212 protein-coding genes, 10 tRNA genes and 1 other RNA gene (1 of these 223 running past the window's edge) are annotated in these 227,404 nt (G+C 61.3%); 91 read left to right on the top strand and 132 right to left on the bottom strand.

Features of this window, described 5'->3' with window-relative positions; genetic code table 11:
• On the bottom strand, positions 1 to 1,064 hold the 5' portion of the coding sequence (gene feoB, locus VLL26_RS10220; protein ID WP_425292270.1) for a ferrous iron transport protein B. 874 nt of this gene lie to the left of the window's left edge; 1,064 of the gene's 1,938 nt are visible here — the first part of the coding sequence; the start codon lies at positions 1,062 to 1,064; the stop codon falls past the left edge of the window.
• A 5-nt stretch (positions 1,065 to 1,069) separates the two neighbouring features.
• Positions 1,070 to 1,330, bottom strand: a complete 261-nt coding sequence (locus VLL26_RS10215; RefSeq protein WP_342318966.1) for a FeoA family protein — start codon at positions 1,328 to 1,330, stop codon at positions 1,070 to 1,072.
• Positions 1,331 to 1,428: 98 nt separating this feature from the next.
• On the opposite strand from VLL26_RS10215, the gene VLL26_RS10210 reads away from it, so the two are divergent.
• Together VLL26_RS10210 and menE are read left to right on the top strand one after the other, a co-directional pair.
• On the top strand, positions 1,429 to 2,355 hold the full coding sequence (locus VLL26_RS10210) for a 1,4-dihydroxy-2-naphthoyl-CoA synthase (protein ID WP_342318965.1): 927 nt from the start codon (positions 1,429 to 1,431) through the stop codon (positions 2,353 to 2,355).
• 172 nt (positions 2,356 to 2,527) lie between these two features.
• Positions 2,528 to 3,658 (top strand): o-succinylbenzoate--CoA ligase, encoded by a 1,131-nt coding sequence (gene menE, locus VLL26_RS10205; RefSeq protein ID WP_342318964.1) that lies wholly within the window; start codon positions 2,528 to 2,530, stop codon positions 3,656 to 3,658.
• Positions 3,659 to 3,714: 56 nt separating this feature from the next.
• Here the strand turns inward: menE and VLL26_RS10200 are convergent, their stop codons facing one another.
• Positions 3,715 to 4,560: a glycosyltransferase gene (locus VLL26_RS10200; RefSeq protein WP_342318963.1), complete on the bottom strand. Its 846-nt coding sequence runs from the start codon at positions 4,558 to 4,560 to the stop codon at positions 3,715 to 3,717.
• Positions 4,561 to 4,619: 59 nt separating this feature from the next.
• Between VLL26_RS10200 and VLL26_RS10195 the strand changes: the two genes are divergently transcribed.
• Complete coding sequence (locus VLL26_RS10195) at positions 4,620 to 5,546, top strand: 1,4-dihydroxy-2-naphthoate polyprenyltransferase (protein WP_342318962.1); 927 nt, start codon at positions 4,620 to 4,622, stop codon at positions 5,544 to 5,546.
• Here VLL26_RS10195 and VLL26_RS10190 read toward each other — a convergent pair.
• Positions 5,543 to 5,869 carry a DUF4229 domain-containing protein gene (locus VLL26_RS10190; protein ID WP_342318961.1) on the bottom strand — a complete coding sequence of 109 codons (327 nt, stop codon included), beginning with the start codon at positions 5,867 to 5,869 and terminating at the stop codon, positions 5,543 to 5,545. The genes VLL26_RS10195 and VLL26_RS10190 overlap by 4 nt on opposite strands.
• Positions 5,870 to 5,914: 45 nt before the next feature.
• Between VLL26_RS10190 and VLL26_RS10185 the strand changes: the two genes are divergently transcribed.
• Positions 5,915 to 6,178: a hypothetical protein gene (locus VLL26_RS10185; protein ID WP_342318960.1), complete on the top strand. Its 264-nt coding sequence runs from the start codon at positions 5,915 to 5,917 to the stop codon at positions 6,176 to 6,178.
• Here VLL26_RS10185 and VLL26_RS10180 read toward each other — a convergent pair.
• The 19 genes from VLL26_RS10180 to VLL26_RS10090 all read right to left on the bottom strand — a co-directional run bounded on the left by VLL26_RS10180 (position 6,175) and on the right by VLL26_RS10090 (position 25,878).
• Positions 6,175 to 6,435, bottom strand: a complete 261-nt coding sequence (locus VLL26_RS10180) for a helix-turn-helix domain-containing protein (RefSeq protein WP_342318959.1) — start codon at positions 6,433 to 6,435, stop codon at positions 6,175 to 6,177. The two genes, VLL26_RS10185 and VLL26_RS10180, sit on opposite strands and share 4 nt — an antisense overlap.
• Positions 6,432 to 7,424: a UDP-glucose 4-epimerase GalE gene (gene galE, locus VLL26_RS10175; protein ID WP_342318958.1), complete on the bottom strand. Its 993-nt coding sequence runs from the start codon at positions 7,422 to 7,424 to the stop codon at positions 6,432 to 6,434. The genes VLL26_RS10180 and galE overlap by 4 nt, the downstream gene beginning before the upstream one ends.
• A 12-nt stretch (positions 7,425 to 7,436) precedes the next feature.
• Positions 7,437 to 8,456, bottom strand: a complete 1,020-nt coding sequence (ccsB, locus tag VLL26_RS10170; RefSeq protein WP_342318957.1) for a c-type cytochrome biogenesis protein CcsB — start codon at positions 8,454 to 8,456, stop codon at positions 7,437 to 7,439.
• A gap of 42 nt (positions 8,457 to 8,498) precedes the next feature.
• Complete coding sequence (locus VLL26_RS10165) at positions 8,499 to 10,085, bottom strand: cytochrome c biogenesis protein ResB (RefSeq protein WP_342320201.1); 1,587 nt, start codon at positions 10,083 to 10,085, stop codon at positions 8,499 to 8,501.
• Positions 10,086 to 10,170: 85 nt separating this feature from the next.
• Positions 10,171 to 10,953, bottom strand: a complete 783-nt coding sequence (locus VLL26_RS10160; protein ID WP_342318956.1) for a cytochrome c biogenesis CcdA family protein — start codon at positions 10,951 to 10,953, stop codon at positions 10,171 to 10,173.
• A complete protein-coding gene (locus VLL26_RS10155; RefSeq protein ID WP_342318955.1) occupies positions 10,954 to 11,538 on the bottom strand; it encodes a TlpA disulfide reductase family protein in 585 nt (194 codons plus the stop codon).
• Positions 11,539 to 12,141 (bottom strand): histidine phosphatase family protein, encoded by a 603-nt coding sequence (locus VLL26_RS10150; protein ID WP_342318954.1) that lies wholly within the window; start codon positions 12,139 to 12,141, stop codon positions 11,539 to 11,541.
• Positions 12,138 to 13,454, bottom strand: a complete 1,317-nt coding sequence (gene hemL, locus VLL26_RS10145) for a glutamate-1-semialdehyde 2,1-aminomutase (RefSeq protein ID WP_342318953.1) — start codon at positions 13,452 to 13,454, stop codon at positions 12,138 to 12,140. Before hemL ends, VLL26_RS10150 begins: the two co-directional genes overlap by 4 nt.
• Positions 13,455 to 13,483: 29 nt before the next feature.
• Positions 13,484 to 14,248: a DedA family protein gene (locus VLL26_RS10140; RefSeq protein ID WP_342318952.1), complete on the bottom strand. Its 765-nt coding sequence runs from the start codon at positions 14,246 to 14,248 to the stop codon at positions 13,484 to 13,486.
• Between the two features lie 119 nt (positions 14,249 to 14,367).
• Positions 14,368 to 15,741 (bottom strand): protoporphyrinogen oxidase, encoded by a 1,374-nt coding sequence (locus tag VLL26_RS10135; RefSeq protein ID WP_342318951.1) that lies wholly within the window; start codon positions 15,739 to 15,741, stop codon positions 14,368 to 14,370.
• Positions 15,742 to 16,794 (bottom strand): uroporphyrinogen decarboxylase, encoded by a 1,053-nt coding sequence (gene hemE, locus VLL26_RS10130; protein WP_342318950.1) that lies wholly within the window; start codon positions 16,792 to 16,794, stop codon positions 15,742 to 15,744. It abuts the gene before it with no gap.
• 38 nt (positions 16,795 to 16,832) lie between these two features.
• Positions 16,833 to 19,391, bottom strand: coding sequence for a heavy metal translocating P-type ATPase (locus tag VLL26_RS10125; RefSeq protein WP_342318949.1), 2,559 nt, complete (start codon positions 19,389 to 19,391; stop codon positions 16,833 to 16,835).
• A gap of 3 nt (positions 19,392 to 19,394) precedes the next feature.
• The gene (locus VLL26_RS10120; RefSeq protein WP_342318948.1) at positions 19,395 to 19,877 is read right to left on the bottom strand and encodes a hypothetical protein; all 483 of its coding nucleotides are present in this window, start codon (positions 19,875 to 19,877) and stop codon (positions 19,395 to 19,397) included.
• Positions 19,878 to 19,897: 20 nt separating this feature from the next.
• Positions 19,898 to 20,476, bottom strand: coding sequence for a hypothetical protein (locus tag VLL26_RS10115; RefSeq protein ID WP_342318947.1), 579 nt, complete (start codon positions 20,474 to 20,476; stop codon positions 19,898 to 19,900).
• Positions 20,469 to 21,470, bottom strand: a complete 1,002-nt coding sequence (gene hemB, locus VLL26_RS10110) for a porphobilinogen synthase (RefSeq protein ID WP_342318946.1) — start codon at positions 21,468 to 21,470, stop codon at positions 20,469 to 20,471. The genes VLL26_RS10115 and hemB overlap by 8 nt, the downstream gene beginning before the upstream one ends.
• 16 nt (positions 21,471 to 21,486) lie before the next feature.
• The gene (locus VLL26_RS10105) at positions 21,487 to 23,187 is read right to left on the bottom strand and encodes a uroporphyrinogen-III synthase (protein WP_342318945.1); all 1,701 of its coding nucleotides are present in this window, start codon (positions 23,185 to 23,187) and stop codon (positions 21,487 to 21,489) included.
• A gap of 193 nt (positions 23,188 to 23,380) precedes the next feature.
• The gene (hemC, locus tag VLL26_RS10100) at positions 23,381 to 24,262 is read right to left on the bottom strand and encodes a hydroxymethylbilane synthase (RefSeq protein WP_342318944.1); all 882 of its coding nucleotides are present in this window, start codon (positions 24,260 to 24,262) and stop codon (positions 23,381 to 23,383) included.
• Position 24,263: 1 nt separating this feature from the next.
• Positions 24,264 to 25,589, bottom strand: coding sequence for a glutamyl-tRNA reductase (locus tag VLL26_RS10095; protein WP_342318943.1), 1,326 nt, complete (start codon positions 25,587 to 25,589; stop codon positions 24,264 to 24,266).
• A gap of 49 nt (positions 25,590 to 25,638) precedes the next feature.
• Positions 25,639 to 25,878, bottom strand: a complete 240-nt coding sequence (locus tag VLL26_RS10090; protein WP_342318942.1) for a glutaredoxin family protein — start codon at positions 25,876 to 25,878, stop codon at positions 25,639 to 25,641.
• Positions 25,879 to 25,998: 120 nt separating this feature from the next.
• Between VLL26_RS10090 and VLL26_RS10085 the strand changes: the two genes are divergently transcribed.
• Complete coding sequence (locus VLL26_RS10085; RefSeq protein WP_342318941.1) at positions 25,999 to 27,048, top strand: HAD family hydrolase; 1,050 nt, start codon at positions 25,999 to 26,001, stop codon at positions 27,046 to 27,048.
• A 174-nt stretch (positions 27,049 to 27,222) separates the two neighbouring features.
• On the opposite strand, the gene VLL26_RS10080 is transcribed toward VLL26_RS10085, so the two are convergent.
• From VLL26_RS10080 to VLL26_RS10060, 5 genes are all read right to left on the bottom strand, one after another.
• Complete coding sequence (locus tag VLL26_RS10080) at positions 27,223 to 27,324, bottom strand: 30S ribosomal protein bS22 (protein ID WP_003855542.1); 102 nt, start codon at positions 27,322 to 27,324, stop codon at positions 27,223 to 27,225.
• A gap of 220 nt (positions 27,325 to 27,544) precedes the next feature.
• The gene (locus VLL26_RS10075) at positions 27,545 to 27,736 is read right to left on the bottom strand and encodes a helix-turn-helix domain-containing protein (RefSeq protein ID WP_342318940.1); all 192 of its coding nucleotides are present in this window, start codon (positions 27,734 to 27,736) and stop codon (positions 27,545 to 27,547) included.
• Between the two features lie 192 nt (positions 27,737 to 27,928).
• Positions 27,929 to 28,762, bottom strand: a complete 834-nt coding sequence (gene proC, locus VLL26_RS10070) for a pyrroline-5-carboxylate reductase (protein ID WP_342318939.1) — start codon at positions 28,760 to 28,762, stop codon at positions 27,929 to 27,931.
• A 22-nt stretch (positions 28,763 to 28,784) separates the two neighbouring features.
• A complete protein-coding gene (locus tag VLL26_RS10065; RefSeq protein ID WP_342318938.1) occupies positions 28,785 to 29,654 on the bottom strand; it encodes a hypothetical protein in 870 nt (289 codons plus the stop codon).
• A complete protein-coding gene (locus tag VLL26_RS10060) occupies positions 29,654 to 30,631 on the bottom strand; it encodes a Ppx/GppA phosphatase family protein (RefSeq protein ID WP_342318937.1) in 978 nt (325 codons plus the stop codon). The genes VLL26_RS10065 and VLL26_RS10060 overlap by 1 nt, the downstream gene beginning before the upstream one ends.
• A 33-nt stretch (positions 30,632 to 30,664) precedes the next feature.
• Between VLL26_RS10060 and VLL26_RS10055 the strand changes: the two genes are divergently transcribed.
• Complete coding sequence (locus tag VLL26_RS10055; protein ID WP_342318936.1) at positions 30,665 to 31,570, top strand: hypothetical protein; 906 nt, start codon at positions 30,665 to 30,667, stop codon at positions 31,568 to 31,570.
• Here the strand turns inward: VLL26_RS10055 and VLL26_RS10050 are convergent.
• Genes VLL26_RS10050 through VLL26_RS10030 form a run of 5 tightly spaced genes read right to left on the bottom strand, consistent with a single transcriptional unit; the run spans position 31,552 to position 36,526 of the window.
• Positions 31,552 to 32,244, bottom strand: coding sequence for a response regulator transcription factor (locus VLL26_RS10050; protein WP_342318935.1), 693 nt, complete (start codon positions 32,242 to 32,244; stop codon positions 31,552 to 31,554). The two genes, VLL26_RS10055 and VLL26_RS10050, sit on opposite strands and share 19 nt — an antisense overlap.
• A complete protein-coding gene (locus VLL26_RS10045) occupies positions 32,241 to 33,476 on the bottom strand; it encodes a sensor histidine kinase (protein ID WP_342318934.1) in 1,236 nt (411 codons plus the stop codon). Before VLL26_RS10045 ends, VLL26_RS10050 begins: the two co-directional genes overlap by 4 nt.
• A 15-nt stretch (positions 33,477 to 33,491) precedes the next feature.
• Positions 33,492 to 34,241 (bottom strand): phosphoglyceromutase, encoded by a 750-nt coding sequence (locus VLL26_RS10040; protein ID WP_342318933.1) that lies wholly within the window; start codon positions 34,239 to 34,241, stop codon positions 33,492 to 33,494.
• Positions 34,242 to 34,278: 37 nt separating this feature from the next.
• On the bottom strand, positions 34,279 to 35,532 hold the full coding sequence (gene mshA, locus VLL26_RS10035; protein ID WP_342318932.1) for a D-inositol-3-phosphate glycosyltransferase: 1,254 nt from the start codon (positions 35,530 to 35,532) through the stop codon (positions 34,279 to 34,281).
• A 22-nt stretch (positions 35,533 to 35,554) separates the two neighbouring features.
• Positions 35,555 to 36,526, bottom strand: a complete 972-nt coding sequence (locus VLL26_RS10030; protein ID WP_342318931.1) for a MinD/ParA family ATP-binding protein — start codon at positions 36,524 to 36,526, stop codon at positions 35,555 to 35,557.
• A gap of 198 nt (positions 36,527 to 36,724) precedes the next feature.
• On the opposite strand from VLL26_RS10030, the gene VLL26_RS10025 reads away from it, so the two are divergent.
• Positions 36,725 to 38,443: a long-chain-fatty-acid--CoA ligase gene (locus tag VLL26_RS10025; protein ID WP_342318930.1), complete on the top strand. Its 1,719-nt coding sequence runs from the start codon at positions 36,725 to 36,727 to the stop codon at positions 38,441 to 38,443.
• Positions 38,444 to 38,452: 9 nt separating this feature from the next.
• On the opposite strand, the gene VLL26_RS10020 is transcribed toward VLL26_RS10025, so the two are convergent.
• A complete protein-coding gene (locus VLL26_RS10020) occupies positions 38,453 to 38,977 on the bottom strand; it encodes an O-acetyl-ADP-ribose deacetylase (RefSeq protein WP_342318929.1) in 525 nt (174 codons plus the stop codon).
• 99 nt (positions 38,978 to 39,076) lie between these two features.
• Between VLL26_RS10020 and VLL26_RS10015 the strand changes: the two genes are divergently transcribed.
• Positions 39,077 to 40,780: a long-chain-fatty-acid--CoA ligase gene (locus tag VLL26_RS10015; protein WP_342318928.1), complete on the top strand. Its 1,704-nt coding sequence runs from the start codon at positions 39,077 to 39,079 to the stop codon at positions 40,778 to 40,780.
• 36 nt (positions 40,781 to 40,816) lie between these two features.
• The gene (locus VLL26_RS10010; protein WP_342318927.1) at positions 40,817 to 42,535 is read left to right on the top strand and encodes a long-chain-fatty-acid--CoA ligase; all 1,719 of its coding nucleotides are present in this window, start codon (positions 40,817 to 40,819) and stop codon (positions 42,533 to 42,535) included.
• On the opposite strand, the gene VLL26_RS10005 is transcribed toward VLL26_RS10010, so the two are convergent.
• On the bottom strand, positions 42,532 to 43,578 hold the full coding sequence (locus tag VLL26_RS10005) for a UDP-N-acetylmuramate dehydrogenase (RefSeq protein WP_342318926.1): 1,047 nt from the start codon (positions 43,576 to 43,578) through the stop codon (positions 42,532 to 42,534). The two genes, VLL26_RS10010 and VLL26_RS10005, sit on opposite strands and share 4 nt — an antisense overlap.
• On the opposite strand from VLL26_RS10005, the gene VLL26_RS10000 reads away from it, so the two are divergent.
• Positions 43,567 to 44,058 carry a DUF2505 domain-containing protein gene (locus tag VLL26_RS10000; RefSeq protein ID WP_342318925.1) on the top strand — a complete coding sequence of 164 codons (492 nt, stop codon included), beginning with the start codon at positions 43,567 to 43,569 and terminating at the stop codon, positions 44,056 to 44,058. The two genes, VLL26_RS10005 and VLL26_RS10000, sit on opposite strands and share 12 nt — an antisense overlap.
• A gap of 15 nt (positions 44,059 to 44,073) precedes the next feature.
• Complete coding sequence (locus VLL26_RS09995; RefSeq protein WP_342318924.1) at positions 44,074 to 44,811, top strand: LmeA family phospholipid-binding protein; 738 nt, start codon at positions 44,074 to 44,076, stop codon at positions 44,809 to 44,811.
• On the opposite strand, the gene VLL26_RS09990 is transcribed toward VLL26_RS09995, so the two are convergent.
• From VLL26_RS09990 to VLL26_RS09955, 8 genes are all read right to left on the bottom strand, one after another.
• Positions 44,808 to 45,317: a deoxyribose-phosphate aldolase gene (locus tag VLL26_RS09990; RefSeq protein WP_342318923.1), complete on the bottom strand. Its 510-nt coding sequence runs from the start codon at positions 45,315 to 45,317 to the stop codon at positions 44,808 to 44,810. The two genes, VLL26_RS09995 and VLL26_RS09990, sit on opposite strands and share 4 nt — an antisense overlap.
• A gap of 3 nt (positions 45,318 to 45,320) precedes the next feature.
• A complete protein-coding gene (locus tag VLL26_RS09985; protein WP_342318922.1) occupies positions 45,321 to 45,629 on the bottom strand; it encodes a DUF2516 family protein in 309 nt (102 codons plus the stop codon).
• Between the two features lie 15 nt (positions 45,630 to 45,644).
• Complete coding sequence (locus VLL26_RS09980; protein ID WP_342318921.1) at positions 45,645 to 46,286, bottom strand: CGLAU_01105 family protein; 642 nt, start codon at positions 46,284 to 46,286, stop codon at positions 45,645 to 45,647.
• A gap of 16 nt (positions 46,287 to 46,302) precedes the next feature.
• Entirely contained in the window at positions 46,303 to 47,571 is a 1,269-nt protein-coding gene (locus VLL26_RS09975) for a DUF445 domain-containing protein (RefSeq protein WP_342318920.1), read from the bottom strand.
• A gap of 82 nt (positions 47,572 to 47,653) precedes the next feature.
• Positions 47,654 to 48,025, bottom strand: coding sequence for a hypothetical protein (locus VLL26_RS09970; RefSeq protein WP_342318919.1), 372 nt, complete (start codon positions 48,023 to 48,025; stop codon positions 47,654 to 47,656).
• Positions 48,026 to 48,118: 93 nt separating this feature from the next.
• Positions 48,119 to 48,868, bottom strand: a complete 750-nt coding sequence (locus VLL26_RS09965; protein ID WP_342318918.1) for a succinate dehydrogenase/fumarate reductase iron-sulfur subunit — start codon at positions 48,866 to 48,868, stop codon at positions 48,119 to 48,121.
• A complete protein-coding gene (locus tag VLL26_RS09960) occupies positions 48,868 to 50,958 on the bottom strand; it encodes a fumarate reductase/succinate dehydrogenase flavoprotein subunit (protein WP_342318917.1) in 2,091 nt (696 codons plus the stop codon). Before VLL26_RS09960 ends, VLL26_RS09965 begins: the two co-directional genes overlap by 1 nt.
• A gap of 23 nt (positions 50,959 to 50,981) precedes the next feature.
• A complete protein-coding gene (locus tag VLL26_RS09955; protein ID WP_342318916.1) occupies positions 50,982 to 51,755 on the bottom strand; it encodes a succinate dehydrogenase cytochrome b subunit in 774 nt (257 codons plus the stop codon).
• Positions 51,756 to 52,101: 346 nt separating this feature from the next.
• On the opposite strand from VLL26_RS09955, the gene VLL26_RS09950 reads away from it, so the two are divergent.
• Positions 52,102 to 52,560 (top strand): hypothetical protein, encoded by a 459-nt coding sequence (locus VLL26_RS09950; protein ID WP_342318915.1) that lies wholly within the window; start codon positions 52,102 to 52,104, stop codon positions 52,558 to 52,560.
• A gap of 78 nt (positions 52,561 to 52,638) precedes the next feature.
• On the opposite strand, the gene lpdA is transcribed toward VLL26_RS09950, so the two are convergent.
• Entirely contained in the window at positions 52,639 to 54,051 is a 1,413-nt protein-coding gene (lpdA, locus tag VLL26_RS09945) for a dihydrolipoyl dehydrogenase (protein ID WP_342318914.1), read from the bottom strand.
• 147 nt (positions 54,052 to 54,198) lie between these two features.
• On the opposite strand from lpdA, the gene VLL26_RS09940 reads away from it, so the two are divergent.
• From VLL26_RS09940 to VLL26_RS09895, 10 genes are all read left to right on the top strand, one after another.
• A complete protein-coding gene (locus VLL26_RS09940; RefSeq protein ID WP_342318913.1) occupies positions 54,199 to 55,554 on the top strand; it encodes an alpha/beta hydrolase-fold protein in 1,356 nt (451 codons plus the stop codon).
• A gap of 373 nt (positions 55,555 to 55,927) precedes the next feature.
• Positions 55,928 to 57,037 (top strand): alpha/beta hydrolase, encoded by a 1,110-nt coding sequence (locus VLL26_RS09935; RefSeq protein WP_342318912.1) that lies wholly within the window; start codon positions 55,928 to 55,930, stop codon positions 57,035 to 57,037.
• Between the two features lie 33 nt (positions 57,038 to 57,070).
• Positions 57,071 to 58,315: a M1 family metallopeptidase gene (locus tag VLL26_RS09930; protein ID WP_342318911.1), complete on the top strand. Its 1,245-nt coding sequence runs from the start codon at positions 57,071 to 57,073 to the stop codon at positions 58,313 to 58,315.
• A complete protein-coding gene (locus VLL26_RS09925; protein ID WP_342318910.1) occupies positions 58,312 to 59,490 on the top strand; it encodes a hypothetical protein in 1,179 nt (392 codons plus the stop codon). The genes VLL26_RS09930 and VLL26_RS09925 overlap by 4 nt, the downstream gene beginning before the upstream one ends.
• Before the next feature lie 9 nt (positions 59,491 to 59,499).
• Positions 59,500 to 60,486, top strand: a complete 987-nt coding sequence (rfbB, locus tag VLL26_RS09920; protein ID WP_342318909.1) for a dTDP-glucose 4,6-dehydratase — start codon at positions 59,500 to 59,502, stop codon at positions 60,484 to 60,486.
• 2 nt (positions 60,487 to 60,488) lie between these two features.
• Positions 60,489 to 61,808 carry a sugar nucleotide-binding protein gene (locus VLL26_RS09915; RefSeq protein ID WP_342318908.1) on the top strand — a complete coding sequence of 440 codons (1,320 nt, stop codon included), beginning with the start codon at positions 60,489 to 60,491 and terminating at the stop codon, positions 61,806 to 61,808.
• On the top strand, positions 61,805 to 62,668 hold the full coding sequence (gene rfbA, locus VLL26_RS09910) for a glucose-1-phosphate thymidylyltransferase RfbA (RefSeq protein WP_342318907.1): 864 nt from the start codon (positions 61,805 to 61,807) through the stop codon (positions 62,666 to 62,668). The genes VLL26_RS09915 and rfbA overlap by 4 nt, the downstream gene beginning before the upstream one ends.
• Before the next feature lie 11 nt (positions 62,669 to 62,679).
• Positions 62,680 to 63,498, top strand: a complete 819-nt coding sequence (locus VLL26_RS09905; RefSeq protein WP_342318906.1) for a glycosyltransferase — start codon at positions 62,680 to 62,682, stop codon at positions 63,496 to 63,498.
• Positions 63,499 to 63,511: 13 nt separating this feature from the next.
• Positions 63,512 to 64,210, top strand: coding sequence for a glycosyltransferase family 2 protein (locus tag VLL26_RS09900; protein WP_342318905.1), 699 nt, complete (start codon positions 63,512 to 63,514; stop codon positions 64,208 to 64,210).
• Entirely contained in the window at positions 64,207 to 64,545 is a 339-nt protein-coding gene (locus VLL26_RS09895; protein ID WP_342318904.1) for a DUF2304 domain-containing protein, read from the top strand. The genes VLL26_RS09900 and VLL26_RS09895 overlap by 4 nt, the downstream gene beginning before the upstream one ends.
• 44 nt (positions 64,546 to 64,589) lie before the next feature.
• On the opposite strand, the gene VLL26_RS09890 is transcribed toward VLL26_RS09895, so the two are convergent.
• Genes VLL26_RS09890 through VLL26_RS09880 form a run of 3 tightly spaced genes read right to left on the bottom strand, consistent with a single transcriptional unit; the run spans position 64,590 to position 67,218 of the window.
• Positions 64,590 to 65,216, bottom strand: a complete 627-nt coding sequence (locus tag VLL26_RS09890) for an MBL fold metallo-hydrolase (protein WP_342318903.1) — start codon at positions 65,214 to 65,216, stop codon at positions 64,590 to 64,592.
• Between the two features lie 13 nt (positions 65,217 to 65,229).
• Entirely contained in the window at positions 65,230 to 66,336 is a 1,107-nt protein-coding gene (locus VLL26_RS09885; RefSeq protein WP_342318902.1) for an S-(hydroxymethyl)mycothiol dehydrogenase, read from the bottom strand.
• 45 nt (positions 66,337 to 66,381) lie between these two features.
• Complete coding sequence (locus VLL26_RS09880) at positions 66,382 to 67,218, bottom strand: GDSL-type esterase/lipase family protein (RefSeq protein WP_342318901.1); 837 nt, start codon at positions 67,216 to 67,218, stop codon at positions 66,382 to 66,384.
• A 210-nt stretch (positions 67,219 to 67,428) separates the two neighbouring features.
• Here VLL26_RS09880 and VLL26_RS09875 point away from each other — a divergent pair, with 210 nt between their 5' ends.
• Positions 67,429 to 69,096 carry an AMP-binding protein gene (locus tag VLL26_RS09875; protein ID WP_342318900.1) on the top strand — a complete coding sequence of 556 codons (1,668 nt, stop codon included), beginning with the start codon at positions 67,429 to 67,431 and terminating at the stop codon, positions 69,094 to 69,096.
• A 34-nt stretch (positions 69,097 to 69,130) separates the two neighbouring features.
• Positions 69,131 to 69,556 (top strand): DUF4442 domain-containing protein, encoded by a 426-nt coding sequence (locus VLL26_RS09870; RefSeq protein WP_342318899.1) that lies wholly within the window; start codon positions 69,131 to 69,133, stop codon positions 69,554 to 69,556.
• Positions 69,557 to 69,990: 434 nt separating this feature from the next.
• Here the strand turns inward: VLL26_RS09870 and VLL26_RS09865 are convergent.
• Both VLL26_RS09865 and VLL26_RS09860 read right to left on the bottom strand, forming a co-directional pair.
• Positions 69,991 to 70,066 (bottom strand) — tRNA-Thr (locus VLL26_RS09865).
• A gap of 72 nt (positions 70,067 to 70,138) precedes the next feature.
• Positions 70,139 to 71,338, bottom strand: a complete 1,200-nt coding sequence (locus VLL26_RS09860) for a DNA polymerase III subunit delta' (protein ID WP_342318898.1) — start codon at positions 71,336 to 71,338, stop codon at positions 70,139 to 70,141.
• 57 nt (positions 71,339 to 71,395) lie between these two features.
• Here VLL26_RS09860 and VLL26_RS09855 point away from each other — a divergent pair, with 57 nt between their 5' ends.
• Positions 71,396 to 72,922: an adenylate/guanylate cyclase domain-containing protein gene (locus tag VLL26_RS09855; RefSeq protein WP_342318897.1), complete on the top strand. Its 1,527-nt coding sequence runs from the start codon at positions 71,396 to 71,398 to the stop codon at positions 72,920 to 72,922.
• 458 nt (positions 72,923 to 73,380) lie between these two features.
• On the opposite strand, the gene VLL26_RS09850 is transcribed toward VLL26_RS09855, so the two are convergent.
• Both VLL26_RS09850 and topA read right to left on the bottom strand, forming a co-directional pair.
• On the bottom strand, positions 73,381 to 73,977 hold the full coding sequence (locus tag VLL26_RS09850) for a hypothetical protein (RefSeq protein WP_342318896.1): 597 nt from the start codon (positions 73,975 to 73,977) through the stop codon (positions 73,381 to 73,383).
• On the bottom strand, positions 73,974 to 76,859 hold the full coding sequence (gene topA / locus VLL26_RS09845; protein WP_342318895.1) for a type I DNA topoisomerase: 2,886 nt from the start codon (positions 76,857 to 76,859) through the stop codon (positions 73,974 to 73,976). Before topA ends, VLL26_RS09850 begins: the two co-directional genes overlap by 4 nt.
• A 224-nt stretch (positions 76,860 to 77,083) precedes the next feature.
• On the opposite strand from topA, the gene VLL26_RS09840 reads away from it, so the two are divergent.
• Positions 77,084 to 77,710: a DedA family protein gene (locus VLL26_RS09840; RefSeq protein WP_342318894.1), complete on the top strand. Its 627-nt coding sequence runs from the start codon at positions 77,084 to 77,086 to the stop codon at positions 77,708 to 77,710.
• A 42-nt stretch (positions 77,711 to 77,752) separates the two neighbouring features.
• Here the strand turns inward: VLL26_RS09840 and VLL26_RS09835 are convergent, their stop codons facing one another.
• On the bottom strand, positions 77,753 to 77,956 hold the full coding sequence (locus VLL26_RS09835; protein ID WP_342318893.1) for a cold-shock protein: 204 nt from the start codon (positions 77,954 to 77,956) through the stop codon (positions 77,753 to 77,755).
• 212 nt (positions 77,957 to 78,168) lie between these two features.
• Here VLL26_RS09835 and VLL26_RS09830 point away from each other — a divergent pair, with 212 nt between their 5' ends.
• Positions 78,169 to 80,502, top strand: a complete 2,334-nt coding sequence (locus VLL26_RS09830; RefSeq protein WP_342318892.1) for a DEAD/DEAH box helicase — start codon at positions 78,169 to 78,171, stop codon at positions 80,500 to 80,502.
• Here VLL26_RS09830 and VLL26_RS09825 read toward each other — a convergent pair.
• The 7 genes from VLL26_RS09825 to ssd are packed head-to-tail and all read right to left on the bottom strand — an operon-like array spanning position 80,479 to position 84,766.
• Entirely contained in the window at positions 80,479 to 80,799 is a 321-nt protein-coding gene (locus tag VLL26_RS09825) for an Rv3654c family TadE-like protein (RefSeq protein WP_342318891.1), read from the bottom strand. The genes VLL26_RS09830 and VLL26_RS09825 overlap by 24 nt on opposite strands.
• Entirely contained in the window at positions 80,799 to 81,071 is a 273-nt protein-coding gene (locus VLL26_RS09820; protein WP_342318890.1) for a hypothetical protein, read from the bottom strand. Before VLL26_RS09820 ends, VLL26_RS09825 begins: the two co-directional genes overlap by 1 nt.
• Complete coding sequence (locus VLL26_RS09815) at positions 81,072 to 81,284, bottom strand: DUF4244 domain-containing protein (protein WP_342318889.1); 213 nt, start codon at positions 81,282 to 81,284, stop codon at positions 81,072 to 81,074. It lies immediately after the preceding gene.
• A 26-nt stretch (positions 81,285 to 81,310) separates the two neighbouring features.
• Positions 81,311 to 81,874, bottom strand: coding sequence for a type II secretion system F family protein (locus VLL26_RS09810; RefSeq protein ID WP_342320200.1), 564 nt, complete (start codon positions 81,872 to 81,874; stop codon positions 81,311 to 81,313).
• Positions 81,875 to 81,876: 2 nt separating this feature from the next.
• The gene (locus tag VLL26_RS09805; protein WP_342318888.1) at positions 81,877 to 82,653 is read right to left on the bottom strand and encodes a type II secretion system F family protein; all 777 of its coding nucleotides are present in this window, start codon (positions 82,651 to 82,653) and stop codon (positions 81,877 to 81,879) included.
• Positions 82,650 to 83,753, bottom strand: coding sequence for a TadA family conjugal transfer-associated ATPase (locus tag VLL26_RS09800; RefSeq protein ID WP_342318887.1), 1,104 nt, complete (start codon positions 83,751 to 83,753; stop codon positions 82,650 to 82,652). Before VLL26_RS09800 ends, VLL26_RS09805 begins: the two co-directional genes overlap by 4 nt.
• Positions 83,750 to 84,766, bottom strand: a complete 1,017-nt coding sequence (ssd, locus tag VLL26_RS09795) for a septum site-determining protein Ssd (RefSeq protein WP_342318886.1) — start codon at positions 84,764 to 84,766, stop codon at positions 83,750 to 83,752. The genes VLL26_RS09800 and ssd overlap by 4 nt, the downstream gene beginning before the upstream one ends.
• 362 nt (positions 84,767 to 85,128) lie before the next feature.
• On the opposite strand from ssd, the gene VLL26_RS09790 reads away from it, so the two are divergent.
• From VLL26_RS09790 to VLL26_RS09780, 3 genes are all read left to right on the top strand, one after another.
• Positions 85,129 to 85,956, top strand: a complete 828-nt coding sequence (locus VLL26_RS09790) for an HAD family hydrolase (RefSeq protein WP_342318885.1) — start codon at positions 85,129 to 85,131, stop codon at positions 85,954 to 85,956.
• Positions 85,957 to 86,095: 139 nt separating this feature from the next.
• On the top strand, positions 86,096 to 86,689 hold the full coding sequence (locus VLL26_RS09785; protein WP_342318884.1) for a phage holin family protein: 594 nt from the start codon (positions 86,096 to 86,098) through the stop codon (positions 86,687 to 86,689).
• Between the two features lie 100 nt (positions 86,690 to 86,789).
• Positions 86,790 to 87,536, top strand: coding sequence for an alpha/beta fold hydrolase (locus VLL26_RS09780; RefSeq protein WP_342318883.1), 747 nt, complete (start codon positions 86,790 to 86,792; stop codon positions 87,534 to 87,536).
• On the opposite strand, the gene VLL26_RS09775 is transcribed toward VLL26_RS09780, so the two are convergent.
• The 4 genes from VLL26_RS09775 to nth are packed head-to-tail and all read right to left on the bottom strand — an operon-like array spanning position 87,533 to position 90,880.
• Positions 87,533 to 88,726, bottom strand: coding sequence for a MarP family serine protease (locus VLL26_RS09775; protein WP_342318882.1), 1,194 nt, complete (start codon positions 88,724 to 88,726; stop codon positions 87,533 to 87,535). The two genes, VLL26_RS09780 and VLL26_RS09775, sit on opposite strands and share 4 nt — an antisense overlap.
• Before the next feature lie 41 nt (positions 88,727 to 88,767).
• Positions 88,768 to 89,511, bottom strand: a complete 744-nt coding sequence (locus VLL26_RS09770; RefSeq protein ID WP_342318881.1) for an NUDIX hydrolase — start codon at positions 89,509 to 89,511, stop codon at positions 88,768 to 88,770.
• Entirely contained in the window at positions 89,512 to 90,075 is a 564-nt protein-coding gene (locus VLL26_RS09765; protein ID WP_342318880.1) for a TlpA family protein disulfide reductase, read from the bottom strand.
• Positions 90,068 to 90,880, bottom strand: a complete 813-nt coding sequence (nth, locus tag VLL26_RS09760; RefSeq protein WP_342318879.1) for an endonuclease III — start codon at positions 90,878 to 90,880, stop codon at positions 90,068 to 90,070. The genes VLL26_RS09765 and nth overlap by 8 nt, the downstream gene beginning before the upstream one ends.
• 331 nt (positions 90,881 to 91,211) lie before the next feature.
• On the opposite strand from nth, the gene glxR reads away from it, so the two are divergent.
• The gene (gene glxR, locus VLL26_RS09755) at positions 91,212 to 91,895 is read left to right on the top strand and encodes a CRP-like cAMP-activated global transcriptional regulator GlxR (RefSeq protein WP_342318878.1); all 684 of its coding nucleotides are present in this window, start codon (positions 91,212 to 91,214) and stop codon (positions 91,893 to 91,895) included.
• Between the two features lie 75 nt (positions 91,896 to 91,970).
• Here glxR and VLL26_RS09750 read toward each other — a convergent pair whose 3' ends face one another.
• The 4 genes from VLL26_RS09750 to VLL26_RS09735 are packed head-to-tail and all read right to left on the bottom strand — an operon-like array spanning position 91,971 to position 93,834.
• Positions 91,971 to 92,783: an MBL fold metallo-hydrolase gene (locus VLL26_RS09750; protein WP_342318877.1), complete on the bottom strand. Its 813-nt coding sequence runs from the start codon at positions 92,781 to 92,783 to the stop codon at positions 91,971 to 91,973.
• Positions 92,784 to 92,819: 36 nt separating this feature from the next.
• Positions 92,820 to 93,299, bottom strand: a complete 480-nt coding sequence (locus VLL26_RS09745) for a RidA family protein (RefSeq protein ID WP_342318876.1) — start codon at positions 93,297 to 93,299, stop codon at positions 92,820 to 92,822.
• The gene (locus tag VLL26_RS09740; protein WP_342318875.1) at positions 93,299 to 93,454 is read right to left on the bottom strand and encodes a DUF4177 domain-containing protein; all 156 of its coding nucleotides are present in this window, start codon (positions 93,452 to 93,454) and stop codon (positions 93,299 to 93,301) included. Before VLL26_RS09740 ends, VLL26_RS09745 begins: the two co-directional genes overlap by 1 nt.
• A 26-nt stretch (positions 93,455 to 93,480) precedes the next feature.
• Entirely contained in the window at positions 93,481 to 93,834 is a 354-nt protein-coding gene (locus VLL26_RS09735) for a WhiB family transcriptional regulator (RefSeq protein WP_342318874.1), read from the bottom strand.
• A gap of 213 nt (positions 93,835 to 94,047) precedes the next feature.
• Between VLL26_RS09735 and VLL26_RS09730 the strand changes: the two genes are divergently transcribed.
• Positions 94,048 to 96,462 carry a transglycosylase domain-containing protein gene (locus VLL26_RS09730; RefSeq protein WP_342320199.1) on the top strand — a complete coding sequence of 805 codons (2,415 nt, stop codon included), beginning with the start codon at positions 94,048 to 94,050 and terminating at the stop codon, positions 96,460 to 96,462.
• 5 nt (positions 96,463 to 96,467) lie between these two features.
• Here the strand turns inward: VLL26_RS09730 and VLL26_RS09725 are convergent, their stop codons facing one another.
• A complete protein-coding gene (locus VLL26_RS09725) occupies positions 96,468 to 96,917 on the bottom strand; it encodes a GatB/YqeY domain-containing protein (RefSeq protein WP_342318873.1) in 450 nt (149 codons plus the stop codon).
• 35 nt (positions 96,918 to 96,952) lie between these two features.
• Between VLL26_RS09725 and VLL26_RS09720 the strand changes: the two genes are divergently transcribed.
• Positions 96,953 to 97,855 carry a metallophosphoesterase gene (locus tag VLL26_RS09720; RefSeq protein ID WP_425292269.1) on the top strand — a complete coding sequence of 301 codons (903 nt, stop codon included), beginning with the start codon at positions 96,953 to 96,955 and terminating at the stop codon, positions 97,853 to 97,855.
• Between the two features lie 73 nt (positions 97,856 to 97,928).
• Positions 97,929 to 98,002: transfer RNA gene (locus VLL26_RS09715), tRNA-Pro, on the top strand.
• A 129-nt stretch (positions 98,003 to 98,131) separates the two neighbouring features.
• Here VLL26_RS09715 and VLL26_RS09710 read toward each other — a convergent pair.
• Positions 98,132 to 99,532, bottom strand: a complete 1,401-nt coding sequence (locus tag VLL26_RS09710) for a hypothetical protein (protein ID WP_342318872.1) — start codon at positions 99,530 to 99,532, stop codon at positions 98,132 to 98,134.
• Positions 99,533 to 99,706: 174 nt separating this feature from the next.
• On the opposite strand from VLL26_RS09710, the gene VLL26_RS09705 reads away from it, so the two are divergent.
• The 6 genes from VLL26_RS09705 to VLL26_RS09680 are packed head-to-tail and all read left to right on the top strand — an operon-like array spanning position 99,707 to position 105,653.
• Positions 99,707 to 102,622, top strand: coding sequence for a DUF4040 family protein (locus VLL26_RS09705; RefSeq protein WP_342318871.1), 2,916 nt, complete (start codon positions 99,707 to 99,709; stop codon positions 102,620 to 102,622).
• Complete coding sequence (locus VLL26_RS09700) at positions 102,619 to 103,089, top strand: sodium:proton antiporter (RefSeq protein WP_342318870.1); 471 nt, start codon at positions 102,619 to 102,621, stop codon at positions 103,087 to 103,089. The genes VLL26_RS09705 and VLL26_RS09700 overlap by 4 nt, the downstream gene beginning before the upstream one ends.
• Complete coding sequence (locus VLL26_RS09695) at positions 103,089 to 104,621, top strand: monovalent cation/H+ antiporter subunit D family protein (protein ID WP_342318869.1); 1,533 nt, start codon at positions 103,089 to 103,091, stop codon at positions 104,619 to 104,621. Before VLL26_RS09700 ends, VLL26_RS09695 begins: the two co-directional genes overlap by 1 nt.
• Positions 104,621 to 105,064: a monovalent cation/H+ antiporter subunit E gene (locus VLL26_RS09690; protein WP_342318868.1), complete on the top strand. Its 444-nt coding sequence runs from the start codon at positions 104,621 to 104,623 to the stop codon at positions 105,062 to 105,064. The genes VLL26_RS09695 and VLL26_RS09690 overlap by 1 nt, the downstream gene beginning before the upstream one ends.
• Before the next feature lie 5 nt (positions 105,065 to 105,069).
• A complete protein-coding gene (locus tag VLL26_RS09685; RefSeq protein WP_342318867.1) occupies positions 105,070 to 105,336 on the top strand; it encodes a cation:proton antiporter in 267 nt (88 codons plus the stop codon).
• The gene (locus tag VLL26_RS09680) at positions 105,336 to 105,653 is read left to right on the top strand and encodes a Na+/H+ antiporter subunit G (RefSeq protein WP_342318866.1); all 318 of its coding nucleotides are present in this window, start codon (positions 105,336 to 105,338) and stop codon (positions 105,651 to 105,653) included. Before VLL26_RS09685 ends, VLL26_RS09680 begins: the two co-directional genes overlap by 1 nt.
• 44 nt (positions 105,654 to 105,697) lie before the next feature.
• Here the strand turns inward: VLL26_RS09680 and VLL26_RS09675 are convergent, their stop codons facing one another.
• Positions 105,698 to 107,287, bottom strand: a complete 1,590-nt coding sequence (locus tag VLL26_RS09675; protein WP_342318865.1) for a catalase — start codon at positions 107,285 to 107,287, stop codon at positions 105,698 to 105,700.
• 158 nt (positions 107,288 to 107,445) lie between these two features.
• Between VLL26_RS09675 and VLL26_RS09670 the strand changes: the two genes are divergently transcribed.
• Entirely contained in the window at positions 107,446 to 107,985 is a 540-nt protein-coding gene (locus tag VLL26_RS09670) for an RNA polymerase sigma factor (RefSeq protein ID WP_342318864.1), read from the top strand.
• Between the two features lie 109 nt (positions 107,986 to 108,094).
• Entirely contained in the window at positions 108,095 to 109,456 is a 1,362-nt protein-coding gene (locus VLL26_RS09665; RefSeq protein WP_342318863.1) for a YkvI family membrane protein, read from the top strand.
• 68 nt (positions 109,457 to 109,524) lie between these two features.
• On the opposite strand, the gene VLL26_RS09660 is transcribed toward VLL26_RS09665, so the two are convergent.
• The 3 genes from VLL26_RS09660 to VLL26_RS09650 form a co-directional block, all read right to left on the bottom strand.
• Positions 109,525 to 109,962, bottom strand: a complete 438-nt coding sequence (locus VLL26_RS09660; RefSeq protein ID WP_342318862.1) for a hypothetical protein — start codon at positions 109,960 to 109,962, stop codon at positions 109,525 to 109,527.
• Between the two features lie 209 nt (positions 109,963 to 110,171).
• Positions 110,172 to 111,206 (bottom strand): aspartate-semialdehyde dehydrogenase, encoded by a 1,035-nt coding sequence (locus tag VLL26_RS09655; protein ID WP_342318861.1) that lies wholly within the window; start codon positions 111,204 to 111,206, stop codon positions 110,172 to 110,174.
• A 37-nt stretch (positions 111,207 to 111,243) separates the two neighbouring features.
• Positions 111,244 to 112,506: an aspartate kinase gene (locus VLL26_RS09650; RefSeq protein WP_342318860.1), complete on the bottom strand. Its 1,263-nt coding sequence runs from the start codon at positions 112,504 to 112,506 to the stop codon at positions 111,244 to 111,246.
• Positions 112,507 to 112,649: 143 nt separating this feature from the next.
• Between VLL26_RS09650 and VLL26_RS09645 the strand changes: the two genes are divergently transcribed.
• The 5 genes from VLL26_RS09645 (at position 112,650) to VLL26_RS09625 (ending at position 118,942) form a co-directional block, all read left to right on the top strand.
• Entirely contained in the window at positions 112,650 to 113,513 is an 864-nt protein-coding gene (locus VLL26_RS09645; protein WP_342318859.1) for a DMT family transporter, read from the top strand.
• A 230-nt stretch (positions 113,514 to 113,743) separates the two neighbouring features.
• Entirely contained in the window at positions 113,744 to 115,570 is a 1,827-nt protein-coding gene (gene leuA / locus VLL26_RS09640; protein ID WP_342318858.1) for a 2-isopropylmalate synthase, read from the top strand.
• A gap of 339 nt (positions 115,571 to 115,909) precedes the next feature.
• On the top strand, positions 115,910 to 116,929 hold the full coding sequence (locus VLL26_RS09635; protein ID WP_342318857.1) for a DNA polymerase III subunit epsilon: 1,020 nt from the start codon (positions 115,910 to 115,912) through the stop codon (positions 116,927 to 116,929).
• Positions 116,930 to 116,955: 26 nt separating this feature from the next.
• Positions 116,956 to 118,230 carry a Mur ligase family protein gene (locus VLL26_RS09630; RefSeq protein ID WP_342318856.1) on the top strand — a complete coding sequence of 425 codons (1,275 nt, stop codon included), beginning with the start codon at positions 116,956 to 116,958 and terminating at the stop codon, positions 118,228 to 118,230.
• Positions 118,223 to 118,942 carry a type 1 glutamine amidotransferase gene (locus VLL26_RS09625; protein ID WP_342318855.1) on the top strand — a complete coding sequence of 240 codons (720 nt, stop codon included), beginning with the start codon at positions 118,223 to 118,225 and terminating at the stop codon, positions 118,940 to 118,942. The genes VLL26_RS09630 and VLL26_RS09625 overlap by 8 nt, the downstream gene beginning before the upstream one ends.
• Before the next feature lie 5 nt (positions 118,943 to 118,947).
• On the opposite strand, the gene recR is transcribed toward VLL26_RS09625, so the two are convergent.
• From recR to ffs, 6 genes are all read right to left on the bottom strand, one after another.
• Positions 118,948 to 119,574 (bottom strand): recombination mediator RecR, encoded by a 627-nt coding sequence (gene recR, locus VLL26_RS09620; RefSeq protein WP_342318854.1) that lies wholly within the window; start codon positions 119,572 to 119,574, stop codon positions 118,948 to 118,950.
• An 84-nt stretch (positions 119,575 to 119,658) separates the two neighbouring features.
• Positions 119,659 to 120,012, bottom strand: a complete 354-nt coding sequence (locus tag VLL26_RS09615) for a YbaB/EbfC family nucleoid-associated protein (RefSeq protein ID WP_342318853.1) — start codon at positions 120,010 to 120,012, stop codon at positions 119,659 to 119,661.
• 58 nt (positions 120,013 to 120,070) lie between these two features.
• On the bottom strand, positions 120,071 to 122,194 hold the full coding sequence (locus tag VLL26_RS09610; protein WP_342318852.1) for a DNA polymerase III subunit gamma and tau: 2,124 nt from the start codon (positions 122,192 to 122,194) through the stop codon (positions 120,071 to 120,073).
• A 108-nt stretch (positions 122,195 to 122,302) separates the two neighbouring features.
• On the bottom strand, positions 122,303 to 122,854 hold the full coding sequence (locus tag VLL26_RS09605; RefSeq protein ID WP_342318851.1) for a hypothetical protein: 552 nt from the start codon (positions 122,852 to 122,854) through the stop codon (positions 122,303 to 122,305).
• Positions 122,855 to 124,126 (bottom strand): aminotransferase class I/II-fold pyridoxal phosphate-dependent enzyme, encoded by a 1,272-nt coding sequence (locus VLL26_RS09600; RefSeq protein WP_342318850.1) that lies wholly within the window; start codon positions 124,124 to 124,126, stop codon positions 122,855 to 122,857. It lies immediately after the preceding gene.
• A gap of 213 nt (positions 124,127 to 124,339) precedes the next feature.
• An RNA gene (gene ffs / locus VLL26_RS09595) (signal recognition particle sRNA small type) lies at positions 124,340 to 124,436 on the bottom strand.
• 127 nt (positions 124,437 to 124,563) lie between these two features.
• Between ffs and VLL26_RS09590 the strand changes: the two genes are divergently transcribed.
• Positions 124,564 to 124,652 (top strand) — tRNA-Ser (locus tag VLL26_RS09590).
• 281 nt (positions 124,653 to 124,933) lie between these two features.
• Here the strand turns inward: VLL26_RS09590 and gluQRS are convergent.
• The gene (gene gluQRS / locus VLL26_RS09585; protein ID WP_342318849.1) at positions 124,934 to 125,833 is read right to left on the bottom strand and encodes a tRNA glutamyl-Q(34) synthetase GluQRS; all 900 of its coding nucleotides are present in this window, start codon (positions 125,831 to 125,833) and stop codon (positions 124,934 to 124,936) included.
• A gap of 18 nt (positions 125,834 to 125,851) precedes the next feature.
• Between gluQRS and VLL26_RS09580 the strand changes: the two genes are divergently transcribed.
• Positions 125,852 to 126,493 carry a queuosine precursor transporter gene (locus VLL26_RS09580; protein ID WP_342318848.1) on the top strand — a complete coding sequence of 214 codons (642 nt, stop codon included), beginning with the start codon at positions 125,852 to 125,854 and terminating at the stop codon, positions 126,491 to 126,493.
• 31 nt (positions 126,494 to 126,524) lie between these two features.
• On the opposite strand, the gene tgt is transcribed toward VLL26_RS09580, so the two are convergent.
• From tgt to VLL26_RS09550, 6 genes are all read right to left on the bottom strand, one after another.
• Complete coding sequence (tgt, locus tag VLL26_RS09575) at positions 126,525 to 127,775, bottom strand: tRNA guanosine(34) transglycosylase Tgt (protein ID WP_342318847.1); 1,251 nt, start codon at positions 127,773 to 127,775, stop codon at positions 126,525 to 126,527.
• Complete coding sequence (locus tag VLL26_RS09570) at positions 127,772 to 130,207, bottom strand: MMPL family transporter (RefSeq protein WP_342318846.1); 2,436 nt, start codon at positions 130,205 to 130,207, stop codon at positions 127,772 to 127,774. Before VLL26_RS09570 ends, tgt begins: the two co-directional genes overlap by 4 nt.
• Positions 130,208 to 130,309: 102 nt before the next feature.
• Positions 130,310 to 130,397, bottom strand: a tRNA-Ser gene (locus VLL26_RS09565).
• A gap of 52 nt (positions 130,398 to 130,449) precedes the next feature.
• Entirely contained in the window at positions 130,450 to 130,656 is a 207-nt protein-coding gene (locus VLL26_RS09560; protein WP_342318845.1) for a CsbD family protein, read from the bottom strand.
• Positions 130,657 to 130,742: 86 nt separating this feature from the next.
• Positions 130,743 to 131,216, bottom strand: a complete 474-nt coding sequence (locus VLL26_RS09555; RefSeq protein WP_342318844.1) for a nucleoside deaminase — start codon at positions 131,214 to 131,216, stop codon at positions 130,743 to 130,745.
• The gene (locus tag VLL26_RS09550; protein ID WP_342318843.1) at positions 131,216 to 131,698 is read right to left on the bottom strand and encodes a tRNA adenosine deaminase-associated protein; all 483 of its coding nucleotides are present in this window, start codon (positions 131,696 to 131,698) and stop codon (positions 131,216 to 131,218) included. Before VLL26_RS09550 ends, VLL26_RS09555 begins: the two co-directional genes overlap by 1 nt.
• A 39-nt stretch (positions 131,699 to 131,737) precedes the next feature.
• Here VLL26_RS09550 and VLL26_RS09545 point away from each other — a divergent pair, with 39 nt between their 5' ends.
• Positions 131,738 to 132,772 (top strand): prephenate dehydrogenase, encoded by a 1,035-nt coding sequence (locus VLL26_RS09545; RefSeq protein ID WP_342318842.1) that lies wholly within the window; start codon positions 131,738 to 131,740, stop codon positions 132,770 to 132,772.
• Between the two features lie 66 nt (positions 132,773 to 132,838).
• Here VLL26_RS09545 and VLL26_RS09540 read toward each other — a convergent pair whose 3' ends face one another.
• From VLL26_RS09540 to VLL26_RS09520, 5 genes are all read right to left on the bottom strand, one after another.
• Positions 132,839 to 134,866: a hypothetical protein gene (locus tag VLL26_RS09540; protein ID WP_342318841.1), complete on the bottom strand. Its 2,028-nt coding sequence runs from the start codon at positions 134,864 to 134,866 to the stop codon at positions 132,839 to 132,841.
• A 184-nt stretch (positions 134,867 to 135,050) separates the two neighbouring features.
• Positions 135,051 to 135,126 (bottom strand) — tRNA-Arg (locus VLL26_RS09535).
• A gap of 100 nt (positions 135,127 to 135,226) precedes the next feature.
• On the bottom strand, positions 135,227 to 136,582 hold the full coding sequence (gene mgtE, locus VLL26_RS09530) for a magnesium transporter (RefSeq protein WP_425292268.1): 1,356 nt from the start codon (positions 136,580 to 136,582) through the stop codon (positions 135,227 to 135,229).
• Between the two features lie 109 nt (positions 136,583 to 136,691).
• A complete protein-coding gene (locus tag VLL26_RS09525; protein ID WP_342318840.1) occupies positions 136,692 to 136,823 on the bottom strand; it encodes a hypothetical protein in 132 nt (43 codons plus the stop codon).
• Positions 136,824 to 137,131: 308 nt separating this feature from the next.
• A tRNA-Ser gene (locus tag VLL26_RS09520) sits at positions 137,132 to 137,214 on the bottom strand.
• 187 nt (positions 137,215 to 137,401) lie between these two features.
• On the opposite strand from VLL26_RS09520, the gene VLL26_RS09515 reads away from it, so the two are divergent.
• Positions 137,402 to 137,926 (top strand): excalibur calcium-binding domain-containing protein, encoded by a 525-nt coding sequence (locus tag VLL26_RS09515; RefSeq protein WP_342318839.1) that lies wholly within the window; start codon positions 137,402 to 137,404, stop codon positions 137,924 to 137,926.
• A gap of 86 nt (positions 137,927 to 138,012) precedes the next feature.
• Here the strand turns inward: VLL26_RS09515 and VLL26_RS11170 are convergent, their stop codons facing one another.
• The 3 genes from VLL26_RS11170 to VLL26_RS09500 form a co-directional block, all read right to left on the bottom strand.
• Entirely contained in the window at positions 138,013 to 138,219 is a 207-nt protein-coding gene (locus tag VLL26_RS11170) for an ImmA/IrrE family metallo-endopeptidase (protein WP_425292319.1), read from the bottom strand.
• A 276-nt stretch (positions 138,220 to 138,495) separates the two neighbouring features.
• Positions 138,496 to 138,568: transfer RNA gene (locus VLL26_RS09505), tRNA-Arg, on the bottom strand.
• A gap of 1 nt (position 138,569) precedes the next feature.
• Positions 138,570 to 138,661, bottom strand: a tRNA-Ser gene (locus tag VLL26_RS09500).
• Between the two features lie 234 nt (positions 138,662 to 138,895).
• Here VLL26_RS09500 and VLL26_RS09495 point away from each other — a divergent pair.
• Complete coding sequence (locus tag VLL26_RS09495) at positions 138,896 to 140,023, top strand: alanine--glyoxylate aminotransferase family protein (RefSeq protein ID WP_342318837.1); 1,128 nt, start codon at positions 138,896 to 138,898, stop codon at positions 140,021 to 140,023.
• 76 nt (positions 140,024 to 140,099) lie between these two features.
• Here the strand turns inward: VLL26_RS09495 and VLL26_RS09490 are convergent.
• Positions 140,100 to 140,187, bottom strand: a tRNA-Ser gene (locus VLL26_RS09490).
• A gap of 49 nt (positions 140,188 to 140,236) precedes the next feature.
• Between VLL26_RS09490 and VLL26_RS09485 the strand changes: the two genes are divergently transcribed.
• A complete protein-coding gene (locus VLL26_RS09485) occupies positions 140,237 to 141,196 on the top strand; it encodes an NAD(P)H-quinone oxidoreductase (protein ID WP_342318836.1) in 960 nt (319 codons plus the stop codon).
• Here VLL26_RS09485 and VLL26_RS09480 read toward each other — a convergent pair.
• Positions 141,193 to 142,431, bottom strand: a complete 1,239-nt coding sequence (locus tag VLL26_RS09480; RefSeq protein ID WP_342318835.1) for an aminotransferase class V-fold PLP-dependent enzyme — start codon at positions 142,429 to 142,431, stop codon at positions 141,193 to 141,195. The genes VLL26_RS09485 and VLL26_RS09480 overlap by 4 nt on opposite strands.
• A gap of 222 nt (positions 142,432 to 142,653) precedes the next feature.
• Here VLL26_RS09480 and VLL26_RS09475 point away from each other — a divergent pair, with 222 nt between their 5' ends.
• The 3 genes from VLL26_RS09475 to VLL26_RS09465 all read left to right on the top strand — a co-directional run bounded on the left by VLL26_RS09475 (position 142,654) and on the right by VLL26_RS09465 (position 145,420).
• Complete coding sequence (locus VLL26_RS09475; protein ID WP_342320196.1) at positions 142,654 to 143,502, top strand: ABC transporter permease; 849 nt, start codon at positions 142,654 to 142,656, stop codon at positions 143,500 to 143,502.
• A gap of 5 nt (positions 143,503 to 143,507) precedes the next feature.
• Positions 143,508 to 144,293 (top strand): ABC transporter ATP-binding protein, encoded by a 786-nt coding sequence (locus tag VLL26_RS09470; protein WP_342318834.1) that lies wholly within the window; start codon positions 143,508 to 143,510, stop codon positions 144,291 to 144,293.
• A gap of 221 nt (positions 144,294 to 144,514) precedes the next feature.
• Positions 144,515 to 145,420: a glycosyltransferase family 2 protein gene (locus tag VLL26_RS09465; RefSeq protein ID WP_342318833.1), complete on the top strand. Its 906-nt coding sequence runs from the start codon at positions 144,515 to 144,517 to the stop codon at positions 145,418 to 145,420.
• Between the two features lie 11 nt (positions 145,421 to 145,431).
• Here the strand turns inward: VLL26_RS09465 and VLL26_RS09460 are convergent, their stop codons facing one another.
• Genes VLL26_RS09460 through VLL26_RS09440 form a run of 5 tightly spaced genes read right to left on the bottom strand, consistent with a single transcriptional unit; the run spans position 145,432 to position 151,146 of the window.
• Entirely contained in the window at positions 145,432 to 145,887 is a 456-nt protein-coding gene (locus VLL26_RS09460) for a GtrA family protein (protein ID WP_342318832.1), read from the bottom strand.
• 11 nt (positions 145,888 to 145,898) lie between these two features.
• Positions 145,899 to 146,759, bottom strand: a complete 861-nt coding sequence (locus tag VLL26_RS09455) for a hypothetical protein (protein ID WP_342318831.1) — start codon at positions 146,757 to 146,759, stop codon at positions 145,899 to 145,901.
• A 20-nt stretch (positions 146,760 to 146,779) separates the two neighbouring features.
• Complete coding sequence (locus VLL26_RS09450; RefSeq protein WP_342318830.1) at positions 146,780 to 147,217, bottom strand: hypothetical protein; 438 nt, start codon at positions 147,215 to 147,217, stop codon at positions 146,780 to 146,782.
• 22 nt (positions 147,218 to 147,239) lie between these two features.
• A complete protein-coding gene (locus tag VLL26_RS09445; RefSeq protein WP_342318829.1) occupies positions 147,240 to 150,332 on the bottom strand; it encodes a VWA domain-containing protein in 3,093 nt (1,030 codons plus the stop codon).
• Positions 150,325 to 151,146 carry a SpaA isopeptide-forming pilin-related protein gene (locus VLL26_RS09440; protein WP_342318828.1) on the bottom strand — a complete coding sequence of 274 codons (822 nt, stop codon included), beginning with the start codon at positions 151,144 to 151,146 and terminating at the stop codon, positions 150,325 to 150,327. The genes VLL26_RS09445 and VLL26_RS09440 overlap by 8 nt, the downstream gene beginning before the upstream one ends.
• A gap of 354 nt (positions 151,147 to 151,500) precedes the next feature.
• Here VLL26_RS09440 and VLL26_RS09435 point away from each other — a divergent pair, with 354 nt between their 5' ends.
• The 7 genes from VLL26_RS09435 (at position 151,501) to VLL26_RS09405 (ending at position 162,239) form a co-directional block, all read left to right on the top strand.
• On the top strand, positions 151,501 to 151,737 hold the full coding sequence (locus VLL26_RS09435; protein WP_342318827.1) for a hypothetical protein: 237 nt from the start codon (positions 151,501 to 151,503) through the stop codon (positions 151,735 to 151,737).
• Between the two features lie 102 nt (positions 151,738 to 151,839).
• Positions 151,840 to 153,255: an FAD-binding oxidoreductase gene (locus tag VLL26_RS09430; protein WP_342318826.1), complete on the top strand. Its 1,416-nt coding sequence runs from the start codon at positions 151,840 to 151,842 to the stop codon at positions 153,253 to 153,255.
• A 36-nt stretch (positions 153,256 to 153,291) separates the two neighbouring features.
• Positions 153,292 to 154,056: a decaprenylphospho-beta-D-erythro-pentofuranosid-2-ulose 2-reductase gene (locus VLL26_RS09425; protein ID WP_342318825.1), complete on the top strand. Its 765-nt coding sequence runs from the start codon at positions 153,292 to 153,294 to the stop codon at positions 154,054 to 154,056.
• Between the two features lie 76 nt (positions 154,057 to 154,132).
• The gene (locus tag VLL26_RS09420) at positions 154,133 to 156,148 is read left to right on the top strand and encodes a galactan 5-O-arabinofuranosyltransferase (protein WP_342318824.1); all 2,016 of its coding nucleotides are present in this window, start codon (positions 154,133 to 154,135) and stop codon (positions 156,146 to 156,148) included.
• Between the two features lie 110 nt (positions 156,149 to 156,258).
• A complete protein-coding gene (locus VLL26_RS09415) occupies positions 156,259 to 159,585 on the top strand; it encodes an arabinosyltransferase domain-containing protein (protein WP_425292318.1) in 3,327 nt (1,108 codons plus the stop codon).
• Between the two features lie 48 nt (positions 159,586 to 159,633).
• A complete protein-coding gene (locus VLL26_RS09410) occupies positions 159,634 to 161,541 on the top strand; it encodes a M13 family metallopeptidase (protein WP_342318822.1) in 1,908 nt (635 codons plus the stop codon).
• A complete protein-coding gene (locus VLL26_RS09405) occupies positions 161,538 to 162,239 on the top strand; it encodes an alpha/beta hydrolase (RefSeq protein ID WP_342318821.1) in 702 nt (233 codons plus the stop codon). Before VLL26_RS09410 ends, VLL26_RS09405 begins: the two co-directional genes overlap by 4 nt.
• 71 nt (positions 162,240 to 162,310) lie before the next feature.
• Here the strand turns inward: VLL26_RS09405 and VLL26_RS09400 are convergent, their stop codons facing one another.
• Genes VLL26_RS09400 through VLL26_RS09375 form a run of 6 tightly spaced genes read right to left on the bottom strand, consistent with a single transcriptional unit; the run spans position 162,311 to position 166,159 of the window.
• Complete coding sequence (locus tag VLL26_RS09400; protein WP_342318820.1) at positions 162,311 to 163,078, bottom strand: hypothetical protein; 768 nt, start codon at positions 163,076 to 163,078, stop codon at positions 162,311 to 162,313.
• Positions 163,079 to 163,097: 19 nt separating this feature from the next.
• On the bottom strand, positions 163,098 to 163,883 hold the full coding sequence (locus VLL26_RS09395) for a VOC family protein (protein WP_342318819.1): 786 nt from the start codon (positions 163,881 to 163,883) through the stop codon (positions 163,098 to 163,100).
• Entirely contained in the window at positions 163,884 to 164,165 is a 282-nt protein-coding gene (locus VLL26_RS09390) for an RNA-binding S4 domain-containing protein (RefSeq protein WP_342318818.1), read from the bottom strand.
• A gap of 11 nt (positions 164,166 to 164,176) precedes the next feature.
• Positions 164,177 to 164,791 (bottom strand): LysE family translocator, encoded by a 615-nt coding sequence (locus VLL26_RS09385; protein WP_342318817.1) that lies wholly within the window; start codon positions 164,789 to 164,791, stop codon positions 164,177 to 164,179.
• A gap of 1 nt (position 164,792) precedes the next feature.
• Entirely contained in the window at positions 164,793 to 165,500 is a 708-nt protein-coding gene (locus tag VLL26_RS09380; protein ID WP_342318816.1) for an SDR family oxidoreductase, read from the bottom strand.
• Positions 165,501 to 165,511: 11 nt separating this feature from the next.
• Positions 165,512 to 166,159, bottom strand: a complete 648-nt coding sequence (locus tag VLL26_RS09375) for an alpha-ketoglutarate-dependent dioxygenase AlkB (RefSeq protein WP_342318815.1) — start codon at positions 166,157 to 166,159, stop codon at positions 165,512 to 165,514.
• A gap of 23 nt (positions 166,160 to 166,182) precedes the next feature.
• Here VLL26_RS09375 and VLL26_RS09370 point away from each other — a divergent pair, with 23 nt between their 5' ends.
• Entirely contained in the window at positions 166,183 to 166,338 is a 156-nt protein-coding gene (locus VLL26_RS09370; protein ID WP_342318814.1) for a hypothetical protein, read from the top strand.
• On the opposite strand, the gene thpR is transcribed toward VLL26_RS09370, so the two are convergent.
• The 3 genes from thpR to VLL26_RS09355 all read right to left on the bottom strand — a co-directional run bounded on the left by thpR (position 166,313) and on the right by VLL26_RS09355 (position 168,802).
• A complete protein-coding gene (gene thpR, locus VLL26_RS09365; RefSeq protein ID WP_342318813.1) occupies positions 166,313 to 166,834 on the bottom strand; it encodes an RNA 2',3'-cyclic phosphodiesterase in 522 nt (173 codons plus the stop codon). The genes VLL26_RS09370 and thpR overlap by 26 nt on opposite strands.
• A 169-nt stretch (positions 166,835 to 167,003) precedes the next feature.
• Entirely contained in the window at positions 167,004 to 167,261 is a 258-nt protein-coding gene (locus VLL26_RS09360) for a metal-sensitive transcriptional regulator (protein WP_342318812.1), read from the bottom strand.
• Positions 167,261 to 168,802 (bottom strand): FAD-dependent oxidoreductase, encoded by a 1,542-nt coding sequence (locus VLL26_RS09355; RefSeq protein WP_342318811.1) that lies wholly within the window; start codon positions 168,800 to 168,802, stop codon positions 167,261 to 167,263. The genes VLL26_RS09360 and VLL26_RS09355 overlap by 1 nt, the downstream gene beginning before the upstream one ends.
• Positions 168,803 to 169,466: 664 nt before the next feature.
• Between VLL26_RS09355 and VLL26_RS09350 the strand changes: the two genes are divergently transcribed.
• The 3 genes from VLL26_RS09350 to VLL26_RS09340 all read left to right on the top strand — a co-directional run bounded on the left by VLL26_RS09350 (position 169,467) and on the right by VLL26_RS09340 (position 174,371).
• Positions 169,467 to 171,707, top strand: coding sequence for an ATP-dependent RNA helicase (locus tag VLL26_RS09350; RefSeq protein ID WP_342318810.1), 2,241 nt, complete (start codon positions 169,467 to 169,469; stop codon positions 171,705 to 171,707).
• A gap of 91 nt (positions 171,708 to 171,798) precedes the next feature.
• The gene (locus VLL26_RS09345; protein ID WP_342318809.1) at positions 171,799 to 172,770 is read left to right on the top strand and encodes a S41 family peptidase; all 972 of its coding nucleotides are present in this window, start codon (positions 171,799 to 171,801) and stop codon (positions 172,768 to 172,770) included.
• 170 nt (positions 172,771 to 172,940) lie between these two features.
• A complete protein-coding gene (locus VLL26_RS09340) occupies positions 172,941 to 174,371 on the top strand; it encodes an amino acid permease (protein WP_342318808.1) in 1,431 nt (476 codons plus the stop codon).
• A 47-nt stretch (positions 174,372 to 174,418) separates the two neighbouring features.
• Here the strand turns inward: VLL26_RS09340 and VLL26_RS09335 are convergent, their stop codons facing one another.
• Positions 174,419 to 175,006, bottom strand: coding sequence for a TetR/AcrR family transcriptional regulator (locus tag VLL26_RS09335; RefSeq protein WP_342318807.1), 588 nt, complete (start codon positions 175,004 to 175,006; stop codon positions 174,419 to 174,421).
• Between the two features lie 41 nt (positions 175,007 to 175,047).
• Positions 175,048 to 175,800, bottom strand: coding sequence for a TSUP family transporter (locus VLL26_RS09330; protein ID WP_342318806.1), 753 nt, complete (start codon positions 175,798 to 175,800; stop codon positions 175,048 to 175,050).
• 57 nt (positions 175,801 to 175,857) lie between these two features.
• On the opposite strand from VLL26_RS09330, the gene VLL26_RS09325 reads away from it, so the two are divergent.
• On the top strand, positions 175,858 to 176,877 hold the full coding sequence (locus tag VLL26_RS09325) for an AbrB family transcriptional regulator (RefSeq protein ID WP_342318804.1): 1,020 nt from the start codon (positions 175,858 to 175,860) through the stop codon (positions 176,875 to 176,877).
• On the opposite strand, the gene VLL26_RS09320 is transcribed toward VLL26_RS09325, so the two are convergent.
• A complete protein-coding gene (locus VLL26_RS09320) occupies positions 176,822 to 178,546 on the bottom strand; it encodes a DUF885 domain-containing protein (RefSeq protein ID WP_342318803.1) in 1,725 nt (574 codons plus the stop codon). The genes VLL26_RS09325 and VLL26_RS09320 overlap by 56 nt on opposite strands.
• 58 nt (positions 178,547 to 178,604) lie before the next feature.
• Here VLL26_RS09320 and VLL26_RS09315 point away from each other — a divergent pair, with 58 nt between their 5' ends.
• Both VLL26_RS09315 and VLL26_RS09310 read left to right on the top strand, forming a co-directional pair.
• Positions 178,605 to 179,354 carry an NAD-dependent deacylase gene (locus VLL26_RS09315; protein WP_342318802.1) on the top strand — a complete coding sequence of 250 codons (750 nt, stop codon included), beginning with the start codon at positions 178,605 to 178,607 and terminating at the stop codon, positions 179,352 to 179,354.
• 43 nt (positions 179,355 to 179,397) lie between these two features.
• Entirely contained in the window at positions 179,398 to 180,480 is a 1,083-nt protein-coding gene (locus tag VLL26_RS09310) for an ROK family transcriptional regulator (protein WP_342318801.1), read from the top strand.
• Here the strand turns inward: VLL26_RS09310 and VLL26_RS09305 are convergent.
• Positions 180,477 to 181,001, bottom strand: a complete 525-nt coding sequence (locus VLL26_RS09305; protein ID WP_342318800.1) for a gamma carbonic anhydrase family protein — start codon at positions 180,999 to 181,001, stop codon at positions 180,477 to 180,479. The two genes, VLL26_RS09310 and VLL26_RS09305, sit on opposite strands and share 4 nt — an antisense overlap.
• Before the next feature lie 191 nt (positions 181,002 to 181,192).
• Here VLL26_RS09305 and VLL26_RS09300 point away from each other — a divergent pair, with 191 nt between their 5' ends.
• A complete protein-coding gene (locus tag VLL26_RS09300; RefSeq protein WP_342318799.1) occupies positions 181,193 to 182,506 on the top strand; it encodes a dicarboxylate/amino acid:cation symporter in 1,314 nt (437 codons plus the stop codon).
• Positions 182,507 to 182,509: 3 nt separating this feature from the next.
• Here VLL26_RS09300 and sucD read toward each other — a convergent pair whose 3' ends face one another.
• From sucD to amn, 4 genes are all read right to left on the bottom strand, one after another.
• Positions 182,510 to 183,403: a succinate--CoA ligase subunit alpha gene (gene sucD, locus VLL26_RS09295; protein WP_342318798.1), complete on the bottom strand. Its 894-nt coding sequence runs from the start codon at positions 183,401 to 183,403 to the stop codon at positions 182,510 to 182,512.
• Positions 183,404 to 184,600: an ADP-forming succinate--CoA ligase subunit beta gene (sucC, locus tag VLL26_RS09290; RefSeq protein WP_342318797.1), complete on the bottom strand. Its 1,197-nt coding sequence runs from the start codon at positions 184,598 to 184,600 to the stop codon at positions 183,404 to 183,406.
• A gap of 91 nt (positions 184,601 to 184,691) precedes the next feature.
• Positions 184,692 to 185,636, bottom strand: coding sequence for a Sir2 family NAD-dependent protein deacetylase (locus VLL26_RS09285; RefSeq protein ID WP_342318796.1), 945 nt, complete (start codon positions 185,634 to 185,636; stop codon positions 184,692 to 184,694).
• Between the two features lie 73 nt (positions 185,637 to 185,709).
• Positions 185,710 to 187,098 carry an AMP nucleosidase gene (amn, locus tag VLL26_RS09280; protein ID WP_342318795.1) on the bottom strand — a complete coding sequence of 463 codons (1,389 nt, stop codon included), beginning with the start codon at positions 187,096 to 187,098 and terminating at the stop codon, positions 185,710 to 185,712.
• A 32-nt stretch (positions 187,099 to 187,130) separates the two neighbouring features.
• Here amn and VLL26_RS09275 point away from each other — a divergent pair, with 32 nt between their 5' ends.
• Positions 187,131 to 188,180, top strand: coding sequence for an App1 family protein (locus VLL26_RS09275; protein ID WP_342318794.1), 1,050 nt, complete (start codon positions 187,131 to 187,133; stop codon positions 188,178 to 188,180).
• On the opposite strand, the gene VLL26_RS09270 is transcribed toward VLL26_RS09275, so the two are convergent.
• From VLL26_RS09270 to bioB, 5 genes are all read right to left on the bottom strand, one after another.
• Positions 188,112 to 191,132 carry a SpaA isopeptide-forming pilin-related protein gene (locus VLL26_RS09270; RefSeq protein ID WP_342320195.1) on the bottom strand — a complete coding sequence of 1,007 codons (3,021 nt, stop codon included), beginning with the start codon at positions 191,130 to 191,132 and terminating at the stop codon, positions 188,112 to 188,114. The genes VLL26_RS09275 and VLL26_RS09270 overlap by 69 nt on opposite strands.
• Positions 191,133 to 191,429: 297 nt before the next feature.
• On the bottom strand, positions 191,430 to 192,371 hold the full coding sequence (locus VLL26_RS09265; RefSeq protein WP_342318793.1) for a class C sortase: 942 nt from the start codon (positions 192,369 to 192,371) through the stop codon (positions 191,430 to 191,432).
• A gap of 104 nt (positions 192,372 to 192,475) precedes the next feature.
• The gene (locus tag VLL26_RS09260; RefSeq protein WP_342318792.1) at positions 192,476 to 193,981 is read right to left on the bottom strand and encodes a SpaH/EbpB family LPXTG-anchored major pilin; all 1,506 of its coding nucleotides are present in this window, start codon (positions 193,979 to 193,981) and stop codon (positions 192,476 to 192,478) included.
• Positions 193,982 to 194,544: 563 nt separating this feature from the next.
• Complete coding sequence (locus VLL26_RS09255; RefSeq protein WP_342320217.1) at positions 194,545 to 194,748, bottom strand: hypothetical protein; 204 nt, start codon at positions 194,746 to 194,748, stop codon at positions 194,545 to 194,547.
• 2 nt (positions 194,749 to 194,750) lie between these two features.
• Positions 194,751 to 195,791: a biotin synthase BioB gene (bioB, locus tag VLL26_RS09250; protein WP_342318791.1), complete on the bottom strand. Its 1,041-nt coding sequence runs from the start codon at positions 195,789 to 195,791 to the stop codon at positions 194,751 to 194,753.
• Between the two features lie 235 nt (positions 195,792 to 196,026).
• On the opposite strand from bioB, the gene VLL26_RS09245 reads away from it, so the two are divergent.
• Positions 196,027 to 197,370, top strand: a complete 1,344-nt coding sequence (locus VLL26_RS09245; RefSeq protein ID WP_342318790.1) for a M20/M25/M40 family metallo-hydrolase — start codon at positions 196,027 to 196,029, stop codon at positions 197,368 to 197,370.
• A gap of 46 nt (positions 197,371 to 197,416) precedes the next feature.
• Positions 197,417 to 197,953: a hypothetical protein gene (locus tag VLL26_RS09240; protein WP_342318789.1), complete on the top strand. Its 537-nt coding sequence runs from the start codon at positions 197,417 to 197,419 to the stop codon at positions 197,951 to 197,953.
• A 3-nt stretch (positions 197,954 to 197,956) separates the two neighbouring features.
• On the opposite strand, the gene VLL26_RS09235 is transcribed toward VLL26_RS09240, so the two are convergent.
• Both VLL26_RS09235 and VLL26_RS09225 read right to left on the bottom strand, forming a co-directional pair.
• The gene (locus VLL26_RS09235; protein WP_342318788.1) at positions 197,957 to 199,129 is read right to left on the bottom strand and encodes an alpha-amylase family protein; all 1,173 of its coding nucleotides are present in this window, start codon (positions 199,127 to 199,129) and stop codon (positions 197,957 to 197,959) included.
• A gap of 224 nt (positions 199,130 to 199,353) precedes the next feature.
• Positions 199,354 to 200,994, bottom strand: coding sequence for a glutaminase (locus VLL26_RS09225; protein WP_425292267.1), 1,641 nt, complete (start codon positions 200,992 to 200,994; stop codon positions 199,354 to 199,356).
• A gap of 238 nt (positions 200,995 to 201,232) precedes the next feature.
• Between VLL26_RS09225 and VLL26_RS09220 the strand changes: the two genes are divergently transcribed.
• Together VLL26_RS09220 and VLL26_RS09215 are read left to right on the top strand one after the other, a co-directional pair.
• Positions 201,233 to 202,810, top strand: coding sequence for a hypothetical protein (locus VLL26_RS09220; protein WP_342318787.1), 1,578 nt, complete (start codon positions 201,233 to 201,235; stop codon positions 202,808 to 202,810).
• A 721-nt stretch (positions 202,811 to 203,531) separates the two neighbouring features.
• Positions 203,532 to 203,741: a DUF4177 domain-containing protein gene (locus VLL26_RS09215; protein ID WP_342318786.1), complete on the top strand. Its 210-nt coding sequence runs from the start codon at positions 203,532 to 203,534 to the stop codon at positions 203,739 to 203,741.
• 352 nt (positions 203,742 to 204,093) lie between these two features.
• Here VLL26_RS09215 and VLL26_RS09210 read toward each other — a convergent pair whose 3' ends face one another.
• Positions 204,094 to 205,515, bottom strand: coding sequence for an MFS transporter (locus tag VLL26_RS09210; RefSeq protein WP_425292266.1), 1,422 nt, complete (start codon positions 205,513 to 205,515; stop codon positions 204,094 to 204,096).
• The gene (locus VLL26_RS09205) at positions 205,512 to 206,150 is read right to left on the bottom strand and encodes an LD-carboxypeptidase (RefSeq protein WP_342318785.1); all 639 of its coding nucleotides are present in this window, start codon (positions 206,148 to 206,150) and stop codon (positions 205,512 to 205,514) included. Before VLL26_RS09205 ends, VLL26_RS09210 begins: the two co-directional genes overlap by 4 nt.
• Before the next feature lie 180 nt (positions 206,151 to 206,330).
• Here VLL26_RS09205 and VLL26_RS09200 point away from each other — a divergent pair, with 180 nt between their 5' ends.
• From VLL26_RS09200 to VLL26_RS09170, 7 genes are all read left to right on the top strand, one after another.
• A complete protein-coding gene (locus VLL26_RS09200; protein WP_342318784.1) occupies positions 206,331 to 206,642 on the top strand; it encodes a PadR family transcriptional regulator in 312 nt (103 codons plus the stop codon).
• A 591-nt stretch (positions 206,643 to 207,233) separates the two neighbouring features.
• Positions 207,234 to 207,962: an SPFH domain-containing protein gene (locus VLL26_RS09195; protein ID WP_342318783.1), complete on the top strand. Its 729-nt coding sequence runs from the start codon at positions 207,234 to 207,236 to the stop codon at positions 207,960 to 207,962.
• Between the two features lie 123 nt (positions 207,963 to 208,085).
• A complete protein-coding gene (locus VLL26_RS09190; protein ID WP_342318782.1) occupies positions 208,086 to 208,946 on the top strand; it encodes an ABC transporter ATP-binding protein in 861 nt (286 codons plus the stop codon).
• The gene (locus tag VLL26_RS09185; protein ID WP_342318781.1) at positions 208,943 to 209,674 is read left to right on the top strand and encodes an ABC transporter permease; all 732 of its coding nucleotides are present in this window, start codon (positions 208,943 to 208,945) and stop codon (positions 209,672 to 209,674) included. The genes VLL26_RS09190 and VLL26_RS09185 overlap by 4 nt, the downstream gene beginning before the upstream one ends.
• An 11-nt stretch (positions 209,675 to 209,685) precedes the next feature.
• Positions 209,686 to 210,783 carry a sensor histidine kinase gene (locus VLL26_RS09180; RefSeq protein ID WP_342318780.1) on the top strand — a complete coding sequence of 366 codons (1,098 nt, stop codon included), beginning with the start codon at positions 209,686 to 209,688 and terminating at the stop codon, positions 210,781 to 210,783.
• On the top strand, positions 210,780 to 211,367 hold the full coding sequence (locus VLL26_RS09175) for a response regulator transcription factor (RefSeq protein ID WP_342318779.1): 588 nt from the start codon (positions 210,780 to 210,782) through the stop codon (positions 211,365 to 211,367). Before VLL26_RS09180 ends, VLL26_RS09175 begins: the two co-directional genes overlap by 4 nt.
• 170 nt (positions 211,368 to 211,537) lie before the next feature.
• Positions 211,538 to 212,278, top strand: coding sequence for a YoaK family protein (locus VLL26_RS09170; protein ID WP_342318778.1), 741 nt, complete (start codon positions 211,538 to 211,540; stop codon positions 212,276 to 212,278).
• Positions 212,279 to 212,400: 122 nt separating this feature from the next.
• On the opposite strand, the gene VLL26_RS09165 is transcribed toward VLL26_RS09170, so the two are convergent.
• A tRNA-Leu gene (locus tag VLL26_RS09165) sits at positions 212,401 to 212,487 on the bottom strand.
• 187 nt (positions 212,488 to 212,674) lie between these two features.
• Between VLL26_RS09165 and VLL26_RS09160 the strand changes: the two genes are divergently transcribed.
• The 8 genes from VLL26_RS09160 (at position 212,675) to crgA (ending at position 222,022) form a co-directional block, all read left to right on the top strand.
• Positions 212,675 to 213,553, top strand: coding sequence for a DUF3662 and FHA domain-containing protein (locus VLL26_RS09160; protein ID WP_342318777.1), 879 nt, complete (start codon positions 212,675 to 212,677; stop codon positions 213,551 to 213,553).
• 19 nt (positions 213,554 to 213,572) lie between these two features.
• On the top strand, positions 213,573 to 214,019 hold the full coding sequence (locus tag VLL26_RS09155) for an FHA domain-containing protein FhaB/FipA (RefSeq protein ID WP_342318776.1): 447 nt from the start codon (positions 213,573 to 213,575) through the stop codon (positions 214,017 to 214,019).
• Entirely contained in the window at positions 214,016 to 215,470 is a 1,455-nt protein-coding gene (locus VLL26_RS09150) for a PP2C family protein-serine/threonine phosphatase (protein ID WP_342318775.1), read from the top strand. Before VLL26_RS09155 ends, VLL26_RS09150 begins: the two co-directional genes overlap by 4 nt.
• 1 nt (position 215,471) lies before the next feature.
• Positions 215,472 to 216,818 (top strand): FtsW/RodA/SpoVE family cell cycle protein, encoded by a 1,347-nt coding sequence (locus VLL26_RS09145; protein WP_342318774.1) that lies wholly within the window; start codon positions 215,472 to 215,474, stop codon positions 216,816 to 216,818.
• Positions 216,815 to 218,245 (top strand): penicillin-binding protein 2, encoded by a 1,431-nt coding sequence (locus VLL26_RS09140; RefSeq protein WP_342318773.1) that lies wholly within the window; start codon positions 216,815 to 216,817, stop codon positions 218,243 to 218,245. The genes VLL26_RS09145 and VLL26_RS09140 overlap by 4 nt, the downstream gene beginning before the upstream one ends.
• A complete protein-coding gene (locus VLL26_RS09135) occupies positions 218,245 to 219,678 on the top strand; it encodes a serine/threonine-protein kinase (RefSeq protein ID WP_342318772.1) in 1,434 nt (477 codons plus the stop codon). Before VLL26_RS09140 ends, VLL26_RS09135 begins: the two co-directional genes overlap by 1 nt.
• A complete protein-coding gene (gene pknB / locus VLL26_RS09130; RefSeq protein ID WP_342318771.1) occupies positions 219,678 to 221,672 on the top strand; it encodes a Stk1 family PASTA domain-containing Ser/Thr kinase in 1,995 nt (664 codons plus the stop codon). Before VLL26_RS09135 ends, pknB begins: the two co-directional genes overlap by 1 nt.
• A gap of 77 nt (positions 221,673 to 221,749) precedes the next feature.
• Positions 221,750 to 222,022 carry a cell division protein CrgA gene (crgA, locus tag VLL26_RS09125; protein WP_342318770.1) on the top strand — a complete coding sequence of 91 codons (273 nt, stop codon included), beginning with the start codon at positions 221,750 to 221,752 and terminating at the stop codon, positions 222,020 to 222,022.
• Positions 222,023 to 222,350: 328 nt separating this feature from the next.
• On the opposite strand, the gene VLL26_RS09120 is transcribed toward crgA, so the two are convergent.
• The 4 genes from VLL26_RS09120 to VLL26_RS09105 all read right to left on the bottom strand — a co-directional run bounded on the left by VLL26_RS09120 (position 222,351) and on the right by VLL26_RS09105 (position 227,131).
• Positions 222,351 to 223,061: a rhomboid family intramembrane serine protease gene (locus VLL26_RS09120; protein ID WP_342318769.1), complete on the bottom strand. Its 711-nt coding sequence runs from the start codon at positions 223,059 to 223,061 to the stop codon at positions 222,351 to 222,353.
• 70 nt (positions 223,062 to 223,131) lie between these two features.
• Positions 223,132 to 223,653, bottom strand: a complete 522-nt coding sequence (locus VLL26_RS09115) for a peptidylprolyl isomerase (protein WP_342318768.1) — start codon at positions 223,651 to 223,653, stop codon at positions 223,132 to 223,134.
• 197 nt (positions 223,654 to 223,850) lie between these two features.
• Positions 223,851 to 226,103, bottom strand: a complete 2,253-nt coding sequence (gene metE / locus VLL26_RS09110) for a 5-methyltetrahydropteroyltriglutamate--homocysteine S-methyltransferase (RefSeq protein WP_342318767.1) — start codon at positions 226,101 to 226,103, stop codon at positions 223,851 to 223,853.
• 32 nt (positions 226,104 to 226,135) lie between these two features.
• Positions 226,136 to 227,131, bottom strand: coding sequence for a methylenetetrahydrofolate reductase (locus VLL26_RS09105; RefSeq protein WP_342318766.1), 996 nt, complete (start codon positions 227,129 to 227,131; stop codon positions 226,136 to 226,138).
• Positions 227,132 to 227,404: the final 273 nt, after the last annotated feature.

The raw sequence follows: 227,404 nt of genomic DNA, 5'->3' as shown, positions 1-227,404 counted from the left end.
AGCGGGATAAACGCCTTGCCCGGCAGGCCAATCGCGCGCATCAAACGGTCAGCAACCACAGCGGCGCGGGCCATGTAGCCGGAGTCTTCCAGCACCGCAAGACACAAAAACATCAAGCCCATCAGGGGCACGAAGGTGAGCACCATGCCCACCCCGGCGATGAGTCCGTCGACGACCAGTCCCTGCAACCAACTGACGTCGGGCAAAAGTGCGCGGGCAGCATCCGAGACGGGCCCGGCAAAGAGGGCGTCCAATCCGTCTTGCAGGGGCGCGGCGACGGTGGTAGTGATCTGAAAAACACACCACATGGCGAAGAGGAAAACCAGGAGGCCTGCGAGGGGATGAAGCACCACGCGGTCAACCGTCTCGGTGAGCGTGGGGCGCGGCTCGTTTCGCACCGTGGCGGCGGCGACGGCGTCGTCGACCCAGGCAAAGCGGGCGTCGGCAAGCTCAAGCTCGTCCCCGCCGGCGGACGGGCGGAGCGTGGACACCGGCAACGCGAGCTGCTTTGCGACAGCCTCCTGCAGCCCCTCCAGCTCACGTTTGCGCGGATCAACCGGCACCACCGGCAGGCCCAGCTCGTGGGAGAGCACCGCCGCGTCGACCTCCAGGCCCTGCGCGGCGGCAACATCCGACTTCGTCAGCACCACGATAACGCGGTACGGGAGCTCCGCAACCTGCGCCGCAAGGTAGAGCCCGCGGGCAATGTTGGCTGTGTCCACCGCCACCAGCACCAGATCGGGGCGCTCCTCGACGGGGCGCTCCAGCAACAACTCGCGCGTCAACCCCTCGTCCGGGCTCACCGGGTCAAGGGAGTAGGCGCCCGGAAAGTCAATGACCGCGTAATCTAACCCGGCGCGCCACAGACCACGCGCCACTTCCACGGAGGTACCGGGCCAGTTGCCCATCTTCACCCGGGCGCCCGTCAGGGCGTTGAACAGGGTGGATTTCCCCGCGTTCGGCGCCCCGATTAAAGCGAGGATCGGGGCACTTGGCGGGGCCGCAACGACGCCCGCATCCTCGCAGCGGCATGACGGGGCGGCCGCGAAATCGCTCACACTCATGAGGGTTAAGCGGCGATGGAGATGGAGCGCAGGGCGGAGCTACCCAGTGCGTAGCGGGTGTTGCCCACCCGGACAACGCGCCCACCGCCCGACGTTTTTTGCACGACCGTCACGCTAGTACCGGGGCGCAGACCCAACTCCCGTAACCGGCGCGACGCCGCAACGGACGCGCTGTGCGCACCGATGACGGCTTGCGTGCCGACGGGGACGTCAAAAAGCGAAGGCGCTGTTTTTTTCGCGGCGCGGAAGGCGCTGATCAAACTCATAGATGAAGAATAAGCCTAAGTGTCTGAGGTAAGCAATACCTAACTTGGATTTTCTTTACACTTCTGTTGTGAAATTGGCGACACGTAGGATGAACCGCATGACCTACAGCACCCAGCAACCCTTCGACCCCACCCAATGGGACGAAGTCGCAGGCTTCGACTTCACCGACATCACCTACCACCGCCACAACGGCGGCGGCCGCACCAACGGCATCGCCCGCATCGCCTTCAACAGGCCCGAAGTGCGCAACGCTTTCCGCCCCCACACGGTCGACGAGCTCTACCGCGCGCTTGACGACGCCCGCCGCGACCCCACAATCGGAACAGTGCTGCTCACCGGCAACGGACCAAGCCCCAAAGACGGCGGCTGGGCTTTTTGCTCCGGCGGCGACCAGCGCATCCGCGGCCGCTCCGGCTACCAGTACGCCACCGACGCCGGCGACGTCGACGAAGCCCGCGTCAAAGCCGAAGGGGGACGCCTCCACATCCTCGAAGTGCAACGCCTCATCCGCACCATGCCGAAGGTGGTCATCGCAGTGGTCAACGGCTGGGCCGCCGGCGGCGGGCACTCCCTCCACGTGGTGTGCGACCTCACCATCGCCTCACGCCAGGAAGCCCGCTTCAAACAGACCGACGCTGATGTTGGCTCCTTCGACGCCGGCTACGGCTCCGCCTATCTGGCGAAAATGGTCGGGCAGAAATTCGCCCGCGAAATCTTCTTCCTCGGCCGCACCTACACCGCCGAGGAGATGCAGCGCATGGGGGCGGTCAACATCGTCGCCGACCACGGCTCTGTGGAGGAAGAAGCCATCGCCGCTGCCCGCGAAATCAACACCAAATCCCCCACCGCCCAAAGGATGCTCAAATTCGCCTTCAACCTCACCGATGACGGGCTAATGGGCCAACAGGTCTTCGCCGGTGAGGCCACCCGCTTGGCCTACATGACCGACGAAGCCGTCGAAGGCCGCGACTCATTTCTCCAAAAACGCGAACCCAACTGGGAGCCTTTCCCCTACTACTACTGAAAAGCCGAAACTTCGTGGTCGGGGGTCGTGGGCTCACCGGGGCCCTTTAGAGCCACATTTCGCTGCGCCAACCCACCCCACTTCGCCACCAGCTCTCACCTTGCCGCGCAGGTGGCGAAGTTGCGCGGACCTCTACCGGCGGGTGATTGCGCACCGACTACGCTGAGGGCTTGTGTCCAAATTGTTGGAGATTTTGCCTGTTGACCCTGCTGATCCTTTGGCCATTATGCCTGCTCTTGAACAGGCGTTGACGGGGCGGCGTGCGCTGCTTCCGGTGCCCACCAATGATCCGACGAGGTTGAGCCTGCTTCGCAATACCCAGCTGGTGGGCGAGCCGATTGATGAAGATATTGCTTTGGTGGTGGCTACCTCAGGGTCGACGGGAGTGCCGAAGGGAGCTTTGCTAAGTGCGAGGAATCTGATTTCGAGTGCGGATGCGACTCACCAGGTTTTAGGTGGCGAGGGGCAGTGGCTTTTGTCCATGCCGGCGGCGTTTATCGCGGGGATTCAGGTGCTGGTGCGCAGCATGGTTGCGGGTGTGGAGCCGGAGTTCGTTGACTTGAGTCGCGGATTTAGTGTGGCGCAGTTTGCTGCCAAGTCCTACACGTTGGCGGCAACGGGCGATCGCACCTATACAGCGTTGACTCCTTTGCAGTTAAGCAAGGCGATGTCGACGTTGGACGGTATCGAGGCCCTGCGGACTTTTAGTGCGGTGCTGGTGGGGGGAGCGGCGACGAATCCGCAGCTTTTAAAGTCGGCGTCCAAACTGCGTATCAACGTGGTGACTACGTATGGGTCGTCGGAAACTTCCGGTGGGTGTGTCTACGCTGGCAGGCCGATTGCGGGGGCGTCGGTTCGGGTGAAAAATGGCCGGATTTACTTGGGTGGTCCAATGGTTGCCCGTGGTTACCGCAATGCACCGAGCGGGGAGGCTTTTCCTGAACCTGGCTGGTTTGCCACCTCAGACGCGGGCTCGCTTGCCGACGCCACGCTGACCGTCCATGGCCGTATCGACAACGTGATCGTCTCGGGCGGGATGAAGCTGCACCCGGAGGTTTTGGAAAACATCCTGCTGGGCATAGAGGGTGTGACAGCCGCGAGCGTGGTTGGTGTGGATGATGAGCGTTTTGGGCAGCGTATCTGCGCGGCATATACGGGCTCGGCAAGCAGGGCTGACATTTTGTCCGTGCTGGATGATCTGCCGCGGTGGCAAGTTCCGAAGGAGATTATGCCTGTGGCGGCGTTGCCGCTTCTGGGGCCGGGGAAGGTCGACCGCGCCGCTGTGCGCGAATTATTTCGCTAACCACCCACACCCCGGCCGGCCCGTTGGGCCCAGCGCCGACGATGCCCGCGCCACCTTCAGGCACGCAACAGTCGCTCGTCGTCATCGGTGTACGTCAACGCGATCTGTTCGTCGTTGCCGCCGCGCAGATTGCCGCGAACCAGCGCCACCGACTGAGACCCCGGGACCAAAGAGAACTCTCGCGGGTGCGGAAACACTTGGCGCACAGGGTGGCCCGAGCGCAGGGCGCACATGTTTAACCACACGTCATCAGCGTGGGGGGCGTGATCCAAAAACTTTGTGCCCTGGGCGGCCACGTAGTCAACCATTGACGGCGGGTAGGCGACCCCCGACACCCCCGTGGCGAAGTGGCGGTGCGAAGGTTCGTTGTCCAGTACTGGACGCCACTGACGGTAAGGGGCCATGTGGCCGTCGTTTAGCGTGATCTCGTGCGCCCGGTAAGCCACCACGCACCCCGGATCCGCGTCGGAGGAGTTAAGCAGCTTTTCCAAAAACCAACGCGGATAAATCATGTCATCGTCGATGGTGACCACGCGCGTGCCCGTGCCCGCGTAGCGCTGGAACGTGCCGTAGTACTTCGTGTGCGGGCCGTATTTTCCGTCGGAGCGGTGCACCTGCAAACCCCGTTCAATCAACGTATGCAGACCGCGCGGCCAGGGCCCGTCGTAATCCTCGGGATCGAGCCACAGGTGGACTGGGGCCCGGCGGGTGCCCACCAGCAGCGAGGAAATGGACACCACTGCGGATTTGAGCCTTTTGCCGTGGGTGGTCAATGACACCACCGTGCCGCCGCGCAACGGGAAGTCGTGCGCCGAGCGCCGCGCCGCAATGCGAAGCCGGGGAGCACGGACGAAAGCACCCACCGAATTCAGCGCCTGACGCGCAGCATAGTCGAACCACATGCCCGCTTACTTTAGCGATGAAACTCGCCCACAAGCGACTTAGCGGGCATGATGGAGCCATGACCCAGGAATACACAGCCACCCCCAAAGATTGGTTCGAGGCCGCCCGCCCGCACACCTGGCCGAACGCCTTCGCACCGGTCATCGTGGGGACTGGGGCAGCCGCCGCGCTGGGTGGCGCCCATCTGGGCCGGGCATTTCTCGCCTTGATCGTGGCGTGGGCGCTCATCGTCGGTGTGAACTACGCCAACGACTACTCCGACGGCATCCGGGGAACCGATGATGACCGCACGGGGCCGACTCGTTTGACCGGTTCGAAGCTGGCGCGCCCGGAACAGGTCAAGCTCGCCGCCTTTGTCTCCTTCGCGGTGGCAGGTGTGTTCGGTTTGATCCTGTCGGTGGAGGCGGGCGCGGTGTGGCTCGTGCTCGTCGGGGCACTGTGCATCGCGGCGGCATGGTTCTACACCGGAGGCACGAAGCCTTACGGCTACTCCGGCTTGGGTGAGGTGGCGGTGTTCATTTTTTTTGGCTTGGTTGCGGTGTTGGGCACTGAGTACACCCAGGCGGGTTTCGTCACGGTCACGGGCCTGTTGTGTGCCGTCGCGGTGGGTGCGATATCGGCTTCGGTGAACCTGGTCAACAACATCCGCGATATCTCCACCGACCAGGCCAGCGGCAAGCACACGCTCGCAGTCAGACTTGGCGACGAACGCTCCCGCCGTGTCTTTACCATCTTGACCATGGCGCCGTTCGCTGTGTCCCTGCTGCTGTCTTTTAGTTACCTGCCCACCCTATTTGCCCTGGCTCCGCTGCCGCTGGCGTTGGCCTCAATCATGAAGGTTCGTCGTGGTGCCCAAGGCGCGGAGCTGATCCCGGTGCTGGGCGCCAACGGCAAGGCGATGCTGGCCTGGTCGTTGATCACCGCGGTCGGTTTGGGGTGGGGTTGGTGGGACCTGAACACGCCGGTGCCTTACACCGCTGTTTAGCGCTCGGAAAGCTCCCGGCTGATCCACTCTTTGCGGGCATCTCTTTGCTTCTTCCAGTGCGCGATCGCCGCATTTGCTTCCAAGCGCCGCCGGGTAAACAGGATCATTGACAGCGGAAAAGCCACGATGAGGGCGAGCAGCGCAGACATGATCAGGGGCACAGGGGCGCCGATGAGAAATGCAAGCACCTGAATGACCACCGTCAACGCAATGAACAAAACTAGACGGTATAGCCCGTAGATTGCCGCGGCTTTGTTCGCCCGCGAACGCGCCTCCGGGTCGACTTCGGGGGCGGACGTGTGGGAAGAATACTGCTCAGTCACATCTGCTCACCCTACTTAATGGCACCGCGCAGTATGTTGGAGGGCATGGGAAGAATTCTTCTGCTGGCTCTGTTCATCCTCGCCGCCTACCTGATGTGGCGCGCCTTCGGCCCGGGCAGCAAAGCTCGCCACGCTACCCCCAAGCAGTCGGACAAACCAGCCATCAAGGGCCCGGATGATGACGAGGAGTTTCTGTGGAACATCGAGAAGCAGCGCTTCAAAGAGCGCCGCGCCCGGGAAGAAGCGCAACGCCGAGCAGAGGAAGAAAAACGCCGGCGGCAAGAAAGAGGCCGGAAAGAAGACAACTAGGGTTCGAAGGTCGGCCGCAGACCTAAAGCCTGCGCCACGGCCACAACCTTTTCCCAGCGCACACCCGCCCCGCCATGTTCGATGGTATGCAGTGTCGAGCGCGACACCCCGGCGGCCGAGGCTACCTCCTGTTGGAGGCGCCCGGCATCGCGGCGTGTTTGGGCGATTTTTTCACCCAGCGCGATCAACGCTGGGTCCTCGCTGGCCGGCTTGCCGGTTTTGCGGCGCGGCTTCGATGCCCGCTCAGCGGGGCTCACTTCAGTTTTTCCTCGCGCTCTAGGACGGCTGGCAATTTCTCCGCCCAATCAAGTGAGTGGCGCACCCCTTCGGCGAGGGTGAACTCCGGCTCCCAGCCGAGCACGCGGCGCGCTTTGTCGATGCGCGCCGCGCAACCGACGACGTCACCGTCGCGCCGCGGAGCGTTTTGAACCTTAAGCTGGGTGCCGGTGACCTCGCTGAGGGCCTGCGCCAACTCGAACACAGTGGTGCCGTTGCCCGTGCCCAGGTTGATCACCTCGTAGTCGGCGAGATCCGCCTGCAAAGCGGCCACGTGCGCGCGGGCTAAATCCCACACGTGGATGTAGTCACGCAAGCCGGAGCCGTCGCGGGTAGGCCAATCCACGCCGGTGACGGGGAAGGCTTCGTCGTTGTCGTGCGCGATGATCATTTTGCCCAGCGCGTGGGTGGGGGCCGGGTTTTGCAGCCCTGTGCGCAGCTGCGGATCGGCGCCGATCGGGTTGAAGTAACGCAGGGCGATGGCGCGGATACGGCCGGTCGCGGCTGCGTCGGAAAGCACCCGTTCAAGCATCCATTTCGACGCCGAATACGGGCTGCTCGGATTGACCACACTGTCCTCGCCCACCGTGAAGTCCTCGTCCGGCTCGTACATCGAGGCCGTGGAGCTGAGCAAAAACTTCTTCACCCCACGCCCGGAAAGCACGTCGACAAGTGTGATCGTCTTGCCTACGTTCGTGTCGTAGTACATCAGGGGCTGGGCAACAGACTCCGGCACCACAATTTTCGCCGCGCAATGAATCACAGCCTCGATGTCGGGGTGCTCGTCCGCAATGCGGTTCAGGAGGGCAACATCACCGACGTCGCCTTCGTAATGGTCGAAGCGCTCTGCGAACGCGCGCAGGCCCGTGGAGTAATCATCAAGGATCACCGGCGTCAGGCCGGCGTCGGAGCAGTAAGAGGCGACGGTCGAGCCGATGAAACCCGCGCCGCCGGTAATGAGCACCTTCATGCAAGTAACTCCTTAGTTCAGGCCGGCGTAGGAGTGGAGGCCAGCGATGACGTTGTTAACATACGTCATATTAAAGATTGTGACTGCTAAAGCAAACACATTGATCCAGGCTGCCTTCGAGTTCTTCCACCCGGCGGTCGCACGCGCATGGAGGTACGCCGCGTACAGGATCCAGGTGATCAAAGAAACAGTCTCCTTGGCGTCCCAGCCCCAGGGCCGACCCCAAGCGGCCTCCGCCCAGATCGCACCCAACAAGATGCCGATGCCGAACAACGGCAGCGTGACAATTGCAGTTTTGTAGGCCAGTTGGTCCAGCGTCTTAGCGGTCGGCAGCGGTTTGGCCAACATTCCGAAAAAGCCACGCTCTTGGCCGCGGGGCTGCCACATACGCAGCAGATAAAGCAGGCAGAAAATACCGGAGATAATGCCTATCGACGCCCCCACTGAGGCAGCGGACACGTGAACCGGCAGCCAGTAGGACTGCAACGCCGGCATGACGGGTGCGGCCTGCAGGTAGAAAACGGTGGAGTTCAGGTACATCGCCACGATCATCGGGGCAAGCAACCACGGGTATATCGAGTACCAGCGCTTGTTCTGAATAACAACAGCGACAACCAGCATGATCACCATTGTCATCATCAGGACGTACTCGTAGAGGTTGCCCAGAGGGAAACGTTTCGCGCCGAAGCCGCGAGTGACCACAGCCGCGATGTGAAGCAGCACACCAAGCCAAACCAGGGCTTGTGTCATACCCGCCCATTTGCGCGCGATGCGCACATTGTGGTCGTACTCCTCCTGGTCGAAAACCGCGGGTGGATCCTCGCCCACCACCTCACTGCCGCCGCCGGCCCCGACGGCAACTTTTTGGGAAGCAATGGCCTTGGTTGCCGCCTCTTTGTGGCGGCGCATGTCGATCACGCTAAACATGCGACCGTAGTACATGCAAGACATCAACAGGCCGACGATGTAGATAACGAACGCGGTGCGGAACAAAAGATCCGACAGATCCGCCATGGAGGTGTTCACAAGCATAATCGTTAACCTACCCCAACTTTCGTTGGATAACCAAGGCCTTTAGCCAAGTTCTTCATCTGCGTTGTCGGACTTCACAATGTCCTCCTCATCCACCCACCCGAGAATCCGGCCGGCGATTTCTTCGAACTCAGGGCCCCAGCCGGCCCGGTCCGTGCGCGCCAAGCCAGCCAGCTCCACGCGCGTGCCGCCTTCCGCTGGGTGCAAGCGCACCCAGATGCGGCGGCGCTTGATGGTCAAAGAACCGATCAGCGCGAGAAGCATCAGGGTGGTCATAGAGAGGTTCCACAACTGCGTCGGGTCGCGGGAAATCTGATAGTTGGCGTACTCGGCCGCGCCGTCGAAGCGCACGGTGACTCCGTTATCCAGCTTCACCTCCTGGCCGGGGGTGAGGTTGAGGCGGTCAATCTTTTGCAGCCGCCCGTCGGCGATGAGCGACTGGTCGAGGGTGAAGATGTTTTGGGGACGCCCGGTGTCTAGCCCGGCGTCGCCCTGGTAGACATCGACGGCCATGGCGGGGTCACTCATGGTGGGGAAACTTGACTGCAAAGTGTCCTGGTTTGGCCCACCCCAGCGTGCTGTCGGGGCGAACAATCCCTCGATGGCTAGTTGGTTCTGGCGCCGCTCGTATAAGTCGGGATACATTCCCGACGGCGGGTCGAAGCGCATCACACCCGCCGACAGGAAGTTTTGCACATCAGTGGGCCGAAACTGCAAAAGCTGGGTGCGCGACTCCCCGTTGGGCCAGGTCACGGTGATCTGCGGAGCGAAACCGTGGCCCTGCAGGTAAATGCGGTCCCCGTGAATCCGCAACGGATGATTGACTCGCAAGGTGGCGTCTTTCCAGGCGGCACGATCCTGCGACAAATCTCCGGTATAGGAGATGTCGGAGCGAAAATCGTTGGCCTGGCCATTGTTGAGGTAGTCGGCGGTGAAGTTGTGCGCCTCGAAGCAGAAAGGCGTCAGGCCGGTGCCGTCGAAAAGCGGCCCGGCGCGAAAAACATCAAAATTGGCCGGGGAGGTGTTGCAAAACTCGCGGGATTGCTCGACGGGCACGGCGTACTCGGATTCAGAGTTAGTCACAACGATGACTTGGCCTTCGTAGTAAACCAGGCGCCCGAGCATGAAAGTGACGATGATGCCGACCAGGCCGATATGAAACAGCAGGTTCATCAGTTCGCGTGTGTAGCCGCGCTCGGCAGCAAAAGAGCGCACTCCGGCGCGGTCCTCACTGGGAGCGTAAGCGGCAATGTGCCAGCGTTTCAGCTCAGCACGCACCCGCTTTTCGACGTCGCCTTCTACCTCTTGCACCACAGCCTCCGCGTGCAGCGGCATCCGCTGAAGATACTTCGGGGCGCGGGTGGGCGCAGACCGGTAGGCGCGCCAATGATCAATCGAACGGGGAATGATACAGCCGACGAGGGAGATCATCAACAGCACGACGATAGCTACAAACCAGGTGGAGCTAAAGACGTCGAAAAGCTGCAACCTGTCGTAGATCGGCCCCAGAGTCGGATTGGCCTTCACGTAGTCCCCGACCAGGGTGGGGCTGACGGAGCGCTGCGGCAACAGCGCGCCCGGAATGGAGGCGAGCGCCAGAAGAAACAGCAGCACCAAAGCGGTGCGCATACTGGTCAACCAATGCCATATCCGTTTCAGCCACGTCGTCGCGGTGTGCACATCTGCTCCCTTCGGGGTTGGTGGTTCCAGCAAGCTAAATGATCGTCGCACCGAAACCGACGGTGAGCTGGCGGGTCCAGCCAATGAAGTAGTTCCAGACACCGGTGACAAGCAACAGACCCACAATAATCATCAGCACACCGCCGATAATTTGAATGAGGCGCGAGTGGCGCCGCAAAAACTCAATGCCCGACACAGCCTTCGCAGAACCGAAGGCAAGCAGGAGAAAGGGCAGGCCGAGCCCCAAACAGTAAGCAATCACCATGGCGACGCCGCGAGCGGCCGTAAAACCAGCAGAGCCGACGGAGACGGAGATGATCGCCGCCAAGGTCGGGCCGAGACACGGCGTCCAACCCAGCGCGAACACCCCGCCAAGCAGCGGCGCACCCAACCAAGTCGCCCACCGCTTAGGTTGCATGCGGGTGTCTTTTTGCAGGGCCGGAACCATCCCCATAAACACGATGCCCATCACGATGGTCACCACCCCACCGGCGCGCATGAGGGTGTCGGCATTTACAGCAATCAAGCTGATTGCCCCGAAAACCGAGACGGTAGCCAGCAGGAACACGGCGGTAAAACCCAAGATGAACAGGGTTGCCACACCGACAACCGCCCACTGCCGTTTTCGGCCCACGCGCACGCCACGCTCGTCGAGCTCCATGTGGCCGCCGACAATGCCAGTCAAATAGGACATGTAGCCAGGCACCAGCGGCACCACGCAGGGCGAAGCGAAGGAGACGAGGCCCGCCAAGGCAGCAGCGAGCATGCCGAGCAGGAGCGGGCCGCTGATGACAAGCTCCGAGAAAACCTCCCCCATTTAGGCGGTCGCCTCCTCGTTGAGTTTGTCAGTTACCGCCAAAATATCCTGCGCGGTGATCTCCCGGAGAAACACCGCCGCCGGGCGGTGCTGCGTGTCCAAGATGATCGTGGTGGGAATCACCGAGCTGGGTACCCCACCGAGGTGTCCGGCTGATTTAAACGGCGGATCATAAATCGACGGGTAGGTTACCCCGTTGTCCGCCACAAAATCGCGGGCGATCTGCGGATTGTAGTCGCGCACATTAATACCCAGGACCGTGCCGCTGCCCTGCTCCTGCAGTGCCTTGTGGACCTCCTCAAGGTCGTCGACCTCGGCGCGGCAAGGGGCACACCACTGACCCCAAGCGTTGAGAACAACAACCTCACCTGTGAAATCGGACAGGGCAATGTCCGCTCCCGGCTCCATGAGCGATTCGCCGCTGATTCCCTCGATGGGTTTGCGCTGCTTTTCGTCATAGAAGATCTCCACTTGCCCTCCTGGCGAGTGGAAGGCGAACGTCTCCGGGTCGTCACCGCCCGAGCAGGCGCTGAGCGTTGCGGCAAAGATCAGCGCGAGTGCCGCGGAGGCTAATATTCTGCGCATCTAGATGTCCTTCGCTGGTCGGTTATATGACCAGTCAACAACAATGTCGCCCTGCATGACAAGTGAGGTCACACTAGCCAGGTCACATTCCCGGCTGACGTGAGCAAGTGATTTGCCCTGCACGAAGCGCTGAACGGTGACGATCGGAAGCTGGTGGCTAACCAAAACGGCTTCGCGGCCGTCCGCGAGCGCGCGGGCACGGTGCACAGAACGAAGCATGCGCTGGAGAATGTCCTCATAGGACTCGCCCCAACTAGGTTCACAAGGGTTAGTCATGTGCCGCCAACGCACAGGGTTAAGCAGCTGGGACCGCCAGCCCTTCGTGCGCAGCCCCTCAAATTTGTTGTCCGCCTCAAGGATCTCAGGCCAAGTCTCCACCACAGCGCCGGTGACTTCAGCGATCGGCCGAGCCGTCTCCTGCGCACGCTCCAGAGGGCTGGCGACAAGCAGCGCAACATCTCGTCTTTCAAAGAAGCGGGAGGTAGCCGCCGCCATGGACTCTCCCCGCGACGAAAGGTGATAACCCGGCATACGGCCGTAGAGGATCCGTTTCGGATTGAAAACCTCCCCGTGGCGCACCAGGTGAACGATGGTGCGGGTCACTCGTTCGCCTCCGCAGCAGCGCGGGCGGCGGGCTCAAGCGCCGCCTCGATACGGGCGAAGTCATCATCGCTTAGCGCAGTGGAGACAAACCACGTCTCGAAAGCGCTCGGCGGTGCGAACACACCGTTGTCCAACAGGGCGTGGAAAAACGGCGCATAGCGGAAAGTCTCCGCCGCCTTCATCTCGTCAAAGTTGTGTCCCTCGCCCGCAGCGAAACGTATCGACATCATCGTCGATGCGCGCTGGATGTGGTGCGCCACCCCCTGAGAGCTCAGCGCCTCGCTAACAAGCCCAGCCAAACGCTCGGCGTTGGCGTGGAGCTGCGGGTAAATCTCCTCAGTGGCCAGACTCAACGAGGCTTTGCCAGCCGCCATCGCCACCGGGTTGCCCGACAGGGTGCCCGCCTGATAGACAGGCCCGTTCGGCGCCAGCCTTTCCATAATTTCGCGCTTGCCGCCGAAAGCGGCCGCCGGTAAACCACCGGAGACGACCTTGCCGAAGGTGGTTAAGTCAGCGGCGACGTGATCCACACCGAACCACCCCGAATACGACGTGCGGAAACCGGTCATGACCTCGTCGAGGATGAGCAGCGCACCATGGGCGTGCGCGATGTCTCGAAGCTTGAGATTGAAACCCTCGCGCGGAGCGACAGTACCCATGTTGCCTGCCGCCGCCTCCGCAATGACGCAGGCGATCTCGCCTTCGTTTTCGGCAAAAGCCTTCTCGACGGCCTCCACATCGTTATATGGCACCACTATTGTCTCCGCCGCCTGCGCGCCAGTGACACCTGGGGAATCAGGAAGGGAGAACGTGGCCAGACCTGAACCGGCCGCCGCAAGCAAAGCATCCACGTGCCCGTGGTAACAGCCGTCGAACTTGATGATCTTCGAGCGCCCCGTAAACCCCCGCGCCAAACGCACCGCGCTCATCGTCGCCTCCGTACCGGAGTTGACCATGCGCACCTGCTCAACCGAGGTGCGGTCCACGATCATTTCCGCCAGCTCCACTTCCGCCTCAGTCGGCGCACCAAAGGACAAACCCTTCGCCAGAGCCTTCTCGACAGCCTCCTGAATCACCGGGTGAGCATTGCCATGCAGCATCGGCCCCCACGAATTCATCAGGTCAACGTAGGAGTTACCGTCGACGTCGTAAAGCGTGCTGCCCTTGGCCCGTTCAATGAAACGGGTCTGGCCACCTACCGAGCCGAACGCCCGAACCGGCGAATTCACTCCACCCGGCGTGACCCGCTGGGCACGGGCAAAAAGCGCGGCGGAGCGGGCAGTGGTAGATGAGGTGGGTTTGTGCTCAGTCATATTTAGCCATCTTAGGCCATACGAAAGTTTTACTTCACCGCCCGCTGGGTTTTGCGTTGACGGCGCATCGCGCCCACAAAAATCACCACCAGAAGCACAATCGCCACCCAGTTAGCCACCTTCGCGTACTGCTCCAACACGTAGACAACCGGCTCACCGATCGAGTGACCCAACGCGAAATACCCCAACGACCACACCGTCTTAGCCACGAAGTTCAGCACCATAAACTTCCACAGCTTCATCCCTGTCGTGCCAGCCAGCACGAACACCACCAGCGCAATCGGCAGGGGAATCGGCACGTAGGCCAGGAAAATGCCCAACCAGCCGAGCTTGACCGCCCACGTCTCCACCCGGGCGATATTGCGGGCCGCACGCTTCGACTGACCTGCCTGCACCTCCAGGATCCCACGTCCCCACAGCTTGCCAGCCCACCAATAAATCCAGTCAAATTTGATGGCGACTAACGAACCAATCAACAAATAGGCCAGCCACATCTCCGCCTGACCCACCGCCGCCAACGCACCCGTCGACGCCGCACCCAACCGCGAACCCGTCAACGCCAACATCACCGGCGGATCCAATCCCAGCAGCCACGCACGCAGCGGGATCATCGCTAACCCAAACAGGCCAGCAAAAGCGAACCAGCCGAGGCACCAATAATCCTGCTTCGTCGGTTTCGTGGTCCACGGCAAACCATCTTCCTCCCACCACTCCTTCTCAGGATGGGGTGGCTCTGGAGTGTTAGCTGGGTTGTTAGCTGGGTTGTTAGCTGGGTTGGGAATGGTGCTCGACATGGGATAGGAACCTACCACCTCCGGCGGTTGCCTTTGCGGTGGCGGAAAGATTTCCAAAAACGGAACGGGCCGCTGCACCCCATTTCAAGCAACGGATTTCAGCGGCCCGCACAAAATGCCTACACCGCCTGAGCCACCGTCCGGGCATGGGCGATGACCGCTGGCACTCCGACGCCGCTGACCCAAGCACCTGTAACAAAGACACCCGCAACACCAGCGAGTTCCTTATTGACAGCCTTGATGGTGTCAAGGTGATGTTCGTCGAAGCGCGGCAGACCCCCGAACCAGCGTTGGACGTAGATTTCTTCAACCCCAGCGACATGTCCATCGAATCCGGTGATGGTTTTCAGATCGTCGAGTGCCCAGTCGACGAGGTCGTCCTCGGAGGCGCGGATGGCGATTGTGTCACCGAAGCGCCCGAAGCTGGCGCGCACGAGCGCTCCGCCGCGTTCGGCAAGGTGGGGCCATTTCCGGGAGGCGAAGGTAAACGCCTTGGCGCGCACACCGGTTGCTTCGGTGGACACGAGGACTCCAGAGTTCATCGGCAGGCCCTCCTCGCTGCCAAAACGCAGCCCAACGACCACGGAGTCGGCGAGTTTAACGGCCGTGAGCGCTGTGGCGGCAGCCGGGGCGATTGTCTTGAGCAGCAGCGCCGCAGTGGGGGCGGGCACGGCGAGGATAATCGTGTCGTAGGTGGTTTGTTCTCCGCCGTTTAGCGTGTAGCCCTGGGCGGAGTCTCCGGTGATTCCGGAGATGAAGGCATCGACGTAGATGGTGGCGCCGGATTTTTCGGCAAGGGTTTCGTAGAGCTGTTGGTAGCCTGCGGCGAAAGTGTTAAATACGGCGCCTTGCCCGGTGGGCAGTTCCTTGCGGGCGTTTTCCAGGTTGGCCACGGCGGTGCTGAGGTGGACCGGGCCGTTGGCAGCGAGGCGGTCGAGTTCTTCGGCGAGTTGGGGGATGGTGGCGCGCAGGCCTAAGTCGTCGGCGGTGCAGGAGTAGACACCGCCGAGAAGCGCCGAAACGATGTTGTCAACGACCTCGTCGCCGTAGCGTTGCCGCACCAGCTTGCCGACGTTTACATCTGCACCGATTTCCCAATGGAATCCCGGCTGGTCGCTTTCGGCGTCGATACGTTTGGCTGTCTCCTCCGAGACGAGGTGCGCGACGCTTTCCGACGAGGATGGGATGCCCATGATACCGCCACGCGGCAGCGGCAGGGCCGTCCCGTCGACCCAGACCAGGGAACCTAACCCGGAGGGTTCACGCAGCGAGTCAGCAAGCCCGAGTTCGGTGAAGAACTCGACGGCGTCGCGGCGCCGCGCCATGAAAGCTTCGGCCCCCATGTCGGTGGGCCCGCCGTCGAAGGCGACGGTGTGGAGTTTGCCGCCGATGCGTTCCGTGGCCTCGTAGACATCGACTTGGTGGCCGGAGTCGCGCAGCTCGTAGGCGGCGGTCAGGCCGGCGAGGCCGGCACCGATGATGGCGATTTTCACTTAATTGCTCTCCTGGTGGATGATGCGGACGGCTTCGGTGATCGCTTCGGCGTCGGTGGTGGGCAGCACACCGTGGCCGAGGTTGAAGATATGGCCTGTGGCGTCGCCAGCTTCGATGGCCCGGCGCGCCTCAGCCTTAATGCGTGCGACTTCGCAGCGCACCACGTCGGGGCCTGCGAAAATCATCGCGGGGTCAAGGTTGCCCTGCACAACCCGCGGGGACGCGAAGCGTTTCGCAGCGGTATCGAGCGGCACCCTCCAGTCCACACCCATAATTTCACTGCCGGCTTCGCTCATGGCGCCGAGCAATTCGCCGGTAGCCACCCCGAAATGGATGCGCGGGATTTCGCCGGCGACAGTGCCGAGGATTTCCACCGAGTAGGGCAAGACGTGTTCGCGGTAGTCAGCTTCGGTGAGAAAACCAGCCCAGGAATCGAAAAGTTGCATGGCGTCGATCCCGGCGTCGACCTGCGTGCGCAAAAAGGCAGTGATGGTGGGCACGAGCCGGCGCATGAGCCGGTGCCACAGTTGCGGCTCGCCGTGCATCATGGCTTTTGTCTTTTCGTGGTTTTTGCTGGGCCCTCCCTCAATCAGGTAACTGGCCAGGGTAAACGGCGCGCCGACAAAGCCGATCAGCGCCTGTTTCTCCGTCAACTCATCGGTGATGATCCTGATACCCTGCGCAACTTCGTCGACGGTGTGCTCAAGAATGGGCAGCTTGTCTACATCTTGTTGCGAACGGATCGCCTCCGCCATCACCGGGCCGCGCCCGGGCACTATTTCCACGTCGACGCCCGCCGCTTTAAGCGGGACGACGATGTCAGAAAAGAGGATCGCCGCGTCCATATCGTGGCGGCGCACAGGCTGCATCGTGATTTCCGCGAGCAGCTCCGGCATGAAGCAGGAGTCGAGCATGGGGATGCCTTCGCGGACCGAGCGGTACTCGGGCAGCGAACGCCCGGCTTGGCGCATGAACCACACCGGGGTGCGTTCGGGGACTCGCCCCATTGCTGCTTCGATGAAGGGGGCCTGGTTCAACACGCGTTTGGTCATACTCGCCTACACTACCGACGCCCCCGAAAAGAGTGAATCTAAGTGGGGAAACGGCGGGCGCGGGCGGAGCGCAGCTCGATAAACATGGAGCTGCCCAGCATGAGCAATGTCGCGCCGACGGGCGGCAGGACACCGACGACAGCGAGGATGATAGCCACGCAGTTATACGCCCAGGCGAAGAACATGTTGGTGTCGATGATGCCGCTGACCCGGCGCGCCAACTCAATGAGCTGAGGCACAGCGGTAACGTCATTGCGCAGCAGCACGACCTCCGCACACTGCTCCATTTTGCCCAGGCGCGCATTGACCGATTCTTCCGTGACATAAAGGATGCCCACGTCCGCGCTTCGCAGGGTGTCGACGATCGTGTGATCCCCCACCATCACGACGGTGGCTCCCTGGCTGCGAAGGGCGCGCAACGCGATGGGTTTGCTGGGTGAGGGAATACCGGCGAGCACATTGGACACACCGAGGAAGTCAGCGAAGCGGCGGGCGACAGGGTAGGTGTCACGGGTGAGCATGACCGTTTCCAGGCCCATGTCCTCTAGACGTTCCACAGCTTCAATGGCGTCGGGTTTGGCAGGGTCGTAGAGGGTGATCACGCCGCGGTCTTTACCTTTCCACCGCACCACGACGGGCGCACCGCCGGAGGTCGCCGCGATGGCCAGACGACCGTGCAGCCGCGACAGGTTGGTGGGGCGCCACAGCTTCGCGTCGAAAGATTCTGTGTGTTCTTCCCCTTCGGAACCGTTTTCGTAGGTGAGGGTGAGGCGGCCCTTAACGTCCCCGTCGGAGGTGATCTCGTTGTTGCTCAGCTCAATCCAGGCCGGCATCGAACTATCCTTGGCCCGTTTGTCGCGGGACTCACGCGCCGCTTTAACCAGGGCCTTAGACATGGGGTGTTGGGATTCCATGGACAGTGCCGCGGCGATGCGCAGCACCAAATCTGGGTCCTCGCCGTGTTCGGCGGTGACAGTTTCCACCATCATCTGCGGGGTGACGAGCGTGCCCACCCGGTTAAAGACGACCGTGTCGGCGTTTTCTAAGCCGCGGAAGGTTTCGCCGTCGCGAAGCAAAATGCCGTTGCGTGCCGCAGCCTCAATGCCGAGGCGAATCGCCACGGCGGGGGAAATCGCCAGGGCAACCGGCGCAACCACCGCGAGTATGGACATCGCGGTGGCGAAAGCAATGTTGTAGTTTCCGGTGATGAGAAACCACAGGCCGAAATCAGAAACGGCAATGAAGTAGGCGGCGGGAATGAGCATGCCTGCGGTGCGAGTCGACAGCATCGTTGCCATGTTTTCGCGCCGGGAGGCGTCCTCAACCCACGACTGCACAGCCGCCCAGCGGGTGGCGTGGCCGGTTCGCACCACACGCACCTTGATGCTGCCGCTTTTAATCACTGTGCCGGCGTAAACGCGGGTACCCACTTTGGCTTCGAGGGGTTCGCGGGCATCAATGAGCGGACGCTCAAGTTCACAAGACCCGCCCACGACATCGCCGTCAACCGGGATGATTTCGCCGGGGCCCAATTTGACGTCATAGCCACGATTGATCTCCGGGGCCCGCAACTTCTCCGTGGCGGGTTTTTCCCCGGGGCGACGCCGGATCACCGTGTACTCGTGGTCCGGGCCGGTGCGCAAAGTCTCCATGTCTTGCAGGAAGTAGGAGCGTACCCGGGTGGAGTTGTGGCGGCCCACCAGCAGCATCGCCGTGACACCGCACACGACGTCGAAAAATAACTCCATGCCGTCGGTGCGGTGGGCAGACAACCACCCGCCCGGCGAATGCCAGCCGATGTGCCCGGTGGAGGTAAATACCAAAGCGATCAGCGACCACAGGTACGAGGCGATAATGGCGATTGAACTGGCGCCGTCGAGGGCGGACATGCCGCGGCGCACGCCGCCAGCCATAGCCCGGTGGAAAGGAAACGCGCACCACAACGCGACGGGGGTAGCAAGGGCCAGGGTTACCCACTGCCAACCGTCGAATTGGAGTTGCGGCAGGTAACTCATCGCCAGCACGGGGGCGGTAATGAGGATGGCCACCCACATGCGCAGCGGGGTAACCATGTCGCGGGCGGTAAACAAAACGTCTATGTGGGCGCTGTTGTTTCGACGCGGCTCTCCGCGCAAAAAGCCGGAGGCGCGCTCGCGCACCAAGTTGGCTTCTTCGTCGCGGCGTTGGCGGCGCATCTTGCCGGTCATGCCGCGAGTGCCGCGGCGCGGCATGGGGTGCTCGGCGGCGCGGCGGCCGATGGCGCGGCGACGCAGCGTCGAATCTGTCATGCGGGCTTTGACACCGAAGCTTTCGATAACTTCGATAATTTTTTCTAAGTTGACGTCCTCCGAGGTGGTCACCCAGGCGGTGGCGGTCTGATAGACCAAACGCGCCCTGACCCCGTTGATGCGCCCCAGGGCATCTTCAATGTCTTTAAGTTGCGGCGCATCCGTCAGCCCGCTGAGTTCAAAGGCGTAAGCCGTGTGGGGCCGGAAGGAGGACCGGGTGTCTTCGTGCGGGGTGTCGGGGTCGAAGCCTGCGTCAAGGGCGGCTGTGCGAGCCGCATCTATGTAGTCGTCGAGATCGTTGTTCGGCACGGGCTAGGACACCCCCCTCCACAGCGAATGGCGCTCGTCGAAGTAGCCGTTGGCGACCGGCCGAAACACAAGCCACATGGCCACCGCAAGCAGGATCGCGATGAGGAAAGACGCCCAGCTAGTCACCTTCAGCGCGAAGCCTGCCAAGTTGAGGAAGATACTGGCGGCGGCACAGCCAGCCATGGCGCGTCGGGCAGCGCGAGAGCCTTGTTGAAGCTGAGCCGCGCACGCAACTAAGCCGAGCGCAAGGACGATATTGCCGAAGGCCACGAAGCGCATGTTGCGCATGAACGGGGCTCGAAAAGCCTCATCGGCCCCGAGAGGAAATCCAGCAGAGAGCGCCACCATAGCGGTAAGAAGCATCAGCACGGAGGCGACTAGCGCGAGGCGGAAACCGTTTCGCAGCGCAGCAGGCCACGTCCCGCTGACCTCCGGATCGTAGCGCCGGTTCGGGTCGTTGGGGTCCCCGACCATCGTAGGAAACATCCCGGCCATCGTTGATCCACCTATCTTTCGCTGGGTGCATGCACGAATTTTTGCACCTCGTCCCGCATAGAGTAAACGAAGGCGCAGGCTCCCGCGGCACCCGCGATAATTTGGGTGACGCCGTCGGCGGCAAGCAGAGCCACCGGCACCGCCGCGGACTCCGGAGTGAGCACAAACAAAAACAGAATACGCAGGGCAAAAAACCCGGAGAAGAACTGCAAAAGGCGCAGCGCTTTGTCAGCCCACCCGCTGCGGCGCGACACTGCACGTACCGCGAAAGAAAGCAATCCAATGATGAGGAGCTGGAAACCCAGCATCATCGCAACCGACGTATAGACAGACAGGTTGACCATCGTGTCGCTGACTTGCTCCCCGCTGCGACGCGCAGCCTCAAGCGCGCTTTCACGAAGGGCGCTCGGGTCAACAAGCAGTGCGGCGACACCGAAAATCTGGTGGATTAACTCCGCCCCAAGCATCACCGTCGAGCACGCCAGAAACAGACGCAAAACCTCCGGGCGCTTTTTCTCTGACCCTTCAGCTCCTGCGACGGGGGTGGAGTGACTGTGTTTGCCGGGTGTCAGTGGCGGGATGCTAGCCATGGAGCGCCTTTGCCGCGTCAATGGCGAAGTAGGTAAGGATCTGGTCGGCGCCGGCGCGTTTGATGGAGGTCAGCGACTCCATCATCGTGCGCTCAAGCTCCAACCAACCGTTGCGCGCCGCCGCGTGCAACATCGCGTACTCGCCGGAGACTTGGTAGGCGGCCACCGGAACCGGAGAGGACGTAGCAACCTCAGCGAGCACATCAAGGTAGGGCATGGCCGGTTTGACCATGACCATGTCGGCGCCTTCTTCAATGTCTAGTTGCACCTCCAACAAAGATTCGCGCGCATTGGCCGGGTCCTGCTGGTAGGTGCGGCGATCACCGGTGAGCGAAGAACCCACAGCGTCGCGGAAAGGACCGTAGAAAGCGGAGGCGTACTTCGCCGAATACGCCATGATCGCCACGTCGTACCAGCCCGCTTCGTCGAGGGCGGCGCGGATGACGGCGACCTGGCCGTCCATCATGCCGGACGGGCTGACAATGTGGGCACCTGCCTCAGCTTGGGCGAGAGCCATTTTCGCGTAAAGGTCCACAGTGGCGTCGTTGAGCACAACGTGATTGCCGTACTTGTCCACGCCCTCGACACCGCAGTGCCCATGGTCTGTGAACTCGTCTAGGCAGGTGTCGGCCATGATCACAAGGTCGTCTCCGAACTCGGCGCGCATCTCGCGCAGCGCGCGGTTGAGAATACCGTCCTCGCGCAAACCGGCGCTGCCCTCGGCGTCTTTGTCCTCCTCCAAGGGCACACCGAACAGGTCAACGCAGCGCACCCCGGCCTCAAGCGCTTCGTGCCCGATCGCCTTGAGCGTCTCAATGGTGTGCTGGTACTGACCAGGCATCGAGGCGATCTCACGTTTGTCATCGAGCCCGTCCGCCACGAACAGCGGCAAAATCAGGTCGGAGGGGTGAAGGCGCGTCTGCGACACAAGCTCACGCATCGCAAGGCTGCGGCGCAGACGCCGGGGACGGCGGGAAATATCGTAGAAAGACACGGCCCCATCCTAGGACTTAGCTCGATTTGCGTCGGGTTCGGCGCTTCTTGCGCGGTGGCGGCAGTTGGCCGGCGGCGCGCAGGGAGGCGACATGGGCCGCGAGGGCGTCGACAAGCGAAGGCACATCCGCAACCTCAGGCACCACGTCGACGCGCAGGCCCTGTTCGCGCGCCTCAGCAGCGGTCAAGGGGCCAATGCAGGCGATGATGGTGCGTGGGTGCGGCTTGCCGGCGATGCCCACCAGGTTTCTTACCGTTGAGGCGGAGGTAAAGCACACAGCATCGAAACCGCCAGTTTTGATCATGTCGCGCACTTCCGGCGGCGGCGGCGCGGCGCGCACAGTACGGTAGGCGACAACGTCGTCGACCTCCCAACCTTTTTCCACGAGGCCGTCAACCAACACGTCCGTGCCAAGGTCGGCGCGCGGCAGCAAAACCCGCGAGACAGGGTCGATGTCCTCTACGTACTCGGGGAAAACCTCGACCACACCGGCGGCGTTTTGCTTGGTGCGGCGCGGCAGCAACTCAGGGTCCATGCCGTGGGCGCGCAACGCCTCCGCGGTCTTTTCCCCAACCGCGGCCAAGTGAACGCCGGCGAACGCGCGGGCATCGAGACCCAACTGGGCGAACTTGTCCCACACTGCGGCTACCGCATTGACCGAGGTGAAAACGACCCACTGGTAGCGGCCCTCGACGATACCTTTGATGGCGCGGTCAAGCTGCGCCGGGTTGCGCGGCGGCTCCATAGAGATCGTGGGCACAGACTGCGGGATGGCGCCGTGGGCGGTCAAACGGGCGTTCATCACATTGGCCTGCGACTGCGCGCGGGGCACAAGCACACGCCAACCGTACAGCGGCCGGTTTTCCCACCAGGAGTACTTAGTGCGGTCGTCGACGGCAGTGCCGATGGTGACCACCAAATCGCCGCTGAGATCTGCGTCGATCTTGCCCACCGTCTCCAACGTCGCATCGAAGGTGCGCTGCAGCATGGTGGTGCCGTTAACGGTCACGGTCAGCGGTGTGGATCCGGCGAATCCGCGCGCCTTCAACTCGGTGGAGATGGTCTCCAACTGCCCCTCAAGTGCTTGGAATACCAACGGCTGCGGGGCGGCGGCGAGTTGGTCCCAATCCACGGAATCGTTCGCCAAATCTGTTTCTGTGTAGGTCGAACCCAGTGCGATACCGGCGAAGGAAGGCACCGTGGACGGCAACGACATGCCGGGCACCACCTGAAATTCGATGTCGGCGGCGGCGACGGCGGAGATCTCCTCCAGCACGGCGTCGCGGGTCAGCGGGTTGCCGCTGACCACGCGCAGCACGTGGCCTTCCCCGCCCTCGCCACGCTCACTGGCAGCCGCGGAGGCAGCCAGAGCTTCGCGTAGCTTGTCGACGACCCCCTCAGCACCCAATTCGACTTCCTCGATTGCCGCCGCGGTTGGATCTGCCGGGCGGGGCGGTCGCCGGCGCGCTCCGGCGGCTTTCGCCTCCGCGCACATCTTCTCGTAGTGCCGATCTGCAGCATCCACCTTTTCCTTCGGCACTGGAAGCTTTGAGCCCACGACCTTTCGAACCCCCTCAAGAACAGCAGGGTCGATGATCGCGATAGAGTTAGATTCCAAAACCTCACGTGCCCGGACGGTGAGCAGATCAGGGTTGCCTGGGCCTGCACCGACAAAGATAACTTTCCCCGGCTGGGGCGTGATCGAGGGCATAGTCATTAAGGAGTTCTTTTCTAAAGGCGTAGGTAGGCGATCTATGGGTTACTGTCTTCCACGGCGTGGAAGAACATGGACAGCCGGAAAGTTCGGCCCCACCACTGCGGTAAGGGCCGGTTGAAACCTGGCGGTCCACCGTATGCTAGATACACCTTAAAGTGAACTGGCCACGAAACAAAAACCTGCCCGAAATCCGTCAGTTCATATATCTAGCCGCGCCGCGCTCAAAGAGCTGCCGCGCAACCGCACGACCCACCTCGACTGGGTCGGTGCCGCTCGCTTCCTCGACAAGCTGGGCGGAGCCGTCGGTGGCAAATACTCCGCCGCGCAGGGTGATCACTCCCTCGTCGAGGGTGGCGTAGCTGGCCACCGGAGCGGTGCACCCCGCCTGCAAGGTGGCCAAGATCTGGCGCTCCGCAGCCGCGCAGATGGAAGCTTCATGGTCGACGAGGTGGTCGATGGTGGCGCGGGTGGTTTCATCATCGGCGCGGCACTCCACGGCCAGCGCGCCCTGCGCCGGGGCGGGCATGAACACCTCCGGGTCGAAAACCTCAGTGGCGTGGGCACTGTAACCGGCGCGTGAAAGGCCCGCATAAGCCAACACGACGGCGTCGAGTTCGCCATCGGTGACGTAGCTCATGCGGGTTTCGATGTTGCCGCGCAGAGGTCGGATGTCCAGGTCGGGGCGCAACGCCCGCAGTTGGGAGACGCGGCGCGGCGCGGAGGTGCCCACGCGCGCCCCCTTAGGCAACTGGGTTAGGGTGAGCCCATCGCGGGCAATGAGCGCCTCACGGTTGTTCTCCCGCTTCGGCACGATCAGGTGGGCGCGCTCATCCGGCGCGGTGGGCAAGTCTTTGAAGGAGTGGACGGCGACATCGACGGTGGCGTCGAAAAGCGCGTCGCGCAGCGCCGTGGTAAAAACACCCACTCCGATGCGCTCAACAGGCGCCATAGATTTGTCCCCCGCGGTCTTGACAATTTTCAGCTCCGCCTCGGCACCAGTGGCCATGATTGCGTCGCGCATGTGCCCGGCCTGGGTCATGGCCAGGTTCGATCCGCGGGTACCAATCTTGAGCATGTCACTTCTCCTTCGTGGTGATCTCGTTTAGCCGCGGCAATTGGGTGACGTCAACAGCCACGGAGGAGCGACCAAGACCGAACAATTCCTCCAACGCCGTTTCAACGCTAACGGTGCCGGAGCTTGCCGCCAGTTCCTTAATTTTGACGGTGGGGTTGTGCAGCAGCTTATCGACGACCCGACGCACCGCCCTGGTCACCGCCGCGAACTCCTCATCGTTGAGCGAGGGCACCCGCGCCCGCAGCCGCGCCAACTCCGACTCCGTGACCTCATTGGCTGCCCGGCGCAACTGCGCCACGGCTGGGCCGACCTCACGGATGCGTTGCTGGGAGCTGAAAGCCTCGAGTTCCTCCGCGACGATCGCCTCGGCGGCCTTATGGGCCAAGCTGTCTTCCGTGTCGCCGTCGAGCACCTGCTTATGGAGGTACTCGATGTTAACCAGGTGAACCCCCTCAATGCGGGTCACTTCGTCATCGATGTCGCGGGGGAGGGACAAATCAGCCAACATGATGGGCCCTGAAAGATCCTCGGCCGTAATGGTAAACCCGCCGGAGGCGGTCGCGGAGATCGCGATGTCGACCCGGCGCAGCGCGGCAGAACGGTCAGCGTAGTCAACCACCTCGGTCGCCACACCGGCCTGCCTGGCGTGGTCCGCCAGGCGTTCGGCTCGCTCCCGGGTGCGGTTGGCCACGACGAGACGCTGCACCCCCAGCTTGCCCAAATGTGTGGCAGACAGCGAAGCCATCGCCCCCGCACCCAGCACCAGAGCGGATTTGCCACGCAAATCCTTCACTCCCATAATTGCCATGGCCTGCTCAAGCGCGAGAGTGACCATGGAGGCGCCCGCATCATCAATGTTCGTTTCAGTGTGGACGCGCTTGCCGGTGTGCAGCGCGGACTGCGCCAAAGAATGTAGGCCCGGGCCCACGGTGCCGCGCTGGGCGGCATCTTGGTAACTCGCCCGCACCTGCCCAATAATCTGCTGTTCGCCGACCACCATTGAGTCTAGGCCGGAGGCAACGGTCATCATGTGCTCGGCTGCCGCGTCGGCGTAACGGACATAGAGGTAGTTGCGCAGCTCCGACTCCGGCACACCAGAGGTTTCGGCGAGCACACCTAACACATCCTCAACGCCGCTGTGGAAAGAATTGGTCACCGCGTAGACCTCCAACCTGTTGCAGGTGGAAATGATCATCGCCTCGGACAAGGAGGGCCGCTCGAGAAGGGCGGACGTGGTCGAATGCTGCACGGTGTCATCCATGCTCAGCTTCTCCAGCAACGTCACCGGCGCCGAATGGTGCGACATCCCTACGACGAGAACACTCACGAGATCCCTCCGGAATTGTTAAAAATCAAACTAAAGGATAGCCCAGCCATCAGGCGAGTTCGGCGGCAAGGTCATCATTATTGACTTCCCAGCAGGCAAATTCCTCCCCATCAATGACAACGACAGGAACCCGATCCCCGTATTCCATCGCCAGCTCCCGATCATCGGCAACATCGACGTCGACAAGCGAAAGCTGCGCCCCCGCCGCCTCAACAACCGGACGAATCTGCTCCGCAACCCTGGCGCAGGACCCGCAGCTTTCACGGACCATCAACTCCACTTTCCGCATCGCACCTCCCAAACCACGACACCCCAGGGCAGAGCGCACCAGCCGGGCCAGCGCACATCCTAGGGAAGAATTACGATAAATAACGCTACTCCCCACCTCCAACGAAAGGTTGACTCCCCCATGAGCGCGGAATTCCTCCCCCTCTCCGGCCGCGAATTCCTCGCCCAATGGTCCGCCTCCCACGGCAACCTCCGCCGCTTCCTTGAAGACACCGCCCTGCCACCACTCGACGACAATGCCCAACGCGCCGCCGGCGAAGCCGCCGCTGCCGCCGCAGTCCACGAAGCCTTCGGAATGGGCCTGGAAGAATTCAGCCTTGGCGTCGACACAGTCGGCGGCGCCTTCGCCTCCGCAGGCGCCTCGCGCGTAACCTCCCCCGACCCAGACATTCCGCAAGATATCCACGCCGCCGCCTTCTTCGACATCGATAACACCCTCATCCAAGGTTCTTCTCTCGTCCTGCTTGCCGCCGGCTTGGCCAAAGCCCGATACATCACCCTGCGCGAACTACTGCCCGGCATGATCAAACAAATCCGCTTCCGTCTCAGCGGCTCCGAAAACCCGCAAGACATCGCCAAAGGGCGCAAACAAGCCCTCGAATTGGTCAAGGGAAAATCCGTCGCGGAACTCAAACAACTATGCTCCGACATTGTCGATACGCAAATGGTCAACAAGGTCTACCAATCCACCATCGACCTGGCCGCCATGCACATCGCCGCCGGCCAACAAGTGTGGCTCGTCTCCGCCACCCCAGTACAAATCGGCCAAGCACTCGCTGAACGCCTCGGCTTTACCGGCGCATTGGGAACGGTCGTCGAAGATGATGGAGAAGTATTTACTGGCCACCTCGTCGGAGACATCCTCCACGGGCCCGGCAAGAAGCACGCCGTCGCTGCGCTGGCCGCCCTCCAGCAACTCGACCTCTCACAATGCACCGCTTATTCCGACAGCATCAATGACGTACCTATGCTGTCAATGGTCGGCACCCCCGTCGCAATAAACCCCGACCGCAAACTTCACGCCCACGCCAAAAACGCGGGCTGGGATGTACGCGAATACCGCTCCGTGCGGCGCTTCATCCGCAGTTGGGCTGGCGTCGGGACGCTGGTGGGGCTGGGGGTAGCTGGAGTGGGCCTGGTTCGATATGTGGGTTCCTCGCGGCGCAGCTAAAACCAGGTGGACAAAAACTGCTGGCCGATGGGCCGGGAGCGGATCACAACGCAAGGGCTCAACTCGACCCTTCGGCAAAAACTCGCCGGATACTCAGCCTGAGACGTAGCCACCGAGGGTCGAGAAAACCCCGCCTCACGCAGCTTCCAACGGTGAGACGGGGTGGGGTAGGCGTTACTTGCCGAGCTTGCGGCGCTGAACGCGCGTGCGGCGCAGCATCTTGCGGTGCTTCTTCTTGGACATGCGCTTGCGGCGCTTCTTAATGACCGAACCCATCAGGTTTCCTCGTTTCTCGTGTTTGTACGTACAGACCTGCCAGCGGCTACGGAGCAGCGGGGGCCGCTGCTGACGCGGGAGCGTGCACACTCCCAGCAGCCAACGCGCCACCGGCATGAATGTTCACAGCATACCGACCGCACGGTGACAGACCAAAAACTGCGCCGCCCTTGCCCTGCACATAAGTCAGGGCGCGGGCGGCGTAGTACTCAGCAGGCGCCTATCCGACGTCGTAGACGGAATCGTCGAGGTAATCGTTGACAGCCTTCTCATTGACGCGGAAGGAGCGGCCAACGCGCACCGCTGGTAGCTCACCAGAGTGAACGAGACGGTAAACCGTCATTTTGGAGACGCGCATGATCTCAGCGACCTCGGCGACTGTAAGGAACTTGCCTTTTTCTTCATGAGACATAGATAAATTAACCCTTCAAGCACGGTCGCGCTGTAGGCTTCCCCTCCCACAGGACGAACACGCACGTGCTGAAACCAGCCTAGCGTGAATCGAGCGGAGGTTGCGACTCAAGTGTCAAAAAATTTTCAAAGTTCAGATAGTCAACTGTTAGTTACCAGTGTGACAACAGAGTGCGATGCTTCGGCAGCAACATCAAGAACCCAGTTCACGGGCCCTGTCTGCACACACTTCCGTGGCACGATACAACGCGCCCCGAAGCCCCGACTCCTCCAGCTCACGGATCGCAGCAACAGTCGTTCCCGCAGGAGATGACACCGCATGACGCAACTGCGCGGGCGATTGCTCACCAAGAAGCATTTCCCCAGCACCCGCGGCGGTGGCGGTAGCAAGTTTTACCGCGGTATCGCGGGGCAGGCCAAGGGAAACGCCGGCGTCGATAAGCGCCTCAGTGAGAAGGAAGTAATACGCCGGGCCCGAACCGGACACCGCAGTGGCGATGTCGATAAGCGACTCATCAAGCTCCACGACCTGACCCGTACACGAAAGCATGTCCAGGATCACACGACGCTGATCAGCCTCAACAAAGCGACCAAAAGACGCAAGATGCACCCCCTTACCCACCAACATGGGGGTGTTCGGCATGACGCGGGCAACAGGGGTGCCCGCAGCCGAAGCGGCACCCTCCATCGCCGAAATGGTCACACCCGCCGCCATGGACACCAACACAGTCGACACCTCATTGCGGGCGAGAGTGTCACTAATTTCCTCGATCACGGCCGGGATCTGCTTCGGCTTAACGCACAAAAAGCACACATCAGCGCCGGAAACGGCCTCCGTATTGTCGTCGGTGGTAACCACACCGTAGCGCTGTGCCACCTCCTCACCGCTTTCACGGCTGCGGTTCGTGGCGGTTATACGCAGCGGCTCCACCCCCGCGGCAACGAGACCCGAGATGAGGGCCTGCCCAATGTTTCCAGCGCCGATGACGGCGATCTTGTCAACAAAATCAGTTGGCTTGGAGTTCATGCCCCAAGAGTGCCACAAAGCTTCACACGAGCAAGGCAGGACCGAAAGCCATCACGGCGGCAGCGACAGCCGCCATGGTCATCGTGAGCCCGTCGCGGCCAGTGCGCAAGGCGCGCACACCGAAAACGACCGCAACGACGGTCGCCAGCGCAAGCAGGACCGCGGCGATCGTGGACAGGCTCGTCCACACCCATTGGAATGCGAGGAACCCGACCACACCGACTGCTAGGCCCCCGAAAATGAGCAGCACCAAAAGGAGCGGCTTAATCTCCTCTTCGTCTCGCGTCCCAAAACTGGACGCCGTTTTTGCAGGCTTTGCAGGCTTTGCAGGTGCAGTCTCGGTGGTCTTAATCGCCGTCTTAACCGCCACAGTGGGCTTGTCTGCCACGGTGGGCTTGTCTGCCACGGCGGTTTTAGCGGTCTCGGCGGTTTTAGCGGTCTCGGCGGTTTTAGCGGTCTCGGCGGTCTTGTCTGCCTCGACAGGCGCAGTCTGTGCCTTGCTGCCCTGCGCTTGAGGCTCTAACTCCTCGGGCTCGATGCGTCGAATGACGGCGGTATCTTCCACGGCAGCCTTCGCTGAGGGGGCGCTGACCTTGCTGAAATCACCGACCTTTAGCTCGGGTATCGGGGCTGACTTATCGGCCGGCTTCGGGGCCAACTTTTGCGCAACCTGGTTAGCCGTCGCAGGCTTTTCTGGGGCGTCAAGAGGCACATTTGAATGCCTAGCTTCCGCTGGGCGGGCCTCCACCTTCTTGAGCGAACCCGTCAGTTCGGCGACGGAGACTCCTCCGTCCTCCAAGCTGCGGCGCCGACGGGGGCGTGCCGGTGCCTTCCCCGTATTCCCGGCCCGGGCGAGGAGTTCGGCAACGGTGAGCTGCTTGCCATCAGACATTAGTTGTCATCTCCTTGCGTAGCGTCGGCGCGCCTTGGCATGTCATTTCCAAGGTGACCCTGATCAATCCACCGCAGGATAACGCCTTCGCGCAGTGCCCACGGGCAGATATCCAATTTATCAAGTTTAAGTGCCCGCATGGCGGCTTCCGCAACTAAGGCACCCGCCACGATCTGGTGGGAGCGGTCTGCGTTGATCCCTTCCAGCTCTGCGCGGTCGGCTGCCGTCATGCGGGAAATAAACGCGATGAGCTGGCGCAGGCCGGGCGCGGTGAGGCTGCGGCGCACGAAAGGGCCAGCCGATGAGGGTGCCGCGCCGGTAAGGCGTGCCAGGGAACGGAAAGTTTTCGAGGTACCCACAGCCAGCCCCGGCTCGCCGAGTGCGCGGAACTCTTGGGCGGGGCCGGCAAGTTCGGCGTCGATATAGTCGCGGAGCATGTTAATTTTCTTGCGCTCCGGCGGGTCGGTGTCGAACCACTGGTGGGTTAAACGGCCCGCACCGAGATCCAGGGAAACAGCCAGATCCGGTGTTTCCTCCACTCCGCTGGCAATTTCGAGGGAGCCGCCGCCGATGTCAAGGTTGGTGATGCGCCCGGCTGACCAGCCGTGCCAGCGGCGCGCGGAGAGGAAGGTCAACCTCGCTTCCTCCTCGCCGGAGAGGACGTCGAGGCGTACCCCCGTGGATTCTTCCACTCGCTGCAAGACATCCTCCGAGTTGGTCGCGGAGCGCACGGCGGAGGTGGCGAAAGCAAGAAACGCCCCACATTTGAGGTTTTCGGCGAGGTCCTTTGCTTCTCGGACAGTGTCAATTAGTTTGTTGATGCCTTTGTCCTCAATGTTTCCGTGCTTGTCAAGCTGCTCCACCAGACGCAGAGGCTGTTTCCAGTCACTCATTGGGGTTGGGCGCCCGCCAGCACGGGCATCCACCGCCACGAGATGGACGGTGTTGCTGCCTACATCTAATACACCTAGTCGCACACCCACAGCGTAGTGGGTCTACCGTACTGAGGTGTGAATCAACCATCTTCTCAACCCGTGCTTTTGGGCTTTCCCGCTTCCTCCCCGGCGGGCAAATCGATCAAGGCGGGGCGTGAAGTGCCGCCCGATTTCCCGCGCGATTGGTTCGAGTTCGTCCACCCGGACGACCCCACACACTACTTCACTATTGACCTGACCTGGGCGGAGTCTACCTGGTCTTGCCGTTTCGGCTCCCCTGAGTGTTTGGGTATCGACGAGTCGAATCCGGTGGTGGGTTGTTGCATTCACGGCGCCTACCTGTCCGACGAACACGACCGCGATGTGGTGTATAACGCGGTGGTGGAAATGCCGGAGAAGTACTGGCAGTTGCGGCCGCCCGGTGTCGATTCCTACATTGCGAACGCAGACCCTACCGTTGTTGAACCGTGGCTCGAGTGGGACGACACGGACCCGGAGGAGGATCCGGACGGCCCGCATTTGAAAACGAAGCTTGTCGACGGCGCCTGCATCTTCGCCAACCGCGCCGACGCGGAAACCGGCCCTGGCTGTGCGCTTCACCAGTGGGCGATGGCGGAGGGACGCAGCATTATCGGTTCCAAGCCGGAGGTGTGCTGGCAGGTGCCTTTTTCGCGCGAGGATGCGTGGGAGGAGCGCCCCGACGGTGTCGAAATTTTGCGCACCACCATCGGCGAGTACCACCGTCGTCAGTGGGGCGGTGGCGGTGAGGAGTTCGACTGGTGGTGTACCGCTTCTCCGTCCTGCCATTCCCCCGGCACCAACGGCGGTATTCCGCTGTGGCAGTCAATGAAAGATGAGCTCACGGAGCTCATTGGGGAGAAACCTTACGAGATCCTCGCCGCGCACTGCCGGGCGCGCGCCGCGCTTCCCGCCGCCGCCCGCAGCGCCCACCCGGCCACAGTTCAGGCCTCGAGCTTGTAGCCCAGGCCGCGCACCGTCACAAGCTGCTTCGGCCGAGAAGGTTCCACCTCGATCTTGGTGCGCAGCCTTTTGACGTGCACATCCAGGGTTTTGGTGTCGCCGACGTAGTTTGCGCCCCAGATCCGGTCGATGAGCTGGCCGCGGGTGAGCACGCGCCCGGCGTTGCGCATGAGGTATTCGAGAAGGTCGAATTCTTTCAGGGGCATGGGCACCGGTTGGCCGTCGACAAGCACCGTGTGCCTTTCCACATCCATCTTGACTCGACCGACCTGGATGATCTGCCCATCGTTGTCCTCGACCTCTTCGACCTCCGGGCCGCGCCGCAGCACCGCACGGATGCGAGCAACCAGCTCGCGGGTGGAGTACGGCTTGGTCACGTAATCGTCGGCCCCAAGTTCAAGGCCAACAACCTTGTCAATCTCCGAGTCGCGGGCCGTGACCATGATGATGGGAACGGAAGAAACCGCACGCAGACGGCGGCACACCTCCGTACCGCTCATACCGGGCAGCATCAAATCCAACAGCACAAGGTCAATGCCGCCGCCCTCGAACTTCTCCAGCGCCTCTGCCCCGTTGCCCGCCACGACGCTGGAAAACCCTTCCTTTCCCAGCAAATAAGCCAACGGATCAGCAAGAGATTCTTCGTCTTCTACGATCAAGATTTTCGTCGTCACTGCTCTTCCTTTTCCTTTCGACGGCCCGCCACCCGCGTGACGGCCTTACGGACCCCGGACGACTCCTCCCGCCCCGTCTCAACGCTCAAAGCGATCGGCGTGTAGATGGGCAGCTCGATGGTAAACGTCGAGCCGGTCCCGGGACGAGACCACAACTTGATATTACCGCCGTGGTTGGCCACGACGTGTTTAACAATTGCCAAACCCAGTCCCGTTCCCCCAGTTGCACGCGAGCGGGCCTTGTCAACGCGGTAGAAGCGTTCAAAAACCCTCTTTTGGTCTTCCGGGGAAATACCGATACCCCGGTCGGTGACGCGGATGAGCACCACTGAGTCACGCACCACCTTTTGGGTGATGCTCACCGGCTGGTTATTCGGCGAGTAATTGATTGCGTTGGACACCAGGTTCGACACCGCCGCGATGAGAAGTGCTTTATCCCCCATCACTGACACGCCGGTGCATGCACTACGGTTCAGCTCGATCTCTCGGTTGTCGGCGCTGACCTGGTTGCGTTGGATCGCCGCGTCAATGACGTCGTCCACGCGCACCGGCGCCATATCCGGCAAAGCCTCGGCTCCCTGCAGTTTGGACAGGGAGATCAAGTCGGTGATCATCTCCCCCATGCGGTGGGATTCCTTGACCAGCTTGCCGCCAAAATACGTAACCATCTCCGGGTCGGTTGGGTCCTCCAGCAGCGCCTCCGCCAGCAGCGCAATGCCGCCAACTGGGGTTTTCAGCTCGTGGGAGACATTTGCCACGAAGTCGCGGCGGGCGGATTCCATCCGGACGTTTTCCGACTCGTCGGCACCGTAAGCCACCACGAAGGAATTGTCCGCCAGGGTCAGTGGTTTGACCAGTGCGCTGACGTTGCGGATCCTGCTGCCTGTGGCGCGTTTGGGCATGGCGATCTCCAGCACGCGGTCCTCTTGGTCCGCGAATACCGCTTCGGCGGCTTTCCACACCTGTGGGTTTAGCGTCCGGTCGTGGACGAGCGCCATGTCGTGCGCCCGCGAGTTCGACAAAAGGACGCGCCCGGAGCGGTTGATCACCGCGACACCGGTGGGCGAGCCCTGCACGGCCAGGTGAAGAACTTGGCCGATGGTAGAGACCTGTGGTTCCTCGGGCACTTGCTGGGCCAGGTGGCGATCCCGCCACCTGCCGACCCGCTGCGCCACAGGCACAGCGAGCACGGTCAGGACTATTCCGAGGATGAATGCGAGAGCGGGTGACAAGCCGGCGTTCTGGTCCTACTTCTGGGTGCCCTGGTTGGCCACCGCTGCGGCACCGGCGGCCGCAGCCTCCGGATCGAGGTAAGTGCCGCCCGGGTTGAGCACCGTTCCTTGCGCGTCCATCTCGTAGACCAGTGGCATGCCGGTGGGAATGTTAAGGTCGGCGATGTCTTCGTCGGAGATGTTGTCAAGGTACTTCACCAGCGCGCGCAGGGAGTTGCCGTGCGCGGCGACCATGACGGTTTTGCCGGCCAGAACCTCGGGGCGAATCACGTCTATGAAATAGGGGATGAAGCGCTCGACGACATCCTTGAGGCACTCGGTGCGAGGCACAACCGGCAGGAAGAAGTAGCGTGCATCCTCGGACTGGGAGTATTGATTGTCCGTGTCGATCTCCGGGGGCGGGGTGTCGTAGGAGCGGCGCCAGGACATGAACTGTTCCTCGCCGAACTCCTCGCGGATTTCCGTTTTATTCAGGCCCTGAAGTTTGCCGTAGTGACGCTCGTTGAGACGCCAGTTGCGCACCACGGGAATCCAGTGGCGATCGGCGGTGTTGAGCGCGATGTTGGCGGTGCGGATCGCGCGGCGCAGCAAAGAGGTGAACACGATGTCGGGCAGCGCGTTTTTCTCAGCCAACAGTTTTCCAGCGTTGACTGCCTCCTTCTCGCCCTGCTCGGTAAGGTCGACGTCCACCCAACCGGTGAACTGGTTGGACTTATTCCATGTGCTCTGGCCGTGGCGGAGCAAAATCAGCTTTCCATTACCCATGGTTTCAGCATGCCATGATGCGGGCCGTGGCGCGCTGTTATCCGCCGAACGCGCTGCGCTTTTCCCCGTCTGGGCGGAAGGAGGCGAGGGTGTCGCGGTAGACAGCCTCCAGCCGCTGCGCGGCGGCGGCCCAACTAAACCCGGCGGCGTGGGTGACGGCGGCTTTGCCCATGGCGATGCGCGTGGGGTCGTCGGCAAGCAACATGGCCAGGCTACGGGCCCAGTCGCGGGGGTCGTGGCCGTCGACAAGCACCCCTGTTTTTCCGTCGTCGACAGCAAGCGGCAATCCACCTACGCGCGCGGCGACGACCGGGGTTCCCGTCGCCTGCGCCTCCACCGCAACCAGCCCGAAGGACTCGTTGTAGCTGGGCACAGCGACCACGTCGGCCGCCTGGTAAATGCTCACCAGCTCCTCCGGCGGGCGCGGGCCGAGGAAACGAACACAGCGGCCCAACCCTTCCTCGCGCGCCAGGGCGCGGTAATGCTCGACGCTGGAGTCGCTTCCCGACGCCCCACCGCACATCACCAGGCGCAACGCCAGCTCCGGCTGCTCACGCACCAGCTCCCCGGCCGCTTTAATGAGCACCTGCGGGCCTTTGAAATCTTGCAGCCTGCCAACAAAAGCCACCACCTTCGCGTGCAACGGAAGGCCCAAATCGCGCCTGGCGAGCTCCGTGTTGCGGTTGGTGCCCGGGTTAAATAAGTCGGTGTCGGCGCCAGGGGTAACCACGCTGATCTTGCTCGTCTCCACGTCGTAGTGGCGCGCCAGCTCCGCGCTTTCATACGGCGTGTTGACCACTAGGCAATCCGCGTTGTCGACCAACTGCTGCTCACAAATGCGCCGCGCTTCACCTTCGGTGGTGCGTGCCGCGTTTTTCACCGCCGCCCAGGTGTGGCCGGTGTGCACCAGCGGCACCCGCGCCAGATCGGACAGCAGCCACGCGACTTGTCCGGACAGCCAGTAGTGCGAATGGATCAGGTCATAGGTGAGCGTGTGGTGCCGCACGAACTGGACTATCCCGCCGGCAAAGGCCGCCAGTTGCGTGGGCAGTTCCTCTTTGCTCAGTCCCTCATACGGCCCGGCGACAACATTGATCACCCGCAGGTTCGGCGCGACTTGAACGATCTCTCCTTGGCTGGGTCGGGCGGCGCGGGTGTAAATGTCGACCGTGGCGCCCCGACGCGCCAACTGGGTGGCAATGTTGATGACGTAAACATTTAAACCGCCGGCATCACCTGCCCCCGGCTGTTCCAGGGGGGAGGTGTGCATGGAGATCATCGCAACGCGCATACCTACAGAGGTTAGTGGGTGGCTACCTCACGGCGTGGCGGTGCCAGGCGCCGAAATCGGCGGCGACGGTGGCGGCGAGCTCCCGGTAGGCGGCGCGGGTGGCGGGTGCGATGCGTTCCATGTCGATCACGCTTCCTTCGGCGAGGTGGCGATCGTAGGGGATGGAGCACACGGCTCGGGTGCGGGCACGGAAGTGCTCGGAGAGCTTGCCGACGTCGACGCTCGGCTGCCCCGGCACCAAGGCGGAGATGACAACAACGGAGTTGGTTGCCAGTTGGTCGTAGCCGTGCAGGTTGAGCCAATCCAGGGTGGCGGAAGCGGACTGCGCCCCGTCAAGCGCGGGTGAGGTGACTAAAACGAGGGCGTTGGCCAGGTCGAGCACGCCCGCCATCGCGGAGTGCATCAAACCTGTGCCGCAGTCGGTGAGGATCACGTTGTAGTGATGTTGCAGGATGTCCACGGCGCGCCGGTAGTCACTTTCGCTGAAAGCTTCGCTGATCGCTGGGTCGCGCTCGGAGCCGATGACTTCCAGCCGCGAGGTGGCTTGGTTGGTGAAGGAACGGATGTGTGGGTAGCGCGATGTGTCTGGTGCGACGAGCAGATCACGGATGGTTGCGGGGGCACCGGCGGCGGCGCGCTGCGCCAAGGTGCCCAAATCCGGGTTGGCGTCGATGGCGATGACGCGATCACCCCGGTTGTGGGCGAAGACGGCGCCGAGGGCAACGGTCGTGGTTGTTTTGCCCACCCCGCCTTTGAGCGACATCACGGCGATGCGGTAGTCGCCGCGCAGCGGCGCGCGGATTGCGGTGTCGAGTTCGTCTTCGCGCAGTTCGCTTTCCGACGCCCCCGGGTTTAACCTGCCCCGCGACGCGGAATGGACCAGCTTGCGCCACCCTTTGCGCGGCGCTGCTTTGACTGGCTTGATCAGTGCCGTCTGGTCAAGCCCCGGGTTGACCCCGAGGTGGATGCGCTCCCCTTGCACGTGCGTGGTCATGTTTTCCCCCTGTATTTCCCCGAGTTGTCCACGGCAGACGATTTGCAATCTATCTGAAGTGCCGCGTCGTTGCAGCCCGACAACCTCGGCAATTATAGCGCGAATCACATTGCTCTGAAAATAGTGAATCGCAACACGATACATTGCCCTACAATAGTTTCCAATGAACCGCCGCTAACCGATAAGGAGAAGTGTTTAATGGGCGCATTTGAGGAAAAGGCGTGGCTCCAGCACTACGCCCGCTGGACCCCACACGAAGTAGAACTCGGCAACGACACGTTGGTGGATGTATATGAGCGCAACCTGGCGCGCCATTCCAACCGCGTCGCCACCTGGTTTTTCCGCCAGACCATGACCTACGCCGACGTGAACGAGCAGGCCAACAAGCTCGCCGCCGGACTACAGGAGCTGGGGGTGAAAAAGGGTGACCGCGTCGCGGTGATGCTGCCGAACTGCCCGCAGCACGTCATCGCCTTCGTCGCAATCATGCGCCTGGGAGCCATCGTGGTGGAGCACAACCCGCTCTACACCGCCGCGGAGCTCACCCCACAGTTCCAGGACCACGGCGCGAAAGTAGCCATCGTGTGGGACAAGGCGGCAGAAACCGTCTCCACCATCCGCCGCGACGCTCCTTTGTCCACCATCATCTCGGTCAATATGATCGAGGCGATGCCGCTGCCTATGCGCTTGGCCCTGAAGGTTCCGGTTGGCCCGCTCAAAGAAATGCGCGATAAGCTTTCCGCTCCGACCACCACCACCCTGCCGTGGGAGTCGGCGCTCATCGACGACCAATTCGAGCCCTGCGAGGACATCACCCCGGACGACACGGTGCTCATCCTCTACACCTCCGGCACCACGGGCCCACCGAAAGGCGCGCAGCTAACCCACGCGAACCTCAACGCCGTTCTCAAAGCTGGCCTGTACTGGGTCAAGGACCTGGGCAAGGAGCGCGAGAAAATCCTGACGATCCTGCCGTTGTTCCACGTCTACGGCCTCGCCTTGAACTTCGGCCTCGCTCTCGGCATCGGCGCGGAGATGATCTTGGTGCCGGCGCCGGAGCCGAAGCTGATCGCCATGGCGCTGAAGAACAACCCACCGACCTTCCTCCCAGGCGTGCCCACGCTCTACGAGAAGATCGCGGAGGGGGCGCTGGCAAATGGCAAGCGCTACCCGTCCATCCGCAACTCCTTCTCGGGCGCGTCGACGCTGCCGAAGTCCACGATTGAGAAGTGGGAGTCCATCACCGGCGGCGTGCTCGTGGAGGGCTACGGCCTGACCGAGACTTCCCCAATCCTTACGGCCAATCCGATGGATGGCAACCACCGCCCCGGCTACATCGGTCTGCCCTTCCCAAATACCGAAATCCGCATCGCCAACCCCGACAACTTGGATGAGACGATGCCCGACGGCGAGCCCGGCGAGCTGCTGGCCCGCGGCCCGCAGGTGTTTAAGGGATACCTGAACAAGCCGGAAGCCACCGAGGACGCTTTCCACGACGGCTGGTTCCGCACCGGCGACATGGGCATCATGGAGCCCGACGGCTACATTCGTTTGGTTTCCCGCATCAAGGAAATGATCATCACCGGCGGCTTTAACGTCTATCCTGACGAGGTGGAACAGGTGATCAAGGAACACCCGGACATCGAGGACGCGGCCGTTGTTGGCAGGCCCCGCTCCGACGGCTCCGAGGATGTCGTCGCCTGCGTGACGCTGCGCGAGGGTGCGGTCATTGAGTCGGACGCGCTGCGCTCCTTTGCCCGTGAGCGCCTCACCGCCTACAAGGTGCCGCGCACGTTCTACCACTTCGAGGAACTGGCCCGCGACATGACGGGCAAGATTCGCCGCCGTGAAGTCCAGCAGGCCTTGATCGACCTGTTGGAAAAGGGCGACGACGCGGAGGTCGGTGACGCCGAGTAAAGCGAGGAACTAGCGCACCAACGCCTCGGTGAGCGCCGCGTACGTTGCGGCGCTATAGCCAACAAAGCGCACCCGCTCCACTGCGGAGTCCGGGTGCGCTTTCGCGTATGCGCGCACTGCATCAACGGCGATGCGGGCCGCATCTGGGATTGGCCAGCCATACGCCCCGGCAGACACCAGAGGAAACGCGATGGTTTTCGCGCCGAGTCCGTCGGCGACTTCCAAGCTGCGGATGTAGCAAGACTCCAGCAGGGCCGATGTGTCCCTCGATGTCGACCAGACAGGGCCGACGGTGTGGACTACCCAGCGCGCCGCCAAGTCGCCTGCGGTCGTGGCCGTGGCTTCGCCTGTAGGCAAACCCTCGGGCCATTGGCTTTGCCGCACTTTTTCGCACTCTCGCACAATTTCGGGCCCACCGGCGCGGTGGATCGCCCCGTCGACTCCCCCGCCACCGAGCAGGGTGCGGTTGGCGGCGTTGACCACCACGTCGACTTCTTGGGCGGTGATATCGCCTGAAACAACCTCACACTTCATATTTGCCAGGCTAGACGGTCCGCCCCGAAAAATTATTTCGTATACTAAACCAAATGTTTAGGCGCTATTAAGCGATTGGTTGAAAGGGGCTCAACGCGCATGGCAGCGAACGAGGACAAGACATGGCTGCGCCACTACGCCGAGTGGACCAACCCGGAGCCCGATCTGGGCGATGAAACGCTGGTGTCGCGTTTTAACCACTGCGCTGCGGCCGCACCGCGGGCGAAGGCAACTTGGTTTATGGGCGCGGAGCTTACCTACGGGGAACTCGCCGACCAGGTGTACCGGGTTGCGAACTCCCTGGCGGGCCTTGGTGTGAGCGCCGGTGACCGTGTCGCCATCGCGTTGCCGAATTGCCCGCAGCACGTCGTTTCCATTTTGGCGATCCATCATCTCGGGGCCACTGTCGTGGAGCATAACCCGCTCTACACTGCTTACGAGCTGCGCGATCAGTTCCTTGACCACGGGGCGAAGGTGGCCATCGTGTGGGATAAGGCAGGCGCGGTCTACGAGGAGCTGGTGCGCACGACCTCGTTGGCTACCGTGGTCAGTGTCAACATGATTGAGGCGATGCCGCTGCCGCTGCGCCTGGCGCTCAAGGTGCCCCTGGGAGCTTTGAAAAAGAAGCGTGATGAGCTGACCGCTGCGGCGCCGGGCACCATTGCTTTTTCCCAACTTCTGGAGGGCGCAAACACTCCCTGTGAGAGCACTGTGACGCAGGAGGATGTCGCGTTTATCCTCTACACTTCCGGCACCACCGGCGCGCCGAAGGGTGCGCCGCTGACCCACGGCAACTTGAACTCCAACTTGGTCGCGGGCCTGGAGTGGTTGAAAGGGTGGGGTGATGAAGATGAGCGCATCTTGGCGGTGCTGCCGTTGTTCCACGTCTACGGCCTGCTGCTGAACTTTTCGTTGGCGCTTACCGATGCCGCCCAGATCATCCTCGTGCCGGCGCCGAAGCCGGAGCTGATCAACTCCGCGATTGAAAAAACGAAGCCGACCATGCTGCCGGGGGTGCCCACGCTCTACGAGCGCATCGCTTCTTGGGCGCTGGACAACGGCAAGGATGTTTCCTCGATCCGCAACGCTTTTTCGGGAGCGGCCACCTTGCCCACCGCCACTGTTGAGTTGTGGGAACAAGCTACCGGCGGCCGCTTGGTTGAGGGCTACGGTTTGACGGAGACTTCACCGATTCTCACCGCCAACCCGATGGACGGCAACCACCGCCCCGGCTATATCGGGGTTCCCTTCCCGATGACGGATATCCGCATTGCCAACCCGGACGATCCTGCCGAAACGATGCCGGATGGGGAGCCGGGTGAGCTTTTGGCCCGCGGCCCGCAGGTTTTCGCTGGCTACTTAAATAACCCGGAGGCCAACGAAAACGCTTTCTACGAGGGGTGGTTTCGCACCGGCGATATGGCCATCATGGAGGCCGACGGTTTCATCCGTCTCGTGGCTCGCATTAAGGAAATGATCATTACCGGCGGCTTTAATGTTTACCCGGACGAGGTGGAGCAGGTGATGAAGCAGCACCCCGACATCGCGGATATCGCAGTCGTTGGCAGGCCCCGCCCGGACGGCTCCGAAGATGTCGTCGCCTGCGTTTCGCTTGTCGACGGCGCCCCGCTCGAGCCCGAAGCGCTGCGCGAGTTCGCCCGGCAGCGCCTCACCGCTTACAAGGTGCCGCGCACTTTCTACCACTTCGAGGAGTTGGAGCGGGACCAGACGGGCAAGATTCGCCGGAAAGCGGTGCAAAAGATCCTGCTCGAGATGATTGACAACGGCACCGCGAAACACTAACACTAACACTAACACTGACGTGCTTATACTCGGGGCATGTCTGTCTCTGAGTCCCCGAAGCGCAACGCCCCCTGGTTGAAGTTCTACCCCGAGTGGACAGCGCACTCGCTCGAGTACGGCACGACAACTTTGGGGCAGATTTACGAAGACAACCTGGCCAAAAACGCACACAGGCCCGCCACGTGGTTTTTCGGTCGCACCCAAACTTACGCGGAGCTCGACCGGGAGGTGCGCCACGCGGCGGCCGGCTTGAAAGCCTTCGGCGTGCGCCCTGGGGACAGGGTGGCCATCATGCTGCCGAACTGCCCGCAGCACGTCGCCGCTTTCATGGCGGTGCAGCTTCTCGGCGCCGTGGTTGTGGAGCACAACCCGCTGTACACCGCCGCCGAGTTGGCCCCCCAGTTTCAAGATCACGGCGCCCGCATCGCGATCGTGTGGGACAAGGTGGCCGACACCTTGGAGAAGTTGCGCCCGGACACCAAATTGGAAACGGTGGTCAGCGTCGACATGACTAAGGCCATGCCGCGATTGAAGCAGGCCGCGCTGCGTATCCCCCTCAAGCAGATCCGTGAGGCGCGCAGCAAGCTCACTGGCCCTTCGACCCACACTGTGCCTTGGGAAGTCCTCACCGGGTTGGCCATTGGCGGCGCGGGCGCGGATTTGACCTTGCCGGAAGAAACCACCCCCGACGACCCGGCACTCATTCTCTACACCTCGGGCACGACGGGTCGGCCCAAGGGGGCGGTGCTCACCCACAAAAACCTCCACGCCAACGCCTGGCAGGGTGTGGCTTGGGTGAAGGAACTGCAGGAGCCGGGCCAGCGTATGTTGGCTACTTTGCCGTTTTTCCACGCCTATGGCCTGACCTTCTCCTTGACTCTGACGTTCCTTATCGGCAGTGAGGTCGTGTTGCTGCCTGCCCCGGAGATGAGCTTGGTCATCGACGCGCTGAAAAAGCACACGCCCTCTTTTGTTCCGGGTGTGCCTACCCTGTTCGAACGCATCATCAAAGAGGCCAATGATCAGGGGGTCAGCCTGTCCAAGGTGGGCATCGGCTTTTCCGGTGCGTCCTCACTTCCGGTGGAAGTCATTGAGAAGTGGGAGTCCGTTACCGGCGGACGTTTGGTGGAGGGCTACGGTTTGACTGAAACTTCCCCGATTTTGGTGGGTAACCCGCAAAGCGCTAACCGTCGCCCCGGCTATATCGGTATCCCCTTCCCCGACACCGAGATCCGCATTGTCGACCCCGAAAACCTGGATGTGGAGATGCCCCTCGGTGAACCCGGTGAGCTTTTGGCTCGCGGCCCGCAGGTTTTCTCCGGCTACTTCAACAACCCGGAGGCCACCGAGAAGGCTTTTCACGACGGCTGGTTCCGCACCGGTGACATGGGCTTTATGGACGACGATGGCTTCATCAAACTTGTCTCGCGGCTCAAAGAGTTGATCATCACTGGTGGTTTCAACGTCTATCCGCAGGAGGTCGAGGATGTGATTCGCCAGCACCCGGATGTTGTCGATGTTGCGGTGGTTGGTCGTCCGCGCTCCGACGGCTCCGAGGACGTCGTCGCTTGTGTGACGCTGCGCGAGGGTGCCCCGCTCGAACCGGAGGGTTTGAAGGATTTTGCCCGCCAGCGGCTTACCCGCTACAAGGTGCCGCGCACCTTCTACCACTTTGAAGAGCTCGCCCGCGACCAACTGGGAAAGATCCGCCGCCGCGAGGTCCAGGCGGACCTTTTGGAGCGCCTGGAAAGCTAGTCGATGCTCACGCCCACCCACACAGGTTCGGGCGTGAGCTTTACGCCGAATCGCTTGTCGACGCCGCCGCGAACCTCCCTGGCCAACTCCACAATGTCCGCCGCGGTGGCGTTTCCTCTGTTCGTCAGCGCCAGGGTGTGTTTGGTGCTCAGCCGCGCTGGGGCATCCACCCCGGGGTAGCCGCGGGGAAACCCGGCGCGTTCGATCAGCCAGGCGGCGGAGAGTTTCTCCCGCCCATCGGGTTGCACAAAACGCGGCATGGGCCCTTCCCCGACTTCGTCCTCGATGGCCTGGGCACGTGTGGTGTCGACAACGGGGTTAGTAAAAAAGGAACCGGCGGACCAGGTGTCGTAGTCAGCCTCATCAAGCACCATCCCCTTCGACCGGCGCGTTCGCATGATGTCGGCGCGGGCCTCAGCCAGCGGCAGGCGCTTTCCCCCGAGGTGACGCAGCGGGCGCGACATCTGCGCAGATTCCAGCTTCATCTCCAGCTCAAGGACCACCGCGCGGTTGGTGTACTTCAGGTTGGAGTAGCGATACGCCAGGTCTAAAGACTTGGCTGCCACCCACTCATCGGTCCCGGTCTCCCGGTTCCACAAACGAACGCGGGTAAGCACATCGGAAACCTCAGCACCGTAAGCACCGACGTTTTGCACCGGAGTGGCACCGGCCGAACCAGGAATGCCGGAAAGGCACTCAATGCCACCCAAGTTGCGCTCAACCGCGAAGGCCACCACCTCGTCCCACACGGTGCCGGCGCCGATGCGCAACGTGTGGGCGTCGACAAGCTCGATGCCCTCGTTAGCCACAATGACCGCCGTCAGCTCCAGCGGGCCGTCGGCAATGAGCAGGTTAGAACCCCCACCGACGACGAGCAGCGGCTCACCAGCCTCATCGAGGCGGGAAACAGTCGCGGCAATCTCCTCAGGGGTCGTGGCGGAGACTGCGGCGCGCGGACGACCACCCACACGCAGTGTCGTAAGTTGGGCAAAAGATGTGTCACTCACCCCAACAACGGTAGTCTGGTGCGCATGACTGCACATAGCGAAACTACTGTCACCATCAACCAGCCTGCGACGAAAGTCCACCAGGCGCTGACCACCAAGGAATACTGGGAATACATCGCCCAAAACCTCTCCCCGGAACCGGGCCAGCTCAACGAGTTCGCCGATAACACCGCCACCCTCTTTGAGGTTCTGCCGAAGTCCATCCTGCCGGAGGCAGCCCAAGCCATGATCTCCCAGGACCTCAAACTCAAACGTGTGGTTAAAGTCGGCGCCCTCGACGGCGACAAAGCCGAACTAAGCTACACCGGCGACGTCAAGGGCACCCCCGTTGACTTCACCGGCACCATCAACCTGTCCGGCGCGGGCGAGACCACCACCTTGGCCTACGACAATGAAGCGAAGGTAAACATCCCCTTCATGGGCGCCGCCTTGGAGCCGAAGGTCGCCGAAGCGCTCGAGGAGATCTTCACCAACGAGGCCAAGCTCACCGAGCAGTGGATCGCCGAGAATCTGTAGAAGGCGCCCTGGCACATGAAAACCGCCTGGAAAGTCATCGTCGGCGTCCTCGCCGTGGTGTTAGTACTGCTTTTAGCTGCCGAGTTCGGTCTGCGCGCCTACATGTCCGAACAGATCCGCGCCGACGCCGCAGTGGAAGGCACAGAAGTCTCCTTCGGCTCCCAACCCCTGACCCTGGGCCTGGCGCGAGGAGTGGTGCCGCATATGAGCATGACCTCACCGTCAACGCTGGAAATCGTTGGCGACACCGCCACCGGCCAACCGGCCTCCTCAGTCGAGGTGGACAACATGAGGGTAAATAAGGACAACCAGGTGGCCGAGCGCCTCAGCATGACCAGCGTACTTCCCGAGGACTACGTGCGCATCATCCTGCAACAGCAGCTCAGCGAAGCTCTGCAAACTAACGCATCCTTCCTCGACTCGTTCATCAATGTGACGGGAGTAAGCGCCAACCCGGATAACAACACGCTCGATATCACCTTCAGCGGCGGCGCCGCAGGTCTGGAGCTGCGCCCCGTCATGGAGGGCGAGAAACTTAAGTTCACTGCCGAATCGACCGAGTTATTCGGCTTTACCCTGCCCGACTTTGTCACCGCCACAATCACCGATGCGCTGGGGCAGGGAGTGCACAACGCTGTCGGTGGTCCGCTGAGGTTAAGCGACTTCGCCGTTGTCGACGGAGGGATGCGCGTCACGCTTTCGGGCGAAAACGTGAACCTGCGCGAACTGCAGAGCCTGGCGTCCCCCCTTTAAACAAACACGCGGTCCGCGCCCGCCTCCAAGGCCTCGACGACACCGTCGAGGCCTTCTTCCATGCCGTAAACACTCACCGGCAGCGGGCTGTTCGGCACCGGGTCACCGGCCTGCACCGCGATGAGGTCCGCGCCCGCCATCGCGGCGGCTTGCGCGGCCGAAGGCGTGCGCGCGATCACCCCGAAGCACGTCGGGCCGGGCACAGCCTGCTGAACCGCGATGACATCAGCGAGGATGGTGTTGAGGTCCGCGTGATCATCGACACTGAGCCACACTTCACTAGCCCCGCTTTCCTTCGCCAGTCGCGCCTCCGCCGCCTTGATCACGCTGTGATGGCGTCCCGTCGGCCACCCCACCACACAAATAACTCTCAGACCCGCTGAGCGCGCCTGGGCCACGTGGGTCGGCTCAACCACCACACCGGCATCAGCCTGAAGTGCAAACGAAGGCTGACCGCCCAAGCAGGTTTTCCCCATCCGGGCAGCCAACCATTCAAGGTCATCCATCGGCTACCAGCCGTAGTTGCCGCGCACAATCCCATCGAGCTGGGGGCGCACATCGAAGTAGTAAATCCCCACAGCCACCGCACCGACCCAAGAAAGGAAAGGCATCTGCAGCAAAGCCACCACGCTTGAGCCAGCGAGAATAGCCACCCACGTCCACTTGCTTTGGCGATCACCTGCGGTAAAAGCATCCTCGCGCGTAGTGGCCGCGAAGAAGATCGCCACCACACCCGCAATCCCCACCACAAGAAACAGCACGTTGCGCAGGTAAGTGGGGGCGAGCATGAGCGAATTGAGCAGCTCAGTGTCAGTCAACAGCACAAAAAATCCTTACTTGTCATCCTCAACGACTTCAGCGTCGATGATGTTGTCCGCAATGTTGTCCGCAATGTTGTCTGCGGCACTATTTCCGGTCTTGTCAAACTGCTCCGCAACCTTGTTGATCAAACCGTCCAAGCGGGCGCGCAGATCTTTAACTGCACCTTCCGCATCGATATCCGACTCCTCAGCACGGTTGCGCACACTGGCCACCGCCTGATTGAAAGTCTCGCGGACCCCACTGAGCGCATCGGAGAAAGCATCCTTGGCGTCCTCGGTCTGTTCCGACTTGAGGGTGGCGTCTCCGGCGCGGGAAAGGGAGCCGGTCAGGTCACGCAAGATCACCTCGGCGTCCGCGGCGAAAGCGTGCGCGGCAGCACTGAAGTCCTTATCGTTGTCTGCGGAGTTGAAGGACTCGCGGGCATGCTCAATCGCCGCCTTAAGCTGCTTGGTGAAAGAATCGTTGGCATCGGTAACATCCCCCATCGCGTGCGCGCCTGGCGTTGCCGTGGACTGCCGGTCTTCGCGGAACTTCTCCGCGAAGTGGCTGGCTACGTTGCCGAGGGCCGAACCCGCCATGAGCCACGCCTCACCAGCACCTTTCAAAGTGTCCATCAGTGAGCCGTTGTCTTTCGCTGTGTTCTCTGAAGTCATGGCCATCCTTGAAGAATCAAAAGAAAAGTAACTGAGACACAGCATAGATACTAAATCCGGCCAAAGCACCGACGAGCGTGCCGTTGAGACGGATGAATTGCAGATCCTTGCCCACCATCAGCTCGATCTTGTCGCTGGCCTCCGCTCCATCCCACCGCTGGATCGTCTCCGAGATAATGCCCACGATCTCCCCCGCGCCGTTTTCGGCAACGAAATAGGTTAACTTCTGCAAGTTACGCTCCGCAGCCGCGCGGACCTGCGGATCATCAACAAGTTTCGTACCCCACTCCAGACCCAGCGAAGTGAATTTGCGGCGCAGCGGCGAATCCGGATCTTCCGCCGCACTAACCAATGCGCTGGAAATCTGCTCCCACAGCCCGCGCGTCATCGAACCCACCGCTTGAGAGCCCAACACATCCTGCTTCATCGACTCCACACGTTTGATCATCACCTCGTCGTGCTGCAAGTCGTGGGCAAACTGGGCGATCTGGCGGCGGATAGCGCGGCGCGCCTCATGTTCAGGGTCGGCGTCCACCTCCGCCATGAAATCGACCAACTCCCGGTAGACACGCTCACCCACCAGTTCCTTAGCAAAACGCGGCGCCCACTTCGGCATCCGTTCGTCGATCATGGTGACGACGGTGTCCTCCATGCCGAGAACTTTAAGGCGCGCCCACGCCACTGTGTCGTCGACAAGCGGCTGAACCTTGCCGTCCTCAATGAGCCCCTCAAGCAGCTTGCCCAACGGCGGGCCCCACAATGGCTCCGCCGCACGATTGACCAGCTGCGCGCGGATAAACTCCTCCGCCTCCACAGAATCGATGCTCTCCACCGCACTGCGGATCATGTTGCCGGCGCGCTGCGAAAGCATCTCCGCGTTACCCGGCTGCATCAGCCAGATGCCCGCGCGGCGCGGCACATCTGCCTGCGCCACCTTCTGAGTGATCGTTTCCGCATTAAGAAAATTCTCACTGACAAAATCACTCAACGACCCCGCCACCTGATCCTTCTTGCGCGGAATGATCGCAGTGTGCGGAATCGGCAACCTCAGAGGGCGACGAAACAGTGCTGTGACAGCGAACCAGTCCGCCAAACCGCCGACCATGCCCGCCTCCGCCGCCGCCCGCACATAGCCCACCCAGGCAGCTGCCTCACGGTTTGCTTGCCACCAGGAACACGACAGAAAAGTCACCGCCATCAGCCCTAACAAGCTGAGCGCCAAAGCCTTGTATCGACGCAGCGTGACTCGACGAGCTTCGTCGTTTTCGATGCCAGAAAAAGACATGACATTGATTAAAGCAGAGAAAAAGAAAAACTCCCCGCCCCTCAAACCGGGACGGGAAGCCTTCTTCAGGTGACTCGCCTGATTAGTTCACGCGGCCAGTGCGCGAACGGTACTCCTTGTAGCCGCGGCGCGACTTCGCAATCAGGACGAAGCCGAGCAGCAACGTAACCGCAACCTCAGCGAGGCCGAGAATGAGCAGGCGGTTGCCCAAGTTCACCTGTGTGCCGGCGCCCCAAATGTTGGCTGCTGCTCCCCAGACCGCAAGCCCAATGCCGAACAGGGCCGCGAGAATGAAGCCCATGCCGAACCACAGCGTGCGGGTGGACAAAGAAGAATGGGGCGCGCCCAAAGAAACCGGGTCATAGCCTTCGATGTAGGCATCTTCAATGCGTGCCTCGTAGTCGGGGAAAGACTCAGCGCGGATGTCCGCGACGGAATCGTGGGTGTCAGCCATGTCGCTCGTTTCCTTCAAGTTTGGCTCGATGAGGGGGTTGTGAAATCGGTCGAAGCCGTCTGGCTGCCAGTATACGGCACCCAGATGCCTCCATTAATCGTCGCCGCCGCGGAAGGCAGCGCGTGCGCGTTCAGCATTGATCGCGCCGACAGCGTCGAGCGGGATACCCGCCGGGCACACGTCCGCACACTCGCCGTAGAGGGAGCAGTGGCCGAAGTTGGTCTCCAGCTCGTCGATCATTTGGCGGGCGCGCTTGCCGCGCTCCTGCTTGCCCAGCGGAAGAAGCTTCAGGTGCTTCAGCTTCGCGCCGGTAAACAGGTGAGCCGCGCCGTTCGGGCAGGCGGCGACACAGGCGCCGCACCCGATGCAAGCGGCGTAGTCGAGCGCCAGTTCGGCGTCGTGGTGGTTGACGTGGAGGGTGTCAGCGTCCGGGGCCGTGCCAGCATGGACGGAGATGTAGCCACCCTGCTGCATCACACGGTCCAAAGCGGAGCGGTCAACAGCGAGGTCTTTGATAACCGGGAACGCTCCGGAGCGGAACGGCTCGATCTTTAACGTGTCGCCGTCTTTGTAATTGTGCAGGCGCTGCAAACAGGCGGTGGTGTTTTGACCAGCACCGTGCGGGCGGCCGTTGACGGAAACACCACAGGTGCCACAAATACCTTCGCGGCAGTCGGAGGCGAAGGTGAAGGGTTCCTTGCCGTTTTCCACGTAGCGGTTGTTGACGTGGTCGAGAAGCTCCAGGATGGACATTTGCTCGACAGCGTCGTCCACCTCGACAGTCTCGTAGTTTCCTTCAGTATCGGGTCCGGCCTGACGCCAGATCTCAAGTGTCAGTTTCATTACTTGTAGTTCCTTGCCATCAGAGGGATCGAATCGAAGTACAGGGGTTCCGCGTGGCGGATGAACTCGCCCTCACCGGCGGGCTCCCACGCAGAGACGAAGCACCAGTTCTCGTCGTCACGCTCCGCCTCACCGTCGTCGGTGAGGTGGTCCATGCGGTAGTGGGCACCGCAAGACTCGTCACGGTCGAGAGCGTCGACGCACATCAACTCGCCCAAGTTGATGTAATCAACCAGGCGAATTGCTGCCTCGAGCGTCTGGTTCATGTCATTCGGGGTGCCAGGAATGGAAATGTTGGTCCAGAAATCCTCACGCAGCGCGCGAATCTTGCGGATACCCTCCTGGAGGCCTTCCACCGTGCGAGACACACCGCAGTACTCGTAGAGGATGTCACCGAGCTGCTCGTGGAAGTATTCCGGGCCGTGCGGCTCGGGGCCACGAACGCTCATGAGGCGCTCGATCATGTCCTTGGTGCGCTCAACAGCCTCAACAGCCTCCGGGGAGTCCGTCGCGGGCGCATCGACACCGAGATGGTTGGCCAGGTAATTCGGAATGGTAAATGGGAGGGTAAACCAGCCGTCGACAGATGCCGACAACAGCGAGTTCGCGCCGAGGCGGTTGGCGCCGTGGTAGGTCCAGGAGCACTCGCCGGCGGCGAACAGGCCGTCAATGGAGGTCATCTCGTTGAAATCGGTCCACAAACCACCCATGGTGAAGTGAACAGTCGGCGCAATGCGCATCGGGGCCTTGTACGGATCCTCGCCCGTGGAGTCCTCGTACATCTCAAACAGGTTCGAGTAGCGTTCGCGGATCGTCCCCTCACCGAGGCGCTCAATGGCGTCGGAGAAGTCCAGGTACGCAGAGTTGCGCAGCGGGCCGACACCGTAGCCATCGTTGAGCTGTTGGGAAATCGCGCGGGAGGCGACGTCGCGGGGCACCAAGTTACCGAAGGCAGGGTAGCGACGCTCCAGGAAGTAGTCGCGCTCATCTTCCGGGATGGAGTTCGGGTCGCGGTCGTCTTCTTTCTTCTTCGGGGTCCAAATGCGGCCGTCGTTACGCAGCGACTCCGACATCAGCGTCGTCTTCGCCTGCCACTTAGCATTGACCGGCAGACCCGTCGGGTGGAACTGGATAAAGCATGGCGAGGCTAAGTAAGCACCTCGCTCATAGGCGCGCATCATGGCGGAGGCATTGGAGTTCTTCGCCAAGGTCGTCTTGTGGTAGACGTTGCCGTAGCCGCCGGTGGCCAAGATAACGGCGTGGCCGGTAAATGGGGTGATCTCACCCGTGATGAGGTTACGGGTCACGATGCCCTTGCAGTGCTTCGAGCCCTCCTGCTCCGTGATGATCAGATCCATCAGGTCGTGGTGGGTAAAGATCTCCACGTTGCCCAAGTGAATCTGGCGCTGGAGCGCAGAAGCCGTGGAAAGCTGGAGCTGCTGACCCGTTTGGCCACGGGTGTAGTAAGTGCGCGAGACTTGGACGCCACCGAAGGAGCGGGTGGCGAGGGTGCCGCCGTACTCGCGGGCGAACGGGGCGCCGATGGCGTTCATGTGGTCGATCACGCGGACCGACTCGATAGCTAGGCGCCAGCAGTCGGACTCACGGCAGCGGTAGTCGCCGCCCTTGACGGTGTCTTTGACGTGGCGGTAAGCACCGTCGTTGTCGACCTTCTTGCCGCGGGCGGAGTTCACACCACCCTGCGCGGCGATGGAGTGCGCGCGACGCGGGGCGTCGTGATAGGTAAATGCTTTGACGTTGTAGCCGAGCTCACCGAGGGCGGCTGCAGCAGCGCCACCGGAAAGGCCGGTGCCGACGACAAGGACGGTGAACTTGCGACGGTTCAGCGGGGAGACCAAGTTCATGTGGTCTTTCTGGTACTCCCACATGTCCTTCATGCGGACTTCATCGCGGTTCGGCTCGGCGGCGTCAAGGATGTGGCCGGGGGTCACACCTTCAACGGCAGATGCCGGCTGACGGAATTCTTTAGTGGCGGCCGCGGATTTTGGTGTTGCGGCCGTGGTCGCCTCAGCGGTGCCGGCTGAAGAAGTGGTGCTGCCGGAGCCTTGAGCGTGGTGAGGGGTAGTCATGTGAATGTTCTCCTAATCAGCCTTTACCGAGTAAATCCTGGGACCCAGCCAAGCATGATCGCCAATGGCATGACGACGTTGCCAAGCACAACGATGGCCGGGAGGATGTAGGCCAGCACAACCATGATTGCGTGGCCGCGCTTGCCCAGCCAGCCCAGGTCGGATACCGCGAGGTAGATGCCGTGGGTCAGATGCAGAAGTAGGGCGAGGTTCGCGATGACGTAAATCAGGGCGACCCACCAGCGGCTCGGTGCGAAAGTGGCCAACATGTTGTCGCGCACCGCGCCGTGGACGAACTCGTTGCTGGCAACCACGTCGCCGATTGTCAGATCAAGAATGTGAAAGACAACGAACAAGAGCAGGATTATGCCGGTGATTAGCATTGAGCGGGTCGCTGTCGACTGCCAGCCACCCATCAGTCCGGTGCGCTTGAACTTGCCACGGGAGCGGGAGGAGCGCGAGTGCAAAGCGAAAGCACCCCACACGTGCGCCACCAGGGCAGCGAGGAGCACGATGCGGATGATCCACAGCAGTGCGCCGGCCGGGAACAGTGGCTCGCCCATGGTGCGCAAGAAGTGCGCGTATTCGTCGATGGGGGCGACGCCGTTGGCATGCAGCGGCATGAAGATCTTGAGGTTTCCGACCATGTGGCCGAGGACGAAAAGACCGAAAAGAAGGCCAGTGACGGCCATTACGAGTTTCAATGCCCACGTCGGGACGCTTGGCCGCTCGCGCAGCGGCTTTTCAGTGATTTTTCCGTGACGAATTGCGTCACGATCTGCATGTTGAACAGTCATGGCACCTCCAGTGTTGGTTCTCACTTTACGAAACGCGCCGGACGTTCACATATTCAACGCTGGCTTGCTACCCGCGCTCGCAGCCGCGGAAGGTTCGCTCGCTGCCGGGGGCGCGCGGCCCCTCGGGCAGCTCGTGTGTCACTCCCAGCACTTTCAATGTCCACTTTGTCACAATCGCCCATTTTGTGACCTTCATCACTGTCAAGCGCTACCTTAGTGGACACCCCCACCATTTCCCCCGAAGGGTGTCAATCTTTCGACTGTTAGTCAACCCTTAGTCCCAACTGGTTGTTGCAGGGGATAAGGCAAGAAAACCTCCGCCGTATTTTTCTCTACACTGGACACCATGGCTCAAGACACCAATTCAGCAACCCGAGTAATTGACGCACCCGCTTCCGTACTCTTCGACCTTTTGTCGAACCCAGACCGCCACGCCGAAACCGACAATTCCGGCATGGTTGTCTCCAGCGATAAGGCCGAGCGCCTCAAGGCCGTCGGCGACCAGTTCACCATGAACATGACCAAGGAAGACGGCGACTTCCAAACCCTCAACGAGGTCTTTGCCATTCAAGAAAACAAGGTCATTGGCTGGAAGAACATTGAAAACCTCACCGCTGGCGTGCGCGTGGGCGCAAAATGGCTCTACGAACTGGAGTCCGAGGACGCTGATCACACCCGCGTTACCGTGACCTACGACCGCTCCGATATCGAGTCCGACCAGGTACGAGCCCTGTCCGAGAAGTTTGACGATGACTTCCTCGAAACCAGCCTCGACGCCGTCGCGGTAGCTGTCTCCGATAAGTAGGTCCTGCGACTTATACAAACCAAAACAAGCCCACCGCTTCGCGGTGGGCTTGTTTTATGCGCTTGACTCAGGTCAATCCTAGAGGTTAATCATGTGGCCTTCGACGCCGTGCGCTACTTCCTTTAGCACCTCCGACAGTGTCGGGTGGATGTGGATGTTGCGCGCAATTTCGCCTGCGGTCAGGTCGAATCGCTGCGCCAGGGTGATCTCCGGCAGCAGTTCAGAGACGTGCGCTCCGACGAGGTGAGCGCCCAAGATCTCGCCGAACTCTGCGTCGGCGATGAGTTTGCCAAAACCCTGCGCTTCCGCCAGGCCGAGGGCTTTGCCGTTCGCGGTGAAGGGGAAGGTAGCGACCTTGATCTCGCGGTCCGGCCACTTCTGCTTTGCCTGCTCCTCGGTGTAGCCCATGGATGCAACCTGCGGGTTGCAGAAGGTGGCGCGGGGGGTCATCATGTAGTCCTCGATGACCATGGTTTCCTCGCCTGCGATGACCTCCGCAGCAATGACACCCTGCGCTTCGGCAACGTGGGCTAGTTGGAGCTTCGCGGTGACGTCCCCAATCGCGTAAATGTGATCGACGTTAGTGCGCATGTGATCATCGATGGCGATCGCGCCGCGCTCGGTCAGCTCAACCCCCGTGTTTTCAAGGCCATAACCCTCGACTCGCGGTGCGAAACCGACGGAGATCATGACGCGGTCAACGGTGAGAGTCTCGGTCGTGTCAGTGCCGTTTTTTTGCACGTCAACTTCGACGGAGTCGCCGTTGTCGCGGACTGCGGTGGTGGCGTGGCCAGTCATCAGCTTCACGCCGAGTTTCTTGTACGCCTTGGCAATTTCCTTAGACACGTCCTTGTCCTCGTTCGGCAGGACGCGATCCATGTACTCAATGACCGTCACGTCGACGCCGTAGTTGGACAAAACGTAGGCAAACTCCATGCCGATGGCCCCGGCTCCCACAATGACCATCTTTTTCGGGGCCTCCGGGTTGAGGATCTGCTCCTCGTAGGACACGACGTTGTCCGAAAGCTCGATGCCCGGCAGGGTGCGCACGACGGAGCCGGTGGCGATGATGCAGTCATCAAAGGTGACGGTCTTGCCCTTATCATCACCCTCGGTAATTTCGATGGTTTGTGCATCCTTGAAGGAGCCGAAACCGTTGATCTCGGTGATCTTGTTCTTCTTCATCAGGTAGTGGACACCGCCGACGATTTTTTCCGACACGCCGCGGGAGCGTTTGTGCGCATCGGCGTAATCGAACTCGACATCGCCCTTAATGCCGAAGGTTTTCGCATCATGGTTGAAGATGCTGGCAACTTCAGCGTTTTTGATCAGCGATTTGGACGGAATACAGCCCACGTTCAGGCAGACACCGCCCCAGTATTGCTTCTCTACAACAGCAACTTTTTTGCCTAGCTGTGCAGCGCGGATGGCGGCGACGTAGCCACCGGGGCCCGCACCGAGTACAACAACGTCAAAATGTTCATTACTCACGCCCCACAGAATACGTGGCTTGCAGCATGGTGGGTAGGTGGAGTTGAAAAACATGGCCGGTGTTTGGCAGTCCGCATGTAATGTTCGGATTCTCTGGCAAGATATGGCGAAGGAAGCCAGTCCGTCGTTAAGAAGTGAGTATCGCCCGTGAAGATCACACGTCCAGCTATCGCCGCTGTCGCCGCCATTGCCATCGCCGCCGGCACAATCCCCACCGTGTCCCACCTCACCGCATCTTCGCCCATCGAGGATCCCGCGGTGAGCTTCGAGCAGGCGCAGATGGTGCCGGCTGTCGACGACACCACGGTGATCAACACCCCGACCAGCGAGTCCGAAGCGCCAAGCGAGGAAACCTCCACGGTTTCTGAATCCAAGTCCACCGAGCCAACTGCAACCGGAATTGCAAGCACCAAGTCCGCCGCGGTTGTGCCGCCGGAGTCGAGCCAGTTAAAGAACATGCCCACCGAGCCTTCCGCTGCTGCCCACGTCGCCAACGCGCCGGTCGAGCTCACCGTGGCACCGAAGGATTACAAGGGCAACAACCAGGAATGGTTTGAGATTCTTGAGAGGATCAAGCCGGTGTACACGGGGCCGTCTCCGTGGAAGGCCGTGCAGGTGCGCTCGGCCTCCATGGGCCGTGACATTCCTGTCGCGGTGCGCTACGCCACGGATGAAAACGGCAACCGGGTCACTAACGCCCCGACCATTTACCTGCTCAACGGCGCCGGCGGCTCCGAGCAAAACACTGACTGGATTGCGAAGAACTTCGCTAATAAGCAGTCCAAAAACGGTGTCGAGGATATCTTTGGTGACCAGGGCATTAACGTGGTCATCCCGATGGAGGGTGCCTTCTCCTACTACGTCAACTGGTTGGAGACTCCGAAGCAGAGCACTTACTACAAGGGTGAGCAGAAGTGGGCGACGTTTTTGGGCGAGGAGCTGCCCGCCTCCATCGACCCCTATCTGAACTCTAATGGCCGCAACGCGATCGTCGGTTTCTCAATGTCGGCAACGTCCTCCCTGTTGTTGGCGGAGCAGTACCCGAACAGGTTTGACGCTGTCGGTTCTTTCTCCGGCTGTGCCGCCACCTCCACCTCGCTGCCTTGGTTTGCTTCTCAGCTCACGCTCAACCGCGGCGGAACCACCCCGGAACAGTTGTGGGGCCCGATGGGTTCGGATTACAACCGCTACAACGATGCTTTGGTCAACTCGGAGAAGCTGCGCGGCAAGGCCATCTACGTCTCCAATGGTTCGGGTCTGGGTGGTGAGACTGACACGTCCTCTAACGCGGGTGTGGAAGGCGCTTTTACCCTCCAGGTCGAAGGTGGCGTTATTGAGGGGCTGACCAATTCGTGTACTCACGATCTGCGTGCGAAGCTAAACAGCCAAGGCATTCCGGCTACGTTCAAGTTCCGCAACACAGGAACTCACTCCTGGCCGTATTGGAAGGACGATTTGAAGGAGTCCTGGGAGACTGTGATTAAGCCGAAGATGCTCGGCTAAACACGAAAAACCGCCCTTCAGGAGAAGGGCGGTTTTTGCTTTGTTCCTCGCTGTTTTAGAACAGGCCCATGCCAAGGGCGATCTGGGAGGAGGTGGAGGATCCGAAGTGGATCAGGGCGCCGAGGATTTCGTTGATCATCAGTTGGATGGCTTCCATGGATTTTCCTTAACTTCTCGGAAACGTGCGGTTTGTACTACCTGTAGGTCGTCGGTGACTGGTTCATTGTTACACGCCCCCCAATAAGAAGTAACATTTTTCACACAAATCACAATAGTAACAGTGTCGGGGCTTAAACCTGCCACTAATTTCGCTACATTAACCGAGATTGATTAATTCGCTACACGCAGCTTGAAAAGAAGGATGAAACCGCCCATGAGCATCAAGCGTTCGCTCGCCGTGGTCGCCACCACGCTCTGCCTCGCCCTCGGCTTCTGTCCTGCATCCGCCTCCGCCCAGGAAGGCACAGTTAAGGGATGGGACGCCCCGGCTGACCCGCCGAAGATCGTCGCCACCGGCCAACCGCAAACCTGGGTTCAACAGGTCGACCACACAACCGTCCTGTCCTACAAGGTCTACTCCCCCTCGATGGGCCGCGACATCCCTATCGCCGTCATCCCGGCGACCGACGCCAACGGCAACCGTGTCGCCAAAGCCCCCATCATCTACTTACTCAACGGTGCCGGAGGGGCAGAGCAAGACGCGGACTGGCTGACCAAGTTCACCACCCGCGACTTCTTCCGCGGCAAAGGCGTCAACGTGGTCATCCCCCAGGCGGGCGCGTTTTCTTACTACACCGACTGGGTAAAAGACGACGTCAAATCCGATTACATCAACGGCCCGCAAAAGTGGGAGACGTTCCTGACTAAGGAACTGCCGGGCCCGATCGAGCGCACCTTAAACGCGGATCAGCGCCGCGCCATCGTGGGCTTTTCCATGTCCGGCACCTCCTCTTTGGTGCTGCCGGCGCACAACCCGGGGTTCTACGCCGCCGCCGCTTCCTTCTCCGGCTGCGCTGCCACCGCTTCCCCACACGCCTATAATTACGCCCGCCTGACCGTCAACCGCGCCTCACGCGCGGGTGATTACAGAACCGTCACCCCCGAGATGATGTGGGGCCCGATGGGTGGGCCGTACAACGGCTATAACGACGCCCTCGCCAACGCTGCGAAGCTACGCGGAACCGCCCTCTACATTTCCTCCGGTACCGGCCTGGCCTCCGAAACAGACATGGTGGGCTACCTCATCGGCCAAGGCGCCCCGGCGCCCGTGGCTTCAATAGGCGCTGCCCAACTGCAAATCGAAGGAGGTGTGATCGAAGCGGCCGTAAACCAGTGCTCGCATGATCTGCGTGCGAAGCTGGATTCGCTCGGCATCCCCGCTCACTACGAGTTCCGCAACAAGGGCACACACTCTTGGCCGAACTGGCGGCAGGACATCCAGCGCTCGTGGTTTAGCACCATCGCACCAGCCTTCGGAATGTAGGCCACCTTGCAGGGGCGCGTTATGCTTGCGTAGATGAGTTTCCACAGGCTGCGCTCCACTCCCGTCCCCGGTACCCGCGACGAGTACACCGGTGTGGACTTCAATCTGGGGTTTCATGTCCGCCACTACGATCTGGACATCGACTACAAGGTCGGCCCCAACCGGCTCGATGGCGTGGCGACGCTGACGCTGAGCAACTGGCGCGATCTGGACCACATGACGCTGGACTTGCACGAAGCCATGACGGTCCGCAAAGTCTGGGCCTCTAACGGGGTGACCATTGCGCGTTTTCGCCAGTCGGGAGGCAAGCTACGGATTGCGTTTTCTCACCCCGTGCCCGTCGACACCGAGTTCAAACTCACCATCCGCTATACGGGCAACCCATCCACGCGCCGCACCTTGTGGGGTGCGCTCGGGTGGGAAGAACTCAGCAACGGCTCGCTGGTGGCCAACCAGCCCAACGGGGCCTCAACGTGGTTTCCCTGCGACGACACACCAGATGAGAAGGCGACGTACTCTTTCAACGTGCGCGCTGACCGCGGCTACACGGCCGTGACTAACTTCACCTCGAAACCGATGGCGACCTACCTGGCCACCCTTCAAATCGGCGCCTATACCCGCCACCAGTTGGGTCCCGATACTTTCGCTTGGTTGCCGCCAGGTGAAGCTGCGAAAGACTTAGCCAAGCAGCAGGAGATGCTGGATTTCTTCCGTGGTGTCTTCGGCCCTTACCCCTTCGAGCGCTACGAGGTGATAGTGACGGAGGATCCGTTGGAGATCCCCTTGGAGGCCCAGGGCATGGCAATTTTCGGCCGCAATCACCTGCTTCGCAACGAGCGGTTAATCGCGCACGAGCTGGCCCATCAGTGGTTTGGCAATTCCCTGGGGATCGCCCAGTGGAACGATATTTGGCTCAATGAAGGTTTCGCCTGCTACGCCGAGTGGTTGTGGGCTGAGCACAAGGGCACTCCGATTGATGTTTCGGTGCGTGAGCACTACGACAAGCTCACCCCGCAACGTTTTGTGCTGGCTGATCCGGGCCCGCGCCACATGTTCGATGACCGCGTGTATAAGCGTGGCGCGATCACGTTGCATGCTCTGCGGCGCCACCTGGGCGATGAGAGTTTCTTTTCTGCCGTGCGAGACTACGTGGCGCGCAATGCTCATGGTGTTGTGGAGCCTTTTGACCTGGTCAACGCGATGAGTGCTTATGGGGCGGGCATAGAGGACCTTTTGGATGCTTGGTTGAACCACCCCGAACTTCCGGAGTGCCCGTGAGAAGTCTGTCGCTTGCTACGGTTTTTGCGGCCCTGTCGGGCTTTGTCGTTTTGTGGGTGGCCAGCTGGGCTTTGGATGCTGCGACGGATTACCGCTATTTCGCGGCCTTCTGGGGATTGTTTTTCGCGTCCGCCGGACTGATCGACGGCATCACTCACGAAACCACCCGCGCCGTGGCAACGCAGCGCGACACGGGCACGCTTGGCGACGCCTCCCCGTGGCGCACCGGCCAGTTCCTCTCCCTGGCTGTCTTCGCCGCCGCCCTTCTCGCTGGCAGCGCCTTCATGGTCAAGGTTGTGCCCACCGACACCGCGCAGGCAACCGCCCTGCTGCTTTTCGGCTTAATCAGCTACGTCTTCCAGGCTGTCCTTTCCGGGGTTTTGAGTGGGGCGAAGCTGTGGGAGCGCTACGCCGGGCTCATCGCCTTCGACTCGGGAATCAGACTGGTCTTGGCGGTGGTGGCCTGGTGGGCCGGGTGGGGGCTTGAGGCATTCTTGTTCATCACCGTAGTTGGGGCGCTGAGCTGGGTGCTGTTTTTGCGAAATAAAGTGCGGGCGAGGGTGGACGTCGACAAGCGTGTCTTTGCCCGGCGCGTCGGTTCCGCAATGCTGGCCTCGGGCGCATCCGCAGCGTTGATCACGGGTTTTCCCACGGCGGCCAACGCAGCTTTCGACCTGTCCGAAGGCGCGGTGGTCGCAGCGACCATCAACGCGGTCATGCTCACCCGCGCCCCCGTGCTCGTGCCGCTGCAACGCTTCCAAGCCGCGCTGGTGGTGCGGTTTGTGGAGCAGCGTGAGCGGATCTTCGCCGCCCTTGCCGCCCCAATCGGAATCGTCCTCGGCGTCGGAATAGTCGGTTTCGGTGCCGCTTACTTGCTCGGCCCGGCGGTTTTACGGCTCGCTTTCAAACCGGAGTTATTTGTCGACGGGATCACGCTAGGTTTTCTCACCTTCGCTTCGGCGTTTATGGGCGCGCTGATGATTACGGGCGTCGCGGTGCTCGCCCAGGAAAGTCACGGCTGGTACGTCGCCGGCTGGGTCGTGGCCTCAGTCGTCGCCTTCGCGCTTCTTTTCCTGCTGCCTTATAGTGTGCCCACCACCGTTATCGCCGCCTTATTCGCCGGACCTATCGTCGGCTGCGCGGTCCACGCGGCGGGTCTGGCACGCTCCGTATAGTTGGATTTCATGGGAAGAATGATGGTTACCGGCGGCGCCGGATTCATCGGGGCAAATTTCGTGCGCATGGTCCGCTCACGCGACATCGCCGAAGTCGTTGTGCTCGACGCGCTGACCTACGCAGGCAACCGCGCAAACCTCGAGGGCGTTGACGCGGAGTTCGTCCACGGCAACATCACGGATAAGGAGCTAGTCAACGACCTCATCGCAGACTGCGACACCGTCGTGCATTTCGCCGCCGAATCCCATAACGACAATTCGCTGGCCGACCCCTCCCCTTTCGTGTCCACCAATGTGGTGGGCACCTTCACCCTTTTGGAGGCGGTGCGCGCGCACGGGGCGCGGCTGCACCACATCTCCACCGACGAGGTTTTCGGCGATTTGCCTGTTTCCGGCGAGGAAAAATTCACCGAAACCACCCCTTACAACCCCTCCAGCCCGTACTCGGCGACGAAGGCCAGCTCCGACCACCTGGTGCGGGCATGGATCCGCAGCTTCGGCATCAACGCCACAATCTCGAACTGTTCAAACAACTACGGGCCGTACCAGCACGTAGAAAAGTTCATCCCCCGCCAGATCACCAACATTTTGGACGGCAGGAAAGCCAAGCTCTACGGCTCGGGCGCCCAGGTGAGGGACTGGATCCACGTCGACGACCACAACGATGCCGTCTTGGCCATTGTGGAGCGCGGCAGACCTGGGGAAACCTACAATATCGGCGCCAACCACCCGAAGGTGAGCAACAAGGAGGTCATCGAACTGATCTGTGAGCTGATGGGCGGCGAGTACGAGCACGTTCAAGACCGCCCGGGACACGACCAGCGCTACACCATTGACACCACCAAGATCACTGCCGAACTGGGGTGGCGGCCCCGCTTCACGGAGAACTTGCGGGACGGGTTGGAAAAAACCATCGCCTGGTACCGCGAAAATGAGCTGTGGTGGCGTGGTGTCAAAGGTGACGTCGAGAAGCGATACGCAGAAAGCGGGCAATAAGGATGCGCACTCCAATCGAAGGCCTCGAAATCCACGAATTGAACGTCCTTGCCGACAACCGCGGATGGTTCAAAGAGAACTGGGCCGGGCAGGCGCTTCGGCCCGTACAAAACAACGTCAGTTTCAACGCGAAACGCGGCACCACCCGCGGCATGCATGCAGAACCCTGGGATAAGTGGGTCTCCGTCGCCGCCGGGCGCGTGTTCGGCGCGTGGATAGACATGCGGGAAGGCTCACCAACTTACGGCGAGAAATACGGCGTGGAAATCGGGCCCGGCACCGCAGTGTTCGTCCCCCGCGGCGTGGCCAACGGCTTCCAGGCTTTGGAAGATGCGACAAGCTACATCTACCTCGTCAACGAGCGCTACGACCCCGACGGGCAGTACGCGTATTGCTCCCTCCACGACATCGAGTGGCCGCTTGCGCCCACTGAGCTTTCCGCAGCCGACCGCACCCACCCCACGTTTCGCGCAGCCACCCCGGTCAAACCGCGCCGCATTTTGGTCACGGGCGCCAACGGCCAACTTGGTCGCGCACTGCAAAGAATCTATTCCGAGAAGGAAGCGGAGTTTTTCAGCCGCGCGCAGCTCGACATTACCGATCTGTCCGGGGTGGACTGGTCGCGCTACTGGGCGGTCATTAACTGCGCGGCGTACAACGACGTCAACGGCGCCGAAGCTGACCAAGCGACAGCGTGGCGAGTCAACTCCAGCGCCGTCGCCGAGCTGACAAGGCTAACCAATGAACATGACCTGACCTTGGTTCACGTCTCCAGCGACTACATATTCGATGGCACGGTCGAAGTCCACACCGAAGATGAGGCTCCTTCTCCCCTGTCGGTTTATGGGGCGTCGAAAGCCGCGGGCGATCTCGCCGCCCAACTGGCCCGCAAACACTATGTGGTGCGCACCTCATGGGTCTTTGGGGAGGGCGCGAACTTCATGGACACGATGGCGGATCTGTGCGAGCGCGGGGTGAGCCCGAAGGTGATCTCGGACCAGCGCGGTCGCCCCACCTCCGCCGAAGACCTGGCCAAGGCAATCGCGCACCTTTTGAAAGTCGGTGCGCCGTTCGGTGTCTACAACGTATCTTCCGACGGCGATGTGGCCTCCCGCGACGAAATTGCCATGGCGGTATTCATCGGCTGCGGCAGTGATGCCAGTAAGGTTGTGCCGGTGAGCACGCAGCAGTACGCCGAGCTGGTGAGCCCGGAGGCACCCCGCCCGAAGGAGTCGACGCTTTCTTTGGACAAAATCAAGGCCACCGGTTTCACGCCGAGTAACTGGCGTGCCGAACTCGCGCTGCATTTAGGGGACCGATGAAGGGCATCATTCTCGCTGGCGGCTCCGGCACCCGCTTGTACCCGATCACGCAGGGCATTTCGAAGCAGCTCATGCCCATCTACGACAAGCCGATGATCTACTATCCGCTGAGCACTCTCATCAGCGCGGGTGTGAGAGAAATCCTTGTCATCACGACACCTGAGGACGCGCACGCTTTTCGACGCCTCCTTGGCGATGGCTCCCAGTTCGGCATCATGCTCGACTACGCCATCCAACCTTCCCCTGACGGTTTGGCCCAGGCCTTCATCATCGGCGAGGACTTTATCGGCGCGGATTCTGTCGCGCTCGTGCTCGGCGACAACATTTTCGAAGGCGCCGGCTTTTTCCAAACTCTGGCCGGGATCCACGACGTCGACGGCGGCGCCATCTTCGCCTATGAGGTGTCCGACCCAACTCGCTACGGTGTTGTCTCTTTCAACCCCGACGGCACCGCCACCTCGATTGAGGAAAAACCGGACAACCCGCGCTCTAACTTCGCCGTGGCTGGTTTGTATTTTTACGACAACAGTGTCGTCGAGATTGCCAAGTCCGTCGAGCCGAGTGATCGCGGGGAGCTAGAAATCACCAGCGTCAACGAGGCGTATCTGCAGGCGGGCCGGTTGAAAGTCCATCGCCTGCACCGAGGTGATGTGTGGTTGGACACCGGCACGATCGATTCGATGTCGGAAGCTAGCGCCTATGTCGAGGTGATCCAAAAGCGCACCGGCACCATCATCGGTTCGCCCGAGGTGGCCGCCTATAGGGAAGGGTTCATTTCCCGCGCGGAGCTCACCGCGCTTGCTCAGGCGACACTGAAATCTGGCTACGGGCATTATCTTCTCGACGCCGCCCGCGACTAAGATAAGCGCCCGTGAGCACCGTTTCTGCCCTCCTGTCCGCCTACCGGAACACCCCGGTGGCGGAGCTGACCGCCGCGCTTGATTCCTTGCTCTCGCAAACACGGCGGGCCGATGAGATCGTCTTGGTCTACGACGGCCCCGTCTCCGCGGAGGTTGAGCGGGCCGTCCAAACCTATGCGGGGGATGTTCGCACCGTGGCCCTGCCCGTCAACGTCGGGCTCGGCCCGGCTCTGCAGGCGGGTTTGGACACCATTTCCTCCACCTACGTGCTGCGCCTCGACACCGACGACATCGCCGCACCTGACCGGCTTGCTACCCAGCTCGCTTTTTTGGAGGACCACCCCGAGGTTGCTGCCCTGGGGACGGCGGTTGCCGAGTTCGAAACGGACGATCAGATCGGCTCTAAGTTAAAAACCCGGGCCCTCCCCGAAACCCACGCCGCGCTAGCCCGCTACGCCCGCATTAACTCTCCCCTGAACCACCCCTCGGTGATGTTTCGCACCGCGGAGGTCAAAAACGTGGGCGGCTACAAAGGTGTTCATTTCATGGAAGATTACGACCTGTGGGCGCGCCTTATCGCTTCCGGCCAGCAGCTTCACAACCTGCCTGAACCGCTTACCTTTTTCCGGGTCAACGCCGCCCAATTCGCCCGCCGCACCGGCAAAGAGATGTTCGCCGCGGAGAAACAGCTCCAAAGCAACCTGGTTTCTTACGGCCTCGTCTCCCCCTTTCGGGCGCGGCTAAACTACCTCATACGCTCCGCTTACCGCCTTTTGCCCACCGCGGTGCTCACGCGTGTATACGCCAAACTTTTCCACCGCGAGGGGTAATCTGGTCGCTGGTATGAAAACAACGCAGGACTTCCGGGACACCTGGCTGATCGTCCCCTGCTTCAACGAGGGGCCCGTCATCGAGCAGGTTATCGCGCATGCCCGGAAGACGTTTCCGAACATCGTCGCGGTCAACGACGGCTCCTGGGACAACTCGGCCACCGCGATCCTTGCCGGCGGCGCCCACCTGGTGAGCCACCCGGTAAACCTCGGCCAAGGCGCCGCGATCCAAACCGGGGTGGAATACGCCCGCGCGCAGCCGGGTGCACAGTTTTTTGTCACCTTCGACGCCGACGGCCAACACCAGGTCAAAGACGTCGTTCGCATGGTCAACCGGCTGCGTCAGGAACCAATCGACATCGTGGTGGGGACCCGCTTCGCCGGCCAGGAAAATTCCGAAGTTCCGTGGCTCAAACGCGCCGTACTTAAAACTGTTGTTGTCCTCTCTCCACGCACCCGCAGGCTAGGGCTTAGCGACGCCCACAATGGCCTGCGCGCCTTTAACCTGAAGGTGGCCCAAGAGATGAACATCCGAATGAACGGCATGTCCCACGCCTCGGAGATCGTCGCCATGATCGACAAGTTGAATTGGCGGGTCGCCGAGGAACCCGTCGACATCCTCTACACCGAGTATTCGATGAGCAAGGGGCAATCCCTCATCAACGGCGTCAACATCTTGGCCGATGAAATCGTTGCACGGAGGCTGCCATGATCCAGGTACTTCTACTTCTGGCTGCGGCGGGATTGGTGGCGTACTTCTTCGCCAACCGTCGTAAAGCAAATGCCAAAGCTTGGGTGAAAATCGGCTTCGTCACGTTAGTTTTCGCCGCTGTCTGGGCCATTCTGCGCCCCGACGACATCACCGTTATCGCCAATTGGCTCGGAGTCGACCGCGGCACCGACCTCATGCTTTACGTGCTGATCATCGCCTTTTTCTTCACCACATTGTCCACCTGGACCCGCTTCCGCGAGCAAGAGCTGCGCTACGCCCGACTGGCCCGCGCGATCGCGCTGCAAAACGCGATCACGCCAGACAATAGGGATTAGGCGCGGAACTTGCGTGCCGTTTGCCACACACCCGGCTGCGCGTTTTAATAACCGCGACGGATCCATTCCTCCAGGTGAGGGGCCTCCTGGCCAATGGTCGTGTGGTCACCGTGGCCGGTGCGCACGATCGTTTGGGAAGGCAGATCGAGCACGCGCTTTTGCAACGACTCAATGATGGTGTCGAAGGAGGAGTAGGAACGCCCCGTCGCCCCCGGCCCGCCCTGAAAGAGGGTATCCCCAGAGAACAACTCCTCTGCCTCCTGCGCGTAAAGCACGATGGAGCCCGGCGAGTGACCCGGGGTGGACAAAACCTTTAGATGAGTGCCGGCGATGTCAAAGACCTGGCCGTCCTCGACGGGGGTGAAGGTGAAATCGGGGTTCGCCTCACGCCAAAGCATGTCGTCGCCGGGGTGGAGGTACACGGGGGCGTCAACCAGCGTGCTCAATTCTGGGGCCACATCGATGTGATCGTTGTGGCCGTGGGTTGCGATAATCCCTTTGACATGCCGATCCCCCACAGCGCGCGCGATGGCCTGCGCATCGTGAGCAGCATCAATGATGTAGACCTCCGTGGCGTCGCCGACAACCCAGACGTTATTGTCCACCTCCCATTCGCCGCCATCGAGCTTGAACAGCCCGGAGGTGACAACGTTGTCAATGTGCAAAGACATTGGCTTTTCCTCCCTACTTGTACTCGACGACGCTGCGCAAAACGTCGCCGCGTTTCATCTTTGCAAAAGCTTCCTCCACATCAGCCGGGCCGATGCGCTCGGAGACGAACTCGTCGAGCGGGAAACGACCCTGCATGTGCAGGTCTACGTAGGTCGGGAAATCACGCTCCGGCAAACAGTCCCCGTACCACGCCGGCTTGATGGAACCACCGCGGCCATAGACGTCGATCGCGGGGATGTCGATGTGGTCGGTCATGTTCGGAACCCCCACCATCACCATGCGCCCGGCGTGGTCGCGAGAGTAGAAAGCCTGGCGCCAGGTTAGCTGAATCCCGACAGCGTCGATGGAGACATCCGTGCCGAATCCACCTGTTAACGCGCGCACGGCCTCGATGACCTCCTCCTCGCTCATACCCTGAGAACAGATGGAGTGGGTGGCACCGAAGGTCTTGGTGGCGGCGTCACATTTGCGCTGATCCAGGTCCACCCCAATGATTGTTGTGGCGCCCGCCAAGTGGGCGCCGGCAACGGCGGCCAAACCGACGCCACCGAGGCCAAAAACCACCACGGACTCGCCGCGCTGGACTCCGCCGGTGTTGACCGCCGCGCCCAAGCCGGCCATGATGCCGCAGCCGAGCAGGCCCGCGGCAGCGGGGTCCGCCTGCGGGTCAACCTTTGTGCATTGCTTCTCATGCACCAGGGTTTTATCCGCGAAGGAACCGATCCCAAGGGCCGGGGTTAACACAGTGCCGGCCTCATCGTTGAGCGTCATCGGTTGGGAGGCGTTGTGGGTGTTGAAGCAGTTCTTGGTGTCGCCTTTGCGGCAGGCGCGGCACTCTCCACACACTGCCCGCCAGTTTAGGACGACAAAATCGCCGACGGCGACGTGCTCGACGTCGCTGCCGACGGACTCAACGACACCCGCCGTTTCGTGCCCCAGCAGGAAAGGAAAATCGTCGGCGATATCGCCGTCACGGTACGCCAGATCGGTGTGGCACACACCCGTGGCCTGGACTTTTACTATTACATCATGGGGGCCCGGGTCGGGTATGCGGATCTCCACAAGTTCGACGGGGGCTCCCTTTTCGCGGGCAATGACACCAGAAACAATTTCAGTCATGCCCACAAGGGTAATGAAAATTCGTTGAAAACGCTTTCCCTTTGCTTAAGATCCAGCAATCACGTTGGCCACGTGCTGGTGCCCGCGCGCGTTGACGTGGATGGGCAGGTTGCCCGGGCCGCCATAGAAATCAACAAAACCAGCCCACATGCGCAGGTGGTCCGGGGCACACATGTGGCTGTTCCAGGTGGAAGGCTTGAGGTCCACAAACTCCGTGCCGGTGGCGCGAGCGGCGTCGACCATCATCCACTGCGCCTGGTCCTCCCACTTCCTCACCTGCGGGAAAGGTGTGGAGTCCGCGACGTTCGGTGCGATGTGGAACAGGCAAACACGATCGCCGGCTGTCACCTTCGGGTAGCCGACGAACTGGATCCGTGCGTTCGGGGCGGCAGCGCGGATCTTGGCAATTTGCGGCCTCATGTAGTTGACAAAGTCGGCGCGGACAGCCCCGTCCGGGCGGGAGTCGTTGTTGTAGGTGTCGTTGAAGCCGGTGGAGATGATTACGCGGGCGGTGTTGCGGTTTAGCCCGCCGTCGCGAAGCGCGCGATCAACTTGAGAGAAAAGTTGCGGGCCGGGAGAAATGGTCGTGGTGCCGCTGCAGGAGTAGTCGTAGGCAGCAAGGCCCAGCTTTTGCGCGGCGAGGCGACCCCAGCTCGACGGGTTCTGCGGGCACCAGACGTTGACGTCGGAGGAGCCGCGGGAATCGAGGCCAAGCTTGCCTGCCAGCCACTGGGGAGCGTTGGGGTCCGCGATGACGGAGTCGCCGAAGATCACCATGTTGCGCTCCTGGGCATGCGCCGCGGGGGCAGCCAGGCCGCCGAGGGCGGCCAGTGCGGCGGCACCGAGGGCTGCTACGGTGCGACGGATGCAAGAGATAGCCATAACATTCCTTACTGGTTTCTGGGCTTCCAATTCGACCACTATATCCGGACACTGTTGCAGGATCGTTACATGAGTAAGCCCGGCGTTGTGCCACCTACGTCCCATTAGTACCATTGACAACTCTAGTCGGCAATAATAACTACTTTCAACTACGAAATTGATCCACGGAAACGACTATAATGTGAATACCAATACGTTCTAAGGAATGTGATGACACCACTCAACCCCGTCCAACGCGCCGCGTTTACCGTCTCCTCCATAGCCAAGTTCTTCGCCGCCGCCAACCGCGCCGGCATCCTCGGCACGGAAGGCAACCCCCGCGCCCTGCCCACAGCAGGCGCCACCCTCGCCCGCTACCGCTTCACCACGGCCCGCGAAGTCGAGCACGGAATTAACACCGCGCCAGAGCGCAACGCGCTTATCGACGACAACGGGGTACTGACCTACTCCCAACTCGCCGCCCAGTCCAAAACACTCGCCCGCCGCCTCCTCAAAATCAAACAGGAGCGCGGCCTCGACCAACTACGCATCGGCGTCATGGCACGCAACGGACGCGGCATCATCTTGCCGATGACCGCCAAAGGCTACGCCGGCGCCTCCCTTTACCTGCTCAACGTCGGCTCGGCCCGCGAGCAGCTCGCCGGCACATTCAAAGAAACCGGCATCAACATCCTCGTCATCGACGACGAATTCGCCGAGCGCATCCCCGCAGACACCGAAAACATCAGCCTCATCTGGGCACACACCTCCCGCGACCACGGCGAGGACTTAAGCCTTGAACGCATCATCCTCGACGGCACCGACAACCTGCCCAAACTCCCACTTTTTCCAAAGCACGGCGACATCGTCTTGATGTCCTCCGGCACATCCGGAATTCCCAAGGGCGTGTTGCGTTCCGAACCGGTTTTGCCCCTAGTCGTCGGCGGCTACCTCAGCGCCGCACCCTGGCGAACCGGAATGAGCCTGCAGATCACAGCGTCAATGTTTCACACCTGGGGTTGGTCGGCCGTCAACCTGGCGTTTGCAACCCGAAGTACGGTAATCACGCAACGCATCTTCAACCCCGAAAACGTCTTCCGCCAGATCCAAGCCTTTCGGTGCGACGGCATGGTCTCCTCACCAATTTTTTTCAAGCAAATGCTCGACCTTGAAAACAACGAAAAGTGGGACACCTCCACGCTGCGCTTCATCGCCTCCGCAGGCAACGCCCTAACGCCCCTCCTTGTCGAGCGCACCATCGCACGCTTCGGCCCCATCTTGTCCAACTACTACGGCTCCACCGAACTCGCCCTGGCCGCCTGCGCGACAGCAGAGATGATCGCCAAAAAACCCACGGTCGCCGGCGTCACCCCACCCGGGACCGTGCTGAGGCTTTACGACGACAACGGCAACGAAGTTCCCCACGGCGAAGTTGGCCGCATCTTCCTCACCAACGAAACAGCCCTGAAAGGCTACTCCAACCCCACCAAACGCATCGAAAGCATCAACGGCTTGGTAGAAATCGGCGACCTCGGCTACTTCGACGAAGACGGCCACCTCAACGTCCTTTCCCGCAACGACGAAATGATCATCGTCGGCGGAGAAAACGTCCACCCCCAATCGGTCACTGAGGTGCTCGAGCGCATGCCCGGCATCTTTGAGCTGCACTCCGGCGGCGTCGACGATGAGGACACCTTCAAGCGCGTCGCCGTGTGGGTCGTGCGCAGCGATGACGACGCTGGCCGCGCCTTGACCGCCGACGCTGTGCGCAACTGGGTCCGCGACAACCTCGCCGACCACTCCGTCCCGCGCGACGTCAACTTCGTCGATTCCCTACCGCGCAACGCCACCGGTAAAGTTATGCCTCATCATCTGCCCGAGTCGACCCGCGAGGACTGACATGCACATCCCTGCCAAAGCATTGCGCCGCTTCATGTTTCTTTGGCCCCCCTTCCTCGGCGCGGGTATCCGCGTCGTCGAGTTCGCGGAGGACGGCTCCAGAGTTGTCGTCAAACACAAACTCAACAAACTCAATCAAAATATCGTCGGCACCGCCTTCGGCGGCACGATCATGGCCATGACAGACCCGTTTTTCATGCTCGCGTCAATGGCACGGCTGGGCGAAGGCTACCGCGTGTGGGACACCGCCGGCGAAGTGCGCTTTGTCAAACCTGGCCGCGGCACCATCACCGCCACCATGGAAATTTCCGACGAAACATATGAGCTCATCCGCGCTAAAACTGCCGACGGCTCCAAATATCTCCACTGGTTTGAAACCGATGTTGTAGACGAAGTAGGCGACGTGGTCGCCCACGTGCGCCGACAGGTTTACTACAGGCAAAAAACTAAGGCAAAATAAGCGCGTAGTCCATGGTGCCCGCCGAGGGTGCGCCGCCAGATCCAGCAAACGAGCCAAGCACGACGGCACCCGCCTAGGCGGGATTGTCCTTCGGGTGCAACCACCAAATCCACCGGTTTGCTCGTCGGGCGGGGCAGTCAGCAGCAGGTTCGCGCTCATAACCCATGAGGGCTGCAAGCTTTGCAAGCTAAGTGGCGGCAGCGCATAAAAACCTGCGCCGCATGCTGGGGATTCGGACGAAACCATGACACGTATCGGATACCTCGCAAAGACTCACGCGGTTTCCCGCTCAACGGAGAAATGATCCGGCACTGCTCTGGCGCGATCCTCATGGTTGAACTCGTCAATGGTGAAGAAAAAATGTGACCCGCTCGAACCAGTCATCCCCGGAAAGCAAAACCCCAGCTAAAACCGTGTTCTAGCTGGGGTTTTGGTGGAGCCACCTGCGAGAATCGAACTCGCGACCTTCTCATTACGAGTGAGATGCTCTACCGACTGAGCTAAGGTGGCCGGGCTGCGCAAAGGTTGCATAGTCCGCGAAATAGCTTAACGCACCGCCTCGAAAGTTGTGAAACCCGCAGGTTACTTCACGTTGCACGCCTTGCGGATTCGCCCCAGCATCCCATTGAACGCGATAGTCGGCATCACGTTGAGGCTTAAACTTTCCCGACATTTTGCTATCGCGTCTTGGCACGCCACCAATCCTTCCAGGCTCACACGCCCGGCGATTTCTGCACTCAACCCCTCAAAATCGGGGTGGGTGAGATCCACATGGGCGCCGCTTTTGATGACCATGGCGTCGCGGTAAACCCCGGCGAGATCCACCAGGGTCAGATCCAAAGAGTCGAGGGTGCGGCGGGTGCCCCGCTTGGATTGCTGGGCCTCCAGCTCCTTCATGCGCGCCTCGGTGCCGCGCAGCGCCTTCGCGGCACCCTTGCCCTTCGCGCCAGCGCCGAGGGACTGCGCCAACGCGGCGCGCTCACGCTCATCGGCCGCGGCGAAGGCGGAGACGGCCTCCTTCTTCGCTGCCGCGATCAGGGCGCTGACTGATTGGAAGGCCTGGTCGCCGTGAAAGACCAGTTCCGCAAGGTGGATGGCTCGGGCGCGGCGGGCTTGCACATCAGCGTTGCTCACCAAAAGACGGGCGCGTCCAATGTGGCGCAGGGAAGTCGCGGCGGCCAGTTGGGCGTCGTGGGTGGAGGCGTTTTCCTCCTCGGTGAGGATACGCACGATTTCATCCTTCGAAGGGGAAGGAATATAGAGGTGACGGCAGCGCGAGCGCAGCGTCTGGGAGAAGTCCTGCGGATCAGTCGAAGGGGCAGACAGGATAATAACGGTTTTCGCCGGGGGCTCCTCCAACGTTTTGAGAAAGGCGTCGGCAGCCTGGGCGTTGAGGCGGTCGGCGTCGTCGATGATGATGACGCGCCAAGGGGCGACCGTCGGCAAGCGAGCGGCGTCACGCACAATCGCACGCATCTCATCGACGACAATGACGCTTTGAGAGGGCACCACGTGGACAATGTCGGTATGCGCGTCAGCAAACGCGCTGAGGCAACCCTTACAGCGCCCGCAGCCAATGACGTTGGGGTCGGTACACACCAGCGCCGCCGCGAAAGCCACGGCCGCAGTGGAACGACCCGCGCCGGGCGGGCCGGTAAAAAGCCAGGAGTGGGTCATCGCACGGGGATCGCCCTGCCCCCGGGCGGCGGCAGCGGCAGCCATGATCGTCTCGCGCACCCGCGGGGTGTCGGCGAGCCTGTCACTCACGCTCCTGTTGTTCACATCAGACACCCTACTTGTTGCCCCGACGTGTCGGATACCGCATTAAAGTAAAGGGACATGGAGAGAATCTGGCGCGGCGTGCAATGGCTCTGGGGCACCTCCTGGCCTCTTTACGCCGCGCTCGTTCTCGGCACTAATGTCGTCGGTGCACTAGCCATCATGCTTTTTGTGCGCTTTCTCATTCCGGTGCCGGAAGTCAACAGCTTGTCACTGAAGGAACACGGCATGGGCTACGTCGGCGTCGCCTACCTGCTCTTAGCTGTCGTAGTCGGCGCAGTAGTCACATTCCTGCTGTTTAGGCCGGTCTTGGACTGGCAGCGAAACCCTGACGGTCACGACCCGAATATGGTGCGCAACTTGGTCATGCGCATCCCTGGGCTGCAAACGGTAGTCGTCATTGGGGTGTGGATGTTAGGCATCGCTATCGCGGGTATCACCGCCTCAAGGGTCAGCCCGCGTTTAACAGTTGTGGTGGTTGTTTCGACGGCCATGGCCTGCATCATTGTCAGCATCCTGACCTACGTGCAGGCCGCGCGCCTAGTTCGCCCCATCGCGGCGAGCGCCCTGGCGCGGCGTTTCGAGGACTCCACCCTTGAGCCTCCGATAGCCATTCGGCTGCTTGCCACATGGGTTGCCACCACGGGCGTACCCCTAATTGGGATTTTGTTGCTTTTTTGGGCGCAGCGCCATGACTTGTTTGCCAATCACCCCGGCGCGCTCATGCCAGCGGTGGCAGCCTTGGCGCTGACAGCGATCGTCACTGGCATCATTGGAACTGTCTTTAGCGTGATGAGCGTTGTCGACCCCATCAAGGAATTGCAAAAGGCCATCAACGATGTGCGCCGCGGCGAGTCCGACACGCAGGTCGATATTTACGACGGCTCCGAAATCGGTGTGCTGCAGGCCGGCTTTAACGAGATGATGCGTGGGCTGCGGGAGCGTCAGCGCGTCAACGACATCTTCGGCCGCTACGTCGGCATCGAGGTCGCCCAGAAAGCCTTGGAGGAAAAGCCGGAGCTTGGCGGGGAGGACCGGAAGGTGGCGGTCGTTTTCGTCGACGTCATCGGCTCCACCACGTTCGCTGTCGATCACACCCCGGAGGAAGTCGTCGCTGCGCTCAACGATTTCTTCGAAGTTGTTGTCGAGGTCGTGCACCGCAACAAAGGCGTGATTAACAAGTTCGAGGGCGATGCCGCGCTCGCTGTCTTCGGCGCGCCCGTCGCGCTTCACGACGCCACCTCCCACGCCCTCCAGGCCGCCCGCGAATTGCGCGAGGAAATGCGTGGGCTTAAGTTGCAGGCCGGTATTGGAGTGGCAACAGGAACTGTTGTCGCCGGCCACATCGGCGGCTCCGACCGCTTCGAGTACACCGTCATCGGCGACGCCGTCAACGCTGCGGCGCGACTGACCGAACTGGCTAAGGACACCCCGGGCCGAGTGCTCACCAACGCCAACACGCTCAACTCCGCCAACGAGGTCGAACAGCAGCGCTGGACGTTGATGAAGTCGATCGAGCTGCGCGGGCGCGGCCAGATGACCCAGCTCGCCCGGCCAGTGCGGGCCACGCTGGCGGACCGGTACTAGAGCCCGCGGAACTTCACATTTATGGGTGGGGTGAAAAAGGGCCGCTGAGCTGTAGGTTGCGCGTGTGCCCCAGGGCGCTCGACGAGCCCTTCTCCGAAAGGCCCATCCACGCAGTTCAGGGCCGATAAAAGACAACGCCGCGCGCCGTTTCGCACTGTTTATTTCGGAGCAACACGCCACCGAAAACGCCGCACAGCGTTGCTCCGGTTGGTTCTTTGCCCAGACTGCTGCGAAGTAGGCCAAAGGGGGCACCCCCTTTAGCCGCCGAGGGTGAGGCTTTCGCCCTTGGCAGGTGAACACGTCCTGCGAGTCAGTCTTAGGCTTTAAGCGAGGTCACCTTCGAGCTCAATGCTTTGCTTAGCGGTGCCAATAGTTCACAGGTCGTGGATTGTTTTATTTGCAGCTCACCACGTTCGATCTGCATCTCCACGTCGGAGACTTCGCCACCAGATTGATCGTCACGGCCTGCCCAAGCCTTGCGCCATGAGCAGGTGGCCGACGCTGCCGGTGGCGGCGACGAGGGCGTCGAGAAGCGGGCGGCGACGACCCAGATTGGCAACAAGCCTCAAGCCCTCCGCCGCGCAGACAAGGTTGGCTCCGTGGCTGATGCCCTCGCGCGCTGGCACGCCGGTGCGCAGCCCCGGGTCGTTGGCCAGCGCCGCGGTGACCACGTGCGCCGTCGCGCCGGCGATGACAGCCGGGGCGAGCACGGTGCCACGAGCGTAAATGCAGCCGCCCGCCACTGCGGCTACCCCAGCGAGCGCGACCGGCCACGCTGGCTGCGCCCCAAGCGCCCGCAGGCGCCGCGCGTACGCGACCTGAGCCGCCACCACCGCACCGACCCCCAGCGCCGAAGGCGCACGGCTAACGCGGGACTGCTCGAAGGACGCCACCGCGGCAGCCGGATTCCAGGGGGCGGCGAGTAGACGTGCCGCCGGCTCAGCGGCAATGCGCAAACGTCCGCTCAGCGACAACCCCGCCGGCACCACCCACGCGGGGCAAGAACTCACGGCGAGAGTGAGCGCCTCTGAGCCGCGCAGGGTGCGCCGGATCACTTCTTCCTCGCGCGCACCACACGCTTAGTGGTTTTCGCCGGACGTTTGGCCGTCCTTTTCGCGGCCTTCTTCGTGGCCTTCTTCGTGGCCTTCTTCGCAGGCGCGTTTCCTTCCTCGGCCTCACGGGCGCGGCGGGCGGAAAGCAGCTCGTTGGCACGAGAATCTGTCATCGTCTCCGGGGTATCGCCGCGCTGCAGCGACGCATTAGTCACCCCGTCTGTGACATAAGGGCCAAAGCGTCCCTCCTTGATACTCATCGGCTTGCCGGAAACGTCGTTATCCCCAAGCATCTTCAACGGCGGCTTCGCAGCGGCGCGGCCCCGACGCTTCGGCTCCGCGTAAACGCGACGCGCCTCATCCAACGTGATGCCGAAGATCTGCTCCTCACTCGACAACGAACGCGAGTCGTTGCCCTTCTTCAGGTACGGGCCGTAGCGACCATTTTGGGCGGTGATCATCTCACCGTCGGCCGGGTCCTCACCCACCTCACGGGGCAAGGAAAGAAGCTTCAGCGCTTCCTCCAAGGTGACAGAGGAAGGCTCCATCGAGGAAAACAGGGAAGCAGTCGCCGGTTTAAGCTGCTCGTCAACCAGCTCGTTCATCCGCTTTTCCTTCTGGGTTGCCGCTGTCTTGGTGTCCCAATTCTTCTTACGCTTGCCCTCCTCAGCGCGCTGCTTGTCCTCCGCAGCCCGCTCCTCGGCGATAACCTCCTCCGCCTTCTTCTCAGCACGGAGCCGTTCATCCTCGCGCACCAACTCAGTCACATACGGGCCGAAACGGCCCTCCCTTGCCACCACGGTTCGACCGTTGGCTGGGTTCTCACCAAGCTCACGGCCGCTGCGCGGGGTGGCAAAAAGCTTCTCCGCCATCTCCAGAGTGATTTCGTCCGGGGTGGCAGACTCCGGCAGGTTCGCGCGCTGGTAATCCGGCTCACCTTCTGCTGTCGCACCGACGACCCTCTCAATGTAAGGGCCGTAGCGACCCACCCGCACGTAGACGGGGCGCCCCTCGGAGTCGTCGAAAAGCTGCAAAGAGTTCGCTGCACGCGCGTCAATGTTTTCGAGATTGCTATCAATGATGTGCTTCAAGCCGCCGCGACGCGCCACCGCCTCAGCCATATTGTCGTCTGCATCGGCGTCCCCGAAGTAAAAGCCCGTGAGCCACTCGGTGCGGTTCTCATTGCCGTGGGCGATCTCGTCTAGCTCGTCTTCCATCGAGGATGTGAAATCGTAGTCGACGAGCGCATCGAAATTGTCCTCCAGCAAACCGACCACGGAAAAAGCCACCCAGGAAGGCACCAAGGCGTTGCCGCGGGCGAAGACGTAGCCGCGGTCCTGAATCGTTTTGATGATCGAGGCGTAAGTCGACGGGCGTCCGATGCCCAACTCCTCCATCTTCTTAACCAGGCTCGCCTCGTTGTAGCGCGCCGGCGGGTTCGTAGCATGGCCGTCCGCCGTAACCTTCTTCGTGTCCAGCCGGTCGCCCTCACGCAGACGCGGCAAACGAGTCTCAGAGTCCGTGGCATCCGAATAGGCCCGCATCCAGCCAGGAAAAACCACCGTGCGGCCCGTGGCGACAAACTCGACGCTCTCACCAGTTTTCGCCTCACCAGCGACCGTCAACTTCATCGACGTGCCGCGCAAGTCGTTCATCTGGGAGGCGACGGTTCGCTGCCAAATAAGCTCGTAGAGCTTGAACTCCTCCGCGTCCAAAGAGTTCGCCAACTCGCCGGGGGTGGCGAAACGCTCACCGGCAGGGCGGATCGCCTCGTGGGCCTCCTGGGAGTTTTTCACCTTCCGGTCGTAAGTGCGCGGCGCAGAGCTTACGTAATCAGAGCCATAAAGCTCCACGGCGGCCGAGCGAGCAGCGTCGAGGCCCTGCTTGGACAGGGACGTCGAGTCGGTACGCATGTAAGTAATGTGGCCGTTTTCATACAGGCGCTGCGCGATACGCATCGTTCGAGCCGAGGTGAAGTGCAACTTGCGCCCCGCCTCCTGTTGCAGCGTGGAAGTCATAAACGGCGGGTAAGGGCGGCGCGAGTAAGGCTTCTCCTCAACGCTGGCCACCCGCATCATGGTTTTTTCCAGGCCCTCGGCCAGCTTGTCGGCGGCGTCGCGGTCCAACACGCGGACATTTTTGGTATTTAGCTGCCCGCGGTCATCGAAATCACGGCCTTGGGCGACTCGCTCACCGTCAACACCAGCCAGCTTCGCGTCGAACTGCTCCCCTTCTTCCTGCGGGGCCAACGACGCCGTCAGATCCCAATACTGTGCGGAAATAAACGCCATGCGCTCGCGCTCACGCTCGACGATCACGCGGGTGGCCACAGACTGCACCCGTCCCGCGGAAAGCCGCGGCATGACCTTCTTCCACAGCACCGGCGAAACCTCGTAGCCGTAAAGGCGGTCAAGGATACGGCGAGTCTCCTGTGCGTCAACGAGATCCATGTCGAGCTCGCGGGTGTTCTCCGCCGCCTCACGGATCGCGGACTCGGTGATCTCGTTGAACACCATACGTTCCACGGGAACCTTCGGCTTGAGCGTTTCTAACAGGTGCCAGGCGATGGCTTCGCCTTCGCGGTCCGGGTCTGTCGCCAACAGCAGCTTGTCGGACTTCTTCAGCTTCGTCTTTAAGTCCGAAACCTTCTTCTTCTTGTCCGGGCTGACCACGTAAATCGGCGTAAAGCCGTCCTCCGGGTTGACCCCAAGTTTCGCCCACGGTTCCTTCTTGTACTTGGCAGGAATATCCGCGGCACGCCCCGGCAGATCGCGGATATGGCCGACGGAGGCCTCGACGATGAAATCGTTGCCCAAGTACTTCTGGATCTTCTTGGCCTTCGTCGCCGACTCAACGATGACTAAGGTCTTGCCTTTTTCTGTCACGCTGGGTGACACCTTCCTTCTCAAGTCCGATCTGCGCCTTATATTAAAGACGCATCCGTGACGCAAGAATGTGTCGCGGTTGGTCGCGCAGAAAGTAAAACTCCTCCTTTTCTATCAGACAACTATCACGCAGCGCCGTGCTAGGGAAAATATGATCGAGTTTTCTGCACCTAATTACACCCGTTTCATCCCCATGAAAAACCACCAACCCAGGAGCCTCGCCCGTGATTGATTCGCTCATCAGCTTCCTCGAGCAGCTCATGCAGATGCCGGTTTTCTACCCGCTGGTCACGGTTTTGATCATCGGTGACGCCCTCGCGCCTGTGATTCCTTCGGAGACGGTATTAAACCTGGCGGGCGCCTTCAGCGCCGCGCGCGGGGTGCCCGATGTCTGGGGGGTTATCATCGCCGCAGCAATCGGCGCCATCATCGGCGACAACATTTGTTTCCGCCTGGGAAAACGCCTGATCAAGGTGGTCAATAGCCTGGACCCGAAGTCGAAGGCCGGCAGGTCGATCACGTGGGTGCGGCGCAACATGAACCGCGGCGCGGGCCCGACCATCATCGTCGCCCGCTTCCTGCCGTGGGCACGGTGGGTCGCCACAATCGTGCTGGGCTCAGCAGGCTATAGCTGGCCTGCGTTTTTCTTCTACGACACGATCGGCGTGCTCATCTGGGCGTTGCTCAGCGTCGGGGTTGGCTATTTGGGCGGCGCCCTGTTTTCGGATTTTCCGTTGCTCGCCATGATCGTGGGCGTGCTGCTGGGTTCTCTCGTGGGGGTGGGGATTCAAAGGCTGCAGGCTTGGCTTTTCGACTACCGCGATGTCCGCCGGGGTGTATCCGCCATATAAAAAACGCCCCCTGCGAAGGTGCAGAGGGCGCTTAGGTACGGCTTAGAGTGCGCGCACGTCCTGCGCCTGCGGGCCCTTGGTGCCCTCGCCGATTTCGAACTCGACCTGCTGATTTTCCTCGAGGGTGCGGAAGCCCGCGCCGTTGATCTCAGAGTAGTGGACGAATACGTCAGCGGAGCCGTCGTCCGGAGCGATGAAGCCGAAGCCCTTTTCAGCGTTGAACCATTTAACAGTTCCAGTAGCCATTGGTGAACCTTCCGATTGATGCGATTGCAATGAACGGTCATTCGTTCACCAGGCCGTTAGTGACCTGGTGCCCGCGTAACAAAAACTCACGAGCACCGTCTTGGGTGCGCACAGAATCTGCGACCGCCTGTCATTGTGCCATGGATTTGCTTATTTGGTGTATCCCGCTGGCATAATTTCACAATTCATTGTCACAACCGGGGGTGATACACATGTCCGAGGCTTCTTCCGGGATCGGCGCTGAGCTTATCGACGCCCTGCGCAACAGCTTCCGAGATTCCACCATCACCCACGTCCAGCACGTCGAAGCGCAACCGCCGCGCTACGCCGAATGGCCCGAATGGGTCGATCCGGGTTTAACCGCCAAACTTAACGACGCCGGCATCACTCGCCTGTATTCCCATCAGGCCCAGACCGCCCACATTGCCTGGGCACGCCGCGACGTGGTCGTCGCCACCGGCACCTCCTCCGGCAAGTCTTTGGGCTACCAACTTCCCGTCCTTACCGCCCTGGCGCAGGACCCAACCGCCTGCGCGCTCTACCTCACCCCCACGAAGGCTTTGGGCTCCGACCAGCTACTGTCGGTGACGAAGTTAGCTGGCGCCGATGTACGTCCCGCCCCCTACGACGGCGACACCCCCGCAGAGGCACGCCCCGCCATCCGCCACGAAAGCCGCTGCATCTTCACCAACCCCGACATGCTGCACGCCAGCATTTTGCCGAACCACGCCCGCTGGGCGCGCCTACTTCGCCACCTGCGCTTCATAGTCGTGGACGAATGTCACACCTACCGCGGCGTATTCGGCGCCAACGTGGCGCTCACCTTGCGCCGCCTTCTGCGCCTCGCGCAGCACTACGGTGCCCAGCCGACCATGATTTTTGCTTCCGCGACCGCCGCCGACCCGGCAGCCCAAGCCTCCCGCTTGTGCGGGCGCGAGGTCACAGCCGTGACCGACGACGGTGCCCCCACCGGGCAGCGCACCATTGTGCTGTGGGAGCCGGGCTTTTTCGAAGGTGTGGAAGGGGAAAACGGTGCGCCGGTGCGCCGCGCCGCTACCACCGAAGCCGCCGCGATCATGTCCACTTTCGTTGCCGAAGGCGCACGCACGCTCACTTTCGTGCGCTCCCGTCGCGCTGCGGAACTGGTATCCATGCACACCCAAAAGAACCTGGTGGCGGCTGGTCGCGCCGACTTCGCCGAGCGCATCGCCTCCTACCGCGCCGGCTACCTGGCGCAAGATCGGCGTCGGCTGGAACGCGCCTTCGACGAAGGTGAGTTGCTGGGTCTGGCCACCACAAACGCCCTCGAGCTGGGGATCGATGTGGGCGGGCTTGACGCTGTGGTCATGGCGGGTTTTCCGGGAACTGTGACGTCTTTTTATCAACAGGTGGGTCGCGCCGGCCGCCGCGGCCAATCCTCGGTGGCGGTGCTTGTCGCGCGCGATGAGCCGATGGACACCTACCTAGTGCATCACCCGGAGGCGCTGCTGGGACGCCCGGTGGAAAACAGTGTGTTCAACCCGTCAAACCCTCACATTCTGCGGGCGCAAGTATATTGCGCGGCGGTGGAAAAACCCCTTTCGGAGCAGGATGTGGCGGCTTTTGAGGCGGCGGAGGTTGTCGCAGACTTGACCAGTGAGGGCTTGTTGAAAAAGCGCCCGCGCGGCTGGTTCGCCGTACCGCAGCTGGAGGGCCATCTGCGTCCCGAGACGGCCCACTCATCAATAAGTTTGCGTGGCGGCTCGGGCTCAGAGGTAATGATCGTCGACGTCACTGACGGCCGGCTGCTGGGCACGATTGATGCGGCCCGTGCGTTGAGCCAGGTCCACACTGGTGCGGTCTACATTCACCAAGGCGAGCACTTCGTTGTTGAGTCGCTCGACCTGGAGGACTATGTGGCGTTGGCGCGACCGGACACGCCGGATTACTTCACGCAGGCCCGCTCAACAACGGAGATCAACATTGTCGGAGAGGCCTCGACGCGCATGAACCCGCTGCCCGGGGTGTGGGTGGCCAATGTGGATGTGGAGGTCGTCGACCGAGTCACCGGCTATGTGGTGAGGCTTTCCGACGGCACCGTCTCCGAACACATCGCCCTGGACCTGCCGGAGCAGCGCCTGCTTACCAGGGCGGTGGCCTACACGGTAGACCCCCTGGTGTTGGAGGAAATGGGGATCACCCCCGGTGAAACGCCCGGCGCGCTGCACGCCGCAGAGCACGCGGCGATCGGCTTGCTGCCCCTGTTGGCCACCTGCGACCGCTGGGACATCGGCGGGGTTTCAACGGCTTTGCACCACGACACATTGCTGCCCACAGTGTTCGTCTATGACGGCCACCCCGGCGGCGCGGGTTTCGCGGACGAAGGCTACGCCCGTTTCCACGAGTGGATCCGCGCCACCTACGAGGCCGTGAGGTCCTGCGCGTGCGAGGCGGGCTGCCCCTCATGCGTGCAATCTCCGAAATGCGGCAATGGCAACCAACCACTGGACAAGAAGGCGGCGTTGAAACTTTTACGGGCGCTGTCACAAAGGCCCGGCGCGTGCTGAGTGCTCGGCGATACCGATGCGGGCGGTGACAATGACATCTTCGCCCTTGAGATGGCACGCACCGACGCTGGCGCCGTTGAGCGTGGCGGTGCGCCGCGCCGCCGCGCACGCATCGAAACCCTCGTACAAAGCGGTGGCTGCGGCGACTGCCGCCAGGTCGGCGGCAGTTGCCGCGCGGTGGGAGTTGGCTACGTGCCCGCCCGCGGCGGCAACGGCCAGCATAAGGCTGACAATCGCCGTGGTGATCCCGGCCGTGGCGACGGTGGCGTAGCCCTCATCGTTTCCGCACCGGTTCATCAGCGAAACTCCACGGGGTAGACGGCGGTGGCACTCATGGTGCGCAGCGGGGCCGGTACTTCTGCTGTGACGGTGACGACTCCACCAGCTTGCCCCACCGACACGGTGCCGCGCGGAGGTTCGTAGTCGACTCCAATGGCGTGGGCGCGCGCCGCCGCCCCCGCGATGTCGACTGCAGAAATGTAGGCGGCCATAGTGGCTACCCCACTGATGATCGCGGCGGTGACGGTGATGAGCACCGTCAGTGACAAAGCCCCTTCGATGGTGGTCATTTAACCCGGCGTGTTGCTCAAGGCGTCGGTGATTACGCCTTCGATAGCACTAACGACGCCGTTGCCGTTGACCACCATGTACAGCACCCCGGCGAGGGCTGCGGCAGCCAAACTTCCAAAGGCGTATTCGATGGTTGACATCCCCCGGTCATTGCGTATGGCGGCGAGCCGGGCGGTGAGATGGGCAGACAGGTAGCTGGTGATGGTGGACATGGTGACTCCTTAAGTCGAGGTGGTTTTCAGGTCAGGGTTCGGGCCAGCCCGATGACCACCGGCGCGAGGCCGAGGACGAAGAAGGCTGGGAGGAAAAATGCGGTCAAAGGAATGGCGATGAGAACGCCGGCGCGTTCGGCTGCGGCGGTGGCGTCGTCGGCGGCGGCGTCGCGAAGCTCGGCGGCGAGGCGTTCGCACCCGCCGGCCAAAGCGGCACCCGAGGCGCCGGAGAGGGCTACCAGGTTGGCTAGGCCCGCCCCGCCGGGCAGGCGCTGCATCTCGCTCCATGCCAGGCCGGTGTGGGTGCCGAGCGCCGACAGTGAGGCGACCGTGCGCCACACCTCAGCAGCCTCATTGTCGGTGTCCCCGTAGGACTCTGCGACGGCCGCCACGGCACTGTCAACGCCAAGACCCGCCCGGAAACAGGCGGCGAACAGCTCAATGTCGCTGGCCATGCGGTGCCGGTCGACGCCGGCCCGCTTCGCCTTCGCCGGTCCATCACGTGGCACCTTAGTGGTGGAGATGCGTTGGGCGGGCAAGGGCGGGACCAACACTGCCGCAGCCGCCAGCAGCACCAAGGCAAGCATCATGTTCACCTCAACGCCCCCTCAATGATGCGTGTGCTGACGAGCACTCCTGCGCACACCAACGCTGTTCCGGTGAGAAGCAGCCAACCTCCGGGGCCAGGACTTAGAAGCACCGTCAGGGGACGCGCCCCCATCGCAGTGCCCATCGCCACCCCAGCCAGGGGAAGTGCGGCGAGGACGGTGGCTGTGGTTTTCGGGCCCGCCAGGGCGGCTTCCGTGGCGGCGCGGTGGCGCTGTTGTTTGTCCAGGCGGCGGCGGGCCTGGGTGAGCAGGTCCGCCACCGGCAGTCCGCGGGTGCTCGACAAGGTCCACAGCACTCCCAGCTCCCGCAGCTCCGGGCTATTGGCGTTCGCAAGCGCGGCTTCGGCTGACGAGCCCGCCGCGACACTGCCCGCCATCCGGCGCACGTCGCGTCGCAACTGCGCCGGGGCGTTGTCCGGCAAGTGTTCGGCAGCTCGCGTCGTCGCCCGCACCAGCGTCGCCCCCGCCTGCAGATTAGTCGCCACGTGGCCGACAAAGACCGCGGTTGCGCTGAGCCTGCGTCGAGAGATGCCGGCGTGCTGGCGCAGCTGAATAACCTTGATCGCCGTCGCCCCCGCCACACAGGCCGACAGCACCAGCGCAACCCGGTCCATCGCGATCACTGTGGCGGCGAGAAAGGTGGTGGCCACCGGGATCCACACCGGGGAAGGGGCCACTGCTCTTTGGGTGGCTGCTGTGACCCGCCGGGCGGGGGAAGCAGTGCCCAGGGCGAGGGCACTGGCGGCAAGTAGCCACATCATGGTTCATCCTCCCATGTAAGCCGCACTCTCACCGGGTTGCCTTCCAGGGCGGCGATCTGATGCACTCGACGGCTACCGTCGGCCAGGCGTTTGACCACAATCACGTAATCCACGGCCGCTGCCAACTGGGAGTGCAGCCCGGCGCGGTCCATCCCGCCGAGAGCAGCGAGCGCCTCCATGCGCGCCGGCACCTCGTAGACCGAGTTGGCGTGCAGGGTGCCAGCCCCACCGTCGTGTCCGGTGTTGAGGGCGGCAAGCAGGTCCACGACCTCCCCACCGCGGATTTCCCCGATGACGATGCGATCCGGGCGCATGCGCAGCGCCTGGCGGACCAAGTTGGCGATGGAGATCTCACCGACGCCTTCCGCGTTGTTGCCGCGGGTGGTTAGGTTCACAACATGGGGGTGGGCGGGTGCAAGTTCCACGGTGTCCTCGATGGCGATGATTCGCTCGTGGTGCGAGACTTCGGCGAGCATTGCCGACAGCAGCGTGGTTTTGCCTGCGCCGGTGCCGCCGATGACGAGGAAGGAGGCGCGCTCCCTGATGATGCGGCGCAGTAGTTTCCCACACTCGACGGCGATGGAGCCGTCGGTTTCCAGTTGGGTGAGGGTGGTGGTGTTGCCGCGCAACACCCGCAGGGAAATGCAGGTCCCCACGTGGGCTGTGGGGGCGAGGAGGGCGTGGAAGCGCAAGATGTGGCCGTCGGGGCGCAGAATGTGTCCGTCGCAGTAGGGGTGGGCGTCGTCAAGCCTGCGCCCGCACGACGTGGCAAGGCGCGCAGCGAGGCGGCGCACCTCCGCTTCGGAGGAGAAGGTGACGTCGCTGCGCTCGAGGCCCCGTCCCCGGTCGACATACACGGCGTCGGGGCCGTTAACGCACACATCGGTGACGTCCGCGCTGGCCAGCACCGCCTCTAACGGCCCGGTTCCGGCAGTGTGGTCACGCAAGGTGCGCAAAATGCCCAGCACATCAAGGTCGCTGATCACCACCGCTTCCTCACGTACGATCGCGGCGAGGCGTGCAGGCTCCGGGGTTTCAGGTTCCTCGGCAAGCCGCCGCTGGACGCGCTCCAGCACGTCCTGGTCGATTGCACCTGTCATAGCCCAGCCTCCTCAAGAATCGAACGTGACACTTTGGCCAGTGTTTTCGGCACGCGCGTCGGCAGGCCCGCAACCTCGACGGCTTTGCGCAGCCGGGGTACCTCCCCCAGCTCCGCGATAACTGGGGCTTTGGTGATGCGCTCAACTTCCGTGGCGGTTAACGACGACCACCCGCGATGCCTCAACACCACCGCCACGGGGCTTACCTCCGCCGCGATACGTGCCGCCGCAGCCGCTCCCCTGACCTCCGCTGGGGTGACCACAACGATAAGGTCGCAGCCGGTAGGAAGGAGGCTGACAGGTGCGTCCACGACGGTCAGCCCGGAGGTCGCCACGGCAGCAACGAAACGGTCGACGTCGCTGTTGGTGAGGGTAAAAGGGTCTTTGATGGTGGTGCGGGGCTGGGTTAAAACGGCGATGCCATCGCGGGTTTCGGGCAGAGCGCGGCGCACATCTGCGCGCTGCACCATGCCCTCGCCCAGCACGATCTCACCCCAGCGGGCACCGGCCTCGTCTTCGATCCCGAGCAACAGGTCGACGCCGCCGGAGAAACGGTGGGCGTCAACAAGTGTCGGCTCGACGTGCGCCGCCGCGAGGCGGGCCAAGCAAGCGGCGAGGGTGGATGTACCTACCCCGCCAGCGGCACCAACAACGGCGATGACGGCACCGTCGCCGCGCGTTTCCACTACCGGAGCGCGCAGCGCCCCGAGAGCACGCAGCAACTCACCGGCCTGGGCGGGCAGCACATAAGACTCAAACTTCGGATGAACCTGCTCCACATCCGAACTGAGGTAAAACACACCGGCTTTGGCGGGCAATTCGGCAGCGGCAGGGGCAAAGGCAGTGTCGACAAACACGGCGTGCGCCTTGGCCCAATGGCGGCGCAAAGCGTCGACGCTTCGCGCATTGATGATCTCACGGCCCGCCGCAGCCGCTACGTGGGTGGCTTCGGGGTGGACAACTGGGTCGTCCACGGCGATAAGCAGCGGATCCGCTGCAGCGTTCAGAGTCATGGCTACAGCCTCTACCAGGAAAAACACTGCCACAATGGGCGAGGGTTTTTCTGTGGACAAACCCTTTAGTCAGTGATACTTCACCAAATCAACTGTGAAAAACCATGCATTCCGGGACGGAAAATAAGGGACGGCCCGCGCCTCGGGGGGGTTCGCGCGGGCCGTCAATAACCCGGCCTCGGGGGGATGGGCCGGGGCAGGCCACACAGTATGTCGGGGCCTTGCACCAAGAGTATGACACATGGGTTCTAAGAAGGGCAAGACGCGCGGGCAAATAATGCGTTTTCCGCTAACCCACACACTCACGACCCCTTTTAGCATCACCTTTCACTACACCGTGGTCACGACTAAGCTACGGAGGCATGTCCTCCACCGTGCCCGCCCAGCGCCCAACGGCCGCGTTTTTCGATCTGGACAAAACGATCATCGCGACCTCCTCGGCGTATGCCTTCGGACGCGAGTTTTTCAACAACGGCCTGATCAGCAGGCAGGAGGCGATGGAGCTTTCTTTGTCGAAAGCCTCCTACATGTTCGTCGGACATTCCAGCGAACAAATGGACACCACCCGCGACTCCCTGCGGCAGATGGTCGCGGGCTGGCCAATCGAGGAGGTCCGCCGCATCACCACCGAAACCATGCGCAATGTGGTTACGCCCGCGATCTACGCTGAAGCGCGCGACTTGATTGATTTTCACCGCCGCCAGGGCCACGAAGTCATCATCATTTCCGCCTCGGCCTCCATTTTGGTGGAACCAATCGCACGCGAATTAGGCGTTGATACGGTTGTGGCCAGCGAAATGGAAGTCGTCGACGGCAAGTTGACCGGCACCATCACCCGTTACTTGAAAGGCGGGGCGAAGGCGGAGGCGATCACGCAGTTCGCTGCGTCTCGCGGCTTCGACCTGGCCAACAGCTACGCCTACTCCGACTCCGCCACCGACATTCCCATGCTGGAAATGGTGGGCAACCCGGTCGCGGTCAACCCTGACCGGGCCCTGCGCAAGCACGCCATGAAAAACGGGTGGGAGGTTCGCACTTTCCGCAATCCGGTGCCCCTGATCCAGATGCCCAACGCCCGCGAGGTCGGGATTGGCGCTGGCGTGGTCGCCGGTGTCACCGCCTTGACTGCGTTTGGGTTGTGGCTGGGCCAACGCCTGCTGCGGGAGGCCAAAAATCAAGACAGCGCCTGAATCTCACCCAGATAACATATTCATTTCCGCATGTTCCACGAAGCACCTTCCGCCCCTGACGGTGTTAAGGTTGAGACCGAGATTTTCGCGCGGAGGCATTGACCGGATTCGTGCGCTTTTGACGAAAGGTAGTTAGAACGTGAGCAACAAGGGTCTGTACACAGACGGGTCGGCCGCGGTGTCCGCAAAGGTGGATTCCATCCCGCTGCGCGACACCGGCACCACCCAGCCGGGCCAGGATTCTTTAGGCACTTTGGTGTCCAACGCCACCGAGCAGATGTCGACTTTGGTCCGCAGTGAAATTGAGCTGGCCAAGACTGAAGTTATCGGAGAGGTGAAAAAGGGCGCTGTTGGCGGTGGTCTTTTCGCGGGAGCTGGCGTGGTAGCTCTTTACTCCACCTTCTTTTTCTTCCTTTTCCTTTCGGCGCTGCTCGCCCTGTGGTTGCCGTGGTGGGCCGCTTTTCTTATTGTCTTTCTTGTCATGATCGCCCTGGCTGGCATCTTGGCCTTTATCGGGTTGAAGAAGGTCAAGGCGGTCCGCGCCCCGAAAAAGACCATTTCTTCGGTCAACGAGCTAAAGAACTTGGTTCCGGGTAAAGCCCAGGAAAACTTGGCGGAGGACCGCAGTGCTCTCTACACGCACACGGCGGCTCGCCCGTCTTCTTCCACCGGCGCTTCCCGTGACCGGGTCAGCCAGCGCAGCGGATCGACTGCTGCGGATCTGGATAAGTAGAGAGCTTGTGAAACGCCCGCACCATCACAGAGAAGATGGCGCGGGCGTTCGCGTTTGAATTAAACCCGCGATGAGGGGGAGCCCCATACAGGGAGGTGCCGTGGCGGTTTCACCGCGTGTCGTCGAGCTTGACGGCCCTTTTGCCCACCAGATGTTGCACACGCGGGGTTTGCGGCTGCATGTGGCGGTGGCTGGGCAGCGTGACGCTCCTTTGGTGATGTTGTTGCACGGGGCTTTCGGTGGCTGGTTCGATTTCCGTCATGTTCTCGCGCCTTTGGCTGCCCACGGGTTTCGTGCGGCGGCGCTGGATGCGCGTGGCTACGGCATGTCTGATAAGCCCGTGCAGCGCGGTGGCGATCGTCTGCTCCTTGCCGCTGGTGATGTCAAGGGGGCCATTGCTGCGTTGGGGCACCGCAATGCTGTTGTGGTGGGGGCGGACACGGGCGCGGTTGTTGCCCGCGCGGTGGCTGCGACTGGCGCGGGCACGCGGGTGGTTTCGCTGGCGGCGCCGACGCGCCGTGAAGTGGTGCTTCGTCGTGCGCTGTCGCACGTTCCTTCGCCGCTTTTTGTTCCCGCGGTTCGTGCGCACGCTTATCGACGCCACCTGCGCCTTACCACCAGTTCCTCGTTCCATTCCTCCCCCGAGTTCGAGGAGTTACTTAAGCTGCGTTTGCAGGCGGCGGCGATTGATCATTCTGCGCCCTATATTCTGGCTAATTCGAAACTTCTGTCCCATAAATCGCCGCGCTTGACTGCGCCGGAGTTAGCGTTGGAGGGTTCGCCTCACGTTGAGCGCCCGTTGGGATTCGCCGAGCGTGTAGCTAGTTTCCTCGCTTGCGACGACTAACGCGCCACGCACTGTCGGGTGTCGGCGGGCACGGTTTTATTCGTTGCGCCACCCAACCGGTTGCGCACTTCCCGGGCTGTGAGGGCGTAGCCGGTGCCCGAGGACTGAACGGAAGCCCCGAAGATTACGCCCGCGACCTCCCCGGCGGGGGTCAGGACGGGCCCGCCGGAGTTTCCCTGCACGATTTCGCCGCGCAGCGTGTATGCCTCGCGGTCGACCCTGCCGGTGGCGTAGATGTCCGGCCCGGAGATCGTGAGCATTTGGCGCACTCGGGCGGCAGAGGCCGTGAAGGGCCCGGACTGCGGAAAGCCCATCACCACGGCATCTCCGCCGGGGCGCAACTGCTCAGCGGCGAAAGGCAAAGGCTCCAGGTTAAGCCCCGGCGCGTGCAAAACCGCCAGGTCAGCCGCGGGATCGTAGTGGACAACCTCGGCTTCTTTCACGCCGAGTACGGTATCTAGTTCCACTTCTTCGGTCCCGGCAACGACGTGAGCATTGGTGATCACGTAGTCGGGGGCGGTGACGAAGCCGGAGCCCATGAGGAGGCGGCTGCACACCTCGGCGTCGCCCATGACGTGAACGATGCTGGGGCGCACACGCTCAACCATGGCGGGGTCGATAGCGGCGGGGTTCGGGGCGTCGACGGCTGCGTCGCCGGGCGGGTGGAAGGGTGAGACTAGGGGAGGCAGGCCGGAGTCGTCAAGAAGCGCGGCGAAGCGGGCGGGAAGCGTGTCCGCCCCGGCTGGCACGGCCCGATCTATAGCGGCCAGCACCCGCGACTCGCGCAACGCCTCCCCGGCCACCCCCGGCAAAGAAACCGCCAGCGGCACGGAGACGAACCAGATAACAAAGACACAAGCGACTGTTTGGAAGGCCGCGCCCACCACCGAATCGACTCTCAGCGTCGAGCGGGACTTGGCGCGATCGCGCAGGCTCACCCCGATCAAACCACCGACGGTGTAGCCGACGCCGGAGAAGAACACAATCACTGCGAACAGCAACACCAGCCTCAACCCCTGAGTCTCACCCAGCCCGACCAGCAACGGGGAGATAGCCAGGCCGATTACTAAGCCCGCGCACAATCCCACCGCTGAAAAAACCGCGGTGATCGCTCCTTGACGCCAGCCGCTGATAAATAGCAACGGCAGCAACGCGATGAGCACCAGGTCGACGATGAGGTTGGCTGTCACTTAGCGAAGGGCTCCTTCACGGTTGAGGCAATGAGGTGATTTTAGCGGTGCCGCTCGGCGTTGCGGGAAGTAGCCAAAGCGTCCGCAAGGGGGATGACCTTATCGTGGCGCCACGGCACAGTCCAGCCGGCAAGCTCGCAGATGACGTCGAGAAGCACACCGGTAAAACCCCAGACAAGGTAGCCGTTGACACGGAAAGCGGGCCCGCTCCAACCCTGCATGCCGACTTGGAGGCGGTTTTCGGGGGCGATGAGTTCGTCGAGCGGGGCAATGAAGACGTCGTCAGTCTCCGCTGGGCTCGCAACGTGGGGTTGGCCGGGATCTGCAGAGAAGGCGAGCACCGGCGCGACCAGGCGCCCGCTGCCGCCGGCGATGACGGGCTCAAGGCTGGCAAGCGGGGTCACGCGCTGGCGGTCGAGGCCGGTTTCTTCCCACGCTTCACGCAGTGCTGCATCGACTGGGCCTGCGTCGGTGGGGTCGATGTGCCCGCCAGGAAAAGCCATTTGGCCGGAGTGGCTACGCAGCGTCGGTGTGCGATGCGTGATCAGCACACCGGCACCGGCAGGGCGCTCGACGGCGGCTTTCGCGCCTGTCAGCAGCATCAGCACCGCAGCTTCCGCAGGAGCCCCGAAACCGGGCGCGCTGGGGCCGGGCGTGCGGTGCGCCAACTTCTTGCGAGCCACCTCGCGGCGGGCGAAAGCGGCCGCATCTGCGGAGTTCAAGCCACCCACCAGGGGGTTCAACCACTGCGGCGCGTGTTCAGGGCGCACGGGAACATCAACCATCTAGACCACCTCTGAGACGGCTTTTTCAAGTTCCGCGGCACTGTAGAAGGGCTGCAAGAAGGTGTGGATGACGTCGCCGTCGCGCACGACCAAGGTCACTGGCACAACCGGGGGGAGGCCGAGCTGGCCTGCGAAGGCATTGGTGGGGTCTTGGTAGCTGGGTATGTCCACCCCAAGTTCGTTGAGCAAAGCCGCCCCGCCTGCCGCGTTGCGGTCCGCGTGAACTCCGACGACGCGGTAGGCGGGGTGGTTGTCCGCGAATTCTTGCAGGGCAGGCAATTCTGCGCGGCACGGCTCGCACCACCATGCCCACACGTTGACCACGGCGATGCCGCTTTCTTCGCCGCTGTCGGCCTCGGCCCCGAGGCAGTCCATGTCGATACCAGCCACGCCGGGCCCCGGGCACGCTGGCCGGTTCGGCACCTGCTGCGTGGTGGTGGAATTGAGGCTGCTCGCCGCAGTCCCTTCGTTGAAGCCACGCCCGGAAATCACCGCCAGGCCCGCAACAATGAGCCCAGTCACGGCGACAATGACAAGGACGCTGAAAACAACCGATTTACGCATGGTCTGAGTTTCCTTCCTCCGCCAGGCGCACAATGTGCTCGCGCTCCGGTCCCGTGACTAGCTCCGCGGCTTGCGCCGGGTCAGTGGGTCCCTCTCCGAAGCTGGGGCAGTCGTAGGCAATGGGGCAGACCCCGCACGCCGGGCGCCGCGCATGGCACACGCGCCTTCCGTGGAAGATGAGGCGGTGAGAAAACATGGTCCACTCGCGCTTTTCAATCAGCAGCCCGATCGCGTGCTCAATTTTCACCGGGTCTTTCTCCTCGGTGAGCATGAGCCGGTGAACGAGGCGTTGGAAGTGGGTGTCCACCGTCAGCCCCGGTTTGTCGAAGGCGTTTCCGCGCACGACATGTGCTGTTTTGCGTCCCACGCCGGGAAGCGTAATTAAGTCTTGTAGCGCCGTGGGAACTTCGCCGCCATAATCGGCGACCAATTTCTGTCCCAGCCCAATTAGGTTGGCGGCCTTGGCCCGGAAGAAGCCTGTGGGGCGGATAATTTCCTCTATCTCCGCCTGGTTGGCTGCGGCGTAGGCCTGGGCTGTGGGGTAGCGCCGGAAAAGCTCCGGGGTGACCTGGTTGACGCGCACGTCTGTGGTCTGCGCACTCAAAACGGTGGCCACGAGAAGCTGTAGCGGCGTGGAGTAGTCCAGTTCCGCGTGCGCGTCGGGAAAGGCCACGGCGAGGGTGCGGTTGATCCGGCGTGCGCGGCGGGTGCGGCCGATGTCGCTCTCTTTGTTTTTGACGGCCGGGTGGGTGCCGGGACGTCGGCGCCGCGGCGGGGTTAATCGGGCACCGGTCGCTGCAGTCATGCCCGACACTATAGTGATCACGCGGCTAAAGTGGGATTTATGACTGTCGTACTTGTCGCCCTTGTGCCTTTGGTGTTCGGTGTTTTTATGGTGGCGATGGAAAAGCTTGAGGCCGCTGTTTTGGATTGACCTTCGACGCGAGGTGCGCCTTGAGAGATTTCGCTTCGGCCGCGAAGAATTAGCCACATTTGCGTAAATTTGTGACGGAGCTATCACAACTTTTGGTAAGCTTCTTGCGTAAACGTGACCCCACCCGCTGTCGCTTGCTTGTCGACGGCACCTTCAAGCCTATGGTCGGTCACTCATCCGAAACCCTCACAGGAGGAGACCTATGGAAGGCGTACAGGACACTCTCGCGCGCGCTGGCATCTTTCAAGGCGTTGACCCCACTGCTGTCGCCGCCCTCATCGCAGACATGGAGACGGTGAATTTTAACCGCGGCACCACCATTTTCGATGAAGGCGAGCCCGGCGACCGCCTCTACATCATCATTGACGGCAAGGTAAAACTTGCCCGTCACGCCCCGGATGGCCGCGAGAACCTGTTGTCTGTCATGGGACCGTCCGACATGTTCGGTGAGCTGTCCATCTTCGACCCGGGCCCACGCACCTCCTCCGCCGTGTGCGTCACCGAGGTTACTGCCGCGACGATGAACTCCGAGATGCTCAAAGAATGGATTGAAAACCACCCGGAGATCTCCCAGCAACTTCTGCGCGTTCTGGCTCGCCGCCTGCGCCGCACCAACGCCTCCCTCGCCGACCTCATCTTCACTGACGTGCCCGGCCGCGTGGCCAAGACTTTATTGCAGTTGGCCAACCGCTTCGGCACTCAGGAAGGTGGCGCGCTGCGGGTCAACCACGACCTCACCCAGGAGGAAATCGCTCAACTCGTCGGCGCCTCCCGCGAGACGGTAAATAAGGCGCTGGCCACCTTCGCCCACCGCGGTTGGATCCGCCTGGAGGGCAAGTCGGTGCTCATCGTCGACACCGAACACCTTGCCCGTCGCGCACGTTAAAGTCTGGATAGGTCAAACGCCCCCGGTTTCCCGGGGGCGTTTAGTGTTGCTCCGCCAGTTGCGGGTGGCCCGTGGTCAGGCCTTGTTGCGCAGATAGCGCAAGGTGACACGGGTGGACTGCTCGGCCGCTCCGCGCAGGACCGGGTCAACATCGTCGTAGACCTCGTCAACGATCGTGCTGACATCCACATCCTCGCCCTTTTCCGCAATGACCTCGCGGATCTGCTCAAGGCGTTGGTTGCGGCGATCAATGTACTTACGCGCGTAAGCGGATAAGTCCTCTCCCTCCGGGCCGTGGCCCGGCAACAGGGTGACGTTTTTGCCCTGCTCCTCCAGCAAGGTCAGGGACTCAATGTAGGCGCCGAGGTCACCGTCCGTTTCGGAGATCATCGTGGTGTGGCGCCCTGCGATGGTGTCGCCGGTGACGATTCCCTCAAGCTGGTCGCGCTCCACCTCGGAGGTGTAGACGAAAAAGCTCACCGAGTCCATCGTGTGGCCCGGAGTGGCCACGACCTTCAGCGTCGGGGTGACACCAGCAACGGAAATAACTTCGCCGTCTTCAAGAGCCTCAGCGCCAGCGCAATAATTCAGGTCGAAAGCGCGCACTGGGGCGCCGGTGAGTTGGCGGAATCGCTGAGCTCCGTCAGCGTGATCGTGGTGACGGTGGGTCAGAAGGATCAACGCCACCTTCTGTCCCTTTGCCTGGAGGACGTTGAGGTGGCCCTCGTCCTCCGGGCCAGGATCGATGACGATGCTGAAATCATCGCCGGGGGCGCGAATAACCCAGGAGTTCGTCCCCTCCAACGCGGCGTAGCTCGGATTCGGCGCGAGGACAACCGCCGCAGACGGGGTCACCTGGCGCAGTTGGCTGTAAGCGGGATGCTGCATACCGCTTAGCCTACCGTTTTCCAGCGGGTTTGCTACCTACTCCCGCCTAAAAATCTCGTCGTTGAGCTCCACGACGAGTTCAACCTCGACAGGAGCGTTCAACGGCAAGGCAGCTACACCAACCGCAGAGCGGGCGTGCTCACCCGCTGCGCCGAAAATCTCCGTAAACAGCTCGCTGGCACCGTTGACAACCGCCGGCTGGCCCACGAAACCCGGATCGGAGGCAACATAACCAACGATCTTCACGACCCGTTTGACGCGGTCAATGCCGACTAGGTCATCGACTGCAGCCAAAGCATTGAGAGCGCAACGGCGCGCCAGCTCGGCGGCTTGCCCCGCGGAAACTTCAAGCCCGACCTTGCCGGTTGCCGGCAGGGTGCCGTCGACAAGCGGAAGCTGCCCAGAGGTCCACACCTGGTTTCCCACCTGGGTAGCAGGCACATAAGCCGCCACAGGAGCAGCCACCGGGGGCAACTCAATGCCGATTTCCGCGAGACGTTTCGTCCACGTCGCCACTACTGCGCCTCCCGCTTCATGTAGGCGACAACATTGTCGGGGTTCGGACCGGGAGTGACCGTGACCAACTCCCAGCCTTCCTCCCCCCACGTGTCGAGAATTTGCTTAGTGGCATGCGAAAGCAACGGAACCGTTGCGTACTCCCATTTCTTCATGCCCCACACCCTACCTGGGGCCGGGATCACAGTCCCGCTATTTCGCGCCCCTCAGCAAGGTGAGTGGCCCAATCGGTCACCTCAGGATTCTTGCGCAGCACAGCGCGACGCTGACGCTCAGTCAAACCACCCCACACACCGAACTCAATGCGGTTATCCAAAGCGTCTGCACGGCACTCCATGATCACCGGGCAACGACGGCAAATCGCTGCGGCTTTGCGCTGCTCAGCACCCCGAACAAACAAAGCGTCCGGATCCCCAGAGCGGCAGTGGGCGTGAGTGACCCACTCACCACGATCCACCACGAGATTGCCAGCCGAATCGCTTCTACTGGTGGTTTGAGGGACAGCAATGCCGACAGGGCTCAAAGTGGTGGTCATTTAAACTCTCCTTTAACGAAGATGCACGAGATCCGCATTGCGGACTTTTAGTCACCCACTCAGGCACGACACTTGCGTACCCAAACAAGTTTCCAAACAGAAGATTTCTGGATGTAAGTCTATTCACACCGCTTTGATGATGTCGAATGGGTCACACAATTAGGGGTGTTTAACTATTCCCCCACGCGGAGACCATCACTTAAGGTAGTGAAGGTGCATGCTTTGACCTCCTTCGCCAAATTAGTGCTCGCACTTCTGGCCGCGGCGCTCACCACTGCGCTGTGCCTGGCCCCAATCGCCGGGCTGGGAGGCATGGCTATCGCGCGCACCGACGAAACGATGCGCTCGAACCTCGCAGACCTCACCCACGGCGACGTCCCCGGCGTCACCACCATCACCGACATCACGGGTGCCCCCATAGCCTGGATCTACAACCAACGACGCTACGAAGTCCCCAGCCAAAGTATTGCCCAAAGCACCAAGGACGCCCTCGTGTCCACCGAGGACCGCAGGTTCTACGAACATGAAGGCGTCGACATGCAAGGCTTCGCCCGCGCAATGGTGACCAACTTGCTAGCCGGCGGCGTCGAGCAAGGCGCGTCCACCATCAACCAGCAATACGTGAAGAACTACCTGTGGCTAATCGACGCAAAAACTGACGACGAGGCGGCCGCCGCCACAGCCCAGTCAATCCCCCGCAAACTGCGCGAAATGCGCATGGCCTCCGACTTAGACAAGACACTGACCAAAGACGACATCCTGACGCGCTACCTAAACCTAGTTTCCTTCGGCAACCACGCCTACGGCATCGAAGCTGCCGCCCGCACCTACTTCGGCAAACCCGCCGCGCAGCTCAACGTGCCGGAAAGCGCCCTGCTGGTCGGGATGCTGCAGTCAGTGGAATACCTCAACCCCTACACCAACCCAGAAGGGGCACTGGGCCGCCGCAGCATCGTATTGACCCGGATGGCGGACCAGGGCTACATCACCCACGCCGAAGCCGACGCATACTCCCGCTCCGAATTAGGAATCCTCGAAGTGCCAGACCGCCTCCCCGACGGCTGCATCGCCGCAGGAGACAACGGGTTTTTCTGCGATTATGCACTGCGCTACCTCGACTCCAAAGGCCTGCCCCAAGAAGATCTTGAGCGCGGCTCCTACACCATCACCACCACCCTTGACCCGCAGATTCAGGCCAGCACCGTCGAAGCGATCCGCGCCAGCGTCAGCCCCAACACGCACGGTGTGGCAGGTGTATTAAATGTCATCCGTCCCGGCGAAAACTCCCGCGATATCGTCGCCATGAGCTCGTCGCGCTACTACGGCCTCAACCTCGACGAAGGCCAAACCATCTGGCCACAGCCCACCTCCATGGTGGGAAACGGCGCGGGATCCGTGTTTAAAATTTTCACCGCCGCCGTCGCCTTGGAACAGGGCATGGGCCTGGAAACCAGACTGAACACCCCGCCGCGTTCCGTTGTCTACGGCATGGGAGGCGGCGGCGCCCGCAACTGCCCCGCCGGGGCGTACTGCGTCGAAAACGCCGGGACCTACGCACCCGAACTGAGCCTGCAAGATGCCCTGGCACAGTCCCCGAACACCACGTTCGTCGAACTGATCCAGAAGGTGGGAGTACGCCCAACCGTTGACATGGCGGTGCGTTTAGGACTTCGCTCCTACAAAGACAAAGGCACATACGACGGCGAGCAGTCCATCGCCCAAGCCGCCATCGACGGCAACATGGGTTCTTTTACCCTCGGCCCAACAGCCGTCAACGCCCTTGAGCTGTCTAATGTGGCGGCCACGATAGCCTCCGGTGGCCGCTGGTGCGAACCCAACCCAGTAGTCAGCGTCAAAGACAGCAACGGCAACGAAGTCTTCATCCAACGCCCCGACTGCGAACAAGCCATCAGCCCCGACATCGCCGGCACCCTCGCGCACGGCATGTCCGAAGACATCAAAACTGGAACCGCTGAGCGCGCCGCCAAAGCCGCCGGGTGGACCACCCCCGTCGCCGCTAAGACAGGCACTACCGAATCACACCAGTCCTCCGCCTTTTTAGCCTTCACCCGCGGCATCGCCGGTGCGCCCTACATCTTCAACGACGGCACCCAGACCACCCCGCTGTGTACCGCGCCCGTGCGCCAGTGCGCAGCGGGCACCCTATTCGGCGGCAACGAAGCCGCCGACGCCTGGTTCCGCATGGCCAACTCCGTGCCCGGCGCCCGAGACGCGGGCCTGCCCCCGTCCAACAAGCTGCTGCAGCGCGGCACCAAACAAACCGCCCTTGACAAAGTCACGGGCATCAACGCTGAGGAAGCTAAGAAGGTGCTCGAAAGAGAAGGCTTCATCGTCATCTTGCAAAACGTGAAAGGAAACGGCGTCGCCAGGGGCAACGTCGTCTCAGCAAAGCCCCAAGACCCAATGCTGCGGCCCGGCTCCCTCGTCACCCTCAACGTCTCCGACGGCACGTCAGAGGCTCCGGCGAACACTTCCCCGACTACCGGCCAGCAGCCGACGCCACCTCAATCCCCCATGATCTCCCAACAAGAAATCGACGAGTTGACCACCCAGATCGGCGAAGCACGCGACGCCCTGAACTCACTGTTTTTGGGCGGCACCAACTAAAACACCTAAGCCAACAACTCACGCACAACAGCGGAAAGGCGCTTGCCGTCGGCACGGCCCGCAGCCTTTTGCGTTGCGGCCTTCATGACCTGCCCCATCTGCTGGATGCTCGTCGCCCCCACCTGGGAGATCACTTCGCTGACCAAGGCGTTTAATTCGGCGTCGTCAAGCTGCTGCGGCTGGTAACTCTCCAAAACGGCGACCTCGGCAAGCTCCGTGGACGCCAAATCCTCACGGCCGTTCTGGCTGTAAATCTCCGCCGACTCGCGGCGCTTCTTAATCTCACGGGCGACGATCTTCAAAATCTCCTCGTCATCTACCTCATGCTTCGACCCTTCAGTTTCCGCAGTTTGAATCGCAGCCAAAAGCGAACGGATCGTGGTGGTTCGCCCCTTCTCCTTGGCTTTCATGGACTCTTTCAGGTCTGCACGAATCTTCGTCTTAAGCTCACTCATGAATCCGAGAGTACGCGACCTGTATCGTGGTGCGAGTGATTAAGCCGAGCCACCTCATCGCACCAGCCACGCTCGCCGCGGCCGGCGCCGCAACCCTCGCCTATGGCCTAAGCGAGCTGAACAACTTCCAGCTCAAAACCTACGAACTTCCGCTTCTCGCCCCCGGAGTGCTACGGCGCGGAAAAACCAGCCTGGACATCCTCCACATCACCGACTTGCACATGATCCCCGGCCAGGACAAAAAGGTGCAATTCGTCCACAGCCTTGACAAACTCGACCCCGACCTCGTCATCAACACCGGAGATAACCTCTCCGATAAGCGCGCAGTGCCCTGGGTCCTCGACGCCCTCGGGCCCCTCCTTAACCGGCCTGGAGCTTTCGTTTTTGGCACCAACGATTACTGGGCGCCGCGCCCCGTCAACCCCATCACATACCTGCTGGACAAAAAACGCGAACCCTCCTACATTGACCTGCCGTGGGAAGGCATGCGCGCCGCCTTCATCGAACGCGGCTGGCAAGACGCCACCCACAAACGACTCGAATTCAAAGCGTCCGACGTCCGCCTCGCACTCGCCGGCGTCGACGACCCACACCACAACCTCGACGACTACTCCCAGATCGCCGGAGCCCCCAACCCCGGTGCCGACCTGTCCATCGGCCTGCTGCACGCACCTTATCGACGCACCCTCGACGCCTTCGAATCCGACGGCTACGACCTCGCCATCGCCGGCCACACCCACGGCGGCCAAATCTGCCTCCCCGGCGAACACGCCATCGTGACCAACTCCGACATCGACCGCGCCCGCGCTAACGGCTTGCACCGTTACGGCAACATGTGGATGGAAGTTTCCAACGGACTCGGCACCTCCAAATACGCGCCAGTGCGCATTTTCTGCGCGCCTTCAGCCGCCCTCATCCGCGTCACCGAACGACACTGACCTGCCGTTTTGGGGTTCTCGCGGCGCTGGACTAAAGTTACCTGGGCAACGCGCTGACGGCGCGAAAGGCAACCGGGATATGGCGCAGCTTGGTAGCGCGCTTCGTTCGGGACGAAGAGGTCGCAGGTTCAAATCCTGTTATCCCGACTACAAGCGCTTAGACCAGCACAACACTGCGGGTCTAAGCGCTTTAATCGTCTCCCCCTTATCTTCCGGCAGAATTGGGGCGGGCTTTGCTGGGTCGGCCCATCCCGGTGGCACGCACAAAGGCCCCTCTCAGCCCTCCACTGCGGCCCGGCGTTGGCCGCCGAAAAGCCCGAGGACAGCCACGGCTGCCCCAAGCGCTATGCCGCTAGCTACAGCGGCGGGCGAGCCCCCGTTGCCGGCGGCGGACAAAGCCGCGGTAGACCAGTGCATGGGCAAGGCACTGGAAATCGTATCCACGATCCCAGGCACAGTACCCGCTGCGGCGGTCTTCCACACCCAGCCAACCACCCCGACCTGGGCGGCGACGAGGGCGCCGGCCACAATTCCTCCGACCCGGGGCCCGGCTGCCGTCAGCACGATGCGCGACATGCCAGCCGAGCCAAAAACCCCCGCCAGCGACGCCGCCGCTGCAATTCCAAGGCTGGCTGGAGTCATGCCCACACTGAGGACATAGACCAAAAGGAAGCCGAGCAGGGCGGTAAACACTCCGCCTCCGAGCAGGATCCACCGGCGGTGGCGGGCAGCGGCAAGCGATAGCGCGGCAAGGGCGAAACCACCCACGAGCAGCATCGCGCTGATCAGCATGGCGGCTAAAGGTGCCAGCGCGGAGCGCGCCGCACCCGGCTCGGCACCGGCCGCCGGCGCTGCGGCTGGGATCGCGCGTCGCACAGCGTCGATTTTTTGGGAGGTCAGCACGGCGGCGCCGTCGAGTTTGTCGGCACCTTCACGCAGCTCGCTGATGCCCTTGTTTGCCTCTCCTGCCCCATTGTTAAGCTCGCTGAGGCCCGCGGCCAGGTCCTGCGCCCCCTTAGTCGCGTCGTAGACGCCGTCGTGGTAGGCGTAACCAGGCACCGAGAGCTGGTTGGCCACTTCGCGTGAGCCCGACTTCAGTTCGTTCATCTGCGCGACGACATCGGGCGGCAGCTCCGCTGTGACCGCCTGGCCGCGCAAATCCCGCAGGGCGTTGCGTGCTTCCACCACATCGGGGTCTTTGGAGTTTTTCATCCCCGCGAGCGCCCCGTCGATGCCGGCGAGGACTTGACCGCGCACAACCTCGAAACCGACGACTTGGTCGACGATGCCGCCGACCGCGTCAGCGACTTCGGTGGCGCCGCGGGCAAGCTGGCCGGTGCCTGCCTGAAGCTGCACCATGCCCGTGGATAGTTGTTGGGAGCCGGTGTGGGCAGCTGCGATGCCGTCGATTAGCTGCTGTGAGCCTTGGTCGAGCTGACCGACACCGTCTTTGAGTTGCGCGGTGCCTTGCGTGAGAAAACCTGCCTGGGTGGCGGCTTCGCCGGCGGCACGGCGGGCGTCGACAAGGTTGTCGGGTCCGGGAGCTGTCGCGGGTGCGCCCGTGGTGGCTGAATCGTCTGGCTCCGTGTTGTTGGGAGTCCAAGTAGACACGGGGCTCATGGGGAGGAAAGCCCCGGCGATCAGCAGGCCGGCCGCGGGAAGGAGACGCCATCTCATGTTTGGCAAATATAGCCCCGGCTTGCCAGTTTGACGGCCAGGCTCACCGGCGACCACCGGCACCGATTGCGTAAATCGTTATGGGCGGGGCCGTCAAAGTTGCTAACCTGAAATGGTTTCAACTTTTTCCAACCAACGTAGCAGGCTGTTTTTTTGGGCCGTGGAGAGGCTGTAATGACTTTACCTCTCGTGGTGGCGTTAGTTGCTGCGACAGTGCTTCTGTCGCCGCTACTGGTGCGCATCATGGACAGGAGGGCGGGGTGGCCGCTGGCGCTGGTGCTTTTCGGTGCCGCTTTCACCCTCGGACGTGAGTACCCCCGTGTGATTGACGGGCACGATGTGGTGTGGTCCATTCCGTGGGCCCGGGATTTGCTGGGCCCAGGTACGCAAGTCGACTTCGCTTTGCGGGCAGACGGGCTGGGCATTTTCTTCGCCATGCTTGCCTTAGTTATCGGCGGGGTGGTGTTGACGTATTCGGCAGCTTACCTGCCACGCGGCAAGGGCAACACAAGTTTTTACACGATTATGACGGCGTTTACGTTGTCTGTTCTTCTGCTTGTGCTTGCCGACGACATCGTGCTCCTGTTTGTGGGGTGGGAGCTAGTATCCATTGCCTCGTTCTTCCTCATTGCCCGCTCGGGATCTTCGGGTGAAGCCGGTTCCTACCGGACGTTGATCTTGACGTTTTTCGGCGGCCTGACGCTTTTGGCTGGCCTTGGCCTTTCGGCCATGGCAACGGGTACGACGCGAGTCTCTGCGATTCTCGCTTCTGAAGCTTTGGCCACAAACAGCGGTTTGACCACGGCTATTGCCTTGCTGGTGGCGGTTTCCGCCTTCACCAAGGCCGCGCAGTTTCCCTTCCACTTTTGGTTGCCTGAAGCGATGGCCGCCGCCACCCCAGTTTCGGCGTTTCTCCACGCCGCCGCCGTGGTGAAAGCCGGCATTTACCTGCTGCTGCGCTTTTCCACTGTGTTCCACGACATTGCCGCCTGGAACACCCTGCTGGTTACGGTCGGGCTTTTTACCGCGGTGATGTCGGCGCTGTTCGCAATCACCAAAACTGACTTGAAGCACCTGACCGCTTATTCAACCGTGTCCCACTTGGGCTGGATCGTCGCCGCGATCGGCGTGGGCACTCCCGCTGCGCTTGCCGCGGCACTTTTGCACACCTTGGCGCACGCCCTGTTCAAATCCTCTCTGTTCATGCTAATTGGTGTGGTGGACCACGAGGCGGGCTCCCGCGATACTCGTCGCCTGGGCAAGCTATACGACAATATGCCGTTTACCTTCTTCTCCACGGTGGTAGCAGCCGCGTCGATGGCTGCGATCCCGCCACTTTTCGGTTTTGTGTCGAAGGAGTCGATCCTCACCGCTTTCCAGGACTCCCCCGCCGGGCCGGTGTTGCTGGTGGTGGCCGGTATCGCCGCGTTTCTCACCTTCGTGTACTCGGCGAAGATTGTTTTTGGTGCTTTCGTCGACGGTACCGAACCGATGGACGAAGTCCACGAGGCGCCGGTTTCTCTCTGGCTGCCAGCCGCGCTGCCAGGTCTGATGTCTTTGGTGCTGCCCTTTTTCCTCGTCGGGGTGGATACCCCGCTGGCCGCGGGCGTTCGCGCAATCACGGGAGACGAAAGCTTTGCCACGCACACCGCCATTTGGCACGGCATCACCGCCCCGCTGGTGGTTTCTCTTGTTGTTTTGGCCGCCGGTGTTGCTTTCATCTTTGTGCGCAAGCCGGTCTTTGAGGCCGTTAACAACCGCCAGTTACTGCCGTTTAGCGGCAACGACGCCCTGCACGGTGTTGTTCACGTCCTCACTAAATGCGGCCGCGGACTCGGCCGGATGGCTGATGTTTTGAATCCTTCGCGCCACCTGTTGTGGCTCATCAGCACCGTTATCGCTCTCGGTTTGTCAACGATCCTGCTCAGCGACGGCATCGACGGAGTTGCGGCCGGGGCCCGCGCCGAGGGCTTGGACAACTGGTGGGACCTGATCCCTTTCGCAATCATCACTATGTCAGTAGGCGGCATGATCTTTAGCCGCAGCCGCCTCGCCGCCGCAGTTTTACTCGGCACGGTAGGCGTCGGCATGTCCTTGCAGATGTTGTTACTCGGCGCCCCGGATGTCGCTTTGACCCAGCTTCTGGTGGAGTCGCTGACCGTCATCGTGATCATGCTCGTGCTGCGCTACCAGCCGCGTGCCTTCCCGAAGACCCCTCCGCGGCGCCGCAGCTACGCCTTAGTGTTGGCCTTGCTCGCCGGTATTGTGTCTTTTGCCGGTGTGTGGGCATTGACGGGCCGCCGTGAGCGCTCTGATCTGGCCATGTGGTATCTCACCGAAGGCGGGGTGTTGACGGGAGCGAACAACATCGTCGCCGTCATCATCGTTGAGTTCCGTGGCATAGATACTTTAGGTGAGCTGTCGGTGCTCGGCATGGCCGCCGTGGTCATTCTCGCGGTGACTCAATCCATGCCGCGCCACATGTTTGAAGCTGGCACCCGCCCACGGCCCTTCGGCCAGTCGCAGTTGAACTCCATGCCGCTGCGCAAGGTCAGCGCGCTGGTTGTTCCGGTGCTCGCGGTGCTCTCTGTGCTGATCTTCTTCCGCGGCCACACCGTCCCAGGTGGCGGGTTCGTCGCCGCCTTGGTCATGGCGACAGCTTTCGGTCTAAATTATCTCTCTCGCGGCGCAGATGCTTACGTGGTGCGCTGGCTGACCCCGTCGCGCCTTGCCGGCTGGGGCATCATTATCGCCATTTCCACCGGCTTCCTGGGCTTCATCGAGGGCGGGTTCCTCTACGCTATCCACGGCGAGGTCGCCGGCGAACACTTGACCACTTCTTTGCTGTTTGACTTCGGGATTTACCTGGCGGTGTTGGGAATGATCACCCAGGCGATTAATCAGCTCGGCGGCTACCTCCGCCCGGGCACCGAGGTGGAGAACTTGAGCTATCGCCGTGGGGGGCTCAATCCGCTTCCTGACGTCCCCGATCCCGAACGACCGGATGAGGTTGCCCACGCTCACCCGGAGCCGATCAACCCGGCTGATGCTCCGAAACCGCTGTCGCAGAAGGTGGAGGAAAAACCATGATTATGGCCCTGACTATCGCCGTTTTGACCGCGGGCTCCGTCTATTTGGTGATGCAGCGCGGTTTGGTGCGCATCGTTTTCGGCATGGCTTTGTTTGGCCATGCGTCGAACCTGACGCTGCTCGCCGCGGGTGTTGGTGCGTGGCGTGGCGAGGCCTTCCCTTCACACACACCACTGGAGGACATGTCCGATCCGCTGCCCCAGGCCTTCGTCCTGACAGCCATCGTGATCGCCATGGCCACCACGACGATTCTGCTCATGCTGTCGTCTTTGGGCAAAGACGACGACACGTATGACCGCCGTGTGGAAAACATTCCGGGCTACAACCAGGACCGGCTCAGCCCCTCGGCGCTGTCCACTGCCGGCCGGCGTGCGCGTTTGAACCCGAAGAAGTTGGAGGAAGCTGCGGATATGCACCACCCCGAGGTGGATCCGGAAACCTCTCAGAGCGCAGGGGAGGCGAAGTGATGACAGCGGAGGCAATTCTGCCCGTTTTCGTGGCGCTGCCGCTGATCGTCTCGGCGGTCGCGGCATTGAACCCGTGGAAGCCGCTTAATGACTTTCTTGCTCTTGCGGTTCCCGCGATTAATCTCGCCGGCGGTGTCTGGTTGTTCGCCTACACCTCCGCGCATGGCACTATCGGCCACGTGCTCGGCCTTTACCCGGGTGGGGTGGGTGTCTCCTTTGCTGGTGATCAATTCTCTGCCGTCATGCTGGTGTCGACCATGGTGGTGGCGCTAGCTGCGAACTGGTTTGCTATCTCTGCCGGGGAAACGGAAGCGCGCTACTACACGCCTTTGACTTTGGTGCTGGTCACCGGCGTCAGCGGCGCCGTGTTGACGACGGATCTGTTCAACTTCTTCGTCATGATTGAGGTCATGTTGCTGCCGTCCTACGGGCTCATCGCCATGACGGGTTCGCGTTTCCGGCTGGTGGCGGGCCGCATGTTCGTCTTGGTTAACTTGGCGGCCTCGACACTTTTGGTCACCGCGGTGGGCTACATTTACGCGGTAACCGGTGCTGTCAACATTGCTTCTTTGCGGGGCGTCGCCGCGGGCCACGGCCCAGCGACGGTGGCGCTTGGCCTGGTGGTCATTGCGATCGCTGCGAAGGCTGGTGTCTTTCCCATGCATACCTGGCTGCCGCGTTCTTATCCTTCCTCAAGTGCGGCGGTGATGGGGCTGTTTTCTGGCCTGCACACCAAGGTTGCGGTTTATATGTTGTTCCGCATCTGGGTGACCATTTTCGATATGGATTCGCGCTGGAACACGCTGATCATTGTCGTCATGGTCATCTCCATGTTGATCGGCGGCTTCGCTGGCTTGGGGGAGGCCACTATCCGCCGGGTGCTGGCCTACCAGATGGTCAACGGCATGCCGTTCATCTTGGTCATGCTGGCGTTTACCAGCGAGGACCCGCGACGTGCCCTGGCTGCCGGCCTGATTTACATGTTGCACCACATGGTCACCATCGGCGCGTTGGTTCTCAACGCCGGCGCGATCGAGGAAACCTACGGCACCGGCACCATGTCCAAGCTGTCGTGCTTGGCCCGCCGCGACCCGTTGACCTCCACGATCTTTGCGGCCGGTGCCCTGTCAATTGTTGGTTTCCCGCCATTTTCCGGTGTGTTTGGCAAGGTCGCCATCGTTTTCGCTGCGGCGATGCCTGGGGATTGGCGCAGCTGGGTGGTCATCGCCGCGATCGTTGTCGCATCCTTCGGAGCTTTGTTGTCCATGATGCGTGTGTGGCGTTCGGTTTTTTGGGGCCGTCCCATGCAGCATTATCCGAAGGCACTCAATGTGCGCCCGCGCCTGATTCTGCCTTCGGCTGTGCTGATGGTGCTTTCGGTGGTTATGTTCTTCGCGTCAGGTGCTTTGTGGGCTGTGTCCACGGAGGCGGTTGACGCGCTTCTCGACACTGACTCCTACGTCACTGCCGTGCTGGGTGACAACGCGGTCGGTATTCCCGACGCCGCTGAGATTCAAGGAGGACGCAACTGATGGCTCGCAACGGTTTTTTCCACGCCGTGGGTTATAGCGCGTGGATTATCAAGGAGATTTTCGCCGCTGGCATGTCGGCGTCTGTCGCCGCATTCAAACCGAACCCACGTATGCGCCCAATCATCATTACCTATCCGCTTCGCTTATCGACGGACTGGCAACGCTTCTGGTTTTCCACCTCCATCACCGCAACGCCGGGCACTTTGTCTCTTGGTTTCCGTCACGACCCGGAAGGCACCGACCTGAAGTACCTCCTGGTGCAGGCTGTTTTTGGTGAGGACCCAATCAAGCAGATTCAGGGGTTGAAAGAGATGGAGGAGAAGGTCTGCCCTGCCGTGGCCTCGATCCCTCTCGATCCAGAAGAAGTTGCCTGGTACGAGTATCACGACACCGGCTCGGATACGGACCCAGATTATGTCCCTGCGGCAGAAAGGTTGGATTAAGACTCATGTTCGCAACCATCATCACCGGCTGCATCATCGTCGTGACTGCTTGTTTGCTGGTCACGCTGGGTTTTCTTATCCTGACTAAAGACGAGCTTTCCCGCGCCGTGATGGCCGATTTGGTGTTCTACGCGATGGTGTCGATCTTTCTCATGTGGACGCTGTTCAACAGCTCCATGATCCCTTTCGACATCGCCATCCTCGCCGCTTTAGTGTGCGGCGCAATTCCGACGCTATCCATGGCCCGCATTATTTCGAGGGGACGTCGCTAATGCTCATCGGAGAGATCATCGCAGCCGCGCTGGCTGTCATCGCCACCGTTTTCACCGTCGCCGCTACTGTGCTGCAGCTACGCGCCCCGGATGCTTTAAGCCGCGTGAATTTGCTGGGCCCGCTCACGGTTGTTGCGCTTCCCTTGCTCATCGTGGCCAAGTTGATCCACTCGTGGTCTGTTGCAGGTTTCGACCTCAATGACTTTCTGCGGGCGATTATCGCGATTGCCGGGGTGTGGATCGTGGGCTCTGTCGCAGGTTTCGTCATGGGCCGCTCCATCCACGGCGTAACCTACGTGGACAAGCAAGCACAATAAAAAGACCCGCGGGCGGGTCTTTTTATTGTTTCAGTTCAGCAGTCTTAGAAGACGGTGGACTGGTCTTCCTTCTCGGAGTTAGCGTTGCGCTTGCGCTCAAGTTCAACGCGCAGCTTCTGCTCCAGGTCCTTGTCCACATTGCCCCAGTAGGCGAAGGTGCGTTCCTCAACGTCCTTGTCCTCGATGGGCAGCATCTTGTTGGTGACGTTGTTGATGAAGCGCTCCTTTGCGGCATCATCGAAAACTTCACGGTACAGGGTGCCTGCTTGGGTGAAGTCGTCATCCTCAGCGTGCTTCACGTAAGCGGCGCGAACGAGGTCGGTGCCGTGCGGATCCGGGTTCACGTAAAGGTTTTCTGCCTGGCCGTAATCGGTGAAGTTGGAGGAGGAATCCTCACCGTTGTCCAGGTAGCCTGCACCTTTGCCGGTGCGGTTCGGGGAGTAGTTCGGCTCTCCCTCGTTGTTGAAGAAGTAGGCCATGGAACCGCGCTCAGCGTAGGTGTTGACCTCGTTGATGGGACGGTTGACCGGCAGGTCCTTGTAGTTCGCGCCGATGCGGTAGCGGTGCTGATCGGCGTAGGCAAACACGCGGGCTTGCAGCATACGGTCTGGGGACAGGCCAACACCGGGGACGATGTTGGCCGGGTCCAGGGCGATCTGCTCGATCTGAGCGTGGAAGTTCTTCGGGTTGCGGTTGAGGATGAAGTACCCCACGTCGATCAGCGGGTAGTCTTTCTGGGACCACACCTTGGTCAGGTCGAAGGGGTTGAAGCGGTAGTTCTCGGCCTCATCGAAGGGCATGATCTGAACCTTGACGTCCCAGATTGGGTAGTCGCCGCGCTCGATCGCGTCGTAGAGGTCCTGGCGGTGGAAGTCAGCGTTCTTGCCGGCAACCTCGGTTGCTTCCTCGTCGGTGAAGGTCTCCCAACCCTGTCGGGTTTTGAAGTGGTACTTGATCCAGACCGGGGTGCCTTCCTCGTTGATCCACTGGAAGGTGTGGGAACCGAAGCCATCCTGGTGGCGGGAGGTCTTCGGCGTGCCGCGGTCACCGAGCAGGTAGGTCACCTGGTGGGCAGACTCCGGGGTGCGCGACCAAAAGTCCCACTGCATTTCGTCGTTGCGCAGGCCGGTGTGCGGCTGACGCTTCTGGGAGTGGATGAAGTCCGGGAACTTCATGCCGTCGCGCAGGAAGAAGGTCGGCGTGTTGTTGCCAACGATGTCGTAATTGCCGTCCTCGGTGTAGAAGCGCACCGCGAAACCGTGGACGTCACGCCAGGTGTCCGGGGAGCCAGCCTCACCGGCAACGGTGGAAAAGCGCACCGCCATGGGGGTAACGGTGCCCGGCTGGAACAGCTTCGCCTTGGTGTACTTTGAGACATCTTCGGTGATGTGCAGTTCACCGAAGGCGCCGTGGCCTTTGGCGTGCGGGATGCGCTCCGGCACGTTCTCACGGTTGAAGTGAGCGAGCTTTTCAATCAGGTGGATATCGTCCAGGACGTTCGGGCCCTGACGGCCTGCGGTGGCCGAAATGTTTTCGGATGCGACCGGCTGGCCGCTCAGTTGCGTGGTGCGGCCGTTACCTGCGGCGCGTTCACCACGAGTGACGATGTCTTCTGCCTTTGACTTGTCTGCCATAAGACTCGGCCTCCTCAAGCCATTAAAAGATTTTTCTATTAGTTACGGACCTTTAATACTCTACGTTGTCCGAGTTGACCCGGCAACAGGTTTCAACGCCCTACAACTAAATTCCTACCCCTCTCAGTGCTTTTCTGCCGACTGGTAATCTTCCACCTGTGAGCAGCGCAAACGATGACTACGTCACTGACCTTGCCCTTCGGGCTGGGCGCGGTGACAGGGCTGCTCTTTCCGCTTTCATCAAGGAAACGCAAGACGACGTGTGGCGGCTGCTCGCCCATTTGGCGGGGCGCGAACACGCAGATGACCTCACACAGGAAACGTATCTGCGCGTCATGGGGGCCCTGCCCCGTTTCGCTGCGCGTTCTTCTGCAAAGACGTGGTTGCTTTCGCTGGCGCGCCGCGCGTGGATCGATTCGGTGCGCCACGACATGGCCCGCCCCCGCAAGTCAGCCGCCGAGTTCGACGATGTCGCGGCGCTCGAACCGAGCCCTGACAACCCGAACACCTGGTCTGAGGTGATCGACGCTCGTTCGCTTCTCGACGCGCTCCCGGCGGAGCGTCGTGAAGCTCTCGTCCTTACTCAAGTGCTGGGTTACACCTATGAGGAAGCCGCACGGATTTCGGGCGTGCGGGTCGGCACGATCCGCTCCCGGGTCGCCAGGGCGCGCCGCGACCTCATCGACGGCGCCGGCTGACGTTTGCCGGTCGGGTCTTTCTCGGCACGTCGCACTAAAATGCGGGTGTTGACTACGGCAGTGTTATTTTTCAGTTTTCACTTCTCACTTCGGAGAAATCAATAAAAACATGCTCAAAAAAGCAGTAGGTATTTCCTTCGCCTTCATCGGCGTTGTTGTTGGTGCGGGTTTCGCCTCCGGCCAGGAAGCAATGCAGTACTTCGTTGCCTTCGGCACCCAGGGCATCTGGGGTGCGGTGCTCGGCTCCGTCCTCATGCTCGTTGGAGGTGTGTCCATTCTCCAGCTCGGCAGCTACTACCAAGCTAAAGAGCACATGGAAGTCCTGGGCAGCATCTCCGGGAAGGTCCTGTCCTGGGTTCTTGACATCGCCACGATCATCACCCTTTTCTCCATCGGTTTTGTCATGTTCGCCGGCGCCGGTTCCAACCTGAACCAGCAGTTCGGGCTGCCCATCTGGGTCGGCGCTGTGGTCATGCTCGGCCTGGTTATCTTCTTCGGCCTGATGGACGTGGACAAGGTCACCGCCGCCATCGGCACCATCACACCCTTTTTGATCACCTTCGTGGTGGTCAGTTGCGTCTGGACCCTCGCCACGTCGGATGTGAGCTGGGCGGTGCTCAATGAGCAGGCCTCAAACGTTGACACCACCTTGCCCAACTGGTGGATCTCCGCACTTAACTACACGGGCCTGAACTTCATCTGTGTTTCTTCCATGGCCATCGTCATTGGCGGCAACTACCTTGATACCCGCTCCGCAGGCGTCGGCGGTCTCCTCGGCGGCCTGGGCTACTTGGTGATGCTTATGCTGCTCACCTTCGGCCTGATGTCGCAGGCCAGCACTGTTGCTGGGGAGGACATGCCGCTGCTCGCCTTAATCAATAGCCTGCATCCCTGGTTCGGCCTGGCCATGTCGTTGGTGTTGTTCGGCATGATTTTCGCTACCGCGCTCGGCATGTTCTACGCTTTGGGCAAACGCCTGGCGCGCGGCCACGAAAACCGTTACCGCCTCATTTTCATCTCCACCTGTCTGGTTGGTTTCGTGCTGTCCTTCGTGGGCTTCCAGCGCCTTGTCGCCTACGTTTACCCGGCGCTGGGCTATATGGGCCTTGTGCTTATCGTGACGGTCTTTGCTTCGTGGATGCGCGCCCTGCAAAAGCTCAGCGCGGAAGGAAACCGGCGCCGCCGGGCTCTCGAACTCATGCGTATCAAGCTTGACCCGCGCAGGCGTTTCATGAAGAAGGACCAGGAGGAACTGGCCAAACTCTCCAAGGCCTCCAACGTGCCGGATGACGAGTTCGCGGAGTCGGTGGAGGAAGAAGTCGGCGAGGAACTAGCGGAGGACGACGAGGTTGATTACGACCCGGAGGAAGGTGGCAGCGATGTCATGTACGTCTCCTACGCGGAGCCGGTGTCTCATACGGAGCAAAAGCCCGGCGCCGACGGCGACCAGCCGGATCCCACCCGGATGTAGCTTTCCGCCCCAGCTTAGGGCGGCAATGAGCGCCCGGTGAATGTGAGGTTGTGGTTTTTTAAGGGCTTTTAGGCAAAGAAGTTGTTGATGCGTTCAACGAAGCCGGAAAACCAGTTAGAGCTGGTCTCTGAGGAGTTCGCAGACGGCGCCGGTGTGCTTTCACCGGTTTCTACGGTCACGGTAACCTCGTCGATGAGTTTGTCGCCTTGCTTGAGTTTCAGCAAGACAAAGTCGCCGTCGGCGGCGTTGACGGGGGCGGAGACGCGGAACTCTCCGCTGAGGCTCACCACGCTCCACCCAGCGGGCAAAGCCTCGGAGTTTGCCACGGTGACGTTCTTCGGGGCGGCGCCCTTTTCCACATCTTTCGGGGTGAGAACTGCTGTCTTGCCGGGGGCGATTGTCGCGTCTTTCCAGTCGGCAGCGAAGGCGGGGGCGGCGCCGACGGTCCCAACGAAGCTCAGTGAAGCAGCAAGTGCTGGAACCGCCAGCTTTGCACGCAATGACACCTGAGAGACTCCTTCATCAATTGCCCGTGCTGGCATAAGCCAGTTGGGCAGAATCCGTCTATATCCGTCTTGATCCTTTTGCCAACAACCGTTTCGCGACGCTGACCCAATAAACACTTCTTCTCAGTATCGCTACACCGGCGACAGGACACAAGTCATGTTATCTATTCGAGACGCAATGGAAACAGATTCTTAAGCAGGACTCTCAGCTAGCGGAGCAGAAGCTCCGCGATCTGCACCGTGTTCAGCGCCGCCCCCTTGCGGAGGTTGTCGCCGGAGACTACAAAAACCAAACCTCGGTCATTATCAACAGTTTGGTCCTGGCGGATCCGACCGACGAGGGAGACGTCCTTGCCTGTGGCGTCGAGAGGCGTGGGCACATCAACAACACTCACGCCAGCGGCTGCCTCGAGGACCTCTCGCGCCTTCTGCGCTGTGATCGGCTGGTCGAATTGCGCATGGACGACCATTGTGTGGCCGGTGAAAACCGGAATACGCACGCACGTGCCAGAAACCTTAAGCTCTGGAAGGCCCAGAATCTTGCGGGACTCGTTGCGCAGCTTTTGCTCCTCGTCAGTTTCCAAGCTGCCATCGTCAACGAGACTGCCAGCCAGCGGCAACGCATTGAAAGCTATCGGCGCAACATAAGGGCCGTAGTCTTGCGGGTTGAGGAGGCTACCGTCCTCAGCGAGTTCAGTGCGGCGCTTGCCCACCTCATCGATTTGCTGCGACAAGGCTTGGACTCCGGCCACCCCCGAGCCGGAAACCGCTTGGTAGGACGCAACCTGCATGAGGTTGAGCCCGGCGACGTCGTGCAGCGCCTTAGCTACGGGCATCACAGCCATCGTTGTGCAGTTCGGGTTGGCGATGATTCCCTTGGGCACCCGCCGCGCCTCGTCGGGGTTGACCTCGGTAACGATCAAGGGAACCTCGTCATCTTTGCGCCACGCCGATGAGTTGTCCACCACGGTGGCACCCGCCGCCGCGAACACCGGGGCCCACTGCTTGGAAATGGTCCCGCCGGCAGAAAACAAGGCAATGTCGACATCTTCGACGGATTGCTCCGTAACCTGAGTCAAATCCTCCACCACGACCTTTTCGCCGCGGAACTCCAGCTCTTTGCCGGCTGAGCGCGGGGAGGCAAAGAAACGCACCTTATCTGCCGGGAAGTTACGCTGCTCCAGGATGGAGCGCATTACCTGTCCGACCTGACCGGTAGCTCCGACAATGGCAAGGGTGGTCATGGGCTAAGTTTTCCTTAACTTCTAAAGGTGGGCGGGTTTAGCGGCCAGTGCCAGCGTAGACGACGGCCGGTTCGTCGCCGCCGAGCTCAAATCTGTCGTGCAGGGCACGCGCAGCGTCGGCCAGACCAGCCTCGCCCACGACGGCAGTAATACGAATTTCAGATGTGGTGATCATCTCGATGTTGATCCCGGCATCACGCAGCGCCTCCGCAAAGTCGGCGGTAACACCTGGGTGCGACTTCATTCCCGCCCCCACAAGGGAGACTTTGCCCACCTCGTCATCGTAGGTGAGCTCCTTCCAACCCTCGGCCTGCTTGAGGGAGGTAAGCAATTCCATGCCGCGCTTTCCGTCTGCCTTGGGCAAGGTGAAGGTGATGTCGGTGCGTCCGTCCTCGGAAGAAATGTTTTGCACAACCATGTCAATGTTGATTTCAGCGTCAGCGAGGGCACGGAAAACCTTAGCTGCCTCACCGGGGGCGTCCCGAATACCAAGAATGGTGATCTTCGCCTCCGAGTTGTCGGTGGCTACGCCAGACAGAACTGCTTCCTCCACGGGTATATCCTCCAATGCTCCGGCAACAAGGGTGCCGGTGTCGTTGCTATAAGACGAGCGAACCCGCAAGGGCACGCCGAAGGCGCGGGCGTACTCGACGCTGCGCAGAACCAGAATTTTCGAACCGGACGCCGCAAGCTCAAGCATTTCCTCAAAACACAAGGTGTCGAGCTTGCGGGCGTCGGGCACGATGCGAGGGTCGGCGGTGTAGACACCATCGACATCCGAGTAGATCTCACATTCGGCAGCCCCCATCGCCGCCGCCAACGCCACGGCGGTTGTGTCAGAACCACCACGGCCCAAGGTGGTCACGTCCTTGCTGTCGCGGTTGACACCCTGAAAACCGGCGACGATAGCGATCTTGCCTTCCTTGACGGCTTCTTGGACTCGCCCAGGGGTAACCTCAACGATGCGCGCATTGCCGTGGCGTTCTGTGGTGATCACACCAGCTTGGGAGCCGGTGAAGGATTGCACTGGTGCGCCGAAGGAGGCCACGGCCATCGCCACCAAGGAGTTAGAGATGCGCTCGCCAGCGGTCAGCAGCATGTCCATTTCGCGCGCTGGCGGGCTGGGGTTGACTTGCGCTGCGAGGTCGAGAAGTTCGTCGGTGGTGTCTCCCATTGCGGAGCAGACCACCACCACGTCGTGGCCTTGCCGCTTCGTTTCGACAATGCGTTTGGCAACAGCCCGGATTCGCTCGGCGCTTTCCAAGGAGGATCCCCCATATTTCTGGACGATCAATGCCATCGCTGCATGCCACCTTCCGCTGTGCGCCTGAAAAAAACTCTCTTGTCAAAGAGAGCATAATGCGCGTCTATCTTACAGGCCGCGCGTGATAGGTGGGGAGGAGTTTTTCGATATTCATTCGCCGGGTTAAGTGCTTTAAGGTTATGCCTGTGCAAAACAATGCCCTCGCCGTATTCTTCGCGTTTCTTTCCGCGTTGACGATTGCGGTGGGCACGGTGTGGCGCCACCGCATTTTGCGGCGGGGACTGGATCATTCGGAGTCGAACGCTTCGCCAATGGCGTCGATAAGCAAGCCGGCGTGGTGGCTGTCGCTGTCGCTGGCTTTTTGCGCCTACGGCATGCAGGCAGTCGCGCTTGCTTTCGGCTCGCTGCTGGTCGTGCAGCCCGTGTTGGTGCTTTCGCTGATGCTGACGTTGGTTTTTTCGGCGCGCGCGGAGCGGCGGGTCATGGAGCTCGACGAGATTTTTTGGGCAGCAGTGCTCACGGTGTGCGTGGGTGTTGTGGTGGTGTTGGGCCGCCCGCTTCCGGGGCAGCGTTTGGCGCCGACATGGCAGTGGTCGATCTGTTTAGGTTTCGCCGCGGTGGTCTTCGGTTCGCTTTTTGCGATTGCTTATCGACGCCGAACCCCAGCACCCACCAAAGCCTTGCTTTTCGGGATCGTCTGCGGCGCTGTCTTCGGGCTTCTGGCGCTGTTTTCCAAGGTCACAGTCGACGCATTCACCCGCGGCGGCGTTGCGGAGTTGCTTGTGACCTGGCAGTTTTGGGGGCTTCTCGTCTCCTCAGTTGTGGGCACGGTGGTTCAGCAGTACGCCTTCGGCGCCGGCGTGCTGTCGCGTTCGCTTCCCGCAATGAAAATCGTTGAGCCTCTTGTTGCCTTGTTTCTCGGTTTCTTCCTGCTTGGGGAAAGTTTCGCAGTTACTTCACTGGTGGGTTGGGCAGCCATTGTCGCGGCCATCGTGGGGATGATGGCGGCCACGGGCATGCTCTCGCGACGACCGGTGACGTGAATATTATTCCCCGGCGGCTTGCGCTGCAGCACACCATGGTTATGATGTGGCGTATGTCATCGGCATCATCGCCCCTTACTGGGCGACTCCTTCTTTGCCGCGGCGGGATTTAGCCCAGATTCCGAGCTCTCCTTATCGGAGGCCAGCTCGGCCGGCACCCCGTCGCGGAGTTTGTGTTTGCCGGCCGGGCTGCACCGCCTCATTATCTTCCGCAGCAAGGAGCTCCAGCCATGACCACCGCCGAGTTTTTCGCCCCCAGCGACATCCGCACCCCCAGCGGCCCACGCAACGCCAACCAACCTGCTTGGAACAAGCAGCGCGGCTCCCACATGCCGGTTCAGCGCTACATGTCTTTCGCCCAGGAGGTCGAGGACATCATTTTGCCGGACCGCACCTGGCCCGACAAGAAAATCACCGTTGCCCCACAGTGGTGCGCGGTGGATCTGCGCGACGGCAACCAAGCGTTGATCGACCCGATGAGCCCGGAACGCAAACGTCGCATGTTCAACCTGTTGGTGCAGATGGGCTACAAGGAAATTGAGGTCGGCTTTCCCTCCGCCTCCCAGACGGACTTCGACTTCGTCCGCGAGATCATCGAAGAAAACATGATCCCCGAGGATGTCACTATCCAGGTCTTGGTGCAGGCGCGCGAGCACCTGATCCGCCGCACCTTCGAGGCCTGTGAGGGCGCGCCGAACGTCATCGTCCACTTCTACAACTCGACGTCGAAGCTGCAGCGCAGGGTGGTCTTTAATAAGGATCGCGCGGCGATCAAGAAGCTGGCCACCGACGCCGCGGGCCTGATCAAGGAGATCGCGGCGGACTACCCGGCCACCAACTGGCGCTGGGAGTATTCGCCGGAGTCCTTCACCGGCACCGAGCTAGATTTCGCCCTCGAGGTCTGCGACGCTGTGGTCGACATCATGGGCGCCACCCCGGATAACCCAATGATCATTAACTTACCGTCGACAGTTGAAATGATCACCCCGAACGTCTACGCCGATTCCATCGAGTGGATGCACCGCAATCTGGCCAAACGTGACTCCATCATTTTGTCGCTGCACCCCCACAATGACCGCGGTGAGGGCATCGCCGCCGCCGAACTGGGCTACCTGGCGGGCGCCGACCGTATTGAGGGCTGCCTGTTCGGCAACGGTGAACGCACCGGCAACGTCGACCTGGTCACCTTGGGTTTGAACATGCTGACTCAGGGCGTGGACCCGCAGATCGACTTCTCCAACATCAACCGCGTCCGCGAAATCGTCGAGTATTGCAACCAACTGCGTGTGCCGGAGCGCCACCCCTACGGCGGCGACCTGGTCTTTACTGCTTTTTCCGGCTCCCACCAAGATGCCGTCAACAAGGGCCTCGATGCCCTCGCTCAGAAGGTGCGTCCGGGCGCGAACTCCACGGAAGTGACCTGGGAGGAACTGCGGGAGACGGTCTGGGAGGTTCCTTACCTGCCCATCGACCCGAAGGACGTGGGCCGGACTTACGAGGCCGTCATTCGCGTCAACTCGCAGTCGGGCAAGGGCGGGGTGGCCTACATCATGAAGACAGACCACGGCATCCACATGCCGAAGCCGATGCAGCCAGAGTTTTCCGCCATTGTGCAGGCCATCACAGATTCAGAGGGCGGGGAGGTCAACTCCAAGAACATGTGGGACATCTTTGCCACCACCTACCTGGATCCGGACAGCCCGCTGGAGTTGGTGGACTACGAGATCTCAGACGCCGACGGCCCCGCCTCACGCATCCGCGCCGAGGTGGAGTACAACGGCGCCACCCGCACAGTAGAGGGCACCGGCAACGGTCCGGTTGCGGCCTTTGCCAACGCGCTGGAGTCACTCGGCATTGACTTCGAGGTGCAGGACTACACGCAGCGCTCCCGCAGCGCGGGCGACGACGCGGACGCAGCTTGCTACATCTACGCGGACGTCGACGGTGCACGTGCCTGGGGAGTCGGCATCGCGGGTTCAACCACGCGCGCTTCTTTGCTGGCGATGATTTCGGCGGCGAACCGTGGTTTGAGCCACCGCGAGGCGGCAGGCGTATGAGTTGGCGGGTGTGAAGATTATCCCGCTGCCGTGTGCGGCTCTTAGGCGGCGTCGAACGAGAACTGAGCTGTCAAGCACCGCCGCCATCGGCCTTTAGCTAGGTCGGTGCGCGCCGGTTCTAGATCGCGTCGGTGGTGTTTTTGCGCATGCGGGTGCCCATGTTTCAAGCCCCTGTGAGCCTCCCGGCGGGTGTTTGCGGGGCGCACTGCCACATCGCCTCGCGCTGACACGAGAAGGTTTCTGTGGGCAGCCGTGGTAGGCCAGCGCTTCTCGCGCCCGGACATGTCCATGCTCCGCCTCCGACCCGGCTGGCGCCTCTCGTGGGATAGAATCCGCGTAATGACACCTCAGAGCGCACCCACGCCCGCCTCCTCCCCCGAGGCGTTTCCTTTCGTGGCGGTGCATGTCCAGACAACGGGGATTCATCCCTCATCCGGTCGTCTGCTCACTATTGACGCCTTGACTTTCGACGCTGACGGCAGGATCGGTGACGAGTTCCATGCTGTGGTCAACCCGGTGCGCGACGCCGGCCCGCGCCACATCCACGGTTGCGACATTGGAGATTTCGCTCAGGCGCCGAAGTTCTCGCGTTTTTTGAAAACGCTGGACAAGCTTATCGACGACCGCACCCTCATCATCCACGACAGTCCCCTGGTCTGGGGTTTCATTGTCTCCGAGGCGCGCCGCGCCATGAACGCTGCCGCCCGGGCAAATCGTTCGCGCAGCCGTCGCGGCGGCAGTCGCCGCCAGCGCGTGGGTCACGTGCCGCGCCCGGTACGTATCGTCGACACGCTTGAATCAGCGCGCCGCCAAGGAATCATCCCTGCCGATATTCGCCTTGCCGCCGTCGCCGCTGAGCTCGGGCTCGACGTTGGCTCACCTGTAGCTACTGTTGAGCGTGCTTCCCGCAGCGAAAAGGACACATCTAGGGAGCAGACGGCGCTTTTGGTGGAAACTTTTCTTTTCTTGCGGCAGCGCAACGCGGCGGTGAGCCGGGCGCCTGATGAACTAGCCGCGGACCGTTTCGGTTTGCAGCGCAGCACCGTGCGGGTGGATGCTGCCCGCACCGAGGAGCGCCCAGACAACCCCGGGGTCTATTCTGCGCAGCGCGGCCTGCAACCAGGCATGGAAATCGTCGTCTCGGATGATGTGACAACGAACCCGGACGAGGTAATTGCTGCGGCCCTTGAGCGTGGCCTGGTGTATTCGGAGAAGGTGTCCCGCGAAACTTCCCTTGTTGTTTGCGACGCCTTGGCATCGGGCGCGCAGCTGCACGGCAAGGCGATGCACGCCCACCGCAAAGGTATCCCCGTTCTGTCTGCTGAGGAGTTTTTCGCGGCCACGGCACAGGAGAATTAGCGGGCGCGTGGTCTACCCTAGAGCTCATGAAACCGAAGGGTCCACTTTCCCGATTACGCACCCGCGCCGCGGTGGCCGCGGCGCAACTGGCCACCACCGCATCGAGGGCCACTGGCCGCGGCGCGGGCGGAATGATCGGCGGCTTAGTCGCCGGAGCCATCGACCCAAACATCATGGTTTCTTTGGCTGCTTCGCGCCCGGCAGCGCTGGTGACCGGAACAAACGGGAAGTCCACCACGACCCGCATGTTGGCGGGGGCGTTGCGGGCGAAGTACAGCGTGGCCACCAATGAGGGCGGCGACAACATGGACGCCGGTATCATTTCGGCGCTCATGGCGGGCACAGCCGCGTCCCATATCGCGTTGGAGGTCGATGAGCTGCACGTGCCGAAGGTGGCCGCGCGTCTCAACCCGACGGCCCTTGTCTTGTTGAATTTGTCCCGGGATCAGCTCGACCGCGTGGGCGAGATCAACAAAATTGAGCGCGCCCTGCGTTTGGCGGTGCAGGAGCATCCGGAAATGAAGGTCATTGCTAACTGCGATGATGTGCTCGTTTCATCGGTTGCCTACGACCACCCGAACGTGGTGTGGGTTGCCGCCGGCGCCGGGTGGATGGGCGATTCGGTGACAAACCCACGCTCCGGGGGGCATGTGGTGCGCGACGACGGGGATTGGTACGGGGTTGAAAAGCTCGCTGATGGCCGCGTTTTCCGCCGCCCCACCCCCGATTATGTCGTCGACGGCACGTCCTTGCGGACCCCGCACGGCGATGCGAAATTGGATTTGGCGTTGCCGGGCAACGCGAACCGTGGCAACGCCGCTCAGGCGATCGCTGCGGCTGTGGAGGCTTTTGGGGTGCCGCTGGACAAGGCTGTCGCCGCCGCGGCGGAGGTACGCGACGTGGCTGGTCGCTATTCCACTGTGCGCCTGGGCGAACACGAGATTCATCTGTTGCTGGCAAAAAACCCTGCCGGCTGGCAGGAGGCTTTGTCGATGGTCGACCGCGATGCCGACGGCTTAGTCATCGCGGTCAACGGCCAGGTGGCCGACGGTGAGGACTTGTCGTGGCTGTGGGACGTAAAGTTTGAGGATTTCTCAGGCGTGTCCGTTAAAGCTGCTGGGGAGCGCGGAACCGACTTGGCCGTGCGCCTGCTGTATGCCGATATTGACCACGAGTTGGTTCACGACACTGTGGCGGCGATCCGCGCTTGCCCGCCGGGGCGCGTGGAGGTGCTGGCGAACTACACGGCGTTTCGCGACCTGCGGAAAGATCTGAGCAAGCTGGAGGACTACCGTGGCTAAGCCGCTTCGCATTGGTCTAGTGCTGCCGGACGTGTTGGGCACATACGGCGACGACGGCAACGCTCTCGTGCTGCGCCAGCGTGCCGTGATGCGTGGCATTGATGCGCAGATCGAACGCATTTCGCTTAACGACGAAATCCCAGCCGACTGCGATCTCTACACCCTCGGCGGCGGCGAGGATTCCGCGCAGGTCATCGCGGCGGCCCGTTTAGCTGCCTCCCCGGGCCTGCAAGCGGCAGCCGCCGACGGGCGACCTATTTTCGCGGTGTGCGCCGGCATGCAGGTGCTTGGCCGCACCTTCACTGCCCACGGTGACAGAGTTGACGGCCTCGGGCTTATCGACGCCACCACCTCCCCCATGTCCACCCGCGCCATCGGTGAAGTTGCCTCCACGCCTTCTCGCGCCGGAATCACCGCCGAACTTAGCGAGCCGTTGACCGGATTTGAAAACCACATGGGCGCCACCGTGCTCGGCCCCGATGCCGCACCCTTAGGCAGGATCACTCGCGGCATAGGCAACGACGGCGCATCAGGTGTCGAAGGTGTGGTGCAAGGCAGCGTGGTCGCTACCTACATGCACGGGCCCGCCCTTGCCCGCAACCCGCAGCTTGCCGATTTGCTCCTCGCCCGCGCCCTGCACACCACCGTGGACGAGCTCAGGCCGTTGGAAATCCCACTCATCGACAGGTTGCGGCTGGAAAGGTTGAAATAAGCCGTTTAGATTTTCAAACGCCCACTCAACGCCCGCGACAGCGTGAGCTCGTCGACGAACTCCAAATCGCCGCCAAGTGGCATGCCGGACGCCAGCCGCGAAACTGTAAGATCCGGGAAATCTTTCACCAGGCGCGCGATATAAGAGGCGGTGGCCTCACCTTCGGTGTCGGGGTCGGTAGCGAGGATAACTTCCTCGATGTCGGGAGCGTTGCGGCCGGGGGCGTCGTCAAGCACACCGCCGATGCGCTGCAAAAGCGGCGCGATAGCCAGATCGCGCGGACCGACATTGGCCAGCGGGTCCAGGGCGCCGCCAAGCACATGGTAGCGGCCACGGTACTCACCAGTGCGCTCGATGACCTGGATGTCCTTGGCGTTTTCCACGACGCAAATCAAGCCCGCCTCACGTCCAGAATCCGCGCAAATACGGCAGATGTCCTCCCGTGAAACATTGTTGCAGATCCGACAAAAGGTCACGCCGTCGCGCACCGCCGATAATGCGGCGCGAAGCCTGTCAACGTCCTCCGGATCCGCCTTCAGCACGTGAAAGGCGATGCGCTGCGCGCTTTTCGGCCCGACGCCGGGCAGACGCGACAACTCGTCAATAAGGTCTTGCAGCGGACCTTCGAACATGCTGTTTGTGCGCTCCTTGCAAAAGTTAACTGACTGAAAAATGCCCGGCCTACAACGGGCCGGGCTAGTTAAACGGAGGTGGGATTAGACGATACCGCCGAAAGGAATCTCGCCTGGGCCCGCCTGCGCAGCGCCGCCGCCGAAGTTGGTGAGCGGGCCGAGCATTTCCTGGGCAAGCTTGCCGGCTTTGTCGTGCGCATCGCGGTAAGCGGCGAGGATCAGGTCCTGGAGAGTTTCTACATCAGAGGGGTCAACTGCCTCCGGCTTGATGGTCAGGTCCTTGATCTCAGCGCCACCGGACATCACGATGGTCACGAGCTCACCACCGGCGGTGCCAGTGACGTTGGTGTCGAGCAATTCTTGTTGCGCCCTTTGCAACTGGGCCTGGACCTCAGCGGCCTGGCGCATGAGCTCCTGCATGTCATTCGGCATGGTCATGGTGGGCTTTAACCTTTCGTTGGTTCAGCGTAAATATCCCGCACCAGTGTACCCGCTCCTAGAGGGGTTTCGCGCCCAGCTCCGCAGCGAGCAGATCCATCGCCACGGTTGTCGCGTCACGACGGTCACGCTCCCCCTCCTCCTGCGCCTGATCCGCCATGTCGCGCTCCTCGTCCTCACGGGAATACACAGGCGGCAAAGATTCGGGTTGGTGCTGGGGTTGGTGTTGGGGTTGGTGCGCGAAAGCCGGGGGGCCACCGTCATCTTCCGGCGCCTCCTCGTCGGCAGGCTCAGGGGGCAAGGCAATGTCCTCGACCTGCTGACGATCACGCTGCGCGGCACGCTGGCTGGCCGCGCGGGCTGCGGCCTGCCAGTCACTTTCCCCCGGCTGCTGGTGCTGCTTTGGCCGTTCGGGAGTCTGCGCGGGCGCAGGGTCCTCCGCTTCAGCCGGGGCTTTGTCCTCCTGCAGCTTCGGCCCGCGCGGGTTCCACGTCGGCCGCGTAGGAGGCTTCGACACCCCCGCCTTGGCCGGGTCGGTGCCCACCACACAACGCACCAACACATCCACCCCAAGTTTCTCACTGAACACCGCGACGATATCGCCGTTGTGCTGTTGCGAGTTAATGCGCTCCGCGAGGGCTCCAGTGTTATGGCCGATCACCAACGTCTCGCCGTCAAAACCCAAAGGCTTCGCCTCCGCGAGCATGATCTCCGCGACCTGGTTACGCGCGCCGACAGCCTGGCGAAGCGAGGTCCACTGCTTGCGGACCTGCTCAAAACGTGCCGCCACGTCAACCTCAGCAGTTGGCTCCTCTGCGCGGGGATGATCCGGCTCCGAAACCTTGGCGGTGGTGTCCTGGGGCTCGGGTTGAGCAGGATCAGGCTGCTGCTGGGCTGGTGAAGGCGCCTGGGGTGCCTTGCGCGGCGCAGGCGTCGACGAGCTGTGAACCTTACGGCCAGACGCCGCTGCTGCCGCGGCAGCCGCCGCAGCAGCGCCAGCCGGCCCGCGCGTAACCGGGCCGGCGCTGCCCGGCGCAAGCTCCACCTCCTGCTGCGTCGGACGCGGCCCAGGCATATCAGCGGCGATCTCAGGGGCGGTGATCAAGTGGGCCATCATGATCTCCAAAAGCAGACGCGGACTGGTCGCACCACGCAGCTCACCGACGCGCTCGTTGACCTCGGAAGCCAACCTTGCCAGCTCATGTCCACTAAAGCGCTCCGCCTGAGCCTGCAACATTTCGGCACGCTCCGCCGGGGTATTGACCAAACCCTGCGAAATCGCCCCAGGGACGTTCCGCAAAATCATCAAATCACGCAGGCGATCCAAAAGATCGGTGGCGAACTTACGCGGATCATTGCCCGCCTCAATGACCTCATCAACAGTCTGGAACATCGCGGCGGCGTCCCGCTCGGCCAGGGCGTCAACTGTGGCGTCGAGAAGCGAAAGATCCGTCACACCAAGAAGCAGCAAGGCAGACTCGTAGGTCAAACCCTCCGGGCCGGCACCGGAGAGCAACTGATCCAACAGCGACAAAGTATCACGCGGGGAACCGCCGCCCGCACCAATAATCAGCGGGTAGACAGTGTCCTCGACGAAAACACCCTCCTGCCCAACCACCTTCGCCACAAGCTCGCGCATCGCCTGCGGCGTAAGCAGACGAAACGGATAATTGTGCGTACGCGAACGAATCGTACTGAGCATCTTCTCCGGCTCCGTCGTGGCGAAAATGAAGATCAGGTGCTCCGGCGGCTCCTCCACAATCTTCAACAACGCATTGTTGCCCTCCCGCGAAATCATGTGCGCCTCATCAATAATGAACACACGGTAGCGAAACTCCGCCGGAGAAAACTGGGCACGCTCACGCAAATCACGCATCTCGTCGACACCGCCGTGCGAAGCTGCGTCAAACTCCATCACATCCAAGTTGCCCGGCCCACCCGGAGCAAGCGAAACGCACGAAGCGCACTTTCCACACGGGGTAGAAGTCGGGCCCTCAACACAATTCAAAGAACGCGCCAAAATACGGGCAGAAGACGTCTTACCGCAGCCACGCGGCCCCGAAAACAAATAGGCATGGTTAATGCGCCCGTTGTCCAGAGCAGCGGAAAGAGGGCGAGTGACATGTTCTTGGCCAATCACTTCACCGAACGTCGCGGGACGATACTTCCTGTACAAAGCCACGGCGACAAGCCTAGCCCATCACCCCGACACAGCCCTCCAGTAAACGAGACGGCAAACAGGGAGCGTGGATTGTTCCCCCTAAGGTTGTGCACCGGGGGCCGAAAAGGATCAACCCTCAGACAAACGCGCCCAATCGCCCACCTCCACGCCGCGGCGACGAAGCCGCCGTTCCATAACGAGGGGACCTTGGGTAGAGCCGATTGAAAACTCCTCGTCAGTAAGGGCGACAAGTTCCAGAAGGAGCGTGATCTGGCCCGGCTCGGAATAAATCGGCGTGCCCTGGGCAAACATCTGCGGCTCGCGCAGGTAGCCATGACGCACCGTGGTTGGCCCCACACTGTCCACCCCAGCAAACAAGCCTTCCAGCAACACACCGGGCTGCGCCGGCACCGCCAACCGCTCCAACTCACTCGCCGCGGCGATCACCGCTTTAGACAGCACGAACGCGGGCTGCGACGCTGTGCAGACCAACTCACAGCGCACACTCAAAGCTTCGGCATCGTCAGTGACCAACCCGGAATCAACCTGGCCGAACCCGACAGTCATCGCCACCGGACGATTATTGAGGGTGGCTGAGGCGGTGGGGATGGCGTCGATAAGCGACAAGCTCAAGTCATCAAAAATGGAACCGAGCCAAGCAACAGCCTCATCGCCGGTCACTTACGCACCAAGCTTTTCGACGGCAGCCAGCAACACACACGTCGCCACACCATCCATCGCCTCAACAATCTCAGCAAGCGGCGGCAACGACGGCGCCAAACGGATGTGGCGGTCATTTGGGTCCACACCGTGCGGAAAAGCCGAACCCGCTTTAGTCAGCGTAATGCCAGCATCCTTGGCCAACTCCCACACACGAGTAGCAGTACCATCAAGCACATCAAGAGAGATGAAGTAGCCGCCCTGCGGCTGCGTCCACCTCGCCACACTGAACTCACCCAAACGACTTTCGAGAATGTCGATGACCGCACGGAACTTCGGCTCCAACGAACCCGCATGCCTGCGCATCAAAGCTCGGACACCTTCCGCGTCGCCAAAAAACCTCGCGTGGGCAAGCTGATTGACCTTATTCGGCCCGATCCCGCGAATACCTGCGATGGAGGCGTACCAGTCGAGGTTCTCCTGTGAAGAAGCGAAAAAGGACACACCTGCACCCGCCAAGGTAATCTTCGAGGTGGAGCTCATATACCAAAACCGGTTCGGGTGGCCCTTCGCCGCCGACAACGCAATCACATCCGGGTTCTCCGGCAACTCCCCATCAAGCGTGTGCACAGCGTAGGCGTTATCCCACACGATGCGGAAATCCGGCGCCGCAGTCTCCATCGCCGCGAGGCGCTCAACTACCTCACGCGAGTAGATCACACCCGTCGGGTTACCAAACAGCGGCACAGCCCACATGCCCTTCACCTGCGGATCCTGCACAAGCCTCTCAATAGCATCAACGTCCGGACCATCGTCCAACATCGGCACAGAAACCATCTCGAAGCCAAACTGCTCAGTAATGGCAAAGTGACGGTCATAGCCCGGCACCGGACAAATCCACTTCACCGCCTCCTCCTCGCGCCAAGCACGCTCAGAATCGTTCGTGCCGAAGGTGAAAGCCCAGGAGATCAGATCGAACATGATGTTCAGCGAAGAAGAATCACCAGCGATGACATTCGCGGCATCCACGCCGAGCACCTCCGCCCACAACTCACGAATATCCACAATGCCCTGCAGATTTCCGTAGTTGCGCACATCCGCGCCCGTCTTGTCCCTATACGTGTCCTTACCTGGCAGCCCAAGCACTTCATTGCTGAAGTCAAGCTGCTCCGCCGAAGGCTTGCCGCGGGTCAAATCAAGATTGAGGTTCTTGGCTTTCAGCTCCTCATAGCGCCCACGCACATCCGCCGCGAGTTCTTTCAGCTCGTTCGTCTCAAGGTCAAGGAGGGACATGAGATACATCACTTCCGTCAGATGGATCGTGCGATCGAAGATCGTCTAAAAACTGTCACCGCCATCGTACCTGCGCCCCAGCCTCACCGACTCTCCCGCAACGAAGAAACAGCCCCAACCACCACACACCAGCGCACAGAGTCAACCCCAGCGCGAGAAAGGATCGCAACCGAAACCAAACCAACACTTCACCCTGAAACTGCCCCCCGGCAAAATAAAGGGACCCCACGCACCTGCCAGAGCTCGCTGACCCTTGCTGCGTTCCCGCCCTGGGGGAGTTCACAAGATAAGCACCGCATGGGATCCTGCACCACACTGTAGCCCCTCCCATCAACAGGCACAAAAACTACCCACCCTGAACCTCTCAACAGTGATTTTGTCCCTGCACGCGCTGTGGGCTAAAGTTATCCCTCGACGCGCTCAAGCGCTTCTACTCTGGAGGATTCGACTAGCGGCCTATGTCACACGCCTGGAACGCGTGCGGGTAGCAATACCCTCGTGGGTTCAAATCCCACATCCTCCGCCAATGCCATCAGTCGCGACATAGCTGACAGATCAGTCGCGACATGGTGGACACACCGGCGCCTTGGTTTTTGTTTTCCGGGGCGCCGGTTTTGTGTTTTTTGGGGGTTACACGACAAAATGTGGGGTTAAGTAGCAAGTAGATACATCACTGGCGACGGTTGGACAGGGACCACTGCCAAACGACTAAAGTGCGTAACTGGCAGCGCGGCCTTTCATTGAGGGCTACCTGATTTCACGGAAAGCCGACGGCTACTCCTTTTGCCGCGCTGCCCCTTAGCTTTATTACCCCGATAACCCCCACACCCATGGATCCCGCTGCAGCCGCAACGGGTCGAACACTTCCAGTAGCTCCCCTGCCGAGCGAACCCCGGCGCACCCGACCGACCGGGCCAGTTCTTCCCACGCCACGTCGAGCCCCATCTGGCGCAGGGTGACGGCTCCGTCACGCTTGGCCAGACGCTTCCCGGATGTGTTTACAACCAGCGGCACGTGCACGTACTCCGGTTCCGCGTAGCCCAACAGCGAGGCGATGTACGCCTGGGCGGGGGCGGAGTCAAGCAGGTCGTCACCGCGCACGACTTGGTCTACAAGGAACTCGCCATCATCGACGACGACGGCGAGGTTGTAGGCCCAGTCACCGGCTTGAGCTTGGTTGAGGTTGCCGCCGCGTTTGAGTACGACGTCGTCGACGGGCCCCGTGTACGTGCCTCGGTAGTAGTCGCGCACGCTCCATTCGGGCACGGCGGCGCGCAGGCGCAGGGCGGGGAGGCGGCCTTCGGCGGTGAGCTGAAAGCGTTGGGTTTCCCTTTGCTTCTCAGTGAGGTTTCTGCAGGTGCCGGGGTACATTCCGGGCTGGATGTGGGGTGCGCCGGCTGCTTCGCGGATGTCGCGGCGGGTGCAGTAGCATTCGTAGACCGGCAGGCGCGACAGGGCGGCCTCGTACAGCGCCCCGCGCGCGGACTGGTAGACCACCGGCGGGTCGAAATCCAACCCCAGCGATGTCAGGTCCTCGATCTGGCGCTCGGCCGACTCGGCGGAGGAACGCTCCGAATCGATGTCCTCGACGCGCAGGTAAAATTTACGGCCCGACTGGCGGGCGAACAGCCACGCGAGCATGGCGGTGCGCAGGTTTCCGAAGTGCAGGTCGCCGCTTGGCGAGGGTGCGTATCTACCAGCGCTCATGGCTTTAGAATATTACGAGTGAGTTACGCTTCTACCCGTTCTGCTTATCCTGTCCTTGTTGCCGTGTTTTGTGCGGTGTTTCTTATCTCAAACATCACTGCGCAAAAGGGTGTTGAGATTGGCCCGCTGATTACCGACGGGGCTTTCTTTCTCTTTCCTATCTCCTATGTCATCGGTGATGTCATCGCTGAGGTCTATGGTTTCCGCGCCGCCCGGCGCGCCGTGTTCACTGGTTTTGGTATCGCTTTGATGGGCATTGTGTCGTTCTACATTGCGATTTGGCTTCCCGCTGCAGATTTTTATGATGCCCAGGACACCTTCGCGAGTGTTCTTGGGTTGTTGCCGCGGATCGTCACTGCTTCTTTGGCGGGTTATGTGGTGGGGCAGCTTCTCAACGCTTGGGTGTTGCAGCGGATGAAGGATCGCTTTGGCGCTGGCAATCTGTGGGCGCGTCTGATCGGTTCGACGATCGTGGGCGAGTTTGCGGACACTCTTTTGTTCTGTGCGATCGCTGCCGCGGTTATCGGCATTGATACTCCGGGCCAGTTTGTTAACTATGTTGTTGTCGGTTTCTTGTGGAAAACCCTGATGGAGGTTCTCGTGATGCCGTTGACTTACGCTGTGGTTGCGTGGGTTCGCCGCGCTGAGGACGCGCTTTAGTGCAGCGGCAGCTAAGCGGCGAGCCCCTTTTTTACCCCGCCGAGTAGTAGCGCTGTAAGAACTCGTCGCGGAACTGTTCGTATTGTCCCTCGTCGATAGCGGTGCGGATGTTATCCACAAGCCTGACCATGAATTCGACGTTGTGCATTGTGCATAGAGTGCCGGCGAGAAACTCCTTTGCGCGCAGGAGGTGGTGGATGTAGGCGCGGGAGTAGTTCTCGGAGACGTATCCGCCGAATTCTTCGTCTACGCCTCGGAAGTCGCGGCGGAAGCGGGCAGCGCTGAGGTTCAGGCGCCCGTCGAGGGTGTAGACGCCACCATGACGCCCGAGTCGGGTGGGGGCGACGCAGTCGAAGGTGTCGGCTCCGGCTTCGACTGCGGTAAAGATGTCGTCTGGTTCGGAAATGCCCAGTAGGTGGCGTGGTTTATCGGCTGGCAGCTCGTCTGTTACCCAGCCGACGATGGTGCCTAGGTTTTCTTTTTCGAGGGCGCCGCCGATGCCGAAGCCACCGAAGCCGCGCTTTCCTTCTGCGCGGGCTGTGGCGTCGAGTTCGAGAAGGCCTCGGGTGGCCAGGCGTCGGAGGTCCTCGTATTGTGCACCTTGCACAACTCCCCACAGGGATTGTGTGGGTTTTTCAGTCCGCTCGTTGGTGAGGCGTTCGTGTTCGTCTAGGCAACGTTTCGCCCATTGTCGGGTCCGTTCCACTGAGTGTTCTTGGTACTGGCGGGTATCTATGAGTGTGGTCAGCTCGTCGAAGGCGAACATGATGTCGGCACCTAGTTGGTGTTGGATCTGCATTGAGACTTCGGGGGTGAAGCGGTGGGTGGAGCCGTCGATGAAGCTTTTGAAGTCGACGCCGTCGTCGTCGACACGCGCCATGCGCTCTTTGTTGGCGGCGCGGATGTCTTTTTCGGTCAGCCCGGCGGTGTCCATGGCGAGGACTTTTTTGAACCCGACGCCCAGGCTCATCACTTGGAAGCCGCCGGAGTCGGTGTAGGTGGGGCCGTGCCAGTTTTCGAAGGCGGCTACTCCCCCGGCTTCGTCCACGATGTCGGGGCCGGGTTGCAGGTAGAGGTGGTAGGCGTTGGACAGGATCGCTTGTGCTCCTGTTGAGCGGATCTGCTCGGGGGTGAGGGTTTTAACTGTCGCTTTCGTCGCCACGGGGATAAATGCTGGGGTGGCTATATCGCCGTGGGGTGTGTGGATGATTCCGGTGCGCCCGTGTTTGCCGGGGGCGTCGTTCAGGGTGGTGGTGATCTCGAAGGAAAGATCTTCGCTCATTGTTGTGCCTCTACGCTTTCGTGCTTTTCGACGCCCCCAGCCCCGCGCCTTTCTTCAAACTTCTCCTCCAGGCCGGTTCCTTCCACATCCAGATCCGGCAGGATGCGGTCCATCCACTGCGGCATCCACCAAGTGGCGCGGCCCAAGATGAACATGGTCGCAGGAACCAGTGCCATGCGCACGAAGAAGGCGTCGAAAAGCACTGCGGCGCCGAGGGCGAAGCCGAAGATTTTGATGAAAGGCAACGGTTGGTCAATGAACGCCACAAAAACGGCGATCATGATGATCGCGGCCGCTGTTACCACGCGAGCGCCCTGGGCGAAGCCTTCCACTGTGGAGGCTTCCACCGCCGCGATTTCCGGGTGCTCGTCGTCGTTGTCGCGCGCCTCCAGGTAGCGCTCCCGCATGCGGGTGACCAAAAAGACTTGGTAGTCCATCGCCAAACCGAAAGTCACGCCGATGAGGAAGATCGGCATGAACGACAAAATGGGGCCTGGTGTGTTAACCAACCCGGTGAAGCCCTGTTGGAACACCGCGACGGTGACACCAAAGGCCGCGCCTACGGAAAGCAGGAAGCCCAGGCCAGCGATGACGGGGACCATGATGGAGCGAAACACCAAGATCAGCAGCAGGATCGCCAGGCCCACCACCACCGCCAAATACAAAGGCATGGCTTTGCCCAGTTCCTTGGTGATGTCCATTTGCACCGCCGCCAAACCCGTCAGCCCAATTTTCACACCGGTGGTGTCTTCCACCTGCTTGGCGGTTGCGCTTAACCCGTCAGCCACGGCGAGGGTGTAGTCCTCCTCCGGCCCGCTCACCGGCGTAGCCACCACCTGAGCGGCGGTGAAGTCCTCGTTGACATTGATGAGCTGGGCATGCCGGATGCCGTTGACGCTTTTGGCTTGGTTAACCGCGTAAAGGAAGGACGCCAGGGAGGCCTTCTTCACTTCGCCGCCGACCTCGTCGGGCATCGCATCTATGTAGGGTTTGAGCGCCTCCGACGTCGGGTTGACGTCGTGGGCGTCCACGATCACCATGAACTGCCCGTTGACGCCGGCACCGAAGCCCTCCGCCATGAGGTCGGCTGCCTTGCGTTGGGTGGTGTCCTTGTCGGAGGTGGTATCGGCCGGAAGGGCCATCTCCAAATTGAGCACCGGCAACGAAGCGGCACTTAACCCCAGGATCACCACGGCCATCACCAGGGCGGGAAAGCGCCGCACGAACCGCACCCAACTGCGGCCCATGGATTTGCGTGTCAGGTCCTTCGCCGGGCGTGAACCGGGACCTTTATGGCCCGCCACCCCGGGGATGCGCACACCGAAAGAACGCTCACCCCACGCACCCAGCAACGCTGGGATGAGGGTGAGCGCGATGAGCACGGAAAGCAAAACTGTCACGGCCGCCGCCAAACCCATCCAGGTGAGGAACTCAATGCCAGCGAGCGAAAGTGCCACCAGCGCGGTAAAAACCGTCGCACCGGCAAAAACAACCGAGGAGCCGGCGGTGCCCACGGCCAACCCAGCCGCATCGGGGCCCGGAAGGGTGTGCCTTTCCTGACGGAAACGCGACAGGATAAACAGGGCGTAGTCGATACCTACGGCCAAACCGAGCATGACGGCCAGCACCGGGGTGACGTCGTTAAGCTCAACGAAATGGGTCGTCAACAAGATCAGCAACGCACCGATGCCCACACCGATCACGGCTGTGATCACCGGCATGGAAGCAGCAATTAAAGAACCGAAAGTGATCAAAAGCACCACGAAGGCCACGCCGAGGCCGACCAGCTCACTGCCGGTCTTGATCTCAATGGGGTCACCGAAACCCGCTCCGCCGGCCTCCACCGTCAAACCATTGGAGCGGCCAAGCTCCATCGCCTCGTTGACAGCTTCGCGTTCCTCATCCGTGACCGTCATGGAACTTTCGGCGGCGAAGTCGAAAGAGGTGTAAGCGATACGTTTGTCCTCAGAAAGGGTGCGCAGATTGAAGGCGTCTTGGCGGGCAGTCGCCTCCGGCATGCCCATCTCGGTCATCTGCCCAATGATCTGCCTGCTCAGATCCTCGTTCACGATGACGGGGTTGCCAAAACGCTCCGTGTTTTTAATGCCCGGTAACTTCTCACGCACGTGGTTGACCGTCGCGTCCATTGCCCGCATGTTGTGCGGCTGGTCTAGGGTCTGGCCCTCCGGGGCGGCGAACACCAAGTTAACCGTCGGGGCTGTGGCGATATCGCCGGTGCCTGGGAAGTTTTCCTCCAGCGTGGAAAGCGCGTCGATCGAAGGTGTGCCGGAGATAGCAAACTCTGAGGTGAAGGGCTTGTGCAGGGTGACCGCGCCCGCCGCCGTGGCGGCCAACAAAAGCAGCCAGGTGGCAATGACACGCCATTTGTGTAGGTAAGACCAGCGACCGAGCCGGTAGAGGAAATCAGCCATAAACTTTCCGCGGTTGAATGTGGGTTTCAGGTGCCCCCGCCATCTTATATGCCGGGGACGACGAAACCCCTGACCTGCAGGTCAGGGGTTTCGTTTCTACGTTGGCGGTAGCGGCGGGATTTGAACCCGCGGAGGTTTTACCCTCACTCGCTTTCGAGGCGAGTACCTTCGGCCGCTCGGACACGCTACCGCCAACCAGATTAACGGCAGCGAGCCCGCCAAACCAAATTGCTTCTCAGCTACTACTTATCCAAACGGTCCTTGAGGTTGGCGGCGACCTCGTTCGCCTTGTCCTTGATGGCGTCGCGGGCCTCGCTGAGCTTCTCCTTGGCGGCGCCGCCGAGCTGGTCAGCCTTACCTTCGTTTTGCAGGTCGGTGTTATCGCTCAGGTCGCCTGCGGCTTCCTTGACTTTGCCTTTGAGCTGGTCGCCTTTTCCTTCGAGTGCCATGTTTAATCTCCTTCGTTTGTTTTTTAGCTAACAAACCCCACCATAACGACATTGTGGGGCGCTGGGGGTAACGATTGTGTGACGCTTCAGCGCAGGCGTGCGAAAAAATCGCTGAGAATGCGGGCGTTTTCTTCCGCGAGCACCCCTGCGCGCACCTGCACGCGGTGGAGGTGGTGCGGATCGCGCAGCGCGTCGAAAAGCGAACCCACAGCTCCAGTCTTTGGCTCCCACGCCCCGAAAACGAGGCTGTCGATGCGCGCGCCGAGGATCGCGCCGGCGCACATCGTGCACGGCTCGAGGGTCACTACCAGCTCACAACCGTCGAGGCGCCACGTGCCTAAGGTCGCGGCCGCGTCACGCAAAGCCTCAACCTCCGCGTGGGCTGTGGGATCGCCGTTCGCTTCTCGACGATTCACCCCCCTGCCCACCACCTTTCCTGCCGTGTTGTAGACCAAAGCGCCCACCGGCACGTCCCCAGCCGGGGTGTGCATAGCCTGCTTCATCGCCTCGCGCATTCTGCGCTGCGCGCGTTTTTCCACTGAAGTAAGTGGCTGCAGCATTAACCGAAATAGTCTTCCAACTCAGCACCGAAACCTAGCTCGTCGGCGATGCGCTGGATAACATCATGCGGGTCGTCATCACTTTCCACGATGACGCTGAGGAGCTGCTCAGACAGACCAAGATCCGCAAAGATCCCAAAATCGCCGTCAGCCCAGCCATCAATGTTGTCCAACTCATCCGGGTCGATGTCGGGAACGTCAATGCCAGCTTCGTCGAGCACATCAGCGGCGAAATCATCATCCACCGCCATCGTCGCATCAGAAATCAACATCCGGGTCCCGGCCGGTCCCGGCCTCACGATAACGAAGTAATCCTCCTCCACGTTAAGAATGGCGAAAGCGGCACCCTCACTACGCAACTGGCGAACCGCGTTGACTGAGGTATGTACATCAGTGAAGTCATCGGCGAATTCACGCACAACCCATTTACCGTCGTGCGCACTGACGGTGAGGGCATAGCCGACCTCGTAATCGTGACTCATGCCTAGTGAGGATAGCTGCGTTATGTAAGACTTGTCACCGTGACTGATCATTTCTCGAACCCGCTTCCTCCACTGTGCATCATTGGGCTTGGACTCATCGGCGGGTCGATCATGCGCGACGCCATCGCTGGCGGCGCTGAGGTCTTCGGCTTTACCCCCTCGCGCTCCGGTTCGCGCAAGGCAGCCCAAGACGGCTTCGACGTCTCCACCGACCTGCCCGCCACCCTCCAACGCGCCGAGGAAGCGGACGCCCTCATCATCGTGGCTGTGCCCATGCACGCAGTAGCCGACATCCTCGACGCCGTCGCCGAACACGCCCCCAACTGCGGCATCACCGACGTAGTCAGCGTGAAAAAACCGGTCTACGACATCATCCGCGCCCACGGCATGCAGTCACGCTACGTCGGTGGCCACCCTATGGCAGGCACAGAGAACTCCGGCTGGAACGCCTCCCACACAGGCCTTTTTGAAAACGCCGCCTGGGCCGTCACCTACGACTGGGGCCTCGAGTGCGAACAAGCCGGTGAACCTGCTCCACAGCGCTGGGCAAACCTCTTCAAACAAGTCTGCCAACTAGCCGCACTGACCGGAGCGGAAGCCGTCCCAGTCTCCGTAGCCAAACACGACGAAGCCGTCGCGCGCGTCTCTCACCTTCCCCATGTCCTCGCGGAAGCTCTCTCCGTCATCGGCGACAAGGGCGGCACCCTCGCACAGTCCCTCGCAGCCGGCTCTTTCAAAGGCGCCACCCGCGTCGCCGGCACCCACCCCACACTTGTGCGCAACATGGTCGAAACCAACGCCGCAGCACTCGTGCCTGCCCTCGACGAATGTATTGCCCTGCTTCACGACGCCCGCAACTCCCTCGCCTTACCCACCCCCTCCATGGAAGAACTCGCCGAAGCCGGCCACCGCGCCTACACCCGGCTCAACGCCCGCTCCGGCGCCCGCGGCGAATCCGTCTCCCCAGTCAAAATCTCCTCACGCCCCGTGATGCGCGTCCACCCCGGCGGACCCGGCTGGGTCCAACACCTCAAACAAATCGAGTCGCTCGGCGGCCGCGTCGAAGTTTTCTAAGGTCTTCCTTTTAAAAAGAACAAACGCCCCGGTATGAGCCGGGGCGTTTATTCAGTGACAGCCGATTTACACTTCGCGGCGGCGACCAACGAAGGTGTAGGCCCCTCCGATCAACAAGAAAATCATGCCGAGGACAATCACGGTGCTCATGGGCGTACCGGTGTCCGCGAGCTTGCCATTGTTGGACTTGTTGCCCGTGGATGTCGACTTCGCGGAGGCGGTCGCTTTGCTGTTCGCACGCGCAACATTGGCGGCACCGCCAGCGGCCGGCGCGGTGCTGGTAGTCATGCTAGCGCTGACCGTGCGGGGCCCGGATGTACGCGCGGTGCTGGCAGTGGTGCTGGGAGTTGTGGTCCTGCTCGTCGAAGTCCTCGGCGTTGTGGTGGATGTAGAGGTGCTGTTCGAACCGCTGGCGGCGCCGCTCAGCGCGGCTACCGGAACACCCAAGGCGGCGAGCAGCGGAGTGATCTCCTTGATAATCGACTGGATTTGATCCGGGGTCGACTCTGCCTTCTTCTCCTTCTCCAGCTTGATCCTGGTGTCCTTCACCGAATCAAGGCGGACACGCTGGTCAGCGAAGCCCTTGGCGGAAACCTCAATGACGGGACGCACAGAGGTGACATTGTCGAAGAATGCCTCACCGAAGCGATCAGTCTCAACCGTTCGGCCATCAATTCGGACAGTTGCGTCCTGGATTTCCTTGCCCTCGTTGTCGAGCACGGTGACCAAAATCTCATTCCTCGCAGAAGTCGACGACTTCTTCAACTCAATCGTCATCTTGCGGCCCTCGAAGGAGGGCAAAACCTCCCTGGTGAAGTAGCCCTCCGCCGAGACTTTAATAAACTGAGGCAGGGACTCAACATTAGTGAAGGAAACCTCACCATAAGCGTTGGTTGGGAGGGTCTGATCGCCAACCGTCACCGTGGCACCCTCAAGCTTCTTGCCGCTATCGTCAACAACAGTGACCTGGAAAGAAGCGTCCTGCGCCTCGCCAGAACGCGCGACGGCCTGAATCCCATCTGGCAGCGTGACCGGGCGCACTGCAGTGACGGACGCTTGGGCGATCTCAGAAGCGGTGTCCTCGGTGAGCATCTGGGAAGTCGCCGCGATGACCGGTTTAGCGAACTTGTTCTCATCGCCGGTGATCTCAATAGTGTTACCAGCGGCATCCGCGACAACAAGGGTGCTTTCACCCTTGACCCAGGCAGTAGTGATCTCCTCACCGGTGACTCTGGCCTGATCGACATTGCCACCAATGGCTGCCTGCGCTGCGCTCAGCGTCTCGTCCTCAAGGTTGTAGCGATAAACAAGCGCCTTCGCGTCCTGCGCAATGCCGAAAGAATACAGGGATGTGGAGTCCTCTCCCTTGACAGAAGCGAAAGCGCCGAGGGTGCTCACCCCAAGGGTGGCCACCTCCGGAGCAAGCTTCAGCTCGCGGACTTTCATCTCACGGTTGGTGGTGTCCTGCGCGTTGTCCGCCTTCAAATCAAGGGTGAACACGCGGGCACCGTCGTTGAGATCAGTAGGCAGAAGAACAAGGGTGCCATCGTTAGTGAAAGTGGCGTTGCTCAAACCGCGCGGCTTCTCGGCGCCCGTGGCCGTCAGCGCGCCGAGATCGAAGGTCTCTCCCGTAGCAGGATTGATACGCAGCAGGTGATCATCCTGGCTGCCGTCCTTGGCCGGCAAAATAGCGTAGAGCTTGTCATTAGTGGGGTTTAATGCAAGGCCAGTGTAGGTTTTGCCGTCAGAGGTGAACCAGGTGCCGGAGGTGCCTGCGCCCGGTTTATCACCGAATGTCTCGGACTTCAGTGCTGCAGCTTTCGGGGTGGCGGCCTGCGCATCGTTGATAGCTTGGGAGAGCCGATTGAGCTCCTCGTCAATACCGGCAGTGCCAGCAGAGTCTGCCTTATTTACAGTGTCTGCGGAAGCAGGAGGGGTCGGCTGCCCACTCGGCGGCTCAACGGGTTCCACCGGTGCCGATACCGGAGGCGTTTCCACAGCCACCGCCACCTGCGGAGCGGCAACTACCGCAGTGGAGACAATAACCGCCAGGGAAACGCGCCCAACGCGACGCACACTATTCTTCTCAGCCATTCCAACCTCTATCAACACAGACGAACGTCTGTTTCTGCTCGAACCTCCGTCCAATCTATCGGACGAGCGTCTCATTCTCAACGCAAACTAAGAAGATTTAACCAGCCGTTTCCCACTGGACCTCAACGAGTATCCAAAAAAGGCGAAACCCCGGCAACCTTCGAGGGTTGAACCGGGGCGTAAATGGTGCGCTCGGAGGGATTCGAACCCCCAACCTTCTGATCCGTAGTCAGATGCTCTATCCGTTGAGCTACGAGCGCGTTTCTTTCTGCGGCTGCAAGCTTGCGCTTGACAACAGAGAAAAACTCTACACCGCAGCACTGCACCTAACAAAATAGCCGGTCAGGGCGTCGACAAGCGTCAAATGCCGAGGACTGCCTTAGCAATGAAGAAGTAGATGATAAGGCCAGTGGCGTCGCAAAACGTGGAGATGAACGGGTTGGAAAAAACCGCGGGATCCGCGCCAACGGTTTTAGCCACGATCGGCATTAAACCGCCGACAGTCGCAGAGATGGTGCAAATTAAAAGCAGAGTTGAGCCGATGACGACACCGATCGATAAGCCGTAGACCAGGCTCGCTGCGGTGAAACCGATGACTCCGAGGACCGTGCCGAGCATGAGGCCAACGCGCAGCTCGCGCCACATGACGGCGAAGATGTCGCGCTTGTGGACGTCGTCAAGCGCCAGCGCGCGCGTCACCGTCGTCGCAGCCTGGTTGCCGGTGTTGCCGCCAGTGCCCGTAAGAAGCGGAATAAACAAGGAAAGCACTACCGCCTTTTCCAACGTCCCCTCGAAAACGTCGAGAACCTGGACGGTGAGCGTGGCAGAGATCGCCAGCACGAGCAGCCACACGATACGGGAGCGCACCAGATGAAACACCGGGGTGGACAGGTAGGGCCGCCCGAGAGGCTCCGAAGCGCCGAGGCGAGCAGAGTCTTCGGTGTCGGCATGCTCGACAACATCTTGCGCCTCGTCGTAGGTGAAGATGCCCACGAGCCGATTGTCGTGGTCGACAACAGAAACCGCCAGCAAATCCGAGGACATCAGCCAACGAGCCACACTTTCAACCTCGTCAGTTACCTCAACCGAGGTCGGCTCGTACATGATGTCGCCGATAACATCGTCAGAGTAGCTTCGAAACAGCCGACGCAGGCTGGTTACACCGACAAGCACGCGCGATTCATCGATCACGGGAATGGTGTAGATGGACTCCAGCTTATCGACGTCCTCCCGCAGCATATCCACCACTTCCTGCACCGTCATATCCGGGGTGACATCCGGGACAGCCGGCGACATTGAACGGCCAACCGATCCCTTCTGATAACCCAAAACAACGTTGGTGACACGCTGATCATCCTCATCCAAATCGCGCAGGAGACGCTCGGCGATCTCCGCAGGCAACTGATCCAGAAGCGCCACGCGGTCCTCCGCGCCGATGGCGTCGAAATAGTCAACCACGGTGTCGTCGCCAAGCGCGGCAATAATATCTGCCTGGTGGCCAGGATTGAGGACGTCGAAAACAGCCAAGGAGCGCTCCCGCGGCAACATCCGCAGAATCTTCGCGCCGTCGGCAGAAGCAATACGCTCAACAAGATTGGTGATCTCACGCAGATCAAGGGACTTCAACTGCTCCTGCATCAAATCCAGCTCTTGCGCACTAATATCAGCGCGCCGCCCCAACTTGCGGAACAACTTCATGTTGAGCCCAGCAGCCATGCCAAACCTACCTTCCTTGCTTACCCCGCCGCGACGGCCTACCAAGACACAAGTAGCGTACAGGCTCACCCCCACCCAAACAGGGCGCTCACCAGCAACCAAAGAACAACTACGGCCCTTCCACCTGGATCGTCGCGCTAAAGGTCAAGCCTGCGGGCAACTCACCCAAGGAGAAGTTGTACCACCCGCGGAGCCTCAATAAAACCGGCTGCTGGATATGCGGGCCAGCGGCGTTGCTCACCTGCGCATCCACGCCGCTGGGGGTGACTGCCTGGTGCGCACCCCTTGTTGTAAAAAACCTTCTCATCGGTAATGCCCCAGGCCTAAGAAGCCGACGCTTTCGGCGATGATACGGATGGTTGTCCAGCAATCAGCCTCGACTGGCGTGCAGGGCTGTAGCCCGCAACAGCCCCGTCGAGCGTGCGTTCGGGGTCGGCAAGGCCGAAACAACAGCACAGCAGGTTGGATGTATCCGCACGTCACGCGCCCGGAACACCGTCTGCCCTCCCGCCCACGCGGAAATACCGCCTCAACTGGGGTTATAAGTCGTGCGCTCGGAGGGATTCGAACCCCCAACCTTCTGATCCGTAGTCAGAATCTTTGTAGCTTCTACCTTGTGTGATAGCGTTCGCGTTCGCTCGCCGTTCGCCTAAAGGTGACGTGCACTTCGTGCGTACCGACCCTTCCCGCGGCACCAGCGCGTAAGTATGCGGGATCCTACGCGCTGCAAAGACACGATCGGCGTGTGAGAATCATGCCTACTTGTTTCGAGCCAATTGAGGTATTGGCTCCCTCGTTTACTGACGGAAGGAGACCCGCATGAGCTCCACCTACATCCCCGGCAACGGGGTCCCACTCCCCGAGCAGCAAAAGCCCAACAACGGCTGCATGAAATACGGCGCAATCGGCGCCGGAATCCTCATCCTCTTCGCACTACTAGGCAGCTGCGGGGACGAGGAAACGGAGACTGTTATCGAGACGGTGACGGTGACCTCCTCGGCCAGGGCATCGACGGTTACGGTCACCGCTACAACGACGGTGACGAGCTCATCCCCTACTGCTGCCCCAACACAGGCCGAAACGGCGTCGAGCGGGGAACCAGAGGTGGGCGCAGGAGCAGGAGCGGGTGTGGGCGCTGGGGCGGGTGCGTCCGGCGGCACCGACCAAAACGACCAGCGAGCCCAATTCTTCGCACCCGCACCACCTCAACCCGCACCCGCCCAATCAGCGTCATACGGCAGCTGCGATGAAGCTCGCAGCGCCGGCGCGGCCCCACTATACGTCGGTGACCCGGGCTACAGGTCGGGCCTCGACCGTGACGGCGACGGCGTAGCCTGCGAATAGAAAGGCATGAAAAAAGACCCCCAAAAAAATAAACTGCTCCCCATCAGTAGGAATCTGATTTCTCAGTCCAATAAATGGGGAGCAGTTTAGTCCGCTAGATTTTTCCTCTCCACGAGGTGCCCAATCTCGTGCGCGAGAGTGAACCGCTGCCGAGCTTCGGGTTCATTGGAGTTGATGTAGATGATTGGATCGGCGTCATCCTCTTTTACGACGACTCCCGAAATCGAGGAATCGAGGGGCCGGAAGACAACTCCTGCTCCTAGCGTTCCAGCCAAGGCGACGAGCCCATCCATATTCCCTCTTCCAATGGGGAAATGGGCAAGGATGTCACGTGCTCTCTTACGAGCGTCTTCGTACAGAAGCACCATCGTCTACCTCCTTTCCCCTCAAATATTAGCGCTTGGCTCGTCCCGTTTGAACACTCTTTTCCATACGTCCTCGTGTTCGCTCGATGTTCGTACCTACTTCGGCCCACCTGGGGCTACTCTGTCCCACTTTTCCGACCAGGCCGAGCGCGAAAAACCCCAGGCTTTCCGACCTCTAGCCGTTCTACCTAGGGTTTCTGTTCGTGCGCTCGGAGGGATTCGAACCCCCAACCTTCTGATCCGTAGTCAGATGCTCTATCCGTTGAGCTACGAGCGCGTGGCGGAGACGACAGGATTTGAACCTGCGGCCCTCCGCAAAGAGGGCAACTCCTTAGCAGGGAGCCCCATTCGGCCACTCTGGCACGTCTCCAGACCTTTTAGCATGCTACCTAATACCGTGGCGCTTAACAAAATGCGTCGTCAAGCAATGCGACTGGGTGCGGGGCGCGACTTGCCCTGCCGCAGAACACATGGCAGATGGTCTATACCTTGTTTTCGGTTTCGCGGCGGAGATGAAGTCTCACACCATGCCGCAGCGACCGCCGCACGCATACCAGACCTAAAGCAACCCTTAAGTCACACAAAGAGGGCTAATCTTTAGTCCATGACTGACCTTCCGCTTTCCAACGTTGACCCGGGCGGCCTTATGGAATACTCGGTGGTGTTCACCGACCGCTCCCTGAACCACATGTCCCAAAAGTTCATCGGAGTCGCCCGCGAGATGGTCGACCTGCTGTGCAAGACATACAACTCCGACACCGCAGCCCTTGTCCCCGGCGGCGGAACCGCCGCAATGGAATCTGTTGCCCGCCAACTATTCACCGGCAAAAAAGTCCTGGTGATTCGCTCAGGTCTATTCACCTTCCGGTGGTCCCAAATCATCGAAGCCGGGGCAGTGACCGACCACGTGGAGGTTCTCAACGCCTCACCTGTAGAAAAAGGGACTGCGGCTTCCTTCGCTCCGCCTCCACTCGAGCGCGTGCGCGCCGCCGCCGACGAGTTCCAACCAGACGTCATCGTCACCGCCCACACCGAAACCGCCGCTGGTTTGACCCTGCCACAGGACTACCTCAACGGCCTGGGTGAGATCGCCCGCGAAAACAACGCCCTGTTCGTGCTCGACTGCATCGCCGCAGGCGCGTCCTTCCCCGACATGGGCGCCCTAGGTATTGACGTTTTAATTTCCGCGCCGCAAAAGTCCTGGTCCGGCTCCCCCGCCACCGGCTACGTCATGCTCAACTCACGTGGCCGCGACGCCGTCAACGCCACCCACTCCACCTCCTTTGCTTTGGATCTGAAGAAGTGGCTGGAAATTTTCGAAGGCTACCGGGAAGGAAAAGCCGGCTACCACACCACACTTCCCACCGACACCATCGCGGCCAACCTGACCACGATGAAAGAAGCCCTTGCTGCTGGGCTGGACACTCTCGCCGAGCGTCAGGCGGAGCTCGGACGACTGGTGCGCGAAGGTGCCTACGAACGCGGCTACAGCTCCGTGGCTGCCGAAGGCTTTGAATCCGACGGAGTTGTGGTGCTTTACGCGAAAAATGCGGAGCAACAGTCGGGCGCGGCGTTCAAGGGCCACGGACTCCAGATCGCTGCCGGCGTGCCTTTGAAAATCGGTGAGGGCGAGGACTTCTCCACTTTCCGCATCGGCCTATTCGGGCTGGATAAATGGGCAGACCCGCAGGCTGCCGCACAGCGCTTCTTGAAGGTGCTAGACGAGGTCTAAAAACCAACACCGCACCGCTGCGGCGGAAGAACCACCGAAAATCCCGCAGGACCACCACGGTACCTGCGGGATTTTTTGGCGGAGACGGGGGGATTTGAACCCCCGGAGGTGTTACCCTCGCCGGTTTTCAAGACCGGTGCATTCGGCCGCTCTGCCACGTCTCCATCGCAGATATCTTAGCCCGAGCACACCAACTTGGATAATCTCGGGTGCATGAAGGCGATTACACAAACAGATCCGGACAATCCCCGTTCCCTGAAGCTTGCTGAGGTGGACTCCCCGGCGCTACAGCCGGGTGAGGTGCTGGTAGAGGTGCGTGCTGCTGGCGTGAACCGCGCCGATTTGGTGCAGGCTCAGGGCATGTACCCGCCGCCGCAAGGAGCTTCGGAGATTCTTGGCCTGGAGTGCGCGGGGGTGATCGCGGATGCTGGTGATACTGGCCGTGAGCTTGGCCAGGAGGTCGGTTGCCTGTTGGCCGGCGGTGCTTACGCCGAATACGTCGCAGTTCCAGAGGGCCAACTCACCCCGATCCCGGAGGGGTTTTCCATGGTCGACACCGCCGGCGTGGTCGAGGCGGCGGCGACTGTGTGGTCGAATCTGGGCATGGTCGCGGGCATGAAAAAGGGCGATCGGGTGCTCATTCACGGCGGTTCGGGCGGCATTGGTTCTTTCGCGATCCAGCTCTGCAAGGCTTTCGGTTGCGAGGTGGCGGTGACTGCGGGCAGCCAAGAGAAGTTGGATTACTGCCGTGAGCTGGGCGCAGATATTCTGATCGACTACAAGGAGCAGAGTTTCGCCCAGGAGCTCAAGGGCTCATGCGACATCATTCTCGATGTTGTGGGTGGGGCTTATTTGGAAGACAACATCACATCGCTTGGAGCTGACGGTCGCCTGGTGGTTATCGCGTTGCAGGGCGGGGCGAAAGGCACGCTCAGTCTGGGCCGCATGATGCCGCGCCGCTTGTCGGTCCACGCAACTACGTTGCGTGCGCGCCCCACGGAGATGAAGTCGGCCATCGTCGCCGACACAGTCAAGCACGTGTGGCCTTTGCTTGCCGACGGCACCATCAAGGCCAACGTCTCCCGCACCTTCCCGCTTGCCGACGCCTCCTTAGCCCACGACCACCTCGATTCCGGCAATAACACCGGAAAAATCGTCCTGGAAGTCTCCTAAGCGAGGGAGGCAACCGTGCGAATCAACTGATCAACGTCCGCTGCAGTGTTGAAAGGCCCAAGCGAAACCGTGACCGCGCCGCCTAACTCCGGGGCTCCCATGTCGACAAGAAGTGGGCTCATAGGCGTCTCGGTTGCGATGATCCCGTTGGCGAAAAGCCGCTGATAAACGGTACTAGAGGGAACTCCCATGACGCCGAATGTCAGGCGGGGAACACGGTCTGCAAGCGCCCCGTCAGCAGCTTCGCCGGACAGTCCGACAATGTGGACGGCTGGAAGGGTACTCAAGAAAGTGTGAAGGTCGTCGCGCAGCCCGTTTAAGTAGGAGCGAGTCTCAGCCATCGACGCAAGCAGGCGACTGCGGCGGGTGCTGCGGCCTTTGGGGGTGACGTCGGCAAGCGAAGCGTAGTGCTCCACCGCCGCTGACACGCCACCAGCTAAACCCGGCGAGACCCTTTGCGCCAGCTTTCCGCCACCTGCAACATCTAAGCCGAGCGCTTCCATCCGCCCAAACATAGCCTCATCTCGAAACACCAACGCGGCGATCTCCGGCCCACCCAACTCCTTGACATCCACAGCCACAACATCTGCCCCCCACTCATCAAAAGTGACAGGCCGGTACGCAGCGTAAACAGAAGCATCCACCACCACCCATGCACGCGAAAGCTCACGCACATAGTCGACAATCTCAGCAACCGGGACCACATTGCCCAACAGCGGGTGCGCCGCGGGAATCGAAACAAGGCGGACAGTACCTCCGATCAGCTCCTTGAACTGCCACGCAGGCAACTCCCCCGTGCCCAAATCCGCCTGCGCCCACCGCACATCCGCCTCCGCCCGGCCCAACGCCGCCGTCAGCTCCGGGCGATCCACATTGTTGAGCACCATCGTCGACCCATGACGAAACATCGGCCGCATCGCCGCCCTCAACGCCGCATACAAAGACTGCAAACTCGGGCCGAGCACCACCCGATCCTGCGACGCGCCAACGAGATCCGCGACAGCGGCTTTAGCGTCGCTAAGCAAGGCATGCGCCTCAGGCGCACCCACACCACCCCGCGCATGCGAACCCGCCCCAGGCTCCGGCTGCACAACCGCCGACGCCACCCGAAAAGATCGCGCAACCGCCGACGCCACCCGTTCCGGAACCTGCGGACAATCATGCGCATTCAAATACGTCCACCCATCCGACAAGGAGGTGTACAAACCACGCACGCCATAAACGTCATACGCCACGCGCCACACCTCCCACTCGGTTGAGAAACACCGTTGTCAATTATGCATTGCCCAGCGCGCTAATGCACACTCCCCCCCAGCTCCGCCCACCAACAACATTTAGCCAGGCTAGGGGCAATCACAGCCCACGAAACACCCGGACAGTTAGACCCGCACAGGTACCCTGGCATTAGGGTTAGACACGTGCAGGACATCAAACAATTGCGTGCCGACGTCGCCCGCATGACGACAGAAGCCACCGAGGATTCGCCGAAGTCGCAATCCAAAACGTTCACCATGGCGTGGCAGGACCTCATCCGCGGCTGGGGCCAAAACGAACTCTGGCTCCAACTCGGATGGCAAGACATCAAGCAACGCTACCGGCGCTCCACCCTTGGCCCCCTTTGGATCACCATCGCCACCGGCGTCATGGCCCTAGCACTTGGCCTGCTCTACTCCATGCTTTTTCAAATCTCCGTTCGCGACTTCCTCCCACACGTCACCGTCGGATTCATCATTTGGGGTTTCATCTCAGGCTGCATCAAAGACGGCGCAAACGTCTTTATCGAAAACGAAGGCCTGATTAAACAACTGCCGTCCGCACTCTCCGTCCACGTCTACCGGCTCGTTTGGCGCCAACTCCTCTTTCTCGCCCACAACATGGTCATCTGGGTGATCCTCATCGCCGTGTTCCGCATCCCCCTCGGGTGGTCAGCTCTATGGGCCGTCCCCGCCCTTGCCCTGCTGGTAGTCAACGGCGTGTGGGTCACAATGCTCTTTGGCATCATCGCCACCCGCTTCCGCGACGTCGCCCCCCTTTTAGAGTCCCTCGTGCAGCTCCTGTTCTACGTCACCCCCATCGTGTGGATGACCGACACCCTGCGCGAACAAGGCGGAGAAGTCGCCCAACGCGCCCGCATCGCCGAACTCAACCCCCTGTACCACTACCTCGAAATCGTCCGCGCCCCCATGATCGGCAAAGACATAGTGGCCTACCACTGGGGAATCGTCGGCATCTGCACCCTCATCGGCCTCCTCCTCGCACTATTTGTCATGCGCCAATGGCGCTTCCGCGTCCCCTACTGGGTATAAAAACTATGGTTTCCATCGATACTTACAACGCCTGCGTCGACTTTCCCATCTTCGACGCCAAATCCCGCTCCCTGAAAAAAGCCGTCATGTCCACAGCCGGAGGCGCTATCGGCAAAAACTCCTCCAACACCGTCGTCGTCGAAGCGCTGCGCGACGTCAACCTCCACTTGCGCGAAGGCGACCGCGTCGGACTCGTCGGACACAACGGCGCCGGAAAATCCACCCTGTTGCGCCTATTGTCCGGCATCTACGAACCCACCCGCGGCGTCGCCGACGTACGCGGACGCGTCGCCCCCGTCTTCGACCTCGGCGTCGGCATGGACCCCGAAATTTCCGGCTACGAAAACATCATCATTCGCGGGCTTTTCCTCGGCCAAACCCGCAAACAAATGAAAGCCAAAATAGACGAAATCGCCGAGTTTTCCGAACTGGGCGACTACCTCAACATGCCCCTGCGCACCTACTCCACCGGCATGCGCGTGCGCCTCGCCCTCGGCGTGGTCACCTCCATCGAACCCGAAATTTTGCTGCTCGACGAAGGAATCGGCGCCGTCGACGCTGCCTTCATGGCCAAAGCCCGAGTTCGACTCGCCGAAATGGTGCAACGCTCCGGCATCCTCGTCTTCGCCTCCCACTCCAACGACTTCCTTGCCCAACTGTGCAACACCGCCCTGTGGGTCGACAAAGGCGAAATCCGCCAAGCCGGCCTCGTCTCCGACATCGTCGAAGCCTACGAAGGACCCGAAGCCGGAGCACACGTAGCACAGCTGGTGAAGCGTTTCCACGGGTAGGGAGTCAGAGGTGATTGAGTGCTGCGGTGTTGCACAGCGCCAAGGATTTCCTGCCACTTCGCAACGTGGCTCTATTCCCAGCCCGCTGCCCCCAAGGCATCATCCGGGGTGGCCATGATGCCCACTGGCTTGACAAGGCTCGGAGTGTGCGCAGGGGTCTTTCGACGTCGTACATGAAGGCACTTCGGGCTTCTTTGCTTCCCTCATGCACAATGGTTTTCATGACCTCCCCCTTGAATCCGCGCGGGACAACCGCGGCGGTGATCGTCACCCATAATCGGCCCGAACTGCTGCAACATTCGTTGGCGCAGGTGGTGAGCCAAACGCACCCAGTGGAGTGGGTGATCGTGGTAGACAATGCGGCGCAGGAAGAAGTCAAGGAGCTGCTTGAAGAAAAAGCGGGTGAAAGGGCGGTTTACCTGGCGTCGAAAACCAACCTGGGTGGTGCGGGTGGCTTCGCCTACGGGTTTTTGCACGCCTTGGCGTTGGGGGCTGACGCGGTGTGGTGCGCAGATGATGACGGCCGCCCGGCCGACGAGCATGTCTTAGAAACCCTGTACGCCACCGCCAGCAAGCATGGTCTGCACGAGGTCAGCCCGATCGTGGTGAATATGGACGACCCAACAAAACTCGCCTTCCCGCTGCGCCAAGGGCTGGTGTGGAAGCGGGAGACCCGCGAGTTAGAGGGCGAGTTTTTGCCCCACTACGCTTCACTGTTCAACGGTGCGCTGATCAGCGCGGCCGCGATGGAGCGCATCGGCGTGCCGGATTATCGCCTGTTCATCCGGGGCGATGAGGTGGAGTACCACCGTCGCTTAGCCAATTCGGGAATGAAATACGGTACGGCTTTGACCACGGCGTATCTGCATCCCGACGGTTCGGGTGAGTTCGTGCCCATCATGGGCGGGCGGGCGCACGCACAGTGGCCGGACAATGACACGAAACGTTATTTCACGTACCGCAACCGCGGCTTCATTATGAATCAGCCAGGCATGAGGAAAATGAAGCTGCAGGAGGTTGTGCGCTTCGGCTGGTTCTTCTTAGTGGAGAAGAAAAGCCCACGAGAGTTCGTGGAGTGGCTGAAGTTGCTGCGCATGGGCGCAAAGGAGGACTTCCGCAGGCCCTAAGCCACAGCGCCTTACAAGCCCTTGACGGGCTTTTGCTCAATCACCAGCTTCGTTTCCTCTTTGAAGATCACACGCCGCTGCAACACGAAGTTAGTCACGGTGGCAACACCCTGGGCAATAACGAAGGAGATAGTGTCCTTGTAAGGGTTGACAAGCCCGAGGGCCTGGAGGGGGTTGTCGGTGACGTCGTAAAGCACAACTTGGACCGCGAAGGTGACCGCGTAAAGGATAAAGACCGCGCCGGCTTTTTTGGCGTTGACTTGGGCTTGGAACGCGAACTTGGAGTTAAGAAGGTAGGCGGCGAGGGTGCCGAAAACCCAGCCGATGACCTTCGATTGGACGCGTGAGAGTGCGGTCAGCTCGGTCAGGGAGTATGTGATTCCGAAGTCGATGACCGCGCAGCCAATGCCGATGATGATAAACGGCACCAACTGTTTCCGCAGTGAACTTTTGTCCTCTTTAGCCACGTTGGGCTAGCCTACCTGCGAACAAGCTCACGGAAGATTTCAAGTCGCGCGACTGGCGGGACGCGGCGTGGCCCAAGGGCACCAAGCGCGGTCAGCCTGACCAAAGACCCTGCGCACAGCGCCCGGATCTCTGCGGCGCTGTGATCACCCCAGCCGAGAGCCGCGAAAGTGGACTGCGTCACGGAGTCGGTGGTTTGGGCATCGCCCAGGCATGCGAGTGCAAGGACGGTGCACCAATAGGCGTCGCGGGCCATGTCAGTTCGTTCGCGGGGCAAGGTGCGCGCCACATCACGAGCATGCTTGTCGACGCCTCCTTTCCCCACATCCAGCGCGTGCAGCAACAGGATGAAATCGTGTTGTTTGGAACGGGTAATCACATCCCGGACCTCGTCACGCACCTGGTGCAGGATGCCGTTAGCCCAGTCCTCGCCGACGAGGCGGCGGTTGACCTCGGAGATGTCAAAAGCCCCGCCGTCGATGGAACCGCAGCCAGCAACGCAGACTGCGTCCGGGGTAGCGTCATCGCGGGGGAGGGCCTCCACTCGCCACAGATCGAAACGCCACAAACCCCAGATGAAGGAAAAAGGGCCATGACCTGGGTGGAGAACTGTGCCGACTGTGCCGACTGTGCCGACAGTGGTGTCGGCGGAGGTGAAATGCGCGGGGGAGGGCGTGTGTCCAGGAAGCGAAAAAGCGGTGGCGATGACGCGCTGCACTTCCTCTAACGGCATATCGTCGCTGAAGCCCAAGTAGCGGTAAATCTCCTCATCGGCCTTCATGGTGGCTACCCGCACAACAATAGTGGTGCGGGTAGTGGGCGTGCGGGCAAGCTGCGCTCGAGCGAGGGCGAAGTCGATGACTTCGGCGTTCATGCTCGCGCGGGAAACCATCGCTATTTCACTTGTTTATACGCAAGATAACCCGCGGCCGCGACAGCGCCCATCGTCGACCACGGAGCGCTCACACCCCGACGCCTCAAGCTGCGGGCTATCGCGCGGTGCCCAGAGGCACTCGCAAAGGTCAAACCCACCGCGACAGCCGTCAACCCGCCGAGCACCGCCCACGACGCGGCGGGGCCGCCTTCGTTTTGCACCACCGTGGTGAGATCGTTTTCGACTACCTCGTCGAAGGCGTTGAAAGCGGCTATGGTGGCCAGGTTCGCCGCCGCCACTACGGCGCGCGCTGTGAGGGGGTGACGAGTCAGGTCACCCACCGCGTAGAAGCCGACAATGAAACCTGCTTGAATCAGCTGGCCCGCGAACGTGTTGTCGAGGGCGTTGTAGTCTATCTGTTCCGCGTCGCGGTGCGCGTCAACGTGTGGAGCGTCCATGAGGCCCCATCGTAGACGCGCATTAGGCTCCCCGTCGGCGCACCGTACCTTGTGCCGCCACTGCCACACCAAACACGCTCAACACGACGCCCGCGAGGGCCCACGGCAAGAACCCGACGCCGCCCGTCTTAGGCAAGTTACCCGTGCGCACGTTAGCGAGTGTCATATCGACCTCCCCATTGGCGGCTTCGAAGCCGACGATCGGGAAGGAAAGCGAGCCTGGACCGTTCACCAGTGTGCCCGTCGCATCCGTTGGGCCGCTGAGACGGAAGATCCTCAGTTCACCTTGATCCTGATCCACCTTGAAATACTCAGGTTGCGAAAGCAAGGAGTATCCGCCGTTAGCTGCTTTTGTCTCGATGAGCTGGTAACGGCCGAGAGGCAGGTTCTTCCACACAAACTCATTATTGTTCTCCGAGTTCGGCGGCTGGACCGGGTCAGCCGGCGCAACAGTGTCAAGCCGTCGGAGTTCGAACTTAGCTCCGTCCAGGGAGGTCGAGTTGTCCGCCGCGTCTACCTTGAGTATGCGCAGATCGAAACTCGATGCTTCCGGCACCTTTCGGTAGTAAACGATGCAGTGGATGCCTCCAAAGGCGGGCACATTGGAGATCGAAAAGTCATTGGTCGGGCTGGAAGGATTACGAGGGTTCAAGTTCGCTACGTTGACCTTGTTTCCATTCCCGTCGGTGCACTGGGCGTTTTGACCGCCACCTGCATCCATCGGCACCCAACCTTCGGGTGTCTTCCCAGCTTGTTCACGAATGTCAACCCTGCTGTAGGAAGTCGTTCCATTGAGCTGGAACTCGGCGACAAGATTGTCACGTCCTGGCACAGGGGTTGGTAGCTCAGTTTTCCTTTCGGAACTACCCACGCTCGGGCGCATCTCGGCATCGAAGCCCCACGTCCGCGACTGCGCGTTCGTCGGCACCGTATTGGCAGGTGTCGGCACGACATTGTCTTCTTGACCCTCGTAGAAGCGTCGCTCTACCGAGATCTGGCAGGTGTTGAGCGTATTGATCAGTGCTTGACGGAACACGTCAGCGTTTTGATACGTGGCAAAGTTCGATTTGCGCAAAGATGGCGATGAACCGTCGGGGTTAGGTCCGGAAATTGCTTGGAGGTTGCTTTCAGAGACATCCAGCTGTTTTTCTTCGTTGATAAAGATATTCCACCCCCAACTAGCTGGAACACCTACCGGGACGATGCGCGTACCTTGAGCCTTCAAAGTGTTAGCCATGCCCATCGCGGCTTCAACGTGGCGGAACTCACCATCAACGCCAGAATCGCTTTTAGATTTCGTATCCAATCGCGTGGGGTTTCCGTCGGTGATCATGTACACGACATCATAGCGCTGTGTTGGATTGGCCAGGTTGTAGTCAACATAAGATTCGATTGGCGCTTCCCAGTTGGTTCCACCACCACTACGCAAGCGTTTTACCCAGTCTTTGGCCCGCTGCAGGTCGGCTTCATTGCCGATGTCGAGCGGGGTGAGGATATTCCTCGAAGGGTTAGTACTGTTTGAAAAACTGACCAGACCGACTTTCGTGTTCGTCCGCTTCAAGCTGTCAAAAACACCGTTAACGTTGCGGTTTCCATTGAGGATTGTCTCAATCGTGCTCAGACCCGTCGAACCCATGGAACCTGAGGTGTCGATAATGAAGCCAACATTGAGTCCGCAACGGTTGCTCAACGGCGGGTTTGAGCGAACCTGCTGGAAAACTCCAAGCGAACTACGATCCCAGTTAGGACCGGCCCAACCGTCCCAAGGCGAAGCCGCCTCGTACATAAACGAGGTCGAGCTTCCGATGGCCTGCCAGTTAGAGCCCCAATTTGAACTCCTGGTCGTGTAGTCGATTCCTGAGTAAAAGACCTTGTTTGGCTCCATGTTCGGTGTCGCATACGCGTCGTTATATAGGGTGCCTCTATCGGTGCTAGAGTTGCCCGAACCACCGGTGCGCATCGTCTTCTGCACTTCAAACCCAGGCGAAGCCTTAGTCATGGCGATCCAGTAGTAGGGGAACGTATCGGTACCTTCCACTGGGACATCGAATACACATTCACCGTTGACGTCAGCCGTGCAAGTTGCCCAAGGTTGGTTGATTGCGACGGGACTGTCCGTAGCACGGTTAGTCCTGTTAGCCTCGGTGTTTCCGAAAGACCGAGAATTCAGCGGCTTGTAAAGCTGCAAAACAGCCCCTGGCTCCATTGAATAACGAGCAACACTGTCGAGGCGATCTCCCGCCCGCGTCGAGGAGTTCCTCTGTCCGCCGATCAACCTGTCACCGCCGACCTGGACCACCAGGCGCGTGTGATTGGCTGGGACGGGTCCGTATTCGGAGGCGATCACAGGCCGCACGTTGAAGGCTGCGATTCCAGCACTTAAAGATCGTGCAGTGGCCCTCCCGCTGTAAAGTGACCATCCCGTCGGAATACGTTCTTCCTCAGCGAGGGCTACCTCCGCTTTGAAGGTCGTAGTCTTTTCCAGCTCTACCGCCTGAGTGTCGAAGGTGATCATGTCACCGGTGACGTCTTTGGGGATATCGGCCGGCAACTCGACATCGCTGTCGGCAGTGGGGTAGACGAAAGTATCAACTGCGTTCGCCGGCAGTTCGCTGTCATTGATTGCTGCTTGAGTGACGGCTTCGATGGGGACGTCCGATTGTTCGCGGACGAAAGAAACCTCGGGATCAGCCAGAACGACACCTTCGGGCGTTGAGGGGAACTCAACCGTTGCCTCAAGGTCGTAGAGTTGAGATCCGTCTTCTGCAGGTCCGACGTAGTTAAACGTGACCTCTCCGACGACCTCTGGTTCCGCTAGGAGGCCTTCCACACCGCGCAAAGCGTCCCCCACTGCGCCCGCAATACTTTCGCGCCCTTCTACTGATTCGAGGGTTTTCTCCGGTGTAACCGTTGTCCATGGCGATTCAGTGACGGCAAGCCCTGAAGGCAGGTCGCTTTCGCTGGCGGGAGCAGTGGACACGCCGGTCGAGGTACTGTCCTGGGCAGGTGCTGGTGTCACGGCGACGGCGGTAAGCGCCACAGACATTCCCGCTGCCGCACGCACGATCTTCCGCCATAGCGGATGACTCTTCATTCTCGAACTTTCCTTAGTCATTGTTCTCACGTTTCCTGCTCATCCAAAGGCCCAAAACGATGAGAAGTGCGCCAAGCGCGGTGATCCACAGGACGCTTGCACCGGTTGAAGCCAAACCGCCCCGGCTGACTTTGCCGGGTGTGTCTTCATGGGGCTGTTCCGGCGGATTAGAAGGCGCTGGAGAGGATGGCGTTGAAGGTGGGGTATGCCCGGTGGTTAGCACTGGTGGTGCTGGCGGAGGGGTGGCGCGGTCTGCGGGTGGAGTTGCCGGCGGGGGTGTCGTTGGCGGATCTTTGGGAGCGGGTTTGACCACCACGACGTTGTCGTAGGTGAATTGTTGGCCGGTGACGTCGCCGAAGGGCAGCACGAGCCACCGGGGACTAGACAGGCGCCAGTCGTAATTGTCATTGGGGGCAGATTCCTCGAGCCTATATAGCCCTGGTTTCAATTCGGTGAAAAGGACTTTCCCATTTTCGCCGGTTGTGCCCGAGGCGACCTCTATGGCCTCCAGCGCATCGAACTCCTGCTGGGTGCGCTCACGTGCCGCTTCCTTGCGGCCTTCGGGAGTCGTTACATCGATTCCCTCGGCGCGAAAGAGGGTAAATGTCAGGCCCGCGACACCGCCGTCAGGTTTTTCCCCAGAAGGCACATCGTCGTTCGGGTTTCGAGGCTGTTTCCTCACTTCGAGCGTTAGCCCCCGCGAGGCATCCACACTCGCGGCTGGAATTGATTTATCGTTGCCGGTGGCAACACGTGCCTGGGCATCAGCCAGGCCGCCTAGCGCAATCGTGCCCACCGTCACCGAAAGGGCGATGGTGGCCAGAAGCTTATGCATGGGCCTCTCCTCCGCATTTTTCTTTCAGGCCGGACACCCAAGCACCGCCTATCTTGGGCACAAAAAAGTAGATGACAAGCCATATAAACTATTGCATACTCTCCCCCATCATGCCCGATGACGTATTACTAATCAAGTTTCGCCCGAGGTCAGGTGCCTTCACATCGGAATGGTCATCCCTAAGCCGAGGTCACTGCGCATCTGACTACCTCGCGCGCCTTTTCTGCGCCCCACGGCGCTGCGCCAAGAAATGCATTGGCGGCTTCTCGGGGCGCGTCCAAGCGAGCCCCGCCGAACACCCAAGCGCGGTTCGCGGACCTCGACGCGCAAACGAAAGCGCTAGGGTTTGAAGCCATGAGAAAGCACTACAAAGGCGACGACCCGGCGGCGACGCACGAAGCGGCGCAGCGCATTGAAGCTCCCCTCTCAGACTTCATGGCGCGCGTATTCGCTGAGGAGCTGCCTTTTCTCGACTCAACCTCCCGCGGCCGCGTCTACGAGCTTTTACGCGAGCATAAAGCTGCCGGCCGGCCGACCATCACCTCACAGGAGGAGCTGCCAGACGAGATCCGCGAGCTGATGGACCTGTAGCCCATCGGTGATACTGGCCACTTATCTCACACATAAACTCAAACTTTCGACGGGTATCACTAGGCTGGGCCCGGCCACAAAGAAACGGAGAACTTCGCCACTATGGAACTTCACACCACCGCCAAGTCCCTCTACGGGTGGGGCCGCACGGCGCCGTCAACCGCCCATGTTCTTTCCACCCCTGACGTCGAGGTGATTAAGCAGGCCGTCGCCCAGGTCGCTGAGGAAAACGAGACCTTGCCTGAGCACCTGCGCCGCGGCGTCATCGCCCGCGGCATGGGCCGCTCCTACGGCGACCCCGCCCAAAACGGCGGTGGACTCGTTGTGGACATGCAGCCACTCAACGCCATCCACTCTATCGACCCTGAGACAGCGCTTGTCGACGTCGACGGCGGCGTCACCCTCGACCAACTCATGAAAGCCGCCCTGCCATACGGATTATGGGTTCCTGTCCTGCCCGGCACCCGCCAAGTCACCATCGGCGGCGCCATCGGCCCGGACATCCACGGCAAAAACCACCACTCCGCCGGCTCCTTCGGCGATCACGTCGTGTCCATCGAACTGCTCGTCGCCGACGGTCGTGTCCTCCACCTGCGCCCGGAAGGCTCCGAGGACGACCCGGACGGAGAGCTGTTTTGGGCCACAGTCGGCGGCATGGGCCTCACCGGCATCATCCTGCGCGCACAGATCCGCATGACCAAGACCGAAACCGCCTACTTCATCGCGGACACCGACCGCACCGACACACTCGACGAGACAATAGCGGCGCACTCCGACGGCTCCGAAGTCAACTACGAGTACTCCTCCGCCTGGTTCGACGCGATTTCAGGGCCCCCAAAGACGGGTCGCTCCACCATCTCGCGCGGCTCGCTGGCCACCCTGGCCCAGCTTGAGGAATACGCGCCGAAACTGGCGAAGGACCCGTTGAAGTTCAACGCCCCGCAGCTCATGACAGTGCCGGACATTTTCCCCTCCTGGACAATGAACAAACTCTCCCTCATGGCCATCGGTGAGGCTTACTATCTCAAAGGCGGCCCGGCGCGAAACCAGATTCAAAACCTGACGCAGTTTTATCAACCACTAGACCTCATCGGCGAGTGGAACCGCGGTTACGGCTCCGCTGGCTTTTTGCAGTACCAGTTCGTGGTGCCCACCGACGCGATTGAGCCTTTCAAGGACATCATCTACCAGATCCAGTCCAGCGGCCATTACACCGCGCTCAATGTGTTCAAGCTTTTTGGCGAAGGAAACCGCGCGCCTTTGTCCTACCCAATGAAGGGCTGGAACGTGTGCGTAGACTTCCCCATCCGCCCGGGCCTGGGCGAGTTCCTCGACCGTTTGGATGATCAGGTCATGGAGTTCGGCGGCCGTTTATACCTGGCCAAAGAGTCGCGCACTAGCGCCGAAAAGTTCCACGCCATGTACCCGGGCATGGACGGCTGGTTAAAGACCCGCCGCGCCATCGACCCGACCGGTGTGTTCGCCTCCGACATGTCCCGCCGCCTCGAGTTGCAATAGTTAGGCCGCAAATCTCAAATTTTTAAGGAGAACCACATGCTCAACGCAGTAGGTCAAGCACAAAACATCCTTCTAGTCGGCGGCACCTCCGAAATCGGGTTGGCTATCGTCGCTGAGCTCGCCTCCCGCGGCGGCGCGCCGACAGTCACCCTCGCATTGCGCAAGGACTCCCCGCGCGTTGACGCGGCAGTCGCAGAAGTCTCTCGCGCCGGCGCTGGCCACGTGCGCTTGTTAGATTTCCACGCCACTGATTTTGGTTCCCACCCCGGCGTGATCGATGAGGCTTTTTCTGAAGGCGACATTGATGTGGCTATTGTCGCTTTCGGCACCTTGGGTGATCAGGAAGTGCTATGGCAGGACCAAGCCAGGGCTGTCGAGTCCGCCCAGACTAACTATTCAGCGTATGTCTCCGTGGGCGTTTTGCTCGGCCAGGCAATGAAGGCGCAGGGCCACGGCACAATCATCGCCATGAGCTCGGTCGCCGGGCAGAAGGTGCGCCGCTCCAATTTTGTTTATGGTTCGGCTAAGGCAGGTATGGATGGGTTCTATTTGCAGCTCGGTGAGGCGCTGCGCGGCGACGGCGTGAAGGTCACCGTGGTGCGTCCAGGTCAGGTCCGCACGAAGATGACGGCTGGACTCGGCGAGGCACCGTTGACGGTGAATAAGGAAGATGTTGCCCGCGCGGCTGTCGACGCCGCCCTCAGTGGCGAGCGCACCGTCTTTGTTCACAAGCTTTTCGCGCCGATCTCCCTGGTGCTGCAGCACCTGCCAGCCGCGGTGATGCGTCGCCTCAATTTCTAACGCTCCACACCCGCCCCATGGCGTGCCACGTTTTGCAAATCCGGTTTGTCTCAGTCCCTGTGACAAACTAAGAGGCATGCAGGAAACTCAACCGGATTCCCCGCTGGAACCGGAAGGCCGCCAGCGCGTCGCCTTCCGGACCATCGAGTACGCGCCCGATGCGCTGTCCACCCCGGCTGCGATGGCGCGCATTGTCGCCGGAATGCTCGGCGGTGCGGTGCTGGCGCTGGTGGCGTGGATGGTGTTGCATTCCATTTCGCTGCCCGCCTTCAACACCTCAATGGTTACCCGTGCCCTGGCGACGGGCGCCACCTTTGTTCTCGCGCTGGTTGCGGCGCTGTTCATGTGGGTCTGGTTGCGCCACGAAACGCGCGGCGATCCCCTGCCCCGGCCGTGGAGAATAGTGGCGGAGTCAGTGTCTACGCTAACCCCGCCAGCGCTGGTGGTGACCAGTTTAGGTATCCCGTTGGCTGCCACGCGCCTGTACCTCGACGGTATTCAAGTGGACCAAGGTTTCCGCACGCAATTCCTGTCGCGGATGGCCCAGCAGTTCGGCAACCACGATATGAACTACGCCGACTTGCCCAGCTTCTACCCGTTGGGGTGGTTTTGGTTGGGTGGCCGCATGGCCCAGCTTCTTGGCATGCCCGGCTGGCAGGTCTACCAACCTTGGGCGATCGTCTCCCTCGCCGCGGCCGCCGGCGCCCTCGTGCCGGTGTGGCGCAAGCTCACGCAGTCGCTGCCGGTCGCTACCGCCATCGCTGGTGTGACCGTTGCGGTGGTGCTCGCTGAGACTCCGGACGAGCCTTATGCGGCGATCGTCGCCATGTTCGTGCCCGCCGCCGCCATCGCCTCCTACAAGGCGCTGCGCGGCTCCTGGTCGGCCACGATTGCGCTGATGGTCTACCTGGGTATCTCGGCGACCTTCTACACCCTTTTCACCGCGATTTCCGCGTTGACGCTGGTGGTTTTTGCCGTGCTGCTTTTTGCCACCTCCCTGCGCACGTTCACTCCGCTCAAACACCTTCTCGTCATCGGCTTCGGGTCCATGGCGATCGCCGCCATTGCGTGGGGGCCCTACCTGTACCAACTGGTGTTTTCCGGCAGGGATGTGCGCGGAACCGCGAATCACTTCCTGCCCATCGGCGGCACCACCTTCCCCCTGCCGTTTTTCTCCCTGTCGTTGATCGGCCTGCTGAGCATTGCGGGGCTGCTTTTCTTGTTGAAGCACGCGGCAGACCCCAATGTGATGGGTATCAGCGTGGGTATTGCGGTCAGCTACCTGTGGGCGCTGGCCTCAATGGCCTCGACGCTTCTGGGCACCTCGCTTTTGGGCTTCCGCGTCGAAGTCTTGACCATTTTGTTCTTTGTCACCGCCGGTGTACTCGCCGCCGTCGATGTGCGCCTGGTGGGCATCGACTACTACTACCCTTCCCGGCTGACCCAGCGCGGCGCACGGATCGTCACCTCTTTCATTTTGATTCTTCTCAGCGCGGCAACCTTCGACATCCTGCAGAAAATCCCGGCGGAAAATGAGTCTCATATCGACCAGGCCTACGCGGACACTGACGGCTTCGGCGAGCGCGCCGACCAGTTCCCACCCGACGCGGGCCGTCACTACCAAGAGATCACCGACTTCCTCGGTGAGCATGGCCACATACCGGGCGAGTCGATTGTGTTCACCGATGAAATCAACTTCATGGCCTTCCGCCCTTTCTTCGGCTTCAACGCATTCACCAGCCATTACGCCAACCCGCTCGGCGAGTTCGAGCGGCGCAATGAGCAGCTCAAGGCCTGGGGTGAGGGCTCTTTCAATGAGCTTTCGGATCCGGCGGAGTTTTTGGCCGCGTTGGAGGCCTCACCGTGGAAGGCGCCGGACGCTTTCATCTTCCGCGGTTCCCTGGAAGAAGACGACAGCGGCCATATTGATCCGTGGAAGACTCACTTGGCCTATGACATCTTCCCGAATCAACCCAACGTGCGCTACGAGGCGCTGTTTTTCAACCCGGAGGCCTTCGACTCCGAAGCATGGGACGTGCAAGAGATCGGCCCGTTCGTCGTGACGGCGCGCAAATATGAGGACGGAAAGTAGGGTTACAGGACGTGACAGCACCAGAAAATGGCACTGACCAGCAGCAAGGATCGACCGCGGTGCGGGCGCGGCACGCGAGGAGGAAGGTTGACAAGGAGGCGTCGACAAGCATGGCGCGAATGGCGGCACTGTCCGGCATCCTCGCGTTTGTCTGCTTCGTACTCACCCCACTTCTGCCGATCAACCAAACGCAGTCCTCTCTGCATTGGCCGCAGCACAACTCGCTGGCCTCAGTCAACGCACCGCTGATTTCGCTGGCCCCCGACGAAATCGAACTGTCGGTGCCGGTCAGCGCCATTGATTCTTTGCGCGGCGAGCAAACCTTGCTGGTGGGCACCCTCCCGGAGTCTTCCAGCAAGGCTTTCGACCGCGGCATGTTCATCACCGCGCCCGACGGGGCGATCGTAGTTACCTCCATTAACAAGGTCATTTTCGAGCTGACCCCGGACGAGGTCGCCGCACTTCCCGATGGGGCCCGCGTCGTTGTTACCGCCACCGATGAGGCCACCACGGTCGAGGTGCCCGGCACCTCCCACAAGGAAGAAGAAGACGAGGACCTGCGCCCGCAGGTCACCGGCATTTACACGGAGCTTCAAGGCGACGCCGCCGCGCTTGCCGACGCCGGGCTTTCCGCCCAGGTGCAGATCAACTCCCGCTTCACTTCCTCGCCCACGATCTGGAAACTAACCGCCATGATCCTCGGGGCGTTATCCGCGCTCGTGGCGCTGCTTAGCCTGTGGCGCCTCGACCGGCTCGACGGCCACCGCGACCCGATGTTTTCCCCCGCGTGGAAAACCTTCACCCCCCTCGACGCGATCGTGCTGGCCATCCTCGGCTTTTGGCACGTCTTCGGCGCTAACACCTCGGACGACGGTTACTTGCTGTCCATGGCGCGGGTAGCCAACGACTCCGACTACATGGCGAACTACTACCGCTGGTACGGCGTGCCCGAATCTCCCTTCGGCTCCCCGTTCTACGACCTGTTGTCGCTGCTGTCCCACATCTCAACGGCCTCCATGTGGATGCGCTTGCCCACACTCATCGCCGGCATTGCTATCTGGTGGACCCTGTCGCGAGAGATCCTGCCGCGCCTCGGCGAAGCCATCGCCCACCGCCGCGTCGCCTACTGGACAGCCGCCTTCATCTTCCTCGCCTTCTGGCTGCCCTACGACAACGGCACCCGCCCAGAGCCCATCATCGCCCTTGGACTGATTTCCACCTGGGCTGCCTTCGAGCGTGCCTTGACCACCAACCGTCTCTTTCCAGCGGCATTGGGCACCTTGCTCGCCGCGTTTACCTTGGCTTGCGGGCCGACCGGCCTGGCCGCGGTCGGCGTGTTTTTGATCTCCATTCCGGCACTATTTCGCATCATGGATTCGCGCCGCGCCTTCGCCCCGATGGCCGCCTACGTGTGGGCGTTTATGGGCATCGGCACCGCGGTGATGATCCCGGTGTTTGCCGACCAAACCCTCGCCGGTGTCCTAGAGGCCACCTCAGTGCGTTCCGAAGTGGGCCCGGCGTTGGAGTGGTACGCGGAGTGGAACCGCTACGCCACCTTGTTCCAGCAAGCCGTCGACGGATCCATGGCGCGGCGCTTCCCCATGTTCATGTTCTTCTTCTCCGTGGTGCTCATCTTGTGGGCGATGGCGCGTTATGGCCGCATCCCCGGCACGGCAACTGGCCCGGTGCGCCGCCTCGTGATGATCATCGGCCTGTCCACCTTCTTCTTCATGTTCACCCCGACGAAGTGGACCCACCACTTCGGCATTTATGCCGGTATCGGCGGTGCCGCCGCGGCAGTCGGCGCAGTGGTGCTCAGCGCGGTGGCCCTGCGCTCGGTGCGCAACCGCACCCTGGCGATGGTGTCCGTGCTGTTTATCATGTCGCTCTCCTTAGCTGGTTGGAACGCCTGGTGGTACGTCTCATCCTTCGGCGTTCCCTGGTGGGACCGCACAGTCCAATTCAAAGCGGTCGAGGCAAACACTGTCATGCTGGCTATTACTCTGCTCGTGCTGCTCGTCGGCCTCGTTCAGTCGCTACGCCACGGCCAGCCGGGCCGTGTCGAACGTGAGTCGCTCAGCCGCTGGTCCGGGGTCATGGCCGCCCCGATCGCCGTTATGTCGGTGCTCATGGTCGCGTTTTCCTGCCTGACTTTTGTCAAGGCTTTCGCCTCCCAAGCCCCGGCCTACTCGGTGGGCATGGGCAACGTGAAAACCTTTGCTGGCAACATGTGCGCCTTGGGCGGCGAGGTGCTTTTGGAAACCGACACCAACGATTCCTTCCTGGAGCCAATCAACGGCGTGCCGCTGGGCCGCTCCCTCGACAGTGAGAACAACCGTGGCTTCCACTCGGAAGGCGTCCCTGCCTACATCGTTGAGGAGGAAAGCGGCGCCGCTACCGCCGATTCGCGCGGCAGCGCCGGCGCCCAAGGCGTTGGCTCCGCCGGTGGGGATACCGCATTGAAATCGCAGCCTGCGGAGGATACCGCCAGCGCGGAGGCACCCGAAACCACGCAAAGCGACGACATTTCGGAGCAGAGCCAGTCAACGTCGCGCACGAGCACACAAGGAAACCGCCCGGCGAATCAGGTGGGTATCAACGGCTCTACGGTGCGCCTGCCGTTCAACCTGGATTACACCCGAATCCCAGTGCTGGGCACCTTTACCGAAAACCCGGATGCCTCCTCCTACCTGGAGTCGCAGTGGTACCTCCTGCCGGAGCCGACCGACAAGGCACCTTTGATCGTCGCTTCTGTTGCCGGGCGCATTGAACACCACGACATCAACGGCGTGGAGCAAGACGGCCAGAAACTGCGTCTGGAGTACGGCTCGCGCAGCGCCGATGGCGAAGTTCGCAAGCTTGGCGACGTCGAAATGCTCGACCAGGGCCCCACCCCTTCTTGGCGCAACGTGCGCTACCCGCTGGCTGACCTGCCAGAGGAAGCCGACGTGGCCCGGTTGGTGGCGGAAGATACCTCCCTCAACCTTGACGAGTGGTTGGCTGTCACACCGCTGCGCGTACCCACCTTGGCCCCTCTCGGTGAAGTGCTGCCGTCCGACACCCCCGGCCTGCTCGACTGGTCAGTGGCCTTCCAGTACCCCTGCCAGCGCACATTTAACCACTTCGCGGGCGTAACAGAGATCCCGGAGTACCGCATCATGCCGGACGCGCCGGGCAAGCAACAGCTCTCCGGCTTCATGGATTTCCTCGGCGGCGGCGCTTTGGCTACCTCGGAGGCTGTGAATTACTCCTACGACATCCCCGGCTACCTGAATCACGACTGGCAGCGCGACTGGGGTTCGGTTGCGAAGTACGAGCGCCGCACGAACTCGGTAGGTGAGGCACCCGAGGTGGCCGACATTGACCTTGAGCAGATCACACGCTCGGGTCTGTGGAGCCCAGGCCCGATGAAGATCCGCAACCCAGACGAGAAGTAACCAGTGGCACCCCCGCCCCCCAAGTGCGGGCGGGTTACAGTGGTGGACATGAAAGACCTGTTTGATTTAGTCAACGGTGAATGGATTCAACACCACACCATCCCCGCCGACCGTGGCATTGACGGCGCTTTTTACACGCTGCGCGACAAGTCGGAAGAAGATGTCCTTGCGCTGCTTGAAAAGGGCGCGGGCCGCGGTGGTGATCTGTTTTTGTCCTTCATGGACACCGCAGGCGTCAACGCTGCCGGGATGGCCGCGCTGGAGCAAGACCTGGCTAAGTTGGGTGCCGCAGATGTCGAAGAATTTGCCGCCAACCTGGGGCAGTTGGAGCGCGAGGGTGTCGGCGGGCCGCTGACCTACTGGGTGGAAAAAGACTCCCAAGGTGAATCTTCGGTGCCCTACCTGGTGCAAAGTGGGCTGGGCCTGCCCGACGAGGCCTATTACCGCTTGGCGGAACACGCCGAAACTTTGGAAAAGTACGGCGCTCACGTGGAGAAAATGCTGGGCTTTGTCGACCCGGCCTACCTGTCGGGGTTGACCCCTCAAATCGCGGCGAAACGCATTGTCAACCTAGAGACTCAACTTGCCGCCAGCCACTGGGATGTCGTTTCTACCCGTGATGCGGTGGCAACCTACAACCCGGTGCAACTTAGCGAGCTGCCGCCCGTGATTCAAGTGCTGCTTCGCGCCTCCGGATTAAAAGACGGACTCGTCATCGACATGATGCCGTCGTTTACCCAGGCGCTGGCCGGCATGTTGCGCGCTGAAACCCTGGCGGATTGGCAGCTCTGGGGCGTGTGGAACACCCTGCGCTCCCGCGCTGGTCTGCTTCCTGAGCAAGTCGGTGCGGCGAACTTCGAGTTCTACGGCACGGTGCTCTCCGGTGCCACCCAACAGCGCGACCGGTGGAAACGCGGCGTGAGCCTGGCTGAGTCACTGGTGGGCATGGAGATTGGCCAGGTGTACGTCGAAAAGCATTTCCCTGCCTCCTCGAAGGAGAAAATGCTTGAATTGGTTGACTACTTGGTGCAGGCCTACCGTGAGCGCATTTCGGCCCTGGAGTGGATGAGCCCCGCCACCCGCGAACGCGCACTGGAAAAACTGGCGCAGTTCAACGCGAAAATCGCCTACCCGGAACGGTGGCGCAACTTTGAAGGTTTGGAATTTTCGCCAAACGGCTCCGAATTGGTTGCCAACGTGCGCCGCGGCGCCGCTTTCGAGCACGACTGGCAGGTGGCAAAGATAGGCAAAGCCGCCGACCGGGCGGAGTGGGTGACCACCCCGCAAACAGTCAATGCTTTTTACAACCCGGTGGTCAACGACATCACCTTCCCCGCCGCGATTTTGCAGCCGCCGTTTTTCGACCCCGAGGCCGACGCCGCGGAGAACTTCGGCGCGATCGGTGCGGTCATCGGCCACGAAATCGGCCACGGCTTCGACGACCAAGGTTCACGCTACGACGGCCTGGGAAACCTCAATTCGTGGTGGACCGACCAGGACCGCGCCCGTTTCGAGGAACTGACGAAGAAGCTGGTCGGGCAGTTCCAGGGCCTCATCCCGACGGTGCTTGAGGGCCGCGAAGGCATCAGTGGGGTCAACGGCGAGTTCACTTTGGGCGAAAACATCGGCGACCTCGGTGGCCTGGGTATCGCCGTGGTGGCCTACAAGCTTTACTTAAAAGACAATCAGCTTGACGACGGCCCCCTTTTATCCTTCGACGATCTCGACGGCGAGTACACCGGCTTCCAGCGCCTCTTTTTGGCTTGGTCACGGGTGTGGCGCTCGAAAGTGCGCCCGGAGATGGCGGCGCAGTTGCTCGCCATCGACCCGCACTCGCCCAGCGAGTTTCGCTGCAACGTTATCGCCGCGAATGTGCCGGAGTTTTACGACGCCTTCGACGTCGAGGAAGGCTCCAACGTGTGGCTTTCGCCGCAAGACCGGGTGAGGATTTGGTGAGAAAGCCGTTGGAGCAGGGCTCGCTTGACGACGCCTACCCTGAAAACATCCAGGGCGAAAACACCTTCAACGTCGGCGGTGTGGAGCGCCTTCTGCCGGATGAGCTGCAATTCGAACAAATCTGGTCCTACATGGAGGCAACCTACCCGCTCGACGGCGCCCCAACAGATAAGTATCTGGCCTTATTGCCGGATCGGCTCACGCACGCTGCCATGCTGATGCTGGGCTCCGCGGTGGACCACACCATGCCAGGTGTGGCCTTCACCGGTGAAGTGCTCTACTCCGAGGAGGAGCTGGGCGCCTTATTTACCCCCTCCAAACCCACCGGTGCGTGGGCGGTCTCGTGTGCCGCCGAACTTGGCCGTGAAGCCCGCGACTTTATGTGGCGCCCTGAGGTAGCCGCAGCCGCGGAGCTGTCCGGGACCACAATCCTCGACATCACCGCAGCCGCCAACGCCACCGAGGCGGTGAACTTCGCCCGCGCGCGCGGCGCCACCCACGTCACCTTGTGGGGGTTAGGCACGCTTCCCGACGCACCTGCAGAAACCACACTTCTAACCTTCCCCACCAACGGCCAACAGGCAACCCGTGTGCAAACCCCAGCCGAGTACCACACCCGCAACTTCATCTCCACCCCCGCCCAGGCGCGCCGCCGCGTCCGCGACGCCGCCGACTTTTTGAAAACAGCAGCTACTTAACGCCCTGCAGCGGGTGGGAAAACAATGGGAACCAACCGCTCACCGCACAACCCCAGTGATTGGCCAGCCTCTTATTGAGGCCACCCCGCGGTGAAAGGAATCGGCTGGCCCCAACGCCACGCTTTGAATTTCCAGCTCCGCTCAAGGCGTAAAGTTTCCCCCTGGTTTATGCCCCGGGCAGCGTCGGCGGTGTTGTCATAAGCATCGCCGTTGGTCAAAGCCGCAGCAACCCAAACTTCATCGCCGCTTTGGCCGTAGGCAACACTGGCGGTGGCGGAGTCCTTCTCATTAGCCCAGCCAGTTTTGAAGCCGGTAGCGCCGTCAAGCTTGGCAGTGCCGAACTTTTGAGGGAAGCCATCTTGGGCGATGTCGGGGGCGTTTTTCATGGCGTCGAGAAGCGGCTTAGCTTTCGGATCCCACAAAATCGAAGCGAGGAACTTGGCAACGTCGTAGGCCGCCGTGGTCGACAATCCCCACGAACCGTTGCGGTGCGTTTCCGGCAAGTTGAAATCCTCAGCGATCGTACCGATGGCTTCGGGGTAAGCGTTGTCTAAGCGGGTAGCGATTGCGTCGTCAGAAAGCGCAATCATCTCCTTGACCAGACCCTTTTCTTCGTCTGTGCCGTTGTAGAGCACGTAGTAGGCAAGATAGAGCTTGGCCAAAGACAACGCAGGGCGCGCCTCCAGAGCGCCAGGAGAGCCGGACCAGCGCTTGTCCGGGTGGTAAACGGCAATCGCGGTGCGCTCATCAGAAAACGCACTGTCAACATCCACCGCCACCGCCGGCGACGCAGACACCAAAAGAAGGCCCGCACCCAACGCTACAACCCAACTTTTCACGCCAGAGATTATCGCACCTTTAAAGATCCAAGACGGAATCCGCTTCGCTGACCTCCTCGAAGCTGGGCTTTTCAACCTCAACAAAGCTAACAGTGGCGCCGGTGGAATCGCCGACGACGCACAGGCGGCCGAAGGGAAGTTCCTGCGGCTCGATAAGCACCTCACCGCCCAGCTCCACCGCCTGCCGCGCAGCATGGTCAACATCCTCAACACCCACATAAAGCTCCCAGAACCCAGCCATGCCCTCAAGTTCTTTAGCGCCGGATTCATCGCGCAAACCAAGAAAAGGCGCACCCTCACGAAGCGCCAAGTAATAGCCATCCTCGCGGCGCACCTCCCAATCAAAAAGCTCCGCATAGAAATCTATACACTCTTTCGCGCGGTCAAACCCGACATACTCGTGCCACACAGGCGTAGAAGGCTCCCCAGCGGCAACAAACCGATCCTCGCCCGCCGGCTGCATCAACCCAAACACCGCCCCCGCAGGGTCCGCGCACAGCGACATCGTCCCCAGCGAAACATCGGCGGAGGCCAAAACGGTGCCGCCCAACCTTTCGACTCGGCCCAGCTCCCCCTCAAGATCACGAGTAAAAAAGTAGATCACCCAGGCATCAGTCATGGTGGCGTCATCAAGCTGCGGAATGAACCCTGCCACCGGCAACCCCGACATACGCGCGACACGGTAAACATCCTCCGAAATCTCCCAGCCGAGCAGCTTCGAATAAAAATACGTCGACTTCTGCGCATCACGAGTAGCCAAATCCACCCAATACGGCATACCCTCCATCGCCTCGAAAGCTGGCATTTACACGTTCCTCCACTTCTCGGGATCGAAATTGTCGTTGGCGGTCCGCTCATCGAAATAGTCCTCACCGTCACCAGCAACAGCGACAGTGGCGGACATTCCTGCGACGGTCACCACGTCGGCGCCGTGAAGCGCGAAACCCCGCGAAGTGACCACCTCCCCGTTGACCCGCACCTCGCCAGAGGCAACGAGCTCCTTGGCGTGCCCACCAGTCTCTGCAAAGTTGGCAAGCTTAAGAAACTGGCCAAGCTTGATTGAGTCTCCGCTAATTGCAACATCCATGGCCCCCAAGCTTAGCCAGGACCACCACCGAACAACCCCGCCGCGCCTTCCCACAACATCCACACAGCCAGCGCCACAAAGACCAAACCAGTGACCGCGTCAATGACATGGCCGTACTTCTGAATCGGCGCCGCCAACCACCGCACAGCGAGAGCGAAACCGACGAACCACACCACACCGATGACAATCAACGTCAAAGCGACCATGGCCATCCAGCCCCAGCCAGCACCGGGGCGAACAAACTGCGCGAACACAGCGCCGAAAAACAACACAGCCTTCGGGTTAGACAAATTCGTGGCGATTCCGGTGCGCAAGGCACGAGAGGCGTCAACGTCATACGCTGTGGGCACCCAACCGCCGGCCGAGCTGCGCACCGCCCCGATTCCCATCCACAACAAGTACGCGCCGCCGACGACCTGCAGCACCGACAGCACATCCGGCACGGCCTGGACCAAGGCACTCAAACCAGCGAGAGAGGCAACAATCCAGATGGTGTTGCCCACCATGATGCCCACCGCGCACGCCACACCCGCCGCCCGCGACTTCGAACCCAGGCGAATGATCTGAAATATGTCCGGACCCGGACTGACGATCGCCGCCAGCCACACCCCGATCAACGCCAACAACTCAGCGCTCCGCCTGATCGACCGGCATGATGCTCACACTGTCGATGTTGACGTGCGGAGGCAGGCTTGCCACCCACCGGATCGTCTCAGCGATGTCCTCAGCGCTCAGGTTGAGCTTGCCCTCGTAGACCTCGTTCGCGCGGGCGCTGTCGCCCGCGAAGCGGTTCAGCGCGAAATCAGTCTTGACGCGGCCCGGGTCGATCTCGGTGACGCGAATGAAGTTTTGCGCCTCCTCACGTCGCATCGCGCGGGTGAGCCCGCGCAGCCCGAACTTCGCCGCATTGTAGCCAGAACCACCCACGTACGCGTCCGTGGCCGCCACCGAACCAAGGTTGACAACCAAACCTTTCGCCGCTTTGAGCTGAGGATACAACGCCTTAGTCACGCGCACAGTGCCGAAAACATTAACCTGGTACATCCAGTTCCAGTCCTCCTCGTCCGCGTCACGCAGCAAATCCAAACTCTTGGCACCGCCCGCGTTGTTGACCAGCAGATCCACTCGCTCCAGCTTGCTCGCTAACCTGTCAACACTTTCCTGATCCGTCACATCCAACTCAACCGCCACACCCCCGATGGCGCGCGCGACTTCTTCGCAGCGCTCTAACCGCCGCGCAGCCACGTAAACTGTCCACCCGTCTTCGGCCAGGGCCCGCGCCGTGGCCTCCCCGATGCCCGCCGAACCACCTGTGACAACTGCAACTTTGCTCATACCCGGCCATTTTACGTGGGGTGCACCTGCCGCATCGTGATATTAATGCGTCCTTCTTCCAGCCCGGTGTGAGCCGGTCCCGTTCCCGGCCGCGGCGGGGTCACGCTGTGTTTCGCCCGGCGCGCAGGCCCGCCAAAGACGAGCGCGTCGCCGGACATGAGCACAACCTTGCGGCCCTCGATGCGGAAGATGGTTTCGTCTCCGATGGACAGGCTGACCACGGGGTTATCGGCCTGCTCCTGGGCGTCGACATGTTCGCCCATCCCAGCGCCCGGCGGATAAAAATTAACCAGCGCCGTTTCTACCCTCATCGGAACTAGCGCAGAGTCGAGCTTCTGCGCTTCGGCGAGGACGCCGTCAGCGATGACCTGATAATTCTTTGGAACAGGAGGGACCGGGTGACCATCGACACTCTGGGTAAGCCGGTACGGGTTCGTGGCCCAAAACCAACCCAACGACATCAAAAAGGCCTTCATCTGGTGCTGCCCAATCAACGGCCGCCGCATCGCTACCGGGGTACCCGCGACACTGCGAGCAACACAACGAGCCTGTTGCACTAGCTCAGCTTGGGTTTCCGGGGCGAGAAACCCCGGCAGGTGAACGACACCATCCGCGACTTTAAACGGTGGACGTGGGAGATCGGAGGCGTCGAAAAGCATGCACACACGCTACCCTTGAACCCATGAAAAGTGACGTGAACATGGCAACAATCGCAGCCATTGTGCTCGCCTTAGTGGTGGCGTCCTACTTCCTCGCCGAAGGGCGATGGGGTGGGCCCATCGTCGTCCTTGCTGCATCCGTAGCGGCAGTTATCAGCGCAGGTAAAACCGGTCGATGACCTCGTAGCGCGAGCCACCGCAACGGCCCTGACCAAGGTGAGACTCAACCAGCGCAACCTCATCTGCGGTAAAAGCCGGGCCACGGTAGACACTCAGCGCCTGGGCATGGTTGGCCATGAGCCAGCCGTCACGGCCGCGGGCGACAGTGAGGTGGGCTCGTTGGCGGTGCCTGCCTAAAGGGTCGAGGAGGCAATCTGCCATGAGTCCGCGAAGCTGCTGTTTGTCCCCGCCAACCCCGATCCACAGTGTTTGGTTATTGAAGCTGCCGGCCCCTACCAGGTGCAGCCTCAGCGGACGACGGAAAGCACTCGCCTGCGCCAAGACATCTGTGACATGGGTGGCATCATTCGGTTGATTACCGTAGAAGGCGAGGGTTAGGTGCCAGTTATTGGGGTCCGTCCACCGCAGTTCCCGGCCACGCAAAGGGGTCAGGGCTGTGTGTAGGTGCTCACGGGCGGCATCGGGAAGCATCAACGCCGCGAACAGCCTCCTCATGTGGGCCAGTTTAGTTGGGTGATAGCGGGAGGGGGACTTCACTTGGGTGATATATCGCCACATCTTCGGCGGCCCCCACATCGCAATGGCGAGATATCCCCCAAGTGATGTCCCTCTAACCCCCTCAGGCGAAGGAGAGGTACCCCCAAGTGATGTCCCTCTAACCCCCTCAGGCGAAGGAGAGAAACATTTTCTCCACGTCAGCCGGGTCCAACTCTGCGGCTTCGTCTCCATAGCAGCGCTTCATAATCGTCGACAGCACCTGGAAGCTCGCCCGGCTCACCGCCTTGTTCGCCGCAGACAGTTGGGTGACCACATCAGTGCAGTCCTGCCCCTCCTCCATCATGCGAATCACAGCGTCGAGCTGCCCTCGGGCTCGCTTAAGCCTGCTTATCGACGGCTTCATTTCCGCCTCGGTCAACTGCATTACGCCCCTCCAGCCAAGCTCCAGGTCAGGTAACCGCCATCCAAGTTGGCCACCTCAATACCCTTGTTGCGCAGCAGGCTGGCGGCAGTGTGTCCGCGCTGCCCCACCTGACAGAACACGAGGATCTTATCGCCGGTGAACTCGTCGATCCGATCACGGATTTCGTCGACTGGGATGTTGACCGCGCCGGGGATAGTTCCGTTGTGGTGTTCGGTGGGGGTGCGGACGTCGATAAGCGTCCAACCGTCCTCGACCTCGTGATACTGGACGGTTTTCTCGCCGCCGACGATGTTGTCGTTGATGAAGCCGACCATGTTGATCGGGTCCTTCGCCGAGCCGAACTGCGGGGCGTACGCCAACTCCAGGTCTGCCAGGTCGGAGGCGGTCAGGCCGCCGCGCATGGCGGTGGCGATGATGTCGATACGCTTATCTGCACCATCCTCCCCGATCGCCTGCGCGCCGAGGATGGCGTCGGTGTCGGCGTCGACGACGAGCTTGAGGTGGATCGGGCTCGCCCCCGGGTAGTAGCCGGCGTGGTTTGCCGGGTGGAGGTGGATGACGCGCACGTTGCGGCCCTGGGCGCGGGCGGTTTTTTCTGCCCAACCGACGGTGGCCACAGTCAAGCCGAACACCCCGACAACCGCGGTGCCGAGTACCTGCTTTGCGCTGGTTGCCCGCCCCGTGATCACGTCCGCGACGAGGCGGCCGTGGCGGTTGGCGGTTTGCGCCAGAGGAACCAGGGTGAGTTCCCCGTCGTTGGCGTGACGTTTCTCCACGGCATCTCCGACCGCGTAGATGTTCGGATCCGACGTGCGCATTTGCTCGTCGACAATGATGCCGCGGTTGGTCGCAAGGCCGGCTTGCTGTGCAAGTTCGATGGCGGGGCGCACCCCGATGGCGGCGATGACAACGTCGGTGTCTAGTTCGCTGATGTCGTTGACGATGGTGTTGGTGATGACCGTGACGCCGTTGTCTGTGAGGCGCTTCGCGACGATCGCCGCCATCTCCGGGTCCAGCGGCGCCATGACCTGGGGGCCTCCCTCGATGACCGTGACCTCCATGCCGCGTTTTGCCAGGTTTTCCGCGACCTCCAAGCCGATGAAGCCGCCGCCGATGATGGTGGCGGATTTTTTGCCTTCGATGGCTTCCTTCATCGCGTCAAGATCCTCGATATTGCGCAGTGTCAGTGCGCCCGGCACCTGAATTGGGGCCGCGCCGGGAGAGAGGATCAGGTTGTCGTAGTGGAAGGTTTCGCCTGCGTCGGTGGTGACGGTCTGGTTTGTGCGGTCGATGCTGGTAGCGCGGGTGTTGACGCGCACGTCTAGGTTGAATCGGGCCTTTAGTGACTCGGGAGTCTGCAAAAGTAGCTGCTCGCGGCCAGGGATCGTGCCGGAGAGGTGGTAGGGCAGGCCGCAGTTGGCGAAGGACACGTGGCCGGAGGCCTCCAGGACGATGATTTCCATGTCCTCGTCGCGCCTGCGCAGGCGGGTGGCGGCGGACATGCCACCGGCTACTCCGCCGATGATGACTGTTGTGCTCATTTGTTTTGGCTCCTTTTAGCCGAAAAGGCGGGAGAAGAATCCGCCCGTGGTTTGGGTGCTGCGCTCACAGGTGCACCACTGGCCCTTGGGCACCTTGGACTTGACACTGTCGATGTGCTGGCCGCAGCCGGCCCAGGTGGTCTTTCCGCAGTTTTTGCATTTCGTGGGATAACACATAACGCGAACTATACCCCGGGGGGTATATGGACGCAAGGGTTCGACGCAAGGGTTCGAGGCAAGAGCCCTGCCGATGGCGAGCCTTTCTACCGCACCAAAATTGACACTTGAAACACAACCTTCAACCCACCAGGCTCCACGCACATCACTAACCCCCAGGGCAAGGCAAACACCACAATTATTCATTGTCACCCAGGTGAGAGCCTTTACTTCGCGTTTCCTCCTACCCGGATTAAGGGCGCACGGTTCCTACGAGGTTGTCAGAGACACATACATAATGGCGATTTCCTCTTAAGTGGTAAACCTTGGTGAACACGTTGCAAGCTTTTTTGAGGATCAATCTCCGTCTGGTTGACCTGAAGCCTCGACGAACCCCGAAAGATCGCTTTTCCACGTGGGTCACGCTTTTTTGACGGCGATGTGTCACGGCGATGTGTCGAAGCGTGAAAGTCGGACACCTGAAACCACCCCAACTACCCTGGCACCCATGCACCCCTTCGATCTCGACGCGATTGGCCGAGGACTGCCCGTCGCCAAGGTGATCGGCGACCTGCCAGCACAAGGCCCTGTGGTTGTCGAGGCCCCACCCGGCACCGGCAAGACCACGCTGGTCCCGCCGGCGGTGAGCAATCTGAAGGGAAAAACCATCGTCACCGCCCCGCGCAGGGTGGCGGTGCGGGCCGCCGCGCAGCGGCTGCGGCAACTGGACACCCAACCGGAGAAGAACCGGGTGGGGTATTCGATTCGCGGGGAACATTCCCCTGGCGCGTTGGTGGAGTTTGTCACCCCGGGTGTGCTGCTCAATCGGCTCATCAGGGATCCCGGCTTGGACGGCGTCAACGCCGTGATCATTGACGAGGTCCACGAACGCCAGCTCGACACCGATCTGGTGCTGGCCATGTGCATGGAGCTGGCGGTGCTGCGTGAGGACCTGTACCTGGCGGCGATGTCGGCGACCTTGGACGCCGAGAAGTTCGCCGCGCACATGGGTGCCCGCATCTTGTCCACCGAGGCCGTGACTTACCCGTTGGACATCAGCTATGCCCCGCACCCGGGGCGCAGCGAGGGAAGCAGGGAGTTTTACCGGCACGTCGCCGACGTGGCCCGAAGCAGCGACAGAAGAACTTTGGTGTTCGTGCCCGGCGCGCGGGAGGTGGATTTGGTGTGCCAGCGCATAGACGGTGCTGTTGCGCTGCACGGCCGGTTGACCAGCGCGGAGCAAGATGAGGCGCTCAACGGTAAGGCACCAACGGTGGTGGCGACATCCATTGCGGAGTCCTCGTTGACTGTCCCCGGGGTGACGAGGGTTGTCGACGCCGGCCTGTCCCGCGTCCCGCGCCGCGACTTTGCGCGCAACATGACCGGTCTTGTCACGGTGTCGGCGGCGAAAACCAGCGCGGATCAACGCGCTGGCCGCGCGGGCCGGCTCGGGCCTGGTGAAGTGGTGCGCGTCTATTCGCAGTCCGATTACCAGCACTTTCAGGCGGATATCGTGCCGGAGATCACCACCAGCGATCTGACTGGCGCAGTGCTTGCCATGGCTGCGTGGGGTTCGCCGGACCTGCCGCTTCTTAGCGTGCCGCCAGCGTCGGCGCTCACGGACGCCCGAGACACGCTGATAGCTCTCGGCGCGCTCGACGAGGGCGGTGCGGTCACGGACCTCGGTGCGCGACTTGCCCGCATGCCGGTCGACCCGCGCCTCGGCAAAGCGTTGCTCGCGCACGGCTCGGGGGCGGCTCCGACTGTGGCGGCGCTGGCTGAGGGGTTAAGCGGCGACCTCACCCAGGCGCGGGCGCCGAAGAAGCAGGTGGACAGGTTGTCCAGGCTCGTCCACCAAACTACTTCGGTCCCGGCTGGCGAGGTCATTGCCAGCGCTTTTCCGCAGTGGGTGGCCAAGCGCGTGGGGGAGGAATACCTGCTGGCCAGCGGCACTCGTGCCCGCCTCGGTGTGAGCCTCGGGATGCCGGAGTGGATTGCGGCGGCAGAGGTGCAGCTTCTTCGTGGCGGGGCGGTTATCCGCGCCGCCGCTGCCGTTGATTTCCCGCGACACCTGGTGACAAGTGAGACGAGGGCATCGCTTGTCGACGGCAAGGTGCACGCCCGGAAAGTCACTGCCATTGGGGCCATCGAGTTGACCTCCACCCCAACCACTGTCGACCCGCAGGATGCGGCGCAGGCCCTTAGAGGTATCCGCTTTGCGGACTTTCACCTCGATGAGGCGGCGCGTGAGCTCAAGGAGAGGTTGGATTTCCTGCATGGGGGCGTCGGCAAGCCCTGGCCCGATGTTGCTGAGGGCGACTATTCGCTGGAGGTGGCCCGGCTGGCTGAGGGGGCGCGGATCAGCGAGCTGGACATGCGGGCGGCGCTCATGCGGCAGTTGCCTTGGCCTGAGGCTTCGCGCCTCGATGAGCTCGCCCCGGCGCGGCTGAAGGTGCCCAGCGGTTCGCACCCCCGAATTGATTACGGTACGGGGCGCCCGGTTGTGCGCGTCAAGTTGCAGGAGTGTTTCGGGCTGTCGGAAAGCCCCGAGGTTGGTGGGGTGCGCGTGCTTTTTCATCTGCTCTCGCCCGCCGGGCGCGAACTTGCCGTCACGGATGATTTGCGCAGCTTTTGGGACGGGCCGTACCACGACGTGCGCAAGGAGATGCGGGGTCGCTACCCCAAGCACCCGTGGCCGGAGGATCCGTGGTCGGCCACCGCGACAGCGCAAACGAGGAAGCGGATGTGAGTGGCCGCTGACGGCACTCGCCAACAATATCGAACTTCGATAATATCGTTATTCGGTAAGTGCTGTTGCATCATCGCCCAAGGAGAAGCCGTTGAACCTCAAAACGATCCTCACGTCGCTGGCCCTGGCGGCACTGCTCGCCCTCGCAGCCGCCACCTACACGTGGGGCCCGGCAACCACCGCGATCTTCACCGGCCGAATCCACTACCTGGTCAAACCCTCCCCACAGAAGTACGCGAAAGACATAATCCGCACCGCTAAGACTCTTGGCATCTACGCCGAGTCACAAGACTTCATCGCGGCGAAGGACAAAGCCATGCAGGAAATTAAAAATGCCAATTCCTACGCGGACACCCACGAACCTCTGCGCCAGGTGATCAAAGCGGCCGGCGGCAAGCACTCGAACATCCTCACCGCCGCCGAAGAATCAGCGGAAGACCCCGATCAGCGAACATCCGCCGTGGAACCCCGCGGAAACATCGCTTTCGCCACGGTTCCGGGCATTTCCCGCCACGACGACGCGCAGACCTACGCCGACACGCTCACCGCCGGGATCCTCGCCCACGCCACATGCGGCGCGATCGTCGACCTGCGCGGCAACGACGGTGGGGACATGGGCCCCATGGTTGCGGGCGTGTCACCACTGCTTGCCGATGGTCCCGTCCTTTCTTTCGTCTCCCGCATGGGCACCACCGACGTCACCGTGGAGGGCAACTCAGTCAGCGGCGGTGGTACGCCCATAACAACCCACGGCGGCAAACGCGAGGTGCCGGTCGCTGTGCTTGTCGACGCCACCACCGCCTCATCCGCCGAAGCCACCATGCTCGCCTTCCGCGGCCTCGAACATTCGCGCAGCTTCGGTGAGCCTACGGCGGGCTACGCTTCGGCCAACGTGGTCATTGAGCTTTACGACGGCGCCGTCATCATGATCACCACCGCCAAGGACAAGGCCCGCACCGGCGAAGAATTCTCGGAGGACCCCATCCGCCCTGATGTACTTACAGACGACGCCGAAAGCGAAGCAATCAACTGGCTAACCACCCTGGGCTGCTCAGCCCAGTAGTCGCAGCTTCAAGCGGGGGTGCCGGGCCGCGCGCAGTTTCCCCACCTCCACCATAGCGAGGGCTCCCGAAAGCGAAACGGCGGTCCCCTTTGCGCCTCTGCTTGAACATTCTTGGAGAATTCACCGCGCCCATTTAATAAATTGGGATACACCAAGTAATCTTTGGGCACATGACAACCGCGCACAAGACGCACACGGTGACCATGTGGACCCTGGTCTCGTTGATTATTGGCTCGACGATCGGCTCGGGCATATTCGCGCTGCCGCAAAATATCGCATCTGTGGCCAGCCCAGGCGCAATGCTCATTGGATGGGTCATCGCCGGCGCGGGAATGCTCTCCATCGCTTTCGTTTTCCAGATCCTCGCCCGGCGCGAACCCCACCTCGATTCCGGCGTGTACTCCTACGTCCGCGCCGGGCTGGGCGACTTCATTGGTTTCGCCTCCGGCCTGGGCTACTGGCTAGGTTCCGTCATGGCGCAGGTCGGCTACGCCACCTTGTTCTTTCGCACGTTGGGCTACTATGTGCCGGTTTTGCACAACCAGTGGATTCTAGCTGTCGCGGTTTCGGTGCTGACCTGGACGGTATTTGGTGTCTTGTCCCGCGGTATTCGGGAGGCCGCGGTGATGAACTTAGTCACGACGATTGCCAAGCTTGTACCCATCATCAGCTTCATCGTGATCGTCGCCTTTTTCGGCTTTTCATGGGACAAGTTCACCCTTGACTTCTGGGGGGAAGGCTCCGGTATCTCCCTGAGCGAGCAGCTACAGGGCATCATGTTGTTCACCGTGTGGGTGTTCATCGGTGTCGAGGGCGCATCGGTGTACTCCAAGCAGTCGAAGACGCGCCGCGATGTCGGCCGCGCCACCGTCATCGGCTTTTTGTCGGTGCTGGTCTTGCTGGTCGCGGTGTCCACCTTGTCCTACGGTGTGTTGACACGCGAGGAACTCGCCGCGCTTCCTGAAAACTCGATGGGCGCTGTCCTCGAAGCTGTCGTCGGCCCTTGGGGCGCGGCGTTCATTTCGCTCGGCCTGTGCCTGTCGGTGCTCGGCGCCTACGTGTCCTGGCAGATGCTGTGCGCCGAACCTTTGGTCATGATGGCCAGCGACCGGCTTTTGCCCCGCAGGCTCGCCGCGACCAACAGCGCTGGCGCTCCCTGGATCGCCCAGCTAGTCTCCACCACCGTCATCCAGTTGTTTGTGGTGATCTTCTTTGCTTCCGAAGCCTCCTACAACGCCATGGTGCAGCTCGCCACCATCATGTACCTGCTGCCCTACATCTTCTCGGCGCTGTACCTGATGATCCTGGCCTACCGCTTTTCCCCAGAATCCCGGATGACGCGGCTGGACAACCGGAAGCATTTTCTCATCGGTGCGATCTCCTTCATTTACTCGATGTGGCTGATCTACGCCGCTGACCCCGTCTATGTACTGCTCGGCGCACTTGCCGTTGTGCCGGGCGTGGTGCCTTATGTGCTGACGCGCCGCGCCCACGGGCAGCGCGTGTTCAACCGTTTCGAGTGGGTGGTGCTCGGCATTATCCTAATCGCTGCGGCCTTCGCCGTCGCCGGGCTTGTCAACGGCACCCTCACCCTTTCCTAACCCCCTCAACGGTGAGGTTGGGTGTGTGCCGCTACACCCAAAGATCCCTACTCAGCGCGCAACATGGGCCAGACTAACTCAGCCAGGTGCCGGGCGTGTTTTTTGGGATCACCGTACTCGAAGGCGGAGCGAACCAGGATGCTGCCGACGACCATGGACACGATGGTTCGGGCGTCGACCCGCTTGGAAAACAGGCCGTTTTCGACACCTTTTTCAACATATACTTCGAGGCCGGCGAGGACTTCTTCGCTGAGGCGGTCAGCCCAATCTTCGACACATTCTTCGTGGCTGGCAAGGAGGGAGCCGATGAGGCGGATACCAATTTCATCTTCGAGGTGTTGTTGGAGTTGGACAAGGAAGTCGACGAACTCTTCGAAGGTGGTGGGGTATTGCCGGGGGATGTCGATGACGACGTTGGAGAGGGCATCGGCAAGCATTTCTTTGCGGTCGTCGTAGCGCCGATAAATAGTGGTTTTGGCGACCCCGGAGTGGTTGACCACCGCGTCGATGGTGACGGCGCGAAACCCTTTTTCCCGTGCGAGTTGGAGCACCGAGCGGTAGATTTTTTGCTCGGTTGCTTTCCTGCGCTTCGGTCGCCCGATTTTGGTTCGGGTGGTAGAGGTTTTGTTAGTCATTGCTCAATAATGACACATGTTTGACCCTCGAAACAGGTTGTCTAGGCGTGCAATTCCTGCCACCCCAGCCGTGCGCACAGCACAACAACGAGGATGAGCAGGGCCGCCCGCACCAGTTTTGACCCGCCGGCAAGAACGGTACGTGCCCCCAGTTGGGCCCCGGCGACGTTGGCCACTGCCAGGGCCAACGCGAGTTTCCACACCACGAATCCGCCGGCGATGAACACCAGGAGCGCGCCGAGGTTGGTGGCGGTGTTGATCACTTTGGCCATTGCTGCAGAGCGCAGGAACGCCTGGGAGAAGATGGCGGTGAGCCCCATGATAAGAAACATGCCGGTGCCGGGGCCGAAAATGCCGTCGTAAAACCCGACTGCGGCGGCGAGCAAAACACCAAGAGCTACGCGACGCCCCGTGACCACCGATTCACCTTCCTGCATCCCGAAGGAAGGTTTGAGTGCAACAAACACGCCGACGGCGAGCAGCAACACAATAATGAAAGGCCGGATGACGCTGGCGGGGATCAGGGAGACGGCCAAGGCGCCGCAGGCGGAAAGCGCGAAGGCCACCAGGGCCATCAACCATGTGTGGCGTGGGACGCCGACTTTACGCACCATGGTCAAAGCTGCTGAGGCGGTCCCGGTGACCGCAGCGATTTTGTTGGTGGCCAACGCACTTGCCGGCGCCATGCCGGTCGTCGACAGCAGCACCGGAATGAGCACCAGCCCTCCCCCGCCGACGACGGCGTCGATCCAGCCGGCCAGGAAAGCGGCCGCGGCGAGCAAGGCAACAGTCATGGTGCGTCTCCCGGGGGCGGCGAGGGGGTAAAGCAAGGGCAGTTAGGATGATATTCCATGAATCGTTGGCTGATCGTCGCTCCTTCATCCGTGGCGCTCGGCTGGATTTTCAATCGCGCCCATGTGCCCGCGGCGTGGATTTTGGCTGCGATCATCTGCTCTTCTGCGGCGGCGCTGCTCAGCGGCCGCGACCTGAAGGTGAACGATACTTTCTACTCCGCTTGCCGCGGCATCATTGGTGTTCTGGCGGCGATGCCGCTGGTGGGTGTGCCGTTGGGTGACCTTGTCCGCTATGTGGTGCCGGGGTTGGTTGTGGCTGCGGTTACAAACGCGGTGGCTGTTGGTGGCGGGTGGGTTTTGTCGCGCCACAGTGATCTCAGCCGGGAGACGGGTGTGTTGGCGATGCTGGCCGGTGGGGCGTCGGTCATTCCGGCAATCGCGCAAGATTTGGGGGCAGACATGAAATACGTAGCTCTCACCCAGTATTTGCGTCTATTGGTGGTGTCGATGACACTGCCGGTAGCCGCGTCGTTTCTGGTCACGCCGCAGCAGATTCAGCAGCAGGCCCCAGAACAGTTCACCCAGTGGTGGATGTGGCCGCTGGTGTTGCTGATCGCCCTCGGCGGCGGGCCGGTGGCTAAGAAGTTGCGTATCCCGGTGCCGAGCGTGTTTGGGCCGCTGTTGGTCACGGTGGTGCTCGGCACCTTTTCTCCTGTGGCGCTGGCTACCCCGGAGGCTTTGGCAGTGCTGGCTTTTTTGGCTATCGGCTGGGTGTGCGGTGGCGGGCTGTCGGTGCCTTCGCTGCGGGTGTTCGCGCGTCAGCTCCCGCTGACCATCGCCTACATTGCGGTCGTCATGGCGGCGTGTGCGGGGATGGGTTGGGTGGTGGCGAGGTGGCTGGGGATTTCCTTTTTCGAAGGTTATCTAGCCACCAGTCCGGGCGCGCTAGAGACGGTGCTAGCGCTGTCTGCGGAGGGTGGGGCTGGCCCGGCGGTGATCGCCTTGCAGCTAATTCGACTGGTTAGTGTGCTTCTGGTCGCAGGATATCTGCCGGTGATGTTGCGGCGCCGTCGCTAAGCAACTCGCGCGACAACAGGCCCATGGGCATGGAACCGAGGCGCAGCGCCCGGTCGTGGAACTCGCGCAGGCTCATTCCTTTGGCCAGCGCGTCGTAGCGCAACTGCATCCAGGCGCGGTAGCCCACGGTGTAGGAGGGGGCTTGGCCGGGCCAGCCCATGTAGCGGTCCAATTCGAAGGCGATGCCAGTCTCGTGCATGGCGGCGTTGTCGCGCAGAAAGGCCTTGGCGTATTGGGCGTCCCAGGTGCCGGTTTTGTCGGGGGTTTTCTTGCGCAGGTGGACGCCGAGGTCGACGGCGACGCGGGCGAGGCGGAGGCGCCGTGAAGCTAGCAGCCCGAGGCGCATGGCGGGGTCTTCGAAGGCGCCCGCTTCGTCCATGATGTGCTCGGCGTAGAGGGCCCAGCCTTCACTGTGGGCGGCGTTCCAGTTCACGGCTCGGCGCCACAGGTTCAGTTCGTGGCGTTGGGTCAGTGCGGTGACATGTTGGATGTGGTGGCCCGGCGCGCCCTCGTGGAAGACGTGCGATTTGTCTTGCCAAGTGTGGAAAATTTCGCGGCCCTCCGGGATGGACCACCACATGGTGCCGGGGCGCAAAAAGTCGTCGCTGGGTGCGGTGTAGTAGACGCCACCAGTGCCGCCGGAGTCGACGGCGAAGGCGAGGGTGTCGGCGCCTTCGGGCAGGGTGAGCAGGTCGCGCTCAAGGATGGCCATCGCCTCGTCGGTGGTCTTTGCCATCCACTCGTGCAGTTCGTCGGCGCCACGCAGGATGTAGCGCTCGTCCTCGTTGAGGCGCCTGAAAGCGGCGTGCACGGAACAGTCGGAACCGAACATGTTTCGCGCAATGGCACGCTGCTTATCGACGATCTCCCGCAGGTCCTCCAAGGCCGACTCATACGCCTCGTCGAGGTCGATTTGCGACCCGAGGAAGTACTGGGAAAACAACTGGTAGCGTTCCCGGCCGACCCCGTCCTCGTAGGCGGCCTGGGCGGAAAGTTCGGTGGAGAGCCAATCGGCCATTTCTGCGAAGGCGTTCTTGGCGTCTTCCACCACGGTGTTGTCGGCGGGCACGCCGAGGTGTTCAAGGAAAGAATCGTCCTCCGCGAGCGCTTCGCACTGGTCGATCACGGCGTTGATCTGGCGGTGGGTGGCGACGTTGCCCTGTGCGGCGGCCTCGGCAAGCGATTCGCGGTAGCCGTGCAGTGCGGCAGGCACGCGAGCCAGGCGGGCCGCAACGTTTTCAATGTCCTCGGCGCTAACGCGCGGCATCAGCGCGAAGCTGTCCCGGATGTGCTGCACGGGCGAATCGATGTTGTTGAGCATGCGCATGAACTCGCCTTGGTGGTGCAGGTCCAACTCCAAGATGAGGCGTTCGCGCAAGATGGCGACGGTGAGGTGGTCGACGTTGTCGAAGTCGTCCTCGTCATCCGAGTCGTCAGTGCAGTCATTGAGGGCGTCGATGTCGGCGACCATTTCGCGCACTCGGTCCGCCACAGCGTCCCAGTATTCCGGGCCGAAGTCTTGCAGTTCGTGGTCGTGGCCTTCCACGCCGATGCGGGTGGCCAGCGTCGGCGACAAGGAGGCAAGGTCGTAGACGAAGTTTTCGCAGGTAGCGTCGAGAAGCGAGGGCTTGCGCTCTGTCATGTTTACCCCGTAGGCATCGCTGGTCATGCGCGAAAGTGTAGTGAAAACCGCAGCAATTTCCCACTTGGTGCCTAAAGTAGAAGGTATGAGTGAAAACCCAGTTCACACGGCCCGTGAGCTTCTGCGCAACGCGCGCCACGTTGAGGTGTTCACTGGTGCTGGCATGTCGGCAGACAGTGGTATCGCCACCTATCGGGACGCTGTGACCGGGGTGTGGGAAAACGTCGACCCGACGGCCATGGCCTCCATTGATGCTTGGGCGATACGCCCTGCGGAGATGTTCGCCTGGTACTTGTGGCGCGCCACCTTAGTCAACCGCGCGGCGCCGAACGCGGGGCACGAGGCGATTGCCCAGTGGGCGCGAACCAGCGCGACGAAGGTGACGGTTACCACGCAAAACATTGATAACTTGCACGAGCGTGCTGGGAGCGCAGATGTGGTGCATTTGCACGGCTCACTGTTCGACTTCCACTGCAGTATTTGCCAGCGGCCCTGGCGTGGGCAGGTCGAGTTTCCGGCAGATCCGGTAGAGGAGATTGCCCCGCCGGAGTGCCCTGTGTGCGGCAACCTCATCCGCCCGGGTGTGGTGTGGTTCGGTGAGGCGCTGCCCCACCGGCAGTGGCAGGAGGCGGAAGCGCGGATGGCTCAGGCTGATGCGGTGCTGGTGGTGGGAACCTCCGGGGTGGTCTACCCGGCGGCGGGGTTGCCGTTGGCTGCGCATGCGCGGGGTGTGCCGATCATCGAAGTGACGCCAATGCGTACTGAGCTGTCTTCCATTGCGACGGTGGTGATTGAAGATACCGCCGCAAATGCCCTGCCTGAACTGCTGCGATAGAACCCATGTACTGATCGGTCTAGAAGCGGTCTATCATTAAGGCATGATCGCCTCCCACGCTGCGTTCTCCCGGCCGACAACCCCGACCGCCAAGTGCCTGCATGTGATCAGGCTGCGCGAGTTGACGTCGAGAAGCGAGCTCATGGAGGCCACCGGCCTGTCGCAACCCACGATCACCCGCGCGATCGCGGCCCTGACCGCCGCCGGTTTAGTCACCGAGCGCAACGACCTCGCCCAAGCGCGGGGGCGCGGACGCCCCACCGTCCCGCTGGAACTGGGCGAACCCGACACTATCCACGCCGGAGTCTCCGTGGGAACCCAGGCAACTTACGTCGCCCTTTTCGACCTCAAAGGCCGCTCACTGACCGCCACCGACATCGACATCCCGGTTGCCGAACTCAGCCAGGACGACTTCATCCAGCACATCATGGCCGGCGTTAACCGCCTGGCAGCGGCAGTGAACCGCCCGCTGGCCACCATCGGCGTGACCACCTCCGGCACCATTACCGCCAATGGCCTCGTCCTCGCCCCGAACCTGGGGTGGCGGGGCGTGGACATCGGTGAGCAAATGCGCGAACAATTCGAGGTGCCGGTCGTGGTGACCTCCGCCGCCGACGCCATCGTGGGCAGCGAGGTCCAATCGCGCGACGACCTGGACACGCGCCGCGTGATGGCGCTGTTCGTCGACGATTCCATCGGCTGCGCCATCGCACGCGACGCCGCCGTCGACCCCATCACCGTCGAGCGCGAGGACCTAACCACACAGGGGCTCATCCACGCCATTGACTTGGCTGCGGTGCGCACGCTTGACGACGCCATCGCTACCGCCCAAACCCACCCCTCCGTTCGCGCCGCCCTCGACGAACGCGCCCGCCACCTCGGCGCCCTGGCTGGAAAGCTAATTTCTGCCCACTGCCCCGACACCGTGGTCGTGGCGGGCTCCGCCTTCCTCGACGACCCAGCCGCCCCCAGCATCTTCGCCCGCGCGGTACGCTCCGACCTGCCCGCCAGCAACAAAATCAACCTGCGCATGATCCCCACGCACGCCGAGATGGTGCGCGACATCGCCCGCGCCGTAGCCCTCGACCTGGTACTTCGGGAACCTCTCGCGGTGGCGAGGACTTAGCTATCGATTCGCCGCAACCCCTCCCGGTGGCGACGCCCCAGGTCGACGTAGGTTGCGGCATGGGCGATACGGTCCTTGCGTGTCGCGGGGTCGAGTTCGCGGCGCACCTTCGCCGGCACACCCGCGGCTATGCAAAACGCGGGGATGGACTGCCCCTCCAAAACAACCGCGCCGCCGCCGATGATCGTCGCCTCGCCCACCCGCGAGCGCGAAAGTACGGTGGCACTCATCCCGATCAGGCACGCCTTTTCGATGTAGCAACTGTGAACCATGGCCATGTGGCCTACCGTGACGTCTTCTTCCAGCACGGTTGCCTCCCCGGTATCGACGTGAACCACGCATCCGTCTTGGATGTTGCAGCGCGCCCCGATGCGGATAGCGCCGACGTCGCCGCGCAGCACCGCGCCGGGCCAAATGTTTGCCTCGGGCCCGATCTCGACATCGCCGATGATTGTTGCTTCCGGGGCGATATAGGCGCTCGGGTGGATGCGGGGCGCGGTGCCCTCGAAGGCGTAGATCACGGGTTGCTCCTTTGCAATCGGGTTTGTAAACATAGGGTATCCACCCGCCGCATCCTAGACCGCTTAGTCTATGGGGCGTGGATTGGAATAACCGCGCCATGTCCGCTGTAATAAGGGGAGATAACGCGAGTACTTATAGACACCTCAGTCTATCTCTCGGGCCACAACACCTACACGCAGGAGACGCCACCATGCACCTACCTAAGTGGGCCACCGGATTCGGAGCCCAAGTCATCGCCGGTTTAATCATCGGCCTCATCCTCGGCCTCATCGCCCGCGGCGGCGACATCGCTTGGCTCAGCGGCATCCTCACATGGGTCGGCCAAACCTACGTCCAACTGCTCAAGCTACTCATCCCCCCGCTGGTATTCACAGCCGTAGTGACCTCGATAGCCAACCTGCGCCAGGTAACAAACGCGGCACGCCTCGCCGGACAAACGCTCGTGTGGTTTGCCATCACCGCATTCTTCTCCGTCATCATCGGCATCCTAGTTGGCGTAGTCATGCAGCCCGGCGCGAACTCGGGCGTCGACCAATCCGCAGCCGCCGAACCCAACTCCACGGGCTCCTGGTTCGCCTTCATCCAGTCGGTCGTGCCGGCGAACTTCCTCGGCCTTGGCGCCAAGGCCACCTCAGAAGGATCCATCTCGGTATCTTTCAATGTCTTGCAGATCCTCGTACTCTCCCTCCTGTTTGGCATCGCTGCCATAAAGGCGGGCCGCAAGGCCGAGCCCTTCATTGACTTCGCCGGCTCTTTGCTATCCGTAATCCAGGTCGTTTTGTGGTGGGTCATCCGCCTCGCCCCCATCGGCACCGCCGCACTGATCGGCAACGCTGTCGTCGCCTACGGCTGGGAGGCTCTCGGCTCCCTGGGCACCTTCGTCGCCGCGATCTACATCGGACTGGCCCTGGTCATCTTCGCTCTCTACCCGCTGATCCTGAGCATCAACCGAATTTCGGTGGCGGGCTTTTTCCGCCGCGTGTGGCCGGTCACCACCTTGGGTTTTGTCACCCGTTCCTCCCTGGGTGTCTTGCCGGTCAACCAGCGCACAGTCGAAGAATCCATGGGCGTGCCCCGTGAGTACGCATCCTTCGCCATGCCGCTGGGCGCGACCACCAAAATGGACGGCTGCGCCTCCATCTACCCGGCGATCGCCGCGATCTTCGTCGCGCAGTTCTACGGGGTTGCGCTCAACCCCACCGACTACCTCTTGATCGTGATTGTTTCCGTGCTGGGCTCCGCCGCCACCGCCGGAACCACCGGCGCCACGGTCATGCTCACTTTAACCCTATCCACCCTCGGCCTGCCCTTAGCCGGAGTCGGCCTGCTGCTCGCAGTCGAACCTATCGTGGACATGGGCCGCACCGCCGTCAACGTCACCGGACAGGCACTTGTCGCAGCGGTGGTAGCCAAGCGCGAAGGCATCATCGACGAAAGCGCGTGGGATGACACCCCGGACGCAGCCACCCTTGACAAGCCGCACCCGGTGGCCCCGTCAAGCTAACAGCTAGCCGCGAGATTCAACGATCTCTCGCATCAAGCGGGCCGCCTCCGACGGAGTGTGGCCCACTTTCACACCCGCAGCCTCCAGCGCTTTCTGCTTGCCAACCGCCGTGCCCGTGCCGCCGGAAACGATCGCACCAGCGTGCCCCATGGTTTTGCCTTCCGGGGCGCGGAAGCCCGCAATGTAGGCGACGACCGGCTTAGTCACGTGCTCTTTGATGTACTGCGCGGCATGCTCCTCCGCATCGCCACCGATCTCACCGATCATGATGATGAACTCAGTGTCCGGGTCCTCCTCGAATGCCCGGATGGCATCAATGTGGGTCGTGCCGATGATCGGATCGCCGCCGATTCCCACACCGGAGGAAAAACCGATGTCGCGCAACTCGAACATCATCTGGTACGTCAAGGTGCCCGACTTGGACACCAACCCGATCGGGCCCTTCTTCGGAGCACTTTCCACCGGAATGATGCCAGCGTTCGACTGCTCCTGGCTGATGATTCCAGGGCAGTTCGGCCCGATCAGGCGAGTCGTGCCGGACTGGCGTGCCAACGCGTGAAACTCGGCGGTGTCCTTCACCGGAACACCTTCCGTAATCACCACAACCAGGGGCATTTCCGCCTCGATAGCTTCCACCACTGCGTCGCGGGTGAAACGCGCCGGGACGAACACGACCGAAACATTCGCGCCGGTTTCCTTCATAGCTTGCGCCACTGAACCGAAAACCGGCACTTCTTTGCCGCCTTTGAAAGATACCGTCTCCCCTGCCTTGCGCGGGTTGACGCCGCCAACAACAGCAGTGCCGGAATCTAGCATGCGCTGGGTATGTTTTTGCCCTTCGGAGCCGGTCATTCCCTGGACGATGACTTTGGAATCAGAGTTTAGAAAAATCGACATTTACTTGTTCCTTTCAGCCGCAGCTTGATCGGCCAGCTCGGCGACGCGCTTCGCCGCCCCGTCCATGGTGTCAACGCGCTCAACAAAGTCGAGCCCGGCCTCGTCGAGGATGCGGCGGCCCTCATCCGCGTTGTTGCCATCGAGGCGCACAACGATCGGCTTCGGTTCCTTGCCTTCCCCGCGCAAAATATCCATGGCGCGCACAATGCCGTGCGCCACCTCATCGCAGGCGGTGATCCCGCCAAAGACGTTGACGAAAATAGCGTCAACCTGCTGATCGCTCAGGATAAGGCCAAGGCCGTTAGCCATGACGGTCGCGTCCGCGCCGCCGCCAATGTCCAAAAAGTTCGCCGGTGCTGGGGCAGTGGGCAGGGCCTCGCCGACGTAGCCGACCACATCCACAGTGGACATGACCAGTCCAGCGCCATTGCCGATAATGCCGACGTTGCCGTCCAACTTGACGTAGTTCAGGTCCAGCGCCTGAGCACGCACCTCCAGCGGGTCCGTCGCGGAGTTGTCCGCGAACTTAGCGTGCTCAGGGTGGCGAAACGCCGCGTTCGCGTCAAGGGAAACCTTCGCATCCAAGGCAATGATCTCACCCGCAACGGTTTTAACCAACGGGTTGATCTCCACCAGCAGCGCGTCCTCGGAATCGTAGACGGTGTAGAGCTGCTGCATCACCGGCACCAACTTGTCGGCTTCGTCTTCGCTAAAGCCGGCCTCGCGGGCTATTTCACGGCCAAAATCATCAGTGAAGCCGTCGAGAGGGGAGAAGTTCTTGCGCACCAGCGCCTCGGGGCGCTCCTTGGCTAAAGTTTCGATGTCCATTCCTCCTTCACGCGACAGCATGGCTAAATACTTGCGCTTCGGGCGGTCAAGAAGAATGGAGAAGTAGTATTCCTCGGCAATGTCGGCGCCTTGGGCAATCATGACGCGGTGGACCGTGTGGCCCTTGATGTCCATGCCGAGAATTGCTTCGGCGGCCTCCACAGTTTCCTGCTCTGAGCGCGCCAGCTTCACGCCTCCGGCCTTGCCGCGGCCGCCGGTTTTCACCTGCGCTTTGATTACCACTAGGTCGGCGTCCAGTTCATCCCACGCCGCGCGCGCCTGCTCGGCGGTGGTTGCCACTCGTGCCTGCAACACAGGCACCTTGTGGTTGGCGAGCAGCGCTCGACCTTGGTACTCGTACAAATCCATTGTGTGGCGGCATCCTTTCCAAGCCGAAATATGTAACCTAGACCACTTTAGCGACGATTCGCGTTGCAGGCTGAACGAGCAAATGGGGTCCTTAGAGCTCCAGGGCGTCGAGAAGCGCGTCCAACGCATCACCCACGTTCGAACGCCACAACGTCGTGACCTTGTCATCTGCCCGCCCCGGCCCACCATTAATCACAGCAACCGGCTTATTCTGCTTCAGCGCATCCAACACAAACTTGTAGCCACTCATCACCGCCAAAGAAGTACCCAAAGCAAGCACGCTTGACGACGCCTCCAACCACCCCGCAGCCCGCGCCCTGCGTCGCTTCGGCACCGACTCCCCGAAATACACCACATCCGGCTTTAACCGCTGCCGCCCACACCGCACGCACCGAATCATGCGGAAACGCTCTACGTCACTTAAGCGCAAGTCCACATCACCATCCGGATTAATCATCGACCCCGTGACCAACACCGACTCCCTGAAACCAGGGTTCGCTTCGGCCAGCCGCCCATCAAATGCTTCCCGCGGCTCCACAAACCCACAATCCAAACACACCACATGGCCCATATCGCCATGCAGAGCCAAAACATTCTCCGTGCCCGCCTCGCTGTGCAAACCATCAACATTTTGAGTGATCACCCCCGTGAGCATCCCCGCACGCTCCAACTCCGTCACCGCAAAATGAGCCCGGTTCGGCGCAGCCGCCCGCAGCAAAGCCATCCCCACAAAGGCCCGCGCCCAGTAGCGGCGCACCTGCTCCGGCGAATACGCAAACTCCTGAAACGTCATCGGCCGCCCCTTCGTCAAACGCCCACCCTTCGAGCGATAATCCGGGATCCCCGACTCCGTAGACATGCCCGCCCCCGTAATCACCAAAACATTGCCACTAGAGAGCTGACCTGCGACAGCCTTTAAAGCCGCACCCGGCTCCGTCGGCACAGCAGTTTCTACCACCACACGCTCAATAGAGCGCACCGCACTCCTATGCGCCATCGCAATTGCCGGGTCCTCAAAATGAGTTCGATCTTTCATCGAAGGCGAGAGTAGTCCGGTTGGTCGGATCGTTGTTCGGCTTGCGCTAAATCTCAGGTCTGGGGGGCAACCCTTAACGGAAAGGCACTTCCCCGATGGTGCGCCGAAGTTTCCGGGTGCGCAGGCGGGATGGGTTTTGGGCGAGTTGTTCCATGGCGCGCACAGCGCACATGACGTGGGCTTCTTTGGAGTTGGAGTAGAAAGCTTGAGCGCCGGCGGGCAGTTTGGGCACGGCATGAAGGGGTAGGTCGGAGACGGCGAGGAGGCTGCCGTAGGGAACCCGGTATCGGTAGCCGTTGGCGGCGAGAGTGCACGACTCCATGTCGACGGCTGCGGCGGTGGAACCGCGGAGCCATTCCCATAGGTCGCGGGGTGTTTTCCATTCCCAGTTACGGTCGGCGGTGGACAAGACGGTGCCGGTGCGCATGAGTGAGGTTTCGCTGCCGTAGACCTTGTTGACAGCTTTTTCGAGGGTGCGTTGGATTTCGGGGACGGCGGGGATAGGCGAGTCGGGGCGGATGTGTTCGTCGAGGACGCCGTCGTGGCGTTCGTAGGCGTTGCCTAGGATGAGGTCTCCGATGCGCATGCGGCCGTCGAGGCCGGCGCAGTGGCCGATCATAATCCAAGCTTCGGGGCGCAGCACTGCGAGGGAGTCGGTGATGGTTTTAGCGTTGGAGGGCCCGACGCCGATGTTAATCATGGTGATGCCGTCACCGCGTGCAGTGATGAGGTCGTAGCGTGGCATTTGGTAGCGGGAGGCGAGGTCGAGGTCTTCAAAAGCGACGGTGTCGGAGACGGTTTCGCCGTTGGGCAGGCGCAGGGCGGTGTAGCGGGTGTCGGGGTTTGCCAGCTCGCGAAGGCCGAAGCGGACAAATTCGGTGACGTGCATGGCGTAGTTGGTAAACAGGATGTATTTTTGCAGGCTGTCGACTTCGATGCCGGTGTAGTGCTCGAGGCGGGCGCAGGCAAGGTCGAAGCGTTGCGGCCCAAAGTGAAACAGGGGTTTTTCAGGGCCGTGGAAGGCTTCCCAGTGCCCGTCGACGATGGCGTCGTGGACGCTGTCGAGGGTCGGGCGTGGCACGGTGGGGCCATAGTCGGTGCCGCCTTCTATGCCGCGGATGTATTGGGGTGGGATGAGTTCTTCGGAGTAGCCGACGGTGATGTCGGTGTCATAGTTGGCGCACAGTGCATCGAGTTGTGCGCGTAGGTAGTCCGCCATGAGGTCGGGGCGGGAAAGCACCGCGGTGTAGGTGCCTGCTTCGTCGACGTAGCCGAAAGGGGCGGTGCGGTCGATGGGGGTCCAGGTCTTTACCGTGACGCTTATTTTGGGGTAGCGCACATCTTTGTATCGCTCGAAATTGCCTGAGGTGACGACGTCGCGCGCGAGTTGGCAGGAGGTGCGGTAGAGCTCCATTAGCTTGTCGACGGCACCGTCTACGTCCAGTCCCTTCACGTGATCCATGGCGCCCACCCTACTGATTAAGCTGGGTGGGCATGGGAATCTCAGATGCGGCCCGTTGGGTGGAAAGAAGAATGCGGCGAGCAGGGGTGCGTCGTAAAGCGAAAGCCAACTGGGTGCCGAAAGTGATTGGTTTTACGGGCTACGGAAGCTCCTTGAAGGCACGTGTCATTGGGCGTGTTCTTTTGGAAGACCGGGCGGAGTCGGCTCCCGCGAACAGCTTGCAGCGCGGCTACCGGCAATTCCTAACGACCCCTGTCCCGGAAATGCCCGTGACCGTGACGCTTGGGGCCCGCACTGTGGAAACCCGCGCGAACGAAGAAGGCTACGTGGAAGTTCTCATCGAAAATCACGGGCTTGAACCCGGTTGGCACGAGGCGCTTGTCGACGTCCCCTTAGGCCCCGCCCCAGCCCGCGCACCGGTGCAGATCATTTCCGATGACGTCACCCACGGCGTGATCTGCGATATCGACGACACGATCATGGTGACCAACCTGCCGCGCGCAGCGCTGGCCGCCTGGAACTCCTGGGTGCTCCGCGCCAAAAACCGCCGCCCCGTCGCAGGCATGTCAGAATTTTTGGGCGCGATTCGCTCCCCACAAGAACCCGTGTTTTACCTGTCTACCGGTGCCTGGAACACCTACGAAACTTTGCGTGAGTTTATGGAACGCAACAATTTTCCACGCGGGCCGATGCTTCTGACGGACTGGGGGCCGACCCAGACCGCTCTATTTCGCAGCGGCGTCGAACACAAAAGGGTGCAACTTCGCAACCTGCTGATCGACTTTCCTCACATCTCGTGGACTTTGGTGGGCGACAACGGACAACACGACCCGATGATCTACTCCGACCTGGTCTTTGAGCACCCTAACCGGGTCACAATGGTAGCTGTCCGTGAGCTGACTCCGCAGGAACACATCTTCGCTCACGGCACCGCCCGCATATTGGAGCAACCCGGGGACTACCGCGGCGTCCTTTCCATTTTCGGCGCCAACGGGTTCGAGCTTCTAGCGCAACTAGGTCCTTCGCCTAGAGGCGAAAGCAGCTCCACACAGCACGAAACACAGCCCTATAAGAAGCGGTAGCCACACGCCGCCTCCTCCCGTCTTAGGCAGTTGCCCAGCACGAGGATCGACCACGGAAATCAACGCCGTGTTTGCGTCGAGAAATACCTGGTTGTTTTGAGGCTGGAGCAGGTTTTCGGGATAAAACACTCCGGCTTGAGCCATAGCGGACTCCCCACACAACGCAGCGACTGCCTGCCCTTCGCCGTTTCGGGTAAGCCGGAAACAAATGGGTTGCGCCAACAGGGAATACCCACTCGGCGCCTGCGTTTCAACGAGAACATAATCGGTATCCAGTGCTAAACCACTCAAAGAGGCACCTTGGGAAGGGTTTGCCTCCACCACGCTAATTAGCGCTCCGAGTCCATCACCGCTGCGGGCGAACAGCTCAAATCGGGCATCACCCAAAGCAACGGGGCTGCCTGTGTTTCCCACGCCTACCTTAAAAAGTTGGAAGCCGACACTGTTCGATCTTGTCAGCGGGATACATGCGACGTTATTGGCCTCACCATCCACATCGTCTACCATCTTCACCTCATTGGGCACACCTCCCGATTGGTAAGTGCTGCCCTGAGCGTAGTTGCAGGTCCCGAGCGCATCCCAGCGTGCTTGATCCAGCCCCGCTTCCACCCGAATTGGTATGGATACGCGAAATTGCGCGGTTTGCCCATGTTGAAGGGTGACGGAATCGGCAAGTTCTACCTCATTTCCTGCTGACAGATCACCGACCGCTAAGGAAGCGCGCGCTCCAGTGATGGCCCCATTTCCTGACGTGTATTCGGGCCCGTTGATAAGCCGTGCAGTTACAGTTGCATCTCCATCCGCAAACACACCTTGAGGTAGTCGGAGTGTGTCGCGGATTGTTGCGCTGACTACCTCAGTGTTGGACGAATTGCTGACCTCGACAACGTAATCCAACACAGCCCTGTTGTTCCTATCAACCTGGATAGCCTCTGCTGGTTCGCGGTCCGCACGAGGGTACTTTTGAACACTCAAACCGGGCTTTTTATTTATAAACCGACAGGTGATGGTATCGGAGATAGTGTTAGGCACGGTAATAGTTGCAACTTTGGCGCTCTTGCTCGGGTCGTAGCGCAACGTAGGGTTAACCACTGGCGGAAGGTCAGGGCGGTAATTCCTTCCCTCAACGCAACGGATGTCGGTGCCGTAATTGTTCAGTACTGGGCCGGGTAAACGCTCACCCTTGCCATCGACCAACTCCTCGAAAATTTCGTATCTTTCTCCCACACGGACAAAATCACGAAAAACCTCGGCTTGCAAACCTTTGTTCGCACCGGAAGTTACTACAGGTTCGCCTAGAGAGCTTGCAAAGCTTGCCTTTCGCCCTCCTAGTCGGAACTGGTGGGCGGGATCGATCCGCCCGTCGGGCAACTCTTTTTCCACCCGAATAATCCGTTCCCCGGTCGTTGGTCCCGATTCTCCTGCTGAAGTTCCGCCCCAAAATGCTCCCGCTGACAATCCACGTTGCGGCCAATTGATACCCGGTTCAGCAGTGATCTGACGATCTACCCTGTCGCGCCCCATAACGCTTCGGTTCGGCTCGGTACTGATCTCCTGGATAAAAATTCCATTACCTAAGGTTCCACCGTAGCTTTGCCCGTCGACCGTAACGATCATATTCTCAATGCGCCCCCCGCCAAACGTTCTACCCCGCATTTCTCCCAAATTGCGGGCAGATTGTTTCCTCCCCTTGCTCGGATCCCCTGGTTCCACCGGTTCCCAGTAGAGCAGATTCGCCGAACCGAGGGCGTGTAACGAATCTGACGTACCAAAACCGTAAAGCCCGCCGTCCGGCGCCACCACAAAATCACCAGCCGCAGTGAAGTTCCGGGGAAACACCATGTTGAGCTTTTCCAACCCGTCGCCCAACTTACATTTCCTGTCCGTCTGAACGCACTTCGACGCATCAATTTTCCAGATCGCGTTAGTTTTTGGGCCCGCAACGAGCAAGTTGCCATCAAAATCAACCGACAATGAGTTGAGCTGTCCCCCTGCCGACAGACTGATGACACCTCTGTGGATCCTTCTCCCTGTTGCAGTGTCGTAGGAGTCTAAATAGTAATCATTTGAAAACACTCCGGCCTTGAACTGAATCCCGTAAACAGTAGATCCATCACGCGACAACGCAATATCTCCGTAGGCTACGTCCGTAGAAAACTCTTTGTCTACGCGGTAAGTCGTGCCTGGGCCAGGGAAGTCGTCACCGATAGAAATCCTGTAAATCTTCGGGTTGCGTTCACCGGTATTTACCCAAAACTGACGTTCAAGAGGAGTGTCATCCATTGCCCGTGCTAGTGCTGTGGCAGGCAATGCTTCGCCCATATCGGCGTTGAGGGAAAACGCTGTCTCTTTACCCGTGTACAAGTTCCATTGAGAGGCCAAGTTGACAGGACCATCCGAGAATAAAGTTGCTGAAAACTCGGCAGCGCCTAGAAAGCTCTCACCTCTCGTGTCAAAAGTCAGCAGATCACCTGTCAAATCATCTGGGAGCCTGATGGAGGGGTTCACCTCAGCCAATGGCCCCGGAGCAAAGGTTGCGACCTTATGGTCAGGAACTGCAACTCCGTTGATTGAAGCGTTTTCTAGACCGAGAATGACAGAGTCGTCTGCTTGATTCCGCACGAAAGAAATGTCGTCGGCGAAATAAGGCAAACCAGTCTCGTCCTGGAACGGAAAGAGCACGGTGGCGCGAAACTTGTAAGACTCGATCCCGTCTTTGCTTCCCAGGCGAGTGAGCCTGACGTCTCCCTGGAGACGAGGAGACGCTATCAAGGCATCCTCGTTGCGTGCATTAATGCTACCCGCTACAGAAGGAGCCGTTGCTGCGGCAGGCGATGAGGCCTCTTCTGATTCTGCTTGAGGCGAAGAAGTCACGCTCGTTGTTGATTCAGCGACTGAAGTTGTCTCCACGGCCGATGCGTCGCCATGAACCGGAGTCAAGGCGAAAAGCATCACCGAGAAAGAAACTATTCCTGCAACGGGGCGACTCCACACATCGACCTCCTGGATAGATGAAACAGTTGTGCATGCCCGCCTCGTAGCGCACGCTCACGAACAAGCCCGGTGTTGGTGGACGAACACAATTCGCCGAAGCGGAACATGGTGATTTGTTTACCGGAGCGTACCGGAGTCTTTGATGCAAAGCAAAGTCTTAACAAGCAGCGTATCAGCGCTGCCCTTCCCCGGCTTCAAACACCCGGAGCATGGTTAAAAGGGGAAAATGTGTGAGAAGCCGAGATTCAGAGAAATTCACACAGCCAAGTGCTTTGGCCTCGCGCGGCGGGTAGTGCCCTGCATTTGAGTACGAGCCCACCACGCAATTCCTGCGAGCATGGCGATAGCCAGAATGATCACGATCCACATCCACCACTGCATGAACGAGGTTTTTTCGTTGAAAACATCAATCTCGTCTGGATCTAGGGCGACACGTTCGGCGTGAATGAGCAGCCGGTGAGTATTAATCCCGTAGGGCGTACAGGTTATCAACGTCAAAAGGTCTTCGCCAGGTTTATTTGACAAAGAATCTGTCTGATCAGGAAGGACAACCTCGGTGTCATAAACCCTATACTTCATCTTTTCACCGAATGTGGAGACATAGATGGAATCTCCAACACCGACGTCGATCAGATTGTCAAAAAGCGAAGCATGTGGCAGACCTGTGTGACCAGTAATGACTGAGTGGGTGCTTGATCCACCTACGGGCAGGGAAGACCCATACAGGTGGCCGAGACCTTTGTTAAGCACCTCGTCGGAGGTGCCGTGGTATACAGGCAGGCGTATATCAACTGACGGAATGACCACCTGCGACATTGCCGGCAACTCCGACAACTGAGCTAAGTAAGCCTGGTAATCAACATTGTCATCCGAGATACGCATCAACCACGGATCTAGGATAGGACCCTTGCTGGCTGTCTCGTTGTAGTTGCGTGCGGCCGCTACCTTGTCGAGCAGCCAGCTCGGATCGTCATGCTGCTCAACAATCATCGACTCGTATCGCTCAGCCACGCGCTCCTGAGACCTATTGTTCCATTGCGTGGAAATGACTGGGTAAAGCATCACCGCGACACCGAGAAGTACCAGAAGGGCTGGCAAAAAGACACCACGCCTCAGGTTACGCGGCCGGTCGCCTTCGCCACCACCGTGCGGCTCAGTGCCCAGGGTGCTCGGGGCTGCGGGAGGGTTTACGTTCACTGGAGTCAATTCCTCGCGTTGGGAGATTTGTATGGGGCCCGTTGGTACGGGAACGAGGGCGTCACCAGGTTGGCGACGCCCTCATTTGCCGGGATCGGTAGATCTTATGCTGCGGAGTTGCGACGAGCGGCGTAAATGCCGCCACCGGCAATCACGATACCGAGCGCGATCAGCAGGAAGACACCAGCGCCACCCGTCTGTGGCAGACGGGGAGTCGTGTCCTTAATGTTCACGACCTCACCTGTGTTATCGCCAACGGTGATCGGAAGCGTCTTACCCGCATTGTCCTTTGTGAGGTTGAACAGGATCGGGGTGGACAATAGCTCAAACCCAGTGGGGGATTTCGTTTCCACCAAGCAGTAGTTCTTCCACTTGTTAACCTTAACGGCCGAGTCCGTGTAGTCATTGACGTGCAGACCAGAGATGGTTACCAGCCCATTGTCGCCGGATATAAAGGTTCTTTGGCCTCCGACACTTTGAAGAGCGTCGGTCTCGTTCTGGATGTTAGCCGAGCAGGTGTCCGCATTAGTTCCGTACACCTGGAACTCAGCGCCCTCTAATCCTTTCCTATCCTCGCCTACCTTAGTGAATTGGATACCCGAGAAGTAAGTGTTTACCTCCTCAGTCGGAATCTCTGGTGGGGGGCCACCGGGACCCGTGGGCGGAGTCGGGCCACCCGGGTCAGGCGTAGCGCCCTGGGAAGTGGTCGGGTCGTTCTGAATGTGGATCGCTTGGTTCGGCAGCTTACCTCCTGCGGGCATCTTCACGACTTTGGCAGTGATCTTGACAGAGACCTTTGTACCGTTTTGGATCTTCCCCAAACCCGTTTCGTTGAAGATCACCTGGATCGTCTGCCCATCACGGTGAACCGTGTAATCGGTGCCCTCCGCGTAACCGTCCACCACGACTGTAGCGTTTTCGGCATCGAGGCTCGCATCAAGCGTATCCTTAATTCGGTAGACCGTGCGTTTTTGGCTTGCGGCGAAAGTACGCGCGGTCGTATCAATGGTGTAGGTCACGCTCTGGCCGACGTTCTGCCCGCTGTCCTCCACCTTCTTCGTGGGCTTGGTGCTGTTGTAGTTCTTCGGGTAGGCGACAACGTCGTACTGCCAGGTGGTCCCGCCGGCCCCGGCGTTACCCGCGGTCATCGGGATGAAGACTAAGAAAGGAGCAGCCGGGGTGTAGCCCTCGGGGGTCTTCGTTTCTTCAACGAGGTAGACGCCCACTGCAAGGTTCTCGAACTTCGCTGTGCCTTGGTCTGCAGTAGTACGTGCTCCGATTTCCTCCAAGTTACTTGCCTCGATTTCCGCGGGAGTCAGCTTGCTTGCTGCGAGGAGACCTGCGTTCGTGGACAAATTCGCGCTTTTGACCTTAGAGAGGGTGAATTCGACTCCGTTAAGAGCTTGTCCCGTAACGCCAGTGTTTTCAACACCTGCCGCATCGTCCAACCTGGTGGGGTTCGCACGTTTGTGGAGTGTGAGGCTTCCTTGCTTACTCATGTCGATCGTGGAGTTGCCCGTTTGCGCGAAAACTGGCTGTTCAAAGGCCAGCATCGACGCTCCGGAGATCGACAGACCTGCCGCCAACGCAAGGGCGGCTGTTTTCTTCATGGAATTGACCATAAGGTCACCTTTCAAATACTTACCGGATTTCCCGATTCGCCTCGGCGGTTCCGGGGGGTAGTTCGGAATGGATCCGCGTTGTGGTTTCGCCAAGGGTCTCCCACGTGTGAGCTCCTAGACTGAGCCTTCTTTTGGGATTATCTGTGACGCTGAGTGCAGTTTACATCGGTCTTTTATAGTACGCAAATGTTGATTTGCGAATATGTTTACGCAACCCTGGGCTTTTCAAGTTTACGTTATCCCACCTGCCATTTTCGAGTATTTCCGGAGTCACATGACAGGGGTCTTGAGCGAAACTATCGCCGCCACTGAGACAGCGGTGGACACTGGAGCACGCAAAGACAATCCTGAACATATCCAGCAGATTGAAGTTGGCGCCTCTGGCTTGGACCCGTTGAGCTAGTTGCCCACGACCCTTGCCGCACAACCGGCGATCTCTCCTGTTGCGCGCGGCTTTCCTTTTCTTCACAAGGATAGTTTGTCGCCGCTGCGTGTGGGTTGCGCAGTGCGGCGACGCGAACACACTCGAAAAACGCGCCAAACTAGCCGCCCTAGCGCTCCAGCCACTGCGAGCGAAACAGGCCGTGGCGTGAGCATGCCGCTTCCCACCCCAAAGGGTTGATCTTGACCACCATGCGTCGCCCACACAGAGGGCAGATTCGGGGAGCGTCGTTGGGGCGATCTTGACAAACGGCGAAGGTGGCTGCGCCGGAGAGGATGGCGTCGGCAAGCGCGGTGCTGTGTGGAACTTTCACGCCTACATTGCCTTGATGGTCTGCTCGATGGCGGTACCACCTGGCAAAACCGGAGAAATACCCAGGTTGCGACCCGGCGTGAGCTTATCAACAAGGTCGCGGTCGCGCTCGATTGGGCGCCCCAGGGTAGTGAGGTAATTGCCCCCGATAATGGCGTTGGCTCCGCCGAGGAGACCGGCTTCGGTGCCGTCGTCGCCAAGCGCAAGTTCCGTGCCTCCCGCGAAACGCAACTGTGCTTTCGGCATAGCCAAACGGAAAGCTGCGACGGCACGCAGCGCCTCGCCCTGAGGGACCAATGAACGGTGAGCGAAGGGAGTTCCCGGGCGAGGGTCGAGGAAGTTCAGCGGAACCTCGTGAGGCTCTACCTCCGCGAGCTGGGTAGCAAACTCGGCGCGTTGCTCAAAAGTCTCACCCAGGCCGATGATGCCGCCGCAGCAGGTTTCCATGCCTTCGGCACGCACGTAGTCGAGGGTGTTCTTGCGCTCCTCCCAAGTGTGGGTGGTCACGACGTTAGGAAAGAAGGAACGCGAGGTTTCAAGGTTGTGGTTGTAGCGGCTTACGCCCATTTGGCGTAGTTGCTTGGCCTGTTCGCGGGTGAGAATGCCCAGGGAGGCGGAAATCGAGATGTCGACCTCCGCATGGATGGCGGTAATCGCTTCAGCAACCTGGTCGAGCAGGCTTTGGGTTGGGCCTTTAACTGCGGCGACGATGCAGAACTCGCTGGCCCCCATCTTCTCTGACTGCTTGGCGGCCTCCACCAGCTCGGCAATGTCGAGGGTGACTGCGCGGACCGGGGATTCGAAAAGGCCAGACTGTGAACAAAAGTGACAGTCCTCGGGGCAGCCGCCGGTCTTGAGCGAAATGATGCCTTCCAAGCTGATCTCTACCCCGCAGTGGCGGATGCGGACTTGGTGGGCGAGGGCGAGAAGGTCGTTGAGGTGATCGTCGCCAAGCTGGAGGACGTCCAGTAGCTCGTTTTGGTTGAGGCCTTCGCCGCTTTCCAGGGCTTTCGCGCGGGCGACCTCGAGGATCTGTGCAGACATAAGTCAACTCCGTTCAATCGTGGTGGCATCACTATAACGCAACCATTGAACGGTGTTCAGGATCAACCGGTGCTCAGCCCGTGTACGGGAAGGCAAGGCGCGAACCTTTCCATAACGACGCCGACACACAGACCTCAGGCCGACGCTTTCGCAGCACCACAAACCCGTCAACATTCACCTGCGAAAATGCAGCGCAGCGGACCTTTGCGGGGCGAAGAAATGTAGGGTCTTTCCCATGTCTGAGACAAACGACCACGACGAACAACTCACACAGGACGCGGTCGGGCTGCTGAAAAAGCTCATCCGCAACGCCTGCGTCAACGACGGAACCCCAAACTCGGGCCAGGAGGTGCGCAACGCCAACACCCTGGAAGAGTTCTTCGCCGGATCCGGCGCGATTGTGCGCCGCTTCGAATCCCACCCGGGCCGAGTCTCCATCGCGTTTACCGTGGAGGGCTGCGACCCAGATGCAGAACCATTGACGCTCATGGGGCATACGGACGTGGTGCCCGTTGACAGGCCGAAATGGAGCATGGATCCTTTCGCAGCGGAGGAAATCAACGGCCGCATCTACGGCCGCGGCGCCACCGACATGCTCTATATCACCGCCGCGATGGCGGCTGTGACCCGCGACGTTGCCCGCGGCTCCACTGCCCCGCGCGGCACCCTGACGTTTGTAGGCCTAGCCGATGAGGAGGCCCGCGGTGGCCTCGGCGCCGGCTGGATCGCCGAGAACGACCCCGAAGCCTTCAACTGGAAAAACTGCCTGTCCGAGGAGGGTGGCTCGCACCTGCCGGTACAGGATGGCTCAGATGCGCTGATAGTGGTTGTCGGGGAAAAGGGTGCCGCGCAGCGCCGGCTCGTGGTTCACGGCGACGCCGGCCACGGCTCCACCCCCTACGGCCGCGACCTTGCCGTCGCCCGCATCGCAGAAGTTGCGCGCCGCGTTGCCGCGATCGATCCCCCGGTGCGCTCCGACGAGTTGTGGGAGGGCTACGTCAAAGCCTTCCGCTTCGATCCCGACACCGAAAAGCAGCTTCTCGGCGGGGAGGGTTATGAAAACCTGGGCGGGCTTGCCCGCTATTCCCATGCGATGAGCCACTTGACCATTGCGCCGACGGTGCTTAGGGCTGGCGCCGCCATCAACGTCTTTCCTTCGACTGCGTATCTTGAGCTGGACATTCGCCCGTTGCCGGGGCACACGCAAGACGAAATCGACGAGATGTTGCGCGAGGCCTTAGGCGAGCTTGCCGGGGAGGTGGAAATTCAGCACCTCATCACCGAGGATGCGACAGTCTCTCCCACCTTTGGCCCGCTTTACGACGCCCTACTCGCCACCTTCCAGGAGTTCTTTCCTGGCACCCCGGTCGTTCCGACCATCGCCGCGGGTGGCTCGGATTTGCGCTTCGCCCGCGCCAAGGGCGGGGTGGGCTACGGCTTCGCTTTGCACTCGAAGGAGCAGACGCTGGGCAGCGTGCTCAATCAGCTTCACAGCCACGACGAGTACGTCGAGCTTGCCGACGTCGACTTGACCACCCGCGCTTACCGCTCACTGGTGCGACGCTTCCTGGGCGCCTAAGAGTCTCCCCTACCTCACTGGCCCCATCCGTGTCATACTTGTGTGTATGAAGACTCAGTTGCGCACCTTTGCTCTCACCTCCGCCCTATGCTGCACCCTCACCGTCGGACTCATCGCCTCCCCTGCCGCCAGCGCCGACCAGATCGACGACGCCCTAGCGGCGCTACCCTCCGGCCCGATCAGTTGCGAACAGGCGAAGCGCTACTGGACTAACGACGCCGACTACAACACCCGCGTGCGTCAAGCCCGCGCCATCGCCATGTTCGACCGCCGTGGCCCGCAAATCCTCGACGCCCTCGCTCGCGTCGACGAGGCCGCCACCCGCTGCGGCCTCAAAGGCACCAACAGTAACGCCCCATCCCAGCAAGCACCCGCGCCTGCTCAACCCGCGCCCGCTCAACCCGCACCCCAGGGCCAACCCGCGCCCCAGGGCCAATTGATCGTCTTGGCCCCGCAGGGCGTTGCCACCTTCGACGTGCCGGTGGCCGGGGTGGCAACCCTGCGCCTGCCCGACTTGGGCAAGATCCTGCGGGACCTCATTGCCCAAAACGGTGGCTCCTCGCTGCCGAACTTCCCGGCCTAACGGTTATTGCGCACTCCACTCGTAGAGCGTCTCCCCGCCCGAGTGGATGCGCACTCCGGGGGCGGGAGTCAGGTGGGCGTCGGCAAGCAACTCGCGCTCGCCGTCGAAAACGCGCAGGGAGATAGTCTCGTTGGTTTTATCCACAACCTCGATGTCCGCGTGCGTAAGCCACGAGTGACGGCGGCGCAGACCGATAAGCGCCTGGTGCTGCTTAAAAACCCAGCGGCCCAGCTCCGACAGCTCCCCCGGAGTGGCCGGCAGTGCGGGGCGCACCGCATCATCGGCGGAAAAGCCCTCGCCGCGCGTGCCCTCGAAGCCCTGCTCGTCGCCGTAGTAAATGCTCGGCATGCCCGGAACAACCATCACAATCGCCAGAGCGATGATCTCCCCCGACTGACCGACAAGGCTGGCGATACGGTCAACGTCGTGGTTGCCGATGAACGTGTTAGGCAACACTCGCTGGGCAATGTCGCGGTGGCGGCTGATCGCGTGGTCAAGCTCGAAGAAATTCACATCCTTGATCGATGACCAGATCGCCTTCCACAGCTCGTACTGCGTCACCGAATCATACGTGCCGGCCTCGGCGAGCCCCGCGTAGTCGCCGTGGATGACCTCACCCAAAAACAGCGCCTCGGGGAACTCCTGGCGCACCCGGCCTATTACTTCCGCCCAGAACTGCCCCGGCACCGAATACGCCACATCGAGGCGCCATCCTGCGATACCACGGCGCAACCAATGCAACATCACATCGGCGACGAGGTCTGTGACCCTGTCGTCGCCGTGGTGCAACGTAGCCAAGTCCTCGTGGCCCTCCCAGTTCGTCGCGCCAGCCAGACCCTCATCCACCAGCGGGTGGCTCGCTGCGACGTGGTTGAACACTCCGTCTAGCATGACGTTGATGCCGCGGCTGTGGCACTCGCTGATGAGCCAGTCGAAATCCGCGTCGTCGCCGAGGCGTGCGTCGATGCGGTAGTGGTCGAGCGTGTCGTAGCCGTGCCCCACTGACTCAAAAATCGGCCCGAGCAGCAGCCCATTACACCCGAGCTCAATGAGGTAATCCAGCCAGGGGCCGAGATCGCGCAGCCTGTGCCCGGAATCATCGCCCTGCCGGTCACGCACCGGCGCACCAGTAGCTCCGAGCGGGTAGACATGCCACCAGATAGTCTGGGAAATCATCGCAACTCCTTCAACGGTCCTTGCAAGCCAGGCTACGTCGAAGCGCCGCTTGGATCAGGCAGCAGGTAGATGTGGTGGGTCAATGCTGGTCAAGCTGGCATTGCTTGTCAGCGCCTACACATCACCCAGTCTCTACCCCCCTCTTGCGCTTCGGGCGCTGCTTTTGCTTTGGCCTGTGCCCTGTTATTTGCGGGTGTGGGCCACCCCCAAGCTCACCGCTGCCCCTACCTCTCCGTCGAGCGGCGGCGCAGCCCGCTGAGGCGTCTGCGCCAATCCTCGGTGAGTTCCTTGTAGCGGTCCTCATGCGGGAGTAGTCCGCGGTGGGTGAGTTTGACGCGGGTGTCGCCGTCGTTGCCGTCTTCCAATTCGAAGATGACATCGGTGTCGCGCCACTTCGAGTCGTCCTTGTCACTGTCGGAGGGTTCAACGTGCCAGACCAGGCGGTCGCCGTCGCTTGCTTCTCCAACGGTAAATTCGGCGTAGTCATCTTCGCTTTCCATGCGGAACCCGTCGCCAAGTTCTTGGTTGTCGCCGCCGACGATGCCTTCCCACCAGTCTTTCGGGTTGCGGATCGCATCGTAGACATCTTTGCGCGGCGCGTTGATGTCGAAGCTGGTGGAGAAGTCTTTGATGGCTTGGACGTAGGTGCCGTCGGAAAATTCGTAGTCCGGCATGGCTCCCTCCGGGTCGTAAATGCGCACTTCGCAGCCGGAGTCGCGAAACTCTTTGAAACCTTCCTTGATCAGCATGCGCCCGGCCTTGTTGAAACTGGTCACACGAGACACGTCGAGCACCAGATAGCGCGTGTCCAGGTTCATGTCGGACAGGTCGTGGATGATTTTTTCGGCAGCGGTGAAGTTGATCATGCCTTGCAGCTCGACGACGGTGCGGTCGTGTCCGCGGTCGACGGACTTGATGCCCGGCGCGGCGTAGTAGTCGGAGGACATGAGGTTTAAGCCGAGGGATTGGGACAGCTCCCCGAAGATCTTCACGCCGCGCACGGAGTTGCCCTCCTTGTTCAGACGCGGGCTAAACGACGCTATCCCCAACTGCCCCGGCATCGTCCCGATCAGGCCCCCGGAGACACCGGACTTGGCGGGGATACCCACCTGAACCATCCAGCGCCCCGAGCCGTCGTACATGCCTGCCGAAGTCATCACGGCCTGCACGATGCGGCACGTTTTTGCGGACAGCACGCGCTGCTTGGTAACAGGTTGGATTCCGCCATTGGCCAGCGTCGCCGCCATGACGGCAAGATCTTTGATGGTGACCATAATGGAGCACTGCTGGGTGTAGCTGTTGACCGCGTCGTGGGCGGAGTCGCTGATCATGCCGACTTCGCGCAGCAGGTGCGCAATGCCCTTGTTGCGGTGCGCGCTGGTCAACTCGTTTTCCACAATGTTTTGGTCAATGCTTAGCTCACGGCCGGCCAAACGCGACAGAAAAGCGCGGATCTTCTCCACCCGCTCGTTGACCGTGCAGCTCGAACCGTTGATCAACTGGTTGACGGTGATGGCGCCCGCGTTGATCATGGGGTTTTCGGGGCGGTTGGTGGCGTCGTCAAGCGAAATTGCGTTGAAAGCCTCGCCGGAAGGCTCCACCCCCACAAACTTGTGTACCTCGTCCGCGCCGAGCTCCTCAATTGCCAGCGCATAGACGAAAGGTTTGGAGATGGACTGGATCGAAAACTCGTAATCCTCATCGCCCACCGCATAAAGGTGTCCACTGGCGGTGCACACCGCCAGGCCCAGCTTGTCCGGATCGGCGTCCTTTAGGGCCTCGATATAATCGGCTACCTCGCCGTCATTGTCATCGCGGACGAGATTGAGAATACGGTGAAGGTACTCGGGCACAGGGGTTGGCATAGGCGCCAGTGTACTGGGGGTGCGCCGTTTATCGGCGCGAGCGAGCCATGGGCAGGTGCCCTGAAATAGTGCATCAAGGGCAGCACCGAGGAACACGCAGTCGCCGGATCCGAGTCGATTCACAAGCGAAAGCTCACACGCTGACGACCTGGCATCTAGCCGCCGCCGGACCGCGAGATGCATTGGCTGCAAAACCTTCTACGTTTGGGCAAAGAGCGCAACTCGCTACCCTCAAACCATGACCGACAAGCGCCTCGCCCTGACCACCCTGGCCGTCACAGTCGTCGGCGTGCTGGTTCACGGCCTCGCCGCAGCGCGCGGGTGGCTCTATTGGGACGATCTGATCCTGCAGTCGAAGGCGCGCGAACTGGGCCTGGGCGCGGCCCTTTTCACCCCGCACGACGGCCACCTCATGCCCGCCGCGTGGGTAGTCGAGTGGCTTTTAGCCACCTACGCGCCGTTGAACTGGCCGGCGGCGTTGTCGGTGCTGATCTGTCTGCAAGCCCTAGCCGCCGCGGCAGTCGCCTGGTCTGCCCGCCAATTCGCGGGCAGGTGGGCGCCGCTGCCAGTAGCGATCTACCTGGCCACCCCACTGACCCTGCCGGTGAGCACCTGGCTAGCAGCCGGGATCAACACCCTGCCCATGCACGCAGCGCTGGCGATGGTGCTCGGGCATGCAGCTCGCGGCAAAGGCGGCGACACGGTCAAGGCAGCCGGGTGGCTGATCTTCGGGTTGATGTTCAACGAGCGCGCACTATTGATTACTCCGCTGGCGCTAATGTCGTTGGCCTGTTGGGGCTACCGCGACCGCATCCGCCCCCTGGCCACCGCTTTGGCCGCCCCGACGATCGCGTGGGCTGCGATCTACCTTGCGCTTGCACCCCCGTACACCAGCGCCGAGCAGCGTGTTAGCCTTCTTGCGCTGCTGTGGCGCGGCTACGCGGAAGGCTTAGCGCCCACCGCCGCGGGCGGGCCGTGGCTGTGGCAGCGCTGGCACCCCTCTCCCCCGTTCGCGCACGCACCCCTGCCGCTCATTGTGCTCGGCGCGCTGGTGGTGGGTGTGGTGCTGTGGTGGGGGCGCCGTCACGCACTCGTGTGGCTGCCCGCGCTGCTTTACCCCGTGGTGCCGATCGTGTCGTTGTGGTGGTTGCGCTCCGGCGGCGACACGGCGGTGGAAATTGTGCTGACCTTGCGCCATCTCAGCGAAGTCGCCGTGCTGGTCGCTCTCGCGCTGGCAGTGCTGTCACCCCGCCTGCGCATCCCGCCGCTCGCCGTCGCAGCCTTCGTCGCATCTTCGCTGGTCAGCACCGTCACCTTCGCGGCTTCATGGAGTCAACAGCCGGCGCGCGTGTACTTTTCCGCCCTGCGCTTTCCTGGCTTGAATCAGGATGTGCCGGCCGAGGTGCTTTTGCCCGTCGCGCACCCACACAACCGGCTCGACCACCTAGCCCCGTGGCTGGTCACCACCTCAACAACGGAGCCGACGCTTATCGACGCCACCGGCACCCGCCACCCCGCCGCCCTCATGCCCTCCCGCGCCAGCTTTGACGCCTGCACCGACAACGGCGCCGCCGAACTTCTCCTCGACGGGCCGCTTTACAACCTCGAGTGGACCGTGCTGCTCAACTACAACGCCTCCGCCGACGGGACCGCGCACATTTCCTTAGACGGCGAAGCCGTTGAGGTGCCGGTGAACAAGGGGGTGCACCAAGTGTGGGTGCGCGTTGCCGGCGGTGGGGCGCGGATAAACGTGCGCTCCGAGGTGGAGCTTTGCTTCGGCCGCAGCGAGGTTGGCCAGCTTCTGCCCTCCGATTAAAACTGCACTGTTGCTTGGGAGGTCTCACTGTCTGGAAGACTTCTCACCACAAAGTCTCATGCCATGCGCATGTGAAACCTTCCTGCCACCCGGGACCCCGTTGACGCTCTTTCCGAAACTGCCGCCGAAAAACCGGCCCCTGCGAAGTCGTTGGTGAGGCTGGTCACGCGCAACGCAGGCACATGCTAGCGCCGCGGTGAACTTTGCAAAAGGGGCCTCGCTTTTTCTCCCCGCTGCTCCTCCATCCGCTGGGCGTTGCTGGCCGCACCTCGCCTGTTGGGTGAGGTTGAACCCTCAGATGCCCCACCGCTTTTTCACCTTGGCTCAAAGGGAGGAGGGCCAGCTGTACACCGAGATGGAAATTGCGCTTCTGCCGCAAAGCTTTATCCCTGGTGTCGAACAAAGCAGCGTGCACCACCGAGTCGCAGATCCTCAGAATTGAAACCGGGCCGAAAGCCGGACGAGGAGTAACTCCTGCATCCACCGACGTAGTAAGCGCCGCTGCCGTGATCGACACGTTTCCACTGCGTCGCATCGCGCCGCGCGCTTGCAACAACAAGAACAAAAGCACAGTGGTGATGGGGACATCTTCAATCCGAAAAACGCAGCGAGATCTGCTGTCGAATGAAACTGGACTGTGTTTTAATCGTTTCACAACGCCCGGCAGCAACATGCGGCACTGGCACTCGTTTTCTGTTCCCCTGAGCGCTCGGAGGTTTCTGTGGCCCCTAACTACGTCGTGTTGCAGGTCGTGCTGAAGGAGAAGTTCCTCGGAACCGGATCCGGAAATCTGTCCGAACTTGAGAATGTCATCAATAAGCAATGCTCCAAGGGTTTCCGCCTGCACACGATCACCACTGCCTCATCAGGTAGTAAAGGGTGGGCAGGCGGCGACCGCATCCAAGCCACGATGGTTTTCGAAAGCCTCTAATCCTGCATTCACCGGGGTGCAGGCACAGCAAGCCGGGAAAGGGTGCCGCAGCCACACTTTTTGCCCTCCACAAGGGCGGTTTCGCGCACCTTAATCCTGTAAAAAGCCGCCACTGTTTAAGCCCTGGTGTGGGGTGAGCCTGTGCGGGAAAAGCCCGCCAACTACCTCCAGTACCTTCCGCGTTGCCGCAGCCCCGATTTTTCTCTCCCCGGCGTCGGTTGGGTCACAAAGGCAAGCGCTGCGTGTTTTGGGGTGATGTCCGGCGCCTGCACCGTCTTTTGCCCTGTCCTTTCAGTAGAGACACGTGAGGTTGACAAAGCCGGCCGCTTTTGGTTTTCCTTCCACCTTTTTTCTAGCCCGCCGCCTGCACATCACCCGATTTGGGGTTGTCGCGGAAACACCACCAGGTGGCGGCAGCGAAGGCAACTGCGGCGCCGCCAAGAAGCACGATGACCCCGGAATAGGCGGTGGTGTAGGCCGTTTCGAAGGGCATGGTCCGCTGGTTGGCTTCCAGCCAACGCGGCAAAAGGGAGCCGGTGACAGCAACTGTGGTCAGCGTTCCCAGTTCGTAGGAGACTTCCTCTACTCCGGCGGCCATGCCTGAGCGTTTCAGCGGGGCGGCGCCGATGATGGCGATGGAGCTGACCGACATTACCGAACCGGCACTCCAACCCACCACGGCCAGTCCGGCCAACAGCCAGCCCATCCGGTCGTGTTGTGTCGCCCAGTGGATCAGCCAAGCTCCCGCTGCGGCGGTGACGAACCCACCGGTGATCAGTGGGAGAAAGCCAATGCGGTGAAGGAATGCGCCGCCGAGAGTGGAAGCGGGGATGGCGCAGGCGGCCATGACCATCACCGTCAGCCCGGCGTGGAGGGGGCTGAAGGCGTCGGCAAGCTGTAGCTTCTGCGTCGTCATCAGCTCGGTGCCGGCAAGCACCACCATTCCTCCGGCGGCGGCGAGCACGCCGCCGGTGAACATACGCGAACGGAAGATGTCGAAGGTGAGCAGGGGGTCGCGCAGCTTCGCTTGACGGCGCACAAACAACGCCCCAGCCACAACCGAAACCGCCGCCGCCCCGGCAATCAGCGCGGCCCTTCCATGTGGGCTCGCACTCTCCTTAATCACCATCGTGGCCGCCGACAACGCGAACAGAGCGTAGACGGAGGAAACCACATCCCAGTGCTTGTCGGGGTTGGGCATGTTTTCCGGCGCCAGCGCAACAGTCAAAGCGAGGGCGATGACAACGACAGGGACATTAATGAGAAAAACGGAGCCCCACCAGAAATGCTCAAGCAACGCGCCGCCGACGACGGGCCCCGCGCCCGCACCGACGACCGCCACCGATCCCCAGATTCCGATAGCCGTGTTGCGTTCACGCTCGTCAGAAAAGGTCAGGCGGATCAGGGCGAGGGTGGCCGGCATCATTGTGGCACCCCCCACTCCGAGCGCGCCGCGGGCCGCGATGAGCGCCAAGGCAGACGGAGCGAAGGCAGCAGCGAGTGAGGCTAACCCGAAGATGACCAGTCCCGTGATGAACATTAAGCGGTGGCCGATTTTGTCACCGAGAGTGCCGGTGCCCAGCAATAACCCGGCGAGCACAAGCGGGTAGGCGTTGATGATCCATAAAGACTCGGTGCTCGTCGCCCCCAGTTGGGATTCCAGCACGGGCAAAGCCGTGTAGAGAATCGAATTGTCTAATCCGATCATGAATAGGCCGAGCGAGATAACAGCAAAGAAGGCCCAGCGCTGCGCTGGTGTCGAACTGTTCATCATGCACCGCGCGGGAAGCGGATCGAGGTGCCCACCGCTTCACCTTCCCGGATGGGCCACCAGCCGTCGGTTTTTTCGGTGGGGCGGTCGTCTTGGTTGATGAACCAGTCGTCGTCGGTGAACCACGTGCTGGGTGCCCATTCGATGGTCTCATCGCTAAATGCGGCGTGTGTAAAGGAGCTGCGGGTCAGCTCGCTGTGGTCACGCATGCCGAAAGTGGACCAGTGCGGGCCCGAGTAGGTGATTAGGCCCGTGCGTGCATACAGCGCGTTTTGCAGGGCGGTTACATCTGAGTGTCCGCAGAAAAATGTGGGGTGGGCGGCGATGAGGTCGGAGTCGAGAAATGGTGGCAGTTCGTTGGTGTTAAACCCGCCGATCACCGACAAGATGCCAGCAACGTCCGGGTCGGTGAAAGCGTCGTGGATGTCGCTCACGCGGGAATCGACCTCGGAGGTGTAAAACTCGTCAGATTCCTCCACATTGTTGCCGAAGGTGACGGTGAGCCCCAGATCGTTGAGACGCTGCGTGGCCAGGTGTGAGAGGAAGTCACCCGCCTGGCCGTCTACGACATACGGCAGCGAGCGCGATGGGGTGACTACTCGCACGGTTGATCCTGGGGTTAAAGGGGCGGGGTACACGTGTTTCTCCTTGCTTGGAGGCGGTTTGATTCTCCGCCAAGCCTAGCCGACGCCGTGTCAGTTGCGGCACGGGTGCCTGCCGGCCACACCTAAGTAGCATAACTATCTAGATGGCGTTACTTTCTAGGTGTGGCTCTGCAAGATTCTTTTCCTTCCCATTGCCTCCGCGCCGTGCTACCGATGGCGGTGCTTCAGGTCCTGGAGCGCGACAAAACCTACGGCTACGAAATCGCCGCCCTCCTGCTCGAGTCCGGCTTCGGAGATATCAAGGGAGGCACGCTCTACCCGCTGCTTGGGCGCCTCGAACGCGTCGGCTTGGTACGCACGCAGTGGCGCAGTGGCACCTTTGGGCCGGGGCGCAAGTACTACGCACTCACCGAGGCGGGCCGGGAGGAACTCGCCGCGCTGAAAGAATTATGGGCCCATTTCAGCGCCACTACTGCAACCCACTTGGGCTTGGAAAGAGTATCCAACGGCGAAACACAAACTTGAGCGTGATCTCACACCCACCATCAACCCAGTACGGGCCGAAACCTTCGTTGTCGACGCTCGCCTGCGCGAGGTCCCTGGCACCACCATCGACGACGCCCGCGGTGGAGTTAACGGCCACCCGTCGCGCCCGGCGCGAAAGGAGGCGGCGTCGATAACGCAGGAAGTTCAACCGCAGGGACCGTCCTTATGGTGGCTTCTCGTCCCCGCTTTTTCGAGATTGCAGGCGTGTCCTCGGCCTCAACGACGTGGTTTGCTTCGTGTTCGGCGCGGCCAACATCGTTGTTGTGGCTAAGACGTGAGGGCCATAGACTGAAGCGTGCGCCGTGCGGGTGCTATGGGGCGTCCCCGTTTTCCTTCGGGGCGTTTTCCGGATGATGGACCGCTCGGCGCACGGCACGGCCTGCGGGCCAATGGGGTTCAAGTCCCCTGATCCCTTCTATAAGTGTTCCGCCACCGCCCGGGAATGAGCTTCCCGGTGGCCCGCGGCCCGGTACCGAAGCAAGCACGCGTGCTTGCCCACGCACCGCTGCCCCGCCACCGGTTGGCCCCGCGCGGGGCTGAACCATACAACGTAAGGCGTGGTGGTGACCTATGCTTAGCAGGCGTTTCAAACGCAATTCCGATGACGGGTGGTCGATGTATCTGCCGGAAGCACACACTGAAACATGGCAGCGCTCTTTCCCGCGCAGTCCCGCGCCCAAGCCTGGCCATGTGGTGCTGCGCTCCCGAAACGGCGAAGTAACCGTGGTCAACCGTCCCGGGCTTTCCCAACCTTTTGACCTCTTTCGGCAGGTTGACCAGCGGCGCAGTCAACTCTCCTTCGCCCCGCAGTCAGTTCCGACGGCGCAGGGCCTAGATGTCACGCTGACCTTCGTGCTGACTACACGGGTCGTGGATGCAGTGCGCTACGTCACCTCCTCGGCGGATCCCAACCGTGAGGTTTATTTAGCTGCCCAGATCGCTTTGCGTGAACTCGTCTCCACAATGCAGCTCAACGAGCTCGTGGGCACTCGGATAGACCTATCCCCTGTCGCCGCGGCGGCAGCGAAAGCGGCCCGCGACGTCGGCCTCGAAATCGTCGGCACCATCCACCTCAAAGACATCACTTTGCCGCACCGTATCACGGACGCACTTAGCCAGGCTGAGGTGGACAAACTCGCGGCGGAAACTGACCTGGAGCGTGCCCGCACCGAGGTCAAAATCACCCGGGCGCGGATGGGTACGGCCAAAGTTCTGGAGCAAAATCCGCTGCTGGCGAAAATCCGCTTGCTTGAGGCACTGCCGCCCGGCACGACGCTCGAGGTGCGCGACAGCAATTAAGCACAAGCAGATCAAAGCGCTGCGCCTTCTCCGCGGCACTGGCAACCTCCCATGACAAATGTCATGTGAACCGATGACAAACGGCTCTACCAGCAGCCTTGTTTGGCTACGACACTGTGGGGCATGGGCACAGTAATTGAAGTCAAGGAGATGACAAGGAGGTACGGGGATTTTGCGGCCGTCGATAAGCTCAGCCTTTCCGTACGCTCCGGCGAGATCTACGGTCTGCTGGGCACAAACGGCGCCGGCAAAACCTCCACCCTCGAAGTGATTGAGGGCCTGAAGCGGCCAGACGAGGGCACGGTGCGCGTCCTCGGAATGGATCCGGTGCGCGAGCGAGCCGAAGTCCGCCCCCGCTTGGGCATCATGCTGCAAGCCGGGGGCCTGCCGCAGGCTTTGACCGTGAAAGAATCTATCGCAATGTGGGCAGGTACCTGTTCTACGCCACGGCCCGTCGCGAAAGTCTTGGAGGAAGTCCAGCTCACCCACCGCGCAGACGTGATGGTCGGCGCGATCTCGGGTGGTGAGCAGCGACGCCTCGACTTAGCGTGCGCCCTCGTGGGTGACCCGGATGTACTCTTTCTCGACGAACCGACAACGGGCCTGGACCCAGAGTCCCGCCGCCACGTCTGGGGCCTGCTGCAGGAGCTCAACAAACGGGGGGTGACGATGATCCTCACCACCCACTACCTCGACGAAGCGCAACACCTGTGTGACCGCCTGGCCATCATGGATCGTGGCCGCATCAAAGCTGAGGGAAGCGTCGCGCAACTGAGAGCACAGCAACCCGCCCACCTGCGCTACCGCCGCGACGGGCACATGGTGGAAATTCCTACCTTCGACCTACAAGGCGAAGCACACGCCCTGTTGTCCTGGGCCCACGACAACAACGTGGTGCTAGAGGATTTCGCGGCGCAACCAGCCACACTAGAGCAGGTTTTTCTAAACATCGCAGCCAACGACACCGAGGGAGTCACCCCATGAAACGCATCCTGGCTTTGGGCTGGGCCGAAACTAAGCAACTATTTCGCAACCCCCTACTTGCCTCCATGCTGCCCTGGCCCATCGCCATTGCAGTGTTCATGGTGGCGGTCGTTGACGGGCCCTCAGGCATCTTTTTGGCGGCGGGAGCATTCATCCTTATCAACCTGAGTTTCATCGTGTACTACTCGGCGTTGTCCATGATCACGACCCGGCGCGATGAAAGAGTGCTCATGCGCCTGCGCACGGGTGAGGCCCGCGACTGGGAGATCCTGACCGCCTCCGCTTTTCCGCTGGCTGCATTGACCGTCCTGTTGACGCCGCTGACCGTGGTGGCGGTGGATGTTTTTGCCGATGCGCCGCTTCCCGCCCACCCGCTGTATATGGTGGTATCGATCCTGTTCGGTATTCCCATGTCTTTTGGGTTAGCGTTGCTGACCAGTCGCTTCACCAAAAACGCCGAGGCCGCCATGATCACGTCTTTCCCGGTTCTTATGGTGACGATGCTTTCTATGCCGGGCGGCCTCCGCGAACTCGTGGGCACCCTGCCGGGGGCTGCGGCAACGATCTTTGGCTGGAACCCTTTCGCCCTGGCCACCGACCTATTTATTGAAGGGTGGCTCGGCGGCACTGTGGAAAGCCCCTTGCTGAGTGTTGTTTTGTTGGCCGCGTGGACCGTCGTGCTGCCCTGGGCGGGGATCCGCTGGATGCGCTGGGACACCCACCGCTAGGCTGAAGAAAGATGAGCAGGATTTTCAACCCCGCGACGAGGTGGCGCAACCTTGATTCCGCAGGCAAGTTCCTCGTGTATAACAGGTGGTCGCTGCAGGGAACCGTGATTATCATCGCGGTCTTTTTGGGTCTGGGTGCGCGCTCGATGTGGGCGGCGGCAGCTATCGTGGCCTCGGCTTTCTCAGCAGTGGTCGCGCTGCATTATCAACCGGTGCTGCGCCTCAAAGAGATCCCGCGACGTCCTTTCTTAAGTGCGGCAGGTTTCACGTTAAACGCCGTTTTTCTGTTCGCGTCGTTGCCGACCGCGCAACTCAATGTTGCCTGCATGAGCCTTATCATTTTGATCTCGGCGTTTACGCCTTTCTTTCGGCTGTGGCAATGGTGGACTCTGGCGGTATGTGTGGCGGGCGTGCTCGTCATCGCGGTCGGCTTGGGCTCGCCCGCTCTCGCCGTGTTGAGCATCGTCTGCGGCTCTGTCACCCTCGTGGTGTTGTGGACGGTGCGTTTGATGACCGAGGTGCACCGCGCTCGCACACTGGAAGCGCGCTTGCGTGTCAGTGAGGAGCGGCTGCGTTTTGCCCAAGACCTCCACGACACGCTTGGCCAAAACCTCGCCGGTATGTCCATCAAGACCCAACTGGCCCTGAAGTTCGCGCAACGTGGCGACGCCCGCCTCACCACCGAACTCACCGAGCTGCAATCGCTTATCGACGCCACCGTTACCGACATGCACGGAGTTGTGGACAACTACCGCTCTGCCGATTTCATCCAAGAGATCAACGGTGCGGTTACCTTGCTTAAGCAGGCCGGGATCACAGTCACCGTCGAGGGATCCGCCGCTGAAGTTGCGCCCGCCTTCCACCCCACTGCAGCGTGGTTCATCCGTGAAACAGCGACTAATGTGTTGCGCCATTCCCGCGCAACCACCGCAGCGCTTAGTATCTCACCGCAGCGCATCGCGCTGAGCAACGATGGACCCGACCCGCCTGGTTCGGGACCTTCCGGGGCGGGTTTGGACGGTTTGCGCAGAAGGGCATCCGAGTCAGGCAGCCGCTTGCGCGTCGAGCACTCCCCCACCTTATTTACCGCCGCACTGGAGCTGCCATGATCCGTTTCGCACTCATCGACGACGAAAAGCTCGTCGCCGACTCCCTCACCACCTTGCTTAGCCTCGAAGACGATCTCGTATCGTGCGGAGTGTTCTACAGCGGGGAGGACTTCGCCGCATCACAGGTCAAAGCCGACGTTGTTGTCACGGACTTGCAGCTCGCCGGTGGCATGGACGGGTTAGAGGTGGCGTCGATAAGCACTGCCCCTGCCGTGCTGGTGACAAGCCACGCGCGCCCCGGTGTGCTCAAACAGGCGCTTGCGGCCGGCATTTACGGAGTGCTGCCAAAGACTGCCAACGCTCAAGCTTTCGCAGACGCAATCCGGGCCGCTCATGCCAAGAAACGCTGGATCGACCCCGAACTCGCCGCCGCGACCATCGCCGCAGAAGCCTCGCCCCTTACCCAACGGGAGGCAGAGCTGCTGCTTTTAGCCGGGCGGGGCCTTTCCATCGCCAGCATTGCCCGCACCGCCCACCTGTCGCTCGGCACGACGCGCAATTACTTATCTTCGGCGATGGCCAAGACGGGGGCCACCAATCGCTACGAAGCCTACACACTGGCCTGGGACAAAGGCTGGATCTAAAACTTCTCCCGGGAGCTTTTGAGCGCTCCCGGCTCCTTAAATGCGCAGCCGGGAGCACTCCACCGCCCTTGTGATAGAGGTTGCGCTGTGGCCCTGGGCAGCGCGCCCCAAGGCCACACCCAAGGTGCTATTTTTGGTGTCATCGCATCAACACGGGAAGGGAGATCACCATGAGCGCCACCACCTACCTGCGCCAAGCACGCGAAACCATCTTTCCCCCCGCCTCCAACCCGCACGGCCCGCTGCCCGTGCTTCTTCTCGGGTGGACAGTAGTCACAGGGCTTGTCGACGCCTACTCATACCTCGAACTCCACCACGTATTCGTAGCCAACATGACCGGCAACGTCGTATTCCTGGGCTTTTCCCTCGCCGGCGCGCCCGGGTTTTTATGGTGGGCCTCGCTTTTGGCCATCGCAGCGTTCATGGTCGGAGCCAACATCGGCGGCCGTTTCCTAGCCAGCAACACCGGCCAGCACCGCAGCCGCCTGCTCTACTACGCAGGCACCACACAACTGGCCCTCTTTATCGCCTCCGCCCTCCTAGCGCTTGCCCTCCCCCCAGCCGACGCCACCCTATCCCTCGCCGCTCTGGTCATTTTGCTTTCCGTAGCGATGGGACTGCAAAACTCCATCGCGCGGGGCCTATCAGTTCCCGACCTAACCACAACCGTTCTCACGCTGACCATCACCGGCTTGGCGGGCGACGGCAGCGGCGCGGGCAAAAAGAACAACGTTGGCAGGCGCGTCCTCGCCATTGTGTCCATGGCACTCGGAGCACTCATCGGCGGGCTCATGGTTCAAGCCGAAGCCCCAGCCCTGGCCCTTATCGCCTCAGCCGCGCTCACCGCCGCCATTACCTGGCGCGCCTTCGCGCACCGCAACGACGACGCAGCCTGGGTCAAAAGGAAATAAGCCCAGCGCGGGCATGCGCTGTACCGGCCGCCGACCGTGTTGGCGCGGATTGCTCCCCGGCTAACTCACAACCATAAAAACCCCACACGCAAAAAAGACACCGCCCCAACGGTGTCTACAAATGGTGCCCGGGGGGGGACTTGAACCCCCACGTTCTTGCGAACACTGGCACCTGAAGCCAGCGCGTCTGCCAATTCCGCCACCCGGGCGGGCGACCTGCTTAATATAGCATCGGCCACCCAAGGAGCACCAAATCCCATGCCAGACGGGAGTTTTCGTAGCACGAAAGGTTCGGGTTTGAGGTTTGCGTCTAGGTCGCCGGGGCTTGCGCACATATACTGTGAGGGTTATCAACCGCACGTGTGACTGTTTCCAAAGGAAGGGAGGTGTGGGTAAGTGGGCCTGATGGATCGGCTGGCAAAGCTGGATAGTTCCATGCAGCGCGGCGTCGACAATTCGATGGCGGCTATCTTTGGCGGCAAGGTTGTGCCGGCGGAGATTGAGGAGCTGTTGAAGCAGGAGGCGCAAGACAGCCTCGCAATGTCTCAGCATGATGTAGTGATGGCGCCGAACGTCTATGCCGTCGGTGTTTCTTCGAAAGATTTGGAGAATCTATCGCGCGAACCTGACCTGCCCACCCAACTGGCGGATCAGTTGGCGCGCTTTATTCGCAACCAGGGCTGGTATTTGGAGGGGCCGGTGGCGGTGCGAGTGGCAGAGGAGTCGGGTCTGCGGACCGGGCAACTGCGCGCATCCTCGTACGTCGACCCCATGCCGGATGTCGGCAGCGGGTTTGATGCGATTTTTGCGGAACCACGTACTCACAATGATGTCACGGGAAACCGTGATCAGGAGGTTGACATGTCCGAGCCCACTAACGCAAGCGAACCGACGGTGAGCTTGTTGCTTCAGGACGGCTCGTCTCGGACATACCTTGTCCGCGAAGGGTCGAACATCCTTGGCCGTTCCAACGATGCCGATTTCCGGCTCCCGGACACAGGTGTGTCCCGTCAGCATGCGGAAATTACATGGGATGGCGAGTCGGCTGTCCTGGTTGATCTGCAGTCGACCAACGGCACAACAGTCAATGACGAGCCCGTAGAGAATTGGCTGCTTGCCGACGGCGACGTCATCACCGTCGGCCATTCCCACATTGAAGTCCGCATTGTGGAGCCAAACGGGGAAGGCGTCACCTCGGATGCGGGCCTCAACCCGGAGGACGTCGCCCACCCTCGAACTGAGTTCTTCCGGGGTCACAGCCCCGCAGGACACTAAGCCGGATTAAAGGAGCTCCATGGATTCCGCGATCGTCCTCGGCGCGCGTTTCGGCCTGCTGATTTTACTGTGGCTGTTTATCCTGCTGGTGCTGTGGTTCCTGCGTAAAGATGTCGTGGCGGCCTCTGGGGTGCGTCGACAAGCGGCGTCTGCAACCCCCATCAAGCGGGAGAAAGCGCGGCAGATCGTTGTCGCTGAAGGCCCCCTGCTGGGCTCCCACATGGACATCGCCAGCATCGAGGAAGTGACGTTGGGACGTGCAGAGGCGAACGATTTCGTGCTGGGCGACGATTACGCTTCGTCGCGGCATGCCCGCCTGTTTCGCCGCGGCAGTGAATGGTTCGTCGAGGACCTGGACTCAAGAAACGGCACCTTCGTGCAGGGCAGCCGCATTGACCAGCCGGAACGCGTCACCGTCGGCTCCGATATCAAAATGGGGCGCACGATTGTGAGGTTGATGCCATGAACCTGAAGCTAAATTACGTCACCGCCTCCGACCGTGGTTTGGTACGTGAAAACAACGAGGATTCGGCCTACGCGGGCCCGCACCTACTTGTCCTCGCCGACGGAATGGGTGGCCACGCCGCCGGCGAAGTCGCCTCCCAACTCATGGTCTCCCACATGAAGCACCTCGACAAAGACCCCGGCGACGCCGACATGCTGGCCCTGTTAGGTGCGGCCGCGGAAGATGCCAACGCGTCCATCGAAGCGTCAGTGAAAGAAAACCCCGAGCAAGACGGCATGGGCACGACCTTGTCCGCGCTGATGTTCAATGGCCGTGAGGTCGGCCTGATCCACGTCGGTGATTCGCGCGGCTACCTGCTTCGCGACGCCACCCTCACCCAAATCACCGAGGACGACACTTTCGTCCAATCGCTGGTCAAGGAAGGCCGGCTCGACCCGGGTGATGTGTCCTCACACCCACAAAAATCGCTGATTTTAAAGGCCTACACCGGCCGCCCGGTGGAGCCGCACCTGGAAACAATCCCCGTCCAAGTCGGCGATCGTTTCATGTTGTGCTCCGACGGTCTTTCAGACCCAGTGACCTCCTCCACCATCGAGGAAACGTTGCGCCACGGAGAACCCGATGTTGTGGTGCAACGCCTCATCGAATTGGCGTTGCGCTCCGGCGGGCCAGACAACATCACCATCATCGTCGCTGACGTCGTCGACACCGACGACCCCGCCGCCCCGCACCTGCCTTCGCAACCAGCTCAAGCCGGAGCACTTCTGCCCAACGCTGAATCCACCCACCCGGACTCCGCCGCAAGCCGGGCCGCCGCCCTGATGCGCACCGCTGAAACCCCCGCGCCGACCAACACGAAAGCGCAACTCGTCGGGGATCGGCAGGGCGCCAATGGGGCGTCGACAAGCGCGCACGAACCCGCCGACGATGAGGAGTCTCACCGTCGCCGCCCAGCCGTGTGGACCTTCACCGCCCTCGTCCTCGCCCTCGCCATCACAGGTCTCGGCGTCTACACCTGGCTAAACCAGCGCGCCGAGGACGAATTTACCGTCGCCGCCGACACGGACGGGCAGATCACCATCCAACGCATCCCAGGCTCCGTGCTGGGCACCTCCACCCCGGAGAACTACCAGCTAGCCTGCATCAGCGACAAAAACGAACTGCGCATCGTGAGTGCAGACACGCCACCTCAAGACTGCACCGTCTTTACCATCGACGACCTGCCAGATGCAGAAAAATCGGCCTTTACCAACTTCTCCCCCGGCGCCTACGAAGAATCCATCGGTTTGATGAACAGACTCGCCGACGCAGCTTTGCCCGCCTGCGTCGACGAACCAGAAAACAACCCGGAGGAACAACCAACTGACACCGCCGAAGAAGAACCCAACGATCAGGACAATAAACCTGAAGAACAAAACACCAAACCCACCAACTGCAGGACGGTGAAGTGACATGCGCCGCATCATGTCGCGCCGCCGTGAGCTTTTCTTACTGATCTGCTCGGCGGTTTTACTGCTGCTCATGATCTTCGGCTTGGAACTGTCGCAAGGCCGGGCCTTATCCCGAGAAATGCTCTACCTCGTCGGCGGCTTCGTCGGCGTCTACGCAATCGCGCACCTAGCAATTTGCTTCACCGCCCCCCATGCCGACGAAGTGCTACTGCCCGTCGTTGCCACCCTCAACGCCATCGGGCTAGTCATCATCTACCGGCTTGACCTCGCGGAACGCGCCGGCTACGGAGTGCTCGCCGAGCGCCAAGTGTTATGGTCCCTGGCGGGCGTGGTCCTGCTCGTGACCACCCTGGTGCTGCTTCGTGACCACAAAACGCTCTCCCGCTACTCCTACCTGCTCGGCATGACCGGCCTGATCCTCCTCGCGCTGCCGCTGGTGTGGCCGCAGCCGCCGGACTTCGCCGACGCACGCATTTGGATCTGGCTCGGCCCGTTTTCCATCCAACCCGGCGAGTTTTCCAAAATCCTGCTGTTGATCTTCTTTGCCCAACTGCTCGCGCAGAAACGTTCGCTGTTTACCGTGGCCGGCAAACGCTTCCTCGGCCTGTCCTTGCCACGCCTGCGCGACCTAGCACCAATCCTCGTGGTGTGGGCTATCGCCATTTTGATCATGGCCATCTCCAACGACTTCGGCCCAGCCCTTCTGCTGTTTGCCACCGTGTTAGGAATGGTTTACTTCGCCACCAGCCGCACCTCCTGGCTGGTCATCGGCATGGCCCTAGTCGCCGTGGGCGGATACGCCGTCTACCAAGTTTCCAGCAAAATCCAAGAAAGGGTGAACAACTTCATTGACCCCCTGGCGCACTACGACACCACCGGCTTCCAGCCCTCCCAGGCCCTGTTCGGTTTGAGCTGGGGCGGCGTGACCGGAACCGGGCTGGGCTACGGCCACCCCGACATGGTGCCCGTGGCACACTCCGACTACATCCTCGCCGCCGTCGGTGAGGAGCTCGGGTTTGTGGGACTAGCCGCCGTACTCATCTTGTTCGCCATCTTCACCACCCGCGGGTTCCACGCTGCGTTGCAGGTGCGCGACTCCTACGGCAAATTGCTCGCCGCCGGGATGGCCACCACCATCGTCATCCAAATCTTTGTAGTCACCGGCGGCATCTCCGCCATGATGCCCATGACGGGTCTAACCACCCCGTTTATGTCGGCCGGCGGGTCGTCGATCATGGCGAACTACATCCTTGTGGGCATCCTTTTGCGCATCTCCAACAGCGCCAACCGCCCAACAAACTACGACGAAGCAGCAGTAGCGCCGGCGCCTCTGGAGGCAGTACGATGAACAAGTCCATCCGCCTCGGCGCCATGTTTTCACTCCTGCTCACCGTGGTTTTGCTCATCAACCTCACGGTGGTGCAAGGATTGCGGGAAGAAACCTACGCACAAGACGGGCGAAACGCCCGCAACTTCATCGAACTCAAACAAATCAACCGCGGCAACATCAACGCTGGCGGGACCGTGCTGGCCCAATCGCACCCAGACGAGAACAACTTTTTCCAACGCGCCTACCCAAACATGCCTTTCTCTTTCGCCCCGGTCGTCGGCTACGTCTCCGACCAGTACGGCACCTCCGGGCTGGAGGCCGGTTTCAATTCCGAACTCACGGGGCAAAGCGGGCTCACAAGCCGGTTCACACGCACCGGCGCAGAAAAGTCCACCCCAGGCAACACCCTTGAGCTAACCATCGACCCGCAGCTTCAAGCTTTGGCCTACGACGAGCTTTCCAACCCTGGCTATGCCGGGGCAGTTGTGGCCATGCGGCCGTCGACAGGCGCGGTGCTGGCCATGGCTTCGAGCCCCTCCTTCGACCCCAACACCGTCGCCAACCCGCGCACCGCCGCCGACGCCTGGGCGAATCTCACCTCCAATCCTGGAAACCCCCTGCTCAATCACGCAACGCAGGAACAGTTGCCGCCCGGCTCGATCTTCAAAATCATCACCACCGTCGCAGCACTGCGCCACGGTGTGACACCTGACTCACCCGTGACCGGGCAAGCGTCGATCATCTTGCCGGGCACAGAAACAGCCCTGACCAACTACGGCGGCCAAGCGTGCGGCGGCGGCGGCTCCGTCACCTTACGCACCGCTTTCGCCCAGTCATGCAACACCGCCTTCGTCCAAACAGCAATTGATCTCGGCGCCGAACCGCTGCGCAACGCGGCGGCCGCCTTCGGCGTAGGTGAGAACTACGACCTGGGGCTGCCCAACGCTAAGGGTTCCTTAGGGCAGCTACCCGGCGCCGCTGAACTCGGCCAATCCGCCATCGGCCAACGCGACGTGACCATGACTGCTTTGCAGGCGGCAGTCATGGTGTCCACCGTGGCAAATGAGGGCCGCCGCATGGCCCCCTACGTTGTCGACAAAGTGATCCGCCCCAACCTCACCCCAGAGCGCGAAACTCGACCCCGTGAACTCAACGAAGCGCTCACCCCCGAGGAAGCGGGCGCTTTGCGCGAACTGATGCTTGCCTCCGAGCGGGCTACGTGGGGCTACAACGGCAACGGCTTCGCCTCCAAAACGGGAACCGCCGAGCACGGCGAAGGCGCCGCACCTCACGTTTGGTATGTTGCCTTCGACCCGCAAAAGGACGTTGCTGTGGCCGTGGTAGTCAAAAACGGCGGCAACCTCGGGCAGGGCGCTACAGGGGGTCAGGTGAGCGCCCCCATTGGACGGACAATTTTAAACGCTGCACCCGGAGGAGGAATCTAGTGGCCGCCGACAACAGGGAAGAACTGCAAAACCTCGTTGGCAGTAGCTATCGCCTCCAATGGGTTATCGGCCACGGTGGCATGTCCACGGTGTGGCTTGCCGACGACCGCGTCAACGACCGCGAGGTCGCCATCAAAATTTTAAGACCCGAGTTTTCCGGCAACGAGGAGTTTCGCACCCGCTTCCGCAACGAGGCAGTCGCCGCCGAAGGCATCAATTCCCCTAATGTGGTGGCCACCTACGACTACCGCGAGGTTGAAACTGAGGGCGGTTTCACCATGTGCTTCATCGTCATGGAGTACATCCGCGGCGAATCCCTGGCGGATCTCATCGCGCGTGAAGGCAAACTGGAAGAGGACCTCGCCCTCGACGTGCTTGAACAGGCCTCCCATGGTTTGGCGGTGATCCACCGGATGGGGCTTGTCCACCGCGACATGAAACCCGGCAACCTCATGATCACCCAGGCAGGGCAAGTCAAAGTCACCGATTTCGGCATTGCTAAGGCGGCGGCTGCGGTTCCACTGACACGCACCGGAATGGTGGTGGGCACCGCCCAGTACGTCTCCCCGGAGCAGGCTCAAGGCAAACGCGTCACCGCGGCCAGCGATGTGTACTCACTGGGGGTAGTGGGCTACGAGATGCTTTCCGGCGCCCGCCCGTTTACCGGCGATTCTTCCGTCTCCGTCGCCCTCGCCCATGTCTCCTCCGCCCCACCGGCACTGTCAACACAGGTCAGCGCCCCGGCGCGCGAACTGATTGAGATTGCCCTGCGCAAAGATCCAGAGATGCGTTTCCACGACGGCAACGAAATGCAGTTAGCTATCGCGCAGGTACGCCGGGGTCTGCGGCCAGCCCAGCCGAAGGGCGGGCCGACCAATCAGATCGCGGTGGAGCCTTCGGCAACCGCCTCAACGCAGATGTTGGCGTCGGTGGCGCAGCCGAACACGGTGCGCCCATCGCCGCCGAAGCGCCAAGATTCGGAGGAAAAGGGCGGCTTCGCGTTGGGTCTTGGCATCGCCGCGATCATCATCGCGGTGGGGGGTGCTCTAGTGTGGGCGTTGACGTCGGGCCCGCTGGCAGGTGATTCGAGTCCGCGGTCAACCAGGCCCAGCATCATCACCCACACTGAAACGGTTGAGCCGGAGGTTTCTTACAGCAGTGAGGTGCCGTCACGTGAGCGCACCACTGCTCGCACTGAGGAGCCCGGCACGGTAACTGTCTCCGATGAACCTCCGCGCACTTCGGAGACTAGAGACAGGGAGCCTTCCTCGAATACGCCCGGTCAGGCTCCTTCAAATAGTACGGTTGCACCATTGCCCAGCGGAAGTCCCGACACGGGCAATGGCCAGGATGCCCCGGGCGCACCTGGCGGCGACACCCCCACGGTGCCGGATCTGCAGATCCCACCGCTTCCAGAGATTGGCGGTAACTGATGACTTTGATCGCGAACCGATATGAGCTCGGCGAGCCGATCGGCACCGGAGGCATGTCTGATGTCTACGCGGCGGATGATACTGCGCTGGGCCGCTCCGTGGCCATCAAAATGCTCAAGGCTGACATGGCGCGAGATGAGAATTTCCGCGAACGTTTCCGCCGTGAGGCGCAAAACTCAGCGCGGTTGAACCACCCGAACATTGTGTCGGTTTTTGACACAGGTGAGGTCACGCTCGACGGCATCGCAGTGCCCTACATCGTGATGGAGCTGGTGTACGGCCGCAACCTGCGCGACATTGTGCGCGAGGACGGTCCGCTTACGCCACGCACCGCGGCCGAGCTTGCCTTGCCGGTTACTGCCGCGTTGCAGGCCAGCCACGACGCTGGCATTGTCCACCGCGACATTAAACCCGCAAACATCATGGTGACCAATATGGGCACGGTGAAGGTGATGGACTTCGGCATTGCGCGGGCGCTTGATGACGCCACTTCCGCCATGACCCAAACTTCAGCCGTCATCGGCACCGCACAGTACCTTTCGCCTGAGCAGGCGCGCGGCAAAGCCGCCGACGGGCGCAGCGACATTTACGCGCTGGGCTGCGTGATGTACGAGGCTGTGACCGGCCGGCCACCTTTCGAAGGGGAATCTCCTTTTGCGGTGGCCTACCAGCATGTCCAGGAAGATCCGGAGCCGCCGAGCTCCTTCATTGAGGGCCTTGCGGACAATGAAGCTGTCAACATTGATGCAGTGATTCTTACCGCGATGGCGAAACATCCGGCGGACCGCTATCAGTCGGCCACCGAAATGGGTGAGGACCTGCAGCGTTTGGAGCGCGGCGCGGTGACTAACGCGGCACGCAATCACTTGCAGCCAGAGCAGTCTTACTACCAGGACGCGACGATAGTTGCGGGGACCTCGGTGGCTGCGGCGCCGGTGCCGGTGCAGCCCGACACGGATGAGGAGTGGTTCGACGATGAGACGAACCACGTAAGCCGCTACGAGGAGCACCGCCGCGCCAACCAGAAGGACACCAGCGGTGATTGGATGAAGTGGGTTGCCGCAGCTCTCGCTTTGGTTCTTTTAGGTGTTGCCTCCTACTTTGCCTACGATTATTTCGGCCGCGGCGTCGGCAGGGGTTCTTCTGTCGAGGAGTCGATGGTTGAGGTGCCGGATTTGCAGGGCAAGACCCGCGAGGAGGCGGTCAGCATTTTGGAGCGTTTGGGGCTGCAGGTCGCGTTTAGCGACACCCCGAGCCCAGACGCGCCCCGCGGGGAGGTGCTGGGCACCAATCCGCAGGCGGGTTCTCAGTTGCGTCGTGGCACTTTGGTTACCGTGTCGGTGTCCTCGGGTCGTGAGTTGACGGATGTGCCGGATTTGACCGGGTTGAGCCCGCAGGACGCGGCGGGCGCGCTTGACGACGCCGACCTGGAACTCAACGACAACATCCGCCGCGAGTTCAGCGAGGACGTGCCAGAAGGCGTGGTGATTTCGCAGAACCCGGCTGCGGGCGTGCAGCTTTCTAAAGGTTCGAAGGTTTCAATTATCGTGTCGAAGGGCCGAGAGAAAGTTGTGGTGCCTTCGCTGGTGGGCATGGAGGTCAACCAGGCCCGCTCGATGCTTGTTTCAATGGGGCTGAAGGCCACCGTTAGCGATGTGGATTCGGAAAGGCCCGAGGGTGAAGTCGTCGCGGCCGCTGGGGAGAACTCCGAGGTTGATGAGGGCACCACGATTGAGCTGCGGGTGTCCAATGGCATGCTGATGCGCATGCCGAACATCGGGCGGATGACGCCGCGCCAGGCTGACGACACCTTGCGCCGGGCCGGGTGGCGTGGCCGCTTGGTTGCTGGCCCGCCGGTGCCAACGGGTGCGGCGGTGGACCAAGGCCTTATCGGCCACCAGTCCATCGAAGCAGGTCAACCCGTACGCAAGGATGCGGAAGTGTCCTATAACCTGTGGGAGTTTGATCCGCTGAAGTTGGTCCCAGGCAACTAAACGGCGCCGCGGGTGGTAATATCACCGCCCAGCATGCCCTCTGGATTGCGGAGGGCACGATAAGAAGGGTTTTCGCCATGCCAAAGGCAAAAGTTACGAAGGACTTGCGGCCCACGACATCGACGTCGGCCGCGACGTCGCGTACCCCCGTGAAGATCAACACTGGGGGCACTCCGCTGTGGTACAAGATCATCATGTTCGGCCTGATGCTTCTGGGCCTGGCCTGGCTGGTCGTCTTTTACGTCGCGGGTGACCAGATCGGGTTTTTGCGCGAGCTCGGCCCGTGGAATTACTTGATCGGGTTCAGTGGTCTGATCGTCGGTCTGCTGATGACCATGGGTTGGCGCTAGCGCCTCACCGATCGCCTCAAAAGCGTCTCCTGTTGAACAGGGGGCGCTTTTTTGCTTCTGAAACGCCGCCGCGTTTGCGCGACAGTTTCAACCACGTTGGCGGAAAGCCCTTTTTGTGGGCAGGGTGTGTGTTTTAACCCTTGGGAAAAAGTTGTCCACAGGGTGTGGAGCTGACAGTGGAGTTACCTTTTATCCCCACCTGTGGATAACTCTGTGAACTACTTTCCCACAGTCGAACGATGAGCGAGGCCATGCTGCAAAAACAATGGTTATATGCCTGTGTAGCGTCCCAGCTCGCGCATCCGTTCGCTGAATTACACGAGTGTAGTTATCCACAATGTGGACAACTACTGTGGACAATCCCCGAAACGAGCAACTGGGGATAACCCGTGGATAACTCCAACAACACTCCCACCGCAGCAACAAGGAGCACCAACACAGGACCCACGTAGCGCGCCTTCTTGCCTGTCGACGTCACCGGCAACGCCACCACCAAACCCGCCACCAAACCACCAACATGACCCCACAAACTCACACCAGGGCTGACCAGGGTAAACACTATATTCAAAGCAATAAGGGCGAAGGGGGCACGCAGGTCAGTGTGACGTCGATAAGCAACGGCGAGAAGCACCGCCATCAATGCGTACACAGCCCCCGACGCCCCCGCCGTCGGCGTCTGGAAATTCATCGCGAGCACACTGAGCGAAGAACCCACAAGCCCCGCAGCAAAAACCACCGCATAAGGCCCAGAGCCGATGAAACGCTCCACCTCCGTGCCAATCAACGCGAGCATGAACAGGTTAACCGCAAGGTGCGTCAGATCCACATGCAAAAAACCAGCAGATACAACCCTCAACCACCCAAAAGTCTCATCAGCAACGAAGGGGCCGTACAGCACCATCTGGGTGCCCAGGCGGGAACCCCAGATAACGTTGGAAAGCGAGCGCGACTGCAACGCCGTCAAAACGAAAACCCCCAAACACATGGCACTGACCATCGTCGTGACAGGGGCACGGTAATAAAGCTGTGTGACGTTCATTTCTTTCCCAGATACGAAACCCCCCAATCGCACTGCTCGGCGACGGGGGGTACAAGCGTTTCAATAACCCTTATTGGATCTCAACACTTTCAATGACAACATCATCGTGAGGCCGATCCATGCGGTCGGTGGCAACCTCGGAAATCGCCACGACAACCTTCTGCGACTCCGCATCCGTGACCTCACCGAAGATCGTGTGGCGATTATTCAGGTGCGGGGTCTTTTCCGTGGTGATGAAGAACTGGGATCCGTTCGTGCCCGGACCCGCATTCGCCATGGCCAGCAGGAACGGGCGGTCAAACTGCAGCTCCGGGTGGAACTCGTCAGCGAACTGGTAGCCCGGGCCACCCATGCCCGTGCCGGTCGGGTCGCCGCCCTGAATCATGAAACCCGGGATGACGCGGTGGAAAATCGCACCGTCGTAGAACGGACCCTCGTTGGCGCCGGATGCGTTCTTGGAGGAGTAGTCACGCTCGCCGGTGGCCAGGCCGACGAAGTTATCCACCGTCTGCGGAGCGTGGTTGCCGAAAAGTTCAATGGTGATGTCACCGTGGTTCGTGTGCAGAATTGCAGTCTGAGTCTTCAAAGTCATGCTGCACAGGATACGCGGTTTCCCAGCGGTCCTGTTGCGGCGCTGCCTATTGAGAGGGTTTTCAGCGTGGGAATCGCTAAATGTGAGTTAGTGGATGTTAGTCAGTCGAGTAAACTGCCGCTGCACCTTGGCTTCTACTCGACTGACTAACATCCACTAACAAACATTTAGCCCAGCCACGAGGTACCGGCTTTGACCTACAGCCCAGCGACCACCTCATCGCGGGCCGCGACCAAGTTGCGAAGCGAAGGTTCGACCTCGGCGTAGCCGCGAGTCTTCAGGCCACAATCGGGGTTGACCCACAGGTGACCGGCAGCGACGTTGACCAAAGCGGCGCGCAACAGATCAGCGATTTCCCCTTGCGAGGGCACGCGCGGAGAGTGGATATCCCACACGCCGGGGCCAATTTCGGAGTGGAAGGAATCATCCAAATCCTCGAGCAGTTCCATCCGGGAACGAGCGGCCTCAATGGAGGTCACGTCCGCATCCAAGCCGGCGACAGCGTCGATGATCTGGCCGAACTCGGAGTAACACAGGTGCGTGTGAATCTGGGTGGTGGGGCGCGCCTGAAGGGAAACCAGGCGGAAGGCCCGCACAGCCCAGTCAAGGTAAGCGGGACGCTCATCGGCGCGAAGTGGCAGCAGTTCGCGCAGGGCGGGCTCATCAATCTGGATGACGTTGATGCCAGCCTGTTCAAGGTCGCGGACCTCGTCGGCGAGCGCGAGGGCGATCTGGTCGGCGGAGACAGCCAGCGGCACGTCGTCGCGCTTGAATGACCAGGCCAAAATTGTTACGGGGCCAGTCAGCATGCCCTTGACCGGCTTGTCAGATAGCGACTGGGCATACTTCGCCCATTCGACGGTCATCGGTGCGGGGCGAGAGACGTCTCCGACGACGATGGGAGGACGTGTGCAGCGGGAACCGTAAGACTGAACCCACCCGTTTTCGGTAACAACGAAACCGTTAAGAAGCTCAGCGAAGTACTGCACCATGTCATTGCGCTCGGCTTCACCATGGACAAGCACGTCAAGTCCGATATCTTCTTGCAGCTCAATGACGTTTTTGATCTCGGTTTTGAGCGCATCGCGGTATTGCTCGTCGGTGAGGGTGCCAGCTTTGTGGTCGGCGCGCGCCTTGCGGATCTCCTGAGTTTGGGGGAAAGAACCGATGGTGGTTGTCGGCAGCTTCGGCAGGCCAAGTTCCTCGTGCTGGAGACGTTGGCGCTCACCGAAGGCCGGTTCGCGCTTCACCGCGCCGGCGGGCAACTCCTTGACGCGCCCGGCAACCTCACCGTTGTGAATCGTGGTTGACTCCCTGCGTGTACGCACCGCCCGGTCTGATTGGGCGAAAGCCTCCACGGCGTTTTCTTCGCCGGCGGCAAGTGCCGCGACCTCGACGATTTTCTCATCGGCGAAAGACAGCCACGGCGCAACCTCAACGGGCAGGTTGCGCTCCGCGTTGAGTGTGTGGGGCACGTGCTGCAAAGACGTCGAGGTGGAGATGGACACGGCGTCGCGGCCCAACGCGCCCAGGACTTCGGTGCGCTCGCGCAGGTTGGCGGCCCAGACGTTGCGCCCGTCGATAAGCCCGGCAACCAGGTGGACGTTGGCGGGAATGGCTGCAGCCACGCGACGCGGGTAGTCAGGATCGGTGTCCAGCGTCCATGGGGCGAGGTCGACATGCAGGGCTTCAGGAGCAAGCTCACCCAGCACGTCGAGAGATTTCCGCGCCGCACCATACGGGGTGGTTAAGTACACCTTCGGGCGATTGTCGCTGGCCAAGAGGGCAGACCAGGCTTCGCGCAGGTAGTTAGCAAGCTGTGCGTCGGGTGTTTCCAAGTCAGCGACCACTGCGGGTTCGGTGATCTGGACCCACTCGACGCCAGCGTCTTTCAGGGCCGCCAAAACGCTTGCGTAAGCGCTAACGAGCGTGTCCAAAAGTGTCCATTCGGCAGGTTTTGACAGAGCCAGAAGCGTCACGGGGCCGACGAGGAAGGGGCGCACGACGTGGCCGGCTTCACGAGCCTCCTCCACGATGCGCACGATACGTTCGGGGGCCGGTGCAATCTTTTGGCCGGCAGCGACCTGCGGCACCAGGTAGTGGTAGTTCGTGTCGAACCACTTGGTCATCTCCAGCGGCACGCGGGTATCGGTGCCGCGGGCGAGGGCGAACTCCTCCTTGAGGTCGGTGCCGCCGGGTACAAGCCCAACGGTCAGCGCTGTCTCGAGCACCTGGTCGTAATAGGCGACGTCAGCCGGGATGGAGTAGTCTTCGCTCAGGCCAAGATCGCGCAGGTGGTTGTAGGTGTCAATGCGCAGTGCGCGGGCCGTGGAGCGGAAGGTTTCTGCGTCGATGCGGCCTGCCCAATACGACTCGAGCGCGTGCTTGAGTTCGCGGTTCGCGCCGATGCGTGGGTAGCCCTCAATCGTAATGGTGGGGAAAGTGGTCATCGTTTTTGGTCCTTACTATGTGTTCGCGGGGTTTAAGGCCGGGGTATGCCGACCCGGTCGAGCAGGTCGCGGGTGACGTCGATGTTGTTGTGCGTATAGATGTGCAGCCCGCCGGCACCGGCGTCGAGGATCGAGCGGGTCAGTTCCGCGGTCAGCGCCATGCCAGTTTCGTATTCCTGCGCCGGGCTAGCGGCGCTATGGAATCGTTCGACCACGTGCTGCGGCACTGTGATCCCGGAGAGCTCACCCATGCGCTGGGCACGCTTCAGGCTGGTCATGGGCATAATGCCTGGGATGAGGGGGATGCGGACTCCCGCTAGGCGTGAGGTTTCGACGAAGTTGATGTAGTCGTCGGCGTCGAAGAATAGTTGGGTGATGGCGAAGTCGGCGCCGAGGCGCTGCTTGGCCAGCAAGACGTCGAGGTCCTCGTCGCGGTTGCGGGACTCGGCGTGGCCCAAGGGGTAGCAGGCCACCGATAAGGCGAGTTTGCCGGCGGCGAGGCGGAAGGTTTCTTCTTCTTCCACGTCGCGGATCAGGTTAAGCAAGTCGGTGGCGTGTTGGAGGTAGCCGTGTGGGAGTTCGGTTTCGCCTGCGGGGAGGTCGCCGCGCAGGGCGAGAAAGCCGCGCACCCCGGCGTCGAGAAGCGTGCGGATCCATACTCGTAGTTCTTCGCGGGTGCCGGCGGTGCAGGCCAGGTGGGCGATCGGGCGCAGCGTGGTGGTGCGCGCGATGCGCGTGATTAATTGGGCGGTGCCTTCCAGCCAGTCGGAGCGCCGTGAAGATGTTACGGAGACGTAGTCCGGCTCGTAGGCGGCGAGCCCTGTGATGAGCTCGTCGAGTTTTGCGGTGTCGGCGCCGTGGCGCGGCGGGATCAGTTCAAAGCTTAAAGCCGTGCGTGCCCTGGGTTTGGGCGGTGTTGGGTATTCGTCAGGGCGATCCAGCGGGGCCGACGCGGAGACCAGGGGAAATGAGGTGCATACGCGCGAGGCGGAGACGGATAACCGCGACGAAGGGTAGTTCCCACGCATGGAGAAACCTTTCGTTGGCGATTGTGTATTGGCGCCGGGCCCGGCGGTGCTGTTCAATGTTCTAAAACAACATAAGCAGGGTGAAAAAGTGAAACAATCTACTCTGTCTATTTCCGACATCGGAGCAGGTCAAAGCCGCCACGATTGTGAATATAATTCCCCTCCCCCGCACCAAAAACATACCGCTCTGTTCACTTTTGTGTTGCAACATGAAAACACCGCAGCGCTTATGGTGGAACGAAGAAAACATTTCGAGCGACAACGCGACCCGAA

Source organism: Corynebacterium sp. BD556, assembly GCF_038452275.1.
In the GTDB taxonomy this organism is placed as follows: domain Bacteria; phylum Actinomycetota; class Actinomycetes; order Mycobacteriales; family Mycobacteriaceae; genus Corynebacterium; species Corynebacterium mayonis.
This window is presented reverse-complemented; position numbering and strand designations above follow the sequence as displayed.

What these genes read in the sequence shown, in the direction of transcription:
- hemC (WP_342318944.1), bottom strand. Translation starts at nt 24,262, where the DNA reads ATGCTCAAGATTGGTACCCGCGGATCGAACCTGGCCATGACCCAGGCC.
- rfbA (WP_342318907.1), top strand. Translation starts at nt 61,805, where the DNA reads ATGAAGGGCATCATTCTCGCTGGCGGCTCCGGCACCCGCTTGTACCCG.
- thpR (WP_342318813.1), bottom strand. Translation starts at nt 166,834, where the DNA reads ATGAGGAGGCTGTTCGCGGCGTTGATGCTTCCCGATGCCGCCCGTGAG.
- VLL26_RS09960 (WP_342318917.1), bottom strand. Translation starts at nt 50,958, where the DNA reads ATGACTACCCCTCACCACGCTCAAGGCTCCGGCAGCACCACTTCTTCA.
- VLL26_RS10010 (WP_342318927.1), top strand. Translation starts at nt 40,817, where the DNA reads ATGTCTGTCTCTGAGTCCCCGAAGCGCAACGCCCCCTGGTTGAAGTTC.
- recR (WP_342318854.1), bottom strand. Translation starts at nt 119,574, where the DNA reads ATGTTCGAAGGTCCGCTGCAAGACCTTATTGACGAGTTGTCGCGTCTG.
- VLL26_RS11170 (WP_425292319.1), bottom strand. Translation starts at nt 138,219, where the DNA reads ATGGATGGGCTCGTCGCCTTGGCTGGAACGCTAGGAGCAGGAGTTGTC.
- VLL26_RS09685 (WP_342318867.1), top strand. Translation starts at nt 105,070, where the DNA reads ATGTTCGCAACCATCATCACCGGCTGCATCATCGTCGTGACTGCTTGT.
- VLL26_RS09665 (WP_342318863.1), top strand. Translation starts at nt 108,095, where the DNA reads ATGCTCAAAAAAGCAGTAGGTATTTCCTTCGCCTTCATCGGCGTTGTT.
- VLL26_RS09995 (WP_342318924.1), top strand. Translation starts at nt 44,074, where the DNA reads ATGAAAACCGCCTGGAAAGTCATCGTCGGCGTCCTCGCCGTGGTGTTA.
- VLL26_RS09885 (WP_342318902.1), bottom strand. Translation starts at nt 66,336, where the DNA reads ATGACTGAAATTGTTTCTGGTGTCATTGCCCGCGAAAAGGGAGCCCCC.
- VLL26_RS10015 (WP_342318928.1), top strand. Translation starts at nt 39,077, where the DNA reads ATGGCAGCGAACGAGGACAAGACATGGCTGCGCCACTACGCCGAGTGG.
- VLL26_RS09105 (WP_342318766.1), bottom strand. Translation starts at nt 227,131, where the DNA reads ATGCGTGGGAACTACCCTTCGTCGCGGTTATCCGTCTCCGCCTCGCGC.
- VLL26_RS09710 (WP_342318872.1), bottom strand. Translation starts at nt 99,532, where the DNA reads ATGAGATGGCGTCTCCTTCCCGCGGCCGGCCTGCTGATCGCCGGGGCT.
- VLL26_RS09815 (WP_342318889.1), bottom strand. Translation starts at nt 81,284, where the DNA reads ATGTCCACCATCACCAGCTACCTGTCTGCCCATCTCACCGCCCGGCTC.
- sucD (WP_342318798.1), bottom strand. Translation starts at nt 183,403, where the DNA reads ATGTCGATTTTTCTAAACTCTGATTCCAAAGTCATCGTCCAGGGAATG.
- VLL26_RS09320 (WP_342318803.1), bottom strand. Translation starts at nt 178,546, where the DNA reads ATGACCAGCGATGCCTACGGGGTAAACATGACAGAGCGCAAGCCCTCG.
- VLL26_RS09475 (WP_342320196.1), top strand. Translation starts at nt 142,654, where the DNA reads ATGACGACAGAAGCCACCGAGGATTCGCCGAAGTCGCAATCCAAAACG.
- VLL26_RS09235 (WP_342318788.1), bottom strand. Translation starts at nt 199,129, where the DNA reads ATGATTTCCCAGACTATCTGGTGGCATGTCTACCCGCTCGGAGCTACT.
- VLL26_RS09430 (WP_342318826.1), top strand. Translation starts at nt 151,840, where the DNA reads ATGGAACTTCACACCACCGCCAAGTCCCTCTACGGGTGGGGCCGCACG.
- VLL26_RS09155 (WP_342318776.1), top strand. Translation starts at nt 213,573, where the DNA reads ATGGATTCCGCGATCGTCCTCGGCGCGCGTTTCGGCCTGCTGATTTTA.
- VLL26_RS10200 (WP_342318963.1), bottom strand. Translation starts at nt 4,560, where the DNA reads ATGTGGTTCGACTATGCTGCGCGTCAGGCGCTGAATTCGGTGGGTGCT.
- VLL26_RS10075 (WP_342318940.1), bottom strand. Translation starts at nt 27,736, where the DNA reads ATGTCTCATGAAGAAAAAGGCAAGTTCCTTACAGTCGCCGAGGTCGCT.
- VLL26_RS09310 (WP_342318801.1), top strand. Translation starts at nt 179,398, where the DNA reads ATGATCGCCTCCCACGCTGCGTTCTCCCGGCCGACAACCCCGACCGCC.
- VLL26_RS09635 (WP_342318857.1), top strand. Translation starts at nt 115,910, where the DNA reads ATGACACCTCAGAGCGCACCCACGCCCGCCTCCTCCCCCGAGGCGTTT.
- VLL26_RS09140 (WP_342318773.1), top strand. Translation starts at nt 216,815, where the DNA reads ATGAACAAGTCCATCCGCCTCGGCGCCATGTTTTCACTCCTGCTCACC.
- VLL26_RS09170 (WP_342318778.1), top strand. Translation starts at nt 211,538, where the DNA reads ATGAGCGCCACCACCTACCTGCGCCAAGCACGCGAAACCATCTTTCCC.
- VLL26_RS09790 (WP_342318885.1), top strand. Translation starts at nt 85,129, where the DNA reads ATGTCCTCCACCGTGCCCGCCCAGCGCCCAACGGCCGCGTTTTTCGAT.
- VLL26_RS09330 (WP_342318806.1), bottom strand. Translation starts at nt 175,800, where the DNA reads ATGACTGTTGCCTTGCTCGCCGCGGCCGCTTTCCTGGCCGGCTGGATC.
- VLL26_RS09930 (WP_342318911.1), top strand. Translation starts at nt 57,071, where the DNA reads ATGAGTTTCCACAGGCTGCGCTCCACTCCCGTCCCCGGTACCCGCGAC.
- VLL26_RS09440 (WP_342318828.1), bottom strand. Translation starts at nt 151,146, where the DNA reads ATGCATAAGCTTCTGGCCACCATCGCCCTTTCGGTGACGGTGGGCACG.
- VLL26_RS10215 (WP_342318966.1), bottom strand. Translation starts at nt 1,330, where the DNA reads ATGAGTTTGATCAGCGCCTTCCGCGCCGCGAAAAAAACAGCGCCTTCG.
- VLL26_RS10115 (WP_342318947.1), bottom strand. Translation starts at nt 20,476, where the DNA reads ATGGCTAGCATCCCGCCACTGACACCCGGCAAACACAGTCACTCCACC.
- VLL26_RS09355 (WP_342318811.1), bottom strand. Translation starts at nt 168,802, where the DNA reads ATGAGCACAACAGTCATCATCGGCGGAGTAGCCGGTGGCATGTCCGCC.
- VLL26_RS09570 (WP_342318846.1), bottom strand. Translation starts at nt 130,207, where the DNA reads ATGGCTGATTTCCTCTACCGGCTCGGTCGCTGGTCTTACCTACACAAA.
- VLL26_RS09435 (WP_342318827.1), top strand. Translation starts at nt 151,501, where the DNA reads ATGAGAAAGCACTACAAAGGCGACGACCCGGCGGCGACGCACGAAGCG.
- VLL26_RS09470 (WP_342318834.1), top strand. Translation starts at nt 143,508, where the DNA reads ATGGTTTCCATCGATACTTACAACGCCTGCGTCGACTTTCCCATCTTC.
- VLL26_RS10105 (WP_342318945.1), bottom strand. Translation starts at nt 23,187, where the DNA reads ATGACTATGCCCTCGATCACGCCCCAGCCGGGGAAAGTTATCTTTGTC.
- ccsB (WP_342318957.1), bottom strand. Translation starts at nt 8,456, where the DNA reads ATGCTTGTGAACACCTCCATGGCGGATCTGTCGGATCTTTTGTTCCGC.
- VLL26_RS09725 (WP_342318873.1), bottom strand. Translation starts at nt 96,917, where the DNA reads ATGAGTGAGCTTAAGACGAAGATTCGTGCAGACCTGAAAGAGTCCATG.
- VLL26_RS09220 (WP_342318787.1), top strand. Translation starts at nt 201,233, where the DNA reads ATGACCGACAAGCGCCTCGCCCTGACCACCCTGGCCGTCACAGTCGTC.
- VLL26_RS09655 (WP_342318861.1), bottom strand. Translation starts at nt 111,206, where the DNA reads ATGACCACCCTTGCCATTGTCGGAGCTACCGGTCAGGTCGGACAGGTA.
- VLL26_RS09120 (WP_342318769.1), bottom strand. Translation starts at nt 223,061, where the DNA reads ATGAACGTCACACAGCTTTATTACCGTGCCCCTGTCACGACGATGGTC.
- VLL26_RS09630 (WP_342318856.1), top strand. Translation starts at nt 116,956, where the DNA reads ATGAAACCGAAGGGTCCACTTTCCCGATTACGCACCCGCGCCGCGGTG.
- VLL26_RS09225 (WP_425292267.1), bottom strand. Translation starts at nt 200,994, where the DNA reads ATGCCAACCCCTGTGCCCGAGTACCTTCACCGTATTCTCAATCTCGTC.
- VLL26_RS09370 (WP_342318814.1), top strand. Translation starts at nt 166,183, where the DNA reads ATGAAAAGTGACGTGAACATGGCAACAATCGCAGCCATTGTGCTCGCC.
- VLL26_RS10120 (WP_342318948.1), bottom strand. Translation starts at nt 19,877, where the DNA reads ATGTTTCCTACGATGGTCGGGGACCCCAACGACCCGAACCGGCGCTAC.
- VLL26_RS09990 (WP_342318923.1), bottom strand. Translation starts at nt 45,317, where the DNA reads ATGGATGACCTTGAATGGTTGGCTGCCCGGATGGGGAAAACCTGCTTG.
- VLL26_RS10025 (WP_342318930.1), top strand. Translation starts at nt 36,725, where the DNA reads ATGGGCGCATTTGAGGAAAAGGCGTGGCTCCAGCACTACGCCCGCTGG.
- VLL26_RS10195 (WP_342318962.1), top strand. Translation starts at nt 4,620, where the DNA reads ATGACCCAGGAATACACAGCCACCCCCAAAGATTGGTTCGAGGCCGCC.
- VLL26_RS09830 (WP_342318892.1), top strand. Translation starts at nt 78,169, where the DNA reads ATGTCCGAGGCTTCTTCCGGGATCGGCGCTGAGCTTATCGACGCCCTG.
- VLL26_RS09380 (WP_342318816.1), bottom strand. Translation starts at nt 165,500, where the DNA reads ATGAGCAAAGTTGCAGTTGTCACAGGTGGTTCGGCGGGCATCGGGGAG.
- VLL26_RS09540 (WP_342318841.1), bottom strand. Translation starts at nt 134,866, where the DNA reads ATGGCTGAGAAGAATAGTGTGCGTCGCGTTGGGCGCGTTTCCCTGGCG.
- amn (WP_342318795.1), bottom strand. Translation starts at nt 187,098, where the DNA reads ATGGATCACGTGAAGGGACTGGACGTAGACGGTGCCGTCGACAAGCTA.
- VLL26_RS10000 (WP_342318925.1), top strand. Translation starts at nt 43,567, where the DNA reads ATGACTGCACATAGCGAAACTACTGTCACCATCAACCAGCCTGCGACG.
- VLL26_RS10160 (WP_342318956.1), bottom strand. Translation starts at nt 10,953, where the DNA reads ATGGGGGAGGTTTTCTCGGAGCTTGTCATCAGCGGCCCGCTCCTGCTC.
- VLL26_RS09495 (WP_342318837.1), top strand. Translation starts at nt 138,896, where the DNA reads ATGACTGACCTTCCGCTTTCCAACGTTGACCCGGGCGGCCTTATGGAA.
- VLL26_RS10085 (WP_342318941.1), top strand. Translation starts at nt 25,999, where the DNA reads ATGAGCGCGGAATTCCTCCCCCTCTCCGGCCGCGAATTCCTCGCCCAA.
- VLL26_RS09560 (WP_342318845.1), bottom strand. Translation starts at nt 130,656, where the DNA reads ATGGCACTCGAAGGAAAAGGCGACCAGCTCAAAGGCAAAGTCAAGGAA.
- mgtE (WP_425292268.1), bottom strand. Translation starts at nt 136,582, where the DNA reads ATGGCTGCTGGGCTCAACATGAAGTTGTTCCGCAAGTTGGGGCGGCGC.
- metE (WP_342318767.1), bottom strand. Translation starts at nt 226,103, where the DNA reads ATGACCACTTTCCCCACCATTACGATTGAGGGCTACCCACGCATCGGC.
- VLL26_RS10185 (WP_342318960.1), top strand. Translation starts at nt 5,915, where the DNA reads ATGGGAAGAATTCTTCTGCTGGCTCTGTTCATCCTCGCCGCCTACCTG.
- VLL26_RS09300 (WP_342318799.1), top strand. Translation starts at nt 181,193, where the DNA reads ATGCACCTACCTAAGTGGGCCACCGGATTCGGAGCCCAAGTCATCGCC.
- VLL26_RS10080 (WP_003855542.1), bottom strand. Translation starts at nt 27,324, where the DNA reads ATGGGTTCGGTCATTAAGAAGCGCCGCAAGCGCATGTCCAAGAAGAAG.
- VLL26_RS09415 (WP_425292318.1), top strand. Translation starts at nt 156,259, where the DNA reads ATGGCGCGAATGGCGGCACTGTCCGGCATCCTCGCGTTTGTCTGCTTC.
- VLL26_RS09420 (WP_342318824.1), top strand. Translation starts at nt 154,133, where the DNA reads ATGCAGGAAACTCAACCGGATTCCCCGCTGGAACCGGAAGGCCGCCAG.
- VLL26_RS09550 (WP_342318843.1), bottom strand. Translation starts at nt 131,698, where the DNA reads ATGAGTCACGATTACGAGGTCGGCTATGCCCTCACCGTCAGTGCGCAC.
- VLL26_RS10030 (WP_342318931.1), bottom strand. Translation starts at nt 36,526, where the DNA reads ATGACCACGCACGTGCAAGGGGAGCGCATCCACCTCGGGGTCAACCCG.
- VLL26_RS09735 (WP_342318874.1), bottom strand. Translation starts at nt 93,834, where the DNA reads ATGACCACCACTTTGAGCCCTGTCGGCATTGCTGTCCCTCAAACCACC.
- VLL26_RS09970 (WP_342318919.1), bottom strand. Translation starts at nt 48,025, where the DNA reads ATGGCTGACACCCACGATTCCGTCGCGGACATCCGCGCTGAGTCTTTC.
- mshA (WP_342318932.1), bottom strand. Translation starts at nt 35,532, where the DNA reads ATGCGCGTTGCGATGATCTCCATGCACACCTCCCCCCTGGAACAGCCG.
- VLL26_RS09750 (WP_342318877.1), bottom strand. Translation starts at nt 92,783, where the DNA reads ATGCAGCATCCCGCTTACAGCCAACTGCGCCAGGTGACCCCGTCTGCG.
- VLL26_RS09890 (WP_342318903.1), bottom strand. Translation starts at nt 65,216, where the DNA reads ATGTCTTTGCACATTGACAACGTTGTCACCTCCGGGCTGTTCAAGCTC.
- VLL26_RS09965 (WP_342318918.1), bottom strand. Translation starts at nt 48,868, where the DNA reads ATGAAACTGACACTTGAGATCTGGCGTCAGGCCGGACCCGATACTGAA.
- VLL26_RS09835 (WP_342318893.1), bottom strand. Translation starts at nt 77,956, where the DNA reads ATGGCTACTGGAACTGTTAAATGGTTCAACGCTGAAAAGGGCTTCGGC.
- VLL26_RS09650 (WP_342318860.1), bottom strand. Translation starts at nt 112,506, where the DNA reads ATGGCATTGATCGTCCAGAAATATGGGGGATCCTCCTTGGAAAGCGCC.
- VLL26_RS09875 (WP_342318900.1), top strand. Translation starts at nt 67,429, where the DNA reads ATGACACCACTCAACCCCGTCCAACGCGCCGCGTTTACCGTCTCCTCC.
- pknB (WP_342318771.1), top strand. Translation starts at nt 219,678, where the DNA reads ATGACTTTGATCGCGAACCGATATGAGCTCGGCGAGCCGATCGGCACC.
- hemE (WP_342318950.1), bottom strand. Translation starts at nt 16,794, where the DNA reads ATGACCAAACGCGTGTTGAACCAGGCCCCCTTCATCGAAGCAGCAATG.
- VLL26_RS10040 (WP_342318933.1), bottom strand. Translation starts at nt 34,241, where the DNA reads ATGGGTAATGGAAAGCTGATTTTGCTCCGCCACGGCCAGAGCACATGG.
- proC (WP_342318939.1), bottom strand. Translation starts at nt 28,762, where the DNA reads ATGAACTCCAAGCCAACTGATTTTGTTGACAAGATCGCCGTCATCGGC.
- VLL26_RS10005 (WP_342318926.1), bottom strand. Translation starts at nt 43,578, where the DNA reads ATGTGCAGTCATGCGCACCAGACTACCGTTGTTGGGGTGAGTGACACA.
- VLL26_RS09315 (WP_342318802.1), top strand. Translation starts at nt 178,605, where the DNA reads ATGAGTGAAAACCCAGTTCACACGGCCCGTGAGCTTCTGCGCAACGCG.
- leuA (WP_342318858.1), top strand. Translation starts at nt 113,744, where the DNA reads ATGACCACCGCCGAGTTTTTCGCCCCCAGCGACATCCGCACCCCCAGC.
- gluQRS (WP_342318849.1), bottom strand. Translation starts at nt 125,833, where the DNA reads ATGAGCGCTGGTAGATACGCACCCTCGCCAAGCGGCGACCTGCACTTC.
- VLL26_RS10210 (WP_342318965.1), top strand. Translation starts at nt 1,429, where the DNA reads ATGACCTACAGCACCCAGCAACCCTTCGACCCCACCCAATGGGACGAA.
- VLL26_RS09390 (WP_342318818.1), bottom strand. Translation starts at nt 164,165, where the DNA reads ATGGATGTTGCAATTAGCGGAGACTCAATCAAGCTTGGCCAGTTTCTT.
- VLL26_RS09240 (WP_342318789.1), top strand. Translation starts at nt 197,417, where the DNA reads ATGAAGACTCAGTTGCGCACCTTTGCTCTCACCTCCGCCCTATGCTGC.
- VLL26_RS09555 (WP_342318844.1), bottom strand. Translation starts at nt 131,216, where the DNA reads ATGCTGCAGCCACTTACTTCAGTGGAAAAACGCGCGCAGCGCAGAATG.
- VLL26_RS09740 (WP_342318875.1), bottom strand. Translation starts at nt 93,454, where the DNA reads ATGAAGAAATGGGAGTACGCAACGGTTCCGTTGCTTTCGCATGCCACT.
- VLL26_RS09410 (WP_342318822.1), top strand. Translation starts at nt 159,634, where the DNA reads ATGAAAGACCTGTTTGATTTAGTCAACGGTGAATGGATTCAACACCAC.
- VLL26_RS09980 (WP_342318921.1), bottom strand. Translation starts at nt 46,286, where the DNA reads ATGACTTCAGAGAACACAGCGAAAGACAACGGCTCACTGATGGACACT.
- VLL26_RS09820 (WP_342318890.1), bottom strand. Translation starts at nt 81,071, where the DNA reads ATGACCACCATCGAAGGGGCTTTGTCACTGACGGTGCTCATCACCGTC.
- nth (WP_342318879.1), bottom strand. Translation starts at nt 90,880, where the DNA reads ATGACTGCAGCGACCGGTGCCCGATTAACCCCGCCGCGGCGCCGACGT.
- hemL (WP_342318953.1), bottom strand. Translation starts at nt 13,454, where the DNA reads ATGACTGAGCACAAACCCACCTCATCTACCACTGCCCGCTCCGCCGCG.
- VLL26_RS09770 (WP_342318881.1), bottom strand. Translation starts at nt 89,511, where the DNA reads ATGGTTGATGTTCCCGTGCGCCCTGAACACGCGCCGCAGTGGTTGAAC.
- VLL26_RS09950 (WP_342318915.1), top strand. Translation starts at nt 52,102, where the DNA reads ATGGCTCAAGACACCAATTCAGCAACCCGAGTAATTGACGCACCCGCT.
- glxR (WP_342318878.1), top strand. Translation starts at nt 91,212, where the DNA reads ATGGAAGGCGTACAGGACACTCTCGCGCGCGCTGGCATCTTTCAAGGC.
- VLL26_RS09200 (WP_342318784.1), top strand. Translation starts at nt 206,331, where the DNA reads ATGGCGGTGCTTCAGGTCCTGGAGCGCGACAAAACCTACGGCTACGAA.
- VLL26_RS09765 (WP_342318880.1), bottom strand. Translation starts at nt 90,075, where the DNA reads ATGCGTAAATCGGTTGTTTTCAGCGTCCTTGTCATTGTCGCCGTGACT.
- VLL26_RS09955 (WP_342318916.1), bottom strand. Translation starts at nt 51,755, where the DNA reads ATGACTGTTCAACATGCAGATCGTGACGCAATTCGTCACGGAAAAATC.
- VLL26_RS09275 (WP_342318794.1), top strand. Translation starts at nt 187,131, where the DNA reads ATGGGAATCTCAGATGCGGCCCGTTGGGTGGAAAGAAGAATGCGGCGA.
- VLL26_RS09175 (WP_342318779.1), top strand. Translation starts at nt 210,780, where the DNA reads ATGATCCGTTTCGCACTCATCGACGACGAAAAGCTCGTCGCCGACTCC.
- VLL26_RS09360 (WP_342318812.1), bottom strand. Translation starts at nt 167,261, where the DNA reads ATGCAGTTGACCGAGGCGGAAATGAAGCCGTCGATAAGCAGGCTTAAG.
- VLL26_RS09260 (WP_342318792.1), bottom strand. Translation starts at nt 193,981, where the DNA reads ATGAAGAAAACAGCCGCCCTTGCGTTGGCGGCAGGTCTGTCGATCTCC.
- VLL26_RS09190 (WP_342318782.1), top strand. Translation starts at nt 208,086, where the DNA reads ATGGGCACAGTAATTGAAGTCAAGGAGATGACAAGGAGGTACGGGGAT.
- VLL26_RS09325 (WP_342318804.1), top strand. Translation starts at nt 175,858, where the DNA reads ATGAATCGTTGGCTGATCGTCGCTCCTTCATCCGTGGCGCTCGGCTGG.
- VLL26_RS10165 (WP_342320201.1), bottom strand. Translation starts at nt 10,085, where the DNA reads ATGCGCACCGCTTTGGTGCTGCTGTTTCTTCTGGCGCTCGCCTCCATT.
- VLL26_RS09445 (WP_342318829.1), bottom strand. Translation starts at nt 150,332, where the DNA reads ATGACTAAGGAAAGTTCGAGAATGAAGAGTCATCCGCTATGGCGGAAG.
- sucC (WP_342318797.1), bottom strand. Translation starts at nt 184,600, where the DNA reads ATGGATTTGTACGAGTACCAAGGTCGAGCGCTGCTCGCCAACCACAAG.
- VLL26_RS09350 (WP_342318810.1), top strand. Translation starts at nt 169,467, where the DNA reads ATGCACCCCTTCGATCTCGACGCGATTGGCCGAGGACTGCCCGTCGCC.
- VLL26_RS09680 (WP_342318866.1), top strand. Translation starts at nt 105,336, where the DNA reads ATGCTCATCGGAGAGATCATCGCAGCCGCGCTGGCTGTCATCGCCACC.
- VLL26_RS09880 (WP_342318901.1), bottom strand. Translation starts at nt 67,218, where the DNA reads ATGGCTATCTCTTGCATCCGTCGCACCGTAGCAGCCCTCGGTGCCGCC.
- VLL26_RS09800 (WP_342318887.1), bottom strand. Translation starts at nt 83,753, where the DNA reads ATGACAGGTGCAATCGACCAGGACGTGCTGGAGCGCGTCCAGCGGCGG.
- VLL26_RS09485 (WP_342318836.1), top strand. Translation starts at nt 140,237, where the DNA reads ATGAAGGCGATTACACAAACAGATCCGGACAATCCCCGTTCCCTGAAG.
- VLL26_RS09185 (WP_342318781.1), top strand. Translation starts at nt 208,943, where the DNA reads ATGAAACGCATCCTGGCTTTGGGCTGGGCCGAAACTAAGCAACTATTT.
- VLL26_RS09690 (WP_342318868.1), top strand. Translation starts at nt 104,621, where the DNA reads ATGGCTCGCAACGGTTTTTTCCACGCCGTGGGTTATAGCGCGTGGATT.
- tgt (WP_342318847.1), bottom strand. Translation starts at nt 127,775, where the DNA reads ATGAGCGAAGATCTTTCCTTCGAGATCACCACCACCCTGAACGACGCC.
- VLL26_RS09145 (WP_342318774.1), top strand. Translation starts at nt 215,472, where the DNA reads ATGCGCCGCATCATGTCGCGCCGCCGTGAGCTTTTCTTACTGATCTGC.
- VLL26_RS09975 (WP_342318920.1), bottom strand. Translation starts at nt 47,571, where the DNA reads ATGTCTTTTTCTGGCATCGAAAACGACGAAGCTCGTCGAGTCACGCTG.
- VLL26_RS09645 (WP_342318859.1), top strand. Translation starts at nt 112,650, where the DNA reads ATGCCTGTGCAAAACAATGCCCTCGCCGTATTCTTCGCGTTTCTTTCC.
- VLL26_RS09180 (WP_342318780.1), top strand. Translation starts at nt 209,686, where the DNA reads ATGAGCAGGATTTTCAACCCCGCGACGAGGTGGCGCAACCTTGATTCC.
- VLL26_RS09805 (WP_342318888.1), bottom strand. Translation starts at nt 82,653, where the DNA reads ATGATGTGGCTACTTGCCGCCAGTGCCCTCGCCCTGGGCACTGCTTCC.
- VLL26_RS09340 (WP_342318808.1), top strand. Translation starts at nt 172,941, where the DNA reads ATGACAACCGCGCACAAGACGCACACGGTGACCATGTGGACCCTGGTC.
- VLL26_RS09115 (WP_342318768.1), bottom strand. Translation starts at nt 223,653, where the DNA reads ATGACTTTGAAGACTCAGACTGCAATTCTGCACACGAACCACGGTGAC.
- VLL26_RS09855 (WP_342318897.1), top strand. Translation starts at nt 71,396, where the DNA reads ATGGAGAGAATCTGGCGCGGCGTGCAATGGCTCTGGGGCACCTCCTGG.
- bioB (WP_342318791.1), bottom strand. Translation starts at nt 195,791, where the DNA reads ATGTCTGCACAGATCCTCGAGGTCGCCCGCGCGAAAGCCCTGGAAAGC.
- VLL26_RS09935 (WP_342318912.1), top strand. Translation starts at nt 55,928, where the DNA reads ATGAGCATCAAGCGTTCGCTCGCCGTGGTCGCCACCACGCTCTGCCTC.
- VLL26_RS10155 (WP_342318955.1), bottom strand. Translation starts at nt 11,538, where the DNA reads ATGCGCAGAATATTAGCCTCCGCGGCACTCGCGCTGATCTTTGCCGCA.
- VLL26_RS09900 (WP_342318905.1), top strand. Translation starts at nt 63,512, where the DNA reads ATGAAAACAACGCAGGACTTCCGGGACACCTGGCTGATCGTCCCCTGC.
- VLL26_RS10065 (WP_342318938.1), bottom strand. Translation starts at nt 29,654, where the DNA reads ATGTCTGATGGCAAGCAGCTCACCGTTGCCGAACTCCTCGCCCGGGCC.
- VLL26_RS09675 (WP_342318865.1), bottom strand. Translation starts at nt 107,287, where the DNA reads ATGGCAGACAAGTCAAAGGCAGAAGACATCGTCACTCGTGGTGAACGC.
- VLL26_RS09425 (WP_342318825.1), top strand. Translation starts at nt 153,292, where the DNA reads ATGCTCAACGCAGTAGGTCAAGCACAAAACATCCTTCTAGTCGGCGGC.
- VLL26_RS09895 (WP_342318904.1), top strand. Translation starts at nt 64,207, where the DNA reads ATGATCCAGGTACTTCTACTTCTGGCTGCGGCGGGATTGGTGGCGTAC.
- VLL26_RS09245 (WP_342318790.1), top strand. Translation starts at nt 196,027, where the DNA reads ATGTCTGAGACAAACGACCACGACGAACAACTCACACAGGACGCGGTC.
- VLL26_RS09915 (WP_342318908.1), top strand. Translation starts at nt 60,489, where the DNA reads ATGCGCACTCCAATCGAAGGCCTCGAAATCCACGAATTGAACGTCCTT.
- VLL26_RS09465 (WP_342318833.1), top strand. Translation starts at nt 144,515, where the DNA reads ATGACCTCCCCCTTGAATCCGCGCGGGACAACCGCGGCGGTGATCGTC.
- VLL26_RS09150 (WP_342318775.1), top strand. Translation starts at nt 214,016, where the DNA reads ATGAACCTGAAGCTAAATTACGTCACCGCCTCCGACCGTGGTTTGGTA.
- VLL26_RS09270 (WP_342320195.1), bottom strand. Translation starts at nt 191,132, where the DNA reads ATGCTTTTCGCCTTGACTCCGGTTCATGGCGACGCATCGGCCGTGGAG.
- VLL26_RS09455 (WP_342318831.1), bottom strand. Translation starts at nt 146,759, where the DNA reads ATGAACGCCGAAGTCATCGACTTCGCCCTCGCTCGAGCGCAGCTTGCC.
- VLL26_RS09450 (WP_342318830.1), bottom strand. Translation starts at nt 147,217, where the DNA reads ATGGACGCTCCACACGTTGACGCGCACCGCGACGCGGAACAGATAGAC.
- VLL26_RS09615 (WP_342318853.1), bottom strand. Translation starts at nt 120,012, where the DNA reads ATGACCATGCCGAATGACATGCAGGAGCTCATGCGCCAGGCCGCTGAG.
- VLL26_RS09210 (WP_425292266.1), bottom strand. Translation starts at nt 205,515, where the DNA reads ATGATGAACAGTTCGACACCAGCGCAGCGCTGGGCCTTCTTTGCTGTT.
- rfbB (WP_342318909.1), top strand. Translation starts at nt 59,500, where the DNA reads ATGGGAAGAATGATGGTTACCGGCGGCGCCGGATTCATCGGGGCAAAT.
- VLL26_RS10090 (WP_342318942.1), bottom strand. Translation starts at nt 25,878, where the DNA reads ATGCGGAAAGTGGAGTTGATGGTCCGTGAAAGCTGCGGGTCCTGCGCC.
- ssd (WP_342318886.1), bottom strand. Translation starts at nt 84,766, where the DNA reads ATGACTCTGAACGCTGCAGCGGATCCGCTGCTTATCGCCGTGGACGAC.
- VLL26_RS09825 (WP_342318891.1), bottom strand. Translation starts at nt 80,799, where the DNA reads ATGAACCGGTGCGGAAACGATGAGGGCTACGCCACCGTCGCCACGGCC.
- VLL26_RS09870 (WP_342318899.1), top strand. Translation starts at nt 69,131, where the DNA reads ATGTTTCTTTGGCCCCCCTTCCTCGGCGCGGGTATCCGCGTCGTCGAG.
- VLL26_RS09810 (WP_342320200.1), bottom strand. Translation starts at nt 81,874, where the DNA reads ATGATGCTTGCCTTGGTGCTGCTGGCGGCTGCGGCAGTGTTGGTCCCG.
- VLL26_RS09695 (WP_342318869.1), top strand. Translation starts at nt 103,089, where the DNA reads ATGACAGCGGAGGCAATTCTGCCCGTTTTCGTGGCGCTGCCGCTGATC.
- VLL26_RS09515 (WP_342318839.1), top strand. Translation starts at nt 137,402, where the DNA reads ATGAGCTCCACCTACATCCCCGGCAACGGGGTCCCACTCCCCGAGCAG.
- crgA (WP_342318770.1), top strand. Translation starts at nt 221,750, where the DNA reads ATGCCAAAGGCAAAAGTTACGAAGGACTTGCGGCCCACGACATCGACG.
- VLL26_RS09700 (WP_342318870.1), top strand. Translation starts at nt 102,619, where the DNA reads ATGATTATGGCCCTGACTATCGCCGTTTTGACCGCGGGCTCCGTCTAT.
- VLL26_RS09335 (WP_342318807.1), bottom strand. Translation starts at nt 175,006, where the DNA reads ATGACTAACAAAACCTCTACCACCCGAACCAAAATCGGGCGACCGAAG.
- VLL26_RS09375 (WP_342318815.1), bottom strand. Translation starts at nt 166,159, where the DNA reads ATGCTTTTCGACGCCTCCGATCTCCCACGTCCACCGTTTAAAGTCGCG.
- VLL26_RS10140 (WP_342318952.1), bottom strand. Translation starts at nt 14,248, where the DNA reads ATGTCGAGCACCATTCCCAACCCAGCTAACAACCCAGCTAACAACCCA.
- VLL26_RS10020 (WP_342318929.1), bottom strand. Translation starts at nt 38,977, where the DNA reads ATGAAGTGTGAGGTTGTTTCAGGCGATATCACCGCCCAAGAAGTCGAC.
- VLL26_RS09285 (WP_342318796.1), bottom strand. Translation starts at nt 185,636, where the DNA reads ATGAAAGATCGAACTCATTTTGAGGACCCGGCAATTGCGATGGCGCAT.
- galE (WP_342318958.1), bottom strand. Translation starts at nt 7,424, where the DNA reads ATGAAGGTGCTCATTACCGGCGGCGCGGGTTTCATCGGCTCGACCGTC.
- VLL26_RS09600 (WP_342318850.1), bottom strand. Translation starts at nt 124,126, where the DNA reads ATGTCCCTCCTTGACCTTGAGACGAACGAGCTGAAAGAACTCGCGGCG.
- VLL26_RS09395 (WP_342318819.1), bottom strand. Translation starts at nt 163,883, where the DNA reads ATGCCAGCTTTCGAGGCGATGGAGGGTATGCCGTATTGGGTGGATTTG.
- VLL26_RS09195 (WP_342318783.1), top strand. Translation starts at nt 207,234, where the DNA reads ATGCTTAGCAGGCGTTTCAAACGCAATTCCGATGACGGGTGGTCGATG.
- VLL26_RS09705 (WP_342318871.1), top strand. Translation starts at nt 99,707, where the DNA reads ATGACTTTACCTCTCGTGGTGGCGTTAGTTGCTGCGACAGTGCTTCTG.